The following is a 230,686-nucleotide window of genomic DNA, read 5'->3' as shown; positions in this document are numbered from 1 at the left end:
TGCTAATAGTAACGGTAGTGGCGCCAAGGTCTTTAAACGGCTCCAGGTACGATTTAAATATCGGCCCGGCGGCAGAGTCGCCTTGTAAGTAGATACCCCTTATTTTACCGGTACCATTGTCAAGGTTATAATAAGCCGATAGCTTGGCTTGCTCAGGTTTCAATTCCATTGTTTTGGGGTCGCCAAAGTGGTTAAGTACATAACCGCGCGAGCCAAATAATCCTTGTTCTTCCGAGCTCCATAATGCAATGCGGATGGTACGTTTGGGTTTAAAACCAATAGCTTTCAGGATGCGCATAGCCTCCAGCATCACCGCGCTGCCCGCCGCGTTATCTGTTGCGCCGGTACCGGCGTGCCATGAATCAAGGTGGCCACCTATCATTACCACCTGGTCTTTTAATTTTTTGTCGGTACCTGGTATCTCGCCAACTACGTCATAACCTTGCAGGTCATCGGTAAAAAATTGGGTTTTAATATCAGCTTCAAGCTGTACCGGCTTGCCTGCGTTTACAAGTCGTAAAATACGTTGAAAATCTTCGCTGCTGGTTTCCAGCTCGGGCGCAACGGCTTTCGCGGTATCCGCATATGATGCGCCGTTAGTAGTAAATACGGTACCGTCGGTACCGCGGGCCTGGCTTAGTACAAGGGCAACTTTCTCGGCCTGTAAAAAAGTCCCCAATGAGGCCCTGAATGCGCGTTGCTTACGCATAGCTACAAACTGCGGCGAATTTGGATCAAATGCATTACGCTGGCGTGCAGGGGCCATAGTAGCCTTTTCCATTTTATCAAGCTCATCATCGGTGTAACGGGCCGCATCTGATTTAAATGTACGCTCGGTAAGTGGTTTGGTATCAAATATCACAATTTTACCGGCCAGCTTGCCTTTGTATTTTTCCAGCTCGGCGGCCGAATCGGCTTTTACTACCATTACGTCGCCTTTGATTAAGCCACCTGTACCTGGGGTCCATGCTTTAGGGATAGCTATAATGGCATGATAGTATGGTACGGTAATAGCCGCGTAGTTTTTTTGAACTTCCCAACCCTTGCCAAATTTACCCCATGATTCCAGTTTGGCATTGGCTACGCCCCAGGTTTTCAATTGTTCAACGGCCCAGTTCTGAGCGCGTTTTAAACCCGGCGACCCTGCCAAACGCGGGCCGGATACATCGGTTAAATAAAAAGCGGTTTCCATCACTTTAGAATGGTTAAGGCCTTCCTCACGGATTTTTTGAACAATTGCAGGATCGACGGTTTCCTGGGCGAACAACTGCGCACTTATGCCCGCGGAAAGCAGGCATGAAAAAAGTAGTTTTAGTTTCATAGTTAATAATTAATAAGATCAGTTAATAACAAACCTATTTATTAATCAACAAAAAACCGCGGCCATGCTTTAACAAAGTTGTTACATGTAATTTTTTTTGGGGTATATTTGGATTGTGAGCAATTTTAAGCTGGATAATGTTCCGTTTAACGCCCGAGCTGTAGTTGAAGCGGCAAACGGCAAAGGTTTACTATCGCCAACTTACCTGGCAGGAAAGATTGCAAATAGCTAATTACTTAAACAGCATCGTTTATAATTATCCTGAGAATGATCCTCCTAAAATGGATAAAACTGTTTTTAGCATGAGGATGAAGGAAAATAACGCAACAACATCAAATAATTAATTTACATAGCCATGCTCCAAAAAGCCATCCCCATCCTGGCATCATTAAATGCCGAAGAAACCATCAGGTTTTATACCGAAAAGCTGGGCTTTACATCGGTTGCCAACTGGGATGGTTATGTTATTTTTAACCGGGACGAAATCACCATTCACCTTTGGCCTACCGATGATCCTGAAGTTCCTAAAAATACCGGTTGTTATATTAACGTAACCGAGGTAGATAAGCTATATGCCGAATATACGCCTCAAGGCGTAGTTCACCCCAACGGCAAGCTTAAAAACATGCCCTGGAAAAGGCGCCAGTTTAGCATCCTGGATAACAACGGTAATATTATTCATTTTGGAGAAGATACTTCGGGCGAAGTATAAAACCAGACTGAACTTTAATCAAAAACTTCCACATCATCGTCATGCAATGCCCAAACCATATAGGGATGGGTATCGGCATGGTAAATATGTCCATCGGCAGAAATGCCGATAATACCGGCAAAACCATCGTAGGGTTTCATTTCATCTAAAGTTTTCCCGGCAGCAACAGAAATTGGCAAACCATCGGTAACCCGGGTAACAATTTTTGTCGCTACCGAGCCGCTCACAATGTCCTCGCCAACGCCCGTACAGGATACTGCTGCAAAACCATTGGCATAATTGCCGGCAGTAGTTGCCGAATCGCTTACCCGGCCCGGAATTTCGAAGCCTTTGCCGCCAGTTGATGTCGCGGCTGCCAAGTTGCCATAAAGATCGAGCGCCACACAGCCAACAGTGCCTAACCTGATGGAGTCGCTCAGTTTCTTTTCGTATTCATGCCTGCGTTGCGGCGTTTCGGGGTTATAATAGGCAACACCGTTGTTGGTGGCAAAGTCTTTGGCGCCTTTGCCGCTCAAAACACGGTCGTCATACGCCATTAGCTTTTCGGCTATACATATGGGGTTTTTTACATCTTCGATGTTGATAACACCAGAAAATTTTTGTGTTTTACCATCCATTAATGAAGCACTCAGGCGAATTTTGCCATCACTCTGGATCTGCGAACCGGTACCGGCATTAAACAGGTCGCAATCTTCCAGCAGCCTAACGGTGTACACAACTGTTTCAAGCGCGGTATGGCTTAACAGGTATTTATGACCCGCCTGCACAATATCTTTTAAAGCCTGTTGTTTGGCCTGTTTTACTTCCTGGTTAGTTTGCGATTCGCTAAAGAAACCGCCATGGATAATAATCTTCATTTTGAATAATTTAAATGATTCAAAAATTAGTGTAATATAAACGCTTTGGGATAGGTTTATTTGAAAACGACCCGGCTAAACCCTCTCCTTTGGAGCGGGTTGGGTGAGGCTTTATTGCAAAAGGTCGCTATCGGGCGCGTGTATAAACACCCCCTCTTCAACCTTCACTGTTTTTTTAATCAATAGGCGATGTTGTGCCAAATCGTATTTATCATAGATAGACATGACGTGTACTTTTAAATTGTCGATAGAAACCGGCGAGCCAATTTCTACATCATAAATATTGGTAGCTACAATATTCCTGCCATCCACCAAAATAATTAAACCCGAACCAATGGCTTCCATAATGTTACCCTCGGTTATCAGCAAACCGGCGTCTTCGCCCAGGCCGATACCTAAAATGCCGGGGTTGGTAGCTACGGCATACATTAGCCGGCCAATACGGCCGCGTTGTACAAAATGCGTATCAACTATAACAGAATCTACAAACCCCAATCCCGCTGTTATCTGCACCTCGCCTTTAATAAGCGCCTCGTTACTTTGACCACGGTAAATCATATGGGTAGATGCCGCCGCTGCCCCCGCCGATGTGCCGGCTATCACAAAGTTTTCATGCAGATATCTCTTTTTCAGGATCTGTAAAAATTCCGTACCGCCAAAAATAGCCGTCAGCCTCAATTGGTCGCCGCCGCTAAACATAACCACGTCTGCTTTGCGGATGCGGTCTAAATATTCTTTTTTTGCTGCATCCTCGCGGCTTTTAATATGCAATACGTTAACGTGGGTAACATTAAGCTGCCCAAATGCTTTAATATACTCTTCGCCCACCAGCTCAGGAATTTGCGAGGCAGTGGTAATAACCTCAACTAACGAGCCATGGTGTTTAGCCGATTCGGTGATGATCCGCTTTAAAATGCCCTGTTCAAAAAATTTAATATAGTCAGGCTGCAAAATGTGTTCCTGTATGGTTACGTTACTCCCCATATCAACCGCACCGCCTATTATTATAAGTTTTCCTTTCGGGACAATCATTTCTTTTAAGTTTTGCGTTGATTGGGTTGGATTAGCTTGATTAGTTTAGTTTGCCCAAAAACAAAAGCAACCACTCTCTCAATCAACCTAATCCAACCCAATCAACTAATAAAACCACAAATTACGATAAAATGAACCAAAAACACAGTCTGTTATAAACAAATAATGCCTTTTTGCCTTTAAAAGTTTTATTTACAGTGTTAAGTTTTATAGTTTTAAAGAAATTAAGCCCTTAAAAAATTTTGAAGCAAGCCTATGAAGATTGAGAATATACAAGTGTTGCGCGGCCCGAACATCTGGAGCATAAACCGCAAAAAGTTAATACAGATGCGGCTTGACCTGCAGGAGATGGAACATAAGCCCACTAACGAGATTGATGGTTTTTATGAGCGTTTAGAAAAACTGCTTCCCTCGTTATACTCGCACCGCTGTTCGCCCGGAGTACCCGGCGGTTTTTTTCAGCGGGTTATTGCCGGCACCTGGATGGGACACGTTATTGAGCACATAGCCCTTGAAATACAAACCCTTGCCGGCATGGATACAGGCTTTGGCCGTACGCGTGAAACTAAAACAAAGGGGGTTTACAATGTAGTGTTTGCTTATATTGAAGAGAAAGTTGGTGCCTTTGCGGCAGAATCGGCCGTGCGGATTGCCGAAGCCCTGATAAAAGGTGAAGACTATAACCTGGAGGCCGATATACAGGAGATGCGCGAAATTCGTGAAAACACCCGTTTAGGGCCAAGCACAGGATCAATTGTAGAAGAGGCCATTGCGAGGGATATCCCCTGGATAAGGCTTAACAATCAATCGCTGGTACAGTTGGGTTATGGTAAAAACCAGGTTCGTTTCCGCGCCACCATGACCGAGAAAACCAGCAGCATTGCCGTTGATATTGCCAGTAACAAGGATGAAACCAAGCGCATGTTACAGGAGCAAGCCATCCCGGTTGCCAAAGGCATGACCATATCATCTGTTGCCGGCGTAGCCGAAGTGATCCGTAAAGTGGGCTTCCCGCTGGTATTTAAGCCGCTGGATGGTAACCACGGCAGGGGTATTTCTATCAATATTCGTACAGAAGAAGAAGCGATTGCAGCCTATGAACATGCCGCCAAAATATCGCGAAGGGTTATTGCGGAGCGTTTTATTACCGGCTATGATTTTCGCGTACTGGTAATTGATAATAAAATGGTCGCCGCCGCCCTGCGCGATCCGGCTCATGTAACAGGCGATGGCATATTAACCATACAGCAACTTATTGATAAGGAAAATACCGACCCACGCCGCGGATACGGGCACGAGAATGTATTAACACTGATTTCTATTGACCGGGACACGCTTGACCTGCTTGAAAAAAAGGGTTACACACTTGATACGGTGCCTGTCAAAGGTGAAAAAGTGTTTGTAAAGTCGACCGCCAACCTAAGCACGGGCGGCACATCCGTTGACGTTACCGACCATGTGCACCCACAAAACGTTTTTATTTGCGAACGCATCTCTAAAATAATAGGCCTTGATATTTGCGGCATTGATATTATGGCCGAAAACCTGCACGAGCCCCTTACCGAAAATGGCGGAGTAATACTGGAGGTTAACGCAGCACCTGGGTTCAGGATGCACATTGCGCCAAGCGAAGGCCTGCCGCGCAACGTTGCAGGGCATGTGTTGGATATGCTTTATCCTCCGGGCAAGTCGGCACGTATCCCTATTATTGCCATCACGGGCACCAATGGAAAAACCACAACAACCCGCCTGATAGCGCATATTGTAAGAAATAACGGGCACCGGGTAGGCTTCACCACATCTGATGGGATTTATGTACAAAACACCATGATGCTGAAAGGTGATACTACCGGGCCGGTAAGCTCGGAGTTTATCCTGAAAGACCCTACCGTTGATTTTGCCGTATTGGAAACAGCCCGTGGCGGAATCCTACGTTCGGGTTTGGGATTTGGTTTTTGCGATATTGGTGTAATTACCAACATCCAGGCAGATCACCTTGGCCTGGCCGATATTCATACACTTGATGACCTTGCAAGGGTAAAAGGAACCGTTTTAAACTCGGTAAAAAAAGATGGCTGGGGCGTTTTAAATGCCGATAACGAGTATTGCGTTCGTTTAGGCAACAAAGCCGATTGTAACATAGCCTATTTTAGCCGTAACGAAAACAATCCTATCATCAAGGCACATTGCCGCAAAGGCGGGATAGCTGCCGTTTGCGAGAATGGCTTTATTACCATTCAAAAAGGCGATTGGAAAATCCGTGTACAACGCACTATCCTTATCCCTTTAACTTTTGGAGGTACGGTGCCATTCATGATCGAGAATGTGCTGGCGGCCACGTTGGCTACCTTCCTGTGGGGTTTTAAAACCGAGGATATTAAAATGTCGTTGGAAACATTTATCCCATCGGCAGCGCAAACGCCGGGGCGCATGAACATATTTGAGTTTAAAGATTTCAGGTTCATGATTGATTTTGCGCATAACCCGGACGGCTTTAACGGTATCAAGGAATTTTTAAGGCATATCGACTCTCCATTGAAAATTGGCATTATAGCCGGAACCGGCGACAGGCGCGATGACGATATTCGCGAGGTTGGCAAAATAGCTGCCGAAATGTTTGATTACATCATCCTGCGGCAGGAAAAACACCTCCGTGGCCGCACCGAAGAAAACATATTAACCCTGCTTAAAGAGGGTATTTACTCTGTTGACGCCAATAAGCCTTGCGAAGTGGTATCAAAAGAGGTTGATGCCATTAAACACGCAATGAGCCTTGCCAAACCCGGCAGCTTTATAACCGCCCTTAGCGATGTAGTTGATAACGCCATTGAAACGGTGCAAAACTACCAGGAGCAGGAAAGGAACGGGTTGTTTAATTCCCCCCCCGCCCCCTGAAGGGGGAGCCTTTGATTTGCATAAACAACAAATCCCGGTTCAAAAGACCCGGGATTTGTTGTTTAATAGTGTTGGTGAATATGCTAATCAAAAAGTCCTCCCTTCAGGGGGCGGAGGGGGCTCCGCGTTTGGGCCTACCCTTTCACTCTTTCAACATAAGTTCCGGTAGCGGTATCAACTTTTACCTTATCGCCAATGTTGATAAACAGCGGCACACGAATCTCTGCGCCGGTTTCAACGGTGGCATTTTTTTGGGCACCGCTTGAAGTGTCGCCTTTAACGGCAGGCTCGGTATATGTAATTTCCAGCTCGGCCGATCCGGGGATTGAACCCATGATCGGCTCATCGCTTTCAAAGGCTACAATAACGTTCATCCCTTCTTTTAGGAACTTAACCGCCGGGCCAAATAAAGCTTTTGGAACGTTATGCTGATCATAAGTTGCGTTATCCATTACCACTAATGAATCGCCGTCCTCATATAAGTATTGATAATCGTTGGTTTCAACACGGGCTATATCAACCTCCTCGTCGGTGCGGAAACGGTATTCAACCAATTTTCCGGATTTTACGTTACGCATACGGGCCTGGTAAAATGCACGCAAGTTACCTGGTGTACGGTGCAAAAATTCTTCAACCTGCACTAACTCGCCATTAAAGCGAAGCACATTTCCATTTTTAACATCTGATGCTTTGGCCATAAAATAATATTGAGGCGCAAAATTAGAAATTTGATTTGAGATGTGAGATATGAGATGTGAGATTTTTACCGGGAAGATAGCCAGCGAATTACGGATGGAGGAGCAAGAAATAAGAACTGCGGTCGTTAATGAAAGGCGTATATAATAAACGTCATTGCGAGGCACGAAGCAATCCCCTACATGCTAAGTCCCACACAGTTCAGGATTGCTTCGTACCTCGCAATGACGATAGAGATAATATCTCAAATCTTACAGCGTAGCTATGTCAATCACAAAACGATACCTTACATCGCCTTTTTCCATGCGGGCATAAGCGGTATCAATCTCTTTGATATCTATCATTTCAATATCTGAAACAATTCCATGTTCGGCACAAAAATCAAGCATTTCCTGTGTTTCGGCAATTCCACCAATTCCCGATCCGGCAAGGCTTTTACGGCCGCCCAACAAGCTAAATGCCTGCACGCTGGCCGGTTCTGGTGGTACCCCTACACAAATATGTACCCCATTGGTGCGCAGTAACGACAAGTACATGTTAAAATCATGCGGTGCCGATACGGTATCCAAAATAAAATCAAAAGAGTTTTTGGCAGCTTCTATCTGCTTAGGATCGCTGGTAACCACAAAGTGGTGCGCACCTAATGCCTTAGCATCGGCTTCTTTAGCCGGCGATGTACTTAATACAGTAACTTCGGCACCAAAGGCAACACCAAATTTAACGCCCATATGGCCTAATCCGCCTAATCCTAAAACAGCCAGTTTATGGCCTTTACCAACTTTCCAATGCCTTAACGGCGAGTAAGTGGTTATGCCGGCACATAGCAATGGCGCAGTGGCGGCAAGGTCAAGCTTGTCAGAAATATGCAGTACAAAATCTTCGTTAACCACAATGCTGTTTGAGTAACCGCCGTAAGTTGGTGTTTTATGGTCTTGCTCCAGGCCGTTATAGGTTTGCGAGCTCCCGTTTAGGCAGTATTGCTCCAAATCCTGTTTGCAGTTTTCGCACACACGGCATGAGTCAACCAGGCAACCTGTTCCTGCTAAATCGCCAACTTTGAAGTTTTTTACATGATCGCCAACTTTTACAACCCGGCCAACAATTTCATGACCTGGCACCATCGGGAAAATACCCGGGAACCAATCGTTCTTAATCTGGTGCAAATCGCTGTGGCAAACACCGCAAAATAAAATATCAAATTGCACATCATGAGGCCCAACCTCACGACGCTCAAAATCCCATGGGGCAAGATTGGTAGTTGGCGATTGCGCCGCGTATCCTTTAACTGGTATCATAAGTAGTTGTTGTTTTTGATTACCTAAAGGTACAGGAATAGATTTGAGATGTTAGATATGAGATTTGAGATTTTGACCTGGAAAGATCGAATTATGACAATAATGTGTTGAGATAAAAATCGACGTATTCCTAAGAGAGATTTTCAACAAGAACCATTCAGACACTTCTGTCTCAAATCTCATATCTAACATCTCAAGTCTAATTTTTGTAATCCGATATATTCAGCCTATACTTGCAAAAGCCATACTCGTGTTCCTGGTTGGAGCAGATGATGGTGAGCCTGCCGGTAGCAAAACGCTCCACAAGGCTTAAGTACCAGTCAACGCCCTGGGCGTCAAGGTTTGATGTAGGCTCATCAAGCATCAACATTGGTGTATCAGAACAAAAGGCCAGGATAAGCTTGAGGCGCTGTTTCATGCCCGATGAAAAATAACGAATAAGCTTGTGTTCGCTTTTGGGGAGATTCAACAACTCAATCAGCTGCTTTTTATCAAGCCCGTGTTTGTAGTTTTTAAATTTGAAATGAAAATCGATCATTTCACTCAGCGTAAACTCCTCAATAACCTCCAAATATGGTGCGGCCAGGCTCAGGTAGTTAAACACCTGCGAAACCTCGATGGGTTTATCCTGGTAGGTATAATTTATTGTACCGATAGAGGGCGACAGGCTCCCGTTTAAAACCTGTAACAATGTAGATTTACCTGACCCATTAGGACCCAGAATAGCGTATGATTCGCCGGCAGTGAACGTATGATCAACTCCCCTGAAAATCCAGTCGCGGTTAAAGCGGCGGCCGATGTTGTTGAGGGTGATGGTCATATTTCTGAATCAGAATTTACAGAATTTTAGAATGTGCAGAATGAAAACGCGCTATTCGGACGTGGTATGCGATTCAGGTTTTACAGAATCGCACTTAGAAATTGTCTGAATCAGAATTTACAAGATTCTGTTAATCCTAAAATTCTGTAAATTCTGATTCAGACGACATTAACTATTCCCAAACCCTTTCATGATCCCTCTTTGAGAGTTTTGCAGGAAGTTGATGATCTCGTCGCGTTCAACACTTGGTGTAAACTCGGCTTCGATGATATCAAGCGCCTTGCTTACATTATATTTTTTAAGGAACAGGATCCGGTAAATCTCCTGGATTTCGGCAATGGTTGCTGCCGAAAAGCCCCTGCGGCGTAAACCTACGGAGTTGATACCCACATACGATAATGGTTCGCGGCCGGCTTTGGTAAACGGAGGTACATCCTTACGTACTAATGAACCGCCTGAGATCATGCTATGCGCGCCAATCTCTACAAACTGGTGCACGGCCGATGAACCACCGATGAAAGCATAATCGTACACATTAATGTGCCCTGCCAGTTGCACCGCGTTGGCTATAATTACGTTATCGCCAATAACACAATCGTGCGCTACGTGTACATACGCCATCAGCAGGCAGTTGCTGCCTATGGTGGTTGTGTTTTTATCTAAAGCGGTACCACGGTTAAGGGTTACGCATTCGCGGATGGTGGTATTGTCACCAATAGATACCGTACTTTGCTCGCCTTTGTATTTTAAATCCTGCGGCGGAGCCGATACTACGGCACCGGGAAAAATACGGCAGTTTTTGCCTATCCGGGCTCCATCCATAATTACGGAGTTGGAACCGATCCAGGTACCCTCGCCAATTTCAACATCCTTGTGGATGGTAACAAAGGGTTCAATCACCACGTTATCGGCAATTTTTGCCTGTGGGTGTATATATGCTAAAGGCTGGATCATGCTTCGTTTCCTTTTACTTTTACAATTTGTGCCATTAATTCGGCCTCAACAACAACCCGGTTACCTACCATACCCACACCCTTCATGGTTGCAATACCACGGCGGATTGGCGCCAGCAGATCGCAAATGTAAATGATAGTATCGCCAGGCACTACTTTGCTTTTAAAGCGCGCGTTCTCGATCTTTAAAAACAGGGTCAGGTAATTTTCAGGGTCGGGTACGGTGTTTAACACCAGTATGCCGCCCGTTTGTACCATGCCCTCAATTTGCAACACACCTGGAAATATTGGTGCCCCCGGGAAATGGCCTTTAAAAAACTCTTCGTTTATGGTTACGTTTTTAGCACCCACCACGTGACTTTTGGTCAGCTCCAATATTTTATCAATCATCAAAAAAGGTTGCCTGTGTGGCAGCAGGCCCATAATCTCAACGGTATCATACACCGGTTTAGCATTGGCATCGTAAACTTTAACTTGTTTACGGCTTTTTTCCTTTTTAATCAGGGTTTTTATTTTTTTGGCAAAGGCCACGTTAGCAGCATGACCGGGGCGGGCAGCCATAATATGGCCTTTAAGCGGTACACCAACCAGGGCCAAATCGCCAATCATATCCAGCAGCTTGTGCCTGGCGGGCTCGTTTTGGTGGCGTAGTTCGGCATTGTTTAAAATGCCCTGCGGCGCAACGCTAATGTCCTTGCGGTTAAACAGCTTGGCCAGGTGGGCAAGTTCTTCTTCGTCTACCTCTTTATCAACAACTACAATAGCGTTGTTTAAATCGCCGCCTTTTATCAGGTCGTGCTTTAGCAGCATTTCAAGCTCGTGCAAAAAGCAAAAGGTACGGCATGATGCAATTTCCTTTTTAAACTCGGTAATACTCGAGATACTGGCATGCTGGCTACCCAACACCTGCGAGTTGTAATCAACCATACAGGTAAATCGGTAATCGTCTAAAGGCATGGCAACCATTTCTACCTTACGGTCCGGCTCCGAGTAATGGATATTGTAAGGTATGTGGTAATATTCGCGGTCGGCATCCTGCTCGGTAAAGCCTGTTTCTGTTATAATATCAACAAACTGGATAGAGCTGCCGTCCATTATGGGCGTTTCAGGGCCATCCATGTCTATCAGCACATTATCAATTTCCATTCCTACCAATGCAGCCAATACATGCTCTACGGTATTCACGGTAGCCCCATTTTGAGAAATGGTGGTACCGCGCGATGTATCGGTTACATTATCAACATCGGCATCAATTATTGGCGAGCCAGGTATATCAATCCTCCTGAATTTATACCCATGGTTCTCGGGTGCCGGGTTAAAGGTCATGGTTACCCTTTGGCCGGTATGCAGGCCGGTACCCGAAACCGATACAGGTGATTTAATGGTTCTTTGTTTTACATTCATTTTTTTTAGTTCATTGGTTCACTGGTTCATTTGTTCATTGGTGAATAGTTTATTAGTTAAGTTCATTATTTGCCTGCGCAAAAGACCAATGAACCTTGAACTAATGAACCAATGAACGGTTACTGAACTAATGACTTTCCCTTTTTAATTCGGCAATTATTTTTTCTAATTCGTTTATTCTTTTCTCCAATTCGGGCAGGCGGCTTATGACTACGTTTGAACGCATGTTTGCGCTGTATAGCGTAGCAGGCGTACCCGCCCATTTTTTTCCTTCCTCGGCAATAGTACGGCTAACGCCCGATTGTGCCTGGAACTGCGAACGGTTTGCAATGCTGATATGGCCAACCAAACCAACCTGGCCGCCCATAATCACATTCTCGCCAATTTTAGTGCTTCCGGATATGCCCGATTGCGCGGCGATAACGGTATTTGCACCAATTTCTACATTGTGGGCAATCTGAATCAGGTTATCCAATTTTACGCCTTTACGTATCACCGTCGACCCCATGGTTGCTCTGTCGATAGTGGTATTTGAGCCAACCTCAACATCGTCTTCCAGGATAACATTACCTATCTGGGCCACTTTAGTGTAACTGCCATCGGGATTAGGAGCAAAACCAAAACCATCGCTGCCGATAACCGCGCCAGAGTGAACAATAACGTTATTGCCTATTACACAATCAAAATAAACCGTAACGCCCGAAAATAAGGTAACGTTGTTGCCAATGGTTACATTATCTGATATGTTAACGTTGGGGTAAATTTTGCAGTTATCGCCAATTTTTGCGTTAAGACCAATGTAGGCAAATGCCCCTATATAAGGCTCGGCGCCAATTTGGGCTGTTGGGTGTATAAAGCAAGGCTGCTCGATACCTTTTTTATTAAGCTTAAAAGTGTTGTATTTCTCCAACAATACCGAAAACGCGCTGTAGGCATTCTCTACCCTGATAAGTGTGGCCGTTACCGGGCCGGTAAGCTGAAAATCGTTATTAACAATAACTACAGAAGCATTGGTAGTATATAAATACTGCTCATACTTGGGGTTGGCCAAAAAAGAAAGACTGCCGGCGGCACCTTCTTCTATTTTAGCCAACTGATTAACAGTAACCGAAGGGTCGCCTTCCACCGTTCCGTTAAGCAGAAAACTTATATCCTGGGCAGTAAATTGCATTGACAAATTTAAATGTTATAATTAAAGCAGCAAATTATTAATTGAGTACAGTTTTGGTTCGGGTTGCGGGTTGCGAGGTTCGGGTAGCTGCAACAAGAAAAAGCCAGGCAACACGAACCTCGCAACCCGCAACTCGAGCCTCAAATCAAATCCTTACTGTAGCAAAGTATGTATTTTTTTACGGTTTTTGCTAATGCCTCCAAATTGGAGTTGTCGCTGGCTGTTGTAATGTCATGTACGTGGCCATCCTTCATCAATATGCCTATGTTGCCATCGCCGGCGGTATAGGCATTATTGCGGATGGACGTGGTAAAAACAAAGTAACCGGCATCCTGCTCGCTTATGCTGTATTTTTTCATTGCCTTTTTTATAAGGGAGTTTACAAACTCCTTATCGGGACGCTTATTGCTGATATCTACATGATACAACTTACGCTGAACCAGGTTTTGTGATAGCGTTGATAGTATAAAGTCGCTATGCCCGGCCCAAACTTTTACTGCTGCCATAATATCGGTATCATCCAAACTGGCAAAAGTTTCCAGGTGATGGTCCTGGTTCATAAAAGCCTCTTTGCTGATTCCTCCTTTTATAAAATGCTTTAGTGCCGGTGTAGCAAAAAGATCTTCGCCTTTCAGGGTAAGCTCGCGGCAGCGTTTAAATATCTTTACCAACAATTCTTCGCCGGCAATAACGGTTTTGTGCAGGTAAACCTGCCAGTACATGAGCCTGCGGGCAATCAAAAATTTCTCAATCGAGTAGATGCCTTTGGCATCAACAACAATATGATCCTCCTTAACATTTAGCATTTTGATGATCCGTTCGGAACTGATGACCCCTTCGGATACGCCGGTAAAAAAGCTATCGCGATTAAGGTAGTCCAGCCTGTCCATATCCAACTGGCTTGAAACCAGCTGATGAAGGAATTTACGGGGGAAAGTGTTGTTAAATATACTGATAGCCATGGTTAAGCGGCCATCAAACTGCTCGTTGAGTTTGTTCATCAGCATAGATGAAATATCCTCATGGTCAATCCCTTCAATAATGGTGCGCTCCAGGGCGTGCGAGAATGGCCCATGGCCAATATCGTGCAGCAATATCGCAATGGTAACGGCCTCTTCCTCTTCGTCGCTTATGTTGTGGCCCTTGTTACGCAGGGTTTCAATGGCAGTATCCATCAGGTACATAGCACCTAAGGCATGGTGGAAACGGGTATGCAGCGCACCGGGGTAAACCAGGTGAGTCATCCCTAATTGCTTAATGTACCTTAACCGTTGAAAGTAAGGGTGCTCAATCAGGTCGAATATCAGTTCGGTTGGGATGCTGATAAAACCGTAAACCGGATCGTTTATTATTTTCTTTTTGTTCAATGGATTAAGTAAAGTGCAAAAATGTAAAACAAAGGTAAAATAAGCCGGTGATGTTTGTTAAATTTTGTTAATACCTTTACCAATCAACAACAAAAGCGTCCCTTTGGGGTTTACAAGTCTGAATCAGAATTTTCTGAATTTAAGAATTAACAAAATATGACTGATTAAACGAGGCATATTTGAACTAACTTAATCTTATTCACTGAATTCAATAATCTGAAAATTCTCAAATCCTGAAAATTCTGATTCAGAATATTTTTAATCCAGATACTATGCAAGATACCACCATTTTATGGGCTGATGATGAAATTGACCTGTTACGACCACACATACTTTTCCTGAGCGAAAAAGGCTATAAGGTTACTACCGTAACCAATGGCAACGATGCTGTTGATACTTTCAAAAGCGGCTACTTTGACCTTGTTTTTTTAGATGAAAACATGCCGGGCCTAACCGGGCTGGAAACACTGCAGCAAATAAAAAACATTAATAATGATGTTCCTATTGTGCTGATAACCAAAAACGAGGAAGAATATTTGATGGAAGACGCCATCGGCTCAAAAATAGATGACTACCTGATAAAGCCGGTTCACCCAAAGCAAATATTGCTTACCATTAAAAAACTAACGGAAAATAAACGCCTGGTAACCGAAAAAACTACCATGGCCTACCAAATGGACTTCCGTACGCTGGGCATGACGTTGAACGACAACCTGAGCCACCAGGAATGGGTTGACGTTTATAAAAAGCTCATCTACTGGGAATTGGAACTGGAGAAACTGGAAGATGCCGGCATGCACGAAATTTTGACCATGCAAAAGGCTGAAGCCAATATGCAGTTTTGCAAATTTATTGAACGCAACTATTTAAACTGGATAAAAAATCCCGATTCGGCGCCTACGAGCTCGCCGCAGTTGTTTAAAAAGAAGGTGTTCCCTAAAATGGATGGCAAGGGGCCGCTGTTTTTTATATTGATAGATAACCTGCGGTACGATCAGTTTAAGATCATCAACCCTATCATCTCCGAGTATTTCAGGATGGAGGAAGAAGATACTTACTATAGTATTTTGCCTACAGCAACACAATACGCCCGTAACTCCATTTTTAGCGGCCTTATGCCTTTAGATATGGAAAAACGCTACCCGCAAATGTGGCAAAACGACGAGGATGAAGGGGGCAAAAATCTTTACGAATCGGAATTTGTTGCCGATCATTTGAAGCGTGTTTTACGCCGCGACTGCAAATACTCGTACCATAAAATCCTGAATATCGACGAAGGCCGTGCGCTGAATGAATCGGTTAGCAACCTGATGAACAACGAGCTGAATGTGGTTGTTTACAACTTTGTGGATATGCTATCGCACGCCCGTACCGATATGCAGATGATTCGCGAGCTGGCGAGCGACGATGCGGCTTACCGTTCATTAACCCTCTCGTGGTTTGAACACTCGCCCCTGTTTGATCTGTTGAAGTTTTTGGCCCAGAAACAGGTGCGTGTAATTATTACAACCGACCACGGCACCATCCGGGTAAAAAACCCAAGCAAAATTGTCGGCGATAGGAATACCAATACCAACTTACGTTACAAACAAGGTAAAAACCTGAACTATAACGCTAAGGAAGTATTCCATATCCGCAACCCGCACGATGCTATGCTGCCCAAGTTGCACTTAAGCTCAAGCTTTGTGTTTGCCAAGGAGGACAGCTATTTTGTATACCCTAATAACTATAATCATTTTGTTAATTTTTATAACGAAACTTTCCAGCATGGGGGCATCTCGTTAGAAGAAATGATTATCCCTATTGTAACATACGGGCCGAAATAGCCCCCAAGCCCCTGAAGGGGGAGTAAAAAAGCCTGTCGGATAACAAATATCCCGACAGGCTTTTTAGTTTAATTGCAAAAAAGATAAAAGAAAAAGGCCTTCCATTGCTGAAAGGCCTTTTTCCTTTTCATTCATCTGCACAGATAGCTTAAGGTTTTACGCTCGTAAACTTCGACCCTAAGCTGATGTAATCAGTCATGATCTGGCCGGCTTCGCGTTTTACAAAGTCAAGGTCCTCGTTTTTAGGTTTCTTATCACCTTTTTTAAGTGCGGGCAAGCCTAAGGCAACGCGGCGCAGGTTGTTGCGCTCCACTGCTTTTTGCTCATCGGCATCACGCTGTTTTTTCAGGTCGGCTTCATTTAGGGTTACGCTGCCTTCATTTTCATGCTTTTTAAAATCGGCAATATCTTCCAGCATATATTTGTAGCTATCGCTGGTAGCCATGCGTTGGTCGTGCATCTTTTTAAGCTGAGGCAATACTGCGGTAAAATCGCCGGCTTTGGTAAAATCGCTTTTCTCAATCACATCAAAAGGCATAGCCGATGGCTCTGTATCCTCGCCATATTTATCCAAAGGAATTAACGATGGGAACTGGATATCGGGCATAACACCTTTATGCTGGGTTGAATTGCCGCTGATACGGTAAAACTTAGCTATAGTTAAATTTAACTGGCCGTAAGTACTCTGGCTACCGGTTGATACTTTCATCTTTTTTGTCCCGGCAACATTTCCAGCCAAATCTTTAATTTTATCTCGAATTGGCGACCCCAGTATCCTATCAAGGTCGATAGCGTTTTGTACCGAACCTTTGCCATACGTTTGAGTACCCAGGATTAATCCGCGGCCATAATCCTGGATAGCACCCGAGAAAATTTCGGATGCGGAAGCACTAAAACGATCAACAAGTACGCCCAGCGGGCCTGAATAAGTAACCGAAGGGTCTTCGTCTTTTTCTACATCTACCTGGTCTTTAGTATCGCGAACCTGCACTACCGGGCCCGATTTGATGAATAAGCCGGTAAGTTCGATAGCCTCCATTAATGAGCCCCCGCCATTTTCGCGTAAGTCAATTACTACGCCATCAACATTTTCCTGTTTTAGGCTATCCAGCAATAACTTAACATCATGGGTGGTACTTTTATAGTTGGGATTGCCCGCCTTGTAATCATTATAATCTATATAAAATGCAGGGATAGATATTACCCCTATTTTAACTGCTTTGCCATTACTGTTATAGGTGCGGATCTCTTTTTTGGCAGATTGATCTTTCAAAATAATTTTTTCGCGCACCATTTCTACCGTTTTTGGTTTGCTACCCGCACCAGCACCTGCCGGTAAAATCTCGAGCCTTACTGTAGTGCCTTTTGTACCGCGAATAAGGGCGATAGCATTTTCAACCCTCCAGCCAACTACGTTCTGGAACTCGCCTTCTTTGCCTTGTGCAACACCAACAATGCGATCGTCAATAGAGATTTGCTTGCTTTTATCGGCAGGGCCACCCGGCACTATCGATTTGATAGTAACATATTCGTTTTCAACTAAAAGGGAAGCACCTATACCCTCTAACTGACGAGACATTTCGATATTGAAATTAGCCGCATTTGAAGGGTTAAAATAATTGGTGTGCGGATCAATAGCCTCAGTAAAGGCATCCATAAAGTATTGAAAAACATCCTGGTTGGATAGCTTATTGGCTTGCGACAATAAGTTTTCGTAACGTTTTTTAAGTGTTTCTTTATTTTTAGCCATGTCCGGGCTGGCTATTTTCAGGTTCAGCAGGTCGTATTTAACGCGCTGTCCCCACATATCATCCATTTCGGCTTGATTGGCAGGCCATGGCAGTTTATCACGGTCATAAACAAATGATTCTTTTTTATCAAAATCAAAGCTTTTGTTTAGGCGCGCCAACGAGTAGTTTACATGTTCGATGTACCTTTTTTGAAACACATTGAAAATATAAAACGCATCATTAAGGTTACCTTCTTTAATATCATCATCCAGCACCGTTTTGTACTTTTCAAAATCTTTAATGTCTGATGCTAAAAAATAACTGTGGTTTTCGTCTAACGATTTGATGTAGCGATTGTATATAATTGTTGATATAGAATCATTCAACTCCACCTTTTTATAGTTGTAGTTGGTAATCAGTTCGGCAATTTTTTTGCACACGATAACCTGTTGCTCATCGGGCTGCAAATCTGAGGCTGCAACCTTAATTGGTTTTGACGGCGATGCCTTACATGCAAGTGCAGCGGCCAGTAATACTAATAAATATACTTTCTTAAACATATTTTTTACTGTAGTTAAATCGGGAGTTGTGTAAAACATCAATACTTGTGCCTAATAAATTATTGCTAACGTAAAAAAAAGAGACAGTCAAAATGCTGTCTCTTAATAACAATAACAATTATACGATAATGTTTTGCTTGTAGTATACAAGCAATGGCATTTTACGCTATTGTTACATAAAAAAATTATTTAATTACCTTTTTAGGCTCCTGTTCGGCGGTTTCCGCATAACGGATCTCGGCTTTAGGGTTGTCTTTATTGTCCTGCAGGTAGCGCATTTGTTTGTTAATGCTGGCAACATCAGCTGTAAAGCCGTGGCTATTGGCTATATCGCGGGCTTCGTTCAAATCCTGCATGGCCTGGGTAAAATCGCCGTAGCCGGCTTTGCAGGTTGCAAGCCCCATCAGGCTGGTTATGGTGTGCTTGTCGTCGTTTTGCTGGCGCGATATCAGGAGGCTTTGCAGCCAATACCATTTAGCTTCGGATAAGCGGTTTTGCTTCAGGTACATTTGTGCCAGATCGCTAAAATTGTAGCTTGCAGCATTGTATACCCTGAACCTCATATTATGCTGTGCGGTTTTCATTACCGCCATCTCCTGCAGGTAAAGCGAATAGGAGGCAAGATCAAGGTTAACACGGGTGATTTTATGTTTAGCTAACTGCGCCGCCGGTAGCCGACCAATGGAGTGGTCTTTTACATCAGCAATCAGCGGAAAACGCTCGTGTTTTTTAAATACGTTACCTATGCTTTTAGCCGGTTTTACCCACCATTGTGCCGATGCGGATATACTTACGGAGCACAAGATAATTAGTAAAAGATATCTCATTGAGCCTTTTGTCTGAGTTTAATAAATTAATCAGTAAACAAATATAATTATAAAAGCCAGTTAATCAATACCCTAAAAGGGGTAAATAGCGGCCTCCCTTATTTGATAAGTGGATTTAACGGATCACGGGGATGGAATGTTATGCCCTGTTAAGGCTATACCTGTTAAAACCCTGATAATAAGACAGAATAAAATTTCTTTTTGGTTTAAAAATTTAATCAAAAAGGGCACCCTTGAAGATCGGCCATTTTTGCAAACTTTGCTGCCAAACTAAAAGATGCTTGCCAGCTTCCCGCTAATTGATCAGTAATTTATAGCCCCTGCCATGTACATTAATGATCTCGACATTGGGGTCATCTTTTAAATACTTGCGAATTTTGCTTAAAAACACATCCATGCTGCGGCCGTTAAAGTAGTTATCGTCATGCCAGATATTTAGCAGGGCTTCTTCGCGGGTAAGCACTTCGTTTTTACGCATGCACAGCAGGCGCAAAAGTTCGGCCTCTTTGGTAGATAACTTTTGAAGGGTTTCGCCTATAGTGATGATTTGCGAGGTATAGTCAAAAGTATACCGGCCAATTTTAAAGCTGGTTTGCTTTTCCTCATCAGTTTTTTCGGTACCGCTGCTGCGTTTCAGCAAGGCGTTTATACGCAAGAGTAGTTCTTCTATACGAAATGGCTTAGTAATATAGTCATCGCCACCAAGGTTAAAGGCCTGGGTTTTATCCTCAATCATGCCTTTGGCTGTGGCAAATATGATGGGTACGTTCGGGTTTATTTTCCTGATATCTTTGCCCAGGGTAAAGCCATCTTTTTTGGGCATCATTACATCCAGTATCAGCAAATCAAATACATGCTTGGTAAAGGTACGCAGCCCTTCTTCGCCATCTTTGCACAAGATAACATCAAACTTCCCTTTCAACTGCAGGTAGTCCTGTAGCAGTAAACCTAAATTGGCATCATCCTCAACCAGTAGTATTTTCTTCATTTGCTTTTATAGTCCCAAAGACCGGAAGTCCGGAAGTCGGAAAGTTTTTTTAGTTCGGAAGTCGGAAAGTCCGATAAGTCCGAAAGTATATATTTAGTACAGATAACCACTTACAATCTTTCGGACTTTCCGGCTTGCGGACTTTCCGACTAACTACGCCACCGCGAATTTCAATTCAAACTCCGATCCTTTTTCTCTTTCAGATTTTACGCTGATACTGCCGTTCAGCCTTTTTACAATGGTGTTTACATAGCTTAAGCCCAGTCCAAAACCTTTAACATCGTGCAGGTTACCTGTAGGAATACGGTAAAACTGTTCAAATATTTTTGTTTGCTGGTCGCGGCTCATGCCTATACCTTTATCAGCCACCTTAATTACCACCTGTCCGTTTTTATTGAAAGTGCTGATGGTTATTTCGGGGTTTTCATGGCTATACTTTATTGCGTTATCGATAAGGTTATACAACACGTTTGAAAAATGAAGTTCGTCGGCAATTATTACCGCGTTTTCGGCCTCCAGTTCAAGTGTGGTTTTAGCATTGCATTTATGCAGCTTAAGCGCCATACTATCCAATACAACCGCTATCATATCGTTTACATCAAGCGGCTTTTTATCAAGCTTAAAATCATTTTTTTCGATGCGGGCAATATTTAACACGCGCTCTATATGGCTACCTAAACGTTCATTTTCCTCAAAAATTATATTGGCCAGGCGCAATACCCTATTTTGATCGTTTGTAATTTCCTTGTCCTTTAAAGCCTCGCTGGCAATCATAATAGTTGATACCGGGGTTTTAAACTCGTGGGTCATATTATTGATGAAATCTATTTTCATCTCTGATACTTTTTTCTGTTTCAGGATAGAGAAAATGGTATATCCAAAACAAAATATCAAAACGATAAGCAAACCGCCGGTTGTACCCATAGTAGCAGTCATTTTACTTAATATGAGTGAGTTTTTTTGCGGAAACGATAGCTTGATCTTTCCCGGATCGTTGATTACATCGCGACTAAAAATAGCCGTTTGGTAGGTATTGGCAGGTATAAACGCAGGCTTGTTACCCTCCAGGTCGTTGGCGCTTGAAAATATAAGCGAATCGCTGCTGGCCGTAGTAACCTCGTAGCTAAAGGGCAAAGAAATCCCTTTGTCATGCAGTTCAAAACGTAAAAGAGTATCTATCCAAAGCAGGTTTAAGCGCTTGGTAAGCGGTTGCCCCGATCTGCTGTATTCTTCGGCCAGGTTGGCTATAACATTTGTCTTGCCAGGGTTTGTGTTTACGCTTACGTTTTGGATCGAATCGGTCTCCAGCATTCTTTTGATCTGTGCAACCTGTCTTTCCTTTTGCTTGCGCACTTGTTCGCGCTGCCAAAGGGGGTTAATGCGCGGTATCAAAATTAATTGCTTGCCAAACTGCGGATCGGGATATTCGTAACGCAGCGTATCATATTTACGCAGTTTATGAGGTATTTTTGCGGTATGGGTAATGTGTGTGCCAATTACCTGCTGTTTGTAGCTGGCATGCACTATGCCGGCATCATCGGTAAACTGCGCCATGGTCACTTTAATATCCACGGTGCCCTCCTGCTGTAATAAATCGCTTAGCTCATCATCAAGTTTTTGATGCTTTATCATGCGTTCAAGACTATCGCGCAGCAGGGCTATTTTCTTTTGTCTCAGGGTTTGCCGCCTGCCCGCTTTGGGGGTAAAGGGTTTGTTTTCAGCGCTTTTTACAACCTTTATTCCCGCATCATCTATTTCGGCTGCTTTAACCTGGGCTTTTGAATTTAAAAAGTTGTTGGCATCCTGTTTGGTTACTTTTGATACCACGTTGTTAAGGGCCTCGTTAACAGAGCGGTCAAAAAGCTCGGATTGCATCTGGTACGATTGCCTTAAAAAATATAATTGCATGGCCATTACACCCAAAAGTGCAAGCCCCATTAAACCTATAATTAAACCAATACTACGTCTCTTCATTTGTTAACAAACAAAAATATTTTAAATAAGCCAACAAAGGGGCTATTTAACAAAATTTAACAATTGTAAATTAATAATAACGCTTTGAAATATAACCTATTGCCGGTAGTTGAACAGGTGGGGAAAGGCAATAAAAAAAGGCCTCAAATTGAGGCCTCTTTTTATATTTTATGCAAATGGCAAATCAATTAAAATGGCAAATCATCGTCATCGCTTGATGAGCTGATGTCTGCGGCCGGTGCTGCATACTCTGGTGTAGATGCTGCGCCTGCACCTGCAAGAACGTTAATTTTCCATAACTGCAACGAGTTGAAATAGCTTTTTTTGCCTGTTTTATCAGTCCATGGACGGCCACGCAGGTTAAAGAAAACCTCAACGTCATCGCCTATCTTTACATTGTCAATCAAAGCACAGCGATCTTGTATAGCTTCGAACTTCAAATACTCAGGATATTGAGGGTTTTCAATATATTCTAATATCAATTCGCGCTTCTTTAGTGAGTCGGTTACCTGTTGTGTTGGCGACACTTCATGTACTTTACCTTTAACTTCCATAATCTTCAAATAATTTAAAATGTAAAGTTAATAGATAAGAAATTAAAATAGGGCGTTTTTAATGCTTAATTTCGCAAAATATCATGCAAGTTTTCCACAACGAAAGTAAAATAATAATTACCTGCAATAAAAGATTGTCAGGCTATCTTCAACAGGAGGTAGAAGCATTGGGCTACACACCGGTCCGCGTTTTTCAAACCGGGGTGGAGCTTAAGGGCACAGTTACAGATACCATAGCGCTTAACTTAAACCTGCGCTGCGCAAGCCAGGTGCTTTATTTAATAAAAAGTTTTAAAGCCGCCGACCCAAAAGAACTATACGACGAGTTAGTGACCATTGAGTGGGAAAAACTGATCGATTTCAGCGGGTATTTCTCGGTTACATCAAACGTTAATAACGAGCATATACTTACGCCTTTGTTTGCCAACGTAAAGGTGAAAGATGCTATTGTTGACAGGATTAAGGAAGTTAAAGGCATTCGCCCCAACTCAGGCGCCGAAGCCAATAAAACCCTGGTGCATTTATACTGGCAGGACGATGAGGCCGATATATTTATGGATACATCGGGCGAAACGTTGGCCAAACACAGCTATCGCAAAATACCCGGCAAGGCCCCTATGCTTGAAGCTTTGGCCACATCAACTATTATGGCTACCAACTGGGACAGGAAGAGCACATTTATTAACCCGATGTGTGGATCTGGCACTTTGGCCATTGAGGCTGCTCTGCTGGCTACCGATAAGCATCCCGGTTTATTCAGGATGAACTATGGTTTTATGCATATTATGGGGTACGATGAAAACGTGTTTTTTGTAGAGCGCCGTAAGCTGAAGGACAAGGCCAGGAAAGAAACAGGCTTTAAAATTATCGCTACCGACATATCTGAAGATGCTATAGATATTGCTCAAAAAAATGCTAAAACCGCGGGAGTAGAACATTTAATTGATTTTGCTGTTTGTGATTTTGAAGATACCGAAGTACCAGAAGTACCCGGAGTAGTAATGTTTAACCCGGAATACGGCGAGCGCTTAGGTGTGCACAGCAAGCTGGAAGTCACCTATAAAAGAATGGGCGACTTTTTGAAAAAGAAATGCCTTGGTTACAGGGGATACGTTTTTACAGGAAATCCCGACCTTGCAAAAAAAATAGGCCTACGCCCATCGCGCAGAATTGAGTTTTATAATGGCAAGTTGGATTGCCGTTTATTTGAGTATGAGTTATATGACGGCAGCAAGCGCGACCCGAGTGAACGCCCGCAGCCCAGGTAACCAGTTAATATAAGAACACATTAATGAAAAAGATATTATTATTAGCCGTAGCAGTATTATCATCAACTTACGTTATGGCGCAAACACAGCTTGCGTTCCCTTTCCAGGGAGGTGCGCCGGTGATGAACTCCTTTTTTAAAGACAGCGTTGTGGTATCGCCCGAAATAATTAAAAAAAGAGCCGTGGGAACTGCCGTTTTTAAGTTTACTGCCGATACAAAAGGCACAATAACAAGAATAGTGATTTATTATGCTGACGACTATGTTTTAACAGTGCCTATTATTGAAGCCTTAAAAAAGTCAAACCATAAATGGATTATCCCCGATCATGAAAAGGTTCATGATTTTGTATTGCCCTTCTCTATCGGCTTCATTCCGCCGGCTGTGCCAGGCAAGAGTTTAGAGAAACATATGTTTGATTTTTATGCTCAACGTAAGCCAATAATTACAGACAATCAAATTCCGCTTGATAACGCCACTTTATTACCAACGGTGGTTATCAGTTACGGATTAGGACAATAAGAGATTTTAGTAAACGATAAATATTTTCGATCAACGAACAACACGGTTGTCATTTCGAACGAGGTACGAGGAGAAATCTTGTACGCTCTGCATTTGAAAAGCCGTTGGGATGCAGGGTGTAGAAGATTTCTCCTCACCCCGCCCGCTCAATTCCACTGCTGGCTCGTTCGAAATGACATTTTCTTTAGCTAAAAAGATGTGGGTACAGGGTAGGTTGGGCGGTAACAAAAATGTTTAAGCCCCATGGGCATACCTCCAAATTATCCAAACAATTCGCTGCTCAGATACCTGTCGCCACGGTCGCAGCAAATAAATACAATTACGCCTTCGGTTAGTTCAGATGCTAATTTTATAGCTGCAGATAAGGCGCCACCACTGCTCATGCCGGCAAATACGCCCTCCACTTTGGCCAGTTCACGAGCCCTTTGGGTAGCTTCTTCTTCAGAAATATCCATCACCCTATCTACCCTTGATGCATCAAATATTTTAGGCAGATAAGCCGCGGGCCATCTGCGGATGCCAGGGATAGACGAACCCTCTGTAGGTTGGCAGCCTACTATCTGGATATCGTGGTTTTGCTGTTTAAGGTACATAGAGCAGCCCATAATAGTGCCGGTAGTGCCCATGGCGCTCACAAAATGGGTTATCTTGCTTTCCGTATCGCGCCAAATTTCGGGGCCGGTGCTTTTAATATGAGCGCCAAAATTGTCGGGGTTGGCAAACTGGTTTACCAGGTAAAATTCGCCTGTGGCGGCTTTTTCTTCGGCGTAATCGCGGCAAAGTTCAATGCCTTCCAACAAGGTTACTTTGGCCCCGAAAGCTTCCATGGTAAGTGTGCGTTCGCGGGTGGAGTTTGATGGCATTACCAGTTCAATTTCCAAATCAAACAACCGCGCAATCATGGCCAGCGCTATGCCTGTATTGCCGCTGGTGGCCTCAATTAATTTGGTGCCGGGTTTAATATCGCCACGCTCAATAGCGCTGCGGATCATGTTGAGCGATGCGCGGTCTTTAACGCTGCCACCAGGGTTGTTGCCTTCCAGCTTGGCAAATATTTTTACGTTTGGATTAGGGTTCAGCTTTTTTATTTCAACCATAGGCGTGTTGCCTATTAAATCAATGAGTGTAGCCATTGTTGTTTGTTTTAGATAGATGTAAAACAGGGTTGCTCCTGGTTATCGTAAACAAAATTAGCAGTAATATTTAAATAGGGACCAAAAGCAGTTGAATTGACTTTAAAACCACTTTACTGCTTATCAAGTACCCTTTGAATGTTTGTTTGCAGATCGGTAAGGCGTTGTTGATCTATATTGTCGTTCACGATAACAATATACCCCAGGTTTTTACCCGGATAAAAAAGACACATAGTATTAAAGCCGATACCTGTATGCCCATCATGATAAATAATAGGTGCGCCTTTGTAATCAACATCCATCATCCAGCCTAAACCCACGCCGGTATTATCGGGGTTTTTCCAGGTGAGGTGGTGGCTTAGTTTTATTGCAGGGTCATCTTCCGCTAAATTGGCTTTGAGATATTTAAGCATATCGTTTATAGTCGAATTCATGCTTGGGCCGTTGTAATAATCGGTTAAGTTTAAAAATGGCTGGGGCTGATTGTTGCTGCTATAGCCCTGGGCCAACCTATCGGAATGTATATCAATTTGTGTTTTGGTATCGGCCATATTTAAATGCGTTTTTAAATAATGCGTTACCAATTGTTCATAAGGCTGATGATAAATACGCTCCAGCAAGAGAATCAAAACCATCATCCCATTACCATTGTACCTGAATTTTGTGCCCGGGATGGTATCGGGGTTTAAATTATGCAGGTCTTTCAGCAGGCTGTCGGCCTTATATGCGTCGTAAAAATGAAGCTGCTCTGGTAAGGTCAGTTTCCTTAAACTGTCTTTTATCGTTTTAGGAAACTGGTGCGCCTGCCCCGGCAAGCCCGATGTGTGGTTGGCCAAATTAACGAACCTGATAGGTTGGCCATTATACTGAAGGTTGGGATAGCTGCCTGGAAGGTATTTCCTGATATCGTCGTTAAGGCTCACCTTTTTTTCGACAACCGCCTGGGCCAGCATGGTGGTTACAAAAGTTTTGGCTACCGAGCCAAGATTATAAAAATTGTCGGCACTGGGCAGTTTGCCTGTTCCGTTTTTTACCTCCCCGTAATTGTAGGTGTAAGCCTTGCCGTCCCTGTAAATACCAATGGCAATACCAACGGTATTGGGCGTATCCATATAAATTCTCGCTCCTTTATCAACTGCCGAATCGAGCCTGGTTTTGAGCTGATTATCGCTCAGCAAAGGTTTTTTATTTTGGGCGCTCGCATTTAAGCCGATAAAACACAGGCATACAATTGCGCACAGGCTAAGTGATTTCATTTTTGCAGATAGTATATTTTGAATGATATAACTGCAAAATCAAGAAAAAACGAATTTGCTTACCTATGTAAACTGGCAGGCAAGGTTAAAATTTCGGTAAAAGGGTAATAATTGCCGGTCAATTATTTTTGCTCGCCAAAAATGCGCCGGGTTAGTTTTTTCAAAATACGGATGCTTGGCGTGTGGTACACCCTTGAATTGGGCGGCAGACTTTTGGTTAGCCACACATTTCCTCCAACAATGCTGTTGCTGCCTATCACGGTTTCGCCGCCCAATATGGTGGCGCCGGAGTATATAACCACATTATCTTGTACCGTTGGATGGCGTTTGGTAAATGCCATGCTTTTATCAACACTTAATGCGCCCAGGGTAACGCCCTGGTATAATTTAACATGTGCGCCAATGGTACAGCTTTCACCAATAACAATACCGGTGCCATGGTCAATGTAAAAATAATCGCCTATTACGGCTGCCGGGTGAATGTCGATACCTGTTTTTGAGTGCGCATATTCGGTCAGGATCCTGGGGATCAAAGGAACATCGCGGGTATATAAGCTGTGCGCCAGCCGGTAAAGCGAAATTGCGAAGAAGCCCGGATAGGTGCGGATAACCTCAAACTCGCTTCGGGCAGCCGGATCGCCGTTGAATATAGCCTGTATATCGGTATTTAAAACCTGGTAAAGATGCGGCAGGGATTCAAAAAAACCGGCAGCTCGTTTTTTGTTATCGCAATCGGCACAAGCGCTGGTGGCCTCCATAATTTTGTAAAGCTCGGCCTCCAGCAGCGCAAATTCCGACTTTAGTTCATCAACAGTCGAAAATACTTTTGCTGTTTGCTCCGGATATAGCAAATGAATAACGCGCAGCGCCCACCGGGTAATTTCCTTGTTAGACGGCACATACTCAAGCTTTTGCTGCTTGGTAAAAATTTGCCCGTAAAATTCTTCACTCATGTTTTATAATACGCGGTTGAGGAGCAACAATCGTTCTGTACTGCAAGTTTAGGGAAAAGAATGTTGTTTATATGTAAAAATGGCTACTTAATTGATGGGCTTAATAATTTTTGTATTCAAAAACACTACTTGTATTGATAACGTGGGTAGTAAAAACGGATAAGCCCCGATCAGAGTAATTTCCGCATTGTAAAATGTTTGTAAACGACGGAAAAACGTTATTATTTGTTTTAAACAATACAAATTTACCAGCTTGCTTTTATATCTCAAAATGGGCTTTTTTTCATGCATAAATGCGTAAAAACGAGCAATTAATTCAACCTTTTGCACAATAAATATGCTATTTATTGATACAAAATGCGTATTTATTAATACAAAAATAAAATGACGGAATCTTGCTAAAAAAATCAGAAAAAGCAGGCTGGAAAACCGGACATCTTAGGATTTAAAAATCCCGGGAGCGCCACTTCTACGCGCTCGTAGTTGAGCGGTGAATTTAACCAGGTGGGTAAAAAATAGCAAATGGCTAATCACACTATCCGTCATGGAATTGAATGGCTAATGGTGCAGCCTGAAAAACACGCCGATAAATAAGTAACCCGAATTATATTTTATAGGAGCATAATACTTTGACCGTAAACGGTTGATGCCCGCGCCGTAATTTGAACTATCATAACCCAGTTCCAGCCCCACGCTGGCATGTTCGATTGGAATGGAAAAGGTTATCATGGGCGAATAAGCAAAAGTATAGCCCGCGTTTGTTGATTTGCCTTCCAGTTTTTCGGTATAATCATCCCGGGGTTCGCTGTAGCGGTATACATCGCCATATCCAACATTATAGCCTCCTTTTATGGAGAGGGCAACAGCTACCTGTACATCACTTTCAGGATTGATACAATAGTGGGGCGTTATGGCGATACCGGTATACAGGGTTGTGCCCTCAAAGCGTTTGTAATCGTCATCAAAATAAAAATTATAATTCATTACATCGGCGAAACCGGTAATATCAAACCCGGAATGGCCGCCTGCAAAAACTTTCCCGTAGCCGATATTAACCCGGAACGAGCCCCTGCTTAAATTGCTATCGAGCAGATTGGCTGTGGGCTGCATAGTGCCAATCCTGATCAGAGGGCCACTTGACTGTGCCTGCGTTTTTAAAGCGCAGCAAAACAAAAATACTAAAACCAAGCCTGCAGGAAGTTTCATATTTGAATTGTGATAGGTGTAAAGCAGAAGTCCCAGCAAATCAGGATGACAAGGCCCGTGCCCCGTATAACAGACTATTTATTATCAGTTTAGTTTAAGCCCACCTACAAATAAAACCAATAGGTTAGAAATGATATCTTCGATATTGGCAGATCAGCTACTAATTTCCGAATGTTAAGGCTATACCAACAAATAAATACCCAGAATGATAGTTTAATGGGGAATAATAAGCTGACCGCAGATTGTTTATCTGCCTGGCATAATTAGCGCTATCGTATCCCAATTCTATAGCAATAGGGCCCGGGTTACCATTGGTGGATAAGGAAATAAACGGCGAAACAGCAACGCTGATATTGCTTTTAGTTGATTTGTCTTCCAATCTGTCGCCGTAATTATTGTGCTGACCGTCATATATATAAACATCGCCGGTACCCCAGTTATAACCCGCTTTGAGTAATAACCCGGCAGAAAATCGAAAACTATTTTGAGGGTTAAAACAATACCGGGTGCAGAAGCCAGGTCCCAGGCATAAAATTGAGCCTCTAAAACGTTTGTCATTATCGATATCGAAGTTGTAGTTCGTTAAATCGGCGAAGGCGCCTACATCAAACCAAACCCGCCCCCGGTGAAAAACCTGCCCGATGCCGAGCGTTAATCCAAACGAACCTTTATCTGCAGTGTTGTCAAATAATTCCCGCACAGGTTTCATAACACGAATACGAACAATATCGCTATCCGTTTGGGCACGCACTACCGCCGTAACGCAAAACAAAAATACTAAAACCAAACCTGCAGGGAGTTTCATATTTGAATTGTGATAGGTGTAAAAGCAAAAGGTGTAAGCCCGTTTGTAACAATATGACTGCTTTTTAATCGCACGGTTTAATTAAACTATTCAAATAAAATCAAGTCATTGCTTTTAGTATTGTTTATACAGTATATTTACATCACCAATCATAAACACCACCAATCTTCACTAATTATAAAATATAATTATGACTACCAGACGTTCATTTATTAAAACTTCGGCTATGCTTACTGCCGGACTTTTAGCAGCACCAAACTTATTTGCTTACGACAAAAAACAGATAGGCCTGCAATTATATACCATTCGCGATGCCATGGCGAAAGACCCGGCCGCGGCATTAGCTAAAGTAGCTAAGTTAGGATACAACACGGTTGAAGGGGCAACATACACAGGCACCGAGTTGTTTTACGGCATGAATGCCAAAGGTTTTGCCAGTTTACTGGCAAAGGAAGGCCTTACAATGCCAAGTGCGCATTATCGCCTTGGCGAGGAGCAGGTTAACGGTGCATCGCAGATAGGCACTATCCTTAACGACTGGAAAAGAGCCGTTGATGATGCCGCCGCCGTTGGCGCCAAGTACATGGTTTGCGCCTACTTATCACAATCAGAACGGGGCGACGCCGAGCATTATAAAAAAGTAGCAGGTTTGCTTGATGTTGCCGGCCAAACATGCAAAAACTCGGGCATTCAATTATGTTACCATAACCACGATTTTGAATTTATACAGGATAACGGACAATACCCGTACGAAATACTGTTAACAACAACTGATGCCGACAATGTAAAAATGGAAATGGATTTGTACTGGATGACCAAAGCCGGACAAGACCCGATTGCCTTTTTTAACAAATACCCGGGCCGTTTCCCGCTGTTACATATGAAAGACATGGACAGCACCCCCGAAAAGAAATTTACCGAAGTAGGTAACGGCATTATCGACTTTAAAAAGATCCTGGCCCAATCAAAAAAGGCAGGCGTAAAATATTTCTTTGTTGAACAGGATATATGCCCCGGCGATCCGTTTGATAGTATTGCCAAGAGCATCAGCTATATTAAAAAGAATTTGGTATAAAATCTTTGTTACAAGCATAAAATACAGGCCGTCACCATAAAACAAAGTGATGGCCTTTTTATTTTACGATAATTAAATCGCTTGTGCTCAAAAATTTCGTAGGTTATGGAAATAAACACCACCATGCTAAAATATCTGCTTTTTATATTAGGGGCATCCTTTTTGTTTACCTGCGCGGCACAGGCCCAAACCGGTAAAGAATTATTAACCGGCGACGCGATGCCGACATTTTCGCTGCTTGACCAAAATGGTAAGGAATTTAAAACTGCCGACTACGTGGGCAAAAAAGTTTTGGTAATTTATTTTTATCCAAAAGATGAAAGCATGGTTTGCACCAAAGAAGCCTGCGCCTTTAGGGATAGTTTTGACCAGTTTACCAAAGCCGGCGCTATGGTTATTGGCATAAACGGCGGCACGGTTGCCAGCCACAAAGGTTTTGCCGACCACTACAAACTGCCGTTTACTTTACTAAGCGACCCCGACAACAAGGTTTATAACCAGTTTGGCATCCACAAAAAGTTTTTTATGACCGGCCGCGAAACTTTTATTGTTGATTTGAAGGGCAAAATAGTTTATACCCACGAAGCCATGATGCAGGGCAAAGAACACTCAGACGATGCGCTTGCATTTATCAAAGCCGCAAAAGCCAAATAAACACGGGCCATGATCAATGCCTTAAAAATTCTGTTTAGTATTGTTTTGGTGTGGATGTGTTATGTAGTAATAACCACCAGCCTGAACAGCAACCTGTTTACCAATTGGGATTACCTGGGGTCCATCCCCTGGATGCGGGCTACGCTATGGGATTTTTACGCCAATGTTTTGGTTATATTTGTTTGGGTATGCTATAAAGAGAAGTACCTGCTTGTTAAAATTACCTGGCTCATTTTATTATTTGCGCTGGGCAGTATTGCCAGCTGTGCTTTTGTGCTCATCCAGCTTTTCCGGCTTAAACCGGGCGAGGGCTTAAAAGAATTATTCGGGAAGAAAAATGGATAACAGTTCGCTTTTGTGTTTGGTAATTTATTGCCTTTTGGCCTGTTGCGGCATTATGGTGCTGGTGTGGCTTTGGGCGCATAAAATTAAAAATGCCGGCGTGGTTGATATCTTTTGGTCGTACAACTTCCCGGTTATTGCCATTATCCTGTTTTTTTTAGCCCCCGGTTATCACGACCGCAAGGTGTTAATATGTGCCATGGTAATAATAGCCGGCGTGCGCTTAGGTACCCACCTGGCTACCCGAATTACCAGGCATTTGGACGAGGAAGAAGGCCGTTACCAGCAATTGCGTAAAGAGTGGGCACCCAACGCCGAAAAGAAGTTTTTCTTTTTCTTCCAGTTCCAGGCCATATCAAATGTACTTTTGGCCATTCCCTTTTTTATCTCTTGCCTTAATACAACCACCGTTCTTTCTCCGCTGGAGTATGCCGGTTTTATCCTTTGGTTTATCAGTGTAACCGGCGAAACCATTGCCGACAGGCAGTTAGCCACCTTTAAAAGCGATCCGGCTAATAAAGGCCACATTTGCCAAATAGGCCTTTGGAACTACTCGCGCCACCCCAATTATTTTTTTGAGTGGCTCATGTGGGTTTCCTATTTTGTATTTGCTTTAGGATCACCCTGGGGCATTTTGGCCATTATTAGCCCGGCCATCATTTTGTACCTGTTGTTAAAAGTTACCGGTATCCCCGCCACCGAAGAACAATCCCTGCGCTCCAAAGGCGAGGCCTTTAAAGAATACCAGGCAAGTACAAGCGTGTTTGTGCCCTGGTTTAAAAAGAAGTAGGGTTATTGACCCGCACATAAAAGCACGCCAAATGCCGAGCCGTTGTTGGAGTTGTCTCCAACAACTTCGTTCCCGGCGGCACAGCCATTAAAACGTAAGCCGTAAGCCAATTCCTTTTAAATAATGACTTGCCGATTGGTAACGATAACAGCAGAATACAGATGGCTATTGCGAGATAGTAACGGTTCACGAGTTTGTTGGAGACAACTCCAACAAAGTGCGGGCGGGAACACCGACAAGGGTGGAACCATGAGTTAAAGGAAAGCAAAAAAGGCATTTGGATAATAATATAAAAAAACAGCCCCGCCCTGAGCTGTTTCATTTTAACTTCATGATACTCACCATTAGAGAAATCATGAATCCTGCATGTGTGTGGCGTCATTGCTGACAAGGCGATTGCAGTATATCTTAACCGTAAACTTCTTGGCTTTTCTTAGCTTCGAGTTCCATTCCAAAATTAAAATCCGTCCATTTTATAAACCAATACTTCCGGCTCTCAATAAGCTCAATGTGATTGGCTGCTACATCGTTTAAAGTTAAAAGTTTTCGTTTGTATTTATAACGGGTCTTTGAAAATTCTTTTTTGTATTTTCTCTTATCCTCTAACTTAGTTGCCGCTTTAAATTTACCATAAGCATCTGTTTTCCTATATTCATCGTCCAAATAAGGACATGTTAGCACATCAAATAGTAGCAGTGTTAATTCTGTATTTGACCTTCGATCCTCTCTATTAACGTTCTTAAACCTTTCACAGATATGATCTTTAATGGGTTGTTTTAGTTCTTGATAAATACTGATGTTTTTGATATAAAACAGTAATACCATAATTGAAAAATAATTCAGTTCATGTTTGAATTTTATTTCTCCATTGTTGTTTTCGAAAATGCCAAAGTATTCACGAAGTGATCTTAAACTCAATCTATATTCTCTACCTAATTGACTAAGGCAAATCAGTAGGTATAAGGTTTCGATTTGAACGAATTGAGATGACTTATTTTTTTGTAACACAAGTATTATGTCATCATTGCATTTTTTTAAAAGCAAGTGTTTGTTTGAATCGTTAAATGGTTCGTCACTTTTATTGCTTGCTCCTCTAATCAAAAACTTCGATAGCTTTTCAACTATCATGCAGACTTTAATTGTAGAGTTAACTCTTGGTGACACAGAATAAAGAAAGAAAGCTATATCCAATATCTGCAAAAACGCTTTAAGAAAAACCTTTTCTTTATTTTTAACCTGTCCAATAGATTTATGTTTTTTTATTAGCGAAGACGTTTTTTTGTCAAGAATCGCTAATGAGAAATTCATGATGTCCTTATATTCAACGCCCGTTTGACTTATGATGATTTTAAACCTTGTAATTATATGATTAGCATTGAAAAATATAGATTTTTCCCTGGTGTTTTCATCGAAATCTCCTTCTGCATCATTCTCCTCTTCTCCATCGATAAGAAGTTTCCCATCTTTTTCTTTTAGTTTTAAATAGTCTCTAAATAAATCACTTATTTTCTGCTTAGCAATACTAATCTCTGTTATAATGGGTTTATGATATTGAATGCTTTTTGCGTCGTTAAACGCTAACTTATATTCTTTTAGTTGGATTTTGAACTCTTTTAAAATTTCATTTATCGTCTGTTCCTGGTTGTAAAAAACAAAATAGTCATCTACATATCTGAATATTTCGTAATCAACTTTATAAACTAGACAATCAAGTTCATTTTTTTTATTTTTTAAACAATCATAAACGTTTACATCGACTTGTTGTAATATAATTTCTGCAAAAATCCTCGAAAACTCAGAACCAATAATGATACCGTTCGTCTCATTGTAATTCATTTTTTGCATCAAAAAGTCAAATTCGCCACCAAAGGTTGAACTTAAATCATTAATATTATTTTTTAAAATTTCTTTATTAAAAAGCGCCCACGCTATTGTATGACTATAAATGCTATCAAAACATTTTGAAATATCAAACTTATAAAGATGATTGTATTTCTTTTCAGCTCGGTGGAATTGATACGATTCATAAAATTTATGAATACTGTTATACTTTTTTACAGCAAAAAAAGATTTGAGATTTTCATACTCAATATCGTATTGTTCAACGCCCCCCTGTGGCTCATCTAAATCATTTCGCTTCTTATGAAGTAAGTCATTGAAAAAAGTATATTTAGCTAACTTATGTGGTTTTCTTAAAGAAAATGGACTCAAAGAAGTGTAATATAAGATCAAGTCTTTATAACGATCATAAAATTTTACGACTTCAAGTTGATTTTTGGGGTGTATTACACTGAGCTCTCTGAAGTCGCTTTCTTTATGCCTAATCTTAAAAGTAAACGGTTTCGATATTAGCCCTTTATCGTAAGATTTCGAAAACATCAAGTCACTAACAATTTTCAAAATTTGCAACTCTTTTACAAGTTGGTCTTTGTAAGATTTTGCAAACTTTAAACTCGCTTCTATTTGATGAATTTTATTAGAAATCTCCTGAGGGTTATCTAACATGAAACTATGTTGCTTCAGGAAATTGTAAAAATGGCGATTTGAAAATATGAGAGGAGTTTCAAATGGAAGTACATCAGACAAAACTACCCTTTCCTTTGAGTAGTTAATATCAATTATTTTTTTTTTGCCCATATCAATCCCAGTTATTTAAAATCAAATCCAAGGTCTTTAAGTTGTAATTATAAAATATCTTCGTTTTAAACCCTTTTTTGAATTTGAATTTAGTCAGCCTTGCTTTCAGGTAACTTGTAGATGCTGGGAGTTTATTAATTTCTATTGACAATAATTTGTCTAAGAATATTAAATCATCGTAGTCTTCTGTTAAAAAAATATTAGAGAAGTAAACGCCAACGAATGCCTTTGATTTATTGCCGATTAGTTTCGTATTACTTGTTAGATATTTAATTCTCCTTATTAATAATCGATTAGACTTTTTTAAGAAGACTGTTCTTCCTCGGTCATAAATTTTAAAAGCATTTATTATTCTCTTCGCATATCTTTTTTTACGTTCTCTTGACATTCTAACGACAACGTTCTGCAAACTAATAGGGTTGCTTATATCGTTATCAACATGCCGATACTTAAAAATAAATATATAACCTAGAAATGTCATTTGTAACGTACTGATGGATGTCAGTTTACTGGCAACAGGCCGCAAGTCAAGTACTTTTGTTTTTTCTAAGTTTAAACTCAGCTTGACCTCTTCATCCAAAATTTTCTCTACTCTGTCTATGTAACTGTTTGGAGAAATTGTCTCGTGCCTGCTATTTGGCGTAATAATTATAATAATATCGTCAACATAGCGCGCATAATAGGTTACATTAGGAAGAGCTCGAATACGACTATCAAACTCGCGCATAAAAACTTCAGCCAGATAGGCGCTAATCCCAAAACCCCTTGGTATCCCAACTCTTATGTCAGTCGACAATTTCAACCCGTCTGCAATTAACGTCTGCCAATAGGCGTTTAAAACCTGTTTAATAATTCGTTTAGAGGGTGAACTCAGAACGTTATTATTACCTATTTTACTAATCAGTAAGCCGTGATCTATATTTTCGTAAAAACTACTAATATCTGTTCTGATCACTGTTTTAGAAAACTTATCCTCAAGCAAGGTAATAAGCTGTGGTAATATTAAAGATCTGCTTGAGGGTTTAACTTTAAATGATTTTTTTAAATTGTATTGTATCTGTTTCAATACAAGAAAATCCTCGGCGGTGCCGTTATCAACATAAAGTTGCTTACCCCATTTTATATGTCCTCTATTAAAACCTACTTTATAAGATTCTTTGTTAACAAGTTCGGATAGTTCGTTTAGAACTTCCTCGAGTTTTTCGTCCTTTACCTTCCTTATCTTTGTTTTAAGGTCACTGAATGCGTCTTTGAAAAATTTATAGCTTCCGTAGTCAAATTTTGTACTATTTCGTTTTGCGTTAATGATAAGTCTTTCTCTTTCACTCTTTATAGTTTGATTTATGGATAGTAATTTATTGGCTTCTCTTCTCGATGGAAGGAAAACATCTCTTGTAAATTTGCCTTCTCCCTCGATATATATACCCTTTCTGTTAAGTATTTGTATTATCGTCTTAAAATTATCTGGGGAAAAGGATTGATCTAACATTGATATATAAGGTGGTTCAGAGTATGGCTAATTTATAAAAATATTTTTATAAATTTTATAATACAAATTAAGAGTAATAAAGACTAATCATAAGTTGCTGACACCTTATAATTACTACTAATCCCCAATAAGCACTTTATAAATTTAATATCTAAAACGTAATCCTGTTAAATCGGGTAAAAAAACTACTACACCTTGTTCGTGTTGTCTCCAACAACTTCGTTCCCGGCGGCACAGCCGTTAAAACGTAAGCCGTAAGCCAATTCCTTTTAAATAATGACTTGCCGATTGGTAACGATAACGGCAGAATTCAGATGGCTTTGGCTATCGCGAGATAATAACGGACCACGAGTTTGTTGGAGACAACTCCAACAAAGTGCGGGAAGTAGGCTTATATAGTGACGGCTTAATAAAAGATGAAAATTTCGAGCAAAGGCGTTAAGTGACTTGCTCGCGTCGCAGCCTCCTGGCTTGTGCGCCCGCTGATAGGTAAACACTATGCCAAGTATAAATATGCAAATCCCGGATGTTTGTTTCACCCGGGATTTTGCATTTTAAACGGATTCTCAATTTGCAAAGCGAAAGAATTGAGGTTGACGAGAAACATAGTTGATTGCCTAAACGCACAGCGCATACTTAGCATGCGGGCCACAAGTGAGGGCACTTGCGGCAGCGAAAAAAAGGCTTAGGGCATCGAAAGGATTGCTTCGTGCCTTATAATGACATGAATGTAAGTTATTGATTATCAATAATACTTTTTTTTAATTTTCAACGTAGAGACGCATAATTGCGTCTCCCGCGTGCAAATCACACATGCAAATTGATCTTGCAAATCAGCCTTGCAAATCCTGAATATCCTGCGGGAGACGCAATTATGCGTCTCTACAACAGCCCCATTTGCAGCAATGTCATTACTGTTTTTTCCAGGATTATTCTGGTAGTTACTCGCCGGTTGTTTATAACATTTGTTTAACTATATCCGTTGCACGTCATAACGATTTTTTTAGGTTTCACATGATGACTGCGTGCAAAGACGCTAAGCCGCAACGCGATTTGGTCTCTTTTGCGTCTTAGCGTCCTATCGCGACCAACACCTACAAACATTTGCAACCCCGAGCTAACTTATCAACAAAAGCCCTCCGTTTTAATTGCCTGAACAGCAGGATGAATAACGGCTTAAAAATTAGTGCAAAACTATTTGTTAATAACATAATAAGCTGTATCTTTGCAGTCCCGAAAATGCGGGGTATAATAAACGTTTAAACAATTTAATTTAAAGCAAGTGAATACGTTAAGTTACAAAACTGTCTCAGCCAACAAAAAAACCGTTAACAAACAATGGGTTGTTGTTGACGCACAAGGCGAGATTTTGGGGCGCTTGTCCACTAAGATCGCAATGATCATTCGTGGTAAAACCAAGCCAGATTTCACCCCGAACGTAGACTGCGGTGATAATGTAATAGTTATCAATGCAGACAAGGTAAAGTTGACCGGAAACAAATTCAGCGCAAAGCAGTATGTTTCTTACACTGGTTATCCAGGTGGTCAGCGTTTCATTTCTCCTAAGGAGTTAATGGCAAAACATCCTGAACGCGTAATTGAAAAAGCCGTTCGTGGTATGTTACCTAAAAGTCGTTTGGGTAAAGCATTATTTGGTAACCTGTATGTATATGCAGGTGGCGAGCATCCACATGCAGCACAAAACCCAACAACCATTTAACTTTTTAATTTCAAAGGAGAAAAAAAATGCCAACAACTAACACTTCAGGCAGAAGAAAAACAGCCGTTGCCCGCATCTACCTTTCAGAAGGAAATGGTGCGATCATCGTTAACGGTAAAGATTACAAAGAGTACTTCCCAACATTGCCATTACAGTACATCGTAACTCAGAGCACTGAGGTTTCTGGTAGCACCGGAAAATTTGATGTTAAAGTAAATGTTGCAGGTGGTGGTGTAAAAGGACAGGCAGAAGCCGTTCGTTTAGCTATCGCTAAAGCCATTGTTGAACTGGATCCTGAAAAGAAACCAGCATTACGCGCTAAAGGTATTATGACCCGCGATGACCGTATGGTTGAGCGTAAAAAACCAGGTCGTAAGAAAGCACGTAAGAGATTCCAATTCAGTAAACGTTAATCACAGGAGGACAACAAAATGGCAAGAACAACATATCAGGATTTACTGGATGCAGGTGTACACTTTGGTCACCTTACCCGCAAATGGGATCCGAAAATGTCACAGTACATTTTCATGGAGCGTAACGGTATCCACATTATCGATTTAAATAAAACCTTAACTAAGGTTGAAGAAGCTGCTGCAGCTATCAAACAAATAGTAAAATCAGGCCGTAAGGTATTATTCGTAGCTACAAAGAAACAAGCGAAAGATATCGTTGCTGATTATGCAAAAAGTGTAAACATGCCCTACATCACCGAGCGTTGGTTGGGTGGTATGTTAACCAACTTTGCTACCGTACGTAAGTCGATCAAAAAGATGTCAAACATCGATAAATTGACTAAAGATGGTACTTACAGCAACCTTTCTAAAAAAGAAAGACTGATGATACAACGTGAGCGTATCAAATTAGAAACCCTTTTAGGTGGTATTGCTGATTTGAACCGTTTACCTGCAGCATTATTTTTGATCGACGTTAAGAAAGAACACATCGCTGTATCTGAAGCTTTGAAGTTGAACATCCCTACATTTGCTATGGTTGATACCAACTCCGATCCTTCAAACATCGATTTCCCTATCCCTGCGAATGACGACGCTACCAAATCAATTTCATTGATTACCAGCATTATCATCAAAGCGATTGAAGAAGGTTTGGAAGAACGCAAACGCGATAAAGAAGACGAAGCAGAAAAAGAAGCCGTAGCCGCTAAAGCAAAAGCTGATGCTCCTGAAGTAAAAGACCGCAGCGAAAACGAAGGCGGTAAAAGAACCAGGAAAACTGCCGAAGTTGCAGACGTTGTAGCCGACGCTGACACTGAAGCACCTGCCGAAACAGAAGAGTAATTATATTTTAGTCGTAAGTACTAAGTACTAAGTCTGGAATTACTCTGAGGCTTTGGGCTTAATACTTACGACTTTTTCATATAGGTTGTAGAATTAAGGTAGATATACCGATACTTTACAACCTGTATTTTTTAATACTAAATACAGTTGCAGGTTACAGGGACAATTTAAATTTGCCGGCAGCCTACAACTAATAACATACCACTTAAAACAAAAAAAGATGTCTACAGTACAAATATCTGCAGCCGACGTAAATAAACTGCGCCAGCAAACTGGTGCCGGTATGATGGATTGCAAAAAAGCATTAACCGAAACTAACGGCGATTTTGAAGCAGCTATCGATTTTTTAAGAAAAAAAGGAGCTAAAGTGGCAGCAAGCCGTCAGGACAGGGAATCAAACGAAGGTGTTGTTATATCGCGCACAAGCGCCGATGGCAAAACCGGTGTGATCATCGAGCTTAACTGCGAAACTGATTTCGTGGCTAAAAACGCTGAGTTCATCGCTTTCGCTAACGAAATTGCTAACAAAGCAGTTGAAAACCAGCCAAAAAGCATCGAAGAACTTTACGCGCTTTCTATCGATACAGAAAACACCACTACTACTATTGGTGAAGCTGTTATTGACAAAACCGGTAAAATCGGCGAAAAAATTGGTGTTTCTAAATTAGAGATCATCACAGGCGAAAAAGTTATCGCTTATGTACACGGTAACTTCCGTTTAGGTGTATTGGTAGCTTTAAACTCAAACCCTGAAGGTGCTGACGAAGCAGGTAAAGATGTTGCTATGCAAATTGCAGCTATGAACCCTATCGCTGTTGATAAAGATGGTGTTGATGCTTCTGTTATTGAGCGTGAATTGGAAATTGCTAAAGACGTGATCCGCGCTGAAGGTAAACCAGAAGAAATGGTTGAAAAAATCAGCTTAGGTAAACTGAACAAATTCTATAAAGACTCAACCCTGTTAAACCAGGAGTTTGTGAAAGATTCATCAAAAAACGTTGCCCAGTTCCTGGCCACCGTTGAAAAAGGCCTCACAGTAACCGCATTTAAGCGGGTAGCTTTAGGAGCTTAATTATATTATCCCCCTCGTTTTTAGCGAGGGGGATTTTTTTTGTATAGCCCCACCCAACCCTCCCCGGTAGGGAGGGCTTTGTTATGAAAGGGAGGTCCCTCCATAATTCTCTCCGGTAGGGAGGGATTTTTGCGAAGAGATAAATTAATTATAAACAATAAACAAAAAGTCTCCCCTACCGGGGGAGATTTAGAGGGGGCTTTATGATTGCACTTCACAACCATCAACTAATCTCCAATGGGCAAATTACCCAAGGCAAAGCCGTTTTAATTTCAGGCGACACTATTATTGACGTTATTGATGATACAGCCATCCCCGCTGATGCCGACAAGCGCGACCTCAACGGCTCATACCTTGCCCCTGGCTTTATCGATTTACAGATTTATGGCAGCGGCGGCTTGCTTTTTGCGGGTACGCCAACGGTAGCTGCTTTGGAACGATTGGAGAATGACCTGCTAAACCAGGGCACTACGGGCGTTTTTGCCACCATTGGCACCAATACCAACGAGATTGTAGAAAAAGGAATTGAAGCGGCTAAGGAGTTTCGTAAAAAGGCTATTGGCGCTTTCTGGGGCCTGCATCTGGAAGGGCCATATTTAAACCCGGCCAAAAAAGGCGCGCACCCGGAAAAGTATATTAAAAAAGCCCCCCTTGCCGAAGTAAAAGGCTGGGTAGAACGCGCCGAAGGCGAAATAAAAATGATTACCATAGCGCCCGAACTGCAAGACCAGGAAGTGATTGATTACCTGCACAACCAGGGAGTTATTATATCATCGGGCCATAGCAACGCTACTTATGCCGAGGGGAAAGCATTTTTAAATAAACCCATCCCTGCGGTAACCCACCTGTTTAACGCCATGCCGCAAATGCACCACCGCGAACCCGGCTACATCCCCGCTATTTTTGAAGAACGGCCATATACCAGCATTGTAGCCGATGGTAACCATGTAGATTGGGCGATGATACGCCTGGCCAAACGCGAGCTGGGCAATAAACTTTTTTTAATTACCGATGCCGTAACCTCAACTACCGAGGGCGCATACCAGCACCAACTGGTAGGCAATAAATATGTAATGCCCGATGGAACCCTCTCCGGTTCGTCGCTTACCATGTTAAAAGCGGTAGAAAACTGTGTAAAGCAAGTGGGTATTGAGTTAGCCGAAGCGGTAAACATGGCTTCATTGTACCCGGCCGAACTGGCAAAACAAGGTAAAAAAGGTAAAATTGAGAAAAACTTTATTGCCGATATGGTTGTTTTTAACGCTGATTTTGAGGTGGAAGCAACCTACCTTAACGGTCATTTATTAACAAAGACAACATAAAATTTTAACACTAATTTTTATTCGCTATTTTTGCGGAACGACACCTCATATGAACAACGCTTTATCAATTCATGATATCTACAAAAGCAAGTTCCCTTTATTTCTGTTAATAACAAATCACACCAAATGAAATACAAAAGAATCTTACTGAAGCTTTCGGGCGAATCGCTTATGGGTACAAGGCAATATGGCATTGACAATGCACAGGTTTTGCAATATGCCCAGGATATTAAAAGTGTTTACGACACAGGAATGGAAATTGCGATAGTTGTTGGCGGCGGTAATATTTTTAGGGGCCTGAGCGCCGAAAAATCGGGCATGGAACGTGCACAGGCTGATTATATGGGCATGCTTGCCACCGTTATTAACTGTATGGCACTGCAAAATGCATTAGAAAGTATTGGTGTTGAAACCCGCCTGCAATCGGCTATTAAAATGGAGCAAATTTGCGAACCATACATTCGCCGCCGCGCTATGCACCATTTAGAGGTTGGTAAAATAGTGATTTTTGGTGCCGGTACCGGTAACCCATATTTTACTACCGACACAGCTGCATCGTTACGTGCTATTGAAATTAAAGCCGATGTGGTACTAAAAGGCACCCGCGTTGACGGCATTTACACCGCCGACCCGGAGAAAGACCCCACAGCAACCCGTTACGACGAAATCAGTTTCCAGGAAGTATATGATAAAGGCTTAAACGTAATGGACATGACAGCCATTACCCTATGCCAGGAAAACAAGCTGCCTATCATCGTATTTGATATGAACAAAGAAGGCAACTTCATGAAAATAGCCAAAGGCGAAGCCATTGGTACGTTGGTGAAGTAGTTTTTTGTCATTGCGAGGAACTAAGCAATCTCGTAACCAATGCAAATCCGCCATGCGAGCAACGAGGTTGCCACGCTATCGCTCGCAATGACACACTTGTTACAACCATCCGCTATACACTAAAAAAATCTTAACGCCCCGTTATTCCGTAATTGGAATAAACGGGGCGTTATTTTTTTTAGTTTATGAAAGCAATTGGCACGGCACTGCTATTATTTATTACCAGTATGGTTGGTCCGGTTAATAAACCGGTAGTTAAGGTCGATCTGACTAAGTTTTCGGGTAAATGGTATTCATTATCATCAATACCAACCATGTTTGATAAGGATACAAAAGAAACTACTACCAATTATACCTTGAATAAGGATGGCTATTATAATGTGATAACAATAGCCAAAAAGGGAGAAGATAACGAGGTAAAAACCTATAAATCGAAGCTTTTCCCGGATAAAGATGATAATGCAGCCCAAATGAAAGCCCAGTTTATATGGCCAATTAAGGTTGATTACTGGGTTATTGACATTGCCGAAGATTACTCTTACGCGGTTGTCGGCCACCCCGATTATAAGTTCCTGTTTATCATGAGCCGCAAGCCAACCATGCCGCAGGGCGAATTCGACAAAATTGTGGCCAAATGTAAAGCAATGGGCTACCCGGTTGATAAGCTGGTATCACAGCATCATAGGGCAAATGAATAATACACACTAATTTCTCTAATTGAATCGAATTTCACGAATTATCGGGGCGGCTAAACACAACGATATTTTATATTACCTTCCTGAAAACGATAAAAGCCGCCTGTGACAGGGTGGCTTTTTATTTTGATGATGTTATGGCAGCGTAGATAACAGTAAACATGAGTGTCCCGAACCAAAGCATAAACACTCCGGCGTGAATTGCTACAGCTACCCGGAAGGCTTTACCGTGTTTTATCAGTTTAAATACCGACCTGGAAAGCAGAACGATGTTGCCGATGACGGCAATCAGCACGAAGATTAAGTCGATCCCCGCCCCGGCTAAATTGGTGGGCGAAATGGATGCACCAATGATGATAAGCAGCAAAGCAACCCCATAAAACATAACGATTGGCTGCCATTTAGTTTCAAGTTTATCTGTTGGATTTACCATTGTTCAGGTTGTCATCTTAAAAAAGCGTTGAATCGGAAAAGCTTTTGTTTTTTTGCGAAATGTAAACCGGTATAATGTTTTCAGTCCAAATTTATTTCAATATTGCCAAGGATCTTCTCTACAACGCACAGTTCTTTGTCATGGGCGTCTGTTCCAAGAAACGCTATATTAACCGAAAAGGAGCATATAAATATAAAGTTTTGGGTTCCGGTCGTCCAGAAGTAGTTAAGCGTGTCATCACTACCTTTTTGGCTATAAAAGGCAGCATCCCAGTTCCCTATTTTCGTAGCTACGGCTTGCGGGTTACTTTTCAATTCACCCGTGATAATGGCACTCGCTATATCGGGACTATTTTCCCATTTATTTGGCGTTATACGTAAATTGCCGCTCCATTTATCCGTATTGAAGAATGCATATGTACCTTCATCATCGTCATATTCCGACCAATTATCGGGCAACAGAGTCGAAAACCAACCGGCTGCGGATGTAAATTTCCAGTAATTCATAATCTCCTCAATGTGATTTTAGGTTTCAGGCCTACAATTAAAAAAAGTTCTACTTTTAAAAAAAAGACTTCCGAAGTTTCAAAAACTTCGGAAGTCTGCTTATAATTCGTGAAATTCGATTCAATTCGTGATTATTCGTGTGTATTAAATTCGATTCAATTAGAGAAATTCGTGTGCAAAATTCGTGTGCATTATTTATCGCTCAGCATTATCGGGTTTCCCTTGCCGCCACCCATGATGATCACTTTGGCGTTTGGCGAAGTGGCTATAGCAATCTGGGCTTTAATAGCCTCGTACTGTAATTGCTTATCCGACAAACCGGTTGAAAGTATCTTTTGATAGTCGGCAATACCCTGGGCCTCTACACGCTTGCGTTCGGCTTCCTGCTTTTCTTTTTGCAACACAAATTGCATTTTCTGGGCATCCTGCTCGGCGTTTATTTTGGATTCTATGCTGGCCCTTACCGATGCAGGCAAGGTGATGTTACGCACCAGGATCTGTTGCAATTCCAGGCCCCGTTTAGCAAAGTTGGCCGTAATAAACCTGTTTATCCTATCCTGAAATTCCTGCCGTTTGGTTGAATAAAGATCAACAGCTGCATAATTTACGGCGTTATCGCGGATGGCTGTTCTTGAAACCGGGCGCACTATTTTCTCTAAATAGTCTTCGCCAATGTTTTGCATAATAAATGGAGCTTTATCGGCATTTACCTTGTACTGAACAGAAAGGTCAATAGCCACCTCAAGACCATCAGACGACAATACCCGGATTGCATCGTCGCCTTCTTTTGAGCCTTCGTCATGAACGGCGCTCATGGTGTAGGTTTGCAAGCGCACATCAAAGGTCGTGATCTCGACAACTGGATTTACAACATGCAGGCCACTTTCTAAAATATGGTCCTGCACTTTGCCGAAAAGTACTTGTACACCTACTTTTCCGGGTTCAATAACCTTGAAACTGGACAGCAGCAAGCCAATGACCACCAATGCCCCGCCAACTATACTTATGGTACTACTAAAGTGGCTGGCCGGTTCGGGCGAGCGTTTGAGTACGATGCCCACCACGAGCACGATAACTCCTAATATTGCTATAAACATGCAATGAAGTTACACCTTTTTCTGCGAGTTCTTTACGTCTTTTAACAGTCTTATTTTTAAGAAAATAACCACCAGGCCCACAGCTATCGCAGCAGCCATAACCGGGTAGTTTTTGGCCATAAAGTACTGGTAAGCCACAAAAGCGCATAATACCAAACCAATGGTATATAGCACGTTAAGTATTAATTTAAAAGCCATGATTAATATACGCTTAAGTCGGGGTCAATCTCGGCCGCCCAGGCTAAAATACCGCCGCGCAGGTTGTACAGGTTGGTAAAACCCCTTTGCTCCAGCTGCATAATAGCTGCTGCACTGCGCTTGCCGCTGCGGCACATTACTACTACCGGTTTATCTTTAGATACTTTTTCGCTCTCAATTAAAATGCCGCCAAGGGGGATAGATAATCCACCAAGGTTTGATGTTTCATATTCAAAATCTTCCCTAACATCAATTAGCTGAAAATCTTCGCCTTTTTCTTTTTTTTCTTTTAACTCCTGTACGGTTATCTCGTTCATGATCAATAAAATTATAATCCAAAGGTAGCTTTTTTTCCAATGCAAATAATTACGTGCAATTTTTGTAACAATCAATGCCTAAGAGCGTTTATTATATGATTTGCTGCACAATATGCTTTTTTAACCATCTTTGGCCGGCAAATGGCAGATAGCCACGTTAATAATTTGACACAAATATTAACCGGCATCTATTTAAAAAACGATATACATGAAAAAAGTTACCCGCTTTTTCTGGTTTTGTTCAGGAGCGCATATAGATACACTTAAAAAATACCCCATCGAGCATAATAAGTATGTGGGCATTGGGGCTACCATATTTTTCACGGCATTGTTTGCATCCCTTTCGGGAGGCTATGCCATGTACTTTGTTTTTAACGGCGATGCCTTTGCTGTTGGCTTTGCAATACTGTTTGGATTATTATGGGGAACAGCCATCTTTAACATGGACAGGTACATTGTATCGAGCATTAATAAAGAAGGTACAACCAACCAGCAGATACTGCAGGCATCGCCCCGGATATTACTGGCCATAATGATTGGTATAGTAATATCGCGCCCGTTGGAACTGAAGATATTTGATAAAGAGATCCGCCAGAAATTAAAACTATCCTACCTGAAAGGTCAGCACCGTAAAATTGATACCCTCGAAAAAACGTACAATCAAAAGTATGCCATGGAGATGGGTAAAACCAATGATCTGAAAAAGGAAAAAGATTCGCTCGAGAAAGACATTAACCGGAGCCGTTTCCTGCTTAACCAGGAGGTTTTTGGCGATAAAACCAACCAAACATCGGGCATTACCGGCTACGGTACCTATGCCAAGCAGAAACAAGCCGTGCTGGAAGAAAAAGAAGCCCGCCTGAAAACCGTTACCGATAACCTGGGCCAGCTTGACGCATACCTGGGCCACCGCAAAGATTATGAGGGGCTAAACAGTACCCGGCTATTTACCGATCATCAGCTGGATAGCCTGGCCAATGTGGCCGGTTTTTCCGACCGGAACTGGGCGCTGGGCCAGCTATCATACAATGAAAATGGCACGCGCGACCTGGACACCTATCTGGCCATCTCGTTTATTGGCTACCTGTTCATTTTATTTGAATGTTTACCGGTATTTGTTAAACTAATGTCGCCCAAGGGGCCGTACGATGTGGCCGTTGCCAAAACTGCCGAGGCCAATATGTACATGGCCGACAGGGATAAAGACCTGAATATTACCGTGACCGATAACACTTACGATCATAGCCTGGAAACCGATGTAGAACGACGAAAACGGGTAATCTCCTCAGAGTCGAAATATGAATTTTAGTAATTAACTGAACATCATTTCATTATCCAAAATTTCTACAAAAAGCGGCCAGCATTTCTCCAGATTGGTAGTTTATCCTTGTGTAAATTAAATTTATCATGATGAAGAAACTATCATTTTTAATGGCGCTCGGCCTTGCTTCGGGCGTTGTTACGGCACAGGATCTTAAATTAAAAGATGTCCCTGCCGCAGTAAAGTCGGCGTTGGCAACCAAATACCCGGCTGCAGGCAAAGTAACATGGGAAAAAGAAAAAGGCAACTATGAAGCCAACTGGGGCGGCAAATCGGGCGAAGATAACTCTGCGGTGTTTACGCCAGCCGGTACTTTTGTTGAAATTGTAAATGCCATAAAAATAAGCGCGCTGCCTCAAAGCATCGCCCCTTATGTTGCAGCACATTATAAAGGTGCAAAGATAAAGGAAGCCGGCAAAGTTACCGATGCCACCGGCAAAACCTTTTATGAGGCCGAAATAAAGGTAGGCGACCTGATTTTTGATGAAACAGGAAACTTTGTAAAAAAAGACTGATTGGTAACCTGCTAACCCAATATACGCCTGTTCCTATGCCGGAATGGGCGTTTTTTTTAATGCCTTAGCCACCGCAACTACATTGGCGGCAACCAGCTTTCCTGTTTGCTTCGACCAATCTTTCCTGAAATCCGAATCGAGATATGCCTTGCCCGGGCCGGGGCCATTGTTCCAGTAAGTATATGATTGCGGGGCTATAGTAAAGCCCACGTCCATAAGTCCGCCCGCAATTTCGGTAACTACATGCCTGGCGCCATCTTCTTCGCCGGTAACTACAAAGCCTGCCACTTTGTTGTAGGTAACAGGCCTGCCCTCTTCATCTTTAACGGGGTATAAGCCGTTTATGCGCTCCATAACCCGCATGGCTATACTTGATAGCGTGCCCATCCAGGTAGGCGTAGCCATAATTAATATATCGGCGGCTAATAGTTCTTTCAGTATTGCCGGCCAGCCATCGCCTTCGCCCATATCAGATTTTGAGCCGGTTTTTACATCATAATCTGCCACGCGGATCATTTTGGTTTTGGCCCCAAGTTTTTCCAGTGCATGCACAACCTCCGTGGCCAGCGCTTCGGTATTTGATGGCAGGGGCGATGGTTTCAGTGTGCAGTTTAATACCAATGCTTTCATGTATTGATAACTATGAAAAGCCCTTAATGTTTAACCCTGTATTATTTGATGTCTGATTCGGGAATTATAAAATCAGATGGCATGTCATTAATCTGTTGTTAAAAGTGGCTTTTTTTTAAAGACACAACACCTCAATAACGATCCCCCCAAACGGTCTAACTATGAGTTAACACATGCTTGCGACCCTGTTGGTGTTTTTTTTAAGAAAAGAACTGCCGGGCTCCTGTTTTTAAGCTGAAATAAAAAATCATCTTCAAAACGAGGTTGCTTAAACACAATAGTTGATTTCATATAGATTAAATACTCCTTAATCTATTATTAAAAAACGCTATTGATCCCTCGTTTCTTTTTATTGAAATAAGGGTTTTAAACCCTCTTTTTGAGCCCGTTAGAAAAAAAAATAAAAAACAAAAAATCCAAAGATCTATTAATATCGTAGGTAATGGATAGTTAAAACATTATTAGTAGTAATGAAAGATACGCTGAATTATAAAATCAAGGCTATTGCGGCCAACATCAGGAAAACCCGTGAACAGTTATCTTATACGCAGGAATACCTGGCTGCAAAATTAAAAATATCGCAAAATGCATATAGTAAAATCGAGCTCGGTTATACCAAAATAACAGTAGAAAGACTTTTCCAGATAGCCGCCATATTGGAGGTTGATGTGCACGAACTGATAGCTACCGAAAAAACTGCTGCTGCGTAATCTGCATTAAATAGGTTCCTTTTTCGCCGGGTAATGTATATTTGCAGCCGGATGGAAACAGGAAAATTGATTGACAATACCGTACATTTTGTGCGGGAAACACTAAAAAATGCCGAAGGTGGCCACGACTGGTGGCACATACACCGCGTTTGGACCAACGCCAAACTGATATCCCAAACCGAAAAAGCCGATCCTCTTATTGTTGAACTTGCCGCCTTGCTTCATGATATTGCCGACAGTAAATTTCATAACGGCGACGAAGAAATAGGGCCGCGCACTGCCGGCAACTATTTGTTGAGCCAGGGTGTTGATGCGGCTACCATTGAACATGTGCAGCAAATTATCCGGCATATGTCGTTTAAAGCAAGCTTTGATAAACAAACCTTCTACTCGCCCGAGCTGGCTATTGTACAGGATGCCGACAGGCTTGATGCCATTGGCGCTATTGGCATAGCCAGGGCCTTTAACTATGGTGGTTTTAAAGGGCGCGAAATTTACAATCCCGAAATTGAGCCCAATTTAAACATGAGCAAGGAAGAGTATAAAAATTCGCCCGCCCCCTCCATTAATCACTTTTACGAAAAATTATTACTGCTTAAAGATAAGATGAACACCCCAACCGGTCGCCAGCTGGCCGGGCAGCGTCATCAGTTTATGGTAGCTTATTTGCAGCAATTTTACCTGGAGTGCAAACCATAAGCCCCCATAATCGTTTCAGGATCAACTTTTACACATGAAAAAATCTTTACTTTTTATAACGCCGCTGTTGTGCACTATGCTTACAGCAAAGGCCCAGGATACGCTTAAACAGCAACGGTTTAATTTTCATTTCCAGCAAACGGTTATTACCCAGTATAAACCATCCTTCGGGGCCAATTATACCGGCGATAATAGTTTGCTTACCCAGTCAGAAACCCAAAGTTCCATCACCACCACGCTGTTTGGCGGGGCCAGGCTTTGGAAAGGGGCGTCGGCATTTTTTAACCCCGAACTGTCCGGCGGATCGGGCTTGAGTAAAACCCTGGGGGTTGCGGGTTTCCCCAATGGCGAAACTTTTCGCGTTGGCGGCTCGGAACCTAAAATTTATATTGCCCGTTTATACTTTACCCAAAACTTTGAATGGGGAAAAGAGAAAGATACCCTGCAGGATGAGAATAACCAGCTTGCCGGCTTAAAAAGTAAACGCTATTTTTCGGTTACCGCAGGTAAATTTGGCATGGCCGATTTTTACGATGGTAACGAATTTAGCCACGACCCACGCTCGCAGTTCATGAACTGGTCGCTGATGGATAACGGCGCCTGGGATTATCCCGCCAACACCCGCGGCTATGCCATGGGTATCCATACCGAATTAGGCATGCCCAACTGGACGCTGAGATTCGCCTTCACCATGTCGACAACTACCGCCAACGGCGCCATATGGGATGCCAAAGTTGGCAAAGCCAACACCCAGACCATGGAGTATGAAAGGCGCTATACTATCAATGGCAATAAAGGTACCGTCCGTATTTTAGGGTTCCGTAATAATGGCAAAATGGGTAACTACCGCGATGCCCTTGCCGCAAGCGCTGTTAACCCCGTGGTTGACACCAATTTAGTTTATGGCAAACACAAATATGGTTTCGGCATCAGTGCCGACCAGTACCTGAGTAAAGATTTTGGTGTATTCGCCAAATTGAGCTATAATGACGGCCATACTGAAACCTGGTATTTTACCGAGATAGACCGCTCGTTAAGTTTTGGCGGCGTGCTAAAAGGCAATTCCTGGAAACGCGACGACGACGAACTTGGGCTGGCATTTGTAGTAAACGGCCTATCGGCCCCACACCGCGATTACCTGGCCGCAGGTGGTTATGGTTTCATTATTGGCGATGGCAAGTTAAATTACAGCAACGAGCTGATTGCCGAGTTGTATTACAAAATTAACGCCTATCAAAAAAAATTCTGGCTTTCGCCCGATTACCAGTTTATTGTAAACCCGGCGTATAATAAAGACAGGGGGCCGGTGAATGTGTTTTCGTTAAGGGTACACGTGGAGTTTTAAATTTGATGTTGTATTTGAAAAAAGCCCGATACAACATTAAATTTGACGATGCCTAATACTTACACTCAATTATACATTCACTTCGTATTCGCTGTAAAATACAGAATGGCCATTATTCGGCCCGAATGGGAAGATGATTTGCATCGCTACATTACAGGTATCGTCCAAAACAATGGGCATAAGTTATTGGCGATAAATTCGGCGACAGATCATACACATCTTTTCATTGGTCTTAATCCTAAACAATCCATATCCGAGATAATGCGCCTTGTAAAAGGAGATAGTTCCGAAATGGTAAATAAGCAGGGATTTACTAAAAGAAAGTTTCAATGGCAGGAGGGTTATGGCGCATTTAGCAATAGCAAATCTCAAATTGATTCGGTGGCCAAGTATATTCTTGCCCAAAAAGAACACCATCAAAAGAAAACGTTTAAAGACGAGTATGTCGATATGCTAAAAAAACACGGTATTGAGTATGATGAAAGATACATATTTCACGATCTGTTAGACGATTAGAACTATCGAATCAGGTAGCCTCTACGAGGCAAAAATATCTTTGAGGTTTTTTCTACAAATAGGTTATCCCTACGGGATAGATTGGCATTGTTTAGTTAGGGTGATTCAGCTTGTTTAGTAGCGAATATAAATTAGTAGAAACTTGGGGTTTACTAACGTCTATTTTGATCGCCTTGTAGTTGTTGTCTAACGTGGATATTACGTTTAATTTTCCACGGGGATTGCGCCATTGGTGCTATCACTTGTAGAAAAATTATGGAGCCTTTAGCAATTGTAGATATCAGATTAATTCAGTAGTCAAGGATATTTTTGCCCAAAAAGAACATCATCAAAAGAAATCGTTTAGGGATGAGTACCTTGATATGCTAAAAAAGCACGGTATTGAGTATGATGAAAGGTACATATTTCACGATTTGTTAGACGATTAGCATTGTCAAATCAGGTAGCCTCTACGAGGCAAAAATATCTTGGGCCGTTTTTTCTACAAATAGGTTATCCCTACGGGATAGATTTGCATCGTTTAGTTAGGGTGATTCAGCTTGTTTAGTAGCGAATATAAATTAGTAGAAACTTGGGGTTTACTAACGTTGATTTTGACTGCCTTGTAGCTGCTACCTAACATTGGATATTACATATCTACGGGATTGCGCCATAGGCGCTACCAATTTGTAGAAAAAACAAGATAATTGCTTTTGCGCCGTAGGCGCTACCTAACTATCGAACTTTGCCTTGATTGCTACGGAGTAGCCAATCTGCATAAACAGTTGGCTTAACAACATTGATTCTGATTGTTTCTTAGCGGTTACCTAAATTGGGGTGTCACGTCTGATTATCTGCGGAGATTGCGCCGTAGGAGCTACTTAACTATCGAACTTTGTCTTGATTGCCACGGAGTAGCCAATCTGCATAAACAGTTGGTTTAACAACATTGATTCTGATTGTTTCATAGCGGTGACCTAAATTGTGGTGTCACGTCTGATTATCTGCGGAGATTGAGGCTGTCTCATAAGTAAGAGAACAGCCTCTTTTTCTTTTATTTATTCGGATAGGTGGCGGAGAACGTTTTTGTATAGACGATTCTCAGAGCCTCCATTTTACTTATGAGACAGCCTCTACCAATTTGTAGAAAGAAACAGGAAAAATAGGTTTTGCTCCGTAGGAACTATCGAACTTTACCTTGATTGCCCCCGAGCCGCAAATCTGTCAAAGCTTATTAAAAACCGAATTCACCTGAAGGACAGATTGTATTTATAAATTCGCATGCCAACCATAATTCAACCTTTTAACTTATCAGCGCAAGGGTGCCGAAATAAACCAGCATACAACCCGAACTTAAAAAGTTCATGCGCATGGCGTTTTTAAAATCAGCATGCGCTGTCGATTTTCCCACTTTGTAAAACCAGTAGTTGAAAAATAAAAATATAGGGAGCGCGCATACCAGGAAAAAGTAAAAGTTGGCCATTTTGCCCTCCATGTGCCAATAGTAAAATGAGCCGGCTATGCCCAGCGCAAACATGGCACCCGAAAAAATAAATGAGCCATTGTAGCCCAATAATAAACTGATTGTCCTGTCGCCGCGGCGGCTGTCTTCTTCGTGCTGGTAAACCTGGGTGAGCGGGTACGATGCGCCAATGAGGCACGAACAAATTGCCCCGGCTACAATAAACCCGGTATCCCAATGCATGAACAGGCTGAGCCCGCTTAATGCCGAATAGGTGACGTAATAAATAAAACATCCCTGGAAAATAAACACCGTTAAAAAACTGATGATGGCGTACTTTTTTAACCGCGTAGCCGGATGGCTGTACAATTTAGACATGATGCCATAAATAAGTACCGCCACCGCAAACTCCCAGCTAATTAAAAAACCCAGGCCAAAGGCCAGTGCCTCCAGCAGGATAGAAAAATAGTACAGGCTGATATCAACCTCGGGCGGTTTTTCCAGCAGGCCAATGCTATCCTCGTCCTTATCAAAATAACTGTTATACCCGTTACTGGCCGGGAACGCCAGAAAATGCCAGATAAAAAATATAAGCACAGCCTGCCCCGGCTGCACAAATGTGGCCTGGCTAAAAGCAAACAGGTAAACAGGCAACAAAAAAACAGAGAAAACAAAACGCATGTGGGCCCAGGCCGATGGTGTTGGGATTAATTGTTTCAATTTCATGCGGGCAGATTTATATCCATAGGTAAAAGCAACCAATACTATTTGTTGAAACGTATTAAACCTGCAGCAGGTTGCTTAATCTTACTAATGTAAAAATTAGTTACAGATAAATTATTATGTTTGAAAATCACCTTAGCAGCAGTATGACCAGGAAACTATTTAGCATTGCAATTTTATTTTTTTTAGCAGCAAACACGTTTGCGCAAAATAAAGTAACCAAATCGGCAGTTACTTTTAAAATCAAAAATCTGGGCTTCAATGTCGAAGGCTCTTTTGGGGGCTTTAATGCCGATATTAATTTTAAGCCAGCCAGCCTCGCAACAAGCTCGATAGAGGCCTCGGTGGCATCAAACACAGTGAATACCGATAATGAAAGCCGCGACAACCACCTGAAGAGCGAAGACTACTTTGATGCGGCTAAATATCCAAAGATCATTTTAAAGTCAGTTTCATTTAAACATAAAAGCGGAAACAACTATACCGGCAGTTTTAACGTAACTATCAGAGACAAAACAAAACTGATAGAAATACCTTTTACGTATGTTGAAGCAGGTAGCAGTGCCACGTTTAAAGGCGATTTCCAGGTTTTAAGGACAGATTTTGGCGTTGGGGGCAAAAACGTGATTTTATCCAACGAGGCCAATGTTTCGATAGAAACCGAGATCAGCAAATAAAGTCGTTAAGTCGAAAGTTCTAAGTCGAAAAAGACTTACGACTTAGGACTTCAGACTTAAATAAAGCTAAATTTAAATGGAGAGTTGCATCAGTGCCATTGGGATAGCAAATCCCCATAACCGGATAGCCCAGCAGGATATTTACCATTTTATGGTGAATGCTTTCGGGTTGGATGCAACTAACGCCGCGCGGTTAAAAAGTATTTACGATAATTCTGGTATCGATTACCGGTACTCGGTGATCCCGGATTTTGGCGAACCAGATCCATCCAACTATACCTTTTTTGATACATCCGGAAGCTTTACCCCTTTTCCGGATACCCGCAAACGCTTAAAACTTTACCAGGATGAGGCTATCACTATTGCCATAAATGCGGTTAAAAATTGCCTGGCCGGTTTTGGAGCCGATGTTATCAAACAAATTACTCATTTGGTTACCATAAGCTGTACGGGCATGCATGCCCCCGGCATTGATATTGAACTGGTAGAAAAACTGGAACTTAACCGCGATACCGAACGTACCTGTATTAATTTTATGGGTTGTTACGGCGCCATAAACGGCCTTAAAGTTGCCGATTATATTTGCCGTGCCAATCCCGAAGCCAAGGTTTTGGTAGTAAGCGTGGAGTTGTGCACCCTCCATTTTCAAAAAGATAACACGCTGGACAACTGGGTGGCCAACTCCCTGTTTTCTGACGGGGCCGCCGCGGTATTGGTAGAGAACACATCGCAACGGCTGGGGACTGGCACCAACCTTACCTTAAAAAACTTTTACTCGGAATTTGTGACCGAAGCCCGCGACGATATGGGCTGGTATGTGGGTAACACAGGGTTCGAGATGAAACTAACCTCACGGGTATCAAAACAGATCAAAAAAAACATCAAGGCTTTAACTAGCCGCTTTTTGCAAAAGGCAAAACTTAATGCCGATGAAATAACCGCCTATGCAGTACATCCCGGTGGCCGTAAAATACTGGAGGCTGTTGAGGATGCGCTGGAACTACCCGAGGAAAGCAACGCTTTTGCCTATGAAACCCTGCAGCAGTATGGTAATATGTCATCAGCTACCATCCTGTTTGTATTGCAAAAAATGCTTAAGGCCGAAAACCTGGTTGACCAAAAAATCATGAGTTTTGCTTTTGGGCCGGGGTTAACGGTTGAGGGTATGATATTGGAAATGTGCTAATAAGCCTATGAACGATATAATTATAGTTGGCGGCGGCCTTGCGGGATTATTTAACGCGATACTATTAAACCGCGCCGGCTTAAAAGTCACCCTTATCGAAAAAAAAACATACCCCATGCACCGGGTATGTGGCGAATACATCTCTAACGAAGTAATCCCTTTTTTAAATACTTTAGATATTAACCTCGAGCAGTTTAATGTTGCCCGCATTAACAGGTTAGAGGTTACCGCTGCCTCGGGCGTTAAATTTGCTCAAAAGCTTGATCTGGGCGGCTTTGGGCTAAGCAGGTATACCTTCGATAATTTTTTATACCACAAGGCTACAATAGAAGGCGTAATTTTCATGACAGGCACAAGGGTGGAGGATGTGCGCTACGCCGGCAATCAGTTTGAGGTGGTTACACCTGGCGAAGTGTTAACGGCGCCGTTGGTAATAGGCTCATTCGGCAAACGGTCAAACCTCGATCAAAAACTGAAGCGGCCCTTTTTTTATAAACGCAGCCCCTACCTGGCCGTAAAATTTCATATAAAAATGGATTTGCCGCAGGATCTTATCCAGCTTAATAATTATAAAGATGGCTATTGCGGCGTAAGCAAAACCGATGGCGACAGGTATTGCATGTGCTACATGGCGCACCGGGATGACCTGCGCAAATACGGTAGTTTGCAGGGATTAGAAGAAAACATTATCCGCAAAAACCCCTATCTCGACGATATATTTGCCAATGCCGACTTTTTACTGGATAAGCCGGAGGTGATTAACGAGATATCGTTTGAAAAGAAAGCCCCGGTTGATAACCATATTTTAATGAGCGGCGATACCGCCGGAATGATAGCGCCATTGTGTGGCAACGGCATGACCATGGCTATCCACTCGGCCAAAATCCTGTCGGATAAAATTATCAGCCATTATAAAACCGGCAAATTTCATGAAGATAACCGCATAGCTTTAGAGGCCGATTATACCGATGCCTGGAACCGGCAATTTGCGCAGCGGTTATGGGTAGGCCGGCAATTGCAGCGCCTGTTTGGCAATAACAATACAACAGCGCTTACACTTCGCCTGTTAAACGGCTTGCCGCCATTATCCAGGTACCTGATTAGTAAAACTCACGGAAAACCTTTTTCATAAGGCTATTGTATTGATACCATGCCCAATTTAAAACACCGCGCCTTTGATGCCGAAATCATGGACGACCTAAACTTGCCCGACAGTGAGATAGCCCCCGTGCTGGAAGGTTTAGGCAAGGTAAATTCGTGGTTTGGCGGGCATAAGGAAGCCATTACGTCTATAAAAAACTTCCCCGTAAAACAGGGCTATTCCATAAGCGATTGGGGTTGCGGTGGCGGCGACACGCTTATCGCCATTGCCAAATGGGCAACGCAACAACAGATGCCCCTAAAGCTTACCGGCATTGATGCTGCCCCCGCAGCTATAAACTATGCACGCAATGCATCCAAAACGTTTGCTAATATTAGCTACGTGCGGGCCGATGTGATAAACGATACTCCTTTGTTAGGCAAGCACGATATCATTATCAGCAATTTGTTTACCCATCATTTTGACGACGAACACTGGATCACGATGATTAAAAACATGTATGCATCGGCCCAAAAGGGAATAATCATTACCGATTTGCACCGCCATTGGGTATTATACTATGCGGTTATTTTCATTACACATGTGTTAACCCGTAATAAAATGGTACGTTACGATGGGCCACTATCTGTTAAACGGGGCTTTAAAAAGCAGGAGTTATTAACACTGCTAAAAAAAGCACAAATTGATAACTTTAAATTAACATGGAAGTGGCCATTCCGCTGGGCTTTAGTGATCTATAAATTGTAGCTTTACGCTATGAATTTGCGTGTACTGGTTTTAATTACCGCAACTGGGGTTGCCATAACCCTATCGGCGGTTAACTTTTATTTTCAGCATAAATGGTATGATGTGATGGTTACTTTCACCATCACCATAGCGGTAAGCTACTTTGTATTTTACTACTTGATAGAAAAGTATATTTACTCGCGCATCAAACTTATTTACAAACTCATTCACAATTTAAAGCTTGGCCGCGATTTGCGAGATGCCCTGGGCGAACATGTAACCGCCAACCCCATTGATGATGTGGAGCAGGAGGTAAAAGAATGGGCCAAACAAAAAAAATCGGAGATTGACGACCTGCGCAAGCAGGAAAAATTCCGTCGCGATTTTTTATCCAATATCTCGCACGAGTTTAAAACCCCGCTTTTTGCCATACAGGGATACATTGAAGCATTGCAGGATGACGACATGGAAGACCGCGAGATGGCGCGCCAGTTCCTTGAAAAAGCCTCTAAAAATGTGGATAGGTTAAGCTACCTTATTAAGGACCTGGATGAGATTTCGAAGCTGGAATCGGGCGAAATACCCATCAATTACAGCAAGTTTAAAATAAACGACCTGATTAAAGAAGTTTTTGAATCGCTTGAGATAAAAGGCAAGCAGTATAAAATAAAGCTGATATTTAAGCAGAAATATGATGAAGGTATTATTGTATATGCCGACAGGGAAAAAATAAGGCAGGTATTGGTTAACCTGATTGATAACTCATTTAAATACGGTAAAGAAGAAGGAAGCACATCATTAAGCCTTTTTGTACTTGACGACCAGGTTTTGGTGGAGGTTACCGACGATGGCATTGGCATCGAAGAAAAGTTTTTGCCTCGCCTGTTCGAGCGTTTTTACCGTACAGATACCAGCCGGTCGCGCCAAATTGGGGGCTCTGGATTGGGCCTGGCCATTGTAAAACACATTATTGAGGCGCACCAGCAAACCATTAATGTGCGCAGTACCGAAGGTTTGGGATCAACTTTTGGCTTTACTTTGCAAAGAGCAAAACAAACTTTACCTTTCCCCAACATACCAGTGTTAAAAAGTTAACATTAATTTAACATAGCAACCGTACCTTTACACCAATTTTAAGCATCATGTCATTAAACAGCATTTTCCAGTACTTTGTACCTAAGGACAAAAAAATATTTTTTCCTTTATTTGAGCAGGCAGCAAACAATGTCGTAGCAATGGCTACTATTTTGGTAGAAGCTGTTAACTCCAATAACACTACCACCCGCGAAGAGCTGTTTAAACAAATTGACAAGCTTGAAAATAAAGGCGATGAATTTACCCACCAGATATACCTTGAACTGGGCAAAAATTTTATTACCCCTTTTGACCGCGAAGATATCCACGCGTTAGCTACAGCTATTGATGATGTTGCCGATTACATCCAGGGCGCAGCCAACCGCATGAGCCTTTACCGGATAGATGATTTTAACGAGCACATCCGTAAACTATCTGACCTGATCCTACAGGCAAGCATCGACCTGGAGAAGGCCGTGCGCGAGTTAAAGGATCTGCGCAACGTGCGCAACATTGCCGATTCATGCATCAGGATAAACAGCGTGGAAAACCAGGCCGATTATGTTTTTGACCGTGCCGTGGCCGATTTATTCCTTTACGAAAAAGATGCTATCCGCCTGATAAAATATAAAGAAATCCTGGCCGCCCTTGAAACCGCAACAGATATGTGCGAAGACGCGGCCAACGTAATGGAATCTATTTTAGTTAAAAACGCTTAAGCATACCTAATCATCACTAAATGGTTACCTCCCTACTTGTTGTTATAGTTTTACTTGCACTCGTTTTTGATTACACCAACGGTTTTCATGATGCTGCCAACTCTATTGCAACCATCGTATCAACAAAAGTACTTACACCTTTTCAGGCTGTATTGCTTGCCGCTGTATTTAACTTTGCCGCGTACTTTTTTATAAAAGACCATAAGGTGGCCAATACAGTATCAAAAATTGTGTTGGAGCATTACGTTACCCTGCACGTAATATTGGCTGGCTTGGTGGCCGCTATATCCTGGAATTTAATTACCTGGTGGTTTGGTATCCCCTCAAGTTCATCGCATACACTAATTGGCGGCTTTGCCGGCGCCGGTATGACCAACGCTATTTATATGGGTGCAAATGCACTGCACGCCATCGAGATGCAGTATGTGCTTAAAATCATCGCTTATATTGTATTGGCTCCGTTTATTGGTTTACTTATAGCCTACGTGGTAACTATTTTGATATTAAACATTTGTAAACGCGCAAAGCCTGCTACTGCCGAGCGTTGGTTTAAAAGGCTGCAACTAATATCGGCAGCGGCATTAAGCTTTGCACACGGCGGTAACGATGCCCAAAAGGTAATGGGCATATTATATGTAACCTTAATTGCGGGCAAGGTAATTCATGCAGGTGCAGCTATGCCCGAGTGGATTCCGCTGGCTTGTTATACCGCTATTGCAGCTGGTACCATGAGCGGTGGCTGGAAAATTGTTAAAACCATGGGGTCAAAAATAACTAAAGTAACCCCGCTGGAAGGCGTAAGTGCCGAAACAGCAGGCGCCATTACCCTGTTTATTACCGAAAGGTTTGGTATCCCGGTTTCTACCACGCATACTATCACCGGCTCTATCATTGGGGTTGGTTTAACTAAACGTGTATCTGCTGTACGCTGGGGTGTAACCATTAACCTTATCTGGGCCTGGATTATCACCATTCCAATTTCTGCGTTAATTGCTGCAGGCGTATTTGCCCTGTTAAAAGTGTTGGGATAATTTGCTGGCGGTTGGCTTTATTTTTTGCTAATTTTAGCCCAAATGAAAAAACAGATATTAATCCTTACAGCGTTGCTGTCCTTTATAACCCTAAGCAGCTGCGATACGCTAAACCAGGTAGCCCAGGCGGCAACAACCAATGCGCAGGGAACACCTACTACGTTTGAGATAGGAAACGGCCTTAAGCAGGCCCTTGAAATAGGTACCGGCAAAAGCTCGGATAAGCTATCGGCAATAGATGGTTTTTTGAAAAACGCCGAAGTTAAAATACTATTCCCGCCCGAAGCGCAAAAAGCAGAGCGAACACTACGCAGCATAGGGCTGGGCAGCCTTTGCGATAACGTGATAACTTCTATTAACCACGCCGCCGAAGATGCGGCTGTAAAAGCCAAACCCATATTTATTGGCGCCATAAAGCAAATGACCCTGCAGGATGTTACCAACATTTTGTTAGGCAGCCAGGATGCGGCAACACAGTACTTTAAAAAAACAACAACTTTACAATTGGCCGGCCAGTTTAAACCCGTAATTCAGGCAAGCCTGAACAAAGTTGGCGCTACAAAATATTACACTGATGCCGCGCAGGCCTATAACAAAGTACCGTTTGTATCAAAAATTAACCCCGATATTACCGACTATGTAACCCAAAAAGCCATTGATGGCTTATTTGTAGAGATTGCAAAAGAGGAACTGAACATTCGCCAAAACCTGGGCGCGCGTACAACGCCATTGCTGCAAAAGGTGTTTTCTTTTGCCGATAAGAAGAAAAGCGGGCAGTAATCTTAAAAAGACTTAACCCACTCGTCATTGCGAGGTACGAAGCAATCCCCTACTTGCCAAATCTCGCGTAGTTCGGGATTGCTTCGTACCTCGCAATGACGGATGATAATACAAAAGGCCAATCGCAAAACGATTGGCCTTTTATGTTAAATCTGCACATCTTCCGCACCCCTACCCCAATATCTCCTTTATATCATCCGCAGTAAGCGATTTGATAAAACTCTCTTCGGTGGTAATTAAAGCGCGGCTCAGGCTTAATTTACGCTGCTGCAGGGCAAGTATCTTCTCTTCAACCGAATCTTTGGTGATAAATTTGTAAATGAACACGTTTTTGGTTTGCCCAATACGGTGGGTACGGTCAATGGCCTGCTGTTCAACTGCCGGGTTCCACCAGGGGTCAAGGATAAATACATAGTCGGCCTCGGTAAGGTTAAGGCCTACACCACCTGCCTTTATAGATATCAGGAACACCCTGGTTTTTTTATCCTCCTGGAATTGTTTAACCACATCGCCCCGGTTTTGGGTGCCGCCGTCAAGGTATACATATGATATCCCCTCACGCTCCAGGTGCTCGCGGTAAATGGCAAGCTGCTTTACAAACTGCGAGAATATCAACACTTTGTGCCCGCCGTCCAACACACTGGCCAGGGTGTGTACAACATTCTCAAATTTCCCGCTGTCGCCCTCGTAATCCTTATCAATCATGAGGGGATGGTTGGCTATCTGCCTTAGTTTAATCAGGCCTTGTAATACCTGTATCTGGGTTTTGGCAAAGGTGCCATCCTCCAGGCTTTTCAGCAATTCGTTGCGGTATTCTGATTTTATTTTTTCATATACCGATGCCTGCTCCTCGCTCATCTCGCAGTAAAGCAGGGTCTCTGTTTTTGGCGGCAGTTCTGTAGCTACTTGCTCTTTGGTGCGGCGCAGCACAAAAGGTTTAATGAGCGCCTGTAGCTTTCGGGCTTTATCCTCGTCCTTTTTCTTTTCTATGGGCGTAACAAACTCGTTCTGAAAAAACTGCTGGTTACCCAACAGCCCGGGATTTATAAACGACATCTGCGTCCATAAGTCGTTAACCGAATTTTCAACCGGCGTACCGCTCAATATCAGTTTAAAACGCGACTTAAGCTGCTTAACTGCCTGGAATGATTTTGACGACGGATTTTTGATATTCTGGCTTTCATCAAGTATCACATAATCAAAAAAGTAGTCCTTAAACATTTCGATATCTATCCGGCTGATGCCGTATGTGGTAATAACCACATCATAGTTGGCAAACACATCTGCCGATCGATATCGTAACGTGCCGGTATGTACCATCAGCCTCAACTGCGGTGTAAATTTTTTTGCCTCGTTAAGCCAGTTGTATATCAACGATGTCGGCATAATCACCAGCGATGTGCTCTTGCTGCCCTCTGCTTCGGTAAACTCCTTATGTTTTTGCAGCAGGGCCAGCGTTTGTATCGTTTTACCAAGCCCCATGTCATCGGCAAGGCAACCACCAAAATGGTATTGTTTTAAAAAGTGAAACCAGTTATAGCCTGCTTTTTGATAAGCCCGCAAGTTGCCTTCAAAATTTACCGGCATCTCAATTTCTTCCAGTTCTTCAAAATTGGTAAGCCTTTGTAGCTTGCGGGTCATGGTAACGTTGGCCATTTCGCCTTCGGCCAGGTCATTAACCAGGCCTATATGGTGGCGCCGCAGTCGTAACTCATTACCTCCCTCGGTGAAATGCAACAGGTTACCATATTGCGAAAACCATTTTTCGGGGATAACAGCAATCTCGCCTGATGGCAAAACAAATTCCTTTTTATGATTAAGAATATGGTTTTTTAGCTGGATAAAAGGAATGCGGTATGGCCCAAACCAAACAATGGCGTTAATGTCAAACCAGTCGTTGTTTTCAGAAACTTCAAGGTCTATTTTACTGTTTCCAAAAACATACCGCTTTTGCCCTTCGGGTTGCTCTATTTCAAAACCCTGCTCTGTTAGCTGTTTATGATGCTGGTTAAGCCATTCAAATACCGAGAAAGAATGATCAGCGTCTTCATCGTGCTTATTATCAACCTCCAGGTTTTGAAACAAACTGGAGGTAGTTTTAAGACCTAATTGCTCCAACTGAGCCATTTTGCCCTTTTCCCAGGTGCCCGAGCGTTTAATGCGGTGGAACAGGTAATCGTCGCCATTTTTTTCCATCCGTACCGATACTGTACGGCCATCGCCGTAAGGGAAAATGTAGCCGGCATACTTAAAGTACAACTGCAGCTGCGATGTACCTCCCTCTACATAAATAGGTTTTACAACCGGCTGCGCATCATACTTTTCGGTATTTATAGTAAACCCTTCGGCATATACATTGTGCTTCTCAATTAGCGGCGCAACAAACTTTTCAAAGTAAGATTGCTCTGACGACCTGGGGATGGCGATAAAGCGCTTATTCAGGAACGGCACCAGTTTTTTACCTTCTATCTCTTTATCAAAATAATACAGAGTATCGTCAAGCAGCATCCAGGCCGGGTGGTTACAAATGATCTCGGCATTTTTAAACATGAATTCGATGCGCATCCCCTGGTATTTAATCGTAGGGAAATACCTTATCTCCTCCTCGTTTCGCCTGAAATGGAACAGCACGCTGGCAGGCTCAGTTGCTATCTGCAGCTTTCGCTCGCCGGGATAACCCTCCTTACTCATCTGGTAAACCTTTTTGCCGGCTTGCATCAGCAGGTTCAGCGCTTCGGCCATCCGTTTCTCCAGCTTAGGGCGAATGGTATCAAATAATGTTTCGTTAAATATCTTGGCAAAAAATTCAAACGGCCGGATAGGCTTTTTATAAAAGCGCTTAATTACGTTGCCCTGCTCCATCTCCTCCAAAACCTTGATAAGCTTAATATCAACCTCATCAATACAATGAATAAACTCTTTTGCCGTATTGGAAAATAAGCGCTGGTGGGTTAATGAAAATTCGCCGTTGGGGTTAAGCTGAACGATGTGCGGCTCAATTACATAGCCAAGGTAGTCATGCTTTGCAATGGCATAAATAATCTGGCATGGTTTTGTACTGTCTACTCGTAGCATTAACTTTTGATAAAAAATTAATAGAAGCTACATCAACAAAAAATTCAAACGTAATCAGAATTTGGGGGAATTGAAAGGATTTTTTGTTTTTTAATTCAGAAAGCCAGTTTAGGGGGCAATGCCATGTCCTTGTTAACGGCCTGCGTGGCGGTAAAAATTCGGGCACGAATACCTGCCGGCGGAACTATAATGTAATCAAATTTCACGAATTTTAGCAACCGTGGTGTTGGTCAAACGCCAAAACATGGTTAACATAACTTAACACATTTCAAAAATAAAATCCATCAAATACCTAATAATCAGATATTTTAGATTTTCGCATGGTTAACATAAAAATGCTGTTTTTCGCAATTAAGGCATCTCAATATCTGTTGGTTTTGTTGGCCTTTTTTCATTGCAACCATCCCCGGAGGGCGTCATTTCCCGCAAAAGGCAAAGATGCTAAGTCGAGATGTAACCCGCTTGTTTTTCTTTGCGTCTTTGCGCGAGAAAAGTATCCTGTTTAATATTCTGCAACAACATTTTTATTATTTTAGGGCATCGTTTCACAATGGAAGTACACCACCACACCCATACCGACAGGAGTAAGCTTAAGCATTACCTATTTGAATTTTTCATGTTGTTCCTGGCTGTCTTTGCCGGCTCGGTAGCAGAGTATGAACTGGAGCACATTAATGAGCACAGCCATGCCAAGGAATATATGCACAGTATGGTAAGGGATCTTAAATCGGATACCGCAGATATGCGGACTATTATTGACCTGAACAACAAAAAGGTGAAGGGATTAGATAGTGTTATTAACATTTTAAGTACTCCAAATATTTCCAAACCAGAAATTATACATCTGCATAAATTAAGTTGGGCGATGCTGGTAAGTTCGGTTATGCCATTTTCAACCGGCACGCTTACACAGCTTAAATATTCGGGCTCATTAAGGCTGATACAAAACCATGCTATTACCGATAGCATTATGAACTACGAATCCATCATCACTCAAATAGACGGGCAAAAAAAGGGATATAGCGATTACAGCAAAGAGTGTATTGATAAGCTTAGCGAAATAATGGATGTACGGTATATTGTTGAAAACGGTAAAACACCGGGCCCTAATGTAGGCCCGTTATTTGCATCAAACGCTTTATCACTGGCCAATAAGGCGGCTTTGCTAAAAGGTGTGGTATTGGGCTATAACAATATGCTGACCCAGCAACAACAACATGCCAAATTATTGATTACCCTGATTAACAAGGAGTACAATCTGGACGAGGAGTAAAATTCCGGGCATTTACCTGTTTTTTTCTCATCACAATTTGTCGGGAATGCATTACGCCGTAAGTATATTTATACTTAGTTTCGGGATGCATAAACCGCCATTTTTAACCATAACACCTTTGTGATGAACACCAAACTTTTGCTCCTGCTTTGCCTATGCCTACCTGTTACCACACTCCTTGCCCAATCGGCAAAAAGCTACCATATAAAATCGCCGGATGGAAAAATCGATTTAGCTATAAGCACCGGCAGCACTATCAGCTGGTGGGTAAAACATGAGGATACCGAAGTTATTAACCCTTCAACTATATCCATGACTTTAGCAGGCGGCGAGGTATTGGGCAAAAACGTGATTGTAAAATCGGCCAAAACATCATCCGCCGATACCTGGTTTAATACGCCTGTTTATAAAAAAGACAGGGTTCATGACCAGTACAACCAGGTCATCATCAACTGTAAAGGCGACTACGCGGTTGTATTTCGTGCCTATGACGATGGGGTGGCCTACCGCTTTACCGCACAAAAAAAGGGTGAAATTACCGTTGTTGACGAGGAAGCCAACTTCAATTTTAAGGATGATGACAAAGCATACCTGCCTTTTGTAAACGATTTCAGGAATAAGGATAAATGGACAACCTCTTTTGAGGCGCTTTACGATAACATTAACATCTCTGCCGTAAAAAAAGACACCCTGGCATTTTTGCCTGTGTTGGTTGATGTTGGCACGCCCAAAAAAGCAGCCATTTTAGAAGCCGACCTGAACAATTATCCTGGTATGTATTTAACCGGCGATGGTAGCGGAAGCAAAAACCTGAAAGGGGCATTTGCCAAATACCCTACAGTGGAACACACCGGCGGATATGCCAATATGAACTACGTGGTGAACGGCCGGGCCGATTATATAGCCAAAACTACAGGCACCCGCAGCTTTCCATGGCGCGTGGTGATTATCAGCACCGAGGACAAGCAATTGGCCAATAGCGATATGGTACAAAAGCTTGCAGAGCCATCAAGGCTGACCGACCTGTCGTGGATTAAGCCGGGCAAGGTAGCCTGGGATTGGTGGAACGACTGGAACATCAGCCACGTTGATTTTAAGGCCGGCATTAATAACCCTACCTATAAATATTATATCGATTTTGCATCGGCCAATAAAATAGAATATGTGGTGCTGGATGAGGGCTGGTCGAGCATTGTAGACCTTACCCAGATTTCGCCCGAGATTAACCTGCAGGAACTGCTTGATTATGCTAAACAAAAAAACGTGGGCCTCATTTTGTGGACGAGCTGGTATGCACTTACCCGCCAAACCGATTTAGCTTTTGACAAATTCGCCAAAATGGGTGTAAAAGGTTTCAAAATAGATTTTATTGACCGCGACGACCAGAAAATGGTATCATCCCTTTATGAGATAGCCCAAAAGGCGGCCGACCATCACCTGATTGTTGATTACCACGGCATGTACAAACCAAGCGGTATTCAGCGCGCTTTTCCTAATATTGTGAATTTTGAAGGCGTAAAAGGGCTGGAGAATGTAAAATGGGGTGTAAGCAACCACCCGGGTTATGATGTAAGTATTCCGTTCATCCGCATGCTATCCGGCCCGATGGATTATACACCCGGTGCTATGCGCAATGCCACAAAAGCAAACTTTCGCCCGGTAAACGGCAACCCCATGAGCCAGGGAACACGCTGCCACCAGCTGGCTATGTATACCATATTTGAAGCCCCCCTGCAAATGATGGCCGATAACCCAACCATTTATACCAAAGAGCAGGAAAGCACCGATTTTATAGCTGCAGTGCCCACCACCTTTAACGAAACCGTTGCCCTTGATGGTAAGGTAGGTGAATATGTAGCCATTGCACGCCGCAAAGGCACTACCTGGTATGCAGGCGCCATGAGCAACTGGGATGCGAGGGATTTAAATATCGATTTAGCATTTTTAGGTGATGGCAATTATAAGGCCATTGTATTTGAGGATGGCGTAAATGCCGATAAGGACGCTACCGATTATAAACGCAGCGTTATTAACGTTACCGCGAAAGACAAGCTATCTGTAAAACTGGCACCTGGCGGTGGCTGGGCTGCGCGGTTTGAGCGCGTAAAATAATATAACCACAGTGCTTTAGCCATCTTTTAAGGGCCTTTGCAAATACCCGCGAAAAAAAATAATCGCGGGTATTTGCTTTTATGATTTATTTGCTCTACAATTGTAGAGCAAATTCTAATCTCGTAGAACATGAAGCTAACCAACACCGAAGAGCAATTAATGGAACTGATTTGGGCAGGCCAGGAAGTTTTCCTGAAAGACCTGATAGATAGTTACCCGGAACCCAAACCCGCAGTAACTACTATTGCCACTTTATTGAAACGCATGCAGGATAAAGGTTTTGTAGCCTATAACCTGATGGGGAACTCCAGGCAGTATTATGCCCTGGTAAAAAAGTCGGATTACTTTGCAACCCATGTTAACGGGCTTATCAAAAACTTTTTTGGCAACTCGGCCATGCAGTTTGCTTCGTTTTTTACAACCGAAACCAACCTTACCGATGCTGAATTACAAAACCTGAAGAAAATTATAGACAAACAATTAAACAAGAAAAAATCATGACAGCCTACCTGCTAAACTTTACGCTTTGCAGCGCCTTGCTGCTGCTTGCTTATGTTGTGTTGCTTAAAAATAAAGCAACGTATATTTTCAACCGGTTTTACCTTTTGTTCGGCATTGTATTTTCGCTCGCGGTACCCTTAATCAGCATACAGCACCGTGCTGCACCGGTTGTTGAACACCCCTATTTTAAGGCAGAAATATTTGATGCCCCTGCCCCATCGTTAACGGTGATACCGGCGTCTACAATATCCTTTCCTGAGCATATCAACTACCTATTTTACCTTTTGCCCGGCATTTATGTTTTTGTTACCGGTTTGCTTTTATTACGGTTTATAAAAAACCTATATAACATCAAGCAAACTATAGATAAAAACTATACCACGCTATATAAAAATGCAAACCTGGTGCTAATCGACCAAAAACAAACGCCGCATACCTTTTTAAAGTACCTGTTTTTAAACCGTGCCGACTATCAAAACGGGCAAATTGACGACGGCATTTTGTATCATGAACTTGCCCACGCCCGCCAGTTACATTCCATTGACATCATATTTACCGAGCTTGTGCAGGCCATTTGCTGGTTTAACCCCTTCATTTTAATATACCGCCGTTATATTAAGCTAAACCACGAATTTTTGGCCGATGCCGCAGTATTAAACACACATTACGATACTGCCAATTATCAAAACCTGCTTATTCACAGTTTATCGGGCCTTAACGGCTTAGGCATAACCAGCCAATTCAACTACGCTATAACCAAAAAAAGATTGATCATGATGACTAAAACCACCACCACCGTTAACGCCTGGCTTAGCCGGCTGGCCGTTATGCCCTTCACCATCGCGGCATTTTTGTTATTCACCACCAAAACCGAAGCACAGCAACCACAAGCAGAAGCACCGGCGGCTAAAGGAAAAACGGACCAACCCCAACCCAAGCCGTCGCCCAAAAACAGCCCGGCGGGCGAAGTGCACCGCGACTTTATTTTTGCAGAACTTAATTATAAGCACACTGCAAACGGTGTATCGCCGGAGTTATTGGCCGAGTATAAAACCATCGCTGATAAATACGAGCCTTATTTTACGGCGGCATTAAGTAGCCACGGCAAAAACATGATTTCGGCGGATGGAAAGATCATGAAAGTTTCAGATGAGGATAAAGCCCGGCTTAAAGAAATATATGGCCAGATGAGCAAAGAACAGCAGGCACAACAAATGGTTGGTTTTATGATGGGCAACGGGCTTATACTGCCACGCGCCTTCCCAACGGCAAAGCAACTGAGCGTTTTTACAGATGCACGCAACTATGGTATCTGGATTAACGGAAAAAGAGCGGCTAACACCGAACTTGAAAAATACACGTCGGCCGATTTTGCGCAGGTATTTGTCAGCAAACTGTATGCAGGCGCTGCCAAAGATAAAACCTATAAATACCAGGTTGATTTGATGACCGTTGATTATTACGCTAACTACCGCAAAGAAACGCTGGCAAAAACAAAGATAGCGCGCATGTATTGCCGAACACCGTTTGGTGCAAAGCAAACAGGCTTAATGATGCTTTAATAACAAAGGGCCCCGGATTGAAACAGTCCGGGGCCCTTTCATTTCCTGCTGATATGATATAGGTTAATGTAGACTCAAAATTAGAAATCCCGGCAAGACAAGATTTAGTTAACCAATGTAGTACACTACCGTCGTTGCGAGTACCCACCAGCCAGGCTGGAAAAAACAGCCATGACGTGCAACGGATTTGGTTAAAAATGGTTCAAACCACCGTCATTGAGGTACGAAGCAATCCCGGACTATGCGGCGCTTAGCATGTAGGGGATTGCTTCGTACCTCGCAATGACGAATATTTAATACTGACAATCAACAACTTACAACGCGTCATTATAAGCAACCATCGGCCAGGGCTGGGACGGTAACTACATTGCTGTAGCCTGGATTCTTGCACATGCGTTTCCCGCTATACCGGTTTCGATTTGCATGTGGGAGACGCATGTGATGCGCCTCTACAAAAAACAACCATTAATATCAGTTCCCAATTTTAACCCGGTGGTTTATAATCATGATTAAAGTGCCTATTTTTGCGCCCACCAATTATTATGATCAGAAGGATACATCGCCACGTTCGCACCGCCCGTTATATTGTTTATAAAGAAACGCTGGTTGATTATAAAGAACATTTCTGGACTTTTATCGGCTCGTTCCTTGGTATAGGCTTAATCGGTTTTTTTAGCAACCGGTACTTTAGCCCTTCGGATAATTTATTCCTTATTGGTTCTTTCGGAGCCTCATCGGTATTAATTTATGGCATTGTAAACAGCCCCCTCGCCCAGCCCCGAAACCTTATTGGCGGCCATGTAATCTGCGCTATTGTAGGGGTAACTATGCATAAGCTTATCCCGCACGAGGTTTGGCTATCATCGGCCCTGGCTGTATCAATTGCCATTGTATTCATGCAAATTACCAAAACGCTGCATCCGCCGGGTGGCGCCACAGCACTCATCGCCAACATCGGGTCGGCCAAAATACAGGCATTGGGGTATTTATATGTATTAAGCCCGGTGCTATCCGGCGCAACAGTATTGTTGTTGGTGGCTTTACTGGTAAACAACGTAAGCGGCCATCGCAAATATCCCAACAATAAAAAGTGGTTTATGGTATGGCGCAGGTACCAGCGCTAAGCAGCCGGCTATGCAGCCTCTTCCGTTAGCTTACGCAGTAAATCCTCGGCTTTAATCAGTATATTTTTCCCGGCTATCTCGATGATCTTCTCTTCAACCAGGTCATTTATAGTACGGAAAAGCGATTCGTATGCAGCACCCGTAAATGCGGCCAGGTCCTGCCGGCTCAGGTCGATATCGATATATCCACCGGCATTGATGCCAAACTTATTTTTAAGGGAAATAAGCGCCTGTGCAACCCGCCCCTTAACAGGCATGTGCGCCAGGTTGCGCATCCGCTTTTCAGATTCCTGTAACTCGTTGGCAAAAAACCGCATAAGCTTAATTACAAAGTTATTGTTAATATTCAGGGTGGATTCCAGGAAATCCATGCTGATATAACAGATAACACCGGCTTCAATAGCCGTAGCCGACACCGGATAATAACCCGTATCGCCAAGCCCCAGGTGGCCAACAATATCGCCTTTTTGCGCAAAACGCAATATCAGTTCTTTTTCGGCATCCCATTTTTTATGTACTTTTATTTTGCCTTCGTAAACAAAATAAATTCCTGTAACCGGGTCGCCTTCTTTAAATATTGCTTCGCCTTTTTTTATAACATAGTTTTTTCGCTGCGCATCGATAACCGGAATCCAGTCTGTTAAGCAGTGCATGCACAAAAAGCAACTCTTTAAATCACAAACGCTTTTACTTTTTGCCATGTATGAATAGTATTTTATTATTGGCAATAGCCTTTGCGAAATTATTAAAAGTACCGGCCTTTTGGCTGCTCCCAGGTAGCCATGTTAAAAATAATTCCCAATATGGCAATTACCGAGCCCCCAAATACCGGCCATGGGAATGATTTTGCGCCATTAATGTAAATTGTCCAGTTGTGTGAATCAACCGCGTTAACTGTTTTTAAATTGGTAAAAGTTAAAAAACCAATAATAATGATGATAACCCCTATCGCCATTAATGCATAACTGAATTTTTTCATGTTACTATCCTCGTAATGTTTTCAATGATTTCAGCAGCAAAACTCACCATAATATATTGCACATGCAATATATTATGATTGATAAGTTTAAAAAAACTCAATTTTATATTACTTTTGCAATAAAATTAAAGCCATTTTAAAAATGGGCTCGTGTAATATTCATCATGAAACAAAAAGAAACAGGCATTCCCATCTCGCCTTCCTTAAACGCCATCAACAATCACCAGGGTAAATTAGCCTTAACCCGAAGTATAAAAAACAGGTTATTATATGTATCGGCGTTATCTGTTTTGGTGGCAATAGCCATCAGCATTATAGCCAAGGGGCTTATATACCTTATTAATATTGTAACCAACCTGTCTTTTTACGGCATGCTGGATGTGCGTTTCCATAGCCCTGCCGCTAACCACCTGGGCCTGTGGGTTATTATAGTGCCTGCCATTGGCGGGGTAATTGTTGGGCTAATGGCCCTGTATGGCTCCAAAGTCATCAGGGGACATGGTATTCCCGAAGCCATGGAACAAATACTAACCAACCAAAGCAAAATAAAACCATCCATTACGTTTTTAAAGCCTATATCATCGGCTATTGCTATTGGTACCGGTGGCCCATTTGGTGCCGAGGGGCCCATAATTGCAACCGGCGGAGCCTTAGGATCAACCCTGGGCCAGCTATTAAAAATTACCGCCAATGAGCGTAAGGTTATCCTTGCAGCCGGTGCAACCGCGGGCATGTCGGCCATATTTGGTACACCCATAGCGGCTGTGTTGCTGGCCATCGAATTACTTTTGTTTGAGTTTTCGCCCAAATCTATTTTACCCGTCGCCCTGGCTTGTATTACGGGGGCGGCAGGTCATCACCTGTTGTTTGAATCGGGGCCGGTTTTTCCTATGCCCAATTTAACGGTTCCTACAAACGGAGCCCTGGCTATTTACAGTGGCATCGGTTTAATTATCGGTTTTTTGTCATTGGGGATAACCAAAATTGTATATTTAATTGAAGATTGGTTTGATAAACTCCCCATCCATTGGATGTGGTGGCCCGCCTTAGGTGGCCTTGCAGTTGGGGTAATTGGCTATTTTGCGCCTCATACATTGGGCGTAGGATATGATAATATCATCAGCATTTTATCGGGGACCATTCCATTGCTGCTTGTGCTGCGGTTATGCTTTTTTAAATTTCTGTCATGGGCTATTGCATTAGGCAGCGGCACATCCGGCGGTACCCTTGCGCCTTTATTAACTATTGGCGGCGCGGCGGGGGCTATCATCGGTGCGGTTATTTTAATGCTTTTTCCAAATTCGGGTATAACCATACCTATGGCGGCGTTGCTGGGCATGTCATCTATGTTTGCGGGCGCTTCAAGGGCTTATTTAACCAGTATTACGTTCGCGCTCGAATCTACCATGCAATCAAACGCTTTATTGCCTTTACTTGGCGCCTGCACCGCATCGTACCTGGTATCGTTTTTTTTAATGGAGAATACCATCATGACCGAGAAAATTGCCCGCAGAGGGGTAGCCACACCTGTATCATTTGAACCCGACGTATTAAGCAAGCTATCTGTATTTGACGTTATGAACAAAGATGCTATTGTTTTAAGTGCCGACAACCCGGTTAGCGAAGTAAAAGCCTGGCTACTTGCCCACAACTCAGCGGCCCACGATTTTATTGTAGTGGATAAAAAAGGCGATTACATAGGCACGTTCAAACTGGGCGATATGTATAATACCAGCCAGGTTCAAAAACTCAATCTCGGAGATATCGTCCACCCATCGGCATTAATGCTGACAGGCAACACAACGCTACGCCTGGCTGCCGAATTGATGGCCAAACATGAAGCCGAACTGGTACCGGTTACTTCGGCAGAAAATAAAATTATTGGCAGCCTATCCTACAAAGAAATTATAGCCGCCTACGGATTGCATAATAACGAGGCTGATAAAACATCATTATCCATATCGTTAAAACGGCAACGTTTAAAAATAATGAGTAAAGGGCGTAAGCTGATGAATAAGGACAGCGATGCAAGAGCACCCCGCAACTAACTCAAATAAAAAATAAAGGTTTAGCAATATTTAAAGGTTACAGGGGCGTGATATTTGCCCCTGCTTAACTTTACATTAACTTCTTGATGTCTTAAATCCATCGCGCGAAATAGACCAGTCAACAAATCTGGCCCTGTTATTAAGCGGGTTGGTGCTAAGAGCGCTACGCACCTTTGCAGCTGCGGCCACATCCTTTGCAAATATCAGCATATAACCGCCGCCGCCTGCGCCCAGCAGTTTACAGCTGATGATAAAATCGCTGATCCGATCAATAATAGCCTGGGTTTCGGGTGTGTTGGTGCCGCCATCCAAACGCTGGTTAAGCTCCCAGCTAATGCCTGTAGCCTCGGCTACTTGCTGTAAGTTACCGTATTGGAAAGCCTCGTAGGTTTTAAGGGCGTGGTGGTTCATTTCTTCCAGGATACTTAAATAGCCATTGCCGTTAAGGAACATTCCTTTTACAATTTCGGCCAGGATATTTTTAGCTACGCGGGTAATTCCGGTATAGTATAACAACACGGATGCCGCAGAAGCATCGGTAAAAATAAACTCAGGAGCCCAGCGCACCGTTGGTTTTTGAAAAATACCAGGATTGCTTTCCAAAAGCTTAATTCCGCCAAAAACACCGCCGTACTGATCCTGCCAGCCACCACCGGTTGTTAACATTTGCTCTAAAACCAAGGTGCGCGAGCAGATGGCATATTTATCCCATTTCAAATCGCAAAAATCGCTCAGGGTACCCAATACCGTACTTGCCAGGATTGAGCTTGTGCCCAGGCCCGATCCCTTAGGAATAGCAGCCAGCAACGTTACCTCGATGCCCATACCAAAGTCCTTCAATTGCTCTGCCAGCGAACCATACCTGTTTGCCGAAAATTCCGGAACAAAACCCGCCAGGCAAAGCGCCGCTTTGGGAATACAAAATGCCGAACCTACGGAATTATTATAATCACTTAATTGCTCGTAGGTAGTAATATCCTCCCTGACACCCAAATCAATGGATCGTAGCGTGATAACATATTCGGCAGAGGGTTTTATGAATACCTGTAGCGGGGGCTGGCCATTAAGTTCAATGGCAAGGTTAAGTACCTTACCGCCGTTTATGAGGCAGTTTGGCGGGGTGTCTGTCCAGCCACCGGCCAGGTCGAGCCTGATAGGGCTGCGGCCCCAAACAATCTGATCGGACATTACATCCAGGCGAGGCGCCGCAAGTTCGGTTTTAGCTGTGTCAACAATAGTTTCGGCAAGCAACCCAAATGCTTTTGCCTCGTAAGCGGCAGCCGATGGATCGTTCGAGCCCAACACCTCACTCCTGAACATCTGGTCATGCAGGCGCGTTAACAGCGGGGCATCATCCGGTAAAGCAGGCGGCAACGTTAGCTTTGCGTTTTTGAATATCCCGGCAGCATTTTTCAAATCAAGCTGGTAAAAAACAGATTGTTTCCAGTTAGCAGCCATGCTTTGCAGGTTACTTTCTAAAAAAGTTTCACGCTGGGCGTACTGGCGGTAAAGGTTTACTTCATCCGCAACATCAGCTGCGGCAATTAACCGTTTTACTTTTTCCGGGTAATTAAATGGGTTATCAATCAGGCCCTGTATAATTTCACTGTTTAAGTCTGTCGCATTAAATATGGGGTAAACCGGTTCATTAAACCAGTCGGCAGCGGTATAGCCGTTATTAGCATTTATTCCCCGAACGGGTAATTGGGGGTTGTAAAAGCTATACACCCTTACACACCATTCATCGTTATCGCCAACGGGTATAAAATCAAGACAGGTTTCTTCGGGCAAATCAAGCACCCAATCATTTGCAGGTGCGCCGGTAATTATGTGCCTGCAACGCAATTTCCAGGTATGGGCAATATTACTATTCTCAATCCAGATAGAATTATTGGCGCCGGTAAAGTCAAGTTTGGTGATTGCATTCTGCGTAAACAAGTCTGCGCTGGGTTTTATTTTATTATGCCATATTTCTTCCTGGTTTTTTACCAGGTTTTGCAATTTATCGGTCGATTCTATCAGCTCGGCACTGGTGCCAAAATGATAAAATTCTCCTTTAGGGAGTGGCACAATCGCCACTTTTAACTGGTTGATGGCATCGTCTTTCAGGGTTGGATTTTGGCCCAGGGCTTGCCCAAACTCCGTGTACATATCATAAAACGAAGGAATGCCGTTGGTAAACGAGTTACTATCTTTATTCCACCCGCTACGCTCAAACATCAGTTCCATAGCTTTGGGGCTAAACAGCCAAACGCCGATATCGATAAAAAACAGGTAGTTAGGTTGCAACTCCTGCAATTTTTGAGCTGTGGGTTTTTGCAAGGCAAAGGCCAGCTCTTTGGGCGAGCTTTTTTGCGCAAAAAAAACACCAAAATTAGATGCTTTCTCGGGCCGCTCCCACAGGCCAAAGCAAACAATATCAGCATCCGGAATTTCGGGCAATATGCCCCCCGCGCGAATAAGCACATCACCGCTGGCTACCAGGTGATTGAGGTTTTTGGGGGCTTTGTTCAATATTTCTTCATACAGCGGCAACTGCAGGTCAATCAGCGTTTGGCCTATGCGCTGGCCTCTTTTCCAGCGAAAGATGGGCATGGGGGTAAACACCTTGCCTACGGCTGCATACGCCGGCAAACGCCGGCTTTGGCCACCCGCATGGATAATCAACCGCTTCTCTTTGCGTAACCAATTACCTATCGGGCCCGTGGCCTTCTCCTCTTTACTGGCTTCGTACAATAAATTAACGGTTCCGCCACCCGAGCCAACTTTGCCCTCTTTAGGATCCGAGCTGAAGTAATAGTTTTCGTTGGCAAAATGCTGGTCGCCAAATTGTTTAAAGGCCGGAGGAATGCTTATCAGTTTTCTCATTTATGCTGGTTGAAGTCGGGATGTATGAAGATACACCCCATCAGTAAAAATCGTAACTAATAGCTTAAATCGATTCAGCTATTTGAGCATATTATTCATTATTTATTGCTTCAATATAGTTGAATCCGTAAGCCTTAAGTATTTGTTTTAAAAGTAAAAACATATCTCAACAACTTAAAAACACGAATCTAAATGCCTAACCATCAATACCATACAAAGCAATCATCTACCATCTTAAGCAACACAATTGCTCATGCATTTTTGTAAAAACCGGAGCAAAGCTGCTATTTTTCACTAAACACTAAAAAAGCCCCTGATCTTCCGACCAGGAGCTTCTACTATATGGTTGATTGGTTTGTTTGCTTAGTTAAATCTTACGCTTACGTTACCGCTCGACGCCCCGGCAGTTACCGGTGCACCGCCGCCGTTTACAGTGCCTTTAATATGTTCGTTGTCCCACTGCCCGCTAAAACCGCTTATTTTTGAAGGGTGCTGGTTAATACCATCGCCACGGATATCAAGGCTGAGGCCCTGGTTTGCCGGCAACTGTAAGTCGATATTGCCCGAGCTTACATCCAGTTTCAGGAATTTGCCCACCTTAATCATTTGCGCGCGCAGGCTGCCGGCGCTTGTTGATGCGTCAAGGCTGCAGTTCATCCCTTTAAGGTCGATGCCGCCGCCCGATGTGCTGGTAACCAGCTCGCCTTCGATATTGCTGCCTTCAACACCGCCGCCGCTGGTATGGGCATTTACAGTACCTTTTAAATTTTCGAGGCGTAACCCGCCGCCCGATGTTTCCAGGTTGATTTTTCCGGTAAGGTTTTTAGCTTCAATACCGCCGCCGCTGGTTTGCAGGTTAATGTTATCGCCGCTGTTGGTAACCCTGATGCCGCCGCCCGATGTGGTCCCTTTTATTGTGCCGTAAAGCCTGTCAACTTCCAAACCGCCGCCGCTGGTGGTAAATGTTTCGATGCCTTTCAAGTTATCCAAACGGATGCCGCCGCCGCTGGTTTTCAGGTTGGTGGCAACCTGTTGCGGAACAAATATTTTAAACGAGATACTGATTGATTTTTTCCAGTTGAAGTTTTGATTTTCGTGCTTGTTTTTGGCAATGGCCCGTACTTCGTGGCCGGTTACGGTTATGCTCAGGTCATAATCCTCATCAAGCCGTTTTTTTATTTCTTCTTTAGATATATCGCGCCCGTTATTGCCCCTGATGTACACTTCAACCCTTGGCGCCTGCCCGGCACGGCCACTTACTTCGATACCCCCTGCCGAGGTATTTACCACAACGCTGCTGATGGCATCGCTTGCCAGCGATTTGGTTAGGTATGGCGTTTTGCCATCATTATCCTGCGCTATAGCCGCTATAGTTTGGCAGGCAAGTAATGCCGAGAGAATATATGTTTTCATGATGCTTTTGTTTGGTTTATACAGATAAGACAGCGGTAAACAGAAAATCGTTGCAGAGGGTGGATAATTAATTTAGAAAGGGGTGCTCCATTAGCGGATATCAACTTTTGCCGTATTATGTTATCTCAAAAAGCCCAAAAAGCCCCGGACTATCAGATCCAGGGCTCCCGTTATTAGTTATAATATGCTTGTTATTTTGCGCCAACAGCCGCTGTCGCCTTAAACAAAGGATCAACTTTAAAATAGGTGCCATCAGCAAAACTGATCACGTAATCTGATTTAAAGTGAGTGCTTTTTTTGTAGTAGTCGGTACTGATAATTTGAGCGCCCGATTTTTGCGCTGCCACAAACGAGCTTTTATCATTGTTGCGGGCCTCCTCGGTGTCCGAATCGGCACGGGTGCGGATAATGTAGCCTTTTTTTACCAGCGCTTTTATTGCAACAAGATCTTTTTTAGCGTCGTTCATGATGTGGATAGCGGCTTCGGGCGTGCCGGGCATAGCATCGGCAAATAACACCCTGCCTTTTAATGATGGATGACCGGCAATATAGGCGGCCCTTTTCGCACCTTTCTCATCCAAAATAAAAATGAACTTGCCTTTGGCGGCTTTTAGCGTTGGCCAATTGTTGTGCAATACGGCGGTTTCCAGCGTTTTGTATTTGCCTCTTACATCATCGGGGGTTATTACATATTGTTTGCCCAGGTTATCCAAAATCTCTTTGTCGAGGGCAGCAAATGTTGCCGAAGTGAATTTTTCGGGGATGGTAAAGCCGGGTTTCTTCATCCGCTCGTCCTTGGCATTCATGGTAATAAAAATAGGGTTATGGCTGGGGTGTTCATCGCTCCATTTTTTAAGCTCCTGCAGGCAAAGTTTAAAAGTTTGGCAATTGCTGCGGTAGTCAATGTCCTGTATATGAAAAACCTTAAAACCGGGCGCTTTCATCACTCCTTCGGTGTCAAACGCGGGCTGGCCAGGCGCCCAGGTCAATCCTTTTGGGTGCGCATATTTACCGCCTTTAGCGTCGGCATAAACATCTATCTCCAGGGCGCCAAGGCCCAAATTAAGCTGATCTGACAGACCAATGTGTTCATAATCGATTTTGCTCATCCCAACAGAATCGCGCTGCTGCAAAAACTTAAACAGTTTGGGATCGATGGCCCGCTTATAGCTATTGTGCGATCCTATTACCTGTATTTTGTTAATGGTAATATCATCCGGATCGTTTTTTAAAACCGCCAGGGGGAATAACAGGCTGATCAGTAAGCCGCTAATGATTTTCATAGTGTTATATTATTTTTAGCTATCAAATTAAAACGAAATAAGCGCAAAAGACGTGTCCCTTGCGCTTACTATCTGTCACCATTTATTAATAGCCCGGGTTTTGCACCAGGTTAGGATTTAATTTAATTTCGGTTGCCGGTATAGGATAGAGCCTGCGGGTTATATCCTTGTTCATGCTCAGCACGTCATTTGGTAGCGGATACTCTACCTCAAATTTACCAAAACGGATCAAGTCGTTACGGCGCCATGCTTCCCATGAAAACTCGCGGGCGCGCTCATCCAATAAATCATCCAGTGTAAAGCCCGCACCTGTTGGGGCATTTGCACGTGTACGGATCTTGTTTATCAAAACATCCGGGGTTTGCAGCTCGCCGTTTACCACCGTTGCTGTAGCACCTCGCAAAATGGCTTCGGCTTTCATTAGCATCACATCGGCCAGGCGTAAAACAGGTACATCGTTACCGTTTAAGCGGGTGGCTTGTATAATGGTAGGGTCAGGATAATACTTCATCGAGCGTACACCTTCCGACTGCGCCGCTATAGTATTACCCAAATCCATGGGCTTGCCCGGTACCAGGGTTAGTTTCGGCTCAATATAAATCTGCGTGGTTGTGCCCGGGTAATATACCGGCGTGGTTGTAAAGCCGCCTGCGCCATCGGGTGCAAACTGCGGCCCGGCCAGCCATGTCTTCGACCGCACATCGCTTGGCAGGTTAAAGCGGTTGTAAAATTCGGGCGTAGTGCTCATGGCAATACTTAAACCCACGTTAAAACCATATGCCTGCGCCAGGTAATAGAAAAAGCCAAACCGGGTAAATTGGTTGCCCGGAATTTGCTGATCATAAGGGATAGCAAATATGGTCTCATTAATCTGCGGACCATTATTCGGCAAAAATATGTCGCGGTATTTTAAATCAAGGCTGTAGTTGTTGTTTTTTAAAACGCTATCGGCCATGGCAACCGCGCCGGTATAGTTAGCGGTGCCGGTATAAACCTGGGCGTTCAGATACATTTTCTCCAGCAAAGCAAAAACCATAGCCTTGGTTGGGCGGCCATAATATAAAGCAGCATTACTGCTTGTTTTAACAGGCAAAAGCGGTAATGCAGCCAGTAATTCGCTTTCAATGTACTGGTATACCTTGGCGCGTGGCTGGGTTGAAGGCGGCGTAGTTACCGGGAAATCGGTAATAATAGGCACATTGCCATACAAATCCATCATGAAGTAATTGTACAGGGCGCGCATAGCCTTAACCTCGGCAGATGAAGAGGCCTTTTTGGCATCAGTTGATGACGAGGCTTTAATAGTACCCAATATGCGGTTACAGGCGTTAACGCCGCCAAAACCCCATTGCCAAATGGCTGTTACGTTAGGGTGATCAAATGTCCAGCTGTGGTAGTGTAATTGCCTGTACTGGCCCCCATCGTCAAAGTTACCATCGCGGGCGGGCAAAATAGCCTCGTCGGTAGATAGCTCCTGCATACGCCAGTAAGGAACCGCGTATTGCGATGAAAGGTTAGAGTAAATGGTACCTAACAAGGCGTTATAATCCGCATCGGTTACCGGGAAGTTTGTTTTTACGTACTGCGACTCGACAGGTACATCTAATTTTGTGCATGACGAGTATGTGCTTATAATGGCAAGTATGGCCGCACATAATATGAATATCTTTTTCATCTGTATCTATTTAACTGAATTTTTTAAAATGACGCGGTAACACCCAGGCTGAACGTGCGTGTTTTAGGATAAAAGTCTTTATTATCGATACCGGGGGTTAAACCACCAATATTAACCTCGGGATCAACACCTTTGTATTTGGTAATGATAAAGATGTTGTTGCCCGAAGCATAAAAACGCAAACTTTTAATAGCCTGAACGTGCGGTTTAATAGTGTAACCCAGTGTGGCGTTATCCAAACGCAGGTATGACCCGCTCTCTAAATAGCGATCTGATACCAGGTAAGCATTGATATCTTTATACGATTCGCCAAGGGTGTACCTGGGGATATTCTGGAATTTTGAATCGGCCGGATTGTTCAACGACGCAAGCGTCGCGTTCAATATCTGGCTGCCGTAAACACCGCGGAACAGGAAATTAAGATCGAAGTTTTTGTAAAAGAAACTGTTGTTCCAGCCGTAAATCATTTTAGGCTGCGCACTACCCGTAATCCGCTGGTCTGTTGTAAGCGGTTGCGAAGCGGTGGTTGATCCATCGGCTTTTTGATAAGTACTTACCCCGTTTTCGTTTTTGCCCAGGTAGTGCCAAAGGTAATAGGTGCCAATTGCGTAACCTGGCTGTATAATCTGGCTGCTTAAAAATGATTGGCCTTTACCACCCAGCTGCGCAGTTAAAATATTGTTGATGGTAAATTGGTTGTTTGATAAACTAACCACCTCGTTTTTATTGTGCGATACGTTGAACGATGTACGCCAGGTAAAGCTGTTGGTTTTTACGGGGATGGCATTCAGCACAACCTCAATACCGCTGTTTTTTATTTTACCAACGTTGGCCGTTAATACCGGGTAAGGGTACTGGGTTGATGACACCGAATAATCGGTGATCAAATCGGACGTTGTTTTGATATAATAATCAACCGAGCCGGTAATCCGGTTTTGCAGGAACCCAAAATCCAACCCGATGTTGGTGGTTGCTGTACTTTCCCATTTCAGATCGGTGTTTTCATTACGTACAGGGCCAATGGAGTTGGTGATTACCCCGTTGCTTAAAAATTTACCACCGCTGCCATATATCAATCGTGCAGTAAAAGCATCAAAACCAAGGCTGTTACCAGATACACCGTAACCAGCCCTCAGCTTCAGATCGCTGATCACCGGCATACCTTCCATAAATTTTTCGCTGATGATCTTCCATCCCACAGAAGCTGCCGGGAAATATCCATGACGTTGGTTTAAACCAAACCCCGACGAGCCGTCTTCCCTTAATGAAGCCTGTAACAGGTATTTATCGGCATACTGGTATTGCACGCGACCGTAATAAGATATTAACCTTAAGGTTGAGATATAAGCCGGGTTAAAAATAATTTGCGACAAACTTGTAGGGTTTGAGAACGACAGGTTATTGTACGTTAAATTATCATTTGAAAACCCCTGGGTTTGTACGCCAAAACCATCATTGGTACGGTCCTGCTGGTATGAGTAACCGGCCAATGCTTTAAGGGAGTGCTGGCCAAATACCTTATCGTAGTTAAAATATGCCTCAACAACATTACTGGTATTGGTATAAGCGGCACGGTTAGCCACACCATTTGCACCAACAGCAATACCCGATTGGCTGTTATAATACGTATTTACGTTGTTTTGTTCTTTTTGGGTCGATCCGGTAAGCGTAAACTTTAAGCCTTTCACAATATCAACCTGGGCCATGCCGTTTATCAGGGTTTTGTTGTTATCGGTTTTAATAAAGTTATTATTAATTAATGATAACGGATTTAACGTACCACTGCCTGTGCGGGCAAAGTTTTCTTTGTAGGTTCCGTCCGGGTTAAACGGGCTTACAGTAGGCAGGTAAAATAATATGCCCGATAATATCTGGCTCTGTACAATATCGTTGTTTTTGGTAGCACTGTTGGTTAATGTTAAATTTAACCTAAGCCTGTCATCAAAAAAGCGCTGGTTAATATAGCCTTTGTAAATGGTACGTTCAAGACTGGTATTTTTCAGGATGCCGTTATTTTTCAAATAGTTTACGCTTACGCCATACTCCGAGTTTGTACCGGCGCCTCCGTATGATAAGTTATGATTTTGCGAATAGCCGGTACGTTCGGCAAGTTTTTGCCAGTTGGTATTTGATCCGTCATCGTCCAATGGTTGTTTTAGTGGTGTTACGCCGTTATCGGCCAGGTATTTACGCAGCTCGTCGCCGGTTAGCATATCAATGTTTTTTGATACTTTTTCCATGGCGCCATAGGCGCTATAGGTTAACCTTGTTTGGCCGGTTTTTGCCTTGCGTGTGGTAACAATAATCACACCGTTTGAAGCGCGCGAGCCATAAATGGCTGTTGACGATGCATCCTTTAACACATCTATACTTTCAATATCAGCAGGAGCTAAAAGATCAATGGATGCGCCCGGGACACCATCAATTACATAAAATGGCTGTTGCGCCGCCCCTGTACGGAAAGTTGAAGGCCCCCTTAAAATAGTTGCAGGTTGTTTGTTAGGGTCGCCGCTTTTGGTAATGTTTAAGCCCGCTACTTTACCTTGCAAAAGCTCGGCAGGGGTAGTTAATACCCCCTGGTTAAAATCTTCGGCCTTTACCGATGTAATTGCGCCCGTTACATCTTTACGGCTTGCGGTACCATAACCAATAACAACAACATCCTTAAGCTGTTTGGTATCGGTAACCATGGTAATATTTACAACAGTTCTGCCACCCACAGTTACATCTTTTGGTACCGAGCCTAAAAACGTAAATCTTAAAACGTCATCAGCACCGCTAACCGTAACCTGGTAAATACCATTACTGTTGGTTGTGGTAGCTTTGCCCGTACTTTTAACGGTTACCACAACGCCGGGCAGGGGGGCATTGGTTTCGTCGGTAACGGTACCTTTAATTTGGGTGCTTTGCGCAAATGCGCTTGCAGAGGCTATCAGCATAAAAAGCAGCAGCCCGGCTACTTGCCGAGCGTCGTAAAATAGCCTTAAAATGAATCTGTAGTTTTTTTTCATAGTGTTGATTTAATTTTATACCCCTTTGTGTAAGATCATTGCCGGCCCAAAGAATATTAGCCAACGATATTTTTGTGCAAAAAAACGCTTATGTTGTTAGCATGAAATAAAACAGATGTTAACTTATCGGCAAATAGGCGCCGGATAAATAATTGGTTATAAAACCAAATTAAATAAAATTATGCCTGATTTTTAGGGAAATACAAAAATAAAACATCTTTTTTAAAGTCCTTAATATTAACTGATGATTAACAATGCTTTAAGAGACTTTCCGGGCGTGTAAATATTACATTAAATTGAGCCGGGAGGATTTGGGATATCATGGAGCAATAATAATCGGTGCTGCTCTGAAACCTGCCCACTACAGCATTCGTCACATTTTTGGGGTGGTTTATCACATTTTAATTATTCGGATAAATAGCTTTTGTACCATTGTAAAGCAAAACACATATACCTTAAATCACAAAAGCAATGTTTAAGCAAATAACCTTTAAGTTTAAAAACGATGTAACCCGGATTGAGTTTTGGGTGGTAACCGGCTGCATTATAGTTGCACTGCTGCTTTCGATATTTGATGTTGTTAGGGATAACCAAATAACAGCCAATAACATGCTGCGGGCGGGGCAGCAATTTATTGCCCCCACAGCATTGAGTACCACACTTATGCCCGTATTGTTTAGTTACCTGGTAACGTTTATCATCTATCTGCTGCTTTGCTTTTACCTTGCCCCGGCTTTTGAGGGCGAAGGCGGAGATACGCTAAAAGGCTCGCTGTTCATTTTTATTTTTATAGTGCTCTGTTATTTAGCAGGAATAATAAGCATATACTTCACAGCCTTACTCGCCCTTAAAATACTGTTCATTTATTTTAACCGCAATCGCCAAAACAGCGATAGCGCTTTATATTATGAAGCCGCTTTACTTACCGCATCGTGGATATTAATTAATGTTGGTTTACTGTATTTATCTACACCACCTACCCTGCGGCTTTATGCTTCGTTCGATGCTGCCGCCGCCGTTGTTTTATACCTGTATGCCATGTATGTGCTGCTGCCGGCCGAGAAGTTAAAAAACAAGAATATCCTCTATTATCTCTTCCGCATGTTCCTGCTTGCTTTGCTCTCATCCCTGGTGTTGTATCTTATTTGCCTGGCTTTTGAAGGGGGGAACGGATTAACCAGGCCCGCGGCAATATTTGTGCTGGTTATTAACGTTGGCGACGATGGAAACATAGCCACATTGGTTTTTCTCAATTTTTTAACACAGTTATTTATTATAACGCCGGTGGCCCGCAATATTTATAAAAGGCGCAACGCTAAAAAAGACGAGGAAATTAAAACGCTTAAAACCGAACTTGGCCAATCGGATGCTAACCTTAACTTTTTAAAATCGCAAATTAACCCGCACTTTTTATTCAACGCGCTGAATACACTTTATGGCACTGCCCTGCAAGAGAATGCCGAGCGTACCAGCGAAGGCATTCAAAAACTGGGCGATATGATGCGTTTTATGCTGGAAGAGAACGTGCGCGACAAAATTCTGTTATCGCGGGATATTGATTATCTTAAAAACTATATCCTGCTACAAAAACTGCGCACTTCTGCTTCATCGTCTATCATTATTGAAACCCAGATTGAGGACTACCAGGGCTCGCTCATGATAACCCCAATGCTGCTGATTCCGTTTGTGGAGAATGCTTTTAAACATGGTATAAGCCTGCAAAACCCATCGCACATAAAAGTTACCCTGCAAACCGATATCAATACGCTTTACTTTGATGTGCACAACAGCATCCACATACGCCATGACAACGACCCCGAGAAAGGACAAAGCGGTATTGGGCTCGAGAATGTAAAACAAAGGCTTGCGCTGCTTTATCCAAACCGCCACGATCTGGTTATCCGCGAGAACGCCAGGGAGTTTTTTATACACTTGACGGTGCAGCTTGATATTAATAATTAATTTTAAAGGATGATAGCCATCGCCATTGATGATGAACCCATAGCACTTGATGTAGTAAAATCGCATGCGGCCAAAGTTCCCTTTATTGAACTGAAGGAAACATTTACTAATGCATTTGACGCGCTAACCTATCTGCAAAAAAACAAAACAGATTTGCTATTTCTCGATATTAAAATGCCCGATATCAGCGGAATTGATTTTTTAAGCAGCATCGCTAACCCGCCTATGGTTATTTTCACCACTGCGTACTCCGAACATGCTGTAAAAAGCTTTGAGCTGGACGCCGTTGATTACCTACTTAAACCGTTTTCGTTACCCCGTTTCTTAAAGGCATGTAACAAAGCTCATGAGTTGTATATTTTGCGCAGCAAATCCGGCGGAGGAGAAGAAGAGACAGCAGCTATATTTATAAAAGATGGGTACGAGCAGATTAAAGTTAAGCTGAATGAGATTTTATTTATTGAGGCTGCCGGCAACTATACTAAAATATACCTGCAGGGCAATAGCTCATTAAGTACCCGGATGACCATTACCGATATGCTGCTGATGCTGCCTGCCAAAAAGTTTATCCGTACGCACCGGGCCTTTATAGTTGCCCGCGATAAAATCAGCCGGTTTGACAGGGCGCAAATCAATATCAACGAGCACAGCATTCCCATTGGGGCTACTTATGACGTATTCCGTGCTTTGTCATCCTAAATTGCTCAATCCGCGGATTCTGAAGGGGATTGACATATAAAAAAAAACTACCGTCATCCTGAGGAACGAAGGATCTATTGGCTAACTTTTCTACCGGTTATGCACAGCTGATAGATCCTTCGTTCCTCAGGATGACAGGAAAATTGGATATGTCATGGTTAGGGACGAAGCATCTATCCGCCAACTTTTCTATCGGGCATGCAAAGCTGACAGATCCTTCGCTCCTTATAATGACATAGTTATAATACATTGATTATCAAGTACATTTTTTTCGAGATGCATAATTGCGTCTCCCCCATGCAAATCCGACCATGCAAATTCTGAATATCCTGCGGGAGACGCAATTATGCGTTTCTACAATTTTTAAAAGGAATACCCCTTTTGTCATCTTAACGCAATGAAGTTTAAATGTTTAAAATCTTTTTGATACTTGTTCGTCTAACCTAAATATGAAGAAAAGAGTCCCTGCCATTGTATTGCTATGGCTTATCATTGATGTTTATTTTTTTGCGGCGGTACAAACCCTTACCGCCAATACAACGATTTACCTGGCTTACTGGCTTTTTGATGGCTTGCTGGGCGCCACTATCGTTTTCAGCGCCTTTACAGGTAAAACGAAAGTTATATCGTGGTTAATGGCATTAATGCTGTTATCATTTGTGCCCAAACTTATTGGTAGCATTGTTTTATTACTGGAGGATGTTACGCGCCTTGTCCGTGGCTTTCCGCCGCATAGCGTGGGCGTAAGCCAGTTTGTGCTTATTATAGCCGGCGTATTTTTCCTGCTGCTGCTGTTTGGTGTTACCCGCGGCCGCCATTATTACAAAGTAAGGCGCGAAACATTGTACTTCCCCGATTTGCCCGAAGAATTTGATGGTTTTACCATCACCCAGTTATCCGATATTCATTCCGGCAGTTTCAGCGATGCCGAGGGTGTACAAAAAGGCCTCGACCTGGTGAATGCCCAAAAAAGCGATATGATATTATTTACCGGCGACCTGGTAAACAACCATGCTGCCGAAATGGATCCATGGATACCGGCCTTTGCCAAACTGGAAGCCCCTTATGGCAAATATTCGGTACTGGGCAACCATGATTATGGCGATTATATGCGCTGGGATAATGTGAACGACAAACATGCCAACCTGCAGCGGCTGAAAAACGTGCACAAAGAAATAGGCTTCCGCCTGCTTTTAAATGAATCGTTAACCATCGATAAAAACGGCGAGTCGCTGGCACTTATCGGGGTAGAGAACTGGGGTAAGGGCGGTTTTCATAAATATGGCGATTTGGAAAAGGCCGCCGCGCGCGTGCCGAATGATGCTTTTAAAGTACTGATGTCGCATGATCCATCGCATTGGGATGCGGTAACTATGGGTCACCACCAGCACGTTCACCTTACTTTGTCTGGCCACACGCACGGTGCACAATTTGGCTTTGAATTGTTTGGCTTTAAGTGGAGCCCCATTAAGTATGTGTACAAGCAATGGGCCGGTTTGTATGAACAAAGCGGCAAATATTTATATGTAAACCGTGGCTTCGGTTTCCTTGGGCTGAAAGGCCGTATTGGCATCTGGCCCGAAATTGCTGTGCTTACTTTAAGGCGTAAATAGCTATTTTTGACGCCATGAGTCAACCAGTATTGCCCGTTTCTGCTATCGACTTTTTAAACGACCTGAAAAATAACAATAACCGGGAATGGTTTACCGCGCATAAGGAGTTTTACCAGCAACAGCTTGGTTTTGTGGAAGGCTTTGTGGATGCCATACTGGCCAACTTAAACCTGCACGATGTTATTGAAACGCCAACCGGCAAAAAAAGCATGCACCGCATTTACCGCGATACCCGGTTTGGTAAAGATAAAACTCCTTATAAAACCAATTGGAGCGGCAGTTTCAGGCGCGCCACCAAATACAGGCGCGGCGGCTACTATTACCATTTTGAGCCCGGAAACACCTTTATTGCCTGCGGATTTTGGGCGCCCAACCCGCCCGATTTAAAACGCATCAGGGATGACATTGCTTTTGATGATAAGCCGTTGCGCAAAATCATCAACAGCCCGGTTTTTATCAAAAGCTTTGGCACCTTACGCGGCGAAACCGTGAAAACCACCCCCAAAGGTTACCCCCCCGATCATGAAGCTATCGACTTGTTGCGGTACAAGCAATACCTGGTTGTACACCGCTTTACCGATGAAGAATTTTTGAGTGCCGGCTTTTTTGAAAGTGTTTGCCAGGCATTACGGGATATGCGCCCCTTTTTAGATTATATGAGCGAGGTGTTAGTGACGGATATTAATGGGATGGTTGATTAGGGGGAAACCGCTAATTATGCCCATTATATTTTTCGTCACTGTAGAAACGCAATACTTTGCGTCTCCCCCATGCTAATCAAACCAAATCCAGACCTTTCCGCTGGCCTGAACGCGGGAGACTACAACCTAAACCAGGTTTAAAATGTTATTTGCCAAAATACGTCAACACCTTAACTTTGTGGTATTCACCACCATTAACCATCCCCGCTATGGCCAGTCAAACCACCAAATCTCCCAATGTTACGCAAGCAGTGCCATTTTTTATGATCACCGAAATGGAGCGGTCATTACACTTTTATGTGGAAGGATTAGGCTTTACGCTGATTAATCAATGGGTACCAAAAGATAAAATAGAATGGTGCTGGCTTCAGCGCGGCGGCGGTGCTCTTATGCTGCAAACCCTGCATAAGGACATGCCCGGGCGAGGTTTGGGGATATCTGTTTGCTTTCAGTGCCAGGATGCGCTGGCATTGTATCACGAGTTTGAGCGGCATGGCCTTAACCCCAATGAGCCTTTTGTTGGAAACAATATGTGGGTTGTTACCATAAAGGATCCCGACGGCTATAACCTGGATTTTGAAAGCCCGACAAATGTACCGGAGGAAACTAAATATTCGGACTGGAAAAATGAATAATAACACGTTGCGATAATTGACAGGTTATCCGCTATATTAAATATATTCGTATACATATTCTTCTCTCATGAAAATAGAATCGGTTATCCCCATACTTTATTCTGATGATGTTGCACGCAGCCTGGCCTATTATACACAGGTACTGGGTTTTGAAGAACAATGGACATGGGACGACCCGCCAACATTTGGCGGCGCGTTGACAGGTGACACCACCATCTTTTTTTGCAAAGGCGACCAGGGCCATGCCGGAACATGGCTTTGCCTTAATGTTGATAATGTGGATGAATATTATGCCGCTATTAAAGAAAAAGGTGCTATAATTTTATCGCCCCCCGAAGATAAACCCTGGTTTATGCGCGAGATGCTGGTAAAAGACCCCGATGGGCACTTTTTGCGGGTGGGTCACAATATCAGTTGCGATTAGAGAAGGAGCTGAAAGCTGAAAGCCTATGGCAGAAAGCTTTTTTAGTTGATGAATAAACCATATAATCATTTAGCATGCTGCAAAACCGGGTAAACCCTCATGGCGATATTATCAAAACAAATGCACGGGGTGCCTGGATAGGTAACCGCGGTCAGTTGCATGGTAATACCAAAACCATACTGCGCCCCTTTAAGCTTAAAGCCTGGATTACCTGCCTGTTGCAGTTTAAAGGCAGGCACCGCGAGGTGATGTCGCCGGGTTTGTGGACAGAACTGTTCTTTTTGGATGAGGCCACCGCTTTTGCTGCCGGCCATCGCCCTTGTTTTGAATGCCGCCGCGATGATGCCAACAAGTTTAAAACAGCATGGCTTAAGGGCAATCCCGGATATGGGTTTGATAATAAAACCGCCATTGGAAAAATCGACGAGATTACACACCAGGAAAGGATAGATAAAAACGGCAACAAGGTAACTTTTGATGAAGATTTACAAGGCCTGCCCAACGGTACTTTCATACAAGTTAATGGCGAACCCTACCTGGTAGCCAATAACCAGCTTCATCATTGGACGCCTGCCGGGTATGAAAAACCGGGCTTACCAGTAAAGCCGGGCCTGGTTACTGTACTCACACCCCGATCAACGGTCAACGCGTTTAGCGCGGGCTATCTGCCGCAAATGACTGTTTAAGCCTCTTGATTGTTAATGCCGGGTTTCACACTTCGTTTTTACAGGGAAATCGCTTTTAACTTTTTCAGCTACAAACGGTCGCCTTTATAAAATAATACACTTTTAAGTTGCCGCGTAGCGGCTACCTGTTTGTAGAAAACGAATAGTTCAACATTTTTTGCTCCTTAGGAGCTACCTTTTTCCATTGTCAACTTTTAAAAGTGATTTTCCTGCCTCGTTTTATAAATGTCTGGCTTTTATAAGCAGGGAACTTATCTTAGCATATTAATTATACAGGTTATGATTTTCCATTTCAAAAATAAGTTCCCTCAATTGAATCCTTTTTGGGATAAGTACCTGGAATATCAGAAACGGTTGGAGGTACCGGCAAAAACCATTTTGCTGGAAGAAGGAAAGGTATCACAAAATTATATTTTTATTGAAAAAGGCTGTGTGCGCGCATTTTTTTACAACAAGGGGGACGACAAAACTGTACAATTCTTTTTTGAGGATGAAGGCCTCGCTTCGCTCGAAAGTTTTGTCAATAATACTCCAAGTGCGTTCACGGTTGAAACTATAGAGCCCTCCATAGTTTATTTACTTCCCAAACAATATGTAACTCAATTGATGGATGAACTAAGCCGGGAGCCCGATTTTGCACAGTTGACCCTTCGGCTATCTGCCGCCAGGCAATCCCATTACATCAATGAACTTGTTTCTTTCATCAGGGATACGCCCGAAGAGCGTTATCAAAAACTGCTGAGCGAAAGGCCTCATATTGTACAGCGGGTACCGCAACACTATATCGCATCATACTTGGGTATCAGCAAAGTACACTTAAGCCGTATTAAAAGCAAGCTTGCAAAAGGCAAATTACATTTCTGAACTTGATAACATATGTTATCGTTGGGGGCTTCCTTTCCGGCTAATTTTGTCTTAACAAAAAATAAAAAGATGAAAGCAGCAGTAATGTATCAAAAAGGGGAATTACCTCAATATGTTGATTTTCCGGAGCCGGCAATTCAAAATAGCGATGAGCTATTGGTAACTGTAAAAGCAGTAGCCATTAAACACTTTGATAAAGGGCACGCCGCCGGCAAACACTATTCAAGCAATGAGCCCGCGGCAAGCGGCCGGGTAATTGGAGGCGACGGCGTTTGCCTGCTGGAAGATGGAACGCGGGTATACGGCATGGCAATAAGCGGTATGCTGGCTGAAAAAGCGACCATTCATAAAGACCGGATAGTAAAAATACCCGATGAACTTGATGATGCGGCTGCAGCAGCCTTACCCAACGCCGTAATAGGCGCGGCAATGGGTTTACAGTTTAAAGCCGGTATTAAGCCGGGCGATGTGGTGCTGGTAAATGGCGCTACCGGTTTTACAGGCCGGGTAGCCGTTCAAATTGCCAAACATTATGGTGCAAAAAGAGTGATTGTAACCGGCAGAAATCAAAAATCGCTTGATGACTTGCTGACGATGGGTGGCGATGAGGCGGTTTCTGTTTTGCAGGATGATGAACAATTTATGGCCCGTATTAAGGCTATACACGCACAAACACCCATTGACGTTATTATAGATTACCTGTGGGGCCATATCGCCGAAATGATACTTGCCTGTTTAAAGGGCGACGGTTCATTTACAAACAAGATTCGGTATGTATCGGTTGGCAGCATGGCGGGTGATATCATCCAGTTATCTGCCGCCAATTTGCGGAGCGTCGATCTTCAGCTCACCGGATCGGGGCTTGGTGCCTGGTCAAAACAGGAGGTTAGCCAGCTTTTTACAGGCATACTACCCGAAATGTTTGCCCTTGCAGCCGAAGGGAAACTAAAAGTAGATACCATCAACGTTAAACTCGAAGACATTGCCGAGCTTTGGAATTTAGATGTACCCGACGGGCAGCGACTGGTTGTAACTATTTGATGCTATCCCGTTGGAACAGAAGCCCCAAATAAGGCAATAACGTATTTATTTTCAAATCAATACACTATCAGCTTCTGTATCCTCATTCACTAACACTTTGACAACAACGTTATGATTGCTGCATTATTGATTGCCGCGTGGTCGGTTATTGTCCTGAAATTTCGAAATTCGGCAAGGGCAAAAAAATTAGCGACCAGGTTTTTAAGGCGTAAAACTAAAACCAGCTAAACGTCGATAAGAATTATATGATAAGCCCGGGTATTTCAAAAGATAATAGCCGGGCTTATTTAATTAAGATATTCAATTTGCTACCTTAAGCCTGGCTAATTATTGAACAGCGTGTGCGCCAACTTTGTACGTACCAACAGCGGCCACATTAGGGAATGCAAGGTTAACGCGATTGTAGCTGTTAATGGTGATAACAGCCAAAGTTAAATCAACCAACTCCTCCTCGGTAAACTGTTCGCGGGCTGTTGCGTAAATTTCGTCGGGTACGGGGCCACCTGTAATTTTTGTCAAAGCTTCGGCCCACGCCAATGCGGCGCGTTCCCTATCGGTGTAAAAAGGGGCTTCCCGCCAGGCATTTAACATATACAGGCGTTGTTCGGTTTCGCCATTAGCACGCAGGTCTTTTGAGTGCATATCCAGGCAATAGGCACAACCGTTAACCTGCGATACCCTGAAATAAATTAAATTTAAAAGCGGTTGCTCAACCGGCGACTTAGCCAGGTAAATGCCCAGTCCATACAAAGCTTTCATAGCGCCCTGGCCTTTTTCAAAAACATTGAGTCGTTGTTTCATGGTGTTGTTTATTGGTGTTTACTTATGCCCTAATAGCGATTGAGATATACAGAATAGGACATATGCTTAAAAGAATAATTATACCCAATTAATACTTCCACCCCATTTTTCCAATGTCTGTAGCCCGTAAGCATGGTGCCAGCAAGAGCGGCGATGATTATCCAATAAAATAATATGAAGTTTTACAAAAAACTAAAAGGCCACAACGGAGACCTCGCCATCAGGTATAAACGCAGCCATGGGCAATCAAATAACTGATTTCAAATACTTTATTTCAGTTCGTAAACTACCGCTTCATAAGGTTTAAGCGTTCCGTTTTTTGAAGATTGAGGGTAATTACCCAATAAAACATTGGCTTTACTAAAATCTACCCCGGTGTTGGTTGTGGCCACATTGCTTGTAAAATTTAATAATACCAGCAATTTTTTACCATCCAGTTCCCTGGTATAGCTGTAAGTATCGGCGTTTTGGCCATCAAGCAAGGTGTATTTACCATATACCAATGCAAGATTATCTTTGCGTAATTTTACAACTTTCCTGAAATAGTTAAGGGTACTATTGCCATCCTTTTCCTGGGCAGCTACATTAATCGTTGTATAATTGGGATTTACAGCAATCCATGGTTTTCCGGTCGAAAAGCCTGCATTTTTACTATTGTTCCATTGAAAGGGTGTGCGGCTATTGTCCCTGCTTTCAAAACTCATGCGCTGTAAATACTTTTGCATATCGGTGCCCAGGTTTTTCTGGCGCTGGTATTCGTTCAAGGTTTGCACATCACGATAATCTTCGGCTTTGCTAAACCCGGCGTTGGTCATTCCCAGTTCGTCGCCATTGTAGTAATAAGGGGTACCGCGCATGGTCATTAAAAACGTTGTCAGCATTTTTGACGATACCGCCCTAAACTCCGGGCTATCGTTACCAAACCGGGTAACCAGCCTCGCCTGGTCATGATTGGCCAGGAAAATAGATAGCCATCCTTTTGCAGCAAACGCGCTATCCCATTTAGTAAATATCTGCTTTAAATGCAACACGCTATAGCCATCGGGTTTAGCTATATCCACGGCTTCAAAGGCATAAGCCATATTCAGTTCATTCCTGTCGGCATCAACCAAATTGTGTGCATCTTCAAACGTATTGCCGGCCCCTTCGGCTACGCTCATTACATTGTATTTGCTTAAAACCTGCTGGTTCATTTCCTGCAGGTAACCATGCAGGTTACCCTGCATACCGTAATATTGGGTAAAGTTTTTTTCAAACCCATTCGGGAAAGCCGGGAAGGTGGTATCTTTTGCCGCAAACTGGAACGCATCCAGCCTGAAACCATCAATCCCCTTATCGCCCCAAAACTTCATAATATCGTATACTTCCTGCCTTAGCTTGGGGTTTTCCCAGTTAAGATCGGGTTGCTTGCGCGAAAAATAATGCAGGTAATAGGCATTGGTAAGCGAATCATACCGCCATGCATCATGGTTTACATCAAAAAGGCTATAACGGTAAGGCGGTTTGCCTTTTTCGGCATTCCACCAATGGTAATATTCGCGGTAAGGGCTATTGCGCGAACTGCGGCTTTTTTTAAACCATTCGTGCTCATCACTACTATGGTTTACCACCAGGTCCATCACCAGTTTTATGCCGCGGGCATGCATGCCTTTAAGCATGGCATCAAAATCGGCCATGGTGCCAAAATCTTTCATAATGTCGCGGTAGTCGCTCACATCATAACCGTTATCGTCATTTGGCGACCCATATATGGGGTTAAGCCATACGGCATCAACGCCTAAACTTTTTATATAATCAAGCTTTGCAATTATTCCTTTTAAATCGCCAATGCCATCGCCATCCACATCATTAAAACTGCGCGGATAAAGCTGGTAAACCACAGCTTCTTTCCACCATTTACGGTCAAGGCTGTCTTTGTGGGGCAGGCTGTTTTGGGCACAACTGTAATTACTGCCCAATAGCAAAAAGGCAGCACTTATGATAAGCGGGTTAAAAATTTTCATGATCAGTAAATAACTAAACAGCAGCAGGTTAAATTGGCATTCCGGGTAATAAAGTTCAAGTTATAACATTTTACGCATGCTGCAAAATATGTTTAAAAAACGCAGCAAATTAATAGTGTTGATGATACACATTTATACTTAAAAACATTAAATTTATACACTATTATAAACCCACTGCCTTACCCTTAAAAAGGCGCATCAATACATTACATGAGAAGACTTTTTTTACTCGCGTTTTTATTTTTTACCATTAGCGTTAAAGCACAAACGCTAACACCGCGGCAACAATTTCCAGGCTTGTTTGAAGCCGTTCAGCTGGGCCGGATTTTTCCGGATAATAAAACTTTTGTAGATGCTGTGCCCAAACAGGATCCGGCCATGATCATGAAAGCTTACCAGGATGAAAAGGATAAACCTGGCTTTGATATTAAAACATTTGTACTGGCACATTTTGATATGCCGGTATCGCATAGCTCGTTTCAAACAGATATTGAAGCAGGTATCCGCAAACATATTGATACCTTATGGCATGTTTTACAGCGCCGGCCCGATGAGGCCAAGCCATTTTCGTCATCACTGGCTTTGCCAAACCCCTATATAGTACCGGGTGGCAGGTTCAGGGAAATTTACTACTGGGATTCGTACTTTACCATGCTGGGCCTGCAGGAAAGCCACCAGGTAAAGGTGATTCATAACATGGTTGAGAATTTTGCTTACCTGATTGACAAGTATGGTTTTATCCCCAACGGTAACCGGGCTTATTACCTTACCCGGTCGCAACCACCATTTTTTGCCATGATGGTAAACCTGCTGGCAAAAAATGAAGGAGAGAAAGTATTAATCCATTTCAGGCCGCAATTAATCAAAGAATATGAGTACTGGATGCAGGGCTGGGAAGGTTTGGCCGCTAACCAGGCCTCGCACAGGGTTGTGAGAATGACAGGCGGCGAACTTTTGAACCGTTACTGGGACGAAAGCGACCAGCCACGCGAGGAATCATTTGTACAGGATGTAACAGCCGGTAAAGAAACCCAACAACCGTTGCCACAATTTTACCATAACGTCAGGGCAGCCGCAGCCTCGGGCTGGGATTTTAGCACGCGCTGGTTTGATGCATCGGGCAAACTGCCAGCCATACAAACCACCAACCTGATACCGGTTGATCTGAATTGCTTGCTGTATAATCTTGAACTTACCATAGCCCGCAGCCTTAATCAAATTTATAATGGAAAGCTGGCCAAGCTATACCGCGAAAGGGCGGCCCGCCGTAAAGCCGCCATTTTAAAGTACTGCTGGAACCAAAAAACAGGCTGGTTTGATGATTACAACTGGCAGCTAAACCAGCTATCAACCATACCTACCCTGGCAGCCGAATTTCCGCTGGAATTTAAAATAGCTACTGATGAGCAGGCCCGCCTGGTAGCTGAGGGGTTAAAAAACAACTTCCTGAAAGCAGGGGGATTGGTTACTACCCTAAACTTCTCGGGCCAGCAGTGGGATGCACCAAATGGCTGGGCGCCTTTACAGTATATGGCCATTGATGGCCTGGAGAACTATCATTACAACGCCCTGGCCAAAGAAATTGCCACGCGCTGGCTACGGTTAAACATCAGGGTATTTAAACAAACGGGCAAACTGCTTGAAAAATATAATGTGGTTGATACCAAGCTTACCGCCGGCGGCGGCGAATACCCGTTACAGGACGGCTTCGGCTGGACCAACGGCGTGCTGCTGCACCTGATTAACCGTTACCATATTGATACCGAACATGAAAGCAAAGATTTGCCGGAAAATCAGAATTGATAATTGTATGTATTATTCGTCTGTCGCGAGGTTTCAACTCGTGACACAACCTGGCTGCAGCTTTTAGCCGCACCGTGTTCAAATTAAATGTATTTACAATTTGGCAACGTAAGCTGGAAGCTTACGCCAGATTTACTCACGGGTTACGCTGTGCTAACCCCGCGAGAGAGAGAAAAAATATTTCACCTGTCGCGAGGTTTCATTTAGATGTTTCAACTGTGTTATTGGTAATATTACTTAATAATATAAGTTAGCTTATCCATCCCCACACCGGTTATCTTTAACGATTTCCAGTTAACAGGCAGCTTGCTTTTTAACTGTGTAATACCTGTGGGGGTTATATCCAACCCTCCAAAACCCATGAGCAAGCTTTGGATAATACCGCCAGCGCCTGTTGCAAAATAGGGATTAGCACCGCCCTTGGTTTCGGCAATTACGCGAAATGGCGGGTTTAGGTTTGGCTCGTAAGCGTCTTTAAAAAAATGGTATGCTTTATCGCCGTTGCCCAGGCGGGCATATAACAGGGCAAAAACAGCCTGGGTCATGGCCGGAGTTCCTTCGTTGGGTACACGGGTTTCGTAGTATTCCAAGTCTTTTTTAACCTGGCCGGCGTCGGTTATCGTTTTCAGCGGGTAGGCCAGCAGGTTAACATCTGCTTGCTTAATACCTTCGCCGTTGTAGGTGGCATGTTCGCGGGTTACACCGTTATCCATTTTCAGGATGGGAATATTTTGTGCTACCAGCTGCCAGTCGGCATCTGCTTTTTCGCCCAATATTTTGGCGGCGGCGGCGGCGTTTTGCAGGTTGGCTATAGCGGCGGCGTTGGTAAAGGCATTGTTATCAATATTTTCGGCCCACTCATCAGCGGCTACCACGTTTTTGATATCGTAATGCCCGGGGCCATTACGTTCAACCCGGCTTGCCCAAAAATCGGCTGTGGCCGATAGTATGGGCCAGCCTTTTTCGCGCAGCCATTGTTTGTCCTGGGTTACACAATAATAATTCCAGGCAGCAAGGGCAACATCAGCAGTAATATGGTGTTCAAACGGACCGCTCAAGGCCCAAACAGGGGTTTCCTCTACCCCGCTATCGGCGCTTTCCCAGGGGAACATAGCACCTTTATAACCATGCGAAAAAGCATTTTTACGGGCTGCATCCAGACGTTCAAAACGGTATTCAACCATTGATTTAGCAATTTCGGGGTGCAGCACCAGCATAGCGGGGTACATCCAGATATCGCAATCCCAAAAAATGTGGCCGTTATAACCCAAACCCGAAAGCCCCATTGGCGACGGCGAGTAAGCAGTACCCGCCCGCGAAAACGAATACAGGTGATACAGCATACTATGTACATCCTGTTGTGCCTGCGCATCGCCTTCAATCTGGATATCGCTGGCCCATAGGTCGTCCCAGGCTTTGTTGTGGAATTTGATCAGGCGGTCGCGGCCTTCCAGTTTGGCAAAAATAGTAAGGCGTTCCGCCTCGTTTAAGGGATCGGCATGGTGTGCCGAAGTTATGGATGAACCTGTAACCGCGTATTTATAAGTTTCGCCTGCGGCAACCGCTTTGCTAAATTTCATCAGGTGCATGTTATTATCCCACATTTCGTGAATAATGCGCGGTTCCTGGCCATGGGGCTCGTTAAATAAAAACGAAGTGGACGCGCATAACTGCATTTTGCCTGTTGGGCTCTTCGCTGTAGAGGTTAACAGGCTGATGGTTACATGCGGCCGGTCAATCTCGTTATAATAGTTTTGCACCTCTTTTAAGGCATCCGGCGCTTCCATTACACTGGCCGATGTTATATTGATGGCCTTTTTGGCTGTAACGGCCACATCCATCAATACGGTAAAAGGCAATTGGCGCAAGGAGTAGTAAGTATATTTGATGGTAGCTTTATCACCATAATCAAACGTGGTGGTAAAGGCGGCATGCTGCATATCCAGCTCCTGCTTAAAATTGCTGATATTTTTGGCATCAATACGTCGGCCATCAATCTCCAAGTACATGTTCAACAGGTTAAAACTGTTTAAAAAATTACTTACCCTGCCCCTGCCATACAGGTCATATGCCCCTGCCAGCACCACATTTTTTACCTTAAAGGGTTCGGGGGCCGATACAATACCTATCATCCCATTGGCAACGGTGATGCCGTAATAATTTGCAGGGTCTATTTTATCTGCTTTAACCGTCCATGGGTCGGCACCCTGTGCATTGGCTGCAACAGGAACAACAAAGGCCAGCAACATCAGCCATTTTGATACCTTATTCATCATCAATATCGTATATGTTATTTTTTAAACTGTAGTTTTTTTACCACCAGCTGTCCAATTTCGGCACCTTGTTTATTGCCCACAATACAGGCGTTTTTAAAGTGGATACCGCCCAATACCCGCGACATCGCTGCTGATTTCGCGGCTTCCCTGAATGACTTGAACGATAGCGGCGCTATCCCAAATTCCATCTCCGAGGAATCGGTGTAAGCAAAATTATCGCCAAACTTGCTGGTCAATACCTCGGCGGCGGCTGATGATATCACGGCGTGCCCGCTACTGTATTCGGGAAATGGCGGGGTTTGGATATATGGCCGCCAATCAGCATTAATGTATTTGGTAATAATAGTTTCGGGCCGCACATAGTTTGAGCGATATTTTAAATACCAGCAATTGATAAAACCATCAAATAATGCAATAGCAGTTTCGGTGTAAACACTCACTGTAGTGTTAAAATCAAGCTTTTTTGCACGGGTAACTGTTCCGGTAATATTCATCCAGTGGCCTCCAGGCGAAAACTTTTTGGTGGCAAATGAGGCATGTCCCACTACATTCAGCTTAAATGCGTTGTCGTCCCAAAAATCGGCCTGGTGTTTTTGCTCGGTGGTAAGGCTGTCAACAATATTTTTTACTTCAAGCGCCTGCAGGTAAAACCTTCCGTTTTTGTTTTTAACGTCAAAAGCCGGAGGATCTGGCGGGATTAGTTGCGAAGCAGAATCCAAAACCATTGGCCTTATCTCGCCCCAGTGTGCTTCCAGTGCCTGTGCATACATAGGTGGCGTAGGGATCCAGCGGCCATCCTGCTGTTTTACCGTGTATTTACTGGCCGACCGGGTTTTTAAATAATTATCGCCCTTGCTCCATTTCATAATAGATTTGGCCACTTTATTGGCATAATTTACCGATCCTTCAAAAAGATCATCGGGCATACCGGCATCTTTTGCTTTTTGTTTAAGCCCATCTACATACTGGTCCATACTGCCTTCCGGAAACGTTACCGCATTACCCACAAAGCAAAATGCCAGCAGCGATGCAAACTGGTAATCAACCGTGGTATCTTTTGAGGGCTTTGGCGTTGGTGGCAAATGTTTGATTTGGCCGGATAACGACCTGAAATGCGCCGGATCGCCGGCCGCAATAACCTGGTACGCCGCAATGTTGGCATACACATAATTACGTGAAGCAGTAACCGGCGGAAAGTTATTTTCCAGCACAATATCGTTAAGTTTTTTTACGGTAACACGGTACAGTTCAGGATCGTGCATTACTTTTTGGTACTCGGGCTTTTTGCAGGAGGAGAGTAAAAATAGCCCGCCTGCAATACAAAATAGAAAGGATCTCATAAATTATAAAATAGGTTAAAAAACAAGCCGGACAAAGAGGATAATCCTTCTGCTTTTTGCATTGATTGACAGCTAATATAGGCTTTTATATCCTATACTCCGGCATAAAAAAAGGGGTTTTTATGTGATTTTTTGGTGCAATTTAAGCCGCCCGAATTTAACAAACCATTACAGAGCGGCAGCGTTAATATCATTTGAATTATACAAGTAACCGATTGATTGTTACAAACGGCTATACTGTCACTATCAACAATTTTGTATCATAAAAATTATTAAAAATGGAAAGTAAAAATAAAATAGCCCTGGTAACCGGTGGCAGCCGTGGCTTAGGCAAAGATATGGCACTTCGGCTTGCCGAAAAGGGCATTGATGTGATACTCACCTACAACAGTAAACTGGCAGAGGCGCAAAATGTAGTTAATCAAATTCAACAAAGCGGCAGAAAAGCCGCAACCCTGCAACTCAACACCGGCGACATTAAAAGCTTTGGTACTTTTGTCGATCAGCTTAAAAACGTGTTAACCAATACTTTTGGTGCAAACCGTATTGATTTTTTGATCAATAACGCAGGCATCGGGGGGTATAAATTAATTGAAGAGGTTACCGATGAGTTTTTTGATGAACTGCTGAACATTCATTTTAAAGGTGTTTATTTTTTAACACAAGGCTTAATCCCGCTGATAAATGATGGTGGGGGCATTGTAAACATATCCAGCGGCTTAACCAGGGTATCTTTTCCGCGGTCGTCGGTTTATGCTGCTATGAAGGGCGCCGTTGAAGTATTTACCCGTTACCTTGCCAAAGAGTTAGGCGCCAGGGGCATTAGGGCCAACACTGTGGCGCCCGGCGCGGTAATGACAGATTTTGGCGGCGGGCACTTCCGCGCAAGTGAGGAAACACAAAAACAAGTAAGCTCGGTAACCGCATTAGGCAGGCCGGCTGTGGCCGAAGATATTGGCGGCGTAGTGGCCTTTTTGTGTACAGACGATGCACGCTGGGTAAACGGGCAACGCGTCGAAGCTTCGGGCGGCATGCTGGTATAATAAAATTCAATAAAAAAGCAGGGCAGTACTTGATTGAATAGTGCGCCCTGCTTTTACCTGCCGCTAATGGCAATTGCTAATAACAATACATTAAATTGATAACTTTAAATTCGGAAAAGCAGCATGATCACCAATACATCCCTCGAAGATTTTTACCACCGGAATGGCGCATCGTTTCATGGTGAGACGAGTAAAGAGCTTGGCCATTTTAATGTTTTTGAAGCCGAAAAGTTGTTTAATAAAGCGACCGGAGAAAGAATAATGCCCTATAGCCGCCGGGCGTATTACAAAATTAGCTGGTTAAGGGGCAAAAGCAAAGCCGAGTATGCCGATAAGATAATAGATATACAGAAAAACGCCCTGCTTTTTGCTACGCCCAAAATCCCCTATCGTTGGCTGCCCGAAGATGGTAACCAAACCGGTATGTTTTGTATTTTCACACCCGACTTTCTTTCGCCAGGCAAGTCGGCGGTATTGTTGGATGAATTGCCCATATTTCAACCCGGGCAGGTACCGGTTTTCCAGGTTTCTGAAACAGAAATAAACGAAATTGAGTACATCTTCAGGAAGATGCAGCGGGAGCTTGATGCCGATTACCAGTATAAATATGACCTTTTACGCACCCTGGTTTTAGAACTTATACATTACGGGCAAAAACTACAGCCGATGCTGGCCATAAGTACTGCGCAAAACGCGTCTGAACGGATATCTTCCCTGTTTATCGAATTGCTGGAACGACAATTCCCGCTTGAGCCGCCACACCAAAAACTTGGTTTACGAACCGCCAAAGATTATGCCGACCGGCTGGCCGTACATGTTAATCACCTTAACAAGGTACTAAAAGAGGTTACAGGCAGTACTACAACCGAAATTATTAGCAACAGGATAATACAGGAGGCCAAAATACTACTGAAACAAACACATTGGAGCGTAAGCGAAATTGCCTATGCACTCGGTTATGATGCCCCTGCGCATTTTTCTAAATACTTTAAAAAACAAACTTCGTTTACACCGGTGGCGTTCAGATCGTAGGGGGAAATTTTCGCCTGCCCTTGGAAAAAAGGGGCGACCTACGAGCTTTATTGCTATAAAACTCCCGTCCTTTCTTGCAGAAGAGTGTCCCTGCGTAATAAAGTGTCTTAATAAGTCGAGGCAAATATTGTCAATAAAAAAGCCGCTTTTGGTGAGCGGCTTTTCAATCCTTCGTAATTATCTTTATATTTTGTGACTCCATTTGTCACCATGTCATCTCTGTTTTTTTTCGCATAGCTGGTAGTTCCTCAGGATGACAGGAAAATTGGATGTATCAATGAGCGCTGTAAAACTTTCGGGCCCCAGAAGGGCCTGATTGATATTGCATGGCATCTGTTTGTCTGCCTTAAATTTTAATAAATATTTTTTTACGGTACATCCAAAACAGGACGAGCCATTGTATTGCCAGCACAAGCGCGCCTTTAATGAGTGTACTGTAAGCATCGCCAAAAATCATATCGTAGTTTTGGCCCAGGTGGATATATAAACTCTGCCTGATAAAGGAGCCAAAACCATCGGCCAGCACGTAGGCCGCTATGGAGTTTGTGCCTATTACCACCAGCAGCAAGGGCCATTTTTTGTGCTCCGCTGCATCAATAACGCCGTAAAAAAAGGAAAGCAGCAAAAAGCAGCATCCGCCGCTAAACAACACCCAGCCGGGCGTCCATATCCGTTTTACAATGGGGGCTATACCTGTAAAGTGTAATAAAGCAGCAAGGGCTATTAAACCAAGCCCGGTTGCCACAAAGCGGCGCACCAAAACAAACGGTGCAGTGCCTTTACGCAATTGGTTGCCGGCCAGCAACCCAATAATCATGGTGCCAAGGGTTGGTATAAAGCTAAGGGTTGCATAACCACCATTGTTGTGGGTAAAAACAGCTTCGCGGGGGAACAGGTTTAAAAACCAGCGGTCAAAAGCCCAGGCCAGGTTGGTGTTTTTGTTCCAGTGCGCGGCAAAACCTGTAAAATTATGTTCCCAGTTTTGGGGCACACCTGCCGCGGCGTAATCAAAGCTACTACCAGGCAAAGGGTATGCTGCAAAAGCTGCCCAATACCCCACGAGAATTACAACGAATGCAATAATTTGGATCCGTTGTGTACAAAAACCCAGTAAAAAAAGGAAGGTGTACCCCAAACCTATCTGGGTTAGGGTATCTTCAAAAGTAAAATACGTTTGCTTAGACCACATGGAACGCAAAAAAATGCCCAGGGCAATAAGTATAACCGACCGCAGCAAAGCATGCTTTAACAACGCGGGGAACTTATCGCCTTTAGCCATGCGGCCGGCTATTGAAAAAGGTAAAGCAAGGCCAACCAAAAATGAAAACGATGGCTGGATCATATCATGCAGCGAACAGCCCGCCCAGGCAACATGGTCCTGGTTAAAGGCCAGGATACTCCAAAACGTACTACCTGGCAGCTTGCTATAAACTTCCTTAAATGATAGCGCCTCGCCCATCATCAGCATCATTACAAAACCACGATACGCATCGACCGAAATTAGCCGGCTGCTGCCAATTTTCGCAGTTTCTGTTGCTGCAGGAGAGTTTTTCATTTGCCAGGGGTTTATTTACATGCAATATCGATAATTGCTTGATTTTTAAGCGCCCGGATCAAAAAAATAATCCCCCGGCGGGGCTACCGCGTGTACATATCTCTAAAACAAAAGGAAATGACATTTTTTTATTATTATTGGTACGTTTCCAAAAGATGTTTACACACAGTAGCCGGCGGGGGAGGCAACTGTGCTACATATAACGGATATCACATGGCGGCGAAAACTCACCCGGCGAGGCTGCGCCCGCCACCCTCTCTTCGGCTTCGCCGGAAAGAAGGGCTTGAAAATCACCAATATATAAATTACTGACTAATAAGCAATTAAGCACAAATCGTCTCTTTCTACCGCAAGTGAACAGAGGGCGGCCCCGATGCATCGGGGCTGATCGAGTCTTCGCCTTCGTTCAACGGAACGACTAAGCCTCTTTGATAAGCGTTTTTATCTGCTCGGCCATTTCGGGTGTTACTTCGGTACCGTGAACGGTGCGGGCATGCTCGGCGGCAATGGTTAATACTTCTTCATCGGTGTTTGCGGTTACAACAGCATCGCAGGTAAAGCCGGCATCGGCACAGTGTAGTGTTTTCATAACTTTGATTGTTTTAATGGTGATTGTTTATTACACCAAAACTACAAGCGCCTCTCCGCTCAAAACGGTATCAAAAGATACACAGGCAAAAATTTATTTTTAAAGCATATCTATACGGCCGCGGTATAGCTTTATTTTTTGCTGCCGTTCAAATTCCTTTAATATCCGCGATATAACCACCCTGGTTGTACCCAGTTCATCGGCCAATTGCTGGTGCGAAAAATGAACCGAATTGCTGCCCTCATTTCGCGCCCGGCTTTTTAAGTATTCCATCACCCGCACATCAATATGCTCAAACACGGTCACTTCAAAATTGCTTATCAGCTCATCATACCGCTTCCTGAAAATATTCATCACGTACCTGTTCCATGACGGATATTTGAGCTGCCACTGATCTATCAAACCAGCCGGGAATATAAGCACCTCCGTTGGTTCGGTAACTACCCCGTGCGATGTGCTTTTATTATTAAAATAAGCCGCCGCAAGCGACATGGTACAGGTTTCTTCGGCTTTTACATAGTAAAGCAAAAACTCCCTATCCTCCTTTTGCTGAAATACCCTGATGGCGCCCTTAATAACAATAGGCAAAAACTTTACATACTGCCCATCGCGCACAATTACATCGCCCTTATTAAAGCTCATCACTTTGGCATGCTCCTGTAGTTCGGCCTTAAATTCAGGCTCGTAAAAAAAAGGGATTCTGGCAAGAAAATCGCTGGTGTTACTCATAAAGCTTCAGGTTAAAACATGCCCCCTAATTTACAATTATCAGCCTGCTTTACAGCCCTATCGCTTTTAAATTTCTACCACAATTTTTCCTTTTGCCTGGTTGCTTTCCATGTAGCTGTGCGCTTCGGCAACCTGGTTAAGCTTAAACACTTTATCAATATTCAGTTTAATTTTTCCACCAGCTACAGCATCTATAAATTCCTGCAAACTGTCTTTATGCAAATTGGCAGCATCGCCCATATAAACTGTAAGGCGGCCCAGTGATGGGATATCGCCCATGGGCGTAAATTCGTTCATCGTCCAGCTGCCGCCCAATATGCCGGTCATGCAAACTATACCTTTGGGCCTGATACATTTCAGGGAGTCTTTAAGGCTTGCAATACCCACCAGCTCCAAAACCTTATCAACACCCTGCGGTATTATTTGCCTAAGTTTTGAATTTACATCGCCATCATCGATGATCACATGATCGGCGCCGTTTTCTTTAAGGTGGGCAGCTTTAGCTTCATCCCTGGTAGTTGAAATCACCGTCAGCCCCTTACTTTTCGCCAGCTGACAGGCCAGCATGCCGATAGACGACGTACCGCCGCGAATGAACAATGTTTCGCCTGTTTTTATTTCTAATGCTTCATTCAGCGAGCCCGAAACAGTCTGGAACATTTCGGGGATGGCTCCAAGCGCTGCCCAGGGCAAATCGCTTTCGAACGGAAAAACAATGGCTTGCGGAACAAGGGTATATTCGGCATATCCCCCATCAAATTCCCGGCCCATGCCGCCCATTATGGCAGCCACTTTCTGGCCTTTGTGGTAAGTACCCGAGGGGTCATGCTCCACCTCCCCTACGCATTCAATACCCTGTACGCGCGGAAACATAACACCCGGCGAGTGGCCCTGCCGCGTAAACAACTCCGACCGGTTTAAACCAAAAGCTTTTATTTTAATTAATATCCAGCCTTCTTTTGCTGCTGGTATGGGTAGGTCCTGTATCTGTATAACCCCGGGCATGCCGGGTTGTGGGGTTACTGCTGCTTTCATGTTGTTGTTAGTTTTCAGGAGCGTTTAAAAATTCTGCCACCTGGCTAAGCAATCTTTGTGATGCATTGGTATCAATACCCGATAATGGCCAAACGTGGTTTTGATTTTGGTAAATGGTTAAATTTGCATCCGGCTGAACTTCTTTTATGGTATCATAAAAATTCCTGCTGTCGTCCAGCAATATCTCGTTACTGCCAACCACAATAAGCACCGGTGGAAACTTGTTCAATCGCGCGTTTTCGGGGCTTACTATTTCGATAGGTGAGTTACCAATATAATCGGCAGCCGATGCTTTTGCATATTCGCGGCTTAGCACCGGATCGATGGAGCGGTTTTCTTCATGCGATGGATTATCACAGTGCAAACTTATCCAGGACGAAATCAACACTGCCGCATTAGGTAGCTGAATTTTCTGTTCAAGCATCCGGGCAACTGCATATACAATTAAACCGCCACCGGCGCTATCGCCAATAAAATTAATCGCGTAGCCGGGGTAGCTGTTAAGTAACTCCGTGTACACGGCAAAAACATCATCGGGTGCTGCCGGGAATGGCTTTTCGGGCGCCAGGGAATAATCTACAAATAAAGTTCTTGCGCCTGTTGCCAGGGCAAAATGGCTTACCATAGCCTCGTGCGAGCGGATAGAGCCAACCGCAAATGCGCCGCCGTGCAGGTAAATAATTATTCTTTGGGGCCTGGCATTAACCGGGGTTAGCCAATAACAATTAACCCCGGCTATCCATACCTGTTCTGTTTTTACCGATAGCGCTTTAGGATAAATTGCGCCCAAGGTTTCAAACCGTTCTCTTCGTTCTTTTATGTCTTCCATTGCTTTGTACTTTGTTTTTGCGGGCAAAAAATCATCCCGTTTGCTGCACAAAGGTGGCGGTATAAACAGATAACTGCCTATAAAGTAGTTTAAGAAATACCCTTAATGTAGTTTAAGGGTACTACTGTTTTTGGGCGATGTATTTACGCACTTTACTCAAAAATTCGGGGGTAATGCCCAGGTACGATGCTATTTGCGTGCCTGGCAGACGCTGGTATAAATGGGGGTATTGTTTAATGAACGACAGGTAGCGCTCTTCGGCTGTTGAGCTGATGGTTTGCAGGATGCGGTTTTCCTGTTCAACAAAACGATCCTCTACAATTACCCTGAAATTTCTGTCGAATTTGGGGTTGTTGGTGAACAGGTAAAACAGGTTGGCCTTGTTTAACTGGTAAATAACAGCCGGCTCAATAGCTTCAATATAAACGCGGCTGGGTTTTTCAAAATAAAAACTATCAATTTCCATTAGCCAGTCGCCCTCAGCAGCAAACTGCAGGTTATGCTCCGTCCCTTTTTTATCAACCTGGAATTTTTTGAAACAGCCTTCGGCAACAAAGGTGTAATGCCTGCAAATATCGTTTTCCTGCAAAATGAATTGACGACGTTTAATTTTCCGTTCGGTAACCCGTTGGGCAAGGTCGGCCTTTTCTCCCTCATCAAGGGGCAGGTATTTATCGAAACAGGAAAGAAGCTTGTTGATTGACACTATATATTATTTACGAGGCACTAATATACTGAATGATATTTACAACAAGCCCTTCCCTGGTGGTGAAGCGTGTCAAACAAGTGCCGTTAAAAGATAGCTTCAGCGCCGGCTCCCCGGCATAAGCCATTTGCAAGTTAACCCTGTTTTTAAAAATGGGATATCACATCTTTGGGGTATTTTGGGGTGCGAAATAACCAGTGAGAAGTCTGCTTTCCCGGGCAAAATTTCCCCGGGCAAACGCCGGTGGTTTGCCGAGCTCAGCAGGGGAAAATTACTTGGAGTACTCTTCCCGGGTAGTTAATACCACCCTGGTAGGCATATCTGATGATGTTGGGAAAAAACAAGCCGTTTCAACAACGTCTTTTTCGCCCGGGTTTAATACCAAATCAGCTTCGCCTTTTGATTGCGCCACCACGTGGCCCATGGCATTATAATAAGTAGCATCAACATAAACATTCCTAAACACCTGTTTACCAGTGGCTTTTATGGTTGCATGTACATAATACAGGCCCTGGGTAACATCATATTTATCGCTGGTTTCCACAATTTCAACGCCGTTTAACCCGCCGTTTGTTTCAATATCTACCGGTGGGTTTCCGCTTCCGTTTTCGCAGGCGCTTAACAGGGCGCTCAATAATATCATGGTCAAAATAATTTTCATGTTGCTAATTATTAAATATCCACAATATAGGAAACAAGCGGCGTGCCGAAAAAAAATATATTATTACATATTGCCGTTTTTAGCTGTGGGCAATATATGTTTTGGCATATTAATTACTTCAGGCATAACTTTCATAGGTTACCCTAAAGTTTCCGTTTTATTAATTTGAAACTATTTAATTGGTTTGTCAGCATTAACACTAATTTTGTTATGTATAAAAATGTTGTGTTGACTTTATTACAGATCAGGGGTAATTAATGGAATTTGAGGATATCAGTAAACGGTTTGAGGAATTGCAGGTTTGTGTTATAATCCCTACCTATAATAACCACCTTACCCTGGCTGGTGTAATAACCGATGTGGCCGCCTATAGCAACCATATCATCGTAGTTAACGATGGCTCGACAGACGATACCGAAGAAATTGTAAAATCATTCCCGCAGGTGCAGCTTATCAGCTATCCACAAAATGTGGGTAAAGGCTGGGCATTACGCCAGGCATTTGCTTACGCGATGGAAAAGGGTTACCAATATGCCCTAACTATCGACTCGGACGGGCAGCACTTTGCCAAAGACATCCCCAACTTTTTAAATAAACTGGAAGATGTACGCGATGCCATCATCATAGGTTCCCGCAATATGGACCAGGCCGCGGTGCCGGGCAAAAGCAGTTTCGGTCACAAGTTTTCTAACTTTTGGTTTTGGGTAGAAACCGGTATCCATTGCCCCGATACCCAATCGGGTTTCAGGCTTTACCCTTTGTACCTGCTGGAGGGAATGAAATTTTACGCCGTAAAGTACGAGTTTGAGATAGAGGTTATCGTTCGTGCTGTTTGGCGTGGTGTGCATATGGATTCGGTACCGGTTACGGTTTATTATGCACCAAAAGAAACCAGGGTATCGCACTTCCGTCCCTTTACCGATTTTTCGAGGGTGGGCGTGTTGAACGCCTTTTTGGTAGTCATCGCCTTTGCCTGGATTAAGCCGCGCAACTTCTTCCGCGATTTATTAAAAAAAAAAGGCCGTAAAAAAATATTAGCCACCCTGTATAATCCCAACGATTCGGACGAAACCAAAGCACTCTCTATCGGCTTTGGCATTTTTATGGGGATAGTGCCTATATGGGGCTTTCAACTTGCAGTGGCCATATTTCTTTCTATTATATTTAAACTAAACAAGGCGCTGGTGGTGTTCTCGGCACATATCAGTATCCCGCCCATGATTCCGGTTATCCTCTTTTTAAGCTATAAAGCCGGCGAGTATTGGATGGGCGACAGGGTTGCCAATATCGCCTTCAGTTCGCATATCTCTTTTAAATCTATCGGAGCACATTTAGAGCAGTATATTTATGGCAGTTTAACCTTAGCTGTTGTGGCATCTTTGAGTGTTGGACTGATGACCTACGGGTTATTAAAACTACTTAAAAAATCACCTGCCGCATTATAGTTCCCATTTAAATGGAAAAAGGCCTTATCCTCATATATCATTATTTTTCTAAAAACAAGCTTGTTTTTTATACCGTATTCGCGGCCTGCTTTCTGGCGATGGGCTACTTTGCTTCGCGCGTAAAGTTTGAGGAAGATATCAGCAAGGTTATCCCGAAAGATAAAAAGATTGCCAGGCTCAACGAGGTTTTCCAAAACTCCAAGTTTTTGGATAAGCTGGTGATCATGGTATCGCTTAAAGATAGCACCGCCACAGCCAACCCCGATAGCCTGGTTGCCTATGCCGATGAATTTGCCGCCGCAGTAGGGCCAAAACTTAAAGATTATATAGGCAAGGCCAATTTTAAAGTAGATGATGATGTGGTGATGAAATTGTTTGGCACCATAAGCCAGCGTTTACCCATTTATTTAACGGAGAAGGATTACAAAACCATTGATACAGTTATAACACCAGAAAAAGTTAAACAAACCCTGGCTTATGATTACCGCACGCTTACATCGCCGGCCGGCATAGCGCTCAAAAGCATTATCAGTAACGACCCGGTTGGCATTTCCTTTATCGGCCTTAAAAAACTACAACAGCTGCAGTACGATAAAAATTTTGAACTGTACGATAATTACGTGGTAACCCGGGACCATAAAAACCTGTTGATGTTTATCACGCCGGCCTATCCGCCCAATAATACGGGCAAAAACTCGGTACTGATAAAAGGGCTCGACCAGTTGATCGATAGCCTTGGCAACAAGCCAAAGCGCATCGCGACAGCAACCTACTTTGGATCGGCGGCGGTGTATTATGGCAACGCACAACAGTTAAGGCGCGATACTGCGCTTACACAAGGCGCCACGGTTGTTGCACTCATTTTGTTTTTAGGTTTGTACTTTCGCAAAAAAAGAGCGCCCATCATTATCCTTATCCCGGTACTGTTTGGTTCACTATTCTCGCTAACCGCTATTTACTTTTTAAAGGGAAGCATCTCGGTTATTGCATTGGGCACGGGTTCGGTGGTGCTGGGTATCGCTATCAATTACTCGTTGCATGTATTTAACCATTACCGCCACACCAAAAGCGTAGAGCAGGTAATCCGCGACCTTACTTTGCCCCTTACCGTTGGCAGTTTTACCACTATTGGCGGTTTCCTGTGCCTGGAGTTTGTAGAATCGGAAATGCTGAAGGACCTGGGCTTATTTGCTGCCTTTAGTTTAATAGGCGCCTCCATTTGTTCGCTGGTATTTTTACCGCAGTTTATATCCACAAAAAAAGAACAGGAAAACCACACTTTTACCCAGCTATCCTGGATTGATAAACTGGCCTCCTTTAACCCGGAGTACAACAAGTACATCGTTATTGGCATTATCCTGCTTACGGGCGTGTTTTTTTACAAGGCCAACGATGTAACGTTTGAGTTTGATGTAGCCAAAATGAACTACATGCCGCCCGCGTTGCAGCAATCGCAAAACAAGCTCAATAAAATTAACCAATACGCGCTGCAATCGGTTTACCTGGTATCGGAAGGAAAAACGTTGGATAGGGCTTTGATAAACAACGAAAAGCTGGCCAGGCAGATTGAAAAGCTGAAAGAGCAGGGTATCGTCAAAAAATCATCAGATGTATCCTCCTTCATCATCTCCGATTCGCTGCAAAAAGAACGGGTTAACCGCTGGAATACCTACTGGACCGCCGAAAAGAAACAACAACTTTTTGCTACGCTCGAAAGCGAAGGCAAGCTGAAAGGGTTTAGCACATCGGCGTTTGAAAAATTTAAAGTATTATTGAACAAGGATTTTTCGCGCACCAACGACGATGACGTAGCCGAAATCAGGAAAAGTTTCCTGGATAATTTTATTAATGAATATCCAAGCCACTCCACTGTAGTAACGCTGGTACAAACATCGCCGGATAAAAAAGCCGCCATTTATAAAGCTTTTGAAAACGCCCCCAATGTTACTGTTATAGATAAGCAATACCTCACCAATAAACTGGTAGAGATCATCAACGCCGATTTTACCAAAATAGCGGTCATGTCCTCACTATTGGTATTTGTGGTGTTGCTGCTTACCTACGGGCGCATGGAGCTGGCATTGGTTTCTTTTATCCCCATGGCCATTTCCTGGATCTGGATTTTAGGTTTAATGGGCATCTTCGGTATCGGCTTCAATATTGTAAACATCATTATTTCGGCGCTGATATTTGGCCTGGGCGATGACTACAGCCTGTACATTATGGATGGCCTGTTGCAGGAGTATAAAACGGGCAAAAAGGTATTATCATCTTATAAATCATCTATCTTTCTATCGGCCATTACTACCATTACCGGGCTTGGGGTTTTGATTTTTGCCAAACACCCGGCCTTACGGTCGATAGCCGCAATATCCATCATCGGGATTGTTTGCGTGGTTATTATGTCGCAAATATTGATCCCGTTCCTGTTCAACATCCTCATTAAAAACCGGGCAGCGAAGAAGCACTTCCCCTGGACGATCAGCGGGTTTGTGATCAGCATTTTTGCGTTTACTTATTTTGTAACCGGCTGTTTAATTCTCTCTGCATTAGGCTTTATATTCCGGCTGAATCCATTTAGCAAAGAAAAAGGTAAGCTGGTATACCATGCCATTCTGGCCCGGTTTTCCTGGTCGATGATTTACATTATGGGTAATGTAAAAAAGGAGATCATCAATAAACACCTGGCCGACTTTAAAAACCCATCGGTTATCATCGCCAACCACCAATCGTTTTTGGATATTTTGATTTTGGTAATGCTAAACCCGCGGCTCATTTTATTTACCAATAACTGGGTGTGGAATTCGCCGGTGTTTGGCGCTGTGGTACGCATGGCCGATTATTTCCCCGTAGCGCAAGGCACCGAAGAAAGTATTGATATATTGGCCGAAAGGGTAAAAAAAGGCTATTCCATCGTCATATTTCCCGAAGGAACCCGGTCAGAAGACGGCGAGATCAAGCGCTTTCATAAAGGGGCTTTTTACCTTGCCGAGGCTTTAAAAATGGACATTCAGCCCATCCTTATCCACGGAACAGGCTATTGCATGACCAAGGGCGATTTCCTGCTGAAGAACGGCAAGATCACCCTGAAATACCTGCCCCGCATAAAACCAGCTGACACTACTTTTGGAACCGGCTATGCCGAACGGACCAAAGCCATCAGCAAATATTTTAAGACCGAGTTTAAGCAGCTAAGCCAGGAGATACAACAGCCACGATACTACCGCGAACAGCTCATTTACAATTACCTGTACAAAGGGCCGGTACTGGAATGGTATATGCGGATAAAAGTGCGTTTAGAGAAAAACTACCAGCAGTTTCATGATCTGCTGCCTGCCAAAGGTAAGATGCTTGATATTGGCTGCGGCTATGGCTTTATGCCCTACATGCTGCACTTTGCCGCCCCGCAGCGCGAGTTTATAGGCATTGATTATGATGAGGATAAAATAGAGGTAGCCAATAATAACTTTAGCAAAGATGCCCACATCAATTTTGAGCATGCCGACGTATTAAGCTTTGAATTTGAAAAATACGATGCCATTATTATAGCTGATATGCTGCACTACATGCTGCCCGATGAACAAAAACTGATCATGGAGCGATGCATGAAAAGCCTGAACCCCGGCGGCAAACTGATCATTCGCGATGGCAATAAAGATTTGAAGGAAAAGCACCGTGGTACAGAACTAACCGAGTTTTTTTCGACCAGGTTTATCAAGTTTAACAAGGCAAGCCGGGGGCTCTCGTTTTTATCGGCACAGCTGGTAGAGGATATCGCGGCGGCTAACAACATGAGTTGCAAAATAATAGATGAGACAAAGTTCACATCAAATATTATTTTTGTAATTGAATAATGACGATTTGGTTTCAATTCCCCTCTTGAGAGGGGGCGGGCCGGGATAGCGAAATGGCAGGGATGTGTTTAAACACGTGATAACACACCCCTGCCCCTCTCAAGAGGGGATCCCTCGCCCGGTGCCCGTTTTAAACCATAACGGATTTAAACTGAATATATAAAACAGGGATTAGATAAATGGAGATTTTTGATGCCGTAATTATCGGCAGTGGCATGGGGGGATTGGTGAGCGCCGATTTACTGGGCAGGGAAGGTTTTAAAGTTTGCGTCATCGAAAAAAACCAGCAAATAGGTGGTTCGCTGCAAACTTATGTGCGCGATAAAGTGATCTTTGATTCGGGCGTACACTACCTTGGCGGGTTGGATGAAGGCCAAAACCTGTACCAGATTTTCAAATACATCGACATTATAGATAAGCTTAAGCTGCAAAAACAGGATGTTGTTTTTGATAAGATAGGCATCCACGGCGAAGATATTGAGTATGAATACGCCCAGGGATACGATAATTTCATTGCCCATATATTAAAACACTTTCCCGGTGAGGAAGCCGCGCTTAACGCCTATTGCGATAAGATCAAAGAGGTATGCAGCAAATTCTCGTTATACAACCTGCAAAGCGGCGATGACTTTAACGAGAAATCGGCCGTGTTGGAAATTGACACCAAGGGCTTTATCGAATCTATAACAGATAACCCACGCTTGCAGGCCGTGTTGGCGGGCAACAACGCCTTATACGCCGGGCAGGCCGATAAAACGCCATTTTATGTACACGCGCTGATACTGAACAGCTATATTGAAAGTTCGTACAAATGTATCGACGGCGGTTCGCAAATTGCCAAGTATATTGCCAAAAACATACGCGCACGTGGCGGGGTTATTAAGCGTAATTGCCTGGTAAAGCGCATTGTGGTTGAGGATGGCAAGGTATCGCATGTGGAAATTGCCGGCGGCGGTAAAATTTACGGCAAGCAATTTATCTCCAACATCCACCCGGTACAAACGCTGGAGATGACGGACAGCGATATCATTAAGCTGGCCTATCGCAACCGCTTAAAGGGGCTCGAAAATTCTGTGTCGTCATTTACCCTGAACGTTGTTTTTAAAAAGGATAGCTTCCCTTATTTTAATACCAACTACTACGTTGGCAAGGAGGGCCATGTTTGGGACATAGCCGAATATACCGGGGAAAACTGGCCGCTTGGCTTTGCCTATTTTATGGCACCATCGTCCAAATCGCCCAATTATGCCGATGGCGCATCCATACTTACCTATATGCGTTTTGAGGAGATGAAGCCATGGGAGGATACTTTTAACACGGTATCAAACGTTAATGAACGGGGCGAAACGTATGAGGAATTTAAGATCCGCAAAAGCGAAAAACTGCTGGATATGGTGGAAGAGAAGTTTCCGGGTTTCCGGAGCCATGTAAAATCATACTATTCGGCCACGCCGCTTAGCTACCGCGATTATATTGGCAATGGTGATGGATCATTGTACGGCATTGTTAAGGATTATAAGCACACCCTGAAAACCTTTATATCGCCGCGTACTAAAATACCCAACCTTTATTTTACCGGCCAAAACTTAAATCTGCACGGCATTTTAGGTACGGCCATGAGCGCTATTGTTACCTGCACCACATTACTTGGCGACGATGCCATTATAGGAAAAATACGGAATGCGTAAAAAATTTAGCTGGAAAAAGTTTGGCAAAAGAACGTTGTATGCGTTCCTTGGCTTTGTAGGGCTTATTATTATAGGCATGGTGTACCTGTACATTGTAGCCATTGATTACCCGCCCGAGCCTAAGGACCAAAGCAGCCTTAACCTAATACGCCAGCAGCCAAGCAAGGGGTTTTATACCATTAACAACAGTTGGTTCCGTAAAAGCAAGAGCGGCCTTTTTGAGATGTATGTAGAGGGAAAACCCTTTGAGCGTGGCGTTATTAACGGCAAGCTAAGCCAGGAATTGGTGGTAGCCCAGGAAGACCATTTTGTGGAGCAGATAAGTCGTATTGTACCCTCCAACTTTTACCGTCATTTTTTAAAATATTTTATAGCCTGGTTTAACCGAAACCTGGATAAAAACATTACAGAAGAATACAAGGAGGAGATTTATGGCATCTCTAAATCCGCATCGGACAAATACCAATATATAGGCTCCAATTATCAGCGTATTTTAAACTATCACGCGGCGCATGATATCGGCCATGCCCTGCAAAGCATGGCTTTGGTGGGCTGTACATCATTTGGCACCTGGGGCGTAAAAAGTGAGGACAGCACCATGATCATTGGCCGCAACTTTGATTTTTATGTGGGCGATAAATTCGCGCAGGATAAAATGGTGGCTTTCTTTAACCCCTCTGATGGGTATAAATTTATGACGGTTACCTGGGGCGGCTTTATTGGCGCCGTAAGCGGCATGAACGAGAAAGGCGTAAGCGTAACCATTAATGCCGATAAAACAAATATCCCAACAGGAGCGGCAACACCTGTATCGCTGGTAGCGCGCGAAATTTTGCAATACGCCAAAAACACGCAGGAGGCCTATGCCATTGCTAAAAAACGCAAAATGTTTGTATCGGAGGCTTTCCTGGTAGCATCGGCAGCCGATAATAAGGCGGTTGTGATAGAGAAAACGCCGGATACGCTGGATATGTATGATCCGCACCAGGATTATATTCTTTGTGCCAATCATTTCCAAAGCAAGGGCCTTAGCCAATCAAAGGAAAACAAAGTGCAGATGGCCGAGAGCGCGTCGCCGTATCGCTACAACCGTTTAATGGAATTGCTGAATGCCAACGGGAAAAACACGGTACAAAAAACCATAGCCATCCTGCGCGACCAGAAAGGCCTGCATGGCCAAAACATTGGCATGGGTAATGAAAAGGCCATCAATCAGCTGATGAGCCACCACAGCATTGTATTTGAGCCTAAAAAGCTACTGGTATGGGTAAGCACCTCGCCATGGCAATTAGGCGAGTATGTTGCCTACGATCTTAAAAAAGTATTCGGTCTGCGCGGTATGAAACAAGACCAGGAAATTAACGAAGAAAAACTAACCGTACCAGCAGATACCTTCCTATCCACAGCCCAATACCTCCATTTTGTAAACTTCCGCAAAATGCGCCAACGCGTGTTAGACGGTGAAACCATCAATACCGATAGCCTGGTTGCTACCAATCCGCAATACTATTTCGCTTACGTTATAGCCGGCGATTACACTTTTAAACAAAAAGATTATAAAAAGGCATTAGGCTATTACCAATCGGCGCTGACCAAGGTTATCGCCACAAAAAAAGAAGAAGAGCATATTAAAATACAGATAAAAAAGTGCACGGAAAAGATAAAATAAGCCGCCGTATAGTTAGTTTGTGTTTAATATCGTGCGATTTTATTTTTGTGTAAAAATCACAATACCTCGTATCTCTTCGCAATCAAAAACGCTTCATTTTTAGTAAATTCGCGCCAACAATTCACTGTCAATTTTTCACCTGCTTGCCCCAATTGATACAATTTGAATACCCCAGTTTCCCCTAAAATAGAAAATTCAATCATCGAGGCGCTAAACGATTGTTTTGAATTATACTCAAATAACGTTGCCCTCGTATTCAATGGCGAATACGTAACATTTGCTGTGCTAAACAGGCGTGCCAATAAACTGGCCCATTTATTAATAGACAGAGGTGTAAAACCCAACGATTTAATCCCGGTATGCCTCAACCAGGGCATCGAGCTGATAGTTGCGATTCTTGGCGTATTAAAATCAGGAGGTGCTTATGTCCCTATAGATCCTGATTATCCGGCTGCCCAGATTAATTACATATTCAAAGATTGCCAGCCTCGGCTCATCCTTACCACCACCGAATGCCAACACCTGCTACAGGGGACCGCCAACGCCAGCCAGATATTGGTTGATCAACTTGATGGTATTGACTATTCCGAAAACAATCCAAACATCAATATTGCGGGCGAAAGCCGGGCGTATGTCATGTATACTTCCGGCACAACAGGTAATCCCAATGGGGTTATCATTGAGCATCGTAGCCTGGTAAATAATTTAATGTGGGCGCACCGGTATTTTAAACTCCACGAAAGTGATGTTGTATTACAAAAAACCACCTTTTGCTTTGATGTTTCTGTGTGGGAAATTTTATGGCCCCTGCTTTCGGGCGCGCGGTTAATCATCATCAATAAAGACGACTACCGTGATAGCGAAAAGTTAAAAGCAACCATAAAGCTGTTCCGTGTAACCACCATCCATTTTATTCCGGCAATGCTGGAGTTTTTTTTATTGGATTGCAAAACTGATGAGTACCGGGAAATAAATACCATAATATGCAGTGGCGAAGCCCTAAGCACATACCAGGTTGTGTTGTTAAAAAACAAATTGCCCAATGTAAACCTCTATAACTTATATGGCCCAACCGAAACCACTATCCATTCCACCTTCTGGCAGGTGCCGGATGGCTTTGGCACTTCAGATAAAGTATTAATTGGCAGCGCCATTGACAACACCTCGCTTTATCTGCTCGACGAACAGGGAATGCAGCAGGCGCCAGGCGGCATTGGGGAGTTGTATATAGGCGGCATTGGCGTAGCACGCGGCTATCTGAATAAGCCGGAACTTACATCAAGCCGATTTATTGTAAACTCGTTTAATAACGAAAAGCCGGGTCGCTTGTTTAAAACCGGAGATTTTGGCCGCCAATTACCCGATGGAAACATAGAATATTTAGGCCGGATTGATGACCAGGTTAAAATTGCCGGCAACCGGATTGAGCTGGAATCAATAGAAGCGGTACTTAAAACCAGCGGACTGGCAAAGCACGCTGTTGCGGCGGTAAAAAAAACATCGGCGGGCAGTTTAAATATCATCGCCTTTGTTGTTTTAAACAAAGGCGTTTCCGTTGCCGATATCTGGGACTATCTACTCACTAAGCTACCTGGCTATATGTTGCCGGCCAGCATTAAAGCGGTAACGCAAATTCCCTTTACATCCAACGGAAAAATCAACAAACATCTGTTGGTAAATCCCGAACTGCCCGGAGATCAGGGACACCAGATTATTGAACCCTCGAATGAATTGGAAAATGCAATCTTTGTTTTTTGGAAATCTCTTTTTGAAACAGAAGACATAAGCGTACTGGATAATTTTTTCGACTTAGGCGGCAATTCATTACTTGCCGTTAAATTATTGTCGTTTTTGCGGCGGTATACGCAGCGGCACATTAACTACATTACCCTGCATCATTACCCCACAATTTCATCACTGGCCGATTTTTTAAGCAAGCCGGGAGCTGTGCAAAAATCAAACACCCTTATTCCGCTTAAAGCAGGTGGCAACCTTCCGCCGTTGTACCTGGTAAACGGTGGCGACCAGGCCGGTGATGGCTTTTTTGCCTTGGCTGCAGCCCTTGATCCCGATCAGCCCGTTTACGGGTTTGAATCAAACGGGTTTAATAACAAGGGCCACAAATTTGAAAGCATTGAAGAGGTTGCAACGCATTATGTAAACAGTATTCTGAAGGATAATCCCTACGGCCCATACGCGGTTGCCGGATATTCCCTGGGAGGGGTGTTCGCGTTTGAAATGGCCCGGCAGTTAAAGGCATTAGGTAAAGAAGTTAAATTACTGGCCATAATTGATAGTTTAACCCGCGACCCCGCTTTAATAAAAACCCAGTATTCTTTTTACACCGTTTTACGGTTAATGGCATTTAACATCCGCATGCTTGGTAATGGCTTAAAACCCGCGCTAAATTATAGCAAACTGGTTTTAAAAGCCGCTTTGGCAAAAATAAAGTCGCGAAACGGTGAAACGGTGAAGAGCGATGCCGACAACAGCTCTTCGGCGGAGTTAGGTGGCAGTTCGGAACCCGGGCCTTTTGAACTTAGTGTTTTTGACTTGAGTGTATCGCTCTATATAAAATATGTGATTGATAAATACGACGGAGGATTGGTTGTTTTTAAGGCAAAACAAAAAACATTTTACATGGATGATTTTAAATACCTGGGCTGGAAACCCCATGCAAAAAAGATCAAAGCTATATCCATTGACGGTCATCACCTTACCCTGTTTGACGAGCCCCAGGTTGCGGCTTTTGGCAAACGGCTACAGCAGGAATTAAACGCCGGTTTTTAACGAGCAAGCCAGGCTGGTATCATTTCCCTGGCAAAAAACTGTTCTGCAAAAACAAAAACAGCGATGAGTATGTCCCATCGCTGTTTTTATTCCGTATTTTTTAAGTCTTACTCGTTTTCAATAGCCGAAAAAACTTCCAGCAAAATATTCCACTTTTTGTTTTGGTCTATTTCCCAAATGCGTACATAGTTGTAATTACCAACAACGTTGCCTTTGGTTATGCGTGCATGGCCGTAACTATACGCCAGGTCGTTACTTACCGACCGGCCGGCATCGGTAGTTTCGGCGGTTATGCTGATTGCTTCGTTGTTAATAAACTTCATGATAACATCAGGGCCGGTCATAGGCTCAAAGCCCGGGAAATAATAACGGCCTTCGGCGCTCAAAAACTCTTTATAGCTTGCCATGGTTGATATGGTAAGCGAATGGTTAAATATCTTGTCGGTGTTCACAATAACGCTTTTGGCGGTAAAGGGATCTTTACTTGGGGCCGATTTTGTGGTAGCATCCGGCTCTTTAAAATCAGTTACTACTTCGCCTTCGGGTTCAGGATGTTGTATCCCCAAATCTATCAGTAGTTTTAATTTATTGTTATCGTCAACATCGGCACGCCAGATAGATACATAATCGCCAAAAACTTTGTCATCATCGGTTTTGCCGTTTTGATAAACGTAGGGCCCTGCGGTAAAGGCCAGATCGCCATTGGCAGATATCCGCGCAAATTTTGGCTGCCAGCTTAACTTACCAGCCTGTTTATCAATATTACTATAAAAATCAACTATCTTAACTGCATCTGGTTTAAACACAATACCATCGGGTGCGGCAACAGCTAAAAAGCCGTCTTTTATCCCTTTACGTTCAACTAATTTATTAAATGCTTCTTCGGCATTTACAACTTTACTTACTTTAACCGGTGCTGACTGAGCCATGGCTAAAACGCTATAGCTCATAAATGTGGCGGCTAATAATACTTTCTTCATGTTTTAATGGGATGTTGGGGAGGCAATTTAGTAATAAATTTTAAGTCGGTTATGCAATTACAAATTGCTTAAAATACAAATAGGCACATGCTATTTGCAACTTATCTGCTTAATGTGAAACGAAAACCGTTATATTTAATTGTGCGCGAAGCAGGTTTATACATCTAAAATTTGTTTCGTTCATGTAATTATCTTATCAGTTAACAAGCGTTTAAACATAACGCAATTGCATAAGCACAAAAACAATTAACCCAATAATATGCATAATGTTTCGTTTTAAAGCCATGTTATGCCTTTAGCTTATAAATTTACGCAATTATGAAAATACCTGTTTTTACTTTGATAATGGCCGGATTGCTATGTTACGGAACAATATCCAGGGCGCAAAATCAAATCCTGAACGATAACCAGGGCAAACCGGTTATGGAACAAAGCTACATAGATGTTGAGGGCAGTCCCTACCTGACGGCAACCTGGCTCCCCGGCATTGTAAGCCTGGCAAACGGCAAAACAGTTGCCGCGAAATTAAAATACGATTTGGTAAAAGACGAATTGCTATTTCAAAGCCCCAGAGATTCGATGGCCCTTGCTTTTGTTACCCCGGTTAAAAGTTTCCGGTTTGATATTGTTGGCACCATAGATGAAAGCTCTCTCGCTCCGCTTATATTCAGCAACGGCTACCCCGCTATTGACGAACAAACCGAGGCTTCATTTTACCAGGTAGTTGCCGATGGAAAAGCAAAACTACTTAAGCGGTATAAAAAAGTGATTCATTCCAATCAGGCTTTCAATTCTGCAACTACCACCAAAACATTTGCCTTGCGCGATGCTGTTTATTACCTGTTGGCAGATAATAAAATAATCCGGGTTAAACCAACTCCAAAAACAATTGCAGCGGCCCTGGCCGACAAAACAGACCAGGTACAAACCTTCATAAAAACCAATAAAATTGATTTTAAAAGCGACCGGGACCTGGCCAAACTGTTTACGTACTATAACTCTTTGTAGGAATTAAGAGTCAAGAGATAAGAATTAAGACTTTTTTTGTTATGCTTACATAACGTGCTAAACCATAGATATCAATAAATTTTTCCTCTCTTAACTCTTGATTCTTATCTCTTGACTCTAATTTTTATTTCTTGACTCTATTCTAATTCTTGCTCCAGAGCGTACCTTCTTTGCTATCTTTTAGCTGAAACCCTACTTTTGACAGGCCTTCACGGATTTTATCGCTGGTGGCATAATCTTTATTTGCTTTGGCTTCGTTACGCAGTTCAACTATCAGGTTGAGTATTTTGGGCAAATCATCATTATCGGCCTGTTCATCTTTAAGTCCTAAAACTTCCTGCACAAACGTTTTCATAAGGTTTTTAAGCAACCCAAGGTTAACTTCGTTAATCTTCATTTTGCCGTCATGTACCGAGTTGATGATCCGCGATGCTTCAAACAGTTCGGCAATCAATACCGGGCTGTTAAAATCATCGTTCATTGCCGCGTAGCAACGCTCCAGCAGGGGTTCTATTTCAATTTCGGTACTGCCAGATGCCTTTAGGCCATCCAGCAAGGCATAGGCGTTCATCAATCGCTTAAAACCTTTTTCAGAGGCCTCCATGGCATCGTTGCCAAAATCAAGCGTGCTGCGGTAATGTGCCTGCAGCATAAAAAAGCGCACGGTCATGGGGCTGTAGCCCTTATTCAGGATAGAGTTTTCGCCGCTGAAAAGTTCATGGGGCAAAAAGCTGTTTCCTAACGATTTCGACATTTTTTGGCCGTTCACCGTAAGCATGTTGGTATGCACCCAATAATTGGCCGGGTTTTTACCGCAGCAGGCCACGTGTTGGGCTATCTCGTTGGTATGGTGGGTTGGCACAAGATCAAGGCCGCCGCCATGAATGTCAAATTGCTCACCTAAATATTTCTGGCTCATGGCCGAGCATTCCAGGTGCCAGCCCGGGAAGCCCACGCCCCAGGGCGATGGCCATTTCATCAGGTGCTCTGGCTTGGCTTTTATCCACAAGGCAAAATCAAGCTTGCCGTGTTTTTCCTGCTGGCCGCCCAGCGTGCGGGTATTGTTCAGTAAATCTTCCAGGTTGCGGCCGCTTAACACGCCGTAATCTTTGGTTTTATTATATTTTTCAACATCAAAATAAACCGATCCATCTACCTCGTAAGCATATCCTTTTTCAAGAATAACCTTTACCATTTCTATCTGCTCAATAATATGCCCGGTGGCTGTTGGTTCAATACTTGGCGGCAGGGTGTTCAGTATCTGCATTACCTCATGAAAACCAACAGTATATTTTTGTACAATTTCCATCGGCTCCAATTGGGCCAGTTTTGCTTTTTTCGAAATTTTGTCTTCGCCTTCGTCGCCGGCGTCGCCTTCCAGGTGGCCGGCATCAGTTACATTACGTACATAGCGAACCTTGTACCCTAAATGGTTAAGGTAGCGAAACATCAGATCGAAAGATATATAGGTACGGCAGTTACCCAAATGCACATCACTGTAAACAGTTGGGCCGCAAACGTACATGCCCACATGCGGGGCATTAAGGGCCTTAAATTCTTCTTTTTTGCGGGATAAAGTATTGTAAACAAACAATTTTTGTTTCATGAGGGCAAACTTACGATTTTTTCAATTTTTAGCTAATGCGGGCAGCCCGATTATTAAAGCTTACACCCAAGTGATACTATCTTTATTGCTGCAATAAATATTCGAAATCAAATTGGGGTCGGTAACCCAAAACCTGTTTGGCTTTATCGCAAACATAAACACGATCAATACTTTCGGGAAATACCCAGTTTTTATGGCTATAGATGTCTTTGGCTTCGGGGAAATATTTAAGGATAACTTCTTCGGGGTTGTGTTTAAGCCTAACAAGGTCATCCTTGCCAAATGGCGACCCGCTGGATATATTAAAGATTTCGAAATCGGCAAACGTTATACCCAATGCCAGTCGTAATGCCTCGGCGCCATCGCGCTCATCCAGGCCTCTATAAATCCGGTGGTTTATTTTAAGGTTATCATCCTCGGGCAAAAAACGCCCAACGCGGTATACTGATGCTTGCAGGCCTTCTTTATAAAAAAAATCTTTGCAAAGCTGCTCGGTTGTTTGCTTGGTGATATCATAAATATCGCGTGGTTTTTCGGGCAGGTTTTCATCCACCCAAACTGCCTTCGCGTGGTCAACTAAAGCGCTGCCGTAAATGGATGTTGTACTGGTATACAAAAACCTGTTTACACCGTGTTTAACACAGGCATTAAGTAAATTAAGCGTGCCTATAATATTTGTTTGTATAAAAGCTTCCCTGGGGTAATTAAGTTCATAATGCTTGCCATGTACGGCTGCAGTATGAATAATGGCATCAAAACCGCCGCAAAGGTTTTCGATCTCGCTTTTGCTTTTTATGTCGATAATGTTGTCGGTAGTGGCCGAGGGCGTCAGGTCAATACCTGTAACACGATGGTCAAACGTCTTTAAATGTTTTACGGTGGCCGAACCTAACTGACCGGATGAACCTGTAACCAGAATTTCCATGGCTGATATTTAATTCAAGATCAGGTCGCTCCGTAGCGGAAAATGATCAGAAAGCTTTTTTTCAACAATCAGGTACGATGCCACATCAAATTGCGGACTTACCATTATGTAATCTATCTGGTAATTGGGAAAATCGCCATTATAGGTGCGCCCAAACCCGGCTCCTTTTTCGCGGAACGCGTTTTTAAGTCCTTTTGCCATTTGGTTAACCGCAAAGGATGTAGGGGTATCGTTAAAATCGCCGGATATGATATAGGGATATGGGCATTGTGCTGCATGAGCTTTTATTTTAAAAACCTGTTCGCTCCGCTTTATAAATGCCGCCTTCAGTTTGCCGCCCAGCCTTTTGGTTGATTGCATATCTGTTTTGCCTTTTTTTGATACGCTATCCAGGTATTTATAATCTTCGGGGTTAAATTTGATGGATTGCAGATGAAGACTGTAAACCCTGAATGTTTTTTCGCCTTTTTTAACATCAATGTACAAACACTGGTTTGCTGATGACCTATCGGCCGCCAGTTGGATTAAACCTTTTGCTACAATGGGATATTTTGAGAAAACAGCCATCCCGATTGCTTCCGAGCTATTGAAATTAAGCGGCTCGAAATAATAATTATTGGCGCCCATTATTTTTACAATCGAGTCGCGCATATCGTACTCGCCTTTGTAGCGGGTATAAAACTCCTGGAAACCGATAATATCCGGCTTTTGATCATTGATTAACTCCAGGATCTCGTGCTTGGTAGATACATCGTTTTTTGCCCCATAACGTTTAAAGTTATGCACGTTATAAGTCATCAACCGTATGGAATTGATACCCGGCGCCGGCGAAAATGTTGATGCCGTACGCAATCCCACATTGTTATTGAGCACGCCCCAGCCAATCAAGATAGTTATCATCGAAAGCGCCGCAGGCCAGCGCCAGCGTAACAGCCAAACCAGCATCATGATTACATTAAGCAAAAGTATTGGCGGGTAGGCCAGGCCAAAAAAAGCAATCAGCCAAAAAGTGTTGGGGTTAACCGAGGGCGCCAGATAACTAAGCAATAAAGCAACGCAAAGCAGCAGGTTTATCCATAAAAATACTTTATCAATAAAACCTAATCCACTTTTTTTATTTTTCATTCTTGCTTGCGCGGGCTAATGTCTCTTTCTCCTGTCTGCTCAGGCTATCAACGCCCGTTTGTGATATTTTATCTAATATACGGTCAATTTCGTCCTGACGGGGATATTCGGCGCTGTTTTTACCGGTATTGCTGTATACCACCTTTAATTTTGACTTTGATTTGAAAATATTGGCGATACCGGTTATCCAATCATGGCCTTTTTGAAGTTGCTTTATATAAATGAAACCAATTAAAGCACCGCCGATATGGGCAATTTCGCCACCGGCGTTAGGGCCAACAATATTTAAAAAGTCAATTATCAGTATAAAAAGCACTATCCACTTTAATTTTACCGGGCCAATAAATATGAGGGATATGGTATAATTAGGTAATAATGTGGCTGTGGCCACCACTATAGCCATAACACTGGCAGATGCACCAACAATAGTACTATTGGCCGCGGCGTTTAAACTGGTAAAAGCGGGCAGTACATTTAAACATAATAAATAAAGCAGAGCTCCAGCGAGTCCACCCATAATGTACAAGCCTATGGTGCGCTTATTGCCCAGGTATTCTTCAAATATTTGCCCCATCCAATACAGCCAAAGCATGTTAAATAATATATGCAAAACACCGGCGTGCATGAACATATAAGTAAGCAACGTCCAAAAATGGGTTAGCATTTTCGGCAGTGCAGCCGGCAGCAAAAGATATTCGGTGGTATATTTTAGTATGGCGCTATTGCCAAAGCCCGTAAAAAGCTGCTCGACAATTGCAGATAGATTTATTGCCAAAAAAACAATCACATTAATACCAATAAGCAGGTTGAGCTTATTGCCCGACCGCAACATTTTGTATTGGATATTTTGCCAAAGGGTGCTCATAATAAAACCGTTATTAATTTGATAACTCCTGTTTATTGTTAAAAATTGTTAGTTGTGCTGCAATCGCCAAATTTTTACCATAATATAACCAATTAATGCCCCGCCAATGTGGGCAAAATGGGCAACATTATCTGTTGGGCTTTGTTTATAAATCAGCCAAAGTTCAAGCAATATATATCCCGGGATAATGTACTTTGCTTTAATTGGTACCGGGATAAATAACATCATGAGCTCCATATTAGGAAACATCATGCCGAATGTTACCAGTAAACCAAAGATGGCACCAGATGCACCGACTACTGAACCATGATATATGGCCCAAAGCTTTGCCCCCAGCACCTCGCCGTAGGCTAGATAGGATGCATCTGATGCTGGATCGCTAATAGTAAATGCGCCGGTTATTGCGTGCACTTCATAAGCCTGAACCAGTTGATTGCAAACCACAGCGCCAATACCGCAGAGGAGATACAGGTTTAAAAATTTTCTGGGGCCAAGCGAATACTCCAATATTGGCCCAAAAGAAAAAAGAGCAAACATGTTAAAAAGGATATGTTGCGGCTGATCCAAACCAGCATGCATAAACATGTATGTAATGATTTCCCACAACTTGAAATTTGGCGAATTGAAGTAGTATACCGGCAGGTAATGCATCACATTAGGAAAAAACCGACCGATAGAGACAGCCCCGATAAAAACAACGATATTTATAACCAGCAGATTTTTTACTACCGGTGTGATATTGGCAAAAGGCGATTGATTGTATCCGTTCATAGTATAGTTAAAGCCCCGGGGCTATTTTTCAAAGCGTTCCATTAATTCGGCCAGCGTAAATGTACTGATTACGGGCTTACCGTTCAATGCCTGGTTAGGCGATTGACAGGCAAAAAGCTGGTCGATAAGCTGGTTCATTTCTTCCAGCGACAATTTGGTGCCGGTTTTAAGCGCAGCATTGCGGGCTAATGACCGTGCAAGGTTATCCCGCTTATCTACTTTTAAAATGGCCACATTGTTTTTAAACCCTTCCAGTAAATGTTCTAAAAGCTCGTGCTCGTCAACATTGCTCAAATCGGCCGGTATGCCGTCAACAACCACGGTGTTTTTACCAAACTCACGGATGTCAAAACCAAGGGCTTTAATATCGGGCAAAAGCTCCCTCAATAACTCAAAATCGCTGCCGTTTAGTGTTACCGATTGCGGAAATAAACTTTGCTGGCTTACCCCGGAGTGGTGCTGCAATTGCTGTAAAAAACGTTCATACAAAATACGCTCATGAGCAGCCTGCTGCCCTATCAGCATAAAGCCCGATTTAATTTGCGACAAAATAAACCGGTTATGGATCTGGAACAATTGCCGTTCGCTGGGTTTGCTTACCTCCTGCTCGTCAACAGCAATGCTTTTTTCATCGTGCATCAGCTGCTGCTGGTTGGTTTCCTTTTTGCTGATCTCGTACAGCGTATCCCAGTTATTGGGTATGGGTGTATTGCGGTATTCGCTGTTATCCCGCAAGAAAGGATGCTGTTCTCGCGTTCCAGATGATTTTTTCTCCGCAGCAAAGGGATTAAAATCCGGGTTAAAGGAAATGGTCGGCGCTATAATCTCCTCAAACGGCTTCGGAGTTATCAGGTGCTCAATGCTGTTTTCCTGGTCAAAATCCAAACTTGGGGTAATGTTATACCGGCCCAAAGATCGTTTTACGGCCGACCGGATGATGGCATAAATGGCCTTCTCATCCTGGTACTTGATCTCGGTTTTGGTAGGGTGCACATTAATATCAATTTTTGATGGATCGATATCAATGAACAGCACGTAAAACGGGTAACAATCATCAGGCAACAACTCTTCAAACGCAGTAAGTACCGCGTGGTTCAAATACGCATCGCGTATAAAGCGATAGTTTACAAAAAAGAATTGCTCGCCCCGTGTTTTACGGGCAAACTCGGGCTTGCCAACAAAACCACGCAGATTAATAATAGTGGTATCCTCCTCAACCGGCACCAGCCGCTGGTTATAGTTATTACCAAACAGGTGCACTATACGTTGCTTTAAGGCAGCGCCGGGCAAATGGTAAACTTCCTGCCCATCATGGTGCAGGGTAAAAAATATTTGTGGATTGGCCAGCGCAACCCGTTGAAACTCGTCGATAATATGGCGCATTTCTACCGGGTTACTTTTTAAAAAATTACGCCGGGCGGGTGTGTTATAAAACAGGTTTTTGATGGATATGGAGGTGCCGGTATTGGCCGAACACGCCTCCTGGCTAATTACTTCCGATCCTTCGATAAAAATACAGGTACCCAGCTCATCCTCATGACGGCGGGTTTTTAGTTCCACCTGCGCAATAGCGGCTATCGATGCCATGGCCTCGCCCCTGAAACCCATGGTGCGGATGGCAAACAAATCTTCGGCCTTGCGTATTTTTGATGTGGCATGCCGCTCAAAGCACATGCGGGCATCGGTAAGGCTCATGCCGCATCCATCATCAATAACCTGTATCAATGATTTTCCGGCGTCTTTAATAATGAGCTGTATTTTACCCGCCCCGGCATCAATAGCGTTCTCCACCAATTCTTTTACCGCCGATGCCGGTCGTTGTACCACCTCGCCAGCGGCAATCTGGTTGGCAACGGCATCTGGTAAAAGCTGAATTATATCTGACATTTAAAAAAATTCCCTTCAATTTCGTTTTCGATGCTAAATTAAATATTTGAAGGCATAACTTTATGATTTGATAATTGTATATGTAATCAGAGTCAGGAATCAAGAGTAAAGAATTAAGACAGGAAGTAAAAATTACACCGTTTCTTGTGTCTGGACTCTATCAGATAGTCTGAATAAATAGCTAAGGGCACAAAGACAAAGAAGGCAATCATTCAACGCGATTGACGCTCTCTTGATTCTTGACTCTTGATTCTTGTCTCTCTTAAAAAAAGTCTATGAAAAAACTATTGCCGGCGCTGCTGCTCCTGGCTGCAGCCTGCAAACAAAAAGAGTATAATGCCGATTTGTTGATAAAAAACGCGGTTGTTTATACCGTTGATAGTGCCTTTACTACAGCCAACGCGTTTGTGGTAAGCAAAGGTAAAATTGTAGCCGTTGGCAACGCAGATACGTTGGAGCAAAAATACCTGGCCCATGAAGTGATTGATGCCAAAGGCGCTGCCGTTTATCCTGGCTTTATTGATGCCCATGCCCATTTTTATGAATATGGATTAGGCCTGCAGGAAGTAAACCTGGATGGCACCAAAAGCTGGGGCGAGGTGGTTGATTCTGTTCAGGCTTACGCCACACGCAACCCTGATGGCTGGATTATCGGCCGGGGCTGGGACCAAAACGATTGGGCTAAAAAACAGTTTCCCGACAAAGCCAAACTGGATAGCCTGTTCCCGGTACGCCCTGTAATATTGAGCCGGGTTGATGGGCATGCTGTTATTGCCAACCAGGCGGCATTAAACATAGCAGGCGTAAAACCCGGTCAAGCCATAACCGGCGGCGAGATAGAAACTATCAACGGAAAACTCACCGGCATCCTGGTTGATAACGCCGTAGGCATTGTTACCCGCAAGGTGCCCGAACCAACAGCTCCTGTTGTGGAGAATGCCCTGCTATCGGCACAAAAAAACTGTTTTGCCGTTGGTTTAACCACGGTTGATGATTGCGGGTTGCCCTATACCATGATTAACACCATTGCCGATTTGCAGCATAAAGGATCATTAAAAATGCGCATGTATGTCATGTTATCAGACAGGCCGGAGAATTACGATTACCTGTTTAAACGTGGCGCGTTTAAATCGCCCGGCCTGAATGTTCGCGCATTTAAAGTTTATGCCGACGGCGCCCTGGGCTCCCGCGGGGCCTGTTTACTGAAACCTTATGCCGATCAGCCCAGGTGGAACGGTTTTTTGCTGAGCAGCCAAGCCCATTTTGAGGAGGTAGCAAAAAAAATAGCGGCCAAAGGCTTCCAGATGTGCACCCATGCCATCGGCGATTCGGCCAACAGGGTAATGTTAAAAATATATGCATCTGTTTTAAAAGGCAAAAACGATCGCCGCTGGAGGATAGAGCATTCGCAGATTGTTGCGCCGGAGGATGTTAAACTTTTTGGCGATAACAGCATTATCCCATCCGTACAACCCACACACGCTACATCAGACATGTACTGGGCAGGTAAACGCCTGGGCGATAAAAGACTGAGATCGTCGGGCTACATTTATAAAACGCTGTTACAACAAAACGGATGGATTCCGCTGGGAACAGATTTCCCGGTAGAAAACATTAACCCCATGTATACGTTTTATGCAGCGGTAGAGCGGCAGGATTTGAAGGGCTTCCCTGAACACGGCTTCCAGAAAGAAAATGCCTTGAGCCGTACCGAAGCATTAAGGGGAATAACTATTTGGGCTGCAAAAGCCAACTTTGAAGAAAAAGAAAAAGGCAGCATTGAGCCGGGCAAGTATGCCGATTTTGTAATACTGGATAAAGACATCATGAAGGTAAAAGGCGCCGAATTACCTATCGCTAAAGTAACCCAAACCTATATAAACGGAGTTAAAGTATATGATAAAAAATAAATGGGGCTGTGTTTCTGTAGTGTTGTTAGGGTTTGCATTATTTAATACCGCCTGCGCGCAAAATCCACCTTTTACCGGGCGTGCCTATGTTGCTGAAGAAAGATTGGTTCAAAACTCAACCGTTTTGCTCAACAACGCTCAATATACTATCCCGCTGCAAAAGCTGGAAGACTTAAAAATTGCCAGCGTGCATTTTACCAACCAATATGCCAGCGTTTTTGATAGCCTGCTTAACAAATACTGCAAAGTTGAGGTGTTTGATGGCAATGGCAAAAACATGAACGCCCTAGCTGCCGATTTAAAATGGTACAACACCATTGTTTTACAGGTAAATGATGCCGACCTGGGTAACCCGCTATTGTTAGATTTTATTACTACCAACCAAAAAATAAAACGGGTTATCATAGCTGCGTTTGGGAATGGAACACTGTTAAACAAACTAAATAATACAACAGTGCCGGTAATCTGGTCCGAAAGGGTATCGCCGGTATCGGCTTCATATGCAGCACAGGCCATATTTGGCGGCGTGGCCGTTACGCAAAAATTAGCCAAAACCTACTCGCCTGTTTATAGCAGCGGAATGGGTTTTGTTAGCCAGCAAACCAGGCTGCAATACAGCGTACCCGAAGATGTAGGTATTAACTCCAACAACCTGCAGGAGATTGACCAGATAGCCCGCGAGGCCATTACCCAGCATGCCACTCCTGGCTGCGTAGTATTGGTTGCCAAAGATGGCAAGGTGATATTTAACAAAGCCTACGGCTACCACACCTACGACAATGTAACGCCCGATAAGCTGACCGATATCTTCGACCTGGCCTCCATGACCAAAATATCGGCTACCACTGTGGAGACTATGCAACTGGTTGACCAGGGCAAGCTAAGTGTTGAAAACAACTTAGGCGATTACCTGCCCCTGGCCCGCACCAGCAATAAAAACGATGTAAAATTACGCGAGGTATTGCTGCACCAGGCCGGTTTTATTCCCGATATCCAATCATTTGAAAAGGTAAAACCCTCCGATCATAGTACCGATTCTTCGGCAGCCTACCCTACCAGGGTATCTGAACATTATTTTTTGCGGAAGGATTATTTTAAAGATGTAATGCTGCCCGATATGCTCAGTTCGCCACTGAAAACCCGCGGGCAGTATGTGTACAGCGATGTAAGCATGTTGTTTATGCAGGAGGTGGTAGAAAGCATCACCTCCGTTCCCGAGAATGTGTATGTGCAGCAGCAGTTTTATACGCCGCTGGGTATGCAAACAGCCGGTTTTTTACCGTTGCACAGGTTTAGCCAGGCACAAATCATACCTACCGAAAATGACCAGGAGTACCGCATGAGTTTATTGGATGGCTACGTGCATGACCCTACTGCCGCACTTAAAGGCGGCGTTGCCGGCCATGCCGGCCTGTTCGCCGGCGCCAATGATGTAGCCATACTATACCAGATGCTGCTGAACAAGGGCACCTACGGCGGCGTGCAATATTTTAAGCCCGAGGTGGTAGACCTTTTTACCTCCAAACAATCCCCCGTAAGCAGGCGAGGCTTGGGTTTCGACCGCTGGGACCCAATTGCCGACAGGCACTACCCATCTAAACTGGCTTCTGACCAAACCTTTGGCCACACGGGCTTTACAGGCACCTGCGTATGGGTTGATCCTAAGTACAACCTGGTGTACATCTTCTTATCCAACCGGGTAAACCCAAATGTGGGCAGCAAGCTGGGCAGCCTTAACATCCGCCCCAGGATACAGGATGTTGTGTACGAGGCTATCAATAAAGGGATGTAAGCAAGCCGGTGTTCGGGGCTTGGGTTGCCCGAACACCATTTTCTCAAAATTCGGGTTTTGTCCATGGTTTTTAAAGCCCTTAGCGATGGTAAAAAAGGCCTCCGTTATGCCACACCTGCAACCACACCTCACAATCCTATTGCCACATACCCAGTAGGCTCTTTACCACCCTGTTGGCAGCCGCCCAAAGTTTATTTCTCCTTTGCTCCATAGTTTACACCGGATTTACTGAATAAACGATAGCTGTTTTGCACAATACAAAACAGTTAGCATTCAACCCCGCAAGGCAGCATGGTAAACCCTGCCAAACCTTTCCTCTTTTTAATATAAAAATTTGTTCCGAAAACATTTAAGAATATTTTTATATTTAAATGCCTTAACCATTTGCTTAACAATGGCTTTACAAACCTCCTTATCGTTTAATTTATCATGTTTAATAACACCGCACTCGATGTAGTAATCGGACTGGTATTGGTATATCTTTTATACAGTCTGTTGATAACCATTCTTGGCGAATTACTGGCCACCTGGCTTGGCCTGCGTGCCCGTATCCTGCGTATATCCATCGAAAGGATGCTAAACGATGGCCTTGACCTAAAAAAAGCCGGCGATAAATGGCATAATAAAGTATCCTCGGCAATCTCGCGGTTCTTTTTAAAAGAGCCCCCCTCCTTTAGCAGTAGTTTTGCCGGCCTTTTTTATAATTATCCTTCTATTAAATACCTGGCCAAGCTTGAGCCCGCCCAGGCCTTTATCTTCGGGCAAACCAAACCATCTTATATAACACCCGACAACTTCGCGACAACGGCTATCAATATACTGTGCGATCACGGTACTGGCGCTACCAAATACGATCAGCTGGTATTCAGCCTTGAAAATAATACCCTATCCATCGAACCGGAAACCATTAAACAGCTACGGAACATTTACAATTTATCGGGTAAGGATTTGGATACCTATAAGGCCGGCCTCATAGCGTGGTATAATGAAACCCAGGATCGTACCAATGGCTGGTATAAGCGTAAGATAAGTTTTATCCTGTTTTGGGTGGGCTTTTTGCTGGCTTTTGCTTTTAATGTAGATAGTATTAAAATAGCCCATATTTTATCAAAGGATAAAGATGCCCGCACCCAGCTGGTAAATATGGGTATAGCCTTAACAAAAGACAGCGCCCGGTATAAAGGCTTTGTGAATGGAAACGATACAATACCCTCGCGCGCGGTGATAGACAGCGGCTTTGCCCGCGTATCAAAAGATATTGGTGCCGCAAACTTTATTTTGGGTTTAGGATGGGACTTTTCGGAGATAAAGATTGATAGTACGGTAACAGACGGTGTACCCGACTTCAAATATTACAAAAAATATCGGGCCGATATAAATGCCACAACCAAAAACATCCATGACATCCGCGCAATTGCAAGCAGGCGACGCGACAGTGTCGTCTCTTTAAAACAAGAAATTCGACGACTCGCTCAAGACACAACATTGAAAAAGCGGCAATTAAGTTACCTTAAACCCGCTGATCTTACAACCGCCAAAGCTATCCTGTTTAAAGAGATTGATAGCATCAGTAACAAATATGTAACGTTCTTTCACATCCAATCCAACATAAAAACAGATTCGGATAAAATCATCCCTCAAATAACGCTTTTAAATAATGTAAGAGATAGCGTAAACAAAAAAGCGGGTAAGAGATATATCAGCCTGCTATCGGTCAAGTACGATGATGCAAAACAGGTTGCTGTGATCACCGGCACCCGGCACCTCTCCTTCGGAGAAAAAACAGGAAAATTTTTTTGTACCGGACTTTTTAGCTGGAGTTTCTGGGGCTTTATTATTACCGGCTTTGCTTTATCGTTGGGGGCACCTTTTTGGTTTGGGCTATTAAATAAACTGGTTGCACTAAGGGGCGCGGGTGTAAAACCAAAGGACGATACGGATTTGCTTGCCGATCCTGCGGCAGCTAAGGCCGACAAACCGGAAGTAGAAAAGCCAATTGTTATCCAAAAGCTTATCGACACCGACCCTGTTGCAAGCGCGGTGCGGGAGTTGAGGTATAGGTATGGAAATTACCCGGGGGTTTTAAGTATAGGGCAGGGTTTTAAATGGGTAACGGAAAAGGTGGATGGAAAAGACAAAGAAAGCAAGGTTGAAGCTGTTGAAATACATGTTATTGGCAACGTGTTGGCAACTATGCAGGCGGAAATAAAAGACGGCAATTACCACGGTGTTCCCGTTAACGTTATGGCCAATACAATTATTACTGCTCATTTAAATGCGGGCGATACTATTGTAAATCAAACCAGCATTGGTACCCTGGGTTGCTTTGTAAAAAACAAAAAGACAACCGGCAAAATCTATTTAATGTCTTGCTGGCATGTTCTGAAACATAAAAACGATATGATTGACAGCGGACTAAATACAGGTGTAGCCAAGGTATTAGAAGGAGCCATAGGCCCAACCATGGATATAGGGTTTGCGGAGATACTAATAAGCGGACAATTTGATAATACTTTAATCAAGATATCACAGGATTTTAGGGCCGTTACTTTAAATGACGCAAAAAACGAACTTCCAGTCTTTTTCCATGGTGCATTTTTAGGCAGGCAAAGTGATGCTGTGATCTATAACCACGTAGTTGATGATCAAAAAATATTTCATTCAGATACGGGTCAAAACCATTTGATGAGCGATTTATTTAGTATTACCAGGTATAAGCCTAACACCAAAATACCCGAATCGCCGTCCAGCAAAGGCGATTCTGGCGCCGTGGTTGTTGACAAAGAAGGACACCCAGTTGGCATTGTTGTGGGAGGAGACGAAAGCTTCACCTATGTTGTAAAACTGTCAAACGTATTTGCCCCTAATTCGCCATATTCTACGTACTATATTCCTTTTTAATTATTAGCTATGAAAAAAATCCACCCAACCTTAATTTTTCTTTTATTTACACAGAGTTTATTTGCGCAAACAAAAATAATTTTTAACTTATCAGATAAATCTGTTTCGGTAAATAACAAAATAATTACGAAAGACGCCTTTACTATTGATGTAAAAAAGGGAGATCATATTGAAATCGGAATAGAAAAAGCAGGCAGTAAACCCTATAGCGTTGATCTTGTAACCAGTACAGATAAAATCACTTTAAGTCAAAATGATTTTAAAACCGGTAATATCCTAACAGATAATACACTAAAATATAAAAGCCTTCAATTAGATAAAGGCTTCAACATAGCTATCAGCCAGGGAGATTTGTTTATTAAAAAAAACATCCAGCTCCACATTGTGGAAGCAAAAACTACAAAAAAAGATAGCAGTACTCCTAAAGGGAAAAACCCACCAAAATCTGACCAGGGGACTGCCGGTACAGCTGTAGCCCCACCTCCTGCTAAAAAAAAGGAGACAACTTACCAGCTTGGCTTTCCTTATTATGATGCCATCACTTTAACAAATTATAAAACAATAAGGCCAACTTTGTTAGACTCGATATTGGCTACATATACAATCCCCGCGGGCATTAATTCTCCGAAAGAAATTAATAAAGTGCTCGACAATCCGTTTTTTAAAATAAGCACCATAGCAGACGATTTGAAAACCAAACTCGAGGAGGGTCGTAAAAATGAAGGTAAAAACGATGGCCAAGCTGACGCACAAAGCGCCGAAACTATTGCCGCCAGCGTAGGGGCATCCATAGGGGGATTGGGTGTGACCACTTTTGCAGATGGCATATCTAAGTTCTTAATAAAACGCGGCAAGCAGGAATTAAGCTTAAGCTTTTTTGAAAAATTTAAAAAAGTGATCGACAATAATAAAGACCTCACAACACTATTCCCTGCTACATTTCCGTTACTTGACGCTATCGACGAGGATATTTATAACTACAGCGCCTATTTACAAAATCTTCGTGAGGCCTTTAAAAAAGACATCAATGCATTGCCAAAAAATCTTCCGGGCATTGTTGATAACCATACCGAGTATTTTAAAAAGCACGAAAAACTGGAAGCCGAGCTATTAGGGGCCTGTTATCTTGCCCTGCAGGTACAGTTAGAAGCACATCCGGGAGATATCCTGGCTAACATTCCGGATAGCATCCTTAATAAGTTTGATAATTTATCGGCCGACACTACCAAACATTATTTTAAAGGGTCAATCCAAACTTTACAATTGTTAAGCAACGCCCTGCGCGATACGGCGTCGGGCGAAAAAGCCGCTTACTGGGTTAATGCCTCGCAAATACGACGACTAACCAGTAACCCAGTAACTCTTGAAGTGTTTTTTGCTTTGCTTTATCAAAAAGCCATCATTGACTACCAGAGAATAGTGTATGATGATAAGCACACGTTAACAGCTATTTTTGACACGGTAGCCCCTATGATTAAAGCCAAACAACAAATATTGGCCGATTACAAGCAGTTTATTGCTGATTTTGGCACCAGGGCAGATCAGCTTAATAAAATGGTAAAAGCCGGTAAAAGTGAGCCCGATTCGGCATCTGTAGAAAAATATGCGGCTTATTTTAAGGCCACAGTTGGCATATTGGAGCAAGCCAGCGATGTTGGAAATTTGCCGTTTCCGGTAGGTAACTCAAAAACCATTTACGCCGCTTTAAAAACAAAAGACTTTCACCAAAAGTTTAAACCATACTTTGACATATCTAACAATATTGCAGATATGGCGGTAGATATAAGCAATAAAAACTATTCCTCTGCAATTAACAACGCTGTATTAGTTTACAATAGCATATTAACAAAACCACTTACCCAGGAAGCTACTGCGGCACAAACACAGAAAGCAAATTTAAAAGCCGGGCCAAAACTGGATTCGGCAGCAAAAGCAAGCAAAATTGCTACCGCCCAGGCTGATACTGTTAAAAGCAAAATGACCGAATTTGTAAAATACGGCAGTTTCATGGCGGCGGTAGCCACTGCCAAAACAAGCGATGACGTCGAAAACGCAATTGAAGCTGCCGCCTTACCGGTAGGCAGCTACTCTATCAAGCAAAAATCAGAATTCAATATATCATTGAATGGATACGTTGGTTATGCCTGGGATTTTACGAAGCTACCGGGTAAGAGCAATAACCGTCTTTTTGCTAATGGCATCTACGCTCCTGTGGGTTTTTCGGGCAGTGTGGGTTTACATGGCGGAAAATGCGGCGCGCTCACACTTTTTGCATCATTAATTGATGTGGGCAGCCTGGTATCCTATAATTTGAAAGGCGATACCACCGCCAGTAAGCTTAAACAAGATATAAGGCTTGAAAGCATTATATCGCCATCGGCACAACTATTTTATGAAATACCCAAATGGCCGCTGGCATTTGGTTTTGGCTGGCGCAGAACGCCCAAACTGTTTTTCTCAAAAGATAGCGGTTTTACTGTGGTGCAGCCTCAAAGCGTTTTTAATGTTAGTATATTGATAGATATACCTATAACCACACTTTTTAATACACCGCACAAGGTGAAATAGGGACTGCAAACCACGCCAAGGTATTAAATACCATACCGCTGCGAAGTTTTAAAAACTTCGCCAGGTTTGCCTTTTTCAAAATTCCCGCCATTGTTATAGTTGCCTCCACTGTTTTTAATCTTGATCTTGGCAGAAACCAAGTAAGTTGCTCCTTATTTACAAGCTTTTCTCCCAGATATTGCCAGCCGGTTTACCAAGCTAATTTTTACTAACAGCTACAGTCCACCCTCATTTTCAATACTTCATCGACAGATATCAACAATTGGGCGATACATTTTAGCCCGGAAACATGGATATGAATACTTTCAGCTAATAATCACGCTCAAATAATTATTGATATCATGGAAAGAAAAACTTTTTTAACCAGCGGGCTTGCGGCATTAGGCTTTGCCGCTATCGCCCCGCTTGCCAATTCCTGCAAAAAGGAAAGCACAGGTACCACAACTACCAGTACCACAACAACTACCACCACCACCACGGGCGGTACCACCAGCAGCTCATGTACTACAGGGGCTACAGAAACAGCCGGACCCTACCCTACTATCACGCCATCAAGCTACGTCAGGAGCAATATTGTTGACGGGCAATCGGGCGTGCCTTTAACTATTAAACTCTCGTTTACCAATACCAATAGCAGCTGCGCGGCATTAACGGGGGCCCTGGTAGACATTTGGCATTGTACCGCGCTGGGCTATTATTCTGAATACACCGATACCCCCGGCGGTGGCTATGCTACTGTTGATTACACATCGTCGCATTTTTTGCGTGGGCGGCAAACCACCGATAGTACTGGCCTGGTTACGTTTACCAGTATTTTTCCGGGCTGGTACTCTCCGCGGGCCCCGCACATTCATGTACACGTATATAACTCGTCGGGCACGTCGTTACTCATCACGCAGATTGCTTTCCCTACGGATGTTTGCAATACCGTTTATACCACCGCAACTGATTATAAGGCGCGAGGCGTTCAGGATACGGCAAACACCGCGGATATGGTTTTCAGCGATTCGCTTGCCACCGAACTATCAACCGTTACAGGTAGTGTTTCGGCCGGATACGTGCTTACCATAAGCATTGGCGTTGCCGCCTGATTTACTGCAAATATTAAAACAGTCTACCTGTTTACACCCCCCAAAGAGGCGATTGCATGATTTGTGCAATCGCCCGGAAGGGTTGTTTATACACAACCTAAAAAACTATTTCTTAATCAGCAATTTAAAAACCCATATGATCCCGCAATCCAAAGGCAAGATGTTTTTATCAGACGAACGCGGACTAACCCAGCATGACTGGTACCGCAGTTATCACACTTTCAATTTCGGCAGTTATAATAACGGCCATAAGCACCCATTTAGCGATTTGTACGTTTTAAATGACGATACACTGGCCGCAGAAGAAAGCATCAGGATGAGCGTGAAAGAACACACGGCCGTTTTGCTCATCCCGGTTGTTGGCGCCATAGGATGCCGGGACCATAACGGCGACCATATAATGATAGAACCCGGCATGGTGCAACTATTGGCACTACCGCCAGGCTCGGGATTCCAGGTTAATAATCCGTACAAAAAAGAGACTGACCTTGTTAACTTTTTGCAGCTCTGGATCAAAATAAAAACACCGGCGAACCAGGATTTCTGTTTCGATTTACCCTCAAACCGGAACCAGCTAACCGAAATTTTCGGGCTTGGAAACACCATTGGCTACATGGGCCAGTTTGATGGCCGTGCCGAAACCACTCTTTGCGTAAGCAAACCGGGAAACGCCCTATTTGCCTACGTTATTGAGGGTGCGTTTGAAGTTCAGTACCGCCTGATGCATGCCAGGGACGGGCTGGTTTTATGGGATTTGGAAGAGGCCGAGCTGGAAGCGCTATCAAATAACGCCATCATTATGCTGATTGAGATTACCCCACAATGAGCACGGCGGCTTATCATGGCACCCGGCTAAAAACAGATACCGGAATAACGCCGTCAGGGCGGGGCGGCACATGCCAGGTTAGTTTATCGCCATCGAGGGTAAAGCTGCTTACACGGGTGGTTTCGTCCCAGTTGGGGAAAGATGCCCGATCGGTATGAAAAGTGATGGTATTTTTCACCGGGTCGACGTTGTAGGTTCCAAAATGGCAACTGGCACTTAAAAGTGCCGCCTGGTACTCCTCGGGAGTGCCTTTCGCCCGGTCGCCCGAGGCGAATTTGGTTCGGTCCGACCGAAATATTTCTACCACATAATGCCCGTCGGCAGTAAAAATGGCGATACCATGGGGATTGGGGCCATAGTCGGGCTGCCGGGTGCCGTCAGCAAGTATCTTGTCGGCCGCGGTGAGGCGCCAGGTACCCACAAGTAGTTTGGATTGTGAAAAGGCCGGCATTGTTCCAAAAGCCAGCGCAATTAATAAAAGGCCTTTTTTTAAGGCGATGGTTTGTTTTTTCATGACATTGCTTTTTTGTTGATCAAAGCTGTCTATTGCAAACCGGCTCCAATAATATTTTCGACGCGGGTGGTTTTATCCTCTATGAATGCCACCATTTATTCGACGCGAGCGCTGCGCGCCACATTGTGGCCGGGGGCCTTACTTTTTAAGGTGAATACCGGGAATAATAATCCTGCCGTATAATAAACCACATAGACAGGTAAAAACCCAGGAATTTGTGCTTGTTGTAAAGTATTATTTGCTGATATAAACTGGAAGCTTATCGGCCATAGCCGCTTTAACAACCTGTTCTAAAGCTGTTTTGTTAACCGGTTTAATAATAAAGCCCGAAACCATTTCAAGATCGGTTGCCCGCTGGTGATCATGAGGGTCGATAGACGCGCTCACTAAATAAATTACAACTTTTTTTGACAGGTCCGGGGCCAGCCGGGCAAAACGTTCAATAAATCCCCATCCGTTAAGTATAGGCATATTAATATCCAGCAGGATAAGCTCGGGTAACATATCGGGTTTATCTTTAAACAACTTAAAGTACTCGAGCGCGGCCTTCCCGTTTTCAAAGGTGACCGTTTTTTTTGCTATCTTATAATTAAAAATCATAATCTCCGACATCAGGCGGGCGATGCTGTCGTCGTCAATTACACAAGCAAGGTTAAAGTCATACATATCAACCTTAAATTCAAAAAGCGAACCAATTTAAATATGCCCTGTCTTAAGCGGAATTTGCTGGCAAAAAGTGTGGATACCGGGATAAAGTTTAACTATTGGGTAAATAAATTCCCGCCTGGTGCTTTAGCAGGCTATCTTTATTTATAGATAGGGATTCACAAGGGCCCTTTGAAATAAAGCGGGATGCCCTTTAAAATACAGGAATGATTTATTATGTGCACCGCGTTAAAGCTTGATACTAACTTTTGTTCCTGTTTTAGCCGCCAGGTATATCGCATCAATTATCTTCAGATCTTTTACGGCTTCTTCGCCGTCAATGGGTACAACAGGTTGTTTGTTTTGGAAAATGATGCCCGCCATTTGGTCCATCTGCACCGTTTGATGAACGGTAACGGGTTGGGTCAGTTCGCCTTTGTGTGTGTGCCCCATAATGGGGCCGTAGCCGGTGGACGGCAGTAGCTCTGCAAACCCTTTTTCTCCGTTCAGGAAAAAACGATCGAGGTTGTTCATGGTGTACGTTGATAGGCAGGACGCCACAGCCCCACTGGGAAAGCCAAGCTGAAACTGAATAGTTTCATCAACGCCCTCCTTAAATTTTACATTATCGGTTTTAGTTTCCTGCGCCGTAACCCAAACCGGGTCTTCGCCGGTCATATACCGCGAACCATTGATGGCATAAATACCAATATCCATTATAGATCCTCCACCGGATAGTTGTTTGTTCAACCGCCATTGCGTAGGGTCGCCTATGGTAAAGCCGCATAACCCCTGGAAGAAAAGAATCTTTCCAAACTCACCGGCTTTTCTCATCCTGATCACCTCCAGCGTTTTGGGTTCAAAATGCATCCGGTAGCCTACAAGTAATTTCACGTTAGCTTTTTTACAGGCGTCAACCATCTCCTGCCCTTCACGGGCATTCACAGCCATTGGCTTTTCGCAAATAGCATGCTTACCCGCTTTGGCCACACGTATTACCTGGTCATGATGCAATCCGTTTGGTGTTATCACATAAACCGCATCTATATCGGGATTGCTTTTTATGTTATCAAAGTTTTCGTAATTGTAACAGTTTTTCTCCGGTATCTTATACTTGCTTTGCCACTCTTTAACTTTTGAGGGGGTGCCGCTAATAACACCAACCAGTTTGGCCTTTGTGCAGGTTTGCATGGCTTCGGCAACGCGGGTTCCGTAGCTGCCAAGGCCCATAATGGCCACGCGCAGTACCGGCCCGTCATAAATTTCGTTATGATGATCTGTACCATTTGCCCATCCCGAAATTGGTGCAAGGTGCAATGCTAAGGCCGATAGCCCAATTTTTTGTAAAAAGTCGCGGCGTGAATTCATAACCTGGTTGTTTAGTTTATTTGGCGATCACAAATTACTCATTTCTTTAAATACTTTAACAGGCTGGGTAAGTTTATGTTTCTGCTGCAATTACCTTGTTACAATTGAAAATAACAGCCGGCAACATTTATAGGTTAAAGCTTGCCCTACCGGGAGAAAATAGGGGTATTGATAAAAACAAAGCGGCAGGTAAACCTACCCGCCGCTTTGATCATCTAAAATAAGAAAATTAAAACTGCCTATTTATAATCAGGATTTTGAACCAATACACCGCCACTTTTGTCAATTTCTGTTTGTGGCAGTGGCCATTTGTAAAACTTATCTTCAAAGTGATAAACAATGAGGGATGTTTTAACATTATTTAAAATGTCGCCTGCAATATGCCACCTCAACAAATCGTAATGACGCAGGCCTTCAAAAGCAAGCTCAATCCTCCGCTCATGTCTTATCCTTTCCCGCATTTGCGCCTGGGTATACCCGGCCGGATACGGAGGCATACCTACACGCGCTCTCAAATCGGCCATTGCTTTATAAACATTTGCATCGGGGCCAACTACTTCGTTCTGCGCCTCGGCATACATCAGCATTACTTCGGCTAAGCGCAGTATAACGGCATCCTGCTGGCTAAGGGTAGAAAAACCATACGGCATGTTATTAGGTTCTAAAAACTTAATAGTGCCATAACCAGTAGGGCGCTGATTTGAGGGATGGTACACTTTTCCCGGTCCAAAATAAACAGAATCGGCATATACCGTTTTACGTAGCCTTGGGTCGCGGTTATTAAACTGGTTTTTTGTATCGGTAAGCGGCGATGTACCATATGGCAAACCATCGGTACATTCAAAAGCGTCAACCATGTTTTGCAGCGGGGCGCAGGCATCGTAGTCTCCATAATATAAATCCCAGGGAGCTGTATTATTGGGCGACAAAAAGTTAACAGAGAAAATGATCTCGGTATTATTTTTTTGTGTTGCGTCTCTGAATACATCTTCAAAATTTGCGCTCAGTTTGTATTGCCCCATCAAATCCTGGCAAATATCCCTCACCTGCATCAAAATAGCAGGATCGGGCGTGCCGGTTTTGCCATAAGCAGCAAATAACAGCACCCGCGCTTTTAAGGCCTTTGCCGATGAAGCGGCAGCGTGCCCTCCATTGGCATAATACGCGGCTGTGTTCAAATTGGCAATACTATAGTCCAGGTCGGCCGTTATCTGGGTTAGCACCTGGGCGGCAGGTACTTTGGGCTGTTTTTGGGTAGACAGATCAATCGGCTGTAAAACCAACGGCACATCGCCATAAATACTATATAACTGAAAATAGAAAAAGGCCCTTATAAACCTTACTTCGCCTTCATACACTTTTCTTTGCGCATCAGAGATATCGGACCCTTTGTAGTTGCCCAAATTTTGTAAAAACAAATTGACCCTGGCAATACCTGTATAACTATCGTTATAAATGGCTGTTTCATAGCCTCCTGTGGTAGGGTTAAAGTTGCCCTGAACAAAATCCTTTGAACTGCCCGAATTAAACTGGTTATAGCCATTATCGGTAAAGCAATCTCTGAAACCCATGCCTACGGCAAATTCTTCTGGTTGCAAAGAGGCATAAACTGCGGCAAGCGCCTGATCAAAATCACCTTTTGATTTATAAAATGTGGAGGTGGCTATCTGATCCAAAGGATTTAACTCCAGCGTTTTTTTACATGCACCTAAAAACAGGGATGTTATTAATATGGTTGTTATTATAATACGATTTTTCATGTTAGGCTAATTAAAAAGTGACATTTACACCAAAAGAGTATATTTTATTTTGCGGGTACTGTACCAGGTCGCCGCTGCCGTAACGTTCAGGGTCAAGACCTTTGAATTTGGTTATGGTAAATAAATTGTCGCCGGCAAAGTAAAGCCTTACCCTGTTGATGCCTATACTTTTGGTCATCTTAGCGGGGAGTGTATAGCCAAACACTAAATTTTTAAGCCTTAAATATGATGCATCCTGTAAAAAGAAAGTTGATGGGCGGGTAATTTTATCCGGGGCACCTTGTCCCCAATATATCCGCGGCATAGTGGTTGAAGGATTTGCGGGGGTCCAGCGGTTTATCCAGTCTGTTGTTGGGGCTGTACCTTGTACAAAAGGTAAGGTTCCCCAGCCAGATACGTATGATTTATCACCATAAACGCCCTGCATCATAGCCGTCAGGTCAAAGCCTTTAAAGCTGGCCGATAGGTTAAACGAATAGTTTAATTTAGGATAAACACCGCCTATAATGGTGCGGTCGTTCTGGTCAATTTTGCCATCGCCATTTACATCTTTATATTTCAGGTCGCCGGGTAAGGTGTTGTCATTATACTGTTTGGGCGAGCTGGCCACTTCTGCCGCTGTTTGAAATATACCCACCACCTGCAGCATATAAAATGAATTCCAGGGCTGGCCGTTTTGATTAATAGTATAACCGCCAATTTCTGTTTGGCCAAATTGTACCAGCTTGTTGGTGTTATGATCAACATTAACACCTAAATTGTATGCAAAGCCGTTTAAAGCACCATCGCGTATAACGTTATTATAAGCAAGGCCAAGCTCTACACCGCGGTTGTTAACAACGCCGTTGTTAATAATTGGCGGGCTTAAACCTACAACACCTGTTACCTGTGAGTACCTTAAAATGTTAGATGTTGTTTTATTATACCAATCGGCCGTCAAATTAAAATTCCTGAAAATAGTTACGTCCAAACCCACATCGGTCATGGTGGTAGTTTCCCATTTAATAGAAGGGTTATTCAATGCCTGTTGGGCTACACCGGTTGTTAAGGTTGAGTTATCAAAAGAGTAGGCTCCGGTAAGGTTCAGCAACGCCTGGAAAGGATAGTTACCAATATTTTGGTTACCCAACTGCCCCCACGAACCGCGTAATTTAAAATTATCCAGCCATGTTAAATTTAGTGCCTTTACAAATGGTTCTTCGGTAGCGCGCCAACCTGCAGAAAACGATGGAAATATGGCCCATTTATTAGCATCAGGAAATCTTGAGCTGCCATCATCGCGAATATTAGCCTCTAATAAATACCGGCCTTTATAATCATAATTCAGGCGGCCGAAGTATGACATTAAAGCCCATTGATTTGATGTACCGTAGGCGCTTTGTATATCCGCACCGCCTGCGTTTAATTCCTGAAGCTGATCGCTCGAGAAATTTTTACGGTAACCCTGCAAATATTGGTACTTGCTTTGCTCAATGCTGTAGCCAAACTGTGCCTTAATATTATGACCATGAAAATCATGATTATAGTTTAAGTAGCTATAAAGGTTTGTGTATACGGTTTGCTCATCCTGATCGGTTAATCCACGCCCCAAATCGAGCGATGTTTGCAATTGGTTGGTTTTAAAATTGTACTCGTCTATGGTCGATTTATAGTCCTTGTACTTATCCATGTTCATATTTACCGAACCCTTGGTGTACCAGGAAAAATCTTTGCTGAATTGTACTTCGAACCATCCCTGGGCGTTTACGGCATAATCATTGGTTACACGTGTAAAGTTTTTGTCAAGTTCGGCAACAGGGTTTTTGTTGTTGTACTCAAAATCATAGGCTTTATAGGTGTAGCGTCCGCTGCCATCAGTTAAATATGGCCCGTAAGTAGGCGCTTGCGACATGGCCGAAAGAAAAAGGTCCATGGAAGACCCATCCCATTGACTGGCCGATGAGGGGTTCCCCGCCACAGCATCTCTTGTACCTGATTTTAACAATACGTTGGCCCCGAATTTTATATGATCGTTAATCCTGGAGGTTAGGTTTATGCGGGCATTGTATCTTTTATAGTTAAAGCCCTTCATGATACCATTCTGATCGATGTAACCTAATGAAACATTGTAGGTTGTTTTATCGGTACCGCCACTAAATGTAACGTTGTGGTTTTGGGTAGGTGCCGTTTTAAATATCAGGCTTAGCCAATCGGTATTTGGATAATGCAGCTTATCTGTACTGTTACGGTACAGGTCTATCTGATCCTGCGGGTAAAGAGAACCCGGATCGGTAATTCCACTGTTGATATGGGCTTCATTAAACAACTCCATGTACTGGGCCGAATTGGTGATCAGTTTAAACATCTTTGTGGGTTTATAAATACCCACGTTACCATCATAGGTAACTGACAGCTGCCCTGCCTTACCTTGCTTTGTTGTAACCAACACCACGCCATTTGCCGCCCTTGAACCATATATGGAGGCAGATGCCGCGTCTTTAAGAACGGATACATTGTCGATATCGGTAGGGTTAAGATCGCTGAAATTTCCCGGCACACCATCAATCAATATAAGCGGGTCTGATCCCGCGCCGCTAAATGTACCGTTACCACGGATGCGGATAGATACGTTCTCGTTACCCGGTTCGCCCGAGCCGGTATTTATCTGCACACCGGGCGCCAGGCCTTCCAGCATCGAGGCGGGATTAACCACCGGGCGCTTGTTTAGCGTTTCGCCGCTAACAGACGAAACAGCGCCGGTTAGGTTTACCTTTTTTTGTGTACCGTAACCCACAACAACCACCTCATTAAGTGCCGACGTTTGCTCTTTTAAAACCACATCAATTTTTGTTTGGCTGCCAACGGGTATTTCCTGGGCAACAAAGCCAATAAAACTAAAAACCAATACCGCTTTGCTATCGGGCACACTAACCGTATAATTACCATCAATTCCGGTTTGGGTACCAAGCTCAGATCCCTTTATTTTAATGGTAACACCGGGTAAGGGCAGGCCCTTATTATCTTTAACCTGGCCGGTAATGGTGATTGCCGCCACTGGTTTATATTCTTCGGTTTTGGGTGTTACCACAATAGTGGTATTATTAATTATGTAGGTAAACGGCTGGTCCTCGAAACATTTTTTTAAAGCATCTTCCAGGTCGGCGTTTTGCAGGTTTACATTTACAGGTACAGCCTTTTTCAGCATTTTGGCATTGTACAGCACGCTAAAGCCGGTTTGTTTGTGAATTTCCTTTAACGCCTCGGAAAGCGAAGCATTGCTTTTGTTCATGCTGATCTTTTGTGCATAGGTAGTGGCGGCACTAACCTGCAGTATAGAGATTAAGCATAAAAAGACCGACAATTTCATAATCAGAAATAATTTAGATTGGACGCGGGGCAGCTCCCTGCATCTAATTGCAGCGAAAATTTTATACATTTGAATGTTAGGTTAAATAATTGGTTATGAGAAAAATGATCATTAGTTTTTACCTGGCAGCTTCACAGCTTAATACCAGGGGCGGTACGAACGCTCCTGGTTATTATATACAGGTTAACATTATTGGCAGATACAGCTACTTCATAATGATTACCCTCCTTCCCTCAATTTTATAGTGAATAGTACGGGTTAATTGCATGTTATTTAAAAGTTCGGTTATGTTTTTGTACCGGGATATGGTACCTCCAAACTCGTTTTGCTGAACATCATCGCGATATTCCACCTCCACATCATACCAGCGGCTCACCTGTTTCATAATGTTTACAATGCTTTCGTCATGAAATACAAAAAAGCCCTTTATCCAGGCCAGGTTTTCTTCGGTATCGGCCCGGCTAACTTTAATGGCGGCCCCGTTTTCTGCGGTCGTTCCCTGTTGCCCCGGCGCCAGCATTACCGCCGAGCCCGCATTCGACATTCTGACCGATCCTTCTATCAGCGTTGTGGTTATACCGGCATTATCGCTGTAAGCATTTACATTAAAATGGGTGCCCAATACCTGCACCTGCGTGCCGTTTGCTTTTACTATAAAAGGTTTTGCCTTGTTTTTTGCCACTTCAAAATAAGCCTCGCCCGTTAATTCAACCTGCCTGTCGGCACCGGTAAAAGCCTGCGGAAACTTTATTGACGATGCCGCATTTAGCCATACTTTGGTACCATCTACCAGTTCAACTTTATACTGCCCGCCGCGTGGCGTGGTTATGGTGTTAAACTCTGGGGCTGTATTTATGGCAGTTTCGCCTGCCTTATTTTCAAAGCGATACACCAGCATGCCGTTGCCTGTTTTGCTTACTTTAACCCCGGTTTTTGCGGCAATCTCGCCGTTTTTAGCATCGTCAAGAATAATATTGGTGCCATTGGCCAGGGTAAGGTAGGCTTTGTTGCCGCCCGGCACTATTGGTTTGGGTTTTAGTTTGGTCACCACGGCCGATGCCTGTTGCTTTGGCTTTTCATTTTTTATGTAAAACAAGCCGGCAAACAAGGCTATCAGCAAAACAGCTGCTGCGGCCATCCAACGGTAGTGGGTATTTTTGCCCGGTGTTATTTTAACCACTTTGCGGCTATCGCTTAGTTTTTGCCAAATCCGGTCGCGGGCGTCCTTTTGATTAACCAAATCATCGGCCCAGTTGTCGTCAAGCAATTTCATTTCGTCGCTGTAGGCGTCAAGCAGTTCCTTTTCCGTGGGGCTGCACTGTCCGTTCATGTACTTTTGGTACAAAACCACAAACTCATCTTTGGTTATCATCAGGAATGTTTATTACAGGTTTACATATGATATGTGTAGATAACATTTAATCACACACATACTTTGTAACTTTTATTTTGCAGCATGTAAAACCTTAACATTATTTGCCTGCTTTTCATACTTTTACCCAACCAATTATGTTTAACTCCACGCTTAGCGACGCTGAACTTTGGGCTGCTATCCGCCATAATGACGAAGCCGCTTTTACCGCTCTGTTTGACCGGTACTGGGTGAGGCTTTACAAAACCGCGCAGGTTTACATTAAAGATCATGAGGTAAGCGAAGAAATTGTGCACGATGTTTTCCTGAACATCTGGAACCGCAGGGATGTGCTTGAGATCGAATCATTCCCGGCCTTTTTACTTACTGCCACCAGGTACCAGGTTTATAACCGGATGCGGTCGGCAAAATCGCCCGTTATTTTAGCGCCTGAAGGGTTGGATATAAGCGAGCCCCAGGATAGCAACGCGGGCGAGAGTCATATAATGATACAGGAGTTTCAGCAAGAGCTGGATCAATACCTGGTACAGCTACCCAGGCGCTGCCAGGAAATATTTTATTTAAGCCGTGTAAGACAACTCTCGAACCAGGAAATTGCCGGCCGGCTGGGTATATCAAAACGCACCGTCGAAAACCAGATCACGGTTGCCTTAAAGCACCTCAGGGTTTGCCTTAAACATGTGTCCTCCGCTATATTAATGATGTATCTTCTGAAGTAAATGGTTGTTGATTGTAGACAGGTTGTTTGAGTATTGCAGCAGGCTTTATAGTGAAAGCGCCAAAACGACCAGGTTCTGCGAAGAGAAATAAAAAGCGCCGCACTCTGAGCAGGCGCTGATTAATTAACTATTAACTGAAAGTATCTTCTTAACAATGAAGAAACCGGTAAAGAACGACGAGAGTGTGATGATTTGCCAGGGCAAACCTCCCTTGGGATTATAGTAGTAGTTTATTCATGCAGTTTAATTAGCCTTTTTAATTTTCAGCAGTGAAAATAGACTAAAACTCCTTTGTCAAGGCGCAAATATCGGCGAACAGGCCTTTTATATCGATGAGTTGCGTTTTGGGGCGTGACTGGCCAAAACACTACTTAATAGTTTCAGGGAAAGAATCTGCTTAAAGGCAAAACCATGGGATGGTTTATAATGAATACGCAGATGTATTGAATATAGCGGCACATCAATAAGCTTTTCTCAGCCTATCTGCAAATTCATCCGGCAGAGGGCTTTTTTCTATCGCAGCAGCCGCAGTTTCAACATCATACGAAGTCCGGATAAATTCCACATGGATGCCGTTATTGTTGCTGACGCCGCTTTTTTTGTTCAGGCTTAATATGACATAACAGACATCGGGATTACCATCTTTCGGTTTGCCTACCGAACCAATGTTGATAACGTGTTTGAAGTTTTGATCGCTGGCTTTAATAACGCGATGATAGGGCTTATGCGAATGGCCAACACATAATATGTCGGCGTTGGCCTCGTCCATCATTGCTAACACATAAGCCTCGTCAAAATCTTCCAAAACGTATTCGTCGACACTCCGGGTGCTGCCGTGGGCCAGCATTACATTTAACGGCCCATCAGTCAGCTTAAATTCAAGCCGAATGTGTGCCGGGAGCGTTGCAAGGTATTTGCGGTTCTCGTCATTAATCAAATGATAGGCGTGGCTTTTCCCCGGTTCGGTTAGGCTTTGGGCTGTGGTAGCCATTTTTTTCGGTTTCAGATCGTGGTTGCCGGCAAGGGTTGCAATGCCTCGTTTGCGTATTTGGGCAATTACCTCATTGGGCCAAACGTTGTATCCCACTAAATCGCCCAGGCAGTAAACCGTATCAACCCGGCGGCTGTCCAAATCGTTCAGGAAAGCTTCAAACGCCGGTAAATTGGCGTGAACATCTGAGAAAAGCGCAATTTTCATTATTGTACGGATATTTTTGCCGCATAATATTTTTTGCGGAAATAAAAAGCCAGGTTAACCAGGGCAATAAGGGCCGGTACCTCAACCAGCGGGCCAATAACCCCGGCAAATGCCTCGCCCGAGTTGATACCGAAAACACCAATGGCAACCGCTATGGCCAATTCAAAATTGTTACCGGTAGCGGTGAAAGCAATAGAAGTGCTGCGGGAGTAATCGGCCCCAAATGATTTGCCGATAAAAAAGCTCAGCACAAACATAATGGTAAAGTAAACAACCAATGGTATAGCTATGCGGATAACATCAAAAGGAATTTGAACAATAAGGTTCCCTTTCAGGCTAAACATCACCACAATAGTAAACAACAAGGCGACTAGTGTTATGGGCGATATAAAAGGAACATATTTGGTTTGAAACCAGGCCTCGCCTTTAATTTTAATAAGGGCATAACGGCTGATGATACCGGCCGCAAAGGGGATGCCTAAATAAATGCCCACGCTTTTGGCAATTTCGGCAATGGTAATATCTACAGCTAAGCCTTTTAGGCCAAATAGCGGCGGCAATACGGTAATAAACACATAGGCATAAACGCTATACAGCAATACCTGGAAAATACTGTTCAGGGCAATGAGGCCGGCCGCGTATTCGCGGTTGCCTTCAGCAAGTTCGTTCCAAACTACCACCATGGCAATACAGCGGGCCAGGCCTATCAGTATCAGCCCAACCATATAAGCAGGGTGATCGCGCAGTAAGGTTATGGCCAAAACAAACATCAGGATAGGCCCCACTATCCAGTTTAAAATTAAGGATGCACTTAATACTTTGGTATCTTTAAATACCTCGCCCATGTTTTCGTACTTCACTTTAGCAAGTGGTGGGTACATCATCAGGATTAGTCCTATAGCTAAAGGAATATTAGTGCTCCCGCTGGAGAACGAGTTGATAAAACCCGATGACGAAGGGATAAAATACCCCACGCCAACGCCTATGGCCATGGCAAGGAAGATCCACAGAGTAAGGTAACGATCAAGAAAACCTAATTTTTTACGCTCGGCCACTGGAGCGCAGTTATTTGCTGACATATTGATTTTATAGGGTTGTTGGTATTAAAAAGGGAAATGGGAGCGCCGGTTTTAACCAACATACTGTTTTACAAAATTGGCCGCATAGGCTTTTATAATGTCCCTCACGTTCCTGAATTCATTCAATATCTCCTCTGGCGTACCCTTGGCTTTTGCCGGATCGGGAAAGTTATGATGAAAGCGTTGTACATTGCCCGGAAAAAACGGGCAGGCCTCATTGGCGTTATCGCAAACGGTTATTACATAATCAAACGGGATGTTGATGTACTCATCCACATGATTTGATGTGTGTTCCGAAATATCGATATGGTCTTCGGCCATTACCTGTATGGCCCTGGGGTTTACACCGTGAGTTTCTATCCCTGCGCTGTAAATGTTGGCTTTATCGCCGGCAAAAAAACGCAGGTAACCTTCGGCCAGCTGGCTACGGCAGCTGTTGCCGGTACATAATACTAAAATGTTTTTCATGTTTTTTATAATATTTTCTTCATAACAATGGCCGATTGCGGACACACGTGACTAAACTCCGTTGATTGCTGAACTTCGGCCGGAACCTCGGCCCGGGTAATTTTCTGATACCCTTTTTTACCAAAATATTCCGGCGCCGTTTCGGTAAGTAAAAAGATTGCCTGCAGTGATTGGGCGGCGGCAAGCATTTCCAAATTATTAAGCAACTGGTTGGCTATGCCCTTACCACGCTCTGCCGCAGATACCGCCACAGAACGCAGCAAGCCGTAGCTTTCATAAATCTCGATACCGGCAACGCCTATTACCTCTTCGCCCTGTTTGGCTACCACAAAATTTTCAAGCGTTTGAGGCAGGTCGTCGGTGGGCAGTTTCTCAGTTGCCAGCAGGGCAATCACCTTTGCCCTGTAGTTTTCTGCTTTTTCTATTTGCATGGCTTATTAACTAAGTATTCGTGTCGAACAGTATTTCCGCTTGTGCTTTCCGCCTTTTGCTTTTAGCTCAATTAACAACAGCCGGAACCAGGGGTACAGCATGCTGCATCAGCAATCAGGTTTTTCAATTGAATTTTAGGTTTTGCTGCAACTGCGGGTGCGCAGCATTCTTCTCCTTTATCATTCGTGCCGCAACTGCCGCCCCTTTCTATGGCTTTGCACTGCACAGCATCGGGCCTTAAGTCAACAACAAGGTTATCGCCATCTATCAATAACGCTTTCGGCAGCATTTGGCGGGTATCAAATTCGGAGTTGCCAAATTCAATTTTTACGATGCCGTTGGGGTTTAAAGGCAAGGCTTTTTCTACCAGGTTAACAATTGACAGGGCCTTGCCAACAGCCATCGCCCTATCTTGCTGCTGCCCTTCTGGCTCCCATAATTGTACAATAATTTCTGTCCAGGCATTCATTACGCCGCCACAATCTACCGATGTGATGGGAGCCTGTTTTATTTCGGTGATATGGTAGGCCGCATTCACCCATTGGTTTTCGGCATATTGAAACTGCAGGGTCAAATCGGGTTGTTGTATCAACGCATCCTTAAACGTTTTCCAGGTGATGTTTTCTATCTTACTCATAATGTTTAATTTTATTATTGCAATATTACGATTGATTTGGTCAAATTTTTTTAGCAGCACTTAGGGGCCTCGTAAGCCGCAAAAAAGCCCTTCAATTCATTGCTAAGCATATTCCATGCTACAGGATTAATGCAATAGCAAACGCTTACACCTTCAATGGTTCCCTGTATCAACCCCGCCATTTTTAACTCTTTTAAATGCTGCGAAATGGTAGGCTGCGCCAACCCCAATTCGTCGGCCAGGTCGCCGCAAATACAGGCATTCGCTTTGATAATCTGTTGCAAAATAGCTATACGTGCGGGATGGGCCATCGCCTTAAGCATAACAGCCAGCCTGTTTTGCTCATCAGTAAATATTTCTGTTTTTGTTAAGCCCATATATATTGCAATATTACGATTAATGTTTGAAATGCAATAGCAAAATAAAAATAATTTGTAGGGAGCCTTTTCTTGTTTTCACCATCTTATTATTATCGGCCCAGCTTTTTACTTGTCGTTTTACCGCCTATCTTTACGGGATGAAAAAGCTTTCCCTGCTCTTCGTGATTGTATTATCCGGCATGCTTTGCGCACAGGCACAAACCCCGGTTTATAAAGTTTATGCCATTAAAATTGCTGGTTCGGCCTACCCTTTTACCGCTGCCGACTGGGCCAAAGGGGCACCGGCTACCGATAGCCTGAAATTTAATTTTATGGTTTGGCTAATTAAAGGTAATGGCCGCAATATATTGGTCGATGCTGCTTTTTTGAACGACATTGATGATGCTAAAGAATTTAAAGTGATAGATTACATCCGGCCTGACAGCGCGTTATCTAAACTGGGCTTAAAAGCGGGCGATATCACAGACATTATCCTATCGCACCCGCATTGGGACCATATAGATGGTGTGGGATTGTTTCCTAATGCCCGCGTATGGATTCAAAAAGATGATTTTACTTATTTCGTCGGATCGGCCTGGCAAAAAGGCGAAGGCAGCGGTGGATTTAACAAAAGAGACGTACGCATGATGGTTGATTTAAATTTAGCCGGAAAGGTAACGCTGGTTGATGGCGATAACAAGGAAATTATCCCCGGCATAAAAGTATTTACCGGCTCAAGGCATACATTTAATTCAGAATACGTATTGGTAAATACAGGCAGTAACAAAATTGTGCTGGCATCCGACAATATCTGGATATACTACAGCCTCGACCACCTGGTACCACCTGCCGATGGGGGAACGCTCGACCCGGCGGGCTATGTAAAAGCGATGCAAAGAATGAAAACCATGGTTACTGATGTAAGGTTCATCGTTCCGGGGCACGATGCCGCCGTATTTACCAAATTCCCGGCTTTGGCTGCGGGCGTAGCAGAAATTAAGTAGCGTAAACTCATTAGGTCGTTTGACATTCAATAAACACCTGTTAATATAGGCCCCTTGTGCGCTAATACCCTTAGGTATCTGTCGTTATATCGTCCCAACCTTGGCTCATGTAGTTTATCAGCCAGTTTAAAGCGTAGTGTCTTTCATAAACTACGCCACTATCAAGCATTCCGGGAGCCGGCTGCTTTTTGGTACGGGCATCTACACAAGCCCAATCCAGCCGCAGGATCAGATCGGCCTGGTCGAGAATCTCTTTTTTTGTTCGTAACCGGGCTCGCTGTTTAAACTGCGTGTCGGTTAGGCCCCGAAATATTTTTGCATCCTGGGCGACATTGCACAATTGATCCGGGTAAGCCAGCGAGTCAATAAAACCTAATGCCCAAAGCATCACATGTAAATCTTCGTAACGCCAGTTGGCATCGGTGGTTTGTTGCTTTGTTGGCTGAGGATTTGTAACATAAACTCTTTCGGCCGCGGTTAATTTTGATAACGCATCCAGATTTTTATTTATTTCGTCTAAGTCCTTTTGGCCTATCCCTTCGCTTTTTAAACCTACATATAGCAGTGCCGTTGCTCTGTTTGTCACTTCATCTTTTGTACGTATAGCTGCCTGTGATTCCGGATCTACAAATAAAGCGTTGGGATTACCATAAACGGGGATGTGATGTGCTTTGCAATAAGCTTCAGATTGGCGGCGGCGTTCTGCCTGATCGCTGGTTGGTTTTATTTTTTCTACCTCTTTTGTGATAGCAGCGCCCTTATGGTTGTTGCACGACAAAAACAACATCGAAGCAATTATAGTGAGCCTTCTTATCATATCATTAAATTAGTAATTCTTTGGCAGTCCAATAAAAAGCAACCCTCCTAATGTAAAGAAAATTGAGATCAAAAAAATGGCTGATTTATTTCTGTGCCATACGCTGTTTTGGTGACTTAAATCACCAACATGTTTTGGTAAATTGTGCAGCTTTGCGCCGAAGCATAAATGAACATCGACACAAAAAACATAAAAGCCATGACTAAATTTTCCCGCAACCACATATCGGTTTCATTAATGCTGGTTGTCGCTGTCGCAATGGTGTTTGTTTGGTCGTGCAATGGGCCGGAAGAAAACGGAGCGGCAGTTAAAACGGCTCTTAAAGCTCCCCCAAAAAAGGAAAACATTACTGATGCCGGGCTGCCACCGCGAACACAAAATATACCCGCAGGTAAAAAAGGTGATTTGATAAGGTATGGCCGCCAGCTGATTACTTCTACGGCTTTATATTTGGGCCCTAAGGGATCTGTTGCTCAAATTACTAATGGCATGAATTGTCAAAACTGCCACCTTGATGCAGGCACCCGGTTATTTGCCAACAACTTCGCCGGGTTTACAGCCTCCTATCCAAAAAAAAGCAACCGCAGCGGCGTGGTTATATCGGCATCTGTGCGGATTTCGGAGTGTTTTGAGCGCAGCCTGAACGGCGCCATGCCCGACACCGGGACTAAAGAAATTAAGGCAATAATGGCTTACCTGCAATGGTTGGGCAAAAATGTAAAAAAGGGACAGGTGCTGTTTGGTAATACTACGCCACGTTTAAAATTTATGGATAGCGCAGCCGATCCGTTAAGTGGAAAGGCCGTTTTCATCCAAAAGTGCCGCAGCTGTCACGGTGCAAATGGCGAGGGATTGCCGGCTGCAGGTAAACTATCATATACCTACCCGCCCTTATGGGGACCAAACAGTTATAACGATGGTGCGGGTATGTACAGGATAGGCAATTTGGCTGGTTTTGTAAAGGCCAATATGCCTTTTGGTGCCACCTACCAAAGCCCGCAGTTAACCGATAAAGAATGCTGGGATGTTGCAGCGTTTATCAACTCACAACCCCGGCCACACAAAAACCAGGATAAAGATTACCCCGACTTACAGCAAAAGCCCATAGATTTACCCTTTGGGCCGTATGCCGATGGCTTTACCGCCCGTCAGCATAAATACGGGCCATTTGGTCCCATTCAGCAATTCCATCATAAAAAAGCATAAATTAACCTCTTTAAATCTATAGCCATGAAAAATCGTTTTTCCTTACTCTTAGTGCTTGCCGGTTTGTTTTTTATTAAACCCGCTTTCGCCCAAACAGTAGCATCGGAATTTAAAGGCGCCGAAGCCACACAAGCCCATTATAAAGCGCTTTATTACCTCGACGAATCGGACCCGAAGAAAATTAAACAAACATTGCGCAATATGGATAACGCACTGGAAGACGTGCGGTTAAAAGGTAAACTGGAAATGGAGCTTATTGCTTTTGCCGATGGTGTTGCCGTTTACGATAAAGCAGGGCCGTACGAAGCCGAGCTGCAAAAACTGCTGCAAAAAGGAGTGATACTGGCGCAATGCAGCAATACCGTAAGGGAACGGCACATTGATAAGGCTACCCTTTTTTCGTTTATAAGCTATGTGCCCAGCGGCAACGGCGAAATTATTATCCGCCAGGCCGATGGATGGGCAACTATTCATCCCTAAGCCCCACCCCGCTCCTTCGGCAAACTAAACATCTTTCTTGCTTTTACCCGTATTATGACAGACCAATCCGTTATCCAGAACTATTTAGAGCAATTGTTCCCTCAGTTTGAGCCTGGGTTAAAGGCCTTTTTAGTTCAAAACGCGTCGGTTATTCATATTCCAGCCGGCGAGGTTGTGTTGCGTACCGGCCAATACATCAAATCAACCATGATGATTTTAAATGGCCGGGTGAAACTATACCGTGAAGGTGATGACGGAGGCGAGTTTTTTATGTACTACCTGGAACCGGGCAATGCCTGTGCCCTAACCATGATATGTGCTGCCAAACAGGAAACCAGCGAGGTAATGGGTAAAGCCATTGAGGATACTACTGTTTTGGCCATGCCTTTAGCCTTAATGGACCAAATGATGACCACCTACAAAACATGGTACTATTTTGTGTTGGAAACCTACCGCTCCCGGTACGAAGAGTTGCTGATAGTGATTGACCATATCGCCTTTAAGGGTATGGACGAGCGTTTATACTATTACCTGCAAAATCAATATCAAAAGCTAAAAACACGCGAACTAAAAATAACCCACAGCCAAATTGCCGCCGATCTGAACTCGTCGCGCGAGGTGATTTCCCGGTTGCTTAAAAAAATGGAGCAGCGGGGCGATATTGTGCTGAACCGCAATTTTATTGAATGGAAAAAATAAAAAGCCGTAGTGACATAAGTCACCGTTCCCGGCGGGTAAAACAAGCACTTTTGCGTTGTTAATTATTTAAACATGCAGTTTTTAGCTTACCTCGCATCAGCATTAATCGGGATTTCGCTTGGCCTTATTGGCGGCGGCGGCTCTATCCTTACGGTTCCCGTGCTGGTTTACCTTTTCGGCACCAGCCCGCTTTTAGCAACCTCCTATTCGTTATTTATTGTTGGCTCAACCAGCATGGTTGGCGTTTTTACCAATTACCGCAAGGGGCTGGTGAATATTAAAACAGCATTGCTTTTTGGTTTAACATCTATCAGTACCGTTTTTATTTCGCGCAAGTTCCTGGTACCGCTGATACCTCATAACCTTTTGCGAATAGGCAGCTTTCAGCTCACCCAAAACATCTTAACCATGGTATTTTTCGCGGTATTGATGGTGGCCGCAGCAACAGCGATGATCAAAAGCGGCAGTAAAACAGAAATACCGCTTGAACCCGGCATTAAAAAACTCAACATTGCCAAACTATTGCTTTATGGCATAGGTATAGGACTGGCAACCGGTTTTTTAGGCGCCGGTGGCGGTTTTTTGCTGATACCCACCCTTGTTTTATTAGTAGGCCTGCCCATGAAACAGGCCGTTGGTACATCGCTGCTTATCATCGCCATGAATTCGCTCATTGGCTTTACCGGCGATCTGGGCCATTTTGCAATCAACTGGATATTCCTGTTAAAAATAACAGCTATAGCTATAGCCGGTATATTTGCAGGCGGGTTGATTAGCCGCAGGGTTGACAGCAACAAACTAAAAAAGGGTTTTGGCTGGTTTGTACTGGTAATGGGTATTTATATACTGGCTAAAGAACTGTTTTTTTAAATAATTTTGATGGGTGGTGACTTTGGTCACCATCTGCCTGCTTGCTAAACTGCACCTTTGTTAAAGTAAAAGAAAATATCATGAGTATTGAACAAATATATACCGGATGCCTGGCCCAGGGGGCGTACTACATCCAATCAGAAAACGAGGTTGCCATTGTTGACCCATTAAGGGAGGTGGAGCCTTACATAGCTAAAGCCAAAGCCGCGGGGGCAACCATTAAGTATGTCTTTGAAACTCATTTTCATGCCGATTTTGTATCGGGCCATATTGATCTGGCACGGGAAACCGGCGCACAAATTGTTTATGGGCCAAACGCGGTAACCGGCTTTGATGCGCATATAGCTAAAGATAACGAAACCTTTAAAGTTGGCAAACTCACCATAAAAGTACTGCACACACCCGGCCATACCATGGAGTCGGCCTGTTACCTTTTAAGCGATGAGTTTGGCAAAGAAACCGCATTGTTCTCTGGCGATACTTTATTCATCGGCGATGTTGGCCGGCCCGACCTGGCACAAAAAGCGTCAGGGCTAACCCAGGAAGGCCTGGCAGGTTTATTGTTCGATTCGTTGCGTACCCGCATCCTGACGTTGCCCGATGATGTTATTGTTTACCCCGCCCATGGTGCCGGATCGGCCTGCGGCAAAAACATGAGCAAGGAAACTACTGATACCCTGGGTAACCAAAAGAAATATAACTATGCCCTGCGGCCTAACATGACCCGCGATGAGTTTATAACCGAAGTTACGCGAGGGCTAACCGCACCACCGGTGTATTTTCCCTTGAATGTTAAAATGAACAAAGAAGGCTACGAAAGCTTTGAAAAAGTACTGAGCCAGGGAACCCGGCCTTTAAGCCCCGAAGCGTTTGAAGTCGCGGCCAACAGCACCGGCGCCATTTTGCTTGACACCCGCGAGGCCCAGGTTTTTGCGAAGGCCTTTGTACCTAATTCCATCAATATTGGAATCGACGGGAGCTTTGCCCCATGGGTTGGCGCATTGATACCGGATATTAACCAGCAGATTTTGCTGATTACCGAAGAGGGGCGCGAAGAAGAAGTTGTTACCCGCCTGGCCCGGGTGGGTTATGATCATGCCATTGGGTATTTGAAGGGCGGCATTGAGGCATGGGTGGCTTCCGGCAACGAAACAGATAGCATTGTATCGTTAACAGTTGATGAACTTGCGGATAAAGTAAGCAATCATAGCCCGGTAAAAATTCTTGATGTGCGTAAGGCAACGGAATACTATGCCGAACATATAGTAGACGCCGAAAACCTGCCGCTGGATGATATTAACAGCAACATGGCCCTGTTGGATAAAAATGAAACCTACTATGTGCATTGCGCAGGGGGCTACCGTTCAATGATATTCAATTCGATGCTGAGGGCGCGGGGATTTACAAAGCTGGTTGATGTAAAGGGTGGCTTTAAAGTTATGAAAGATTCGGGCAGGTTTAACCTAAGCGCTTATGTGTGCCCCAGCACAATGCCCCAAACCAATTCATAATTTTAAATAAAAGGAATAAAGATGCTTGATTTGCTCAAACAACCCTGGCCCTGGTACATTTCGGGAGCGGCAATTGCCGCTATTATGGTTTTGTTACTCTATTTCGGAAAATCATTTGGTTTTTCATCAAACCTGCGCACCATCTGCTCCATGGTAGGCACGGGTAAAAAAGTATCGTTTTTTGATTTCGACTGGCGGGCACAAAAATGGAACCTGCTGTTTTTAGTTGGGTCGGTTTTGGGCGGGTTGATAGCTGCAACCCTGTTAAAAAACGACGCACCATTAAAGCTGGCCAGCGCGACAGTAGCCGACCTTAAAGCCATCGGCGTAAAGTTTGATGGGCAGCTAAACCCCGCACAGCTTTTTGGGGCTCATAGCTTGTCTTTCAAAAACATTGTCATCCTGTTATCCGGTGGTTTACTGGTAGGCTTTGGTTCCAGGTATGCCGGCGGCTGTACATCGGGGCATGCCATCAGCGGCCTATCAAACCTGCAATTTCCCTCCCTATTAGCTGTAATTGGCTTTTTTGCCGGCGGCCTTATCATGACACACTTTTTATTGCCGCTTATATTATCGATATGAAAGGATTAAGATTTATTATTGCCGGCGTCATCTTCGGCATCATCATGACCAAGTCTGAAGCTGTATCCTGGTACCGCATCCAGGAGATGTTCCGCTTCCAGTCGTTTCATATGTATGGTATTATTTGCACAGCTGTGGTATTGGGCGCATTGGCTGTTTACCTCATTAAAAAGTTCCACGTCAAAGATTCACTGGACAACCCTATCGTATTTACGGATAAAGAAAAAACACGGGCAAATTACATCATCGGCGGCCTAATATTTGGGCTGGGCTGGGCGCTTACCGGCGCTTGCCCAGGCCCCATGTTTGTTAATATCGGCTACGGCTATGTATCCTTTATCATTGTGGTTATCGGCGCGTTGGCTGGCACCTTCCTTTATGGTTTGTTCCGGCGTAAGTTGCCCCATTAAAAACCGCGAATAAAAGCATTATAACAAAAAAGCCTTCGCTTATTGGCTTTTAATGCCATTAATAAGCGAAGGCTTTTTAATTGTTAAGTTAAACCCTAAAACTACCCCCGTTATTGTTTATATATAAATGATTTATCCGGGTGTTGCGGTACGTTCGGTGCTTCTACGGGCTTATCGGCTATTTGTTTTTTCAGATAAGCCAGCGCGGCCTCTAACTGCGCGTCTTTTCCTTTGAACGATTCATTGGGCAGGTTATCCACAACTATATCCGGGTCAACGCCGTGTCCTTCTATCAGCCATTTACCTTCGGGGCCAAACACGCCCGTTTCGGCAGCAGATGCTATACCGCCATCAACCATCCTGTTATCGCTTGATAACCAAATCTCGCCACCCCAGGTGCGCATCCCTATCACCTTACCCAGGCCCAGCCTGCGGAAACCTTCGCTAATAGCCTCGCCGTCCGATGCGGTTTGCTGGTCGCAAAGCAGTACCATGTGCCCCCTGAACGCATACTGCATGTTCCAGGTTGGCCCACCCGCACGGCCCTGCCAATACATCCACGCTTTACGCAACAGTTTTTCAAGTACCCAGCTATCAATGTTGCCTCCAAAATTTTGGCGGACATCCAGAATCAGCCCCTTGCGGTTAAAAATTGGATAAAACTGCTTTACAAAGGCATCCATATCATCGCCCCCCATGGCTTTCAGATGGATATAGCCAATATCATTATTGCTTACGCTATCCACCTTTTGGCGGGTATTATACTCCCACTCGTCATAACGCAAATTGTAAGCATCATTTGCCGAAAATGGCTTCACTACCTGTTCATATAGTTTTTTGCTCCTGCTTAAAAGGTTTAGTTTAACAGGGATGCCAACCTTATCGGCCAGCACCTCGCCAATGTCATTTACCCCGGTAAGCGGTATGTTGTTAACCGCAGTAATGATGTCGCCCTCTTTTATTTTCAATTCTGGTTTATCCAGCGGCGAAGAAAAAGCATAGTCGGGATCGGCTTTGTATATATGTTCTATTTTAACACCTGCTGCAACTTTGCTAAATGTAGCACCTAAAAAACCTGTGGGTATTTTATCTACAGATGTACGTTTGTCGCCACCATACACAAAGGTGTGCAATGCCGATAATTCGCCAACCATTTGGCCAAGCAGATCGTCAAGCTCATAACGGTCGGTTACACGCGCCAGCAAAGGCTCGTACTGCTTTTTCACGTCGGTCCATTTTACTTTGTGCATGTCGCGGTCATAAAAATAATCTCGCATCATGCGCCATGCATCGTCAAACATCTCTTTCCAATCCTCCTGTGGATTGATGGAAAAACTCCAGTTGGCCAAATCGACTTTGGTTTTTTCCAGCTCCATTTTCTGACCGTTGGCGTCGCCTACAGCCAACGATTTATTGGTAAACTGGATCAGTATTTTTTTGCCATTGGCCGATACGCTGAAATCCCTTACAAACGATGCCACCTCGGTAGGCTCGTACTTTTTACTTTCCTCAATTTTTAGCGCAAATATTTTGCCGCCATCGTTCTCGCCATCGGGGCCGCTATCCAGCCAGTATAGGAAGCCGCCTGCTATGGCTACTGATGTTATATTGCCACTTTTCACCGGTACCTGGTAAACACTTTGCATGGCCGTTGCCCAGTCATAAACCTTTGCCGGCGCTACCACAGATTTGCTTTTCTTATCGGCTTTTTTCTCCATTTTCTTTTTTTCCATCGCTGTAAAAACCGAATCGGTAAGCCATGAATCTGTTTGCAGGAAGGGGAATTTGGCGCCGGTATCTAAGGGCATTGCGTAAATGCCCGCAGTTTGTGTGTAATACGGCTCGGGTTGGCGGGGCCCCCAGGGTCCGCGGGTTTTTGAATATAAATTACGCTCACTTACAAAATACAGCCAATTATTATCTGCCGACCAGGCCGGGCTATAGCTGTTAAGCCGGGTAGTGGTAACCGCTTTCATCTTCATGGTGCGCGTGTCAACCATACTTATCTGCATATTGGTATTCTCAATACTTTCGGTAACGTTAAGCAACAAACTATTGGGCGACCATGAAAGTTCGGCTATGCCGCCGTACGTTTTATCGTAAGTAAATTTTATTTCGCCTGTTGTAGCATCGGCTATTCGCAGCACTTCGTTTTTATCGCTGTAGGCCACAAATTTACCATTGGGCGATACCTTGAAAAGAGCGATAGTGGTGGTACTTTTCCGGGTCATCTGCACCGGTTTGTCAATGCCGTCGGCGCTCATCTTCCACACTTCAAATTCGCCATTCTGATCAGATAATACAGCTATGCTTTTATCATTTATAAAATGGACGTCTTTCGCCCGAATACCACTTTTAGGGTTAATCTCCACCCAACGATCGCTTTTAGCAGGCGATACAAACACACGGCCGCGGCTTACAATAGCCACATAGTTGCCATTTGGCGAGATATCTGAAAAGCTGATACTATTTACCGGTCCTTTTATCCAGCGGGGTTTGCGCTGGTCAAAATCAGATGTGAGGTTAATATCCAATATCCTTTCCTGGTTGGTATTGATATCGTATAGCCAAATGTCGGCTCCTTTCTGGTAAACAACTTTTGATTCGTAAATACCCGGTGTTTGCAAATCCCAACCTTTTGAAAAGGTTTGCTGTTTTAAATTTTTGCCGCCTGTATCCATCGACCATAGGTTCATGGTGCCATCCCTGTCTGATAAAAAGTAGATGCGGCCATTGTAGTACATTGGGCTGGTACTGGTACCGTCAAAATCGCCGGTGAGGTTTGTGGCCTCCTGCCTGCCATCAAACTTCCACACCTGCTCTATCAGGCCGCCCTTGTAGCGTTTTGTTTTACTGCCCTGGTTTGGGAAGCGGGTAAAATAAAGCACGCCATTGTCATCATAGCAGCCTAACGATGCCTGCCACAGCGGAATAACCTGCTTTTTGCCCGTCGCTGGGTTCAGCTTTACCATCTGCGGATTGGGCAGCGCGCTAATGGCAGTGGTTCGGTATAAAATATCGCCCTCTTTTGTCCAGCCGGAAATAAATTCATTGCGGCCGTCATAGTCGTAAGTGAGCCGCTTGGGTACGCCGCCATTAATATCCATCAGGTAAATTTCTGCAACACCTTCGTACTGCCCCGTAAAAGCAAGCTGCTTTCCATCCGGCGATATAGCAGGGTTTTGTTCAACCCCGGCATTGGTGGTTAAACGGGTTGATGTGCTGCTGGCAAGGTCGTATTTCCAGAGGTCTCCTTCGGCAGTAAACACAACGGTGTTTTTGCTGATGCAGGGCGTTCGGTAATATCCTTTTTGCTGGCTGTAGGCAAATGAAAAACTGAGCGTTAACACAGTTAAAGCGATGAGTTTAGTACGCATAAGTAGCTTTTTTACCAAATATAAATAATGGACACCTCAAAAACAATTTGGTTGATATTACGCGTAAAAGTACCCGGCCTGTTTAACAGCACGTGCGGAAAATACGCCGGCAATTGCACTTTTAATACAACAATTCACTATTTTTCGGCATGGATGAACGGAAGGATTTGCAAAACCTGAATGCCCGCAAGTTTATGGTTTGGCTGGCAATAGCATCGTCATTTATGCTGGTTGCCGGGCTAACCAGTGTGTTCCTGATATCAACTTCGGCAGGCGATGCTATACACACCCAATTGCCTTTTGTGTTTATTATCAGCACTGTTGTTATACTCGGCAGCAGTGCCACTTTACATATAGCCGGCAAATGTTTAAAGGGGCTGCAAAATGCTAAATTCCACCTGTACCTAAAGATCACGATTGTGTTGGGGCTACTGTTTATGTTGTTGCAGGCTGTTGCATGGGGTATATTGCTTCATCAAAAAGTTTATTTTGATATGCATAAAAGCTATCAATCGTTCATTTATGTTTTTGTGGCCGTTCATCTTTTACACATTATAACCGGGATTGGGTTGCTGGGCTATACCCTATCCGGCTCGTTAAAAAACAAACCCAGGTACAGGATTTTATACCGCATGGAAATGAGCACTACCTTTTGGCATTTTATAGATATTTTGTGGGTGTATCTTTATTTGTTTTTGTTGTTAAAATGATAAATTCGATTGCAAATAATTCGCTGAGTTATGATAATTATTCCTTTTAAATCGGTTGGCAGCTTGCTCTTTTCTGATACCAGGGAAGATATAAGGAAAAAACTAAATGAAAATTTCACATCGGGTGTTAAGGGAAAAGATAACTACAAGGACTATTACGATTATTTTAAAAAAAGCGAGTTATTTGTTTACTATGATGAAAAAGGAAATATAAACGCATTCGAGTATTTCAAGCCCAATCCTGTTTTTAATAATGTTAATCTTTTAGAAACGCGCTACCGTGATGTGGTCTCCCTGTTTCTAAGCTTTGATCCCGAATTAACAATTAACTATGATGAATTTACTTCTGTTAAATATGGCATCGGAGTCAATACCATTGACGATCCTGACGAAGAAAATGCTGTTCCTCAATCGGTGGTGATATTCAAAAAGGGCTATTTTGATCCGTTGGATTTTACATAAACCGGATGCTCGATTTCTTTAACAGGCTACACATTTCGCTATCACATCGTACGTTTGTTCGCCCATCAGACAGATAGGGATGCCAAACGCGTATCATTTTACTACGTTAGTGGGTTGATATCCAATTTGACCATACATTACCCACCCTATGATCTTTACAAAAGCTAAGGCAGCCTGCAAATTTATTTTTTGTGCTTTGTTTATTTCAACGGCCATAAATGCAAGCGCCCAAAATAAAAAAACACCGAACGTTGATACATCCCGCAGGATTGTTAACATCGTTAACTTCATTCGCCTCCTGGAACCGCGAGATCCGGCAATTACCGAAGACGTATTGTACCAAACTGTGGTAAAACAGGTAGAGATCATGAAAAAATATCATCTGGGCGGCACATTCCTTTTACAGTATGATGCGCTGATGGATAAGCGATATCAAAAACTATTGGCAACCCTGCCACAAGGAACGTTCGAGATTGGCGCCTGGTGGGAGATCCCGCAGCCTATGGTGGAAAACGCCGGCCTTAAATGGCGCGGCCGCTATCCCTGGGACTGGCGGGCCAACATTGGTTTTTCTACCGGCTATACACCCAAGGAGCGCGAAAAACTGATAGATGTATACTTCCGCGATTTTAAAAAGATTTTTGGGTATTACCCCAAGTCGGTGGCGTCTTGGTTTATTGATGCTTATAGCATTAATTACATGTATCAAAAATACCATATTGTGGCTTCGGCAAACTGTAAGGACCAATATGGCACCGATGGTTATACCCTTTGGGGTGGTTACTGGAACCAGGCCTATTATCCAAGCAAAATAAACTCATATATGCCCGCGCAGCACGCGCAAAACCAGATCCCTGTCCCCATCTTCCGGATGTTGGGCAGCGATCCGGTACGGCAGTATGACAACGGACTTGGCACTACCCGCCAAGGCGTAGTTACATTGGAACCCGTTTACAAATTTGGCGGCGGCGATTCGACCTGGGTAAACTGGTTTTTCAAATCATTTACCGATGATCCTTCGCTCGGCTTTAATTATACCCAGGCCGGCCAGGAAAACTCATTTACCTGGGATGCCATGGCCAAAGGATTAGAAATACAGATGCCACTGATTGCCAAACTACGCGATGAGCATAAACTAAGGGTTGAAACCCTGGAGCAATCGGGCCGCTGGTTTAAAAAGAAATACCCGGTTACACCGGCCACTTCATTTACGGTAACTAAAGATATACCCGGCAGCGATTTGAAAACCGTTTGGTATAACAGCCGCTTTTACCGCATTAACCTGCTTTGGGAAAAGGGCAGCCTGCGCATCCGCGATATTCATTTATTTGATGAAAAATTCCCATCGGTTTACGAAAAGCAAGTGGCTACATCAAATGAGTGCTCCTTTTTTACCCTACCGGTGGTAGATGGCTACATCTGGAGCAAGCCCGATCATATTGCCGGCTTACGGCTTAAAAGAGTAGAATCTGGAAAAGAGATTCTGGCAACCGGGCAATCGCCCGTATTTAAAAACACCGGTAAAAACAGCCTGCACATATCATGGCAACTAAGCGAAGGCGGCATGCTGGAAATAGATTTGACCGAGAAGCAAATTAAAATATACATGGATAGCAAGGCCGAATATAATTGGTATCTGGACATGGATGTAGCCCCCGGCGCTGCAACACCTTACACTAACATCAACCCGAAGCAACTGAACTGCAGGTTTGAAAACACAAATTATAAGCTAAAGGCTTTGCAAGGAACGTTTTCGAAACCGGCCAACGGTTCCGTCTGGCGCTTAACACCAGAAGGGGATGCCGTTGTTCTGGATTTGGGAACTGCTTTACAGCCAGGCATCCGGTAAGTTATTCTGAGGCTGTCTCATAAGTACGAGAACAGCCTCTTTTTCTTTTATTTATTCGGATAGGTGGCGGAGAACGTTTTTGTGTAGACGATTCTCAGAGCCTCCATTTTACTTATGAGACAGCCTCAAATTTTTCTTCTTTTCCGGCAACAGGTGTCATTCCTTTAATATCCTTGCGTTTAATTCAAAGCATCACCCTACGCAGTAAATGCCGCCAATGCCTTCTCTATCCTACTTATGGTTTCCGCCTTGCCCAGCAAAGCCGCTATATCAAACACATGCGGGCCAAACTTGCCGCCAACCAACATAATGCGGAATGGCAACATTACATCGCCAACTTTAAGCGCTTTTTCTTCAGCAAGGGCCTTAAATTTAGTTTCAAAGTCGTGGGCTTCGATGCTGGCTTCAGCGGTTAATAAACTAATAAGCGTATTAAAAAAATCCGTCTTTGCGTCAGTCCACTTAGGTTTTACAGCGTTAAGGTCATATTCTTTAGGCTGCTCAAAAAAGTACCCTGCCTGCAGGTAAAAATCAGGCAATACCACACAACGGTCTTTTACAAGGTTAATTACCGTTTCCAGTTTTGCATCATCGGTTACAACAATGCCTTTATCGGCCAACACCCGGATAACTTCGGACTTCAGACTTGAGACTTCAGACTTCTTTATCCACTCGGCATTGAACCATTTGGCCTTTTCAAAATCAAACTTAGCGCCGGCTTTGCTCACACGTTCTATCGAGAATTTTTCTACCAGTTCATCCAGCGTAAATAACTCCTGGCCGGTGCCATCATTCCAGCCAAGGGTAGCCAACAGGTTTAAAAATGCTTCAGGCAAAAAGCCAAGTTCCCTGAAACCGGGCGTTAATTCACCTGTTTTGGCATCAAACCAACTCATGGCGTATACCGGGAAACCAAGGCGGGCGCCATCGCGTTTGCTTAGCTTGCCGTGGCCATCGGGTTTTAATATCAATGGCAAGTGCGCCCATTGCGGCATATCGGCTTTCCAGCCTAAATACTCCCAAAGCAGCAAATGCACCGGTGCAGATGGCAGCCACTCTTCGCCGCGGAAAGCATGCGAAATTTTCATCAGGTAATCATCAACTACCACCGCAAGATGGTATGTTGGCATACCATCGGCTTTCAGCAATACTTTATCATCAACCAGGTTGGTTTCAAAGCTTACATGCCCGCGAATCATATCTGTAAAACTTACCGTTTCATCGGCAGGCATTTTTATGCGGATAACATGCGGCGTGTGTGCATCTAACAGTGCATCAACCTCATGCTGGGGCAACGATACCGAATTCCGTAAGGTATCGCGGTATGCCTGCCCGTACTGGAAGTTGGGGATCTCTTTGCGGTTTTTGTCCAGCTCTTCGGCAGTATCAAAGGCATAATAAGCATGGCCCTGCATAACCAGGCGTTCGGCATATTCCCGGTAAATGGCTTTGCGTTCACTTTGGCGGTAGGGGGCGTAATGGCCGCCGGCAACCGGGCTTTCGTCGGGATGCAGACCACACCATTTAAGGCAATCTAAAATATATTCTTCGGCACCTTCCACATAACGGGTTTGGTCGGTGTCTTCAATTCTCAAAACAAAATCGCCATGGTGTTTTTTGGCAAACAAATAATTAAACAACACGGTGCGTACGCCACCCAGGTGCAAACCACCTGTAGGGCTCGGTGCAAAACGTACTCTTACTTTTTTATCGGTCATAGTTGGGCAAAGATAAGCTTTTTCAGATGTGCAGATATGAAGCAAATGTGCAGATTTCAAATTACAGATGTGCAGATGGCCGGGCCGCGCAAGGCTGAATTCTCTTTATTTATCGGCCATTAAATGATAATCTAATAATTTACGTTAAGGATTAGTTATCATTAATGCTTTTTCACATTTAAAATCTGCACATCTGTAATCTGCACATTTAAATAAAAATCCCGTTATTTGAACCGTGGCCAGTATAAACCCGTATCAGCAAAAAAAAAGGTGGAAGTATTTACTGCTCGCGTTTGCGTGTGTTATTGCCAGCGGTTCGTTATTTTACACCAGTTACCTGGTTAAAAACATAGCCCGGTCCGAGCGTACCCGCGCGCAGGTTTGGGCCATGAGCATGCGGCAGATCCTGAACTCCGACGACAACGATTTCCTAAAATACACCATTGCCGTTCGCGATAGTTTGGTTGTTCCTGCTATTGTTACCGATGCCAAAGGCGATATCCGTTTATCCCGCGGATTGGACACCACCAAAACTTATATCGATTTGCCTTCGCCGGGTAAAAAATACGATTTGAAGTATTTTAAAGATGAGCTGGAATACATGAAAGGGCAGCATGAACCTATCAGGCTGCAAATACTGGGCGAAGAAAACTTTGTTTATTATAAAGATTCGCCGCTGTTAACGCAGCTCAAGATTTTTCCATATGTACAGCTATCTGTTATCGCGGTGTTTTTGCTGATGGCATATACGGCGTTCAGTTCGTCGCGCAAATCGGAGCAGGACCAGGTTTGGGTAGGATTGGCCAAAGAGACTGCCCACCAGCTGGGTACGCCCATATCATCATTGATGGCCTGGATTGAATTGATGAAGGAGAAGTTTAACGCTGAGGACGACGTGCTGGTTGCCGAAATGGAAAACGATGTAAAACGGCTGGAAATTGTTGCCGACCGTTTCTCAAAAATCGGGTCGAAGCCTGTGCTGGAAGAGCATGGCGTGTACGCAGTAGTTAAGGATTTTGTTGATTATTTTAAAGTTCGCGTAAGCAAAAACATTACTTTTGAAATGAGCGGCAACCCTCACCTGAAGGCCGGTATCAACATTCCTTTATTTGATTGGGTAATTGAAAACCTGTTAAAAAACGCGGTTAACGCTATTGACGGCAAAGGCAGCATTAAGGTTGAGATTAGCGGCAACAAAGTAAAAAACCAGGTATTTATTGATGTTACAGATACGGGCAAGGGTATCCCCCGCTCTAAGTTTGATACCGTATTTCAGCCTGGCTATACCACCCGCAAGCGTGGCTGGGGCCTTGGCCTTTCGCTTACCAAAAGGATGATAGATAATTACCATAACGGGCAAATTTTTGTAAAAGACTCGGAACTGGGCAAGGGTACAACGTTTAGGATAGTATTAAAAAACACTCGCAATGATAAGCAGACCAAAAAGTGATGAATATTCACCATTCGCGGCCGGTTACGTAGGGCTGGTACCGGATGAAAATGTGATTGAAAAGCTGGAACAGCTTAAGGAATCAAGCTACCAATTGTTCAGCAGCCTTACCGAACAACAGGGCGCCTACGCCTATGCCCCAGGCAAATGGACGGTTAAACAGGCGCTTGGGCACATGATTGATACCGAACGGACGTTTGCTTACCGCGCCATGGTTTTTTCGCGCAACCACATTGAATTGCCCGGCTTTGACCAGGACGTTTATGTAGCCAATACCGACTTAAGCAACATTAGTATTAAAGACCTGGCCGAAGAATTTAAAGCCACCCGGCTGTCAAATATTTACATGATCAAAGGGTTTAGTGACGATCAGCTATTGCGCGACGGCATTGCCAGCAGCAGCCGTTTTACCGTGCGGGCATTTGTATATATGCTGGCCGGGCACGAGCTGCATCACCTGAATATTTTTAGGGATAGGTATGGGATTGGGTAATGGCGACAGGGTGGTAAAATCAGCGAAATTCTGAAGAGAAAATATCGTTAAAATAAAAGACTGTCATGCTGAGGAACGAAGGATCTATTCGCGGACTTTTTTGGCGGTCATGCACAGCTGATAGATCCTTCGTGCCTCAGGATAAAAAGGACACCGGATATCTAACCCTCGTTCCGTTTCAAAATAAAGGCCATCAGGTCGTTAATTGGCTGTTTGATAATTTTGCCCGTTTTTACCCCTTGCGAATGGCATAGCTCGGCAAGCTCGTCCTTAAAAAAGAAAGCTATGGAACCCACAAAGTGGCATTTGTATTTGTGGTATTCCGGATACGATTTGATATTGGTTTGGATGAACTCCAGCAGGCCCCGCTCCAATATCTCCTGGCCATACACGGTTGCTTTTATCTCGCTTACAAATTTTGAAAACGATGCAAGGTAGGTATTGCCGTTAGGCTTTTGGTATACGTTTTTTATAACGATATCTTTATTAAGGTGATAGGCTCTTTCGAATTTCGAGTTAATTTCGGCAGGCATGCGGCCATACAAAAAATCGGTGATCAGGGTTTTGCCAAACCAGGTGCCCGATCCTTCATCACCTAAAACATAGCCCAACCCATGCTGCCCTTCAAAAATCTCTTCGCCATCAAAAAACGAAATGTTTGACCCGGTACCCATTACGCAACAAATCCCTTTTTCATGGCCGCAGGTAGCGTAGGCGCAGCCCAGGAGGTCGCTATCCACACATACATAGGCCTTCGGAAAGTGCTGACTGATGGCATTGGAAACAATCTCATGCCTGTCGGGGCTGGAGCAACCCGCGCCAAAAAAATAAATCTCTTCAATTGCGTCGCCATATGCCAGCATCGCGGGCGCCTGGTCGGCAATTATTTTGGCTATTTCTTTTTCGCCTAAAAAGTATGGGTTTAACCCTGCTGTTTTAAATGCTACCGGTTGCTGATCAGGAATGTGTAGTAACCAGTCTGTTTTTGACGATCCGCTATCGGCTACTAAAATCATGCACTAAGTTCTTCGAGGGCCTTTAAAGTTAATGGCTTATGGATAAACTGGGTAATATACTTGTTGCTTGCCGATTGTTTCATATCAACAGGATCAAGCGACGATGAAAGCATGAATATTTTGATGTTCTTTTTATCTATATCCAATAAATCAAACTCCCTTAAAAACTCAAAACCGCTCATAGTAGGCATACGGATGTCAAGGAAAATTACATCTGGTGTAATAATTCCAAATCGCAGGGAATCAATCGCCTCTGTTGGCGATTGGCGCACAACTATCGTTTCGGCAAAGTTACTTGCCTCCAAAACCTTGCGCGTAACAAAGTTGTCGATGTAGTTATCATCAATCAACAGACAGGTTTTGTAGGGATTGGACATGTTTTCAAATATATGTGTTTTTATATTTAAAATAAAATAATCCCGCTACTGAATATTTATGCTGCTTGTTATCTGTTTTAAAGTAATTTCTGCCTGCTTTGATTGATACTGGGCTGCAAAAAAAGTTGATTGGGCAGCAAGATAATTGCGCTGCGCCTCCCGGATTTCGAGCGGTGTAATATTGCCCAGCTTATACTTTTCAAGCGATATATCCAGGTTTTTCTTAGCTATAACCACGTTTGCCTGGCCTAAAGCAATCAGGTCGAGTCCCGAAACGTATGCTGCATACAAACTATTTATCTGGGCTTCTATATTAAGCTGCACCTGTTTAGCGCTGATGTTGGCATTATCTATCTGGATCTTCGCGTTTCGCTCCTTGCGGGTTTGGTTAAAGCCATCAAAAATATTAATGGTTGCGGTAAGGCCGTAATTTAACCCATGCTGGTTTTGCTGCAGGGTAAAACCGGCCGGAGTTTTATTATCGCTAAAAGTATAACCAGTTGTTACAGCCACTTGTGGGTAGCGGGTTGATTTTACCTGCCTAAGGTTTATCTCGGCCAGGCGGCGGTTTATCTGGGTTGATAATATGGTAGGGTTTTGCGATTGCGCGCTACTTAAAATATTGCCCAATAACAATTTATCATCAACCACAATGGTATCGGCTACAGAAAAATCGGTTTGCAAATCGCGGATAAGAATTTGGTTAAGCTGGATTTTGCTTGTTTTAAATACCTGGTATTGGGTAACCAGGTTGGCCGTATCTGTATTTAAATTTACCTGGGCATTTAAAACATCAAGCTTTGAGGCGCGGCCAACATGAAATTTATCATTGGCATACCGCAACTGCGTGCGCGAAATTTCAATCGCTCCTTTCAGGGCCTTTATCTGCTCGTTTTGGCTAATAAGATCATAATAAGTGGTAATAACGTTGGCTACCGTTCGCTGGATGGTATCCTGCAAGCGAAGTGAGCCCAACTGGTCAAGTTGTTTTAACTGGTCATATGTGGCAAACATGTTAAAACCATCAAAAATTGTCCAGTTAAGGGCAACGCCGTAATTAATACCGGTGTTGGGTGCATTATGGATATTATTAACCGAGCCATCTGAACGGGTTTGTTTGGTGGTTAAGCGACTATTTGTTGATGCAAAATTACCGTTAACCTTTGGCAAAACACCGGCGTTGCCAAGCGTAACATTATTGGCCGCAATGGTTTTGTTATTTTGCGAAAGCTTTATATTATAGTTGTTTTTTAACGCTATTTCAACCGCGTCTTTTAACGTAAGCATCGGTGCTTCCTGTGCCCAGGTTTGCATCCGCAACAGGGTGCAGCAAAAAAGCAGGAAAGCTGTTTTTTTAATGATCATATCAGTTAAAGATTTTCAATCAATTTCATTTCTTTTTTTTCTGGCGCGGTTTCTTCTTCAGGCTCTTCATCCGGGTCGCGGCGGGTTTTTGATGCGAAGATCACGTACATCAATGGGATAATATAAAGCGTTAATACTAACGAGAACAGCATCCCGCCCATAATAACAATACCCAACGATACCCTGCTTTTTGCACCCGAACCCAGCGCGAAGGCGATTGGCACCGAGCCTAATACAACGGCCAAACTGGTCATAAGTATAGGGCGCAGGCGGGCAGTAGCGGCCTCGATAGCGGCTTCGTACTTGGCCACACCATGTTCCATGCGCTGGTTGGCAAACTCCACAATAAGGATCCCGTTTTTGGTTACCAGCCCTACCAGGGTGATGATACCTATTTCGCTGAAAATATTCAGTGTTTGATTAAACAGCCACAACGATAAAAATGCACCCGAAATAGCCAGCGGTACGGTAAGCATCACGATGAATGGATCCATAAAGCTTTCAAACTGGGCAGCCAAAACCAGGTATATCAGCAAAAGCGCAAAGCCAAAGGCAAATAAGATATTTGACGATCCTTCGGCATAATCCCGCGATGGGCCGCTGAGGGCGGTGCTGAACGTTTCGTCGAGCAGGCTTTTGGAGATCCGGTCCATCTCGGCAATACCATCGCCAACTGTTTTGCCCGGAGCTAAACCAGCCTGAATGGTTGCCGATTTATACCGGTTAAAGTGATAGATAGCCGGCGGCGTGGCGCCTTCGGTAGTTTTAACCACGTTATCCAGTTGCACCAGGTTCCCTTTGGTACTGCGCACATATACCGATCTCAAATCAAGCGGCTGATCGCGGTTGGCCCTGTCAACCTGGGCTATTACCTGGTATTGCTTCCCGTTTATCAGGAAGTAATCTAAACGGCCGGCACTATAATACAATTGCAGCGTTTGCGCTATGTCATCTACAGAAACACCCAAATCACGTGCCCTGTCGCGATCTGTTACCACCCTTAATTCGGGTTTGGTAAATTTAAGGTTCACGTCCGTTCCCTGGAAAACGGGGCTACGGGAAACCTCGGCAAAAAACCTTGGCAGCACTTTTCTTATTTTTTCAAAGTCCTGGTTTTGTATAACATACTGTACCGGCAATGATGTACGCGCGCCGCTGCCGCCGCCGCTTATGGTTTGCTCCTGCACTACAATGGCCCGGGCGTCGGGCATTTTGCTTAGTTTTTTGTTCATCCAATCAGCAAGTTGTTGCTGGGTACGCGTACGCTCGTCGGGCGCTACCAAACCAACACGGCCAAAACCTGTATTTGCCGCTCCGCCGCCGCCAAATGAAGGCGAAACGATCTCGAGGTTAATATTGGCTTCCGGTATCGAATCGGCCACCAGGTTTGAAACTTTGTCCATATACCGGGTCATGTACTCGTATGTGGCACCTTCAGATCCGGTTACGCTGTAACGCAATAAACTTCTGTCGTCAAGCGGTGCCAATTCAGACGGAATAACTTTCACCAATACACCAATAATTATCAAAGACACGGCCAGGATAACAAAAGATACCCACCGCACTTTCATAAATTTTATAAGCGTTTCGGTGTACGATGTGGTCATGTTCACAAAAAACGGTTCGGTTCGCTCGTAAAACTTCGACTTTTTATTGTTCTTCCTGATCAGCTTCACGTTCAGCATCGGTGTTAACGATAACGACACAAAGGCCGATATTAAAACCGCCCCGGCTACTACTACCGCAAACTCGCGGAACAGCCTGCCTGTAAATCCCTGTAAAAACACAATAGGTAAAAACACAGCCGCCAGCGTTACCGAAGTCGAAACAACTGCGAAGAAAATTTCTGCCGAACCTTCAAATGCTGCTTTGCGGATAGCCATCCCCGCCTCTACTTTTTTGTAAATGTTTTCTGTTACCACAATACCATCATCAACCACCAGCCCCGTTGCCAGTACAATGCCCAGCAGGGTTAAAATATTGATGGAAAAGCCAAACACATACATGATAAAAAAGGCCCCGATCAGTGATACAGGTATATCTATCAGCGGGCGGAAGGCGATTAGCCAATCGCGGAAAAACAGGTAGATGATGATAACCACCAGTACAAAGGAAATAATAAGTGTTTCCTGCACCTCGGTGATTGACTGATTGATAAAGCGGGTATTATCCAGCGCTACCTTTACCTTAATGTCGGGCGGCAAGTCTTTCTGAATCTGTTTTAAACGGGCGTAAAAATCTTTGGCTATTTGCACATAATTCGCTCCCGGCTGTGGTACTATAGCCAGGCCCACCATAGGCACGCCCGATTCCTTAAATATAGTTTCCTCATTAGCCGATCCTAAAACGGCGTAGCCAATATCGCTCAGGTGAATAACCCGGCTGCTATCGGCACGGATGATGAGGTTGTTAAAATCTTTTTCGGTTGATAGCTTGCCAAGGGCCCTTATGGTTACCTCGGTATTATTGCCCTCAATTTTACCGGCAGGCAGCTCCACGTTTTCTTTGGCCAACGCGGCGCCAATATCGGTAGCCGTAAGGCCAAGAGCCGACAGTTTGTTAGGGTCTATCCATAAGCGCATGGCGTACTGGCGCTGGCCCTGTATATTAATAGTACTTACGCCGGGTATGGTTTGCAGGCCCTCCTGCAATACGTTTTCGGCATAATCATCCAGTTGGGTAATATTACGCTTGTCGCTGCTCACGGTAAGGGTGATAATCTGGTCGGCGCTGGCGTCGGCTTTGGTTACTACCGGCGGAGCGTTAATATCCTGTGGCAGTTGGCGCTGTGCCTGCGCTACTTTATCGCGCACGTCATTAGCCGCAGTTTCCAAATCGGCATCAAGGTCAAACTCTACTGTAATATTACTTGATCCAACCGAGCTTGTTGATGATATATTACGGATACCCGGTACACCGTTGATCGATTTTTCCAGCGGCTCGGTTATCTGCGATTCAATTACATCGGCATTCGCTCCCGAGTAACTGGTAGATACCGAAATAATTGGCGGATCGACCGACGGGAAATCCCTCACCCCTAAAAACTTGTAGCCAATAATACCGAACACAACAATAACTACCGACATTACTGTTGCCAATACCGGCCTTTTTATACTTACTGAGGATAAACTCATGGCGTTACTTTATTACTTTAATAATTTTTAAAGGAACTTTCGCCCTCATTTGTATCAGGCCCGAAACCACTACACTGTCGCCAGGCTTTAAACCATCTACCACCTGAATTTTGGTATCGGTACGCAAATCTGTTTTTACCGGCCGGGCAACAGCAATCCCGTTGTGGGCAACGTAAACAATGCTGCTTTTCAGATCGGGGATAACAGCCTCGGTTGGTAACAGGATTGTTTTGGGAATCTGGTCGAGCGTTAAATTAATTTTGGCAAAACTACCTGCGGTTAACAAGCCCTTGGGGTTTGGCGCTTTGGCCCGCACAGTAATAGTACGCGAGTTAACATCGATAGAAGGCTCGATAGCATAAACAGTCCCTGTAAAATTTTCCCTTGAGCTTTCGGTATTAAACCTGATTTTGCTGCCTACGCCAAGTATGGCCAAGTATCGTTCAGGAACCGAGAAGGTGATTTTTGCGGGGTCGATATTTACCAGCTGCGCAATAGGCGATGACGGCGACAGATAGCTGCCGGGGCTCACATTACGCAGCCCGATGGTACCCGAAAATGGCGCCCTGATTTCTGTGCGTGATATTTGTGCTTTTATCACATCAGCTGCAGCTTTTAACGAGTTTAGCGAGGTTAACGATGTATCATATTCTTCCTGGCTTATGGCTTCCTTTTGCAGTAATACCTTATTACGGTACTCCACTTGTTTGGCCAGGGTTACCTGGTATTGGTTTTGAGCCAATGAAGCCTCCAGGTCCTGGTTATATACCTTAACCAGCAGTTGACCTTTTTGCACCTTGCTACCCTCATTAAAATAAATCCCGGTGATGTTGCCTGCTGTTTGGCTTACCAGGTTTACCTTCTCGTTAGCATCAATACTGCCCGTTACATCAATAATGTTGTTTACGGCGGTATCTTTCACAATCATAATGTTCACGTTTACCGGTCCGTTCTTTTTCTTGCCGCTTTTACCGCCGGCTTGTGCTGCCGCGCTTTCTTTGGCGCTTTTACTAAAAAACTTGTTGTAAACCAAATAAGCAACCAGCAAGGCCAGCGCCGTGTAAATAATATATTTTGTCTTCATATTTAATCAACAATCATTTTGTGATCTTTAAATTGGGTTCGGTTGTAAAGGGCTTTATGTTGGTCTGCATTTTTTGCAGCACGCTTTCAAATATTTTCATCTCGTGCGCCGATATGCCTTTGGTGATATCAGCGTTGATGTGCTCAAAAGTTTCTACAATCTGCGGTACAGCCAGCTTTGCCTTTTCGGTAACCCTTAGCAAATGCTCGCGTCGGTCATTCGGGTTGCTCTCGCGGTAAACAAAGCCTTTTGCGGTAAGCATGTTAATAATACTTACCATAGCCGATTTGTCTTTATCCAGTATTTGCGCCAGCGCGTTTTGGGTAAGCTGCCCATCGTGATAGTATATAAGCGACAGAATAAAGTGGTACCGGGTAACATCCAGGTGGGCGGTATGCTTTGCCAGCACATTAAGGTATAACTTACCTAAACGTATCAGTTTCCGGGATATGGGTTCTATCAGCTGCATCTTAAACAAGCGGCAGCAAACATACTTACCCACAAGGTTAATTAGTTGCATGTATCAACCATTTTACAAGTGTAAACAAGGCTGATATTTTAAAAAAATATAATTTTTATAACTTGCACGCATGAAACCAATTAAGCTGACCGCGACTGTATCATTAATTTTACTTTTTATGAATGTAAACGCCAGTAAGGCGCAACCCCTATCTGATATATCATACACTGTTTCCTTCCCCGAAGCCCAGGCCCATTATGCCGAAATAGAGATGAATATCACCGGGCTCAAGCAAAACACGCTCGATCTTAAAATGCCTGTCTGGACACCTGGATCATACCTGGTGAGGGAATTTGCCAAAAACATCGAGGCCTTTAGCGCCAGCATCAATGGCAAAATTGTAGCCTCGCCCAAAATCAATAAAAACACCTGGCGTATTGCTACAAAAGGTGTGGCCGCCGTTACCATAAAGTATCGCGTTTACGCCAACGAGGTGTCGGTTCGTACCAGCTATATTGATGTAACACATGCTTTCCTGTCAACGACGGGTATATTTATTTATCCCGCCAATATGCTGCACTCGCCATCAACTATCACCATTACGCCATATAGTAACTGGGCTAAAGTTTCAACCAGTTTAGAGATGGTTAACGGCAATCCTTTTGTTCGCCACTCGCCCAACTTTGATATTTTGTTCGATTCTCCCATCGAAGTTGGCAACCAGGACATTTTCGGTTTTGATGTTGACGGCGTTAAATATGAAGTATGTATGTACGGAGGCGGCAACTACGATAAAGAGCGTATTAAAAAAGATATGCACGCTATTATTCAGCAGGAGGCAGCCATATTTGGCGAAAACCCCAATAAACATTATACTTTTATTATCCATAATCATTTGCGTGGCGGAGGTGGTATAGAGCATCTTAGCTCAACTGTTTTGGGCATCAGCCGCGATAATTATGGCAGCGAAAAAGGGTACCAGGGTTTCCTGGGCCTGGTAGCGCATGAGCACTTTCACCTTTGGAACGTGAAGCGTTTGCGGCCTATTGTTTTAGGCCCCTTTGATTACGATAACGAAAATTATACCACCAACCTTTGGATTGCCGAAGGCTTCACCGAATATTACCAGGAGATAGCCGTTCGCCGCACCAACCTTTATCCGCCCGAAAACTACCTGGAGCAGATAGCCAACGAGTTTAACGTATTAGAAAACCTGCCGGGCAAAAACGTACAAACCGTAGCCGAATCGAGTTTTGATGCCTGGATAAAAGGTTATCGCCCTAACGAAAACTCGAACAATACCACTATCTCTTATTACACCAAGGGCGCTATAATTGGCATGATGCTGGATTTGGAGATCATCAACAATTCGGCCCAAAAACACAATCTTGACGATGTAATGAAGTACATGTATGTAACCTATTACAAAACCAAAAAACGTGGCTATACAGATGCTGAGTTTAAAAAAGGTTTTGAAATGTTTGCAGGCAAAAAGCTGGATGATTTTTATAAAAGATACATAAACGGACTTGACCCTGTTGACTACAACAAGTACCTGGGTTATGCCGGCTATAAAATAGTTGACGAACTGGCCGATAACAATGATGCCGCCCTTGGTATTACCACCGGTACTACCGCAGCCAAAAAAGTAATGGTTACCAGTGTAACCCGTGGTACCGCGGCCTATATTGATGGAATTAACGTTGGCGATGAAATAACAGCTATTGACGGCAACCCCATATCCGACGGCTCCAACCTGATAACGGGCAAAAGACCCGGCGACAAAATACAGGTAACCGTTAACCGCGACGGGCAATCTGTTACCTTGCCAGTAACGCTGTTGAAAAGCAACAGGGTAAAATATAAGGTTGTGCCTGTTGATAGCCCTTCGGCACAGCAGCTGGCCGTGCGCACAAAATGGCTGAGTTTGTAACTACGCCATTTAGATTATTGAAAGCCCCGATATTCCGAGGCTTTTTTTATGCTTACGAATGACAAACGCCTTATCTTAAATTCGTTTAAAGTCATGAATGTTTTCTTCTTAAAGTATATATGTTTATACTCGTAATATAATTAAATCTTTATGGGTAAAATTAATGTTGAAGGCGTTGAAATTGCCATTTTTTCTCAAAATGATATTGACTACATATCACTGACAGATATGGCTAAAAGCCAACATGAAAACATCATTATCACAAAATGGCTTAGTTTAAAAAACACAATTGAATACCTGGGTGAGTGGGAGGCGATGTTTAATGAAAAGTTTAATTATACCGATTTCGGTACAATTAAAAACACCGCAGGAGGAAATAATTTTGTGTTGTCGGTAAAAGAATGGATAGAAAAAACAGGTGCCATTGGAATTACTGCAAAACCAGGGCGATATGGGGGTACTTACGCCCATAAAGACATCGCATTTCAATTTGGTATGTGGATAAGTCCACGGTTTCAATTATTATTAGTAAGGGAATTTCAACGACTAAAAGATGAAGAGCAAAAGCGCCTGGGTTCGGAATGGGACTATAGAAGATTTTTGTCTAAAGCGAATTATACCATCCATACTGCAGCTATAAAGGATTTTGTAATTCCCAAATTAAACCTCGAAAAAGATCGGGAGTGGCTGATATATGCAAGCGAAGCCGATTTGTTAAGTGTAGGAATCTTTGGATTTACCGCAAAACAATGGCGGGAGGCCAACCCCCAACTTCACTTAAAAGGGCTAAACATGAGAGATTTAGCAGATGCCCATGAATTACTTGTTTTATCTAATCTCGAGGGATATAATGCGATATTAATTGAACAAGGAATTGATAAATACCAACGATTGCTCGCATTAAAAAAAGCTGCAGAACAACAGCTTAAGGCACTACGAAAATCTATCTATACCGAAGAAAAAATCAAAAGCCCTTTTTTACCTGTCGGGAAACCGTCAAAAAAAACGGATAAATAAAAATGCCATCACCCGCCGCATTAAAAAAGATAAGGCCTATACAGCTTATTGCTGTTATCTTCTTTACCGTATCCGGTGGGCCTTACGGCCTGGAGCCTTTGTTAGCTTACGCCGGCGACCATGCCGCATTGATTATCCTGTTAATTACGCCGCTTTTGTGGGATGTGCCTGCCATATTAACCGTGCTGGAATTAAACAGCATGATGCCGGTAAACGGCGGCTATTATAAATGGGTAAAACACGCACTTGGCACCCGTTGGGGCTTTTATGAAGGCTGGTGGACCTGGCTTTATACATTTGTAGACCTGGCCATTTACCCGGTGCTATTTGTAATGTATGCTTCCTTTTTTTATCCCGAACTCGCTCAATATAAAATACAGGTTTGTTTACTCATCATTTGGGCATCAGCGGGCTTAAATATATTGGGTATTGTACCGGTGGGTAAAGCAAGCTTATTTTTAAGCGCCATTGTACTGGCGCCGGTGGTTATTGTAATTGTGCTGGCCTTTCATCACCATACCGGGCCGTTAACGCTGCCTGCGCCATCTTTTAAAGGCCTTAATTTTCCATCTTTCGGGATGGCTTTGTATACGGTGATGTGGAATTGCCTGGGCTGGGACAACGTGACCACCTATGCCGAGGAGGTAGAGCGGCCGGTACGCTCCTATATTCTATCCATAATCATTGCGTTTACACTGGTTATAGTGGTTTACTTTTTTATAACCTGGGTAGCACAGCAATCGGGCATCAATCATACCAAATTTACGGATGAAGGAATGCCCGCCCTGGGTGTGTTGATAGCCGGGCATTGGCTTGGCGTTGTGGTTGCTGTAGGAGGCATGGCGAGTTCCTTAGGTATTTACGCCGCTGTGCTGCTATCCGTTTCGCGGGTGCCGCACGTAATGGCCCAGGACAAGTTGCTGCCCGCCGGAATCAACCGTTTACATAAACGGTTCAACACGCCCTTTGTATCCATCATTATTTGCTCGCTGGTGGTGAGTTTTATGATATTATGGAAACTGGGCGAATTGTTTATTATCGACGTAACGGTGTATGGAGCAGGCCTTTCGTTAGAATATATCACGCTGGTAAAACTGCGCATAAAAGAACCCGACAGGGCAAGGCCATTCAAGATACCGCTGGGCGTGCCGGGGCTTTGTATCCTTTTAATGCTTCCTGTTCTGGTATACGTAATCGCCCTCGCCGGAACCTTCTCTTCAGAGGGCGATGCCGTTAAGGCGTCTGTATTCGCCATTATCGCACTGCTTAGTGCCGAGGTTGCCTGGCAGCGCATTGCCTTTATCACCCGGCTAAAAAGATGGTATAAAAGAAACTGGTCGTAAATGGCCTTACTATAATCTACGTTTGGGTTTGTAAAGATCATGTTATCCATCCCATCGGCACCAGCAAAGCATTACCTTTATTAACCATTTATAAAGTTATGCAAAAATCCCCCTTCTCTTTTGTTATCATTGGTTGCTTGCTTTTAATAGCTTCTACTTCGTTTGCGCAGCGTCGCCAGGCGGTGAAGCCGGCCGGTCAGCCGGCCGAGGTACAAATTACCCCCTATAAAACTACGGTTATTGCCAATGGTGCCGACGATGTAATGATTAAAGTGGTGGTAATTGACAGTAAAGGCGACGAAGTAAAAACGGCCCGTAACCTTATCCGTTTTTCGGTACAGGGTGATGCGCGGATAGCGACAATAACAACATCCGGCAAAGCGGATGCTGCAGCTACAATAACTGATACATCGGCGCGGGCCAACATGAAAAACGGCGAGCTTTGGGTAAAATTAATTGCAGGGCGTACACGTGGCCATGTAAAATTTGAGGCAAAAAGCGATAGCTTATGGACCGGATCAACCGAAATTCACACCGTACAGCCCGGAAGCCCGCATAAGGTAACCAACGATAAGTACGTTGCCAAAACGGTAACTGACAAAATATTAGGCGCCGATATCTCTTTCCTGCCCGAGCTGGAAGCAAAAGGGGTTAAATTCAGCGATAAAGGCGTTGAAAAAGATGCTATTCAAATATTGAAGGAGCATGGCTTTAACTACATCCGCCTGCGCATTTTTAATGATCCTGCCGGGCCAAAAGGATATTCGCCAACAAAGGGGTTTTGCGATCTGGAGCACACCAGGCAAATGGCCAAACGCGTAAAAGCCGCGGGTATGAAGCTACTGCTCGATTTTCATTACAGTGATTACTGGGCCGATCCGCAGCAGCAAAATAAACCGGCAGCCTGGGTTGGGCAGGATTTTATCACCCTAAAAAAATCGGTGCAGAATTATACAGCGATGGTAATGCAACAGCTGAAAGATCAAAACACCACGCCCGATATGGTGCAGGTTGGCAACGAGATTAATCACGGCGTGGTTTGGCCCGACGGGCAGATTAACAACCTGGATAGCCTGGCGCAATTGATCTACTCCGGCGTAAAGGGAGTAAAGGCCGTTAGCCCAAAAACCATTATCATGGTACATATTGCCTTAGGCGGCCAAAACCTCGAGTCGCGGTTTTTTATGGACAACATGGCGGCAAGAAATTTGCCGTTTGATGTGATTGGACTGTCGTACTATCCCAAATGGCATGGCACGCCGGATGATTTGAAAGCCAACATGGCCGATATGGCCCAACGTTATCATAAACAGGTTATGGTTGCCGAGTACACTCAACTAAAGAGAGAAGTTAACGATATTGCATTTACAGTACCTGGCGGAAAAGGTATTGGTTCATTCATATGGGAACCGCTGAGCACCTGGGAGCAGATTTTTGACAGGGACGGTAAGTCAAACGCGCTAATTGATGTGTACCCGCAAATTGCGCGCAAATATGGCGTTAAGCAATAGTGTTAAGTAGTACGTCTGAAGTTGATTTTTTTGAATTAGAACTTAGGGCTTGGGGCTAATACAATCTGCCAATTTATCGTTGATACCACAATAGGAGCGGCTTTTATAATCAACCCCAATTAATTACATTTGAAAAAACACTACTATATGAATATTAAACAATTTTGTTTTTTATTATTATCCTGCGCCGTTGTATTTACGGGTTGTAAACACGATAAAAAAACGGAAGAGGCAGCCAAAGCCGTCAGCCCCGAAGAAATTAAAGAAAAAATAGCGGTATTGGCAGCCGATTCGATGATGGGTCGCAAACCTTTTACAGTCGGGGAGAACAAAGCCATCGCTTACATTTCATCTGAGTTTAAAAAAGCCGGGTTAGCGCCGGGAAATAATGGCAGTTACTACCAGGATGTTCCTATGGTTGAGGTTACCAGCACACCATCGGCCACTATGGAAATCAGCGGAGGCAAATCGCCATTAAGCCTGCATGTTACCAGCGATTTTGTGGCCTTTACCCGCCGCGAAGTGGCTACTGTTGAACTTAAAAACTCCCCTTTGGTTTTTGCCGGATATGGTGTTGTAGCGCCTGAATACCATTGGAATGATTATGCCGGGCTGGATGTAAAAGGAAAAACGGTAGTAGTGCTGGTTAATGATCCGGGCTTTAAATCGGGTCGGAAAGATTTGTTTAAAGGCGATACCATGACCTATTATGGCCGTTGGACCTATAAATTTGAGGAAGCCGCCCGCCAGGGCGCAGCAGGAGTTATCATTGTGCACCAAACAGCGCCGGCAAGCTATGGCTGGAGTGTTGTTTCGAACAGTAACTCGGGAGCAAAACTTTATTTGACACAACCTGATAAGCACATGAACCGCTGTAAGGTTGAGGGATGGATTACAGAAGACGCCGCCAAAAAGCTTTTCGCAGATGCCGGTATCAACGGAGATCTTCGCTCCATTGCTCGCGATAAAAACTTTAAGGCTATTCCGCTTAACAGGACTGTTAACTTAACCGTTAATACCAAACTAAAATATTCTACATCTCATAACGTCGTTGGCATTTTAAAAGGTAGCACCAGGCCCACCGAATGCGTGTTGTATACCGCCCATTGGGATCATTTGGGCATTGGCAAACCTAACGCCCAGGGCGATAGCATTTATAACGGGGCAATTGATAATGCCGATGGCGTGGCTTCAATTATCGGCATAGCCAACGCGTTTAAAAAATCAACAGCAAAACCGCAGCGCTCCATGGTGTTTTTAGCGGTTACAGGCGAAGAGCAAGGCTTATTGGGCTCTGAGTATTATGCAACGCACCCTATTTATCCCCTTAATAAAACCGTTGCCGATTTAAACATCGACGCCATTGGCGATTATGGCGAAACCAAAGACATTGCCATAACCGGCAAAGGGCAAAATGAACTGGAAGATTATGTTGGTGCTATTGCACAGCAAGACGGCCTAACCACAGTTGGCGACCGTACACCCGGCTCTGGAAGCTATTACCGGTCAGATCATTTCAACTTTGCCAAGCTGGGCGTTCCGGCACTTGATATTAATATAGGAAGCACCAGCAAAACGCATGATGGTACCTATGGCGCCGATAAAGAAAAAGACTATAACGAAAACCGCTATCATCAGCAAGCCGATAATTACACGCCCGATATGGATGCTACAGGCATGGCCCAGATAGCCGATATCCTTTTCAGGATAGGTACCAAACTTGGTAACGAAACTACCTTCCCCGGCTGGAAACCCGGTTCGGAGTTTAAGGCAGCAAGGGATAAATCTATCGGTAAATAAGCTTAAAGCGGAATGCCAAAGGCTCAAAGCAATATAAAAATGGCCGGCTGCTATAGCGCCCGGCCATTTTTATATTTATAGGGCAACCCTTGACCTGTTAAACCAAATGGCCGCACTCTTTGAAAAAAGCATCGCGATAGCTGTAACTTCTAACAGGATCTCTCCTAAAAACAACCCCATTACTACCGGACTTAATTTTACGGCCGGATTTTTTTGAAAGAAAACAATCGCGGCCCATATGAACGATATCACATTAAAAATTATAAAAATCAATGTTACAATCCTCGCCCATTTACGTCCCTCGCCTGTAGCAAATATGATGTATATAGCCAAAAGCAATTCGGTGATAAATTCAAAGAGGTGTATATGATCAAGCGAGTTATTGGCCATTTGGATAATCAGCGCTAAATAAAGCAATACCACGCCCCTTTTTACTGCAACAGGTACATTGCCCTCAGGGTGATTATTTAAATAAAACCTGCTTAAAAGCCTGCCCAGCATTTATTCCGCTTTTTTAAACGCGTTCCATCCTTGTGCCTTTAATGGGTGTGAGTTTCCGGATTTGGTAATCAGGTTACAGCCTGCGGAAGCTTCGGTAATGTGCCCGATGATAGTAATGTCCATCTTAAACTTTATCTTATCGTAGTCTGACTGTTTTACGGTGAACAGCAGTTCATAATCTTCGCCGCCGCTTAACGCGCATACAGTTGGGTCAAGGTTAAACTCGCGGGCTGTTTCGTAAGTCATCGGGTCAAGCGGGATTTTCTCTTCGTATAAATTGCAGCCTTTATCGCTTTGCTTGCAAATGTGCAGTATCTCGGAGGCAAGGCCGTCAGATACATCTATCATTGCCGTAGGTTTTACCTCGATGCTTTTAAGCAGCTCTACAATATCGCGGCGGGCTTCTGGTTTTAACTGGCGCTCTACGATGTAATCCTTACCTTCCAAGTCGGGCTGAATATTGGGATTTTCCAAATAAATCAGCTTTTCGCGTTCCAGTAATTGCAGGCCGGTATAAGCGCCGCCTAAATCTCCGGATACGCAAATCAAATCACCTTCTCCGGCTCCGTTGCGGTAAACCACATCCACTTCATCGGCATAACCTATTGATGTTACACTAATTACCAGGCCTTGTTTTGATGATGTTGTATCGCCGCCAACCAGGTCGACATTATATTTTTCACAGGCTATATAAATGCCTTCGTAAAGTTCTTCAATTGCTTCTAACGGAAATTTGCTCGACATGCCTATAGACACCGTAACCTGCGACGCTGTGCCATTCATAGCGTAAATATCGCTCAGGTTAACCTGGATGGCTTTATAACCCAGATGTTTTAAGGGCGTATATGCCAGGTCGAAATGAATGCCTTCTAATAGCATATCGGTACTTACCAAAACTTTTTTGCCGGTAAAATCAAGTACTGCGGCATCGTCACCTACTCCCTTATTGGTACTTGGCTGCGTTAGTTTTATATTTTTGGTTAAATGGCTTATCAGGCCAAACTCGCCTAATTCTTCCAGATTTGTTCTTTCCTGATTTTCAAACATGTTTTTTGTAATTACGCCGGCAACTTGCCATCAATCAGCAAAAATACAATTATTCCCATTAGATAAAGCGATAGAAGCTAAGGGTTTCGGGGCAAACGCACCTGAATTGGGTTAACATAACTTAACACATTTCAAATAAAGTTCTATATAAATATATAATAATCAATGTTTTATTATTTTTTCAAGGTTAACACTAAACTGATGCTGTACCCAATTTAAGCGCATAGAAATATTAAGGCCCTGAATTTGTATTTGTTTCGGTAGATAATTCAGTAATATAGTATTGCTATAGTTTATTAATATTTAGTTAATATTAATTGCCGAATTTTGCTCCATTAAAAACTATCCTATGAAATTAAGAAATTTATTTATCTGTATTGGCTTAATGCTGGCTATAGCCAGCTGTAAAAAAGACCTGCAAAGCCCACACACGCCCCCCGGCGATACCACTGTTGTACAACAACCGCTGCCTTACACTGTTGTTGAAAATTTTGAAAACGGCACCAAAACGGCTTATGCCATTGCAAATGTTCAGCTAAGTACCGGTTTATGGAGTTTTAACGATGCATTAATAGGCAGTTTGGCCGCTGATGTTAAAGATGGCAATAAAGCAGTAAGGCTGCGCACCGGCGATATCACTATGAAATTTGATGTAAAAGGCTTAAAGCAAATCAGCATCAAACATGCCAAATATGGTAATGACGCCGCATCAACCTGGCAACTGATGATGTCGACAGATAGCGGCGCTACGTTTACGCAACTGGGTACAGACATCGCCGAAAACAGCACCAGCCTGGTTACCGACTAATTTAAGGTGACTACAACAGCAAAAGTCCGTTTCCAGATCAGGAAACTGGGTACAACCCGCATTAACATTGATGATATTACTTTCAAGGGCCTGGGTGATCCGGGAATTATTGTTGGCCCGCCCGATACCGGCGGCAGCGATACTACGGGCAATACCGGCACAGCAGCGCCCGACAGAGGGGTTATTGCAGGCACCGATGCACAGCCGGCAACCGGCGATAACAGCAACATTTTGCTGGGCAACCCATCGGATGCACAACCTGCTATTGTTATGGCCAATAACTACCTCATTGATCAAAAATATTACGAAGAATCATATAACAGCACACGCGGCACACCAAATTGGGTAAGCTGGCATCTTGACGCAACCAATATTACCAACGCCACCGCCCGCCTTGATAATTTTGCCGGTTTTAACGGCTTACCTGCAGGCTTTTATGAGGTAGAAAGCAATAGCTATTCGGGCTCCGGGTTCGATAGGGGGCATAACTGCCCTTCGGCCGACCGTACAAGCTCGGTTAATGCCAACTCGGCTACATTCCTGATGACTAATATGATACCGCAGGCTCCACAAAACAACCAGCAAACCTGGGCAAATCTTGAAAATTACCTGCGCGAGCAGGTTGTTGCCGGCAATGAAGTATACATAGTAATGGGAAGCTACGGAACCGGTGGAACGGGATCAAAGGGATCTGTTAGCACTATTACCAGTGGTCACGTAACAGTACCAAGCAACGTTTGGAAAGTGGCAGTTGTGGTGCCAACCGGCGATGGTGACGTTAACAGGATTACAGCAACCACAAGGGTAATAGCCGTTAATACACCCAACGTTAACACCATTAATGCCGACTGGAAACAATACCGCGTAACCGTACGGGACATCGAGAAGGCTACCGGCTATAACCTGCTGTCAAACCTGCCGCAGGCGGTGCAGGATGCCGTAGAAACTAAAAAGGATAACCTGTAAACTAAAAAGGGCTGCAAACAGCGTTTATTTGCAGCCCTTTTAGCTGAATAATTAGTTATTATCGTCTGCCTTATCCTTTGCGGCTTTATCCTGAGTCTTCTGCAATTTTTCCTGCGCTTTCTTGATAGAGTCTTGTTTTGCTTTAGCCGCTTTCTTCTTTTTATTGAAGAACCCCTTCAGCAAAAAGTTTGACTGTGCCGCTTTCAGATCTTCATTTAAAGTTCCGGTAGTGGCATGTACATTTTTCATGGTTACACGGGCCTGGTTCACAGTACTTTCCAGGCTTTTCGACAGGTTATCATTATTGAGCAGGCGGCCCAGGCTGCCTTTGCCACTGTTCACTTTACCTACAATTTCTGCTAAGCTGCCGGTCATTGATTCGGCATTATCGGCCACCTTAGTTAGTTTGGTTATTATCCTATCCACATCAACCGGGTTTACTGAAGCAAGCCGGCCACCATCGGCCACCTGTTGGTTGCTGGAGATACCCCCGGGAGCTAAAACAACCAGTTTATCGCCCATTAAACCATCGCTGCCTATACTTAGTTTCGAGTCAGTTTTTACAAATTGCCTTACTTTATCGTTCAAGGTAAGATCAACCCGTACCGAGCTATCGGTTATGATGTTAATAGATTGTACCACACCAACATTAATACCGGCAAAGCGTACATTATTGCCTACCTGCAGCCCGTTTACATTTTTAAAGGTGCCATAAACGGTAAAGGTGGAGTTAAACATACTTTTCTGGCTCCCGATAAAAAATACCGCGAGTCCCAGTATTACCAACCCGAGGAAGGTAAAAAGGCCTATTCTTATTTTTTGTGATGATGTGGTTTTCATGTTGTTTCGTTAAAAAATGATCTTACAAGTTCGTTATCAGCCTTATGGAGTTCTTTCCAGGAGCCTTCGGCTATATATTCGCCATCGTTCATTACTACAATCCGGTCGGCCACAATACGTGCACATTCCAGGTCGTGGGTAATGATGATGGATGATGTTTTATATTTTTTTTGCATATGGAGTATTAGTTCGCTGATCTCGCGCGATGTTATCGGGTCAAGGCCGGTGGTTGGCTCATCGTAAAGCATAATTTCGGGGTTTACAATCAATGTACGGGCCAGCCCCACCCTTTTGCGCATCCCGCCCGATAGATCGGATGGCATTTTATCAATAGCGTCAAGCAATCCTACGTTGTCTAACACCTCTTCTACCCTTTTATCAATCTCGGCCTGGTCTTTAAGCTTAAGCACCCTGGTAAGCGGGAATTCGAGGTTATCCCGCACCGTCATGCTATCATATAAAGCCCCGCTCTGGAACAGGAAACCTATTTTAATACGTAACTGCTTTAATTCCTCATCGCTCATCTGTGCCACGTCTTCGCCAAAAACGGTAAGTTCGCCGCCATCTGGTTTAAGCATACCCACAATGCATTGTATGGTTACCGATTTGCCCTGACCGGATTTGCCCAATACTACCATGTTTTCGCCTCGTTTCAGGTCGAAAGTGATGTTTTTCAATACTTCTTTTTCTCCAAAGGCTTTTTTAAGGCCTTTGGCATGTACAACCACTTCATCCTTTGATGCAGATGGCTTTTCCATAGTTTCGATATCTTCCTTTTTTGCTGCCATCTCAATGATAAAATAGTAAACTGGTGATTTGTACTGCTATAGCGTCAATAACGAAGATCCAGAGCGAAGCGGTTACTACGGCCGAATTTGCCGCAATACCCACGCTTTCTGTACCTTTATTGGAGTGATAGCCTTTATAGCATCCAACAAAACCTATAGCGAAACCGAAGAAGATAGTTTTTATAACTGCCGGCAAAAAATCTGAAAAATCAAGCGAGCCTATACACTTCTGAAAATACAGGGTGAAGCTTATTTTATCGTTGATATTAAGGGCAAGGAAACCGCCTGTTAAACCTATTACATCGCCAATTACCGATAATAATGGCACCATTAAGCTGGTTGCTATAATGCGGGTTACCACCAGGTATTGTATAGGGTTGGCGCCAGATACCTCCATGGCATCTATTTGCTCGGTAACCTTCATACTACCCAGCTCGGCGCCAATACTGGAGGCTATTTTACCGGCGCAAATAATGGCGGTAATAACCGGGCCCATTTCGCGCACAAATGATACGGCAAGGGTTTTAGGCAGCATGCTTGCCGCACCAAGCGAGACCAGGGATGGCCGGAGTTGCAGAATAAGCACAAAGCCCATGATGAAGGAAGTGATGCCCACCAACATCAGGGACCTGTAACCAATTTCGTAACATTGCCGCACAAACTCCGACCATTCGAAGCCGCCGGCAAAAATATTTCTGAAAAATCTGCCGAAGAAGACACATTGTTCGCCAATGTTCAACATCCACTTTCGCCAGCCGGTAATTGCCTGTTCTGCCATATATTAGGTTATAATTTGACATACAACAACGTATTGTCAAAATGTTTTGCAGTTCAGAAAAAATTGGCTCTTGGCGGTCGGCTTGCAGGATTTATGACATCGGTACGTCAATGATCAGGTAACGGGATTCTTCTTCGGCTTCAATTGTAAATGAACTACTCTCATAAACACCCATAGCATCCCGTTTGTTTAATAGGGTCCCATTTATTTTAGCACGCCCATCTAACAAGAACACATAAGCGCCGTTGCCGGGCTTTTCTATGGCATAATTTAAAGCTTTTCCAGCCTCGAAAGTACCCATGCTAAAAGTGGCATCCTGGTGCAGCCAAAGGTTACCTTCGCTCCTGTCGGGTGATACCAGGACAGTTAGTTCATTTAACTTAAACTGATCGGTAAAACTCTTTTGATCGTATCTCGGTGTTACATTTCGGTCTTTCGGAAACAACCATATCTGTAAAGTTTTAGCTATTGCTGTTTTCGACGCATTATATTCGGAATGATAAACTCCGGTTCCGGCCGACATAACCTGAACATCCCCGGCGTTGATAACACCTTTGTTGCCCATATTATCCTGATGCTCCAGGCCGCCTTCCAGCGGGATGGTCACAATTTCCATATTATCATGCGGATGCAGGCCAAAACCTTTGCCTGCGGCTATAATATCATCATTTAAAACCCTAAGAGTTCCAAAACTCATCAGTTCGGGGTTATAGTAAGGGCCAAAGCTGAATGAGAAATTTGCCTTTAACCAGCCTATATCGTTTTTACCGCGTTCATTTTCGGGATAAAATATTGTTTTCATTGTTATGTTTTCCTTTTTTATATGTTTAAACATCAATAGGTGTGCCAAGAGGCTGGCCTGGCAGGTTAATAAGGCGGCGAAGACTCACCCGACGAGGCTGCGCCCGTCACCCTCTCTCTTCTGCTTCGCAGGAAAGAGGGACTTGAATATGGACAAATTTACGGCAATGAGTATAACTAACCGTTTAAACCCCTCTTTCCACCCGCAGGGTGAAGAGAGGGTGACGGGCGCAGCCTCGTCGGGTGAGTCTTCGCCGCCAATTCAACCCGCCTCATATTTGCACTGATTTAATTATATGTATTTTTGCAAAAAATTAAGTATCAATGGCAAATAAAGCTATTATTGCAGGTTCAACAGGACTTATTGGCAGTAAATTGCTCCAAATTTTGCTGCGCGAAAGCTTTTACGACGAAGTTTTGATCCTGGTAAGGAAAAAAACAGATCTCGATCATAAGAAATTAACGCAGCTGGTGGTCAATTTCGACCAGCTGGATAGCTATTCCGATGCGCTAACGGGGCATGCTTTATTCAGTTGCCTGGGTACAACCAATGCCAAAACACCGGATAAAACAGTTTACAGGCATATCGACCATGATTATCCCGTTCAACTGGCGCAATTGGCTTTAAAGAATGGTATCAAACAGTATCACCTGGTATCATCTATAGGTGCCAATGTGGGTTCGTCATTTTTTTACACTAAAACCAAGGGCGAAACTGAGGCTGATATCCGGCAATTAGGATTACCTGCGTTACATATCTACCGCCCATCTATGTTAACAGGCAACAGGCAGGAAAAACGATCAATGGAAAAAGCGCTGATCGCTTTCTATAAAATAATAAATCCACTGTTATTTGGCAGCTGGAAGAAATACCGGAGCATCGCCGGCGAAACGGTGGCTATGGCCATGTACAAACAATCAATAAAAAACAATACAGGCACGTTTATTTACGAGTCTGATCAAATAAAGCAACTATCGTGAGTACTTATCTATCTGCCGAGAACCTTGGCCATCAATTTCATGACAACTGGTTATTTAAAAATATAACCATAGGCATTAACCGCGGCCGCAGGGTTGCACTGGTTGGTGTTAACGGCGCCGGCAAATCAACCTTATTAAAATTACTGGCCGGCTATATAAAACCGACCGAAGGCAAGGTGGTGCAAGCACACGACCTGAATATGGGCTACCTGGAACAGGATCCCGGCTTTAAGGATGCCGTAACCATCAGCGATTATATTTTTCATGCCGATGATGTACAGCAGCAAATGATCCGTAAATACGAGGAACTGCTGGAGAACGATCCTGACAACGCCAAGGCACTTGAAAAGATCATGGAAGAGATGAGCGAGGTTGATGCCTGGGAGTATGAGTACAAAATAAAAACTATTTTGGGCCGCCTGGATATTCATCACCTTAACCAGCACATCAGCACACTATCGGGCGGCCAAAAGAAACGTTTGGCGCTGGCTAAGCTGTTAATTGAAGACCCTGACATTTATATTTTAGATGAGCCTACCAACCACCTGGATATTGATACCATAGAGTGGCTGGAAAAGTTACTGACCGACGGATCTAAAACCATACTGATGGTTACACACGATAGGTACTTTTTAGATAACGTTTGTAACGAGATATTGGAGATTGATCGTGGTAAGATAGTACCTTATAATGGCAGTTACGCCTATTACCTTGAAAAGAAAGCCGAGCGCGATGCGGCAGACGAAGCATCTTTCCAGAAAAACAGCAACCTTTTACGGAAAGAACTGGAATGGATGCGCCGCCAGCCACAGGCACGTGGTACCAAATCAAAAGCGCGCATTGATGCTTTTTATGACCTTGAAGAAAAGACTAAGCAGGGTGGCGCCCGTGAGAAGGTTGAATTAAGTGTTAAAACAGCACGCCAGGGCAACAAGATTATGGAAATGGAGCATCTGTATAAAGGCTTCAACGGCATTACCTATATCGAAAACTTTAGCTATGTATTTAAAAAAGGCGACAGGATTGGCTTAGCCGGTAAAAACGGTACAGGAAAATCAACCCTGTTAAATTTAATTACCGGAGGTTTACAACCCGATAAAGGAACCATTGTAAAAGGCGAAACTACGGTTATCGGCTACTTCCACCAATCGGGAATTGTATTTAAAGAGGATGACCGTGTAATAGATGTGGTAAAAAACGTGGCTGAGTTCATCACCATGGCCGATGGTAAAATGATTTCGGCCTCGGCCCTGCTCACTTTGTTCCTGTTCCCTCCTGCCAAGCAGTATGGTTTCATATCCAAACTAAGCGGCGGCGAAAAGAAACGTTTGCAGCTGATGAGCATCCTGATGAAGAACCCTAACTTCCTGATCCTGGATGAGCCTACCAACGATTTGGATATCGACACCTTGAATGTGTTGGAAGAGTTTTTAACCAATTATTCGGGTATATTAATGATGGTATCGCACGATAGGTATTTGCTTGATAAACTAACCGACCAGCTATTTATTATGGAAGGCCAAGGTAAAGTGCGCATCTATAATGGCAACTATTCATCATACCGGGTTGAGCTGGATGAAGCTAAACAACAGACTAAAAAAGGCAATACCGCCCCTACCCCTGTTGCTGCTCCTGTTGTTAAAAAAAGTAAATTAAGCTTTAAAGAAGCCAAGGAACTGGAGACTATAGAAGCTGAAATTACCGTTATAGAAAACAGCATAAAAGCTAAAACCGACGAGTTAAACAAGGTAGGAATTGAGTTAGCAAAGCTTAATGAAACCATAGCGCAGATAGCCGATTTAAATAAAAAACTGGATACTAAAAGCGCCCGTTGGATGGAACTAACAGAATTAAGCGGAGTATAAAATGAAATTATCAGATATCATAGCATCAATAGGTGTTATCATTTTATTGATAGCCTTTGTGCTTAATTTACTGAATAAACTATCGTCAGAAAGCAGGCTATACAAGCTATTGAACTTTATAGGTGCAGGTACTTGCTGTTATGCATCGTATATGGTAAGCTTCTACCCTTTTGTTGTTTTAGAGGGTGTTTGGGGTACTGTGGCACTGGTATCTTTATTGCGGGTTCCACGTGGAACGTCCGTTTAAAAGAAGGTTATTTATAGCTATTTTAACACACAAATGCTATACAAATGATATACTATTGAATAATAAAGCGACATTTTTATGCAATAAATTGATACTTTTTAATACAAATATTACAAACGATAAGATAATACAGATACTCATGTTCCACGTGGAACATGAGTATAAAATAGAGTCATACTCTCATTATATATTCAGCTCAATGCTGGTGGTTTGATGTTCCACGTGGAACATCAAAAAGATAACACCATCAGATCGGCATTAATAAAAGCGGTAATAACCGCAGTTTAAATAAATACTACTTGGCACCTTTTAAAGCTAATTAAATCATATAAACCATCCGGGTTTTATTCGTGTAATTAGAAAAAAATCGAGACAATTAGTGTAATAAATTTGATTGTTCCACGTGGAACATGGAGGTATAAAATGTTTAAGAAATATAACGTTATTGTGGTTGGTGCAGGGCATGCAGGCTGTGAAGCAGCGGCAGCAGCAGCCAACCTTGGGTCGTCTGTTTTGCTCATCACCATGAATATGGGCGTGATTGCACAGATGAGTTGTAACCCGGCCATGGGCGGTGTTGCCAAGGGACAAATAGTGCGCGAGATTGATGCTTTGGGTGGCTACTCGGGTATTATCACCGATAAAACATCTATCCAATTCAGGATGCTCAACCAGTCGAAAGGCCCTGCTATGTGGAGCCCAAGAGCGCAAAGCGACCGTATGCGGTTTGCCGAAGAATGGCGTTTAGCATTGGAGCGTACCCCCAATGTCGACTTCTGGCAGGATACTGTTTCATCCCTTTTAATTAAAGGAAATACCATTGCAGGCGTACGTACTTCCTTAGGTGTCGAGATAGAATCCGACGCCGTTGTACTTACCAATGGTACCTTTTTAAATGGTATCATCCACATAGGCGAGAAGAAATTTGGAGGTGGCCGGGCCGGAGAAAAATCGGCAACAGGCCTAACCGAACAATTGATTGAATTAGGCTTTGAGGCTGGCCGGATGAAAACCGGCACCCCTCCCCGCATCGACGGACGCAGCCTTAATTATGGGTTGATGGAAGAGCAATGGGGCGATGAAGAACGCGGTCGTTTCTCTTACACCGATATCGAAATGATCCAACAGCAACGCTGCTGCTGGATTACTTATACCAATACCAATGTACACGAAACCTTAAAAGAAGGTTTCGAAAAATCACCAATGTTTACCGGTCGCATTAAAGGATTAGGCCCAAGGTACTGCCCTTCTATTGAAGATAAGATAAACCGTTTTGCCGAACGCGACCGTCACCAGATTTTTGTTGAGCCGGAAGGATTGAACACTGTAGAGATATATGTAAATGGTTTCTCAACCTCTTTGCCCGAAGATGTGCAGTACAAAGCATTGATCCAGATACCAGGATTTGAGAACGCCAAAATGTTCCGTCCGGGGTACGCCATCGAGTATGATTATTTCCCGCCTATACAATTAGGTCTTACTTTAGAAACCAAGCTGATCAGCAATCTTTACTTCGCCGGGCAAATCAACGGTACCACCGGGTACGAGGAAGCAGCATCGCAAGGCTTCATAGCAGGTATCAACGCGCATCAAAAAATCAATGATAAGCACGAACTCATCCTGAAAAGATCGGAGTCATATATAGGTGTGTTGATTGACGACCTGGTAACCAAAGGCACCGAAGAACCATACCGCATGTTCACTTCAAGGGCCGAGCACCGCTTGTTGTTACGACAGGATAATGCCGATATCCGCCTATCCCCAATAGGCCATGATTTAGGTTTGATAAGCGACGAGCGTTTAGATAAGGTAAATCAGAAGATTAAAAACTCGGATGATATTGTTGCCTACACCCGCACCAAATCCATTGACCCATCGGCAGTAAATGGTTTGCTGAATGAGCTGGGTACATCGGCCATTAACCAGGGTGCCAAACTTTTCAATCTGTTAAGCCGCCCACAGGTTGGTTTCAATGATCTTAAAAAAGCCGACACTGGGTTGCAAGAATTATTATCGGCCTATGACAAAGAAACAATTGAGCAGGCTGAAATAAAAATCAAATATGAGAGTTACTTTATAAAAGAAATGGAAATTGTTGACCGGATGAAAAAAATGGAAGACCGCGAGATCAATCCAAATTTCGATTATCACACTTTAGTTTCGTTATCAAAAGAAGCCCGCGAAAAATTGATGAAGATAAAACCACGCACTTTAGGCCAGGCATCTCGAATTTCGGGCGTCTCGCCGTCAGATATTTCGGTTTTAATGGTTCATGTATCCCGGTAGCTTATAACTAACTGATAATTAATAATTTACAAAAAGTCTTTTTAAATCAATTATTTTAGATTTCTAATAGTAGGATTCGTAAAAATATAAAAATCGCTTATATCGCCTAAAAACCATGTTAAATCAAAAATCGGCTAATTTTTACAATTTTTTCTTCTATATTTTTGTCGCTTTGGTCATTTTTGGCTGCGCAGCCCAGCAACAACCGCAGGGAGGCCCCAGGGATGTAACACCGCCGGTTTTGGTGAAGGCCTTGCCGGCCAACAAGACCCGTAATTTTGCCGCCAAAGAAATTAACCTGGAATTTGACGAGTTTATAAAACTGGCCAACCAGTACACCGAAATTACCATGAGCCCTACCATGGAAAAACAACCGGAGTACACCGCCAATAAAAAACACCTGCGCATAGTTTTTAAAGACACCCTTAAAAAAAATACAACCTACGTTATCAATTTTGGAAAAGGCATTCAGGATGTAAACGAAAGTAACGTGATGAAAAATTTCACTTACGTTTTTTCAACCGGTCCGCATATCGATTCACTCAGTATTTCTGGAAATGTAAATAACACCCTGACCCAGGAAAAAGAAAAAGACGTAACCGTAATGCTTTTCCCGCTAAAACAAGACTCCCTCCTGTTTGGCAAAAAAAAGCCATCTATTTTTACCACTACAGATTCATCGGGAAATTTTAGTTTGAATAATTTACATGAAGACCAGTACCGCATCTACGCGTTAAAAGAAGCAAGCCCCGATAAAATTTTTAATAACGATAATGAACTCATCGCTTTTTTAAAGAAACCCATCAACCTTAAATCTGATACGGCAAATATAAAACTAAACCTGTTTAAGCAATTCCCCGAAAAATTCAGATTCTCGGAAAAACGATTTGACGTTGATGGCAAAATGTTATTTGTTTTTAATAAGGCTTTGCAAAACCCATCGCTAAAAATAATTTACCCCGCAGATATCAATAACCAAAAATATGTTGAGTTTAGCAAGACCAAGGATACCGCATCGGTGTTTGTAAAATACATGAACTTCGATTCTATCCGGGTAGCTGTTTATGACAACAATAAACCGGTTGATACCACGTATCTGCTAAAACAGAAAAAAGAAACCTTCACCAGGGTATTCAATTTTAAATACAATGTATCAAACGATAAGCTAAAGCCGGGTAACGATCTTAAAATTACCAGCAACCTGCCCGTAGATGTTATTGACAATGCGCAGATCACACTAAAGGAGGATTCAATTGGCCTGGGCTCATCCGATTATACTTTGCAAAAAGATACCGGCAATGTTAAAAGTTTAACACTTAAATACCGTTGGCGGCAAAACGCCAAATATGAGCTTATTTTTAATCCCGGCGCATTCACGGATATATACGGTGATAAAAATAAATTTACTTCAAAAAAATTCCAGCCTGATAAGCCCGAAAACTATAGCTCACTTACCTTGAAGGTTACTTTGCCCGATACCTCAAAAGCTTACGTTGTTGAGCTGCTGAATGACCAAAAGGTAGTGTTGGAAACAACCCCCATCAGGCGAAACGGCCCGGTAGTTTATAAAACTATTTTAACCGGCAAGTACTTCGTTAGGGTAATTTATGATGAAAATAAAAACGGCCGGTGGGACAGCGGTAACGTGCACTTAAAAAAGCAACCGGAAAATACCTGGGTAAACGAAAAAGAGATTACCCTGAGGCCCAACTGGGAGGCCGAGGAGCCTATTGTAGTGCCCAGGGAGCCACTTACTCCATAAACCAACCCGAATACATGATATAGTTTTTTGGAAGCTGCTTAAGCAGCTCTATTTGCTGATCTGTTAAAGGTTTTATTTTTTTTGCAGGCATACCGGCATATAAAAAACCCGATTCGCAAACGGTATTTTCCAGTACTACGGCACCGGCAGCAATGATCACAAACTGGTTAACAACCGCATGATCCATCACGATGGCGCCCATACCCACCAGGGTATGGTCATGCAGTGTACAGCCATGCACCAGGGCGTTATGGCCTATAGATACGTTACTGCCAATATTGGTAGGCGCCCTTAAATAAGTGGCATGTATCACCGCTCCATCCTGAATATTAGTATTATCCCCTATCCTGATATAATGCACATCGCCGCGAATAACCGCATTAAACCAAACCGAACAATTACTGCCCATCACCACATCCCCAACAATGGTTGCATTTTCGGCAATGAAACAATCTTCGCCCCAGATTGGGCTTTTATCTTTAACGGGTAGTATCACCATTTTAATTATTGAATTACTGATTTATTGAATTATTGATTGGAGCTGCACTTTTAGCCAATTATTGAATTACTGATTGAAGCTGCACTTCTTAGCTAATTATTGAATAATTAAATGCTTTTCAATTGCTTATTTTACGACTTATTGATGGTAACCGTTTTTCTGGATGCCGATACTATTTTCAGAATTTGGTTAGCTTCATCTATCAAAATTGCAATATCGGAAAGTTTAATGATTTCAGCTTCGATTAATACCTCCATCCAAAATACAGATTCATCTGCTTCTTCAACCACTATGGATAACTTGGCATGAAACTCTGCCTGAGACCGGGCCCGGCAAGCAGCCCTGTAATTTGCACCTACGGACGAAGACGACCGTAATAACTGCCTCCCAATTATTTTCGCTTCTTCTGTTTTAGGTAAAGACTTGAAAAGTTTAATATTATCGACAACAAATTTCTTGGTTCTTTTTTTGAACATCTCGGCAAACTCAATTCTGCTAACATCATTCATGTATACCTAAGGTAATTCAATAATTCAATAATTCAATAATTCAATAATTCAATAATTCAATAATTCAATAATTCAATAATTCAATAATTCAATAATTCAATAATTCAATAATTCAATAATTCAATAATTCAATAATTCAATAATTCTTTTTTATTCCTATGTTTGGATACAAATTTAAGCGGAAATAGCTCAGCTGGTAGAGCATCAGTTTCCCAAACTGAAGGCCGCGGGTTCGAATCCCGTTTTCCGCTCTAATAGTTAAAGCAATGTTCTAACCACCCGTCATTGCGAGGTACGAAGCAATCCCGAACTATATGGGACTTAGCACATCGGGGATTGCTTCGTACCTCGCAATGACGGTGAGAGAATTAACTTTTATTTCAATTCAGATCATCAACTAATCCATCGTAAAGATCTTTCCATTCAGGATTCATTTCATTTATCAATCTGATCTTATTAGCCCTGCTTCCACCTTTCAATAATTTCTCAGCCGCAATGGCCTCTTCTATATGTGGGTAGCCTTCATAGTAAACTAATTTATTACAATTGTACTTTGCTGTAAAACTATCAGGATAGGTTTTATTTTTATGATCCCAGATCCGGCTTACTATATCCGAGGTTACACCGATATACAAAACAGAATGTGTCATGTTAGTAACGATGTAAATATAGCCCCCTCTTCCCATAGTTAGATATTTGTGAAGTATACTTCATATAACCACCCGTCATTGCTTCGTACCTCGCAATGACGAGTGGTTTACAACCCCAGCCTTGCCGATATCTCCAGCATCCTTTCAATGGGTTTAACAGCTTTTTCAATAATATGCTTTGGTACGGTAACCTCAGGATATCCATTCTTTAAACACAGGTACAATTTTTCAATCGTGTTGCGTTTCATGTGCGGGCAATCGTTGCAGGCGCAGCTGTTATTTGGCGGCGCCGGAATAAATATCTTATCCGGGTTCTCTTTTTGCATCTGGTGCAGTATTCCGGCCTCTGTAGCCACTATAAACTCTTTTTCGGGATGAGTACCCGCGTACTTTAAAATACCCGTTGTAGAGCCTATATAGTCGGCCATTTGCAATATCACTTCTTCACATTCGGGGTGGGCCAGCAGCTTTGCACCGGGGTGTCTCTCCTTCAGTTTGGTTATCTTTTCGCGACTGAAAATTTCGTGCACCATGCAGGCACCGTTCCATAACACCAGGTCGCGACCTGTTTTTTTGGCCACGTATGCGCCAAGGTTTTTATCGGGGCCGAAGATGATCTTCTGATCTTTCGGCAGGCTCTCTACAATTTGCACCGCGTTGCTTGATGTACAAACAATATCACTTAAAGCTTTCAGCTCGGCCGTACAGTTTACGTAGGTGATTACCAGGTGATCGGGATAGTTTTCCTTAAACTTTTTAAACAAATGTGGCGGGCAACTATCTGCTAATGAGCAACCTGCCTTCACGTCGGGTAGTAAAACCTTCTTTGAAGGCGAAAGTATTTTGGCAGTTTCTGCCATGAAATGCACACCGGCAAAAACAATAACATCGGCATCCGTTTTAGCAGCCTGCTGCGATAGCCCAAGGCTATCGCCAATATAATCTGCAATATCCTGTATATCGGGATCCTGGTAGTAATGGGCCAGAATGACGGCGTTTTTTTCCTTTTTAAGTTTTTCAATTTCATCAAACAAGTCAAGGGTTGGGTCGATGTATTCGTCCACAAATCCTGTCACATTTATTTCTTCGAAGATATCCATTTCAACAAATCAATTAATAACAACTAATTTTATATATAAATAAAACTATTGTTTGTTATGGTGTTAGTTATGTGCAAAAGTCATTTAAAAAAATGCTTTAAAAGTTATTTTTCACTTTTTATTAACAGTTTTCCACAGGTTTTTATTTTCTATTGAATTGATCCTGTGATTTGTATGACAATCAAATATTAATTTAAAAAGTTATTTGTTAATAATTAGGTAACCTGTAAAATGTTAGCTTTAGTGTTTAAACTGCGCAAAAGTCGCTGAAAAATTATTCACTTTCAGCATCAAAAGTGGAGTTCTCCACACTTTGATTATTTGTTAGCTATTTGTTTACACGAAATTAACATGTTTTATACGGGTTATTAACAACAATTGTACTTTTACACATATATACATAAAATATGACCCGAAATGTTGATTTTCTGATCGTAGGATCAGGCATCGCCGGTTTAAGTTTTGCCCTTAAGGCAGCCAAACACGGTAAGGTGCTGATAGTTACAAAATCAAACGAAGACGAATCGAACACGAAGTATGCCCAGGGCGGTGTAGCAGTAGTTGTTGATAAAAAGGAAGATTCTTTTGAAAAACACATCGAAGACACGTTAATAAGCGGCGACGGCCTTTGCGACCGCGAAGTTGTGGAAGCCGTTGTTAAAGAAGGACCCGAGCGGATTAACGAAATTATTGACTACGGAACCAATTTTGACAAGACCAACGAAGGCTTTTACGACCTGGCTAAAGAGGGCGGCCACTCCGAATTCCGTGTACTGCATTATAAGGATGTAACCGGTCTGGAAATTGAAAGATCGTTGCTGGAAGAGATCCACAAGAACCCGAATATTGAGATATTAACACATTATTTTGCTGTCGACCTGATTACCCAGCACCATTTGGGCCAGCTGGTAGGTAAATCCAGTACCGATATTACCTGTTATGGTATTTACGCTTTCAACACCGAAAGTAATGTTGTGGAAAAGATACTGTCAAAAGTTACCGTAATGGCATCGGGAGGTGCCGGCCATATTTATTCTATCACTACTAACCCAACTATTGCCACCGGTGATGGTATTGCCATGGTTTACCGCGCCAAGGGTAAGGTAAGGAATATGGAATTTATCCAGTTTCACCCTACTGCTTTATATAACCCCGGCGAATACCCATCGTTCCTGATATCTGAAGCGGTGCGTGGTTTTGGCGGTGTATTAAAACGTACCAACGGCGAAGAGTTTATGCAGGAGTACGACCCTCGTAAATCATTGGCGCCAAGGGATATAACAGCAAGAGCCATTGATGCCGAGATAAAAAAATCGGGCGAGGATTTTGTGTACCTGGATATCCGCCATCGCAGTAAAAAAGATATTTTAAATCATTTTCCTAATATATATGCCAAATGCCTGGAAATTGGTATAGACATGACCAAAGATATGATTCCAGTTGCACCAGCCTGTCATTATATGTGTGGTGGTATTATGGTTAATCATGTAGGGCAGTCATCTATACTAAGGTTATATGCCTGCGGCGAATGCTCATCAACCGGCTTGCATGGCGCCAACAGGTTGGCATCCAACTCGTTGTTAGAAGCATTGGTATTTGCACACCGTATTTATGAAGATGCGATAGGAAAATTTGAAAGTTTTGTGATCCCCGAAAACATTCCGGATTGGGATGAGCATGGCGTGCAACTATCAAATGAAGATATCCTGGTAACCCACAATGTGCGCGAAATGCAAAAGCTGATGAACGATTATGTGGGTATCGTCCGCTCCGATTTCAGGCTGGAACGAGCCATGCGCCGTTTAGGTTTATTATATGAAGAAACAGAATCATTCTACAAAAAAACAAAGCTATCCGTAAAACTTTGCGAGCTGCGCAATCTGATCCAGGTATCATTCATCGTAGTAAAATCGGCCATGTTAAGGAAAGAAAGCCGTGGGCTGCATTATACTACAGATTACCCGGTGCATGCGGAAGAGATTAAGGATACGGTGTTTTAGAGGGATAACAAATTGAATTGTAATTTCGAAACGAGGTACGAGGGAGAAATATTATACGTTGTGCATCGCCTTAGCCTTTCGCGACGCAGGGCGTACAAGATTTCTCCTCACCCCCTCCACGCAAGTCCACTCGGTTCGTCGAAATGACAACGTGATATTTGTAGGCCCCCTATTTTCCAAAAAAAATTTTCCCGCCTCCGGCGGATATAACATTCCCCGGCCCTGCGGTTTTTTTCGCCCTGATATTTTTATAGCCTTTTATGCCAATAAATTGACCAATATTGTATTTCATCAAAATATGATCAATATTGCCTGTTTAATACAACCTTTATGAAAATAAGATTAGCAATAGCGTTTGTTATACTGGCCACTGGAAAAAGTTATGGGTACAAAAAATCAACAGATACCATTTTTGCGGCGCAGTTAAAACCTATCGGGCGCACTATAATCAACAAGCAACATCAATTGGAACTGATTACATCGGCAGCACATTTTGGCTTTAGCTTTAAGGGCACAGCATGTGCTGTATATGCCACAATTGCTGCAGCCGGCCAGCATAATTACCTGCAATATGAGTTGGATGGGGTTTATCAAAAAAGGATCAGGATTGATGGTGGTGTAACCGCGCCGCTTATCATAAAGGCGGATGGGCCGGGTAAGCATATTGTTTGGATATATAAAGCAACCGAAGCACATACCGGCGCAATAATTATTTCGAAAATAGCTGCCCCTGGTATAAAAAGCATGGCAATACCCAAACTTCCGTTAATTGAATTTATAGGTAATAGTATTACCTGCGGCGCTGCAGCCGATGATTCGGAAATACCATGCGGTACCGGCGATTATCATGACCATCACAACGCCTATATGGCTTACGGGCCAAGAGTTAGCCGGGCTTTAAATGCCAATTTTGTTTTGGCCAGTGTAAGCGGTATCGGCATTTACCGTACCTGGAATAGGAATGGCCCTTCGATGCCGCAGGTATATGAGCATGCCGATTTCCAGGTAAACAATCAGCAGAAATGGGATTTTAATACCTATAGCCCTAAAATAGTAAGTATCGCTTTAGGCACAAATGATATGAGCAAAGGCGATGGTAGCCCCCGCGCCGCTTTTGATACCTTGCAGTTTGTGGCCGATTATGTAAAATTTGTGCAGCTGGTAAAATCCAAATATCCCAAATCGCAGATAGCTTTACTGAGCAGCCCCATGATACGCGATACATCTAACACTATTTTACAGCATTGCCTTATCAGCATCAAAAAGCAGATAGATATTATTTATCCCAGGGATAAGCCGGTAGCCACCTTCTTTTTTAAAGCAATGGATGCACATGGTTGCTCGGGCCACCCCAGCGTGGTCGATCATGAAATACTGGCCGAAGAGCTTAAACCATTTTTTGAAGGTTTGTTGAAAGCGAATTAAAAAGAAAAAATTATATCGCAAAGAGAGGTAGCGCCTACGGCGCAAGGAAAATTGTGTGTGGGTGTGCTACAAATGGGTAGCCTCTACGAGGCAGACTATCACCGTTTTGATAGTATGTCTCGGAAAGTTTTGGTTTGTTTATGAAGAAAATAATAGTTTGTTCGGCAGACTATCAGCGTCCGAATAATGCTGTTTTGCCTGGAGGGAAACAGACTTTTTTTGTTAAAATATGATAAGAGAGACCAATTCGTGATTTTAAAATTGATAATCTGCCTCGTAGAGGCTACCCGTTTGTAGAAAAAAATCAGAATTTCCTTTGCCCCTTCGGGGCTACCTCCTATTTGAATATTAAACTACTTTAAAATTTTCATAGAAAGTCACAAAAAAGGGGATGTCACCAATATGATATCCCCTTTTTTATATTTTAAACCAAATTACTACGCGTCCCCTTTGGGCTTGGCCGGTGCTTTTTTAGCGGGTGCAGCTTTCTTAGCTGGGGTTTCGGCTTTTTCAACTTCGGGATGGTCAATAACTAAAGGCAATTCCTGCTGATGGCCTTCATTTATAATATCGGCGGGTTCATCATCAAAACTTTCGGGCCTGTTTATTTTTGCATGCTGTTCTTCGGCAACCGCTGCTAAACCGGTTGGCAATTCGGCCAGTATGGTACGACCGCCTTTTACTACATCACCAATATTTACCAGTATTTTTGATCCTAAGGGCAGGAAAACATCAACCCTTGAGCCAAACTTGATAAAACCAAATTGCTGGCCCTGCTCAACAATATCACCCTCTTTTACATACCAAACAATACGGCGGGCCAAAGCGCCTGCTATCTGTCTGAACAAAACGGAGACACCCTCGCTGTTTTGTACACAGATGGTGGTACGCTCGTTTTCTGTTGACGATTTTGGGTGCCAGGCCACCAGGTATTTGCCTTTGTGGTATTTAAAATAACTTACCACACCCGCAATTGGGTTACGGTTTACATGCACATTAACCGGCGACATAAATACCGACAACTGGATGCGTTTGTCTTTTAAAAATTCAGTCTCTTCAGTTTCTTCAATCACTACAACTTTTCCATCTGCAGGGCAAAGCACGGTAGTTTCGTCGGTAGTGATGTCAAAAAACGGGCTGCGGAAAAACTGTAAGATAACCAGGAGAAAAAATCCCGATAAAATATAAATAAACCATTTAAGCGCATGCGCCTGCGGAAAGTAAAATTGAATAACCGCGTTCAGCACAAAAATAAAAAGTACTGTTAAGGCTAATGAGGTGTATCCTTCTTTATGAAAAGTCATATTATAGATGATTTATTACAAAACTACTAATTTGAAATGAAGTACAAGTATGCATAAACAATAGGTGCGGCCATTAATAATCCGTCGAACCTATCCAGCAGACCACCATGGCCGGGCAAAATGCCGCCGCTATCCTTTACGTTGATGCTGCGTTTAAACATCGATTCAACCAAATCGCCCAGGGTGCCGAAGCACGAAATAAGGATAGCGATGGTAACCCATTGTTTCCAGGTAAGTTCGGTATAAAAGTGGCCAAGTATTAAAGCGGCAACGGCACTGATGATAATACCGCCAATTAAACCCTCATAAGTTTTTTTAGGCGAATGGCGTTCAAACAGCTTGGTTTTGCCCATTTTGCTGCCTACCAGGTAAGCGCCGGTATCGTTACTCCACAAAATAATCAAAAAGGCCAGCGGGATATGGAAGTTAAAAACGGCACCGGTCATAAACGCCATAGCATGAAAAAACATAAATGGCACTACAGCGAATATGATGCCCAGAAAAGTAAAGGCAATATTAGTAAACGGGGCGGGTGTTTTTTTATATAACTCCTGTATAAAAATGGCACTGAAAGTAAGGGGCAATAAAAATATTAAACGCCAGGCCGGGAAGTAAAAATTGGCAGCAACCAGTAAAAAAAACAGTGCGCCGTTGATAATCCCTGTTTCTCGGCTGGCTGTCATGCCGCCCTCCCGCACCAGCTTATAAAATTCAAACAGGCAGAAGGCGGATAATAACAGGTAAAACCCGCTGAAAACGTATGAGCCCAACAGATTGGAGGCAATCATCACGATAATAAAAAAGAAGCCGGTGATGGCGCGTAATTTCATAAACTAATTTGATTGAGGATCATGATCTCAATGGCCTTGCTAAAATCCTCCTGGTGAATGTAAACTTCAATATCGCCGAAGGCACGGTGCGATGAATCTTGTTTGTTTAATAAAACGGTATCGATATGATGGCGGATAAGTACTTGCTTAACAATCTCTGATTGATAAAAATTGGATGAACTAAAAATTTTGACCCAGTTTTTTTCCATTAATTACTCAGCGCCGGTTTTTTTTGTATCGATACATTTCTATATATAAAAAGCAAAAATAATACAATTATCAAGCTAAAAGCATAGGCCCATAAATTAAATACATGCTGATCATCGGGATTAAGCTTTACTATTTTTTGATTATACAGGTAAGTAATAACCACAGCCGAGCCGTTATTTAAAAAATGGCCCCAAACACCCGTCCAGATGCTGCCGCTATACGCTACAAAATAGCCGAATATGGCGCCTAAAAACACCCTCGGCAAAAAAGTAAAAAACTCCATGTGAAAAGCGCTGAACAGGATGGCAGTTATCCAGATGGCAGCATGTTTGTTTTTGGTAAGGCGCACAAAAATGGTTTGGATAACACCACGAAACAAAAACTCTTCGGCAATGGCGGTAAGCAGGCCAACTACAAACACAGCCCAAAGCATGCTCCAAATATTTTTCATGCTCAGCATGGCCTTGGTAGCCCGTTGTGCCGATTGCTCGGCAGCCCGCATCCACTCTTCCAGCCCTTTTAACGAAGCAGGTAAAACCAATTTTTGATTAATATTGGTTAAAGCCTCCATTATTGGGTTCGAAAAAAGCATAATGGTAAATATCAGCAGCAAAAAAACCGGGTTGAAGTTGAAGCTGGGCTTCAGGTAATCGCGGGTATTGTTCATGATCAAGCGGGCGAAAATTACCGGAGCCAAAAATAACGGGATAGTTGTGCTTACTATCTGCAATATCCACAACGCAGAACCAAGATGAGGGTTGCCGGTGTTAAAGGCAAATGTATCGGTAAGGGTTTTCATCCCAAAAACAGCCATGATAACGCCCGCGGCTATCGCCGAAAAAACGATCACCAGGCCAACAGTTACCCCGGTAATGGTTAAAAACTGAAGGAATGGATTAATGGTATTTGTTTGCGGAGTGTACTGTTTTATAGGTTCTTGTATCATTTGGGGTAATTTTCGTATTTTTGCAGGGCTAAAGATAAGCATGTCTGTACAAATAGGAAATATTGATTTAGGGGAGTTCCCGCTGTTGCTGGCGCCGATGGAAGATGTGAGCGATCCTCCCTTCCGTTACGTGTGCAAGCAAAACGGTGCGGATATGATGTATACCGAGTTTATCTCGAGCGAAGGCCTTATCCGCGATGCGGCGAAAAGCCGCCAGAAACTGGATATTTTTGAGTACGAAAGGCCAATTGGTATCCAGATTTTTGGCAGCGATATCGATCATATGCGCGAGGCTACCGAAATAGCATCCCTCGCCGGGCCCGATTTGATGGATATTAACTACGGCTGCCCGGTAAAACAGGTAGCCTGCCGCGGCGCCGGCGCCAGTTTATTGCAGGACATTGATAAAATGGTGGCCATGACCAAAGCGGTTGTTAACGCCACCCACCTCCCCGTAACTGTAAAAACCCGCTTAGGCTGGGATGATAATACCAAAAACGTATATGAAGTGGCCGAACGGCTACAGGATGTAGGTATAAAAGCCCTCACCATTCACGGCCGTACCCGCGCGCAGATGTATAAAGGCGTGGCCGATTGGTCGCTGATAAGGGATATTAAGAAAAACCCGCGTATAAAAATCCCCATTTTTGGCAATGGGGATATCGATTCGCCCGAAAAGGCGGCCGACTGGCGTATGGAATTTGGGGTAGATGGCATGATGATTGGCCGCGCCGCCATTGGTTACCCCTGGATTTTCAGGGAAATAAAGCATTTTTTTAACACCGGCCAGCATTTAGATAAACCAACCATTACCGAACGTATTGCAGCCTGCTCAACCCATCTGCAAAAATCTATAGAGTGGAAAGGCCCTAAAACGGGCATTTTTGAAATGCGCAGGCACTATTCAAACTACTTTAAAGGGATTGATCACTTTAAAGAATTCCGGATGAGGCTGGTAACGGCAGGTAATTTAGAGGAGGTGCAACAGATACTGGCCGAGATTGACGAAAAATATGCCATAGAAATGGCTTAATATTTGTTCGCTTTCATTATATTTGAATTTAACGAGACAAAATCCTCATGGTTACCACTATTACAGACGGTGTTAAGGTTTCCATAGAAACCATATATCAGCCCGAGTATTCTAACCCGGCTAATGATCATTTTATGTTTGCCTACAAGGTAAGCATCGAGAATATGAGCAATTATGCTATCCAGCTGATTAGTCGCCACTGGTATATTTTTGATTCCAATGGCGCCAAACGCGAAGTGGAAGGCGAAGGTGTGGTGGGCCAGCAACCAGTTATTGAACCCGGCCACGCGCACGAGTATGTTTCGGGCTGTAACCTTAAAACCGATATGGGCAGCATGAAAGGCGAATACCAGATGACCCGCCTGATGGATAACGCCAGCTTTAATGTACAGATTCCGGAGTTTTATTTGATAGCGCCGTATAGGATGAATTAAAGAGTCAAGAGATTAGAATCAAGAATTAAGACGAAAAATATAAAGCCTGGATGAGTGATTGTCCGGGCTTTTTTGTGGGTTCTGGTTACGAACACAACCGTAGTCCTCTTGATTTGTAGTATACATGATGAGTAAACCTCATGAAAAGCAACGAAAATGCACATTCCGGCTGTTTTTTACCAGGCTTTGTTTGATGTTTACACGAAAGCTACTTCAATACGAGCAAAGTGAACCAACCTAAAGGCATACAATATAATTAGCATGTGGAATAAGCTTGGAGGCCTGCGCTGCCAGTGGCGGGCCTTAAAGGAATATTGATCCACTTTGGTCTGACGGCGGTTTATCTTCCTTTTTTTTTCGCTGCTTTAAGACTTTCTCTCTCTCGGCAATTTGGTCATTGAATCCTTTCATTAGATCGTTGAGGAAAGTCACCTGCGGTGCGGGCAAACCGGGATGTCGGTCTGGATGGAATCGCTTGGACAGTTTTTTCTTTATCTTTTTCAACTCATCGAGGTCATCTATGTAAGCTATATCCGGGTTCAAAGCGCGACTGTTCAATGGGTGGATGGCCAAATCAGACGACTGTATCTCCATCTCCGGTTTGATATATGGAAATCGAGTGCGCTTTGGTGCCGTAACACTTATTGTTAGCTTTCGGTTCAGGTTGAATTTAGTAAACACAGTATCCCGGTGGATATCTTGCCATACTAATAGTTTTTCGACGGGATCATATTCGAGGTCACTATCGCCTATTTTGCAGGCGAGGAACTGATTACCTAAGAGTTTCTGCAGAGAAAGACCCTCCGATGGCTTTCGTCCATTTTGTTCAAAAACGGTATCTATTCCAAAGGCTGTAAATTCTGATTCCGTATAATTGATGACGATTGCTGCGCCTAACCAGGTCATGAGTTTTGTGCACTGTTGATAGAGGTTATTATCTCTCGCGCTCCAGTCTACTTTGGATTGAAATAGCAACGATTTTTTCGTTAGTTGTGCATTATTCGTCAAAGTTAACTCGATGATGCCATCTGCGCCGACAATCGATTCAGTAGAACCTGCACCACCACCGCCGAAGGTGCCAAAGTTGATCCCCCATTTCCAGATGCCGTTGATTTCGTCGTTTTCGACCAATACCTCCTGTTCTTCATGCTGAAGTACACCAAATAGGTATCCGGTCACTGCGTCCTCTTTTTCATAAACGGAAGCGTAGTTCCTAAGGCACTTATTAACTGCAGAGTCGATATGCTTGCGGATAGAATCTAATACAGGACGCGGAATATAACCCAGATAAACCATAATGTATATTTAGCTTAGGTTTTAAAGCCTAAAGATATAGGATTACAGACAATTCAATGCTTTCATTTTCTTATTATTACTTGTTGTTGTATTAAATCTGTCCCGTTCTTTTGCAAGAAGAGGGTGTGCAGACTCCTGCATAAAACCTCGCCGGCGGACAGTGATTACAGCTATCGCTTTTCCTTCGCTCTCTCCTTCCACCCTTCAAAATCCAACAATTTATTCTTTAAAGCATCCTCATGCTGTTCATCCGTCAGATAAACAACCTCATCCTCGTACGGAAGAATATAGAAACGCCCTGCTAAATTGTTTTCCTGGCCTAAGTGCTTAATGAATGAGACAAACGCATCGCCCAGCCATCCATTTGCAGTATCAAATGTGTGAGCATGCAACCTTCCATTAAATAAATATTGCAGTTTAATGTCGCCCTTTATTTTTTTCATTTTATATTAGTGTTCACTTATTTGTGAACACTAATATAAAATGAACACTCCGGAACGCATCATATACACCAACCTGCAGGCGCTAAAAAATAACACGGGCCTGGACGGGAAATGGCTTGCCGGCGTGCGCGACAAGTTAACGGATGGTAAAATAGAACTAAGCAACGGCACGCAGCAAAAAACCTTTCCCGTTGTTGTAAAAAATGAGGCGACGAATACCCACCTTGTTCATTTTGTAAACCTGAACGAAAAATTTCCGGATATCATTGTTATTGCTAAAAGTATTTACCCGGCTATCCGGGAGCAATTGCGAAAACTGGGGTTAAATTACGTTGACAGTAACGGCAATTGTTATATAAAACAAAGTGACTGGCTTTTTTTGATTGATGGTCAGAAGGCGAAAAACCCGGTATTGGTTAATAAAGACAGGGCTTTCACCAAAACAGGGCTTCAGCTTGTATTTCACTTCCTGGTCGACGAACGGTATATCAAATCAACCTATCGCCAAATGGCCGAAGATTATGACACCGCGCTGGGGAATATCAACAATATTGTTACCAGTTTAACAGAACAGGGTTTTTTAGTAAGAACGGCCAAAAAAGAACTGAAGCTGCTGCGCAAGAAAGCGCTTTTAGAGAAATGGATAAATACTTACGAGCAAAAATTAAAACCAAGCCTGTATGTAGGTAGCTTCAGATTGCCTGGCGGCCCGGAGCAGCCCTGGCGCAATTTACTTGTAAAAAATACCGAAACCCAATGGGGCAGCGAACCGGCAGCCAATATCATCACCGATTACCTTAAGCCGGTGCAGTTAACGCTTTACACAACAGAAACTATAACCGAACTAATTGAAAAATACAGGCTTATTCCCGACGACAGAGGGCCGCTAAAAATATACAGTAAATTTTGGAAGTTTAACCAGGATACCAACACGGTACCTCCCCTGCTTATTTATGCCGACCTGGTTAACAGCGGCGACCCCAGGAACGTTTACACCGCAAAAAACATATACGACAGGTTTTTAAAAACATTGACGGTAGGGTAAGATAGATTTGAGATATTAGATGTGAGACAGCTGCAGTTTGGTCCGTTTGGCGCGCGCCAGACGGATCCGTGGATAAGTTAGCAGATGCAGGAAAACTTAGTTGTCACTTTCTTTAGGCTTGGTACCGGCGCCGCGCACGTTCGAAATTTTATTAAGTACATCAAACCAAAACGGCGCGCCCATCATAATTGCCGCAACGGTTACCGATAGCCCTACAAGTTTAGAGAGTACGAAAAAAACAATATCCCATCCCTGTAAATTAAATTCATTGGCATTCCAGCCCAGGGGTAACGAATCTTGTAAAACTGCTTTGGTTGCACTAATATCGGCAACTTTTTCATTCACGGTTTTTGCCAGTTGCCGGGCAGATACTTCCAGTTTTTGCTTTGTGGCTGTATCTTTAACCGTAGCGGCAAGTTTGTTAATGCCGGCAACCTGTTTTATATAAGTACTATCCTTAATAGCAGCATCGGCTTTAATAGCAAGGTTTGCCCTTGCCTGGGGGTTATTGTAAAGGTATTTGGCAATTTCTATGGTATCGGCATTTAATGCGATACACACAATAACCCCGGTAAGCAGGGTAAACCTGCGGGTATATTGTTGTTTAAGCGTACCGGTAAGCCTGTCCATATTGCTATCGTACCAGTTTTCCATTTTTGACCGGAACAGTTCAATTGCACCGGTTGTTTTTACCGTCATGGCTTTAAAGGTATCTTTTGCTTCGGTGGCGTAGATCAGAAAAGTACGCTTCAGTTCGTCGGAGAGAGCGGTAGAGTTACCAATTGAAGAGATAATCTCGTCGATAGATTTAGGGCCGGAAATGGTAGAAAACGTAAAAATTTTATCTAACAAAGCCGAAACAAAATTCCTGGCATCAATATATGAGGGTGCCTTATCTGTTGGCGATAAGGCTGTTAAAGCACAGTGGTTCATGATCACCTGCCCCAGTGGCGTTTTAACTCCCTTGGCGTCGGTTATTTCGGTATCGAAAATACGCAGCAACCATTCGCCCAATATTTTTGCCCTTACCATCGTGACGGTTAAAGCTATTTCGACTATCGAACTTGAAATTATACTTAAAAGGAAAAAGATAAAAAACAAACCAATTACAAGGTCAAGAATAGGGAACCCGCTCATCGTGAAAAAAAAGTTTTAGGTTGATAAATAAGATACCGCGTTAATGTTTTTAACCAGGTTTAAATATTTTTCTTAGGTATTGTAAATCAAGTAATTCAGGGAAGAAGCACTAAACCAAACTTAGCTAATCATTAATTTAATACAAAGAAATATGTTAAAAATATTTTAAGGATGAATTAGCCGGGCATGATGTAGTGTATGATGCAAAACCCGGTAAATAGCAGGAATTGTTTAGCGGGCAATTACATCACAAAGGCAGGGGTGCTCATTTGCCGGGCGTAGCCCGCCGATAGGTGAACATACCTCGTCTTTAAAAAGTTATTGGTTATCTGTTCTATTAAGCTATAAATATTCTATTTCTTCATCAATCGAAGTAATAAGTCTATTATCTTATCATTTTTATAAAGTTTATTATTTCCCCTGTTAACAATTACAACCCCGTCATACACAGTATAAATGACATGGTAATAATTAGCTTGATTTCCTTTAAGATGGATAACGACAATATAAAAGCCGAACTGCACATTTGTTGCCACATCCTGTTTTGTGGGCTGCAAACGTTGTATTTCACTTAACACGTCGGCGATCTTTTCTTCGTCTTTTATGTTAACGGTGTCTGCAATGTAGCTGTTCGGGGTTTTGTTAATAAGGGTAATTCCCGTAACGTCGCCACTTTTTATCCCATTGGGAAGATTATTCCCTTTTTTTTCCTGGCAAGAAACCAGGCACACTAATAATATTACAAGCCAGGTAGTAACTTTCATATTCATCGCAAACTTAATTATAGTAGATACTGTCTTTAAACCCGGCAACTGCCTGTTACCCTTTACAAAGTTGAAGGATTTTTTCTTTGGTTATCGGTTTAATCAAAAAGTCGCTTACCGCGGGGTGTAACCGGGCAAGGTTAATATCATGCGGCGATATGGATGATGAGAGTATGTATAAGGGGGCTTTTTCAATACCTGGCGGCAATGCTTCATATTCCTCTAAAAACTCCCAGCCATCCATTACGGGCATGCTAAGGTCTAAAAAAATGATGTCGGGCATCAGGGCCTTATCATCGTGGTTGTTTAACAGGTGATCAATAGCATGCCGGCCATTGGCAAACTCGAAAATGCCGGCTTCAATCCCCGTGTTTTTTATAACCCTTTTGGTTAAAAAAATAAAGGTGGCATCGTCATCTATTAAAAAAACATTCATCATTATCAGCCTTGTTTTGTAAACTCAATATAAAACGTCGATCCTTCATCGGGCACGCTTTCAACCCATATGCGGCCGCCCATGGCTTCTACCTGGGTTTTGGTCATGTACAGGCCAAAACCTTTAGCATCGGTATGCTGATGGAAAACCTTGCCAATTTTAAAAAGTTTTTGGCCGTGCTTCACCAGGTCAATCCCCATGCCGTTATCTGCAAATTGCAGTATAATATTGTTATTAACTTTACTGCTTTTAATATTTATGATAAGCCCGCGTTGCGGCGACCTGTATTTTGATGCGTTGCTCAAAAAATTGTGAAATATGCTATGCAGGTATTTGGGCGGAAAATAAATGTCGGGCGCCTCATCAAAATCGTGGCTAATGGTAACCGATTGGCTGTTCATTTCCGTTCCAAGGCTATCAAGCGTGCGCTCTAAAACATCCTGCAGGTTCATGGTTTCGGCCTCAACCTCTATATCCTGCTTTACCCGTATCGATTCTACCAGTTCGTTAAACGTGGTGTGCAGGTTTTTTATCACCGGGTCGAGCTTGGCGATGAATAGCTGAAGCTCCTCCGGGTCGGTGGATTCTTTCATAAAATCAACCAGCATGGTCATGTTTACCAGTGGTGCCCGTAGGTTATGCGATACAATATTGCAAAAATCAACCAGCTGTGTATTTTGTAACGACAGTTGTTTTACTAAAATGGCCTGTTTTTCTTCCAGGGCTTTCCTGTCGGCTATGTTTAGACCATAGCCAATAACCAGGTTGATTTCGCCGTTATCTTCTACCACCGGGAACATATAGCGCAGTACGGTGGCTGTTGTGCCATCGGGCCGTTTCAAGTCCTCTTCCCAGCGGATTTCTTTGCCGGTTTTTTTTTACCTGCAAAAATTGCGCCCGGCGCTCATCGGCAATAGCCACGTCGCGGTTTCTGAAAGCCGCGTACTCGTAATCGTCTTTCCCAATAATGAAGTCGCGGTATTCTTTAACACTAATAGCGCCGGGATTAACAAATAAATAGCGGTGGTTGGCATCAAACACCGCTATATCGGTAGGTATGTTATTGAGTATCTTTTCGTAAAAAGCCTTTTGTTCGCGCAGTTGCCTGTCAACCTGGGTTTTGTTACCTGTCGATAAATCTTTTGCCATGAGCTGAAATACCGCGGCAGCTTGTTTTGCCAGCATGGTAAGCTGTGTTAGCTGCAGCTGCGTTATTGTTGATGGCGGGTAATCCATGGTGCAAAGCCAAAGCGGCGCCTCAGGGAGATCAACAGGCACCTGTACACCGGCAAAAAAACCGATAGGCTGTCCGTTTAGCTCAAAACCATCGGCGTAAAGGTTACCCGAGCTGTCAGCTAATATTTTACTGGTATCAAACGGGCTGGTATTATCGTCAAACCCATGCCCGCGCTCAAAAATAAACAGGTTGTCGGCAAAAGTAAGTATAGCGGCAAAAGATGAAGCGCACAAACTGGCCGCTAAAGCCAGTATATTATTAAAATATCCAGCTTTATCCTGATTAAAAACTGCCTGTAGTTTACCGGGCCGGCTGCCCTTTTGTGCCTTCGGCTTAATATCCATACCTGTATTGCCGGGTTATGCCCCCGGGGAGTGTAAAGTGTTAAAGGTTCGCGGTATTTATATAATCAGTTTCACGTACTGGCAGATTTGCCACATGACCAGGTAGTTTACGTAACCGCTTATTATAAAGTTACTTTTGTGACAAAACTATTGGAGTTTTGGATTAGGGAGTTTTTAATCCAAAACATTTCCACAGAAGGAGCAAGCCTGCCACGAGTGCTGCTCTCGTTGCAATTAACAGCGCCAACAAATGGCGAACAGGGTATTTTATAAGGTGATAATCGTTCCCCAGGAATGAACACTTTTTGTTGTTAGCCAGGCATAAAGACGTTGAAGCGACAGCGAAAAATTTTATAGGCGGCAGAACAGGACAAATTATATTTTTCTAAATCGATTTGTCAAAAGGCTATTTATTTAGCCTAATCTGGAGATAGTAGATTGGAAGGCCCACACTCCCATCCCTGCACAAATCCGATCACCTATTTTAAATTTTTTTAATGCCGCCTGTAACCTCCTTTAAAACCGTGTTGTCACAGCTTACAAATACACCAGTTAGGGTGGTTGAAAAAAAGAACTTTATTAACTTATTAAAACATAAATAAAATGGACACCGGGAATTTAGGAATATTAGCAGGCATTATTATTACCACAGGCTTTTTTGCCATGATATTTGCCATAGTTTACTTACACAAACGCGAGCGCATGGCGATGATTGAACGGGGCATGGACCCGCGTGCTTACAAGCCGCAATCGGCACCTTACCAAAACTTAAAATGGGGCCTGTTACTTATTGGAGCTGGTGTAGGATTGTTTTTAGCCTTTGTGTTAGACCATACCATGTTCCGCAGCATATCTGACGATGATGTAGCAGCCCTTTACTTTTCATTGATAGCCATATTTGGCGGCGGTGGCTTATTCCTGTCATACCGGATAGAAAAAAAGGAAGTGTTGGATAAGGAAGACGCAAGGGAAGAGAAATAATTGTACCTGAGTCAAATGAAAAAAAGGCCTTTCTGTTAAGCAGGAAGGCCTTTTTTTTCTTATAGATGTTTTAAGCTGTTACAGGTTTCTTTTTAACCCAGGGTTTTATGATGATAAACAGGATGAGTAAAACAGCTATCCCGCTGCCGGCCACTGGAAGGTAATCACCGTGCATCACATAAAAAGTAAGGTCGGAATTCAGGTTGATATCTTGTTTGATGGCGGTTTTGGTCCACCATTTGGTTTGCTGCACAACATCGCCCCGCTGGTTAATAAATGCCGATATCCCGGTATTGGCCGACTGGGCTACCCACCTGCGGGTTTCAATGGCGCGTAGTTTGGCATAATCCAGGTGCTGGTCTTTACCTGACGTATTTTCCCACCAGCCATCGTTGGTAATGATGGCTATAAATTGCGCCCCCTTTTTCACCGAGCGTGCAATATACCCTCCAAAAATAGATTCATAACAGATAACCGGATCGACACCGATGCCGCTTTGCGAGTAAAAAACATCGGCATCCGCCTGGCTGCCGTAGGCCCCGGTTGCGCCGCCAAGATGCTCAAAAACAGGCTTTAAAAACGATAGCGCCTTACCAAAAGGCAATGATTCGGCTCCCGGTACCAGCCGCGATTTATGGTAAAATTGCACTTTGTCGCCATTTTCGATATTTAACGCGGTGCTAAAACTATCGGCATAAACGCCCGGTTGCTGGGTCGGGCTTGCAGTAACGGTTTTGCGGGTGTTGTATAGTTTGTAGGTTTCGGCGCCGGTAACCAGGTTTCCATTTTTATAGCTGTGCAAAAAGGCATGTGCCTGCCTGTAGTAAGGGTTTTGCTGTATCCGGTCTTCATCTATATAATCAGGGATTGCCGTTTCGGGCCATAATATAAACTCAGTGTTGGGCTGCGCAATACCCTTCGAAAGGTTTACCATAATATCAATCTGGGTAGCCGTCGGGATAGTTCCCTCTTTTTCGTAAGGATCGATATTCGGCTGCACAGCAACAATATTTGATGGATTGCTTTGCTCTGTATAGTTATAATAGGTATATAACGAGAAACCAATGGGTAAAACAACGGCCAGCACAAACCCGCTGATAAGCTTTAACCTCAATTGTTTGGTTTGTGCCTCGCGCAGGCCAACGTAAATTAAAAAGGCCAGGATGTTTACTAGCCAAATCCAAATAGTGCCACCATAAACGCCGGTATACTCATACCATTGAATCCATTGGTGGCTAACGGCAAAGCCATTGCCCAGGGTCATCCACGGAAAGTTTAAATCCCAGCTTTGGTGCAGGTATTCGTATCCTATCCACAGGCAAACCAGGCCGGCTAAGCCCCAGCCGCGACCGGTTAACAACCGTAAGCGATAATATAGCCAGCAGGCGGTAGCCATAAGCAATGGGCCTAATGAATAAGGTATAAGCGTAACCGGGATGGCGGCCACATTACCAACCTGTTTCAAGGCGTTGTACACCCAGTATACAGATCCTACATTCCAAACAAAAAAGCCTATAAATGCGGTATTGAAAATCAGTTTTCCTTTTTTGGCCGATGTGGATTGGATGATGTTCTCCATCGCCAGCAGCATGGGCACAAAGCCAATAAAAAGCAGGAACGTTGTATAAGGTGTTGGTGGCCAGGCTATCCACAACAATAAACCGGAAAGGATGGCTAAGGGAAGATTTTTTTTCATTAATAACGGTAAAGGAGATCTATTTAAAGGTGTCGCCGGGGTTTGCAAATTTATCTGCGTTGTACTTGTCAGAATTCCCTTTCGGGATAGATAGCGACTGCCATTTTGATCCTGTTATCATTTTGCCGATAAAAACAATCTGGCCTATATGATAAGGATAATGGGCCAACTGCCGGTTTATGGCATCCTCAATACGGTGCGGCTCGTTGCGGATTTTTACCGTTTTTTTCCAGTCTTCGGCAGTTAGCGAATTTAACGCGTTAAACAAACAATCCCAGCCCTGGTCCCAGGCTGCCATGATCTGTTCGCGGGTATTAATGGTTTCTTCAAACTCTGTGTCGCGGTTTCGCCATTCTTTCTCCCCATCGGTGATCAAAAAGTTGGTCCATCGCGACAGCATATTACCCGATAGGTGTTTGATAATAACGGCAATGCTATTGCTTTCGGCATTAAACTGCCAAAACAGGTCGGCATCATTTAATTGCGCAAATGTTTTTTCGCCTAACTTTTTGTAATAGGCAAATTGTGTAATGGCACTTTTCAAATAAATATCCATGGCTATTCGTCATCGTTATCGTCGTCTTTGTACTTGTTTTTTGTGGGCTTCGGCTCGGCGCCGGCCACACACATTACAAACTCGCCTTTTAGCGGATGTGTTTCAAAATATAACTTTACTTCGGCAACAGTTCCCCGCACGGTTTCTTCGAACATTTTAGTGAGCTCGCGCGATACCGAAATGAGCCTGTCGGCACCAAAATACAAGGCCATTTCGTCCAGCGTTTTCAATAAACGGTGTGGCGACTCATATAGTATGATCGTGCGCTCTTCGGTAGCCAAAAATTTATAGCGGGTTTGGCGTCCTTTTTTCAACGGCAAAAAGCCCTCAAAACAAAACTTATCCGTAGGGAACCCCGAATTTACCAGTGCCGGCACAAATGCAGTAGCGCCGGGCAGGCATTCCACATCCAAATTGAATTTCAAAGCTTCGCGCACCAGGAAAAAACCCGGATCGGATATCGCCGGTGTACCGGCATCAGATATCAGGGCGATGTTTTTACCCTGCAGCAAAAATTTAATGATCTCGTTTGACGATTGGTGCTCATTATGCTGATGGTGGGCAAATACCTTCTGGTGAATATCAAAGTGTTTTAACAGCGGTGCCGATGTACGTGTATCCTCGGCCAAAATCAGGTCTACCTCCTTTAAAACGCGAAGCGCCCGAAGTGTGATATCTTCTAAATTACCTATTGGTGTGGGAACTAAATATAATTTGCCTGGCATGTAGTTGTAAGTTTTGAGTTTTGGGTTTTGAGTTGAGTGATGGGTTTCGGGCAAATTAACTATTTGCAAAAAACTCATAACTCAGTACTCCAAACTGATAACTCGTTATATCTTTGCCTAAAAAATAAAATAATGCTGCAAGTTAGTTATATCCGGGATAACCGGGAACAGGTTTTGGAACGTTTGGCTGTAAAAAATTTTAAACAGCCCGAACTGGTTGATGAGTTAATAGGGCTGGATGACAAACGTCGCTCCACCCAAACCAGCATGGATAACGTTTCGGCCGAGGCCAATGCAGCATCAAAACAAATTGGCGACCTGATGCGCGCCGGCAAAAAAGCCGAGGCTGAAGAGATTAAAGCCAAAACAGGTGCCTGGAAAGAAGATATCAAAAAATTTGGCGATCAACTGGCCGCTACAGAAGAAGAGCTTTACCAAAAACTGGTATTGCTACCCAATCTGCCACATAGCTCGGTACCCAAAGGCTTAACGCCCGAAGAAAATGAAATTGTTTTGGAGAACGGTGCGAAGCCGGAATTGCCTGCCAATGCCCAGGCACACTGGGAACTGGCCGCAAAATATAACCTGATTGATTTTGAACTGGGCGTTAAAATAACCGGCGCTGGTTTCCCGGTTTATAAAAATAAGGGAGCCAAACTGCAAAGGGCGCTCATCAATTATTTTATTGACGAGGCTGAAAAAGCGGGTTACGGCGAAGTAAGCGTTCCGCTGATGGTTAATAAAGACTCTGGTTTTGGCACCGGCCAGCTGCCTGATAAAGAAGGGCAGATGTATTTTGTAAATGAGGATGAACTATACCTGATCCCTACTGCCGAAGTACCAATCACCAACATTTTCCGCGACGTAATATTAAAGGGTGATGAGTTGCCGGTTAAACATTGCGGGCATACGCCATGTTTTCGCCGCGAGGCTGGTTCTTATGGCGCGCACGTTCGCGGGTTAAACCGCCTGCACCAGTTTGATAAGGTAGAGATTGTACAGGTGGTACACCCGGATAAATCATACGAAACACTGGAGCTAATGAGTGCCCATGTACAGGGTTTATTACAAAACCTTGGCTTGCCGTACCGCGTGCTGCGCTTATGTGGCGGCGATATGGGCTTTGCATCGGCTTTAACTTATGATATGGAAACCTGGAGCGCCGCGCAACAACGCTGGCTGGAAGTATCATCCGTATCAAACTTCGAGACATTCCAGAGCAACAGGTTAAAACTGCGTTTCCGCAATTCCGAAGGTAAAACACAATTGGCACATACCTTAAACGGAAGCGCATTGGCCTTGCCACGCATTGTTGCTACGCTATTAGAAAACAACCAGACTGAAAAAGGGATTAAAATACCCGAGGTATTGGTACCTTATACTAAGTTTGAGTGGATTGATTAATTTTTTGCAACATTATAAATAATGTCATTGCGAGCGCAGCAACCTCGTCGCCAATTGAGGTAAAGCGCTTGCAATGACATTTATCCTTAGCTCTCCTATTACCGCTAAACACTTACGCCCTTTTGTCATTGCGAGCGCAGCGTGGCAATCTCGTCGCCAGCCCAGGCCGCCATGCCAATTAATCATACCACCCATCGCTCAAATCATCCCACGAAGGGTTGAAACCTACAATCAAATCAATTTTCTTTTGTCTTGAACCAGCCTTCAATTGCTTTTCTCTTGCGATGGCATCTTGTACCCATTGAAATTCTTCGTAATAAACTAACTTATTGCAATTGTATTGAGCCGAAAAACCGGTATTGACTTTCTGTTTATGCTGGGCTATCCGACTTTGTAAATCGTTGGTTACGCCAATGTAGAAGACCGTATTGGCTTTATTTGATAAAATGTAGATATAGTATTCGTGAACCTTCATGATGGACATGCATGGCGGCCTGGGCTGGCGACGAGGTTGCCGCGCTGCGCTCGCAATGACAGTTTATTTAAATGCGAATAACATATATATGCAATAAAGATTTTTAACTTGATGCCTTTGCCATCAACGCCATAACCGGGGCGTCGAAAATATGAGCTAAAGCATTTGAAAAGCTGTTGCCTTTTTCGGATTTCTTAAAATCTTCGGGATAAAAAATGTAATCAACCCCCAGCACTTTTAAAAGGCTATCAACCTTGGTATGCTCTTTTTGCTTGTAACAGCAAACCTTTATTTTGTTGTAAGCCGGGTTTGATTGTAAGCGGCGCAATATTTTTTCTATATCGGCGTTCAGATGATCGTAGTCAAAAATTACCAGGTTGGGTTTCTGCTCGTGAATGGATGGGAAAATATGACTTGTTGACGAAATATGCTTAAATTGTTTATTGTTCGGCAACAACTCAACCGAAAAAGTATCGGGAGCAACCAATAGCACATTTTTAGACCGTACTCGGATCATGATCAATCAATTAAGGGGACTTAAAAGTAATTGTTAAAGTGCACTTTGTCAACAAATTATTACTTTTTGTAATAAAATAATGCAAAAAAGTATAGTTTGTTGCGAATTTAATAGGTTGACAGACATGGGATTTCTTTTAGATTAATTTGTTTTATCTCAAAATTAATCCACATCGGTCACGGCGACTTATACGGGAAAAAAACACAAAATGTTAGCGAGGTTCGACAGGTTTTTACGATAATAACGGTAGCCTAAATTTATACTATCCTCTTAGCATTATCCTTTACAAATGTATCCCAGCCCGAGTATGATTTTTTGCTGCCCGAACCAGATTTGCTGCCGGTGCTCATTCTTTGAAAGGAGTGACAAACGGCCACCGCCAGGCCATCTGTAGCATCCAAAAAATCGGGCGTTTCTTTAAACTTTAACAAGTTTTGCAGCATGGCCGCAACCTGCTCTTTGGTGGCATTTCCGTTGCCGGTTATAGATTGTTTTATTTTGCGGGGAGCGTATTCTGTAATATCTAAATTGCGCGATAGGGCCGCCGCTATAGCCACGCCCTGCGCACGCCCCAGTTTGAGCATTACCTGGATGTTTTTACCATAAAACGGAGCTTCGATGGCCAGGCAGTCGGGATGGTAGTTATCGATAAGGGCGACGGTTTTTTCAAATATGCGTTGTAACTTGAGCATGTGGTCGCCAAGCTTTTCCATCTTTACCACACCAAGAGCAATAAGCTCAATCCTGGGGCCGGTTTCTTTCAACAGGCCATAACCCATAACTGCTGTTCCGGGGTCGATTCCTAAAATAATACGCTCTTTTGTGCTGGCCTGTTGCATACCCCTCAAAGGTAACCAATCAAAGCAAACTATTGTGCAAAACGGCTATATATTGCTCCCGGGATATCATGCGCGCACCCATAGATTCCAGGTGATTGGTATGCACCTGGCAATCAATCAGCTTAAATTTATTGGTTTGGCACAGGTAAATTAAAGCTGTTTTTGACGCGTTACTTACTTTGCTGAACATACTTTCGCCACAAAAAACATCGCCAACCCAAACGCCGTAAAGCCCCCCAACCAATTGGCCCTGCTCCCATACTTCAACAGAATGGGCATAGCCTTCGGCATTCATGCTGATGTAGGCGGCCTGCATGTCATCGGTAATCCAGGTGCCGTCCTGCCCTTCGCGCGGGGCGGTTGAGCAGGCTCGTATAACATCGGCAAAACAAGTATTGGTTGTAACCCTGAACCGGTTGGAATGGAGTACCTGGCGCATTGATTTGGAGATTTTTAATTCATCGGGATACAGCACAAAGCGCTCATGGGGCGAATACCACAGGATGGGCGAATCGTCGCTATACCAAGGGAAAATGCCATTTTGATAGGCCAGTAAAAGCCTTTGGGTTGATAGGTCGCCGCCTACAGCCAAAAGCCCGTCTGGTTCGGCCAGATCGGGCTCAGGAAAAAGTAAACGTTCATCAAGCCTGAATATCATCAGGCGCAAATTTAAGCTTTGCGGCGAATCACCAGTTTTTTATTTTGCGCTTTGGCAATGGCATCAAAATAGGTTTGCATTTCGTTGTATTTGGCTGCAGGGATCACCTGGTTGGTTAAGTTGAATTTGGTTGTGTTCACTACCTGATTTTTAATAGCATCGTATGTGTACTTTACATCGTAAGTACCATAACTGAATTTGAGGCTTTGACTGGCAGGTAAAGTTTCAACCTCAAAGCCTGCCGGGAGATCAATAGTTGTAACACATGATTTTAACATGGGCACGTCGAAATAATAATCACTTTTCCTTTTTTCTTCTACTGGTAATGTTGCTTGCCATAAATCAAAAACCCGTGGCTTGTAAAAGTGTTTATCCCCAGATGTTATGTCGCAAAATTTATCATAAACCAAATCAATATTTACCTCTTTAACGCCATCGCCGTCAGTCGACGGTTTAAAGATTAATTCCGATGGCTGTTTCATGTTAAGCATCGTTATGACCGCTTGCTTTTGTTCATCCGTTTTCAAAGCCTCTATACTGATATAGTCATCACGATAGTCACCCGTGCTTAAAATTTTTAGATGCGCCTTGGATCCGCCATCTGCATCCAACACTACGTGGGCTTCTGCGTTGAGTTGATTATCAATGGCAGCGCTTTTGGGGGTGTTAACCAACTTACCGCCATTTTCAGTAATTACTAAGGCATTTCTGTTTTCTGTAAACTTGCCTAATTTGCCAAATTGCTGGGTTTGGCTGGTACATTCCAACCAGGTGGTGTCATTTTTTAACGGAACGCAAACGATAATGTGATTTGATAGATCATTTGGAAAAGCAGGGTTACACGGCTCTTCATTTGTTCCAGCCCTTACTTTGGCGTAGTATGCGGGAATATCTACTGCTTTGAGCATCGCGCACATATAGTTGGATAATCCTTTACAATCGCCGTATTTTTTTTCGTCAACAAAACTGGCCGGAAATGGCTTTAAGCCTCCTATACCAAGCTGCACACCAACATACCTGACATTTTTTTGAAGATAATTGTATAGAAATCTTACCTTTTCCTTGTCTGTTTTAATATTGGCGGTCATGGTTTGTATTTCCTGTACGCGCTTTGGGCTTAAACTACAAATATCTGAGTTTAAAGATTGTTGCCATTTTCCATAGTTTTGCCAAGAACTTATATTCCCAGGTATGCCATAATATTCAAAATCATTGGCCGCAAAATAAACTTTTGGTAACACCCGCCACGATTCTGAGCCGTCTTCGGGTTTAATCGCTTTTAAATTGGTTACCTGCCAGGTATAGCTATCTGTTTTTTCCAGGGTACTCTTTTGTGGTTTGATATTAGTATTTTTGTTACTGTATCTAAAACCAGCATCAGCACTAATCGAAATGTGATAAGAAGTGTTTTGAACTGATTGGTCGAACCCTTGAATATACCATGCGCCTAAGTCTATTGAACTTTTGCTGTCTTCAGCATAAATTATTTCGATAGTACATGGGTACGAAGATATAGTATGTCTTATTTGCAGCACCCGATCTTCTGTTACCAATGTTTCATTGTCGACAGCTAAATGATCATACATATCGCTTTTGTGATACTTTTTAATTAACGTACCGGCAGCATCGTAGACCTTCATTTCAAATGAGTTAACAGAATTGAATTTTTTATTATATTCAATTCCAAATCCGGCTTCACCGTTACCCTTTTCATTCAGTATTGTAACAATAGAGTGGTATTGCTTTTCGGCTTTTCCGGGACCTTTAATATTGCAGTCTTCCAAGCTGTACCGCACTACCGAATTTGCATCCTCCTTCAATGAATCAGGAATAGTTGTTGCTACATATAATTCCTTAGGAATATTTTTATCCTGGCTATAACCCGGGGCATATAGCGCACATAAGGCCGCTGTGGTGAGCAGCAGCCTGGTGTAATGTTTAATAAGCATAATTTTATTAGCCTTTTTTAAGTACAATTTGCTCGTTAAGCATATCGTACATTTTTTTACAAAACTCACGGAACTCGGGGTAATTCTCTTTAAAATATAACGACTTTTTGTGATCGATGCTAAAGCGAACCATTATTGAGCCATCCTGCTCGGCAACCAGGCGTTTAAAGACTACAGTTCCATCGGGTATGGCCATGCTGATGCTTTTGGGCATTGCATCAATTTTATATCCTGTCGGAATTTTAAAAATGCCGGTTATGGCGTAGTTGTCGCGGTATCCAAAATCAATATCAGTAAAGCGGTTTTCGGCCAAAAACGGGTTTGTTTTAAGACCGGTAAACAGATTTGAATTAAAGTAGATGTAATTATCGTCGCTGCCCGTAAGGTCGAGGTTGAAATTGAGCTTTTGACGTAACGGCAGCGTGTCAATATCCATATTCTCGAAGGTAAGGCCCGATATTTTTAGGCTGTTGTTGTCTTCGCGTAAGTAGTCATTATACTTTTTTTCGCCATCGGTTTTATACTTTTTGGTGAAGTACATTTTGTTATAGCTAAAGCTGCTGATATCGGCAGTACCACTCATTTTGCCATCGGCCTTAATTTCGGCATTCAATAAAATAACCTGGCGTACAGGGTCCGGTTGTTGCAAAAAGGGCAGGTCGTACACTTTATTGTCCTTATCGAGCATGAGGCCAAATGAATTTAAAAACACCTCGGGCACCTGGTTGTACAAATTATATTTGTTGGTAGCATCAAGTACATAATATTTGGCACTATCAACCGGGATGTAGGCAACAGTGCTGTTAAACTGGGTGGTTGATGGATAGCTGGGGTTTATACGACCATTTTTGCGGGTGCTTACCATCATCGGATAAACATTTAAGCCTGATTTTTTAAGTAGGTGGTAAAGGATAAGGTTTACCTCGGCCGAGTTTCCAATCTTCTTTTCCCATGCTTTTGGTGTTCCGTCGCTGGTATAGTGGGCATAGTAATCGTTCCATTTCATGGTGTTTTTAACCTCGTTAAAAATATAGGCAATTTTTTCATCGTCGGTTTTAAGTGCTTTTGCCTTATTAATAATTACTTCTTCGCCGGCAAGTTTACGGTTAAACTGGCCACCAAAGTCCTCATCGTCTACCATGTTTTGGCCAACTTTTGTCCACGAATCCTGGAAGTTTGGTGCAAAATAGCCGGGTATGCGGATGCTTAACAGCTGGAAAAGGATCCGTTCGGAATTGTCATTGCGGGCATCCATATACGGTTCATCTTTTAACGAAGGGATATTCACCATCGCCTCGGTATGCGTGTTTGATGAGCTTGTTTTATCAACGGCGTAAGGAGAGTGAACATTTGAAAGCCTTTTATAGGTTAATATATCGGGAGTATTGGTATTTAACTCGCTATACCGGGTTGGCAAATCTGTTTGAAAGTACCAATCGGGAAAGTTTGCAATTGACTGGCTTGTTAAGCGATACTTGTATTCGATAATTGTACCCGGTTTAACATTAGGAAACGAAAACACCATGGCCGAGCGATACTTGTCAACGGCTTCGGT

198 protein-coding genes, 1 tRNA gene and 1 pseudogene (2 of these 200 cut by a window edge) are annotated in these 230,686 nt (G+C 43.5%); 94 read left to right on the top strand and 106 right to left on the bottom strand.

The features are described from left to right. Window positions 1–1,321, bottom strand: partial view of a M28 family metallopeptidase gene (locus FSB76_RS14670; RefSeq protein ID WP_147054545.1) — the 5' portion only. Its footprint begins 248 nt before the window's first position; 1,321 of the gene's 1,569 nt are visible here — the first part of the coding sequence; the start codon lies at window positions 1,319–1,321; the stop codon falls past the left edge of the window. A gap of 355 nt (window positions 1,322–1,676) precedes the next feature. Between FSB76_RS14670 and FSB76_RS14665 the strand changes: the two genes are divergently transcribed. After that, window positions 1,677–2,033: a bleomycin resistance protein gene (locus FSB76_RS14665; RefSeq protein ID WP_147054543.1), complete on the top strand. Its 357-nt coding sequence runs from the start codon at window positions 1,677–1,679 to the stop codon at window positions 2,031–2,033. Window positions 2,034–2,047: 14 nt separating this feature from the next. Here the strand turns inward: FSB76_RS14665 and FSB76_RS14660 are convergent, their stop codons facing one another. Both FSB76_RS14660 and FSB76_RS14655 read right to left on the bottom strand, forming a co-directional pair. Then, entirely contained in the window at window positions 2,048–2,890 is an 843-nt protein-coding gene (locus tag FSB76_RS14660) for an isoaspartyl peptidase/L-asparaginase (RefSeq protein ID WP_147054541.1), read from the bottom strand. A 111-nt stretch (window positions 2,891–3,001) separates the two neighbouring features. Continuing rightward, a complete protein-coding gene (locus tag FSB76_RS14655) occupies window positions 3,002–3,922 on the bottom strand; it encodes a cyanophycinase (protein WP_147054539.1) in 921 nt (306 codons plus the stop codon). 255 nt (window positions 3,923–4,177) lie between these two features. Here FSB76_RS14655 and cphA point away from each other — a divergent pair, with 255 nt between their 5' ends. Then, window positions 4,178–6,817 carry a cyanophycin synthetase gene (gene cphA, locus FSB76_RS14650; protein WP_147054537.1) on the top strand — a complete coding sequence of 880 codons (2,640 nt, stop codon included), beginning with the start codon at window positions 4,178–4,180 and terminating at the stop codon, window positions 6,815–6,817. A gap of 134 nt (window positions 6,818–6,951) precedes the next feature. Here cphA and efp read toward each other — a convergent pair whose 3' ends face one another. The 7 genes from efp to FSB76_RS14615 all read right to left on the bottom strand — a co-directional run bounded on the left by efp (window position 6,952) and on the right by FSB76_RS14615 (window position 14,523). Further along, on the bottom strand, window positions 6,952–7,515 hold the full coding sequence (gene efp / locus FSB76_RS14645; protein WP_147054535.1) for an elongation factor P: 564 nt from the start codon (window positions 7,513–7,515) through the stop codon (window positions 6,952–6,954). A 249-nt stretch (window positions 7,516–7,764) separates the two neighbouring features. After that, complete coding sequence (locus FSB76_RS14640; protein ID WP_147054534.1) at window positions 7,765–8,808, bottom strand: NAD(P)-dependent alcohol dehydrogenase; 1,044 nt, start codon at window positions 8,806–8,808, stop codon at window positions 7,765–7,767. A 199-nt stretch (window positions 8,809–9,007) separates the two neighbouring features. Then, window positions 9,008–9,628, bottom strand: coding sequence for an ABC transporter ATP-binding protein (locus FSB76_RS14635; RefSeq protein WP_147054532.1), 621 nt, complete (start codon window positions 9,626–9,628; stop codon window positions 9,008–9,010). Window positions 9,629–9,796: 168 nt separating this feature from the next. Further along, the gene (gene lpxA / locus FSB76_RS14630; protein WP_090638506.1) at window positions 9,797–10,582 is read right to left on the bottom strand and encodes an acyl-ACP--UDP-N-acetylglucosamine O-acyltransferase; all 786 of its coding nucleotides are present in this window, start codon (window positions 10,580–10,582) and stop codon (window positions 9,797–9,799) included. Continuing rightward, window positions 10,579–11,985 carry a bifunctional UDP-3-O-[3-hydroxymyristoyl] N-acetylglucosamine deacetylase/3-hydroxyacyl-ACP dehydratase gene (locus FSB76_RS14625; protein ID WP_147054530.1) on the bottom strand — a complete coding sequence of 469 codons (1,407 nt, stop codon included), beginning with the start codon at window positions 11,983–11,985 and terminating at the stop codon, window positions 10,579–10,581. Before FSB76_RS14625 ends, lpxA begins: the two co-directional genes overlap by 4 nt. A 127-nt stretch (window positions 11,986–12,112) precedes the next feature. Beyond that, window positions 12,113–13,156, bottom strand: a complete 1,044-nt coding sequence (lpxD, locus tag FSB76_RS14620) for a UDP-3-O-(3-hydroxymyristoyl)glucosamine N-acyltransferase (protein ID WP_147054528.1) — start codon at window positions 13,154–13,156, stop codon at window positions 12,113–12,115. Window positions 13,157–13,296: 140 nt separating this feature from the next. Next, window positions 13,297–14,523: an HD domain-containing protein gene (locus tag FSB76_RS14615; RefSeq protein ID WP_147054526.1), complete on the bottom strand. Its 1,227-nt coding sequence runs from the start codon at window positions 14,521–14,523 to the stop codon at window positions 13,297–13,299. 272 nt (window positions 14,524–14,795) lie between these two features. Here FSB76_RS14615 and porX point away from each other — a divergent pair, with 272 nt between their 5' ends. Then, complete coding sequence (gene porX / locus FSB76_RS14610) at window positions 14,796–16,349, top strand: T9SS response regulator signal transducer PorX (RefSeq protein WP_147054524.1); 1,554 nt, start codon at window positions 14,796–14,798, stop codon at window positions 16,347–16,349. 148 nt (window positions 16,350–16,497) lie between these two features. On the opposite strand, the gene FSB76_RS14605 is transcribed toward porX, so the two are convergent. The 5 genes from FSB76_RS14605 to FSB76_RS14585 all read right to left on the bottom strand — a co-directional run bounded on the left by FSB76_RS14605 (window position 16,498) and on the right by FSB76_RS14585 (window position 22,982). Continuing rightward, window positions 16,498–18,639, bottom strand: coding sequence for a carboxy terminal-processing peptidase (locus FSB76_RS14605; protein ID WP_147054522.1), 2,142 nt, complete (start codon window positions 18,637–18,639; stop codon window positions 16,498–16,500). 185 nt (window positions 18,640–18,824) lie between these two features. Then, window positions 18,825–19,466 carry a tetratricopeptide repeat protein gene (locus tag FSB76_RS14600; protein ID WP_147054520.1) on the bottom strand — a complete coding sequence of 214 codons (642 nt, stop codon included), beginning with the start codon at window positions 19,464–19,466 and terminating at the stop codon, window positions 18,825–18,827. A 295-nt stretch (window positions 19,467–19,761) separates the two neighbouring features. Further along, complete coding sequence (locus FSB76_RS14595) at window positions 19,762–20,454, bottom strand: response regulator transcription factor (protein ID WP_147054518.1); 693 nt, start codon at window positions 20,452–20,454, stop codon at window positions 19,762–19,764. 153 nt (window positions 20,455–20,607) lie between these two features. After that, window positions 20,608–22,428 (bottom strand): sensor histidine kinase, encoded by a 1,821-nt coding sequence (locus FSB76_RS14590; RefSeq protein WP_147054516.1) that lies wholly within the window; start codon window positions 22,426–22,428, stop codon window positions 20,608–20,610. 188 nt (window positions 22,429–22,616) lie between these two features. Next, window positions 22,617–22,982: a DUF3127 domain-containing protein gene (locus tag FSB76_RS14585; RefSeq protein ID WP_147054514.1), complete on the bottom strand. Its 366-nt coding sequence runs from the start codon at window positions 22,980–22,982 to the stop codon at window positions 22,617–22,619. An 83-nt stretch (window positions 22,983–23,065) separates the two neighbouring features. Between FSB76_RS14585 and FSB76_RS14580 the strand changes: the two genes are divergently transcribed. After that, window positions 23,066–24,250 carry a THUMP domain-containing class I SAM-dependent RNA methyltransferase gene (locus tag FSB76_RS14580; protein WP_147054512.1) on the top strand — a complete coding sequence of 395 codons (1,185 nt, stop codon included), beginning with the start codon at window positions 23,066–23,068 and terminating at the stop codon, window positions 24,248–24,250. Window positions 24,251–24,273: 23 nt separating this feature from the next. Continuing rightward, window positions 24,274–24,771 (top strand): hypothetical protein, encoded by a 498-nt coding sequence (locus tag FSB76_RS14575; RefSeq protein ID WP_147054510.1) that lies wholly within the window; start codon window positions 24,274–24,276, stop codon window positions 24,769–24,771. 260 nt (window positions 24,772–25,031) lie between these two features. Here FSB76_RS14575 and cysM read toward each other — a convergent pair whose 3' ends face one another. From cysM to FSB76_RS14550, 5 genes are all read right to left on the bottom strand, one after another. After that, window positions 25,032–25,904 (bottom strand): cysteine synthase CysM, encoded by an 873-nt coding sequence (gene cysM / locus FSB76_RS14570; protein ID WP_147054508.1) that lies wholly within the window; start codon window positions 25,902–25,904, stop codon window positions 25,032–25,034. A 113-nt stretch (window positions 25,905–26,017) separates the two neighbouring features. After that, window positions 26,018–27,160, bottom strand: coding sequence for a serine hydrolase domain-containing protein (locus FSB76_RS14565; protein ID WP_147054506.1), 1,143 nt, complete (start codon window positions 27,158–27,160; stop codon window positions 26,018–26,020). A gap of 122 nt (window positions 27,161–27,282) precedes the next feature. Beyond that, window positions 27,283–28,113: a serine O-acetyltransferase EpsC gene (gene epsC, locus FSB76_RS14560; protein ID WP_147054504.1), complete on the bottom strand. Its 831-nt coding sequence runs from the start codon at window positions 28,111–28,113 to the stop codon at window positions 27,283–27,285. A gap of 558 nt (window positions 28,114–28,671) precedes the next feature. Continuing rightward, on the bottom strand, window positions 28,672–29,319 hold the full coding sequence (locus FSB76_RS14555) for a hypothetical protein (protein ID WP_147054501.1): 648 nt from the start codon (window positions 29,317–29,319) through the stop codon (window positions 28,672–28,674). Window positions 29,320–29,479: 160 nt separating this feature from the next. Beyond that, window positions 29,480–30,124 carry a hypothetical protein gene (locus FSB76_RS14550; RefSeq protein WP_147054499.1) on the bottom strand — a complete coding sequence of 215 codons (645 nt, stop codon included), beginning with the start codon at window positions 30,122–30,124 and terminating at the stop codon, window positions 29,480–29,482. 190 nt (window positions 30,125–30,314) lie between these two features. Here FSB76_RS14550 and FSB76_RS14545 point away from each other — a divergent pair, with 190 nt between their 5' ends. The 4 genes from FSB76_RS14545 (at window position 30,315) to FSB76_RS14530 (ending at window position 32,985) form a co-directional block, all read left to right on the top strand. Then, window positions 30,315–31,199 carry a sugar phosphate isomerase/epimerase family protein gene (locus tag FSB76_RS14545; RefSeq protein ID WP_147054497.1) on the top strand — a complete coding sequence of 295 codons (885 nt, stop codon included), beginning with the start codon at window positions 30,315–30,317 and terminating at the stop codon, window positions 31,197–31,199. A gap of 105 nt (window positions 31,200–31,304) precedes the next feature. Then, window positions 31,305–31,853 (top strand): peroxiredoxin, encoded by a 549-nt coding sequence (locus FSB76_RS14540; RefSeq protein ID WP_147054495.1) that lies wholly within the window; start codon window positions 31,305–31,307, stop codon window positions 31,851–31,853. Between the two features lie 9 nt (window positions 31,854–31,862). Beyond that, complete coding sequence (locus FSB76_RS14535; protein ID WP_147054493.1) at window positions 31,863–32,198, top strand: DUF1475 family protein; 336 nt, start codon at window positions 31,863–31,865, stop codon at window positions 32,196–32,198. Next, entirely contained in the window at window positions 32,191–32,985 is a 795-nt protein-coding gene (locus tag FSB76_RS14530; protein WP_225976515.1) for a DUF1295 domain-containing protein, read from the top strand. Before FSB76_RS14535 ends, FSB76_RS14530 begins: the two co-directional genes overlap by 8 nt. Before the next feature lie 408 nt (window positions 32,986–33,393). Here the strand turns inward: FSB76_RS14530 and drt3b are convergent, their stop codons facing one another. Continuing rightward, on the bottom strand, window positions 33,394–35,622 hold the full coding sequence (drt3b, locus tag FSB76_RS14525) for an antiviral reverse transcriptase Drt3b (RefSeq protein WP_147054491.1): 2,229 nt from the start codon (window positions 35,620–35,622) through the stop codon (window positions 33,394–33,396). 1 nt (window position 35,623) lies between these two features. After that, the gene (gene drt3a, locus FSB76_RS14520) at window positions 35,624–37,111 is read right to left on the bottom strand and encodes an antiviral reverse transcriptase Drt3a (RefSeq protein WP_147054489.1); all 1,488 of its coding nucleotides are present in this window, start codon (window positions 37,109–37,111) and stop codon (window positions 35,624–35,626) included. Window positions 37,112–38,393: 1,282 nt separating this feature from the next. Here drt3a and rplM point away from each other — a divergent pair. From rplM to FSB76_RS14485, 7 genes are all read left to right on the top strand, one after another. Continuing rightward, complete coding sequence (gene rplM / locus FSB76_RS14515; protein ID WP_090638869.1) at window positions 38,394–38,831, top strand: 50S ribosomal protein L13; 438 nt, start codon at window positions 38,394–38,396, stop codon at window positions 38,829–38,831. Window positions 38,832–38,857: 26 nt separating this feature from the next. Then, entirely contained in the window at window positions 38,858–39,244 is a 387-nt protein-coding gene (rpsI, locus tag FSB76_RS14510; protein ID WP_090638861.1) for a 30S ribosomal protein S9, read from the top strand. 18 nt (window positions 39,245–39,262) lie between these two features. Beyond that, window positions 39,263–40,126 carry a 30S ribosomal protein S2 gene (gene rpsB, locus FSB76_RS14505; protein ID WP_147054487.1) on the top strand — a complete coding sequence of 288 codons (864 nt, stop codon included), beginning with the start codon at window positions 39,263–39,265 and terminating at the stop codon, window positions 40,124–40,126. A 220-nt stretch (window positions 40,127–40,346) separates the two neighbouring features. Next, window positions 40,347–41,198 (top strand): translation elongation factor Ts, encoded by an 852-nt coding sequence (gene tsf / locus FSB76_RS14500; protein ID WP_090638843.1) that lies wholly within the window; start codon window positions 40,347–40,349, stop codon window positions 41,196–41,198. 203 nt (window positions 41,199–41,401) lie between these two features. Further along, window positions 41,402–42,520 carry an N-acetylglucosamine-6-phosphate deacetylase gene (nagA, locus tag FSB76_RS14495; protein ID WP_147054485.1) on the top strand — a complete coding sequence of 373 codons (1,119 nt, stop codon included), beginning with the start codon at window positions 41,402–41,404 and terminating at the stop codon, window positions 42,518–42,520. 126 nt (window positions 42,521–42,646) lie between these two features. Next, entirely contained in the window at window positions 42,647–43,351 is a 705-nt protein-coding gene (gene pyrH / locus FSB76_RS14490; protein ID WP_090638821.1) for a UMP kinase, read from the top strand. A gap of 185 nt (window positions 43,352–43,536) precedes the next feature. Then, a complete protein-coding gene (locus FSB76_RS14485) occupies window positions 43,537–44,049 on the top strand; it encodes a lipocalin family protein (RefSeq protein ID WP_147054483.1) in 513 nt (170 codons plus the stop codon). 118 nt (window positions 44,050–44,167) lie between these two features. On the opposite strand, the gene FSB76_RS14480 is transcribed toward FSB76_RS14485, so the two are convergent. The 5 genes from FSB76_RS14480 to FSB76_RS14460 form a co-directional block, all read right to left on the bottom strand. Beyond that, entirely contained in the window at window positions 44,168–44,479 is a 312-nt protein-coding gene (locus tag FSB76_RS14480; protein ID WP_147054481.1) for a hypothetical protein, read from the bottom strand. 80 nt (window positions 44,480–44,559) lie between these two features. Continuing rightward, window positions 44,560–44,985: a DUF3805 domain-containing protein gene (locus FSB76_RS14475; RefSeq protein ID WP_147054479.1), complete on the bottom strand. Its 426-nt coding sequence runs from the start codon at window positions 44,983–44,985 to the stop codon at window positions 44,560–44,562. A 191-nt stretch (window positions 44,986–45,176) separates the two neighbouring features. After that, window positions 45,177–46,082, bottom strand: coding sequence for a prohibitin family protein (locus tag FSB76_RS14470; RefSeq protein WP_147054477.1), 906 nt, complete (start codon window positions 46,080–46,082; stop codon window positions 45,177–45,179). Between the two features lie 9 nt (window positions 46,083–46,091). Continuing rightward, window positions 46,092–46,280: a DUF6358 family protein gene (locus FSB76_RS14465; protein ID WP_147054475.1), complete on the bottom strand. Its 189-nt coding sequence runs from the start codon at window positions 46,278–46,280 to the stop codon at window positions 46,092–46,094. 2 nt (window positions 46,281–46,282) lie between these two features. After that, window positions 46,283–46,597, bottom strand: coding sequence for a rhodanese-like domain-containing protein (locus tag FSB76_RS14460; protein ID WP_090641589.1), 315 nt, complete (start codon window positions 46,595–46,597; stop codon window positions 46,283–46,285). Between the two features lie 208 nt (window positions 46,598–46,805). Here FSB76_RS14460 and FSB76_RS14455 point away from each other — a divergent pair, with 208 nt between their 5' ends. Together FSB76_RS14455 and FSB76_RS14450 are read left to right on the top strand one after the other, a co-directional pair. Next, window positions 46,806–47,906: a DUF4407 domain-containing protein gene (locus tag FSB76_RS14455; protein WP_147054474.1), complete on the top strand. Its 1,101-nt coding sequence runs from the start codon at window positions 46,806–46,808 to the stop codon at window positions 47,904–47,906. A 98-nt stretch (window positions 47,907–48,004) separates the two neighbouring features. Beyond that, window positions 48,005–48,433 (top strand): PepSY-like domain-containing protein, encoded by a 429-nt coding sequence (locus tag FSB76_RS14450; protein ID WP_147054472.1) that lies wholly within the window; start codon window positions 48,005–48,007, stop codon window positions 48,431–48,433. Window positions 48,434–48,466: 33 nt separating this feature from the next. Here the strand turns inward: FSB76_RS14450 and FSB76_RS14445 are convergent, their stop codons facing one another. Beyond that, entirely contained in the window at window positions 48,467–49,063 is a 597-nt protein-coding gene (locus FSB76_RS14445) for a flavodoxin family protein (protein ID WP_147054470.1), read from the bottom strand. A 470-nt stretch (window positions 49,064–49,533) separates the two neighbouring features. Between FSB76_RS14445 and FSB76_RS14440 the strand changes: the two genes are divergently transcribed. The 4 genes from FSB76_RS14440 to tnpA are packed head-to-tail and all read left to right on the top strand — an operon-like array spanning window position 49,534 to window position 52,333. Further along, window positions 49,534–49,773, top strand: coding sequence for a helix-turn-helix domain-containing protein (locus FSB76_RS14440; RefSeq protein WP_147054468.1), 240 nt, complete (start codon window positions 49,534–49,536; stop codon window positions 49,771–49,773). 51 nt (window positions 49,774–49,824) lie between these two features. Continuing rightward, a complete protein-coding gene (locus tag FSB76_RS14435) occupies window positions 49,825–50,472 on the top strand; it encodes an HD domain-containing protein (protein ID WP_147054466.1) in 648 nt (215 codons plus the stop codon). 34 nt (window positions 50,473–50,506) lie between these two features. Continuing rightward, window positions 50,507–51,817, top strand: a complete 1,311-nt coding sequence (locus FSB76_RS14430; protein WP_147054464.1) for a carbohydrate porin — start codon at window positions 50,507–50,509, stop codon at window positions 51,815–51,817. Between the two features lie 48 nt (window positions 51,818–51,865). Then, window positions 51,866–52,333, top strand: coding sequence for an IS200/IS605 family transposase (gene tnpA, locus FSB76_RS14425; RefSeq protein WP_147054462.1), 468 nt, complete (start codon window positions 51,866–51,868; stop codon window positions 52,331–52,333). A 1,282-nt stretch (window positions 52,334–53,615) separates the two neighbouring features. Here tnpA and FSB76_RS14420 read toward each other — a convergent pair. Further along, window positions 53,616–54,500 (bottom strand): UbiA family prenyltransferase, encoded by an 885-nt coding sequence (locus FSB76_RS14420; protein ID WP_147054460.1) that lies wholly within the window; start codon window positions 54,498–54,500, stop codon window positions 53,616–53,618. Window positions 54,501–54,643: 143 nt separating this feature from the next. On the opposite strand from FSB76_RS14420, the gene FSB76_RS14415 reads away from it, so the two are divergent. The 8 genes from FSB76_RS14415 (at window position 54,644) to FSB76_RS14380 (ending at window position 61,792) form a co-directional block, all read left to right on the top strand. After that, window positions 54,644–55,174 (top strand): YceI family protein, encoded by a 531-nt coding sequence (locus tag FSB76_RS14415; protein ID WP_158642901.1) that lies wholly within the window; start codon window positions 54,644–54,646, stop codon window positions 55,172–55,174. A 76-nt stretch (window positions 55,175–55,250) separates the two neighbouring features. Next, window positions 55,251–56,360, top strand: a complete 1,110-nt coding sequence (locus FSB76_RS14410) for a type III polyketide synthase (RefSeq protein WP_147054457.1) — start codon at window positions 55,251–55,253, stop codon at window positions 56,358–56,360. Window positions 56,361–56,367: 7 nt separating this feature from the next. Next, window positions 56,368–57,492 carry an NAD(P)/FAD-dependent oxidoreductase gene (locus FSB76_RS14405; RefSeq protein ID WP_147054455.1) on the top strand — a complete coding sequence of 375 codons (1,125 nt, stop codon included), beginning with the start codon at window positions 56,368–56,370 and terminating at the stop codon, window positions 57,490–57,492. Window positions 57,493–57,510: 18 nt separating this feature from the next. Next, on the top strand, window positions 57,511–58,209 hold the full coding sequence (locus FSB76_RS14400) for a methyltransferase domain-containing protein (protein WP_147054453.1): 699 nt from the start codon (window positions 57,511–57,513) through the stop codon (window positions 58,207–58,209). Window positions 58,210–58,218: 9 nt separating this feature from the next. Further along, entirely contained in the window at window positions 58,219–59,283 is a 1,065-nt protein-coding gene (locus tag FSB76_RS14395) for a sensor histidine kinase (protein ID WP_090638707.1), read from the top strand. Between the two features lie 47 nt (window positions 59,284–59,330). After that, complete coding sequence (locus FSB76_RS14390) at window positions 59,331–59,981, top strand: DUF47 domain-containing protein (RefSeq protein WP_147054451.1); 651 nt, start codon at window positions 59,331–59,333, stop codon at window positions 59,979–59,981. Window positions 59,982–60,001: 20 nt separating this feature from the next. Further along, entirely contained in the window at window positions 60,002–61,012 is a 1,011-nt protein-coding gene (locus FSB76_RS14385) for an inorganic phosphate transporter (protein WP_147054449.1), read from the top strand. 42 nt (window positions 61,013–61,054) lie between these two features. Next, window positions 61,055–61,792: a DUF4197 domain-containing protein gene (locus FSB76_RS14380; protein ID WP_147054447.1), complete on the top strand. Its 738-nt coding sequence runs from the start codon at window positions 61,055–61,057 to the stop codon at window positions 61,790–61,792. A gap of 171 nt (window positions 61,793–61,963) precedes the next feature. Here FSB76_RS14380 and FSB76_RS14375 read toward each other — a convergent pair whose 3' ends face one another. Beyond that, a complete protein-coding gene (locus tag FSB76_RS14375) occupies window positions 61,964–64,867 on the bottom strand; it encodes a DEAD/DEAH box helicase (protein WP_147054445.1) in 2,904 nt (967 codons plus the stop codon). A gap of 550 nt (window positions 64,868–65,417) precedes the next feature. Here FSB76_RS14375 and FSB76_RS14370 point away from each other — a divergent pair. The 5 genes from FSB76_RS14370 (at window position 65,418) to FSB76_RS14350 (ending at window position 71,439) form a co-directional block, all read left to right on the top strand. Further along, window positions 65,418–66,140 (top strand): hypothetical protein, encoded by a 723-nt coding sequence (locus FSB76_RS14370; RefSeq protein WP_147054443.1) that lies wholly within the window; start codon window positions 65,418–65,420, stop codon window positions 66,138–66,140. Window positions 66,141–66,263: 123 nt separating this feature from the next. Further along, window positions 66,264–68,252, top strand: a complete 1,989-nt coding sequence (locus FSB76_RS14365; protein ID WP_147054441.1) for a glycoside hydrolase family 97 protein — start codon at window positions 66,264–66,266, stop codon at window positions 68,250–68,252. A gap of 129 nt (window positions 68,253–68,381) precedes the next feature. Then, window positions 68,382–68,753: a BlaI/MecI/CopY family transcriptional regulator gene (locus FSB76_RS14360; RefSeq protein WP_147054439.1), complete on the top strand. Its 372-nt coding sequence runs from the start codon at window positions 68,382–68,384 to the stop codon at window positions 68,751–68,753. After that, complete coding sequence (locus FSB76_RS14355; RefSeq protein ID WP_147054437.1) at window positions 68,750–70,315, top strand: M56 family metallopeptidase; 1,566 nt, start codon at window positions 68,750–68,752, stop codon at window positions 70,313–70,315. Before FSB76_RS14360 ends, FSB76_RS14355 begins: the two co-directional genes overlap by 4 nt. A gap of 542 nt (window positions 70,316–70,857) precedes the next feature. Further along, window positions 70,858–71,439, top strand: a complete 582-nt coding sequence (locus FSB76_RS14350; RefSeq protein WP_147054435.1) for an HPP family protein — start codon at window positions 70,858–70,860, stop codon at window positions 71,437–71,439. Between the two features lie 8 nt (window positions 71,440–71,447). On the opposite strand, the gene FSB76_RS14345 is transcribed toward FSB76_RS14350, so the two are convergent. Together FSB76_RS14345 and FSB76_RS14340 are read right to left on the bottom strand one after the other, a co-directional pair. Further along, window positions 71,448–72,140 carry a Crp/Fnr family transcriptional regulator gene (locus tag FSB76_RS14345; RefSeq protein WP_147054432.1) on the bottom strand — a complete coding sequence of 231 codons (693 nt, stop codon included), beginning with the start codon at window positions 72,138–72,140 and terminating at the stop codon, window positions 71,448–71,450. A gap of 44 nt (window positions 72,141–72,184) precedes the next feature. Then, on the bottom strand, window positions 72,185–72,418 hold the full coding sequence (locus FSB76_RS14340; protein WP_090638907.1) for a hypothetical protein: 234 nt from the start codon (window positions 72,416–72,418) through the stop codon (window positions 72,185–72,187). 164 nt (window positions 72,419–72,582) lie between these two features. Between FSB76_RS14340 and FSB76_RS14335 the strand changes: the two genes are divergently transcribed. Beyond that, a complete protein-coding gene (locus tag FSB76_RS14335) occupies window positions 72,583–74,466 on the top strand; it encodes a chloride channel protein (RefSeq protein ID WP_147054430.1) in 1,884 nt (627 codons plus the stop codon). A gap of 75 nt (window positions 74,467–74,541) precedes the next feature. Here FSB76_RS14335 and FSB76_RS14330 read toward each other — a convergent pair whose 3' ends face one another. The 5 genes from FSB76_RS14330 to FSB76_RS14310 all read right to left on the bottom strand — a co-directional run bounded on the left by FSB76_RS14330 (window position 74,542) and on the right by FSB76_RS14310 (window position 84,716). Then, window positions 74,542–77,334 carry a bifunctional fucokinase/fucose-1-phosphate guanylyltransferase gene (locus tag FSB76_RS14330; protein WP_147054428.1) on the bottom strand — a complete coding sequence of 931 codons (2,793 nt, stop codon included), beginning with the start codon at window positions 77,332–77,334 and terminating at the stop codon, window positions 74,542–74,544. Window positions 77,335–77,697: 363 nt separating this feature from the next. After that, window positions 77,698–78,747 carry a DUF4097 family beta strand repeat-containing protein gene (locus FSB76_RS14325; RefSeq protein WP_147054426.1) on the bottom strand — a complete coding sequence of 350 codons (1,050 nt, stop codon included), beginning with the start codon at window positions 78,745–78,747 and terminating at the stop codon, window positions 77,698–77,700. 191 nt (window positions 78,748–78,938) lie between these two features. Next, entirely contained in the window at window positions 78,939–80,030 is a 1,092-nt protein-coding gene (locus FSB76_RS14320) for a phosphatidylinositol-specific phospholipase C1-like protein (protein ID WP_147054424.1), read from the bottom strand. Between the two features lie 85 nt (window positions 80,031–80,115). Beyond that, window positions 80,116–81,705, bottom strand: coding sequence for a RagB/SusD family nutrient uptake outer membrane protein (locus FSB76_RS14315; protein ID WP_147054422.1), 1,590 nt, complete (start codon window positions 81,703–81,705; stop codon window positions 80,116–80,118). Between the two features lie 23 nt (window positions 81,706–81,728). Continuing rightward, window positions 81,729–84,716, bottom strand: coding sequence for a SusC/RagA family TonB-linked outer membrane protein (locus FSB76_RS14310; protein WP_147054420.1), 2,988 nt, complete (start codon window positions 84,714–84,716; stop codon window positions 81,729–81,731). Between the two features lie 471 nt (window positions 84,717–85,187). Between FSB76_RS14310 and FSB76_RS14305 the strand changes: the two genes are divergently transcribed. The 9 genes from FSB76_RS14305 to FSB76_RS14265 all read left to right on the top strand — a co-directional run bounded on the left by FSB76_RS14305 (window position 85,188) and on the right by FSB76_RS14265 (window position 93,341). Continuing rightward, window positions 85,188–86,678 (top strand): sensor histidine kinase, encoded by a 1,491-nt coding sequence (locus FSB76_RS14305; protein WP_147054418.1) that lies wholly within the window; start codon window positions 85,188–85,190, stop codon window positions 86,676–86,678. Window positions 86,679–86,687: 9 nt separating this feature from the next. Then, window positions 86,688–87,377: a LytR/AlgR family response regulator transcription factor gene (locus FSB76_RS14300; protein WP_147054416.1), complete on the top strand. Its 690-nt coding sequence runs from the start codon at window positions 86,688–86,690 to the stop codon at window positions 87,375–87,377. A gap of 449 nt (window positions 87,378–87,826) precedes the next feature. Further along, window positions 87,827–88,990 (top strand): metallophosphoesterase, encoded by a 1,164-nt coding sequence (locus tag FSB76_RS14295; protein ID WP_147054415.1) that lies wholly within the window; start codon window positions 87,827–87,829, stop codon window positions 88,988–88,990. Window positions 88,991–89,004: 14 nt separating this feature from the next. Then, a complete protein-coding gene (locus FSB76_RS14290; protein WP_147054413.1) occupies window positions 89,005–89,691 on the top strand; it encodes a DUF2461 domain-containing protein in 687 nt (228 codons plus the stop codon). 209 nt (window positions 89,692–89,900) lie between these two features. Further along, on the top strand, window positions 89,901–90,326 hold the full coding sequence (locus FSB76_RS14285; protein ID WP_147054411.1) for a VOC family protein: 426 nt from the start codon (window positions 89,901–89,903) through the stop codon (window positions 90,324–90,326). A 67-nt stretch (window positions 90,327–90,393) separates the two neighbouring features. After that, complete coding sequence (locus tag FSB76_RS14280; RefSeq protein ID WP_147054409.1) at window positions 90,394–90,750, top strand: VOC family protein; 357 nt, start codon at window positions 90,394–90,396, stop codon at window positions 90,748–90,750. A gap of 74 nt (window positions 90,751–90,824) precedes the next feature. Continuing rightward, on the top strand, window positions 90,825–91,436 hold the full coding sequence (locus FSB76_RS14275; protein WP_147054407.1) for a hypothetical protein: 612 nt from the start codon (window positions 90,825–90,827) through the stop codon (window positions 91,434–91,436). 279 nt (window positions 91,437–91,715) lie between these two features. Continuing rightward, window positions 91,716–92,300, top strand: a complete 585-nt coding sequence (locus FSB76_RS14270) for a Crp/Fnr family transcriptional regulator (protein WP_147054405.1) — start codon at window positions 91,716–91,718, stop codon at window positions 92,298–92,300. Window positions 92,301–92,369: 69 nt separating this feature from the next. Then, entirely contained in the window at window positions 92,370–93,341 is a 972-nt protein-coding gene (locus FSB76_RS14265) for a quinone oxidoreductase family protein (RefSeq protein ID WP_147054403.1), read from the top strand. A 327-nt stretch (window positions 93,342–93,668) separates the two neighbouring features. On the opposite strand, the gene FSB76_RS14260 is transcribed toward FSB76_RS14265, so the two are convergent. Next, a complete protein-coding gene (locus FSB76_RS14260) occupies window positions 93,669–94,142 on the bottom strand; it encodes a carboxymuconolactone decarboxylase family protein (protein WP_147054401.1) in 474 nt (157 codons plus the stop codon). 269 nt (window positions 94,143–94,411) lie between these two features. Continuing rightward, complete coding sequence (locus FSB76_RS14255; protein WP_147054399.1) at window positions 94,412–96,145, bottom strand: glycoside hydrolase family 13 protein; 1,734 nt, start codon at window positions 96,143–96,145, stop codon at window positions 94,412–94,414. A 210-nt stretch (window positions 96,146–96,355) separates the two neighbouring features. Here FSB76_RS14255 and treF point away from each other — a divergent pair, with 210 nt between their 5' ends. Beyond that, window positions 96,356–97,948, top strand: coding sequence for an alpha,alpha-trehalase TreF (gene treF, locus FSB76_RS14250; RefSeq protein ID WP_147054398.1), 1,593 nt, complete (start codon window positions 96,356–96,358; stop codon window positions 97,946–97,948). 233 nt (window positions 97,949–98,181) lie between these two features. Here the strand turns inward: treF and FSB76_RS14245 are convergent, their stop codons facing one another. After that, window positions 98,182–100,224: a glycosyl hydrolase family 95 catalytic domain-containing protein gene (locus FSB76_RS14245; protein ID WP_225976514.1), complete on the bottom strand. Its 2,043-nt coding sequence runs from the start codon at window positions 100,222–100,224 to the stop codon at window positions 98,182–98,184. Window positions 100,225–100,238: 14 nt separating this feature from the next. Beyond that, a complete protein-coding gene (locus FSB76_RS14240) occupies window positions 100,239–101,564 on the bottom strand; it encodes a vanadium-dependent haloperoxidase (RefSeq protein ID WP_147054396.1) in 1,326 nt (441 codons plus the stop codon). Window positions 101,565–101,842: 278 nt separating this feature from the next. Here FSB76_RS14240 and FSB76_RS14235 point away from each other — a divergent pair, with 278 nt between their 5' ends. Beyond that, the gene (locus tag FSB76_RS14235; RefSeq protein ID WP_147054394.1) at window positions 101,843–102,607 is read left to right on the top strand and encodes an SDR family NAD(P)-dependent oxidoreductase; all 765 of its coding nucleotides are present in this window, start codon (window positions 101,843–101,845) and stop codon (window positions 102,605–102,607) included. A gap of 123 nt (window positions 102,608–102,730) precedes the next feature. Further along, window positions 102,731–103,639 carry a helix-turn-helix domain-containing protein gene (locus tag FSB76_RS14230; RefSeq protein ID WP_147054392.1) on the top strand — a complete coding sequence of 303 codons (909 nt, stop codon included), beginning with the start codon at window positions 102,731–102,733 and terminating at the stop codon, window positions 103,637–103,639. Window positions 103,640–103,985: 346 nt separating this feature from the next. Here FSB76_RS14230 and FSB76_RS14225 read toward each other — a convergent pair whose 3' ends face one another. The 7 genes from FSB76_RS14225 to FSB76_RS14195 all read right to left on the bottom strand — a co-directional run bounded on the left by FSB76_RS14225 (window position 103,986) and on the right by FSB76_RS14195 (window position 109,743). Beyond that, window positions 103,986–105,194 carry an acyltransferase family protein gene (locus tag FSB76_RS14225; protein WP_225976513.1) on the bottom strand — a complete coding sequence of 403 codons (1,209 nt, stop codon included), beginning with the start codon at window positions 105,192–105,194 and terminating at the stop codon, window positions 103,986–103,988. Window positions 105,195–105,612: 418 nt separating this feature from the next. Next, window positions 105,613–105,783, bottom strand: coding sequence for a DUF1059 domain-containing protein (locus FSB76_RS14220; RefSeq protein ID WP_147054390.1), 171 nt, complete (start codon window positions 105,781–105,783; stop codon window positions 105,613–105,615). A 99-nt stretch (window positions 105,784–105,882) separates the two neighbouring features. After that, a complete protein-coding gene (locus tag FSB76_RS14215; RefSeq protein ID WP_147054389.1) occupies window positions 105,883–106,512 on the bottom strand; it encodes a Crp/Fnr family transcriptional regulator in 630 nt (209 codons plus the stop codon). A 66-nt stretch (window positions 106,513–106,578) separates the two neighbouring features. After that, window positions 106,579–107,547 (bottom strand): zinc-binding alcohol dehydrogenase family protein, encoded by a 969-nt coding sequence (locus FSB76_RS14210; RefSeq protein ID WP_147054387.1) that lies wholly within the window; start codon window positions 107,545–107,547, stop codon window positions 106,579–106,581. 7 nt (window positions 107,548–107,554) lie between these two features. Next, the gene (locus tag FSB76_RS14205) at window positions 107,555–108,376 is read right to left on the bottom strand and encodes an alpha/beta hydrolase (protein WP_147054385.1); all 822 of its coding nucleotides are present in this window, start codon (window positions 108,374–108,376) and stop codon (window positions 107,555–107,557) included. Between the two features lie 121 nt (window positions 108,377–108,497). Then, entirely contained in the window at window positions 108,498–109,082 is a 585-nt protein-coding gene (locus FSB76_RS14200) for a Crp/Fnr family transcriptional regulator (RefSeq protein ID WP_147054383.1), read from the bottom strand. 271 nt (window positions 109,083–109,353) lie between these two features. Further along, window positions 109,354–109,743 carry a hypothetical protein gene (locus FSB76_RS14195; RefSeq protein WP_147054381.1) on the bottom strand — a complete coding sequence of 130 codons (390 nt, stop codon included), beginning with the start codon at window positions 109,741–109,743 and terminating at the stop codon, window positions 109,354–109,356. A gap of 257 nt (window positions 109,744–110,000) precedes the next feature. Here FSB76_RS14195 and FSB76_RS14190 point away from each other — a divergent pair, with 257 nt between their 5' ends. The 5 genes from FSB76_RS14190 (at window position 110,001) to FSB76_RS14170 (ending at window position 121,189) form a co-directional block, all read left to right on the top strand. Beyond that, a complete protein-coding gene (locus tag FSB76_RS14190) occupies window positions 110,001–111,188 on the top strand; it encodes a DUF2062 domain-containing protein (protein ID WP_225976512.1) in 1,188 nt (395 codons plus the stop codon). An 11-nt stretch (window positions 111,189–111,199) separates the two neighbouring features. Beyond that, entirely contained in the window at window positions 111,200–115,042 is a 3,843-nt protein-coding gene (locus FSB76_RS14185; protein WP_147054379.1) for a trifunctional MMPL family transporter/lysophospholipid acyltransferase/class I SAM-dependent methyltransferase, read from the top strand. A gap of 179 nt (window positions 115,043–115,221) precedes the next feature. Next, a complete protein-coding gene (locus tag FSB76_RS14180; protein WP_147054377.1) occupies window positions 115,222–116,730 on the top strand; it encodes a phytoene desaturase family protein in 1,509 nt (502 codons plus the stop codon). After that, window positions 116,723–118,399, top strand: a complete 1,677-nt coding sequence (locus FSB76_RS14175; protein WP_147054375.1) for a C45 family autoproteolytic acyltransferase/hydolase — start codon at window positions 116,723–116,725, stop codon at window positions 118,397–118,399. Before FSB76_RS14180 ends, FSB76_RS14175 begins: the two co-directional genes overlap by 8 nt. A gap of 162 nt (window positions 118,400–118,561) precedes the next feature. Next, entirely contained in the window at window positions 118,562–121,189 is a 2,628-nt protein-coding gene (locus FSB76_RS14170; RefSeq protein ID WP_147054373.1) for a non-ribosomal peptide synthetase, read from the top strand. Window positions 121,190–121,296: 107 nt separating this feature from the next. Here the strand turns inward: FSB76_RS14170 and FSB76_RS14165 are convergent, their stop codons facing one another. Then, window positions 121,297–122,169: a hypothetical protein gene (locus FSB76_RS14165; protein ID WP_147054371.1), complete on the bottom strand. Its 873-nt coding sequence runs from the start codon at window positions 122,167–122,169 to the stop codon at window positions 121,297–121,299. A gap of 318 nt (window positions 122,170–122,487) precedes the next feature. On the opposite strand from FSB76_RS14165, the gene FSB76_RS14160 reads away from it, so the two are divergent. Continuing rightward, complete coding sequence (locus tag FSB76_RS14160) at window positions 122,488–123,177, top strand: hypothetical protein (RefSeq protein WP_147054369.1); 690 nt, start codon at window positions 122,488–122,490, stop codon at window positions 123,175–123,177. A gap of 142 nt (window positions 123,178–123,319) precedes the next feature. On the opposite strand, the gene cysS is transcribed toward FSB76_RS14160, so the two are convergent. From cysS to mutL, 6 genes are all read right to left on the bottom strand, one after another. Next, window positions 123,320–124,783, bottom strand: coding sequence for a cysteine--tRNA ligase (gene cysS / locus FSB76_RS14155; protein ID WP_147054367.1), 1,464 nt, complete (start codon window positions 124,781–124,783; stop codon window positions 123,320–123,322). Window positions 124,784–124,865: 82 nt separating this feature from the next. Next, entirely contained in the window at window positions 124,866–125,708 is an 843-nt protein-coding gene (locus tag FSB76_RS14150; RefSeq protein WP_147054365.1) for an NAD-dependent epimerase/dehydratase family protein, read from the bottom strand. Between the two features lie 9 nt (window positions 125,709–125,717). Continuing rightward, complete coding sequence (locus FSB76_RS14145) at window positions 125,718–126,833, bottom strand: endonuclease/exonuclease/phosphatase family protein (RefSeq protein WP_147054363.1); 1,116 nt, start codon at window positions 126,831–126,833, stop codon at window positions 125,718–125,720. After that, window positions 126,823–127,698: a rhomboid family protein gene (locus tag FSB76_RS14140; protein WP_147054361.1), complete on the bottom strand. Its 876-nt coding sequence runs from the start codon at window positions 127,696–127,698 to the stop codon at window positions 126,823–126,825. Before FSB76_RS14140 ends, FSB76_RS14145 begins: the two co-directional genes overlap by 11 nt. A 48-nt stretch (window positions 127,699–127,746) precedes the next feature. After that, a complete protein-coding gene (locus FSB76_RS14135) occupies window positions 127,747–128,469 on the bottom strand; it encodes a rhomboid family intramembrane serine protease (protein WP_147054358.1) in 723 nt (240 codons plus the stop codon). Between the two features lie 21 nt (window positions 128,470–128,490). Further along, entirely contained in the window at window positions 128,491–130,356 is a 1,866-nt protein-coding gene (gene mutL, locus FSB76_RS14130; protein WP_147054356.1) for a DNA mismatch repair endonuclease MutL, read from the bottom strand. Window positions 130,357–130,631: 275 nt separating this feature from the next. Between mutL and FSB76_RS14125 the strand changes: the two genes are divergently transcribed. The 6 genes from FSB76_RS14125 to FSB76_RS14100 all read left to right on the top strand — a co-directional run bounded on the left by FSB76_RS14125 (window position 130,632) and on the right by FSB76_RS14100 (window position 141,444). Beyond that, the gene (locus tag FSB76_RS14125; protein WP_147054355.1) at window positions 130,632–132,266 is read left to right on the top strand and encodes an amidohydrolase; all 1,635 of its coding nucleotides are present in this window, start codon (window positions 130,632–130,634) and stop codon (window positions 132,264–132,266) included. Then, window positions 132,253–134,058, top strand: coding sequence for a serine hydrolase domain-containing protein (locus FSB76_RS14120; protein ID WP_147054353.1), 1,806 nt, complete (start codon window positions 132,253–132,255; stop codon window positions 134,056–134,058). The genes FSB76_RS14125 and FSB76_RS14120 overlap by 14 nt, the downstream gene beginning before the upstream one ends. Window positions 134,059–134,487: 429 nt before the next feature. Beyond that, window positions 134,488–136,959 carry a hypothetical protein gene (locus FSB76_RS14115; RefSeq protein ID WP_147054351.1) on the top strand — a complete coding sequence of 824 codons (2,472 nt, stop codon included), beginning with the start codon at window positions 134,488–134,490 and terminating at the stop codon, window positions 136,957–136,959. A gap of 9 nt (window positions 136,960–136,968) precedes the next feature. Continuing rightward, the gene (locus tag FSB76_RS14110; RefSeq protein ID WP_147054349.1) at window positions 136,969–139,527 is read left to right on the top strand and encodes a hypothetical protein; all 2,559 of its coding nucleotides are present in this window, start codon (window positions 136,969–136,971) and stop codon (window positions 139,525–139,527) included. Window positions 139,528–139,868: 341 nt separating this feature from the next. Beyond that, window positions 139,869–140,618 carry a dioxygenase family protein gene (locus FSB76_RS14105; protein ID WP_147054347.1) on the top strand — a complete coding sequence of 250 codons (750 nt, stop codon included), beginning with the start codon at window positions 139,869–139,871 and terminating at the stop codon, window positions 140,616–140,618. Window positions 140,619–140,754: 136 nt separating this feature from the next. Then, on the top strand, window positions 140,755–141,444 hold the full coding sequence (locus FSB76_RS14100) for a pirin family protein (protein WP_147054345.1): 690 nt from the start codon (window positions 140,755–140,757) through the stop codon (window positions 141,442–141,444). A 13-nt stretch (window positions 141,445–141,457) separates the two neighbouring features. Here FSB76_RS14100 and FSB76_RS14095 read toward each other — a convergent pair whose 3' ends face one another. From FSB76_RS14095 to FSB76_RS14070, 6 genes are all read right to left on the bottom strand, one after another. Then, window positions 141,458–141,958 (bottom strand): lipocalin-like domain-containing protein, encoded by a 501-nt coding sequence (locus FSB76_RS14095; protein ID WP_192910151.1) that lies wholly within the window; start codon window positions 141,956–141,958, stop codon window positions 141,458–141,460. Between the two features lie 234 nt (window positions 141,959–142,192). Further along, on the bottom strand, window positions 142,193–142,624 hold the full coding sequence (locus FSB76_RS14090; protein WP_147054343.1) for a response regulator: 432 nt from the start codon (window positions 142,622–142,624) through the stop codon (window positions 142,193–142,195). Between the two features lie 228 nt (window positions 142,625–142,852). After that, a complete protein-coding gene (locus tag FSB76_RS14085; protein ID WP_147054341.1) occupies window positions 142,853–143,971 on the bottom strand; it encodes a Gfo/Idh/MocA family protein in 1,119 nt (372 codons plus the stop codon). A gap of 239 nt (window positions 143,972–144,210) precedes the next feature. After that, window positions 144,211–145,731, bottom strand: coding sequence for a RagB/SusD family nutrient uptake outer membrane protein (locus tag FSB76_RS14080; RefSeq protein ID WP_147054339.1), 1,521 nt, complete (start codon window positions 145,729–145,731; stop codon window positions 144,211–144,213). Between the two features lie 10 nt (window positions 145,732–145,741). Then, window positions 145,742–149,077, bottom strand: coding sequence for a TonB-dependent receptor (locus FSB76_RS14075; RefSeq protein WP_147054337.1), 3,336 nt, complete (start codon window positions 149,075–149,077; stop codon window positions 145,742–145,744). A gap of 205 nt (window positions 149,078–149,282) precedes the next feature. Continuing rightward, the gene (locus FSB76_RS14070) at window positions 149,283–150,449 is read right to left on the bottom strand and encodes a FecR family protein (RefSeq protein WP_147054335.1); all 1,167 of its coding nucleotides are present in this window, start codon (window positions 150,447–150,449) and stop codon (window positions 149,283–149,285) included. A gap of 137 nt (window positions 150,450–150,586) precedes the next feature. Between FSB76_RS14070 and FSB76_RS14065 the strand changes: the two genes are divergently transcribed. Further along, window positions 150,587–151,168: an RNA polymerase sigma factor gene (locus tag FSB76_RS14065; protein ID WP_147054333.1), complete on the top strand. Its 582-nt coding sequence runs from the start codon at window positions 150,587–150,589 to the stop codon at window positions 151,166–151,168. A gap of 460 nt (window positions 151,169–151,628) precedes the next feature. Here the strand turns inward: FSB76_RS14065 and FSB76_RS14060 are convergent, their stop codons facing one another. The 6 genes from FSB76_RS14060 to FSB76_RS14035 form a co-directional block, all read right to left on the bottom strand. Next, complete coding sequence (locus FSB76_RS14060) at window positions 151,629–152,366, bottom strand: metallophosphoesterase family protein (RefSeq protein WP_147054331.1); 738 nt, start codon at window positions 152,364–152,366, stop codon at window positions 151,629–151,631. Continuing rightward, on the bottom strand, window positions 152,366–153,445 hold the full coding sequence (arsB, locus tag FSB76_RS14055; protein ID WP_147054329.1) for an ACR3 family arsenite efflux transporter: 1,080 nt from the start codon (window positions 153,443–153,445) through the stop codon (window positions 152,366–152,368). The genes FSB76_RS14060 and arsB overlap by 1 nt, the downstream gene beginning before the upstream one ends. Window positions 153,446–153,496: 51 nt before the next feature. After that, window positions 153,497–153,913 (bottom strand): arsenate reductase ArsC, encoded by a 417-nt coding sequence (locus FSB76_RS14050; protein ID WP_147054327.1) that lies wholly within the window; start codon window positions 153,911–153,913, stop codon window positions 153,497–153,499. Between the two features lie 5 nt (window positions 153,914–153,918). Continuing rightward, a complete protein-coding gene (arsN2, locus tag FSB76_RS14045) occupies window positions 153,919–154,344 on the bottom strand; it encodes an arsenic resistance N-acetyltransferase ArsN2 (protein ID WP_147054325.1) in 426 nt (141 codons plus the stop codon). Between the two features lie 71 nt (window positions 154,345–154,415). After that, window positions 154,416–154,982: a DUF6428 family protein gene (locus FSB76_RS14040; RefSeq protein WP_147054324.1), complete on the bottom strand. Its 567-nt coding sequence runs from the start codon at window positions 154,980–154,982 to the stop codon at window positions 154,416–154,418. A 50-nt stretch (window positions 154,983–155,032) separates the two neighbouring features. Then, window positions 155,033–155,359 (bottom strand): ArsR/SmtB family transcription factor, encoded by a 327-nt coding sequence (locus FSB76_RS14035; protein ID WP_147054322.1) that lies wholly within the window; start codon window positions 155,357–155,359, stop codon window positions 155,033–155,035. Window positions 155,360–155,499: 140 nt separating this feature from the next. Here FSB76_RS14035 and FSB76_RS14030 point away from each other — a divergent pair, with 140 nt between their 5' ends. Continuing rightward, window positions 155,500–156,345 (top strand): N-acyl homoserine lactonase family protein, encoded by an 846-nt coding sequence (locus FSB76_RS14030; RefSeq protein WP_147054320.1) that lies wholly within the window; start codon window positions 155,500–155,502, stop codon window positions 156,343–156,345. A 70-nt stretch (window positions 156,346–156,415) separates the two neighbouring features. Here the strand turns inward: FSB76_RS14030 and FSB76_RS14025 are convergent, their stop codons facing one another. Further along, window positions 156,416–157,162, bottom strand: a complete 747-nt coding sequence (locus FSB76_RS14025) for a DUF4272 domain-containing protein (protein WP_147054318.1) — start codon at window positions 157,160–157,162, stop codon at window positions 156,416–156,418. A gap of 198 nt (window positions 157,163–157,360) precedes the next feature. Between FSB76_RS14025 and FSB76_RS14020 the strand changes: the two genes are divergently transcribed. The 7 genes from FSB76_RS14020 to FSB76_RS13990 all read left to right on the top strand — a co-directional run bounded on the left by FSB76_RS14020 (window position 157,361) and on the right by FSB76_RS13990 (window position 162,920). Next, complete coding sequence (locus tag FSB76_RS14020) at window positions 157,361–158,368, top strand: c-type cytochrome (RefSeq protein WP_225976511.1); 1,008 nt, start codon at window positions 157,361–157,363, stop codon at window positions 158,366–158,368. A gap of 24 nt (window positions 158,369–158,392) precedes the next feature. Then, on the top strand, window positions 158,393–158,848 hold the full coding sequence (locus FSB76_RS14015) for a DsrE family protein (RefSeq protein ID WP_147054314.1): 456 nt from the start codon (window positions 158,393–158,395) through the stop codon (window positions 158,846–158,848). A gap of 54 nt (window positions 158,849–158,902) precedes the next feature. Next, the gene (locus FSB76_RS14010; protein WP_147054312.1) at window positions 158,903–159,547 is read left to right on the top strand and encodes a Crp/Fnr family transcriptional regulator; all 645 of its coding nucleotides are present in this window, start codon (window positions 158,903–158,905) and stop codon (window positions 159,545–159,547) included. Window positions 159,548–159,619: 72 nt separating this feature from the next. After that, window positions 159,620–160,417, top strand: a complete 798-nt coding sequence (locus FSB76_RS14005) for a sulfite exporter TauE/SafE family protein (RefSeq protein WP_147054309.1) — start codon at window positions 159,620–159,622, stop codon at window positions 160,415–160,417. 80 nt (window positions 160,418–160,497) lie between these two features. Continuing rightward, window positions 160,498–161,928 carry an MBL fold metallo-hydrolase gene (locus tag FSB76_RS14000; protein WP_147054307.1) on the top strand — a complete coding sequence of 477 codons (1,431 nt, stop codon included), beginning with the start codon at window positions 160,498–160,500 and terminating at the stop codon, window positions 161,926–161,928. A 21-nt stretch (window positions 161,929–161,949) separates the two neighbouring features. Further along, a complete protein-coding gene (locus FSB76_RS13995) occupies window positions 161,950–162,510 on the top strand; it encodes a YeeE/YedE family protein (protein ID WP_147054305.1) in 561 nt (186 codons plus the stop codon). After that, window positions 162,507–162,920: a YeeE/YedE family protein gene (locus tag FSB76_RS13990; protein ID WP_147054303.1), complete on the top strand. Its 414-nt coding sequence runs from the start codon at window positions 162,507–162,509 to the stop codon at window positions 162,918–162,920. Before FSB76_RS13995 ends, FSB76_RS13990 begins: the two co-directional genes overlap by 4 nt. A 110-nt stretch (window positions 162,921–163,030) precedes the next feature. On the opposite strand, the gene FSB76_RS13985 is transcribed toward FSB76_RS13990, so the two are convergent. Next, window positions 163,031–166,297, bottom strand: a complete 3,267-nt coding sequence (locus tag FSB76_RS13985; protein WP_147054301.1) for a S41 family peptidase — start codon at window positions 166,295–166,297, stop codon at window positions 163,031–163,033. A 149-nt stretch (window positions 166,298–166,446) separates the two neighbouring features. Here FSB76_RS13985 and FSB76_RS13980 point away from each other — a divergent pair, with 149 nt between their 5' ends. The 3 genes from FSB76_RS13980 to FSB76_RS13970 all read left to right on the top strand — a co-directional run bounded on the left by FSB76_RS13980 (window position 166,447) and on the right by FSB76_RS13970 (window position 169,318). Beyond that, window positions 166,447–167,007, top strand: coding sequence for a cytochrome c oxidase subunit 3 (locus tag FSB76_RS13980; RefSeq protein WP_147054299.1), 561 nt, complete (start codon window positions 166,447–166,449; stop codon window positions 167,005–167,007). 30 nt (window positions 167,008–167,037) lie between these two features. Further along, on the top strand, window positions 167,038–167,469 hold the full coding sequence (locus FSB76_RS13975; RefSeq protein ID WP_147054297.1) for a hypothetical protein: 432 nt from the start codon (window positions 167,038–167,040) through the stop codon (window positions 167,467–167,469). A gap of 148 nt (window positions 167,470–167,617) precedes the next feature. Then, on the top strand, window positions 167,618–169,318 hold the full coding sequence (locus tag FSB76_RS13970) for a hypothetical protein (protein ID WP_192910150.1): 1,701 nt from the start codon (window positions 167,618–167,620) through the stop codon (window positions 169,316–169,318). Between the two features lie 197 nt (window positions 169,319–169,515). On the opposite strand, the gene gltX is transcribed toward FSB76_RS13970, so the two are convergent. Further along, window positions 169,516–171,036, bottom strand: a complete 1,521-nt coding sequence (gltX, locus tag FSB76_RS13965; RefSeq protein ID WP_147054295.1) for a glutamate--tRNA ligase — start codon at window positions 171,034–171,036, stop codon at window positions 169,516–169,518. A gap of 244 nt (window positions 171,037–171,280) precedes the next feature. On the opposite strand from gltX, the gene FSB76_RS13960 reads away from it, so the two are divergent. Together FSB76_RS13960 and FSB76_RS13955 are read left to right on the top strand one after the other, a co-directional pair. Beyond that, complete coding sequence (locus FSB76_RS13960; RefSeq protein ID WP_147060979.1) at window positions 171,281–172,486, top strand: sensor histidine kinase; 1,206 nt, start codon at window positions 171,281–171,283, stop codon at window positions 172,484–172,486. Continuing rightward, window positions 172,464–172,979, top strand: a complete 516-nt coding sequence (locus FSB76_RS13955; RefSeq protein ID WP_147054293.1) for a DinB family protein — start codon at window positions 172,464–172,466, stop codon at window positions 172,977–172,979. Before FSB76_RS13960 ends, FSB76_RS13955 begins: the two co-directional genes overlap by 23 nt. 161 nt (window positions 172,980–173,140) lie before the next feature. On the opposite strand, the gene FSB76_RS13950 is transcribed toward FSB76_RS13955, so the two are convergent. Genes FSB76_RS13950 through FSB76_RS13925 form a run of 6 tightly spaced genes read right to left on the bottom strand, consistent with a single transcriptional unit; the run spans window position 173,141 to window position 180,475 of the window. Then, entirely contained in the window at window positions 173,141–173,995 is an 855-nt protein-coding gene (locus FSB76_RS13950; protein ID WP_147054291.1) for an N-acetylglucosamine kinase, read from the bottom strand. Next, window positions 173,992–174,372 carry a response regulator gene (locus FSB76_RS13945; RefSeq protein WP_147054288.1) on the bottom strand — a complete coding sequence of 127 codons (381 nt, stop codon included), beginning with the start codon at window positions 174,370–174,372 and terminating at the stop codon, window positions 173,992–173,994. Before FSB76_RS13945 ends, FSB76_RS13950 begins: the two co-directional genes overlap by 4 nt. Before the next feature lie 45 nt (window positions 174,373–174,417). Beyond that, on the bottom strand, window positions 174,418–175,737 hold the full coding sequence (locus tag FSB76_RS13940) for a TolC family protein (protein WP_147054286.1): 1,320 nt from the start codon (window positions 175,735–175,737) through the stop codon (window positions 174,418–174,420). Window positions 175,738–175,742: 5 nt separating this feature from the next. Next, a complete protein-coding gene (locus FSB76_RS13935; RefSeq protein WP_147054284.1) occupies window positions 175,743–178,871 on the bottom strand; it encodes an efflux RND transporter permease subunit in 3,129 nt (1,042 codons plus the stop codon). Between the two features lie 4 nt (window positions 178,872–178,875). Beyond that, window positions 178,876–179,955: an efflux RND transporter periplasmic adaptor subunit gene (locus FSB76_RS13930; RefSeq protein WP_147054282.1), complete on the bottom strand. Its 1,080-nt coding sequence runs from the start codon at window positions 179,953–179,955 to the stop codon at window positions 178,876–178,878. Window positions 179,956–179,968: 13 nt separating this feature from the next. Further along, window positions 179,969–180,475 (bottom strand): MarR family winged helix-turn-helix transcriptional regulator, encoded by a 507-nt coding sequence (locus tag FSB76_RS13925; RefSeq protein WP_147054281.1) that lies wholly within the window; start codon window positions 180,473–180,475, stop codon window positions 179,969–179,971. Between the two features lie 70 nt (window positions 180,476–180,545). Here FSB76_RS13925 and FSB76_RS13920 point away from each other — a divergent pair, with 70 nt between their 5' ends. From FSB76_RS13920 to FSB76_RS13900, 5 genes are all read left to right on the top strand, one after another. Continuing rightward, complete coding sequence (locus tag FSB76_RS13920) at window positions 180,546–182,348, top strand: M61 family metallopeptidase (RefSeq protein WP_225976510.1); 1,803 nt, start codon at window positions 180,546–180,548, stop codon at window positions 182,346–182,348. 150 nt (window positions 182,349–182,498) lie between these two features. Further along, the gene (locus tag FSB76_RS13915) at window positions 182,499–183,365 is read left to right on the top strand and encodes a KilA-N domain-containing protein (protein ID WP_147054278.1); all 867 of its coding nucleotides are present in this window, start codon (window positions 182,499–182,501) and stop codon (window positions 183,363–183,365) included. Between the two features lie 2 nt (window positions 183,366–183,367). Then, window positions 183,368–184,708, top strand: coding sequence for an APC family permease (locus tag FSB76_RS13910; protein ID WP_147054276.1), 1,341 nt, complete (start codon window positions 183,368–183,370; stop codon window positions 184,706–184,708). 98 nt (window positions 184,709–184,806) lie between these two features. Beyond that, complete coding sequence (locus tag FSB76_RS13905; RefSeq protein ID WP_147054274.1) at window positions 184,807–186,219, top strand: glycosyl hydrolase 53 family protein; 1,413 nt, start codon at window positions 184,807–184,809, stop codon at window positions 186,217–186,219. Window positions 186,220–186,366: 147 nt separating this feature from the next. Continuing rightward, window positions 186,367–188,019: a M28 family metallopeptidase gene (locus tag FSB76_RS13900; RefSeq protein ID WP_147054272.1), complete on the top strand. Its 1,653-nt coding sequence runs from the start codon at window positions 186,367–186,369 to the stop codon at window positions 188,017–188,019. Between the two features lie 75 nt (window positions 188,020–188,094). On the opposite strand, the gene FSB76_RS13895 is transcribed toward FSB76_RS13900, so the two are convergent. Then, complete coding sequence (locus tag FSB76_RS13895) at window positions 188,095–188,520, bottom strand: hypothetical protein (RefSeq protein ID WP_147054270.1); 426 nt, start codon at window positions 188,518–188,520, stop codon at window positions 188,095–188,097. After that, window positions 188,521–189,567, bottom strand: coding sequence for a thiamine-phosphate kinase (thiL, locus tag FSB76_RS13890; protein WP_147054268.1), 1,047 nt, complete (start codon window positions 189,565–189,567; stop codon window positions 188,521–188,523). Window positions 189,568–189,916: 349 nt separating this feature from the next. Here thiL and FSB76_RS32490 point away from each other — a divergent pair, with 349 nt between their 5' ends. Both FSB76_RS32490 and FSB76_RS13885 read left to right on the top strand, forming a co-directional pair. After that, window positions 189,917–190,375, top strand: coding sequence for a hypothetical protein (locus FSB76_RS32490; protein ID WP_225976509.1), 459 nt, complete (start codon window positions 189,917–189,919; stop codon window positions 190,373–190,375). A gap of 6 nt (window positions 190,376–190,381) precedes the next feature. Continuing rightward, entirely contained in the window at window positions 190,382–191,341 is a 960-nt protein-coding gene (locus tag FSB76_RS13885) for a DNA/RNA non-specific endonuclease (protein WP_225976508.1), read from the top strand. 51 nt (window positions 191,342–191,392) lie between these two features. Here FSB76_RS13885 and FSB76_RS13880 read toward each other — a convergent pair whose 3' ends face one another. The 4 genes from FSB76_RS13880 to FSB76_RS13865 form a co-directional block, all read right to left on the bottom strand. Continuing rightward, a complete protein-coding gene (locus FSB76_RS13880) occupies window positions 191,393–192,181 on the bottom strand; it encodes an MlaD family protein (protein WP_147054266.1) in 789 nt (262 codons plus the stop codon). Further along, window positions 192,178–192,969, bottom strand: a complete 792-nt coding sequence (locus FSB76_RS13875) for an ABC transporter ATP-binding protein (protein ID WP_147054264.1) — start codon at window positions 192,967–192,969, stop codon at window positions 192,178–192,180. Before FSB76_RS13875 ends, FSB76_RS13880 begins: the two co-directional genes overlap by 4 nt. A gap of 1 nt (window position 192,970) precedes the next feature. Then, on the bottom strand, window positions 192,971–193,747 hold the full coding sequence (locus FSB76_RS13870; protein ID WP_147054262.1) for an MlaE family ABC transporter permease: 777 nt from the start codon (window positions 193,745–193,747) through the stop codon (window positions 192,971–192,973). A 91-nt stretch (window positions 193,748–193,838) separates the two neighbouring features. After that, complete coding sequence (locus FSB76_RS13865; RefSeq protein WP_147054260.1) at window positions 193,839–194,549, bottom strand: pirin family protein; 711 nt, start codon at window positions 194,547–194,549, stop codon at window positions 193,839–193,841. Window positions 194,550–194,872: 323 nt separating this feature from the next. Between FSB76_RS13865 and FSB76_RS13860 the strand changes: the two genes are divergently transcribed. The 5 genes from FSB76_RS13860 (at window position 194,873) to FSB76_RS13840 (ending at window position 201,689) form a co-directional block, all read left to right on the top strand. Then, on the top strand, window positions 194,873–195,529 hold the full coding sequence (locus FSB76_RS13860; RefSeq protein WP_147054258.1) for an NAD(P)H-binding protein: 657 nt from the start codon (window positions 194,873–194,875) through the stop codon (window positions 195,527–195,529). Continuing rightward, window positions 195,526–197,394 (top strand): ABC-F family ATP-binding cassette domain-containing protein, encoded by a 1,869-nt coding sequence (locus FSB76_RS13855; protein WP_147054256.1) that lies wholly within the window; start codon window positions 195,526–195,528, stop codon window positions 197,392–197,394. The genes FSB76_RS13860 and FSB76_RS13855 overlap by 4 nt, the downstream gene beginning before the upstream one ends. Window position 197,395: 1 nt before the next feature. Further along, entirely contained in the window at window positions 197,396–197,641 is a 246-nt protein-coding gene (locus FSB76_RS13850) for a CBU_0592 family membrane protein (RefSeq protein ID WP_147054254.1), read from the top strand. A 423-nt stretch (window positions 197,642–198,064) separates the two neighbouring features. After that, a complete protein-coding gene (gene mnmG, locus FSB76_RS13845; protein ID WP_147054252.1) occupies window positions 198,065–199,927 on the top strand; it encodes a tRNA uridine-5-carboxymethylaminomethyl(34) synthesis enzyme MnmG in 1,863 nt (620 codons plus the stop codon). A 115-nt stretch (window positions 199,928–200,042) separates the two neighbouring features. Next, entirely contained in the window at window positions 200,043–201,689 is a 1,647-nt protein-coding gene (locus FSB76_RS13840; protein WP_147054250.1) for an Ig-like domain-containing protein, read from the top strand. On the opposite strand, the gene FSB76_RS13835 is transcribed toward FSB76_RS13840, so the two are convergent. Continuing rightward, a complete protein-coding gene (locus FSB76_RS13835) occupies window positions 201,679–202,188 on the bottom strand; it encodes a gamma carbonic anhydrase family protein (RefSeq protein ID WP_147054248.1) in 510 nt (169 codons plus the stop codon). The genes FSB76_RS13840 and FSB76_RS13835 overlap by 11 nt on opposite strands. A gap of 131 nt (window positions 202,189–202,319) precedes the next feature. Then, window positions 202,320–202,697: a four helix bundle protein gene (locus FSB76_RS13830; RefSeq protein ID WP_147054246.1), complete on the bottom strand. Its 378-nt coding sequence runs from the start codon at window positions 202,695–202,697 to the stop codon at window positions 202,320–202,322. A gap of 178 nt (window positions 202,698–202,875) precedes the next feature. On the opposite strand from FSB76_RS13830, the gene FSB76_RS13825 reads away from it, so the two are divergent. After that, window positions 202,876–202,948 (top strand) — tRNA-Gly (locus FSB76_RS13825). Window positions 202,949–203,077: 129 nt separating this feature from the next. Here FSB76_RS13825 and FSB76_RS13820 read toward each other — a convergent pair. Continuing rightward, window positions 203,078–203,383, bottom strand: a complete 306-nt coding sequence (locus FSB76_RS13820) for a GIY-YIG nuclease family protein (protein ID WP_147054244.1) — start codon at window positions 203,381–203,383, stop codon at window positions 203,078–203,080. Between the two features lie 71 nt (window positions 203,384–203,454). Next, window positions 203,455–204,447, bottom strand: coding sequence for a quinolinate synthase NadA (nadA, locus tag FSB76_RS13815; RefSeq protein WP_147054242.1), 993 nt, complete (start codon window positions 204,445–204,447; stop codon window positions 203,455–203,457). A gap of 407 nt (window positions 204,448–204,854) precedes the next feature. On the opposite strand from nadA, the gene nadB reads away from it, so the two are divergent. Both nadB and FSB76_RS13805 read left to right on the top strand, forming a co-directional pair. Then, window positions 204,855–206,447, top strand: a complete 1,593-nt coding sequence (gene nadB / locus FSB76_RS13810) for an L-aspartate oxidase (RefSeq protein ID WP_147054240.1) — start codon at window positions 204,855–204,857, stop codon at window positions 206,445–206,447. 330 nt (window positions 206,448–206,777) lie between these two features. Continuing rightward, a complete protein-coding gene (locus FSB76_RS13805; RefSeq protein ID WP_147054238.1) occupies window positions 206,778–207,872 on the top strand; it encodes an SGNH/GDSL hydrolase family protein in 1,095 nt (364 codons plus the stop codon). 650 nt (window positions 207,873–208,522) lie between these two features. On the opposite strand, the pseudogene FSB76_RS13800 reads toward FSB76_RS13805, so the two are convergent. From FSB76_RS13800 to FSB76_RS13785, 4 genes and pseudogenes are all read right to left on the bottom strand, one after another. Further along, window positions 208,523–209,176 (bottom strand): annotated as a pseudogene (locus FSB76_RS13800) (phosphatidylserine decarboxylase family protein); the annotation flags it as partial. 26 nt (window positions 209,177–209,202) lie between these two features. Beyond that, window positions 209,203–210,006 (bottom strand): phosphatidate cytidylyltransferase, encoded by an 804-nt coding sequence (locus FSB76_RS13795; RefSeq protein WP_147054236.1) that lies wholly within the window; start codon window positions 210,004–210,006, stop codon window positions 209,203–209,205. Further along, window positions 210,003–210,215, bottom strand: coding sequence for a hypothetical protein (locus FSB76_RS13790; protein WP_090651382.1), 213 nt, complete (start codon window positions 210,213–210,215; stop codon window positions 210,003–210,005). The genes FSB76_RS13795 and FSB76_RS13790 overlap by 4 nt, the downstream gene beginning before the upstream one ends. Continuing rightward, a complete protein-coding gene (locus FSB76_RS13785; protein WP_158642900.1) occupies window positions 210,215–211,162 on the bottom strand; it encodes a CPBP family intramembrane glutamic endopeptidase in 948 nt (315 codons plus the stop codon). The genes FSB76_RS13790 and FSB76_RS13785 overlap by 1 nt, the downstream gene beginning before the upstream one ends. A 40-nt stretch (window positions 211,163–211,202) precedes the next feature. Between FSB76_RS13785 and dusB the strand changes: the two genes are divergently transcribed. Next, complete coding sequence (gene dusB / locus FSB76_RS13780) at window positions 211,203–212,195, top strand: tRNA dihydrouridine synthase DusB (RefSeq protein WP_147054233.1); 993 nt, start codon at window positions 211,203–211,205, stop codon at window positions 212,193–212,195. A gap of 47 nt (window positions 212,196–212,242) precedes the next feature. After that, a complete protein-coding gene (gene apaG, locus FSB76_RS13775) occupies window positions 212,243–212,629 on the top strand; it encodes a Co2+/Mg2+ efflux protein ApaG (RefSeq protein ID WP_147054231.1) in 387 nt (128 codons plus the stop codon). Window positions 212,630–212,932: 303 nt separating this feature from the next. Here the strand turns inward: apaG and FSB76_RS13770 are convergent, their stop codons facing one another. Both FSB76_RS13770 and FSB76_RS13765 read right to left on the bottom strand, forming a co-directional pair. Beyond that, window positions 212,933–213,925: a hypothetical protein gene (locus tag FSB76_RS13770; RefSeq protein WP_147054229.1), complete on the bottom strand. Its 993-nt coding sequence runs from the start codon at window positions 213,923–213,925 to the stop codon at window positions 212,933–212,935. Between the two features lie 170 nt (window positions 213,926–214,095). Beyond that, entirely contained in the window at window positions 214,096–214,368 is a 273-nt protein-coding gene (locus FSB76_RS13765; protein WP_147054227.1) for a hypothetical protein, read from the bottom strand. A 40-nt stretch (window positions 214,369–214,408) separates the two neighbouring features. On the opposite strand from FSB76_RS13765, the gene FSB76_RS13760 reads away from it, so the two are divergent. Beyond that, on the top strand, window positions 214,409–215,413 hold the full coding sequence (locus tag FSB76_RS13760; RefSeq protein ID WP_147054225.1) for a type IV toxin-antitoxin system AbiEi family antitoxin: 1,005 nt from the start codon (window positions 214,409–214,411) through the stop codon (window positions 215,411–215,413). A gap of 96 nt (window positions 215,414–215,509) precedes the next feature. Here the strand turns inward: FSB76_RS13760 and FSB76_RS13755 are convergent, their stop codons facing one another. The 5 genes from FSB76_RS13755 to FSB76_RS13735 all read right to left on the bottom strand — a co-directional run bounded on the left by FSB76_RS13755 (window position 215,510) and on the right by FSB76_RS13735 (window position 219,331). Beyond that, window positions 215,510–216,550, bottom strand: a complete 1,041-nt coding sequence (locus FSB76_RS13755; protein ID WP_147054223.1) for a hypothetical protein — start codon at window positions 216,548–216,550, stop codon at window positions 215,510–215,512. A gap of 353 nt (window positions 216,551–216,903) precedes the next feature. Continuing rightward, window positions 216,904–217,314, bottom strand: coding sequence for a hypothetical protein (locus tag FSB76_RS13750; RefSeq protein ID WP_225976507.1), 411 nt, complete (start codon window positions 217,312–217,314; stop codon window positions 216,904–216,906). 55 nt (window positions 217,315–217,369) lie between these two features. Beyond that, complete coding sequence (locus tag FSB76_RS13745; RefSeq protein ID WP_147054220.1) at window positions 217,370–217,753, bottom strand: response regulator; 384 nt, start codon at window positions 217,751–217,753, stop codon at window positions 217,370–217,372. Between the two features lie 2 nt (window positions 217,754–217,755). Next, window positions 217,756–218,592 carry a sensor histidine kinase gene (locus tag FSB76_RS13740; protein WP_147054218.1) on the bottom strand — a complete coding sequence of 279 codons (837 nt, stop codon included), beginning with the start codon at window positions 218,590–218,592 and terminating at the stop codon, window positions 217,756–217,758. After that, window positions 218,528–219,331 (bottom strand): hypothetical protein, encoded by an 804-nt coding sequence (locus tag FSB76_RS13735; RefSeq protein ID WP_147054216.1) that lies wholly within the window; start codon window positions 219,329–219,331, stop codon window positions 218,528–218,530. The genes FSB76_RS13740 and FSB76_RS13735 overlap by 65 nt, the downstream gene beginning before the upstream one ends. Window positions 219,332–219,934: 603 nt before the next feature. Between FSB76_RS13735 and FSB76_RS13730 the strand changes: the two genes are divergently transcribed. Continuing rightward, on the top strand, window positions 219,935–220,312 hold the full coding sequence (locus FSB76_RS13730) for a DUF6249 domain-containing protein (RefSeq protein ID WP_147054214.1): 378 nt from the start codon (window positions 219,935–219,937) through the stop codon (window positions 220,310–220,312). A gap of 70 nt (window positions 220,313–220,382) precedes the next feature. Here the strand turns inward: FSB76_RS13730 and lnt are convergent, their stop codons facing one another. From lnt to rsmI, 3 genes are read right to left on the bottom strand one after another with little or no spacing between them, the layout of a single operon-like run. Next, window positions 220,383–222,008, bottom strand: coding sequence for an apolipoprotein N-acyltransferase (gene lnt / locus FSB76_RS13725; protein ID WP_147054212.1), 1,626 nt, complete (start codon window positions 222,006–222,008; stop codon window positions 220,383–220,385). Window positions 222,009–222,027: 19 nt separating this feature from the next. Continuing rightward, window positions 222,028–222,564: a DUF1572 domain-containing protein gene (locus FSB76_RS13720; RefSeq protein ID WP_147054210.1), complete on the bottom strand. Its 537-nt coding sequence runs from the start codon at window positions 222,562–222,564 to the stop codon at window positions 222,028–222,030. Window positions 222,565–222,566: 2 nt separating this feature from the next. Further along, window positions 222,567–223,289, bottom strand: a complete 723-nt coding sequence (gene rsmI, locus FSB76_RS13715; RefSeq protein WP_147060977.1) for a 16S rRNA (cytidine(1402)-2'-O)-methyltransferase — start codon at window positions 223,287–223,289, stop codon at window positions 222,567–222,569. Window positions 223,290–223,421: 132 nt separating this feature from the next. Here rsmI and serS point away from each other — a divergent pair, with 132 nt between their 5' ends. Next, window positions 223,422–224,693, top strand: coding sequence for a serine--tRNA ligase (gene serS / locus FSB76_RS13710; protein ID WP_147054208.1), 1,272 nt, complete (start codon window positions 223,422–223,424; stop codon window positions 224,691–224,693). Window positions 224,694–224,871: 178 nt separating this feature from the next. On the opposite strand, the gene FSB76_RS13705 is transcribed toward serS, so the two are convergent. The 6 genes from FSB76_RS13705 to FSB76_RS13680 form a co-directional block, all read right to left on the bottom strand. Next, window positions 224,872–225,168, bottom strand: coding sequence for a GIY-YIG nuclease family protein (locus FSB76_RS13705; RefSeq protein ID WP_147054206.1), 297 nt, complete (start codon window positions 225,166–225,168; stop codon window positions 224,872–224,874). A 103-nt stretch (window positions 225,169–225,271) separates the two neighbouring features. Beyond that, the gene (locus FSB76_RS13700) at window positions 225,272–225,685 is read right to left on the bottom strand and encodes a hypothetical protein (RefSeq protein ID WP_147054205.1); all 414 of its coding nucleotides are present in this window, start codon (window positions 225,683–225,685) and stop codon (window positions 225,272–225,274) included. Between the two features lie 257 nt (window positions 225,686–225,942). Then, window positions 225,943–226,524, bottom strand: coding sequence for a crossover junction endodeoxyribonuclease RuvC (gene ruvC, locus FSB76_RS13695; RefSeq protein WP_147054203.1), 582 nt, complete (start codon window positions 226,522–226,524; stop codon window positions 225,943–225,945). Window positions 226,525–226,543: 19 nt separating this feature from the next. Beyond that, on the bottom strand, window positions 226,544–227,182 hold the full coding sequence (gene aat / locus FSB76_RS13690) for a leucyl/phenylalanyl-tRNA--protein transferase (protein ID WP_147054201.1): 639 nt from the start codon (window positions 227,180–227,182) through the stop codon (window positions 226,544–226,546). Between the two features lie 11 nt (window positions 227,183–227,193). Then, the gene (locus FSB76_RS13685; protein WP_147054198.1) at window positions 227,194–229,131 is read right to left on the bottom strand and encodes a DUF3857 domain-containing transglutaminase family protein; all 1,938 of its coding nucleotides are present in this window, start codon (window positions 229,129–229,131) and stop codon (window positions 227,194–227,196) included. A gap of 7 nt (window positions 229,132–229,138) precedes the next feature. Then, window positions 229,139–230,686: the 3' portion of a DUF3857 domain-containing protein gene (locus FSB76_RS13680; protein WP_147054196.1), read on the bottom strand. 387 nt of this gene lie beyond the right edge of the window; only the last 1,548 of its 1,935 coding nucleotides appear in the window; its start codon lies off the right edge, out of view; its stop codon occupies window positions 229,139–229,141.

Source organism: Mucilaginibacter ginsenosidivorax (genome assembly GCF_007971525.1).
Classification (GTDB): Bacteria; Bacteroidota; Bacteroidia; order Sphingobacteriales; family Sphingobacteriaceae; genus Mucilaginibacter; species Mucilaginibacter ginsenosidivorax.
This window is presented reverse-complemented; position numbering and strand designations above follow the sequence as displayed.

What these genes read in the sequence shown, in the direction of transcription:
- FSB76_RS14635 (WP_147054532.1), bottom strand. Translation starts at nt 9,628, where the DNA reads ATGACCATCACCCTCAACAACATCGGCCGCCGCTTTAACCGCGACTGG.
- FSB76_RS13685 (WP_147054198.1), bottom strand. Translation starts at nt 229,131, where the DNA reads ATGCTTATTAAACATTACACCAGGCTGCTGCTCACCACAGCGGCCTTA.
- FSB76_RS13940 (WP_147054286.1), bottom strand. Translation starts at nt 175,737, where the DNA reads ATGATCATTAAAAAAACAGCTTTCCTGCTTTTTTGCTGCACCCTGTTG.
- rpsB (WP_147054487.1), top strand. Translation starts at nt 39,263, where the DNA reads ATGGCAAGAACAACATATCAGGATTTACTGGATGCAGGTGTACACTTT.
- FSB76_RS13915 (WP_147054278.1), top strand. Translation starts at nt 182,499, where the DNA reads ATGGGTAAAATTAATGTTGAAGGCGTTGAAATTGCCATTTTTTCTCAA.
- FSB76_RS14540 (WP_147054495.1), top strand. Translation starts at nt 31,305, where the DNA reads ATGGAAATAAACACCACCATGCTAAAATATCTGCTTTTTATATTAGGG.
- FSB76_RS14565 (WP_147054506.1), bottom strand. Translation starts at nt 27,160, where the DNA reads ATGAAATCACTTAGCCTGTGCGCAATTGTATGCCTGTGTTTTATCGGC.
- FSB76_RS14590 (WP_147054516.1), bottom strand. Translation starts at nt 22,428, where the DNA reads ATGAAGAGACGTAGTATTGGTTTAATTATAGGTTTAATGGGGCTTGCA.
- FSB76_RS13950 (WP_147054291.1), bottom strand. Translation starts at nt 173,995, where the DNA reads ATGATTTTAGTAGCCGATAGCGGATCGTCAAAAACAGACTGGTTACTA.
- FSB76_RS13880 (WP_147054266.1), bottom strand. Translation starts at nt 192,181, where the DNA reads ATGAAAACCACATCATCACAAAAAATAAGAATAGGCCTTTTTACCTTC.
- FSB76_RS14470 (WP_147054477.1), bottom strand. Translation starts at nt 46,082, where the DNA reads ATGTTTATAGCAATATTAGGAGTTATCGTGCTCGTGGTGGGCATCGTA.
- FSB76_RS14415 (WP_158642901.1), top strand. Translation starts at nt 54,644, where the DNA reads ATGACCAGGAAACTATTTAGCATTGCAATTTTATTTTTTTTAGCAGCA.
- FSB76_RS13770 (WP_147054229.1), bottom strand. Translation starts at nt 213,925, where the DNA reads ATGGTTTATCTGGGTTATATTCCGCGTCCTGTATTAGATTCTATCCGC.
- FSB76_RS13820 (WP_147054244.1), bottom strand. Translation starts at nt 203,383, where the DNA reads ATGGGAAGAGGGGGCTATATTTACATCGTTACTAACATGACACATTCT.
- FSB76_RS14180 (WP_147054377.1), top strand. Translation starts at nt 115,222, where the DNA reads ATGGAGATTTTTGATGCCGTAATTATCGGCAGTGGCATGGGGGGATTG.
- FSB76_RS14085 (WP_147054341.1), bottom strand. Translation starts at nt 143,971, where the DNA reads ATGAATTCACGCCGCGACTTTTTACAAAAAATTGGGCTATCGGCCTTA.
- FSB76_RS14065 (WP_147054333.1), top strand. Translation starts at nt 150,587, where the DNA reads ATGTTTAACTCCACGCTTAGCGACGCTGAACTTTGGGCTGCTATCCGC.
- epsC (WP_147054504.1), bottom strand. Translation starts at nt 28,113, where the DNA reads ATGAGTGAAGAATTTTACGGGCAAATTTTTACCAAGCAGCAAAAGCTT.
- FSB76_RS13760 (WP_147054225.1), top strand. Translation starts at nt 214,409, where the DNA reads ATGAACACTCCGGAACGCATCATATACACCAACCTGCAGGCGCTAAAA.
- FSB76_RS14595 (WP_147054518.1), bottom strand. Translation starts at nt 20,454, where the DNA reads ATGAAGAAAATACTACTGGTTGAGGATGATGCCAATTTAGGTTTACTG.
- FSB76_RS14080 (WP_147054339.1), bottom strand. Translation starts at nt 145,731, where the DNA reads ATGAAAAATCGTATTATAATAACAACCATATTAATAACATCCCTGTTT.
- FSB76_RS14335 (WP_147054430.1), top strand. Translation starts at nt 72,583, where the DNA reads ATGAAACAAAAAGAAACAGGCATTCCCATCTCGCCTTCCTTAAACGCC.
- FSB76_RS13755 (WP_147054223.1), bottom strand. Translation starts at nt 216,550, where the DNA reads ATGAGCGGGTTCCCTATTCTTGACCTTGTAATTGGTTTGTTTTTTATC.
- FSB76_RS14260 (WP_147054401.1), bottom strand. Translation starts at nt 94,142, where the DNA reads ATGAAACAACGACTCAATGTTTTTGAAAAAGGCCAGGGCGCTATGAAA.
- FSB76_RS14420 (WP_147054460.1), bottom strand. Translation starts at nt 54,500, where the DNA reads ATGAAATTGAAACAATTAATCCCAACACCATCGGCCTGGGCCCACATG.
- FSB76_RS13705 (WP_147054206.1), bottom strand. Translation starts at nt 225,168, where the DNA reads ATGAAGGTTCACGAATACTATATCTACATTTTATCAAATAAAGCCAAT.
- FSB76_RS14175 (WP_147054375.1), top strand. Translation starts at nt 116,723, where the DNA reads ATGCGTAAAAAATTTAGCTGGAAAAAGTTTGGCAAAAGAACGTTGTAT.
- FSB76_RS14580 (WP_147054512.1), top strand. Translation starts at nt 23,066, where the DNA reads ATGCAAGTTTTCCACAACGAAAGTAAAATAATAATTACCTGCAATAAA.
- FSB76_RS13835 (WP_147054248.1), bottom strand. Translation starts at nt 202,188, where the DNA reads ATGGTGATACTACCCGTTAAAGATAAAAGCCCAATCTGGGGCGAAGAT.
- gltX (WP_147054295.1), bottom strand. Translation starts at nt 171,036, where the DNA reads ATGACCGATAAAAAAGTAAGAGTACGTTTTGCACCGAGCCCTACAGGT.
- FSB76_RS13955 (WP_147054293.1), top strand. Translation starts at nt 172,464, where the DNA reads ATGATAAGCAGACCAAAAAGTGATGAATATTCACCATTCGCGGCCGGT.
- FSB76_RS14030 (WP_147054320.1), top strand. Translation starts at nt 155,500, where the DNA reads ATGAAAAAGCTTTCCCTGCTCTTCGTGATTGTATTATCCGGCATGCTT.
- rsmI (WP_147060977.1), bottom strand. Translation starts at nt 223,289, where the DNA reads ATGCCAGGCAAATTATATTTAGTTCCCACACCAATAGGTAATTTAGAA.
- cysM (WP_147054508.1), bottom strand. Translation starts at nt 25,904, where the DNA reads ATGGCTACACTCATTGATTTAATAGGCAACACGCCTATGGTTGAAATA.
- FSB76_RS14315 (WP_147054422.1), bottom strand. Translation starts at nt 81,705, where the DNA reads ATGAAAAAGATATTCATATTATGTGCGGCCATACTTGCCATTATAAGC.
- FSB76_RS14280 (WP_147054409.1), top strand. Translation starts at nt 90,394, where the DNA reads ATGAAAATAGAATCGGTTATCCCCATACTTTATTCTGATGATGTTGCA.
- FSB76_RS14390 (WP_147054451.1), top strand. Translation starts at nt 59,331, where the DNA reads ATGTCATTAAACAGCATTTTCCAGTACTTTGTACCTAAGGACAAAAAA.
- FSB76_RS14075 (WP_147054337.1), bottom strand. Translation starts at nt 149,077, where the DNA reads ATGAAATTGTCGGTCTTTTTATGCTTAATCTCTATACTGCAGGTTAGT.
- FSB76_RS14545 (WP_147054497.1), top strand. Translation starts at nt 30,315, where the DNA reads ATGACTACCAGACGTTCATTTATTAAAACTTCGGCTATGCTTACTGCC.
- cysS (WP_147054367.1), bottom strand. Translation starts at nt 124,783, where the DNA reads ATGAAACAAAAATTGTTTGTTTACAATACTTTATCCCGCAAAAAAGAA.
- FSB76_RS14100 (WP_147054345.1), top strand. Translation starts at nt 140,755, where the DNA reads ATGATCCCGCAATCCAAAGGCAAGATGTTTTTATCAGACGAACGCGGA.
- FSB76_RS14185 (WP_147054379.1), top strand. Translation starts at nt 111,200, where the DNA reads ATGGAAAAAGGCCTTATCCTCATATATCATTATTTTTCTAAAAACAAG.
- FSB76_RS13865 (WP_147054260.1), bottom strand. Translation starts at nt 194,549, where the DNA reads ATGAAAACAATATTTTATCCCGAAAATGAACGCGGTAAAAACGATATA.
- FSB76_RS14150 (WP_147054365.1), bottom strand. Translation starts at nt 125,708, where the DNA reads ATGGAAATTCTGGTTACAGGTTCATCCGGTCAGTTAGGTTCGGCCACC.
- FSB76_RS14140 (WP_147054361.1), bottom strand. Translation starts at nt 127,698, where the DNA reads ATGAGCACCCTTTGGCAAAATATCCAATACAAAATGTTGCGGTCGGGC.
- FSB76_RS14530 (WP_225976515.1), top strand. Translation starts at nt 32,191, where the DNA reads ATGGATAACAGTTCGCTTTTGTGTTTGGTAATTTATTGCCTTTTGGCC.
- nadB (WP_147054240.1), top strand. Translation starts at nt 204,855, where the DNA reads ATGACCCGAAATGTTGATTTTCTGATCGTAGGATCAGGCATCGCCGGT.
- FSB76_RS14000 (WP_147054307.1), top strand. Translation starts at nt 160,498, where the DNA reads ATGAGTATTGAACAAATATATACCGGATGCCTGGCCCAGGGGGCGTAC.
- FSB76_RS14660 (WP_147054541.1), bottom strand. Translation starts at nt 2,890, where the DNA reads ATGAAGATTATTATCCATGGCGGTTTCTTTAGCGAATCGCAAACTAAC.
- FSB76_RS14355 (WP_147054437.1), top strand. Translation starts at nt 68,750, where the DNA reads ATGACAGCCTACCTGCTAAACTTTACGCTTTGCAGCGCCTTGCTGCTG.
- FSB76_RS14295 (WP_147054415.1), top strand. Translation starts at nt 87,827, where the DNA reads ATGAAGAAAAGAGTCCCTGCCATTGTATTGCTATGGCTTATCATTGAT.
- mutL (WP_147054356.1), bottom strand. Translation starts at nt 130,356, where the DNA reads ATGTCAGATATAATTCAGCTTTTACCAGATGCCGTTGCCAACCAGATT.
- tnpA (WP_147054462.1), top strand. Translation starts at nt 51,866, where the DNA reads ATGCCTAATACTTACACTCAATTATACATTCACTTCGTATTCGCTGTA.
- FSB76_RS14265 (WP_147054403.1), top strand. Translation starts at nt 92,370, where the DNA reads ATGAAAGCAGCAGTAATGTATCAAAAAGGGGAATTACCTCAATATGTT.
- FSB76_RS14370 (WP_147054443.1), top strand. Translation starts at nt 65,418, where the DNA reads ATGGAAGTACACCACCACACCCATACCGACAGGAGTAAGCTTAAGCAT.
- FSB76_RS14225 (WP_225976513.1), bottom strand. Translation starts at nt 105,194, where the DNA reads ATGAAAAACTCTCCTGCAGCAACAGAAACTGCGAAAATTGGCAGCAGC.
- FSB76_RS14605 (WP_147054522.1), bottom strand. Translation starts at nt 18,639, where the DNA reads ATGTTTAAGAAAGTATATTTATTAGTATTACTGGCCGCTGCACTTGCA.
- FSB76_RS14070 (WP_147054335.1), bottom strand. Translation starts at nt 150,449, where the DNA reads ATGATAACCAAAGATGAGTTTGTGGTTTTGTACCAAAAGTACATGAAC.
- FSB76_RS14345 (WP_147054432.1), bottom strand. Translation starts at nt 72,140, where the DNA reads ATGGCAAAAAGTAAAAGCGTTTGTGATTTAAAGAGTTGCTTTTTGTGC.
- FSB76_RS14160 (WP_147054369.1), top strand. Translation starts at nt 122,488, where the DNA reads ATGAAAATACCTGTTTTTACTTTGATAATGGCCGGATTGCTATGTTAC.
- FSB76_RS14020 (WP_225976511.1), top strand. Translation starts at nt 157,361, where the DNA reads ATGACTAAATTTTCCCGCAACCACATATCGGTTTCATTAATGCTGGTT.
- FSB76_RS13930 (WP_147054282.1), bottom strand. Translation starts at nt 179,955, where the DNA reads ATGAAGACAAAATATATTATTTACACGGCGCTGGCCTTGCTGGTTGCT.
- FSB76_RS14275 (WP_147054407.1), top strand. Translation starts at nt 90,825, where the DNA reads ATGCTGCAAAACCGGGTAAACCCTCATGGCGATATTATCAAAACAAAT.
- FSB76_RS14350 (WP_147054435.1), top strand. Translation starts at nt 70,858, where the DNA reads ATGATCAGAAGGATACATCGCCACGTTCGCACCGCCCGTTATATTGTT.
- FSB76_RS14235 (WP_147054394.1), top strand. Translation starts at nt 101,843, where the DNA reads ATGGAAAGTAAAAATAAAATAGCCCTGGTAACCGGTGGCAGCCGTGGC.
- FSB76_RS14555 (WP_147054501.1), bottom strand. Translation starts at nt 29,319, where the DNA reads ATGAAACTTCCTGCAGGCTTGGTTTTAGTATTTTTGTTTTGCTGCGCT.
- aat (WP_147054201.1), bottom strand. Translation starts at nt 227,182, where the DNA reads ATGATATTCAGGCTTGATGAACGTTTACTTTTTCCTGAGCCCGATCTG.
- thiL (WP_147054268.1), bottom strand. Translation starts at nt 189,567, where the DNA reads ATGTTTGAAAATCAGGAAAGAACAAATCTGGAAGAATTAGGCGAGTTT.
- serS (WP_147054208.1), top strand. Translation starts at nt 223,422, where the DNA reads ATGCTGCAAGTTAGTTATATCCGGGATAACCGGGAACAGGTTTTGGAA.
- FSB76_RS14195 (WP_147054381.1), bottom strand. Translation starts at nt 109,743, where the DNA reads ATGAAAATTATTTTGACCATGATATTATTGAGCGCCCTGTTAAGCGCC.
- FSB76_RS13895 (WP_147054270.1), bottom strand. Translation starts at nt 188,520, where the DNA reads ATGCTGGGCAGGCTTTTAAGCAGGTTTTATTTAAATAATCACCCTGAG.
- FSB76_RS13850 (WP_147054254.1), top strand. Translation starts at nt 197,396, where the DNA reads ATGAAATTATCAGATATCATAGCATCAATAGGTGTTATCATTTTATTG.
- FSB76_RS13765 (WP_147054227.1), bottom strand. Translation starts at nt 214,368, where the DNA reads ATGAAAAAAATAAAGGGCGACATTAAACTGCAATATTTATTTAATGGA.
- FSB76_RS14600 (WP_147054520.1), bottom strand. Translation starts at nt 19,466, where the DNA reads ATGAGATATCTTTTACTAATTATCTTGTGCTCCGTAAGTATATCCGCA.
- FSB76_RS14550 (WP_147054499.1), bottom strand. Translation starts at nt 30,124, where the DNA reads ATGAAACTCCCTGCAGGTTTGGTTTTAGTATTTTTGTTTTGCGTTACG.
- FSB76_RS14330 (WP_147054428.1), bottom strand. Translation starts at nt 77,334, where the DNA reads ATGAGAAAACTGATAAGCATTCCTCCGGCCTTTAAACAATTTGGCGAC.
- cphA (WP_147054537.1), top strand. Translation starts at nt 4,178, where the DNA reads ATGAAGATTGAGAATATACAAGTGTTGCGCGGCCCGAACATCTGGAGC.
- FSB76_RS14035 (WP_147054322.1), bottom strand. Translation starts at nt 155,359, where the DNA reads ATGGGCTTAACAAAAACAGAAATATTTACTGATGAGCAAAACAGGCTG.
- FSB76_RS13900 (WP_147054272.1), top strand. Translation starts at nt 186,367, where the DNA reads ATGAATATTAAACAATTTTGTTTTTTATTATTATCCTGCGCCGTTGTA.
- FSB76_RS14205 (WP_147054385.1), bottom strand. Translation starts at nt 108,376, where the DNA reads ATGGAAGACATAAAAGAACGAAGAGAACGGTTTGAAACCTTGGGCGCA.
- FSB76_RS14430 (WP_147054464.1), top strand. Translation starts at nt 50,507, where the DNA reads ATGAAAAAATCTTTACTTTTTATAACGCCGCTGTTGTGCACTATGCTT.
- lnt (WP_147054212.1), bottom strand. Translation starts at nt 222,008, where the DNA reads ATGAAAAAAAATCTTCCCTTAGCCATCCTTTCCGGTTTATTGTTGTGG.
- FSB76_RS14110 (WP_147054349.1), top strand. Translation starts at nt 136,969, where the DNA reads ATGAAAAAAATCCACCCAACCTTAATTTTTCTTTTATTTACACAGAGT.
- FSB76_RS14050 (WP_147054327.1), bottom strand. Translation starts at nt 153,913, where the DNA reads ATGAAAAACATTTTAGTATTATGTACCGGCAACAGCTGCCGTAGCCAG.
- FSB76_RS14285 (WP_147054411.1), top strand. Translation starts at nt 89,901, where the DNA reads ATGGCCAGTCAAACCACCAAATCTCCCAATGTTACGCAAGCAGTGCCA.
- arsN2 (WP_147054325.1), bottom strand. Translation starts at nt 154,344, where the DNA reads ATGCAAATAGAAAAAGCAGAAAACTACAGGGCAAAGGTGATTGCCCTG.
- FSB76_RS14300 (WP_147054416.1), top strand. Translation starts at nt 86,688, where the DNA reads ATGATAGCCATCGCCATTGATGATGAACCCATAGCACTTGATGTAGTA.
- FSB76_RS14240 (WP_147054396.1), bottom strand. Translation starts at nt 101,564, where the DNA reads ATGAGATCCTTTCTATTTTGTATTGCAGGCGGGCTATTTTTACTCTCC.
- mnmG (WP_147054252.1), top strand. Translation starts at nt 198,065, where the DNA reads ATGTTTAAGAAATATAACGTTATTGTGGTTGGTGCAGGGCATGCAGGC.
- FSB76_RS14290 (WP_147054413.1), top strand. Translation starts at nt 89,005, where the DNA reads ATGAGTCAACCAGTATTGCCCGTTTCTGCTATCGACTTTTTAAACGAC.
- FSB76_RS14435 (WP_147054466.1), top strand. Translation starts at nt 49,825, where the DNA reads ATGGAAACAGGAAAATTGATTGACAATACCGTACATTTTGTGCGGGAA.
- FSB76_RS14060 (WP_147054331.1), bottom strand. Translation starts at nt 152,366, where the DNA reads ATGAAAATTGCGCTTTTCTCAGATGTTCACGCCAATTTACCGGCGTTT.
- FSB76_RS14215 (WP_147054389.1), bottom strand. Translation starts at nt 106,512, where the DNA reads ATGAGTAACACCAGCGATTTTCTTGCCAGAATCCCTTTTTTTTACGAG.
- lpxA (WP_090638506.1), bottom strand. Translation starts at nt 10,582, where the DNA reads ATGATCCAGCCTTTAGCATATATACACCCACAGGCAAAAATTGCCGAT.
- FSB76_RS13790 (WP_090651382.1), bottom strand. Translation starts at nt 210,215, where the DNA reads ATGGAAAAAAACTGGGTCAAAATTTTTAGTTCATCCAATTTTTATCAA.
- FSB76_RS14380 (WP_147054447.1), top strand. Translation starts at nt 61,055, where the DNA reads ATGAAAAAACAGATATTAATCCTTACAGCGTTGCTGTCCTTTATAACC.
- FSB76_RS14410 (WP_147054457.1), top strand. Translation starts at nt 55,251, where the DNA reads ATGGAGAGTTGCATCAGTGCCATTGGGATAGCAAATCCCCATAACCGG.
- FSB76_RS14405 (WP_147054455.1), top strand. Translation starts at nt 56,368, where the DNA reads ATGAACGATATAATTATAGTTGGCGGCGGCCTTGCGGGATTATTTAAC.
- FSB76_RS14255 (WP_147054399.1), bottom strand. Translation starts at nt 96,145, where the DNA reads ATGAAAATTTTTAACCCGCTTATCATAAGTGCTGCCTTTTTGCTATTG.
- tsf (WP_090638843.1), top strand. Translation starts at nt 40,347, where the DNA reads ATGTCTACAGTACAAATATCTGCAGCCGACGTAAATAAACTGCGCCAG.
- FSB76_RS14105 (WP_147054347.1), top strand. Translation starts at nt 139,869, where the DNA reads ATGGAAAGAAAAACTTTTTTAACCAGCGGGCTTGCGGCATTAGGCTTT.
- FSB76_RS13985 (WP_147054301.1), bottom strand. Translation starts at nt 166,297, where the DNA reads ATGCGTACTAAACTCATCGCTTTAACTGTGTTAACGCTCAGTTTTTCA.
- FSB76_RS13975 (WP_147054297.1), top strand. Translation starts at nt 167,038, where the DNA reads ATGATAATTATTCCTTTTAAATCGGTTGGCAGCTTGCTCTTTTCTGAT.
- FSB76_RS14535 (WP_147054493.1), top strand. Translation starts at nt 31,863, where the DNA reads ATGATCAATGCCTTAAAAATTCTGTTTAGTATTGTTTTGGTGTGGATG.
- FSB76_RS13700 (WP_147054205.1), bottom strand. Translation starts at nt 225,685, where the DNA reads ATGATCCGAGTACGGTCTAAAAATGTGCTATTGGTTGCTCCCGATACT.
- FSB76_RS14320 (WP_147054424.1), bottom strand. Translation starts at nt 80,030, where the DNA reads ATGAAAATCATTAGCGGCTTACTGATCAGCCTGTTATTCCCCCTGGCG.
- FSB76_RS13920 (WP_225976510.1), top strand. Translation starts at nt 180,546, where the DNA reads ATGAAACCAATTAAGCTGACCGCGACTGTATCATTAATTTTACTTTTT.
- FSB76_RS14360 (WP_147054439.1), top strand. Translation starts at nt 68,382, where the DNA reads ATGAAGCTAACCAACACCGAAGAGCAATTAATGGAACTGATTTGGGCA.
- FSB76_RS14480 (WP_147054481.1), bottom strand. Translation starts at nt 44,479, where the DNA reads ATGGTAAATCCAACAGATAAACTTGAAACTAAATGGCAGCCAATCGTT.
- FSB76_RS13870 (WP_147054262.1), bottom strand. Translation starts at nt 193,747, where the DNA reads ATGGCAGAACAGGCAATTACCGGCTGGCGAAAGTGGATGTTGAACATT.
- FSB76_RS13745 (WP_147054220.1), bottom strand. Translation starts at nt 217,753, where the DNA reads ATGATGAATGTTTTTTTAATAGATGACGATGCCACCTTTATTTTTTTA.
- FSB76_RS14145 (WP_147054363.1), bottom strand. Translation starts at nt 126,833, where the DNA reads ATGAAAAATAAAAAAAGTGGATTAGGTTTTATTGATAAAGTATTTTTA.
- dusB (WP_147054233.1), top strand. Translation starts at nt 211,203, where the DNA reads ATGTCTGTACAAATAGGAAATATTGATTTAGGGGAGTTCCCGCTGTTG.
- FSB76_RS14015 (WP_147054314.1), top strand. Translation starts at nt 158,393, where the DNA reads ATGAAAAATCGTTTTTCCTTACTCTTAGTGCTTGCCGGTTTGTTTTTT.
- FSB76_RS13830 (WP_147054246.1), bottom strand. Translation starts at nt 202,697, where the DNA reads ATGAATGATGTTAGCAGAATTGAGTTTGCCGAGATGTTCAAAAAAAGA.
- FSB76_RS14025 (WP_147054318.1), bottom strand. Translation starts at nt 157,162, where the DNA reads ATGATAAGAAGGCTCACTATAATTGCTTCGATGTTGTTTTTGTCGTGC.
- FSB76_RS13905 (WP_147054274.1), top strand. Translation starts at nt 184,807, where the DNA reads ATGCAAAAATCCCCCTTCTCTTTTGTTATCATTGGTTGCTTGCTTTTA.
- FSB76_RS14325 (WP_147054426.1), bottom strand. Translation starts at nt 78,747, where the DNA reads ATGAAAACATATATTCTCTCGGCATTACTTGCCTGCCAAACTATAGCG.
- FSB76_RS13980 (WP_147054299.1), top strand. Translation starts at nt 166,447, where the DNA reads ATGGATGAACGGAAGGATTTGCAAAACCTGAATGCCCGCAAGTTTATG.
- FSB76_RS13925 (WP_147054281.1), bottom strand. Translation starts at nt 180,475, where the DNA reads ATGCAACTAATTAACCTTGTGGGTAAGTATGTTTGCTGCCGCTTGTTT.
- FSB76_RS14385 (WP_147054449.1), top strand. Translation starts at nt 60,002, where the DNA reads ATGGTTACCTCCCTACTTGTTGTTATAGTTTTACTTGCACTCGTTTTT.
- FSB76_RS14115 (WP_147054351.1), top strand. Translation starts at nt 134,488, where the DNA reads ATGTTTAATAACACCGCACTCGATGTAGTAATCGGACTGGTATTGGTA.
- rpsI (WP_090638861.1), top strand. Translation starts at nt 38,858, where the DNA reads ATGCCAACAACTAACACTTCAGGCAGAAGAAAAACAGCCGTTGCCCGC.
- FSB76_RS14090 (WP_147054343.1), bottom strand. Translation starts at nt 142,624, where the DNA reads ATGTATGACTTTAACCTTGCTTGTGTAATTGACGACGACAGCATCGCC.
- porX (WP_147054524.1), top strand. Translation starts at nt 14,796, where the DNA reads ATGCAAGATACCACCATTTTATGGGCTGATGATGAAATTGACCTGTTA.
- FSB76_RS13875 (WP_147054264.1), bottom strand. Translation starts at nt 192,969, where the DNA reads ATGGCAGCAAAAAAGGAAGATATCGAAACTATGGAAAAGCCATCTGCA.
- arsB (WP_147054329.1), bottom strand. Translation starts at nt 153,445, where the DNA reads ATGTCAGCAAATAACTGCGCTCCAGTGGCCGAGCGTAAAAAATTAGGT.
- lpxD (WP_147054528.1), bottom strand. Translation starts at nt 13,156, where the DNA reads ATGCAATTTACTGCCCAGGATATAAGTTTTCTGCTTAACGGAACGGTG.
- FSB76_RS14485 (WP_147054483.1), top strand. Translation starts at nt 43,537, where the DNA reads ATGAAAGCAATTGGCACGGCACTGCTATTATTTATTACCAGTATGGTT.
- FSB76_RS14375 (WP_147054445.1), bottom strand. Translation starts at nt 64,867, where the DNA reads ATGCTACGAGTAGACAGTACAAAACCATGCCAGATTATTTATGCCATT.
- drt3a (WP_147054489.1), bottom strand. Translation starts at nt 37,111, where the DNA reads ATGTTAGATCAATCCTTTTCCCCAGATAATTTTAAGACGATAATACAA.
- FSB76_RS13970 (WP_192910150.1), top strand. Translation starts at nt 167,618, where the DNA reads ATGATCTTTACAAAAGCTAAGGCAGCCTGCAAATTTATTTTTTGTGCT.
- nagA (WP_147054485.1), top strand. Translation starts at nt 41,402, where the DNA reads ATGATTGCACTTCACAACCATCAACTAATCTCCAATGGGCAAATTACC.
- FSB76_RS14460 (WP_090641589.1), bottom strand. Translation starts at nt 46,597, where the DNA reads ATGAACGAGATAACCGTACAGGAGTTAAAAGAAAAAAAAGAAAAAGGC.
- FSB76_RS13750 (WP_225976507.1), bottom strand. Translation starts at nt 217,314, where the DNA reads ATGAAAGTTACTACCTGGCTTGTAATATTATTAGTGTGCCTGGTTTCT.
- FSB76_RS14220 (WP_147054390.1), bottom strand. Translation starts at nt 105,783, where the DNA reads ATGAAAACACTACACTGTGCCGATGCCGGCTTTACCTGCGATGCTGTT.
- FSB76_RS14135 (WP_147054358.1), bottom strand. Translation starts at nt 128,469, where the DNA reads ATGAACGGATACAATCAATCGCCTTTTGCCAATATCACACCGGTAGTA.
- treF (WP_147054398.1), top strand. Translation starts at nt 96,356, where the DNA reads ATGAGAAGACTTTTTTTACTCGCGTTTTTATTTTTTACCATTAGCGTT.
- FSB76_RS14095 (WP_192910151.1), bottom strand. Translation starts at nt 141,958, where the DNA reads ATGAAAAAACAAACCATCGCCTTAAAAAAAGGCCTTTTATTAATTGCG.
- FSB76_RS13860 (WP_147054258.1), top strand. Translation starts at nt 194,873, where the DNA reads ATGGCAAATAAAGCTATTATTGCAGGTTCAACAGGACTTATTGGCAGT.
- FSB76_RS14455 (WP_147054474.1), top strand. Translation starts at nt 46,806, where the DNA reads ATGAAAAAAGTTACCCGCTTTTTCTGGTTTTGTTCAGGAGCGCATATA.
- FSB76_RS14210 (WP_147054387.1), bottom strand. Translation starts at nt 107,547, where the DNA reads ATGAAAGCAGCAGTAACCCCACAACCCGGCATGCCCGGGGTTATACAG.
- FSB76_RS14005 (WP_147054309.1), top strand. Translation starts at nt 159,620, where the DNA reads ATGCAGTTTTTAGCTTACCTCGCATCAGCATTAATCGGGATTTCGCTT.
- FSB76_RS14245 (WP_225976514.1), bottom strand. Translation starts at nt 100,224, where the DNA reads ATGATGAATAAGGTATCAAAATGGCTGATGTTGCTGGCCTTTGTTGTT.
- FSB76_RS14010 (WP_147054312.1), top strand. Translation starts at nt 158,903, where the DNA reads ATGACAGACCAATCCGTTATCCAGAACTATTTAGAGCAATTGTTCCCT.
- FSB76_RS13945 (WP_147054288.1), bottom strand. Translation starts at nt 174,372, where the DNA reads ATGTCCAATCCCTACAAAACCTGTCTGTTGATTGATGATAACTACATC.
- FSB76_RS13720 (WP_147054210.1), bottom strand. Translation starts at nt 222,564, where the DNA reads ATGGATATTTATTTGAAAAGTGCCATTACACAATTTGCCTATTACAAA.
- FSB76_RS14625 (WP_147054530.1), bottom strand. Translation starts at nt 11,985, where the DNA reads ATGAATGTAAAACAAAGAACCATTAAATCACCTGTATCGGTTTCGGGT.
- pyrH (WP_090638821.1), top strand. Translation starts at nt 42,647, where the DNA reads ATGAAATACAAAAGAATCTTACTGAAGCTTTCGGGCGAATCGCTTATG.
- efp (WP_147054535.1), bottom strand. Translation starts at nt 7,515, where the DNA reads ATGGCCAAAGCATCAGATGTTAAAAATGGAAATGTGCTTCGCTTTAAT.
- FSB76_RS13795 (WP_147054236.1), bottom strand. Translation starts at nt 210,006, where the DNA reads ATGAAATTACGCGCCATCACCGGCTTCTTTTTTATTATCGTGATGATT.
- FSB76_RS14585 (WP_147054514.1), bottom strand. Translation starts at nt 22,982, where the DNA reads ATGGAAGTTAAAGGTAAAGTACATGAAGTGTCGCCAACACAACAGGTA.
- FSB76_RS13910 (WP_147054276.1), top strand. Translation starts at nt 183,368, where the DNA reads ATGCCATCACCCGCCGCATTAAAAAAGATAAGGCCTATACAGCTTATT.
- FSB76_RS14310 (WP_147054420.1), bottom strand. Translation starts at nt 84,716, where the DNA reads ATGAAAAAAAACTACAGATTCATTTTAAGGCTATTTTACGACGCTCGG.
- FSB76_RS14575 (WP_147054510.1), top strand. Translation starts at nt 24,274, where the DNA reads ATGAAAAAGATATTATTATTAGCCGTAGCAGTATTATCATCAACTTAC.
- FSB76_RS14450 (WP_147054472.1), top strand. Translation starts at nt 48,005, where the DNA reads ATGATGAAGAAACTATCATTTTTAATGGCGCTCGGCCTTGCTTCGGGC.
- FSB76_RS13805 (WP_147054238.1), top strand. Translation starts at nt 206,778, where the DNA reads ATGAAAATAAGATTAGCAATAGCGTTTGTTATACTGGCCACTGGAAAA.
- FSB76_RS14665 (WP_147054543.1), top strand. Translation starts at nt 1,677, where the DNA reads ATGCTCCAAAAAGCCATCCCCATCCTGGCATCATTAAATGCCGAAGAA.
- FSB76_RS14440 (WP_147054468.1), top strand. Translation starts at nt 49,534, where the DNA reads ATGAAAGATACGCTGAATTATAAAATCAAGGCTATTGCGGCCAACATC.
- FSB76_RS13735 (WP_147054216.1), bottom strand. Translation starts at nt 219,331, where the DNA reads ATGGATATTAAGCCGAAGGCACAAAAGGGCAGCCGGCCCGGTAAACTA.
- FSB76_RS13990 (WP_147054303.1), top strand. Translation starts at nt 162,507, where the DNA reads ATGAAAGGATTAAGATTTATTATTGCCGGCGTCATCTTCGGCATCATC.
- apaG (WP_147054231.1), top strand. Translation starts at nt 212,243, where the DNA reads ATGGTTACCACTATTACAGACGGTGTTAAGGTTTCCATAGAAACCATA.
- FSB76_RS13840 (WP_147054250.1), top strand. Translation starts at nt 200,043, where the DNA reads ATGTTAAATCAAAAATCGGCTAATTTTTACAATTTTTTCTTCTATATT.
- FSB76_RS14365 (WP_147054441.1), top strand. Translation starts at nt 66,264, where the DNA reads ATGAACACCAAACTTTTGCTCCTGCTTTGCCTATGCCTACCTGTTACC.
- FSB76_RS14165 (WP_147054371.1), bottom strand. Translation starts at nt 122,169, where the DNA reads ATGAAGAAAGTATTATTAGCCGCCACATTTATGAGCTATAGCGTTTTA.
- FSB76_RS14475 (WP_147054479.1), bottom strand. Translation starts at nt 44,985, where the DNA reads ATGAATTACTGGAAATTTACATCCGCAGCCGGTTGGTTTTCGACTCTG.
- FSB76_RS32490 (WP_225976509.1), top strand. Translation starts at nt 189,917, where the DNA reads ATGAAATTAAGAAATTTATTTATCTGTATTGGCTTAATGCTGGCTATA.
- FSB76_RS14445 (WP_147054470.1), bottom strand. Translation starts at nt 49,063, where the DNA reads ATGAAAGCATTGGTATTAAACTGCACACTGAAACCATCGCCCCTGCCA.
- FSB76_RS13935 (WP_147054284.1), bottom strand. Translation starts at nt 178,871, where the DNA reads ATGAGTTTATCCTCAGTAAGTATAAAAAGGCCGGTATTGGCAACAGTA.
- FSB76_RS13785 (WP_158642900.1), bottom strand. Translation starts at nt 211,162, where the DNA reads ATGATACAAGAACCTATAAAACAGTACACTCCGCAAACAAATACCATT.
- ruvC (WP_147054203.1), bottom strand. Translation starts at nt 226,524, where the DNA reads ATGCAACAGGCCAGCACAAAAGAGCGTATTATTTTAGGAATCGACCCC.
- FSB76_RS14655 (WP_147054539.1), bottom strand. Translation starts at nt 3,922, where the DNA reads ATGATTGTCCCGAAAGGAAAACTTATAATAATAGGCGGTGCGGTTGAT.
- FSB76_RS13730 (WP_147054214.1), top strand. Translation starts at nt 219,935, where the DNA reads ATGGACACCGGGAATTTAGGAATATTAGCAGGCATTATTATTACCACA.
- FSB76_RS14125 (WP_147054355.1), top strand. Translation starts at nt 130,632, where the DNA reads ATGAAAAAACTATTGCCGGCGCTGCTGCTCCTGGCTGCAGCCTGCAAA.
- FSB76_RS14230 (WP_147054392.1), top strand. Translation starts at nt 102,731, where the DNA reads ATGATCACCAATACATCCCTCGAAGATTTTTACCACCGGAATGGCGCA.
- FSB76_RS14640 (WP_147054534.1), bottom strand. Translation starts at nt 8,808, where the DNA reads ATGATACCAGTTAAAGGATACGCGGCGCAATCGCCAACTACCAATCTT.
- FSB76_RS14040 (WP_147054324.1), bottom strand. Translation starts at nt 154,982, where the DNA reads ATGAGTAAGATAGAAAACATCACCTGGAAAACGTTTAAGGATGCGTTG.
- FSB76_RS14340 (WP_090638907.1), bottom strand. Translation starts at nt 72,418, where the DNA reads ATGAAAAAATTCAGTTATGCATTAATGGCGATAGGGGTTATCATCATT.
- drt3b (WP_147054491.1), bottom strand. Translation starts at nt 35,622, where the DNA reads ATGGGCAAAAAAAAAATAATTGATATTAACTACTCAAAGGAAAGGGTA.
- FSB76_RS14305 (WP_147054418.1), top strand. Translation starts at nt 85,188, where the DNA reads ATGTTTAAGCAAATAACCTTTAAGTTTAAAAACGATGTAACCCGGATT.
- FSB76_RS14120 (WP_147054353.1), top strand. Translation starts at nt 132,253, where the DNA reads ATGATAAAAAATAAATGGGGCTGTGTTTCTGTAGTGTTGTTAGGGTTT.
- FSB76_RS14400 (WP_147054453.1), top strand. Translation starts at nt 57,511, where the DNA reads ATGCCCAATTTAAAACACCGCGCCTTTGATGCCGAAATCATGGACGAC.
- nadA (WP_147054242.1), bottom strand. Translation starts at nt 204,447, where the DNA reads ATGGATATCTTCGAAGAAATAAATGTGACAGGATTTGTGGACGAATAC.
- FSB76_RS14270 (WP_147054405.1), top strand. Translation starts at nt 91,716, where the DNA reads ATGATTTTCCATTTCAAAAATAAGTTCCCTCAATTGAATCCTTTTTGG.
- FSB76_RS14190 (WP_225976512.1), top strand. Translation starts at nt 110,001, where the DNA reads ATGGAATTTGAGGATATCAGTAAACGGTTTGAGGAATTGCAGGTTTGT.
- FSB76_RS14465 (WP_147054475.1), bottom strand. Translation starts at nt 46,280, where the DNA reads ATGGCTTTTAAATTAATACTTAACGTGCTATATACCATTGGTTTGGTA.
- FSB76_RS14395 (WP_090638707.1), top strand. Translation starts at nt 58,219, where the DNA reads ATGAATTTGCGTGTACTGGTTTTAATTACCGCAACTGGGGTTGCCATA.
- FSB76_RS13995 (WP_147054305.1), top strand. Translation starts at nt 161,950, where the DNA reads ATGCTTGATTTGCTCAAACAACCCTGGCCCTGGTACATTTCGGGAGCG.